The organism is Kitasatospora sp. NPDC048194, assembly GCF_043202455.1.
Classification (GTDB): domain Bacteria; phylum Actinomycetota; class Actinomycetes; order Streptomycetales; family Streptomycetaceae; genus Kitasatospora.
In genome coordinates this window covers 352,340-560,683 of the sequence record NZ_JBIDAK010000001.1, presented here as the reverse complement: position 1 = coordinate 560,683, position 208,344 = coordinate 352,340, and the positions used below count along the sequence as shown (strand labels likewise).

The 208,344-nt window shown below is 73.2% G+C and carries 159 protein-coding genes, 1 tRNA gene, 2 pseudogenes and 1 riboswitch (1 of these 163 running past the window's edge); of the genes and pseudogenes, 48 read left to right on the top strand and 114 right to left on the bottom strand.

The annotated features are described in order from the left end of the window. Positions 1-99: pseudogene (locus ACGF07_RS02525) on the top strand (ATP-binding protein); the annotation flags it as partial. A 64-nt stretch (positions 100-163) separates the two neighbouring features. On the opposite strand, the gene cimA reads toward ACGF07_RS02525, so the two are convergent. The 4 genes from cimA to ACGF07_RS02505 form a co-directional block, all read right to left on the bottom strand. Beyond that, on the bottom strand, positions 164-1,783 hold the full coding sequence (gene cimA, locus ACGF07_RS02520) for a citramalate synthase (RefSeq protein WP_350748698.1): 1,620 nt from the start codon (positions 1,781-1,783) through the stop codon (positions 164-166). A gap of 447 nt (positions 1,784-2,230) precedes the next feature. Next, a complete protein-coding gene (locus tag ACGF07_RS02515; RefSeq protein ID WP_350748695.1) occupies positions 2,231-3,343 on the bottom strand; it encodes a branched-chain amino acid aminotransferase in 1,113 nt (370 codons plus the stop codon). 213 nt (positions 3,344-3,556) lie between these two features. Then, a complete protein-coding gene (locus ACGF07_RS02510) occupies positions 3,557-4,594 on the bottom strand; it encodes a 3-isopropylmalate dehydrogenase (protein WP_350748692.1) in 1,038 nt (345 codons plus the stop codon). Between the two features lie 58 nt (positions 4,595-4,652). Further along, positions 4,653-5,219: a Uma2 family endonuclease gene (locus tag ACGF07_RS02505; protein WP_392894675.1), complete on the bottom strand. Its 567-nt coding sequence runs from the start codon at positions 5,217-5,219 to the stop codon at positions 4,653-4,655. A 182-nt stretch (positions 5,220-5,401) separates the two neighbouring features. On the opposite strand from ACGF07_RS02505, the gene ACGF07_RS02500 reads away from it, so the two are divergent. Beyond that, on the top strand, positions 5,402-7,861 hold the full coding sequence (locus tag ACGF07_RS02500; protein WP_392894673.1) for a YfhO family protein: 2,460 nt from the start codon (positions 5,402-5,404) through the stop codon (positions 7,859-7,861). A gap of 55 nt (positions 7,862-7,916) precedes the next feature. On the opposite strand, the gene ACGF07_RS02495 is transcribed toward ACGF07_RS02500, so the two are convergent. The 18 genes and pseudogenes from ACGF07_RS02495 to ACGF07_RS02410 all read right to left on the bottom strand — a co-directional run bounded on the left by ACGF07_RS02495 (position 7,917) and on the right by ACGF07_RS02410 (position 35,440). Then, positions 7,917-11,273, bottom strand: a complete 3,357-nt coding sequence (locus ACGF07_RS02495) for a S8 family serine peptidase (protein ID WP_392894671.1) — start codon at positions 11,271-11,273, stop codon at positions 7,917-7,919. 232 nt (positions 11,274-11,505) lie between these two features. Next, a complete protein-coding gene (locus ACGF07_RS02490) occupies positions 11,506-11,664 on the bottom strand; it encodes a hypothetical protein (RefSeq protein ID WP_350744932.1) in 159 nt (52 codons plus the stop codon). 332 nt (positions 11,665-11,996) lie between these two features. Next, positions 11,997-13,577, bottom strand: a complete 1,581-nt coding sequence (serA, locus tag ACGF07_RS02485; RefSeq protein WP_350744938.1) for a phosphoglycerate dehydrogenase — start codon at positions 13,575-13,577, stop codon at positions 11,997-11,999. 243 nt (positions 13,578-13,820) lie between these two features. Then, entirely contained in the window at positions 13,821-14,819 is a 999-nt protein-coding gene (gene ilvC, locus ACGF07_RS02480) for a ketol-acid reductoisomerase (protein ID WP_097236149.1), read from the bottom strand. Between the two features lie 102 nt (positions 14,820-14,921). Beyond that, entirely contained in the window at positions 14,922-15,446 is a 525-nt protein-coding gene (ilvN, locus tag ACGF07_RS02475; protein ID WP_350744929.1) for an acetolactate synthase small subunit, read from the bottom strand. Between the two features lie 179 nt (positions 15,447-15,625). Beyond that, positions 15,626-17,479: an acetolactate synthase large subunit gene (locus ACGF07_RS02470; protein WP_350744927.1), complete on the bottom strand. Its 1,854-nt coding sequence runs from the start codon at positions 17,477-17,479 to the stop codon at positions 15,626-15,628. Between the two features lie 331 nt (positions 17,480-17,810). Beyond that, positions 17,811-20,867, bottom strand: coding sequence for a putative bifunctional diguanylate cyclase/phosphodiesterase (locus ACGF07_RS02465; RefSeq protein WP_392894669.1), 3,057 nt, complete (start codon positions 20,865-20,867; stop codon positions 17,811-17,813). A 375-nt stretch (positions 20,868-21,242) separates the two neighbouring features. Next, positions 21,243-24,290, bottom strand: a complete 3,048-nt coding sequence (locus tag ACGF07_RS02460) for a helix-turn-helix transcriptional regulator (RefSeq protein ID WP_392894668.1) — start codon at positions 24,288-24,290, stop codon at positions 21,243-21,245. Positions 24,291-24,424: 134 nt separating this feature from the next. Next, the gene (locus tag ACGF07_RS02455) at positions 24,425-24,583 is read right to left on the bottom strand and encodes a hypothetical protein (RefSeq protein ID WP_392894666.1); all 159 of its coding nucleotides are present in this window, start codon (positions 24,581-24,583) and stop codon (positions 24,425-24,427) included. 283 nt (positions 24,584-24,866) lie between these two features. After that, positions 24,867-26,378, bottom strand: coding sequence for an Asp-tRNA(Asn)/Glu-tRNA(Gln) amidotransferase subunit GatB (gene gatB, locus ACGF07_RS02450; RefSeq protein WP_392894664.1), 1,512 nt, complete (start codon positions 26,376-26,378; stop codon positions 24,867-24,869). An 86-nt stretch (positions 26,379-26,464) separates the two neighbouring features. Continuing rightward, on the bottom strand, positions 26,465-26,725 hold the full coding sequence (locus ACGF07_RS02445) for a hypothetical protein (protein WP_350743202.1): 261 nt from the start codon (positions 26,723-26,725) through the stop codon (positions 26,465-26,467). Beyond that, positions 26,722-28,230, bottom strand: a complete 1,509-nt coding sequence (gatA, locus tag ACGF07_RS02440; protein WP_350743204.1) for an Asp-tRNA(Asn)/Glu-tRNA(Gln) amidotransferase subunit GatA — start codon at positions 28,228-28,230, stop codon at positions 26,722-26,724. Before gatA ends, ACGF07_RS02445 begins: the two co-directional genes overlap by 4 nt. A 5-nt stretch (positions 28,231-28,235) precedes the next feature. Continuing rightward, the gene (gene gatC, locus ACGF07_RS02435) at positions 28,236-28,532 is read right to left on the bottom strand and encodes an Asp-tRNA(Asn)/Glu-tRNA(Gln) amidotransferase subunit GatC (protein ID WP_030057414.1); all 297 of its coding nucleotides are present in this window, start codon (positions 28,530-28,532) and stop codon (positions 28,236-28,238) included. A gap of 113 nt (positions 28,533-28,645) precedes the next feature. Continuing rightward, positions 28,646-30,473, bottom strand: a pseudogene (locus ACGF07_RS02430) (putative bifunctional diguanylate cyclase/phosphodiesterase); the annotation flags it as partial. A gap of 385 nt (positions 30,474-30,858) precedes the next feature. Next, positions 30,859-33,147: an NAD-dependent DNA ligase LigA gene (ligA, locus tag ACGF07_RS02425; protein ID WP_392894661.1), complete on the bottom strand. Its 2,289-nt coding sequence runs from the start codon at positions 33,145-33,147 to the stop codon at positions 30,859-30,861. A 19-nt stretch (positions 33,148-33,166) separates the two neighbouring features. Next, positions 33,167-34,177: a methionine synthase gene (locus tag ACGF07_RS02420; RefSeq protein WP_392894659.1), complete on the bottom strand. Its 1,011-nt coding sequence runs from the start codon at positions 34,175-34,177 to the stop codon at positions 33,167-33,169. Between the two features lie 35 nt (positions 34,178-34,212). Then, positions 34,213-34,902, bottom strand: coding sequence for an SDR family oxidoreductase (locus ACGF07_RS02415; RefSeq protein ID WP_350743213.1), 690 nt, complete (start codon positions 34,900-34,902; stop codon positions 34,213-34,215). Between the two features lie 13 nt (positions 34,903-34,915). Beyond that, positions 34,916-35,440, bottom strand: a complete 525-nt coding sequence (locus ACGF07_RS02410) for a TIGR00730 family Rossman fold protein (RefSeq protein ID WP_350743215.1) — start codon at positions 35,438-35,440, stop codon at positions 34,916-34,918. 66 nt (positions 35,441-35,506) lie between these two features. Here ACGF07_RS02410 and ACGF07_RS02405 point away from each other — a divergent pair, with 66 nt between their 5' ends. Further along, on the top strand, positions 35,507-36,445 hold the full coding sequence (locus ACGF07_RS02405) for a class I SAM-dependent methyltransferase (protein WP_392894657.1): 939 nt from the start codon (positions 35,507-35,509) through the stop codon (positions 36,443-36,445). Next, a complete protein-coding gene (locus ACGF07_RS02400) occupies positions 36,442-36,951 on the top strand; it encodes a hypothetical protein (protein WP_392894656.1) in 510 nt (169 codons plus the stop codon). Before ACGF07_RS02405 ends, ACGF07_RS02400 begins: the two co-directional genes overlap by 4 nt. An 84-nt stretch (positions 36,952-37,035) precedes the next feature. On the opposite strand, the gene ACGF07_RS02395 is transcribed toward ACGF07_RS02400, so the two are convergent. The 3 genes from ACGF07_RS02395 to ACGF07_RS02385 form a co-directional block, all read right to left on the bottom strand. Continuing rightward, a complete protein-coding gene (locus ACGF07_RS02395; protein WP_392894654.1) occupies positions 37,036-37,593 on the bottom strand; it encodes a Uma2 family endonuclease in 558 nt (185 codons plus the stop codon). Positions 37,594-37,872: 279 nt separating this feature from the next. Then, positions 37,873-39,009 carry a tRNA 2-thiouridine(34) synthase MnmA gene (mnmA, locus tag ACGF07_RS02390; RefSeq protein WP_392894652.1) on the bottom strand — a complete coding sequence of 379 codons (1,137 nt, stop codon included), beginning with the start codon at positions 39,007-39,009 and terminating at the stop codon, positions 37,873-37,875. Positions 39,010-39,081: 72 nt separating this feature from the next. Continuing rightward, positions 39,082-40,263, bottom strand: a complete 1,182-nt coding sequence (locus ACGF07_RS02385) for a cysteine desulfurase family protein (RefSeq protein ID WP_392894651.1) — start codon at positions 40,261-40,263, stop codon at positions 39,082-39,084. A gap of 168 nt (positions 40,264-40,431) precedes the next feature. On the opposite strand from ACGF07_RS02385, the gene ACGF07_RS02380 reads away from it, so the two are divergent. Beyond that, positions 40,432-41,208, top strand: coding sequence for an IclR family transcriptional regulator (locus tag ACGF07_RS02380; protein WP_392894649.1), 777 nt, complete (start codon positions 40,432-40,434; stop codon positions 41,206-41,208). Here ACGF07_RS02380 and ACGF07_RS02375 read toward each other — a convergent pair. The 8 genes from ACGF07_RS02375 to ACGF07_RS02340 form a co-directional block, all read right to left on the bottom strand. Further along, on the bottom strand, positions 41,114-41,773 hold the full coding sequence (locus tag ACGF07_RS02375; protein ID WP_350743225.1) for a trimeric intracellular cation channel family protein: 660 nt from the start codon (positions 41,771-41,773) through the stop codon (positions 41,114-41,116). The two genes, ACGF07_RS02380 and ACGF07_RS02375, sit on opposite strands and share 95 nt — an antisense overlap. 239 nt (positions 41,774-42,012) lie before the next feature. Further along, positions 42,013-43,059, bottom strand: coding sequence for a dipeptide ABC transporter ATP-binding protein (locus tag ACGF07_RS02370; protein ID WP_350743227.1), 1,047 nt, complete (start codon positions 43,057-43,059; stop codon positions 42,013-42,015). Between the two features lie 34 nt (positions 43,060-43,093). Next, the gene (locus ACGF07_RS02365; protein WP_350743229.1) at positions 43,094-44,164 is read right to left on the bottom strand and encodes an ABC transporter ATP-binding protein; all 1,071 of its coding nucleotides are present in this window, start codon (positions 44,162-44,164) and stop codon (positions 43,094-43,096) included. Continuing rightward, positions 44,161-45,171, bottom strand: coding sequence for an ABC transporter permease (locus tag ACGF07_RS02360; RefSeq protein WP_350743231.1), 1,011 nt, complete (start codon positions 45,169-45,171; stop codon positions 44,161-44,163). Before ACGF07_RS02360 ends, ACGF07_RS02365 begins: the two co-directional genes overlap by 4 nt. Positions 45,172-45,268: 97 nt before the next feature. Further along, positions 45,269-47,044 carry an ABC transporter substrate-binding protein gene (locus ACGF07_RS02355; protein ID WP_350743233.1) on the bottom strand — a complete coding sequence of 592 codons (1,776 nt, stop codon included), beginning with the start codon at positions 47,042-47,044 and terminating at the stop codon, positions 45,269-45,271. A gap of 54 nt (positions 47,045-47,098) precedes the next feature. Continuing rightward, positions 47,099-48,088 (bottom strand): ABC transporter permease, encoded by a 990-nt coding sequence (locus ACGF07_RS02350; protein ID WP_350743235.1) that lies wholly within the window; start codon positions 48,086-48,088, stop codon positions 47,099-47,101. A gap of 454 nt (positions 48,089-48,542) precedes the next feature. After that, positions 48,543-49,472 (bottom strand): enhanced serine sensitivity protein SseB C-terminal domain-containing protein, encoded by a 930-nt coding sequence (locus tag ACGF07_RS02345; protein ID WP_392894646.1) that lies wholly within the window; start codon positions 49,470-49,472, stop codon positions 48,543-48,545. Between the two features lie 116 nt (positions 49,473-49,588). After that, the gene (locus ACGF07_RS02340; RefSeq protein WP_392894644.1) at positions 49,589-50,383 is read right to left on the bottom strand and encodes an enhanced serine sensitivity protein SseB C-terminal domain-containing protein; all 795 of its coding nucleotides are present in this window, start codon (positions 50,381-50,383) and stop codon (positions 49,589-49,591) included. A gap of 218 nt (positions 50,384-50,601) precedes the next feature. Beyond that, positions 50,602-50,706: riboswitch (glycine riboswitch) on the top strand. 231 nt (positions 50,707-50,937) lie between these two features. Between ACGF07_RS02340 and gcvT the strand changes: the two genes are divergently transcribed. The 4 genes from gcvT (at position 50,938) to ACGF07_RS02320 (ending at position 55,480) form a co-directional block, all read left to right on the top strand. Then, positions 50,938-52,059: a glycine cleavage system aminomethyltransferase GcvT gene (gene gcvT / locus ACGF07_RS02335; RefSeq protein WP_392894643.1), complete on the top strand. Its 1,122-nt coding sequence runs from the start codon at positions 50,938-50,940 to the stop codon at positions 52,057-52,059. 122 nt (positions 52,060-52,181) lie between these two features. Then, a complete protein-coding gene (gene gcvH, locus ACGF07_RS02330) occupies positions 52,182-52,559 on the top strand; it encodes a glycine cleavage system protein GcvH (RefSeq protein WP_350750131.1) in 378 nt (125 codons plus the stop codon). 84 nt (positions 52,560-52,643) lie between these two features. After that, positions 52,644-53,924 (top strand): serine hydroxymethyltransferase, encoded by a 1,281-nt coding sequence (glyA, locus tag ACGF07_RS02325; protein WP_350750133.1) that lies wholly within the window; start codon positions 52,644-52,646, stop codon positions 53,922-53,924. A 188-nt stretch (positions 53,925-54,112) separates the two neighbouring features. Next, the gene (locus ACGF07_RS02320; RefSeq protein WP_392894641.1) at positions 54,113-55,480 is read left to right on the top strand and encodes an L-serine ammonia-lyase; all 1,368 of its coding nucleotides are present in this window, start codon (positions 54,113-54,115) and stop codon (positions 55,478-55,480) included. Here ACGF07_RS02320 and ACGF07_RS02315 read toward each other — a convergent pair. The 14 genes from ACGF07_RS02315 to ACGF07_RS02250 all read right to left on the bottom strand — a co-directional run bounded on the left by ACGF07_RS02315 (position 55,467) and on the right by ACGF07_RS02250 (position 78,229). Beyond that, entirely contained in the window at positions 55,467-56,360 is an 894-nt protein-coding gene (locus ACGF07_RS02315) for a thioesterase II family protein (RefSeq protein WP_392894639.1), read from the bottom strand. The two genes, ACGF07_RS02320 and ACGF07_RS02315, sit on opposite strands and share 14 nt — an antisense overlap. Then, positions 56,357-57,310 (bottom strand): 2-oxoacid:ferredoxin oxidoreductase subunit beta, encoded by a 954-nt coding sequence (locus ACGF07_RS02310; protein WP_392894638.1) that lies wholly within the window; start codon positions 57,308-57,310, stop codon positions 56,357-56,359. Before ACGF07_RS02310 ends, ACGF07_RS02315 begins: the two co-directional genes overlap by 4 nt. Further along, positions 57,300-59,219 (bottom strand): 2-oxoacid:acceptor oxidoreductase subunit alpha, encoded by a 1,920-nt coding sequence (locus ACGF07_RS02305; RefSeq protein WP_392894636.1) that lies wholly within the window; start codon positions 59,217-59,219, stop codon positions 57,300-57,302. Before ACGF07_RS02305 ends, ACGF07_RS02310 begins: the two co-directional genes overlap by 11 nt. A gap of 10 nt (positions 59,220-59,229) precedes the next feature. Next, positions 59,230-59,706 carry a hypothetical protein gene (locus tag ACGF07_RS02300; protein ID WP_392894634.1) on the bottom strand — a complete coding sequence of 159 codons (477 nt, stop codon included), beginning with the start codon at positions 59,704-59,706 and terminating at the stop codon, positions 59,230-59,232. A gap of 162 nt (positions 59,707-59,868) precedes the next feature. Next, a complete protein-coding gene (locus tag ACGF07_RS02295; RefSeq protein WP_392894632.1) occupies positions 59,869-61,152 on the bottom strand; it encodes a homoserine dehydrogenase in 1,284 nt (427 codons plus the stop codon). Positions 61,153-61,341: 189 nt separating this feature from the next. After that, positions 61,342-63,213 carry an amino acid adenylation domain-containing protein gene (locus ACGF07_RS02290; RefSeq protein WP_392894630.1) on the bottom strand — a complete coding sequence of 624 codons (1,872 nt, stop codon included), beginning with the start codon at positions 63,211-63,213 and terminating at the stop codon, positions 61,342-61,344. Further along, positions 63,210-64,196, bottom strand: a complete 987-nt coding sequence (locus ACGF07_RS02285; RefSeq protein ID WP_392894628.1) for a hypothetical protein — start codon at positions 64,194-64,196, stop codon at positions 63,210-63,212. Before ACGF07_RS02285 ends, ACGF07_RS02290 begins: the two co-directional genes overlap by 4 nt. Further along, complete coding sequence (locus ACGF07_RS02280) at positions 64,193-65,203, bottom strand: NAD-dependent epimerase/dehydratase family protein (protein WP_392894626.1); 1,011 nt, start codon at positions 65,201-65,203, stop codon at positions 64,193-64,195. The genes ACGF07_RS02285 and ACGF07_RS02280 overlap by 4 nt, the downstream gene beginning before the upstream one ends. After that, positions 65,200-66,618, bottom strand: coding sequence for a cytochrome P450 (locus ACGF07_RS02275; protein WP_392894624.1), 1,419 nt, complete (start codon positions 66,616-66,618; stop codon positions 65,200-65,202). Before ACGF07_RS02275 ends, ACGF07_RS02280 begins: the two co-directional genes overlap by 4 nt. Before the next feature lie 39 nt (positions 66,619-66,657). Continuing rightward, positions 66,658-68,016, bottom strand: a complete 1,359-nt coding sequence (locus ACGF07_RS02270; RefSeq protein WP_350743677.1) for an MFS transporter — start codon at positions 68,014-68,016, stop codon at positions 66,658-66,660. After that, entirely contained in the window at positions 68,003-71,623 is a 3,621-nt protein-coding gene (locus ACGF07_RS02265) for a type I polyketide synthase (RefSeq protein WP_392894622.1), read from the bottom strand. The genes ACGF07_RS02270 and ACGF07_RS02265 overlap by 14 nt, the downstream gene beginning before the upstream one ends. A gap of 31 nt (positions 71,624-71,654) precedes the next feature. After that, positions 71,655-75,137: an amino acid adenylation domain-containing protein gene (locus ACGF07_RS02260; protein ID WP_392894620.1), complete on the bottom strand. Its 3,483-nt coding sequence runs from the start codon at positions 75,135-75,137 to the stop codon at positions 71,655-71,657. 112 nt (positions 75,138-75,249) lie between these two features. Continuing rightward, a complete protein-coding gene (locus tag ACGF07_RS02255; protein WP_392894618.1) occupies positions 75,250-76,911 on the bottom strand; it encodes a condensation domain-containing protein in 1,662 nt (553 codons plus the stop codon). Between the two features lie 7 nt (positions 76,912-76,918). Continuing rightward, a complete protein-coding gene (locus tag ACGF07_RS02250) occupies positions 76,919-78,229 on the bottom strand; it encodes a cytochrome P450 (RefSeq protein WP_392894616.1) in 1,311 nt (436 codons plus the stop codon). 196 nt (positions 78,230-78,425) lie between these two features. Between ACGF07_RS02250 and ACGF07_RS02245 the strand changes: the two genes are divergently transcribed. From ACGF07_RS02245 to ACGF07_RS02220, 6 genes are all read left to right on the top strand, one after another. After that, positions 78,426-79,496, top strand: coding sequence for an aldo/keto reductase (locus ACGF07_RS02245; RefSeq protein WP_392894614.1), 1,071 nt, complete (start codon positions 78,426-78,428; stop codon positions 79,494-79,496). 82 nt (positions 79,497-79,578) lie between these two features. Further along, on the top strand, positions 79,579-79,746 hold the full coding sequence (locus ACGF07_RS02240) for a hypothetical protein (protein WP_350743671.1): 168 nt from the start codon (positions 79,579-79,581) through the stop codon (positions 79,744-79,746). A gap of 28 nt (positions 79,747-79,774) precedes the next feature. Then, positions 79,775-80,101: a ferredoxin gene (gene fdxA / locus ACGF07_RS02235; RefSeq protein ID WP_350743670.1), complete on the top strand. Its 327-nt coding sequence runs from the start codon at positions 79,775-79,777 to the stop codon at positions 80,099-80,101. A gap of 30 nt (positions 80,102-80,131) precedes the next feature. Next, positions 80,132-80,893 carry a TetR/AcrR family transcriptional regulator gene (locus ACGF07_RS02230; protein ID WP_392894612.1) on the top strand — a complete coding sequence of 254 codons (762 nt, stop codon included), beginning with the start codon at positions 80,132-80,134 and terminating at the stop codon, positions 80,891-80,893. 362 nt (positions 80,894-81,255) lie between these two features. Beyond that, positions 81,256-85,158: a type I polyketide synthase gene (locus ACGF07_RS02225; protein ID WP_392894610.1), complete on the top strand. Its 3,903-nt coding sequence runs from the start codon at positions 81,256-81,258 to the stop codon at positions 85,156-85,158. Between the two features lie 127 nt (positions 85,159-85,285). Beyond that, a complete protein-coding gene (locus ACGF07_RS02220; protein WP_392894608.1) occupies positions 85,286-85,933 on the top strand; it encodes a TetR/AcrR family transcriptional regulator in 648 nt (215 codons plus the stop codon). A 61-nt stretch (positions 85,934-85,994) separates the two neighbouring features. On the opposite strand, the gene ACGF07_RS02215 is transcribed toward ACGF07_RS02220, so the two are convergent. The 3 genes from ACGF07_RS02215 to ACGF07_RS02205 all read right to left on the bottom strand — a co-directional run bounded on the left by ACGF07_RS02215 (position 85,995) and on the right by ACGF07_RS02205 (position 88,854). Further along, positions 85,995-87,194, bottom strand: coding sequence for an epoxide hydrolase family protein (locus ACGF07_RS02215; protein WP_392894606.1), 1,200 nt, complete (start codon positions 87,192-87,194; stop codon positions 85,995-85,997). A gap of 29 nt (positions 87,195-87,223) precedes the next feature. Beyond that, positions 87,224-88,189 (bottom strand): DMT family transporter, encoded by a 966-nt coding sequence (locus ACGF07_RS02210; protein WP_392894604.1) that lies wholly within the window; start codon positions 88,187-88,189, stop codon positions 87,224-87,226. A 230-nt stretch (positions 88,190-88,419) separates the two neighbouring features. Continuing rightward, entirely contained in the window at positions 88,420-88,854 is a 435-nt protein-coding gene (locus ACGF07_RS02205; protein ID WP_392894602.1) for an ATP-binding protein, read from the bottom strand. 163 nt (positions 88,855-89,017) lie between these two features. Here ACGF07_RS02205 and ACGF07_RS02200 point away from each other — a divergent pair, with 163 nt between their 5' ends. From ACGF07_RS02200 to ACGF07_RS02190, 3 genes are all read left to right on the top strand, one after another. Further along, positions 89,018-89,830, top strand: coding sequence for a helix-turn-helix domain-containing protein (locus ACGF07_RS02200; RefSeq protein ID WP_392894600.1), 813 nt, complete (start codon positions 89,018-89,020; stop codon positions 89,828-89,830). Then, on the top strand, positions 89,827-90,075 hold the full coding sequence (locus tag ACGF07_RS02195) for a DUF397 domain-containing protein (protein WP_392894598.1): 249 nt from the start codon (positions 89,827-89,829) through the stop codon (positions 90,073-90,075). Before ACGF07_RS02200 ends, ACGF07_RS02195 begins: the two co-directional genes overlap by 4 nt. A 210-nt stretch (positions 90,076-90,285) precedes the next feature. Continuing rightward, positions 90,286-91,140, top strand: coding sequence for a hypothetical protein (locus ACGF07_RS02190; protein ID WP_392894596.1), 855 nt, complete (start codon positions 90,286-90,288; stop codon positions 91,138-91,140). A gap of 306 nt (positions 91,141-91,446) precedes the next feature. On the opposite strand, the gene ACGF07_RS02185 is transcribed toward ACGF07_RS02190, so the two are convergent. From ACGF07_RS02185 to ACGF07_RS02170, 4 genes are all read right to left on the bottom strand, one after another. Next, a complete protein-coding gene (locus ACGF07_RS02185) occupies positions 91,447-91,992 on the bottom strand; it encodes an ATP-binding protein (RefSeq protein ID WP_350744553.1) in 546 nt (181 codons plus the stop codon). A gap of 150 nt (positions 91,993-92,142) precedes the next feature. Continuing rightward, complete coding sequence (locus ACGF07_RS02180; RefSeq protein WP_350744551.1) at positions 92,143-93,363, bottom strand: Ig-like domain-containing protein; 1,221 nt, start codon at positions 93,361-93,363, stop codon at positions 92,143-92,145. Between the two features lie 247 nt (positions 93,364-93,610). Further along, entirely contained in the window at positions 93,611-94,864 is a 1,254-nt protein-coding gene (locus ACGF07_RS02175; protein WP_392894594.1) for an Ig-like domain-containing protein, read from the bottom strand. A gap of 201 nt (positions 94,865-95,065) precedes the next feature. Next, a complete protein-coding gene (locus tag ACGF07_RS02170) occupies positions 95,066-96,301 on the bottom strand; it encodes an Ig-like domain-containing protein (RefSeq protein WP_392894592.1) in 1,236 nt (411 codons plus the stop codon). Positions 96,302-96,495: 194 nt separating this feature from the next. Here ACGF07_RS02170 and glgX point away from each other — a divergent pair, with 194 nt between their 5' ends. Continuing rightward, the gene (gene glgX, locus ACGF07_RS02165) at positions 96,496-98,724 is read left to right on the top strand and encodes a glycogen debranching protein GlgX (RefSeq protein WP_392894590.1); all 2,229 of its coding nucleotides are present in this window, start codon (positions 96,496-96,498) and stop codon (positions 98,722-98,724) included. On the opposite strand, the gene ACGF07_RS02160 is transcribed toward glgX, so the two are convergent. Continuing rightward, on the bottom strand, positions 98,709-100,133 hold the full coding sequence (locus tag ACGF07_RS02160; RefSeq protein ID WP_350744544.1) for a family 2B encapsulin nanocompartment shell protein: 1,425 nt from the start codon (positions 100,131-100,133) through the stop codon (positions 98,709-98,711). The genes glgX and ACGF07_RS02160 overlap by 16 nt on opposite strands. 232 nt (positions 100,134-100,365) lie before the next feature. Between ACGF07_RS02160 and ACGF07_RS02155 the strand changes: the two genes are divergently transcribed. Beyond that, positions 100,366-102,186, top strand: coding sequence for an ABC transporter ATP-binding protein (locus ACGF07_RS02155; RefSeq protein ID WP_392894588.1), 1,821 nt, complete (start codon positions 100,366-100,368; stop codon positions 102,184-102,186). Next, entirely contained in the window at positions 102,183-104,075 is a 1,893-nt protein-coding gene (locus tag ACGF07_RS02150; protein ID WP_392894584.1) for an ABC transporter ATP-binding protein, read from the top strand. The genes ACGF07_RS02155 and ACGF07_RS02150 overlap by 4 nt, the downstream gene beginning before the upstream one ends. A 158-nt stretch (positions 104,076-104,233) precedes the next feature. Here the strand turns inward: ACGF07_RS02150 and ACGF07_RS02145 are convergent, their stop codons facing one another. Continuing rightward, positions 104,234-105,130 (bottom strand): hypothetical protein, encoded by an 897-nt coding sequence (locus ACGF07_RS02145; protein ID WP_392894582.1) that lies wholly within the window; start codon positions 105,128-105,130, stop codon positions 104,234-104,236. Between the two features lie 102 nt (positions 105,131-105,232). Continuing rightward, on the bottom strand, positions 105,233-107,959 hold the full coding sequence (glgP, locus tag ACGF07_RS02140; RefSeq protein ID WP_392894580.1) for an alpha-glucan family phosphorylase: 2,727 nt from the start codon (positions 107,957-107,959) through the stop codon (positions 105,233-105,235). A gap of 1,213 nt (positions 107,960-109,172) precedes the next feature. Between glgP and ACGF07_RS02135 the strand changes: the two genes are divergently transcribed. The 7 genes from ACGF07_RS02135 to pyk all read left to right on the top strand — a co-directional run bounded on the left by ACGF07_RS02135 (position 109,173) and on the right by pyk (position 122,148). Further along, entirely contained in the window at positions 109,173-111,143 is a 1,971-nt protein-coding gene (locus tag ACGF07_RS02135; protein ID WP_392894696.1) for an alpha-1,4-glucan--maltose-1-phosphate maltosyltransferase, read from the top strand. Continuing rightward, positions 111,140-112,864 (top strand): maltose alpha-D-glucosyltransferase, encoded by a 1,725-nt coding sequence (gene treS / locus ACGF07_RS02130; protein WP_350742589.1) that lies wholly within the window; start codon positions 111,140-111,142, stop codon positions 112,862-112,864. Before ACGF07_RS02135 ends, treS begins: the two co-directional genes overlap by 4 nt. Before the next feature lie 254 nt (positions 112,865-113,118). Further along, the gene (locus tag ACGF07_RS02125) at positions 113,119-114,609 is read left to right on the top strand and encodes a phosphotransferase (RefSeq protein WP_350742587.1); all 1,491 of its coding nucleotides are present in this window, start codon (positions 113,119-113,121) and stop codon (positions 114,607-114,609) included. A gap of 55 nt (positions 114,610-114,664) precedes the next feature. Continuing rightward, positions 114,665-117,019, top strand: coding sequence for a 1,4-alpha-glucan branching protein GlgB (gene glgB, locus ACGF07_RS02120; RefSeq protein ID WP_392894578.1), 2,355 nt, complete (start codon positions 114,665-114,667; stop codon positions 117,017-117,019). Positions 117,020-117,214: 195 nt separating this feature from the next. Further along, entirely contained in the window at positions 117,215-119,359 is a 2,145-nt protein-coding gene (gene pta, locus ACGF07_RS02115; protein WP_392894577.1) for a phosphate acetyltransferase, read from the top strand. Positions 119,360-119,402: 43 nt separating this feature from the next. After that, a complete protein-coding gene (locus ACGF07_RS02110) occupies positions 119,403-120,626 on the top strand; it encodes an acetate kinase (RefSeq protein ID WP_392894575.1) in 1,224 nt (407 codons plus the stop codon). Between the two features lie 94 nt (positions 120,627-120,720). Next, positions 120,721-122,148 carry a pyruvate kinase gene (gene pyk / locus ACGF07_RS02105; protein WP_392894573.1) on the top strand — a complete coding sequence of 476 codons (1,428 nt, stop codon included), beginning with the start codon at positions 120,721-120,723 and terminating at the stop codon, positions 122,146-122,148. Positions 122,149-122,229: 81 nt separating this feature from the next. On the opposite strand, the gene ACGF07_RS02100 is transcribed toward pyk, so the two are convergent. The 4 genes from ACGF07_RS02100 to ACGF07_RS02085 form a co-directional block, all read right to left on the bottom strand. Beyond that, positions 122,230-123,714 (bottom strand): hypothetical protein, encoded by a 1,485-nt coding sequence (locus ACGF07_RS02100; RefSeq protein ID WP_392894571.1) that lies wholly within the window; start codon positions 123,712-123,714, stop codon positions 122,230-122,232. Further along, positions 123,711-124,403 (bottom strand): DUF6114 domain-containing protein, encoded by a 693-nt coding sequence (locus ACGF07_RS02095; RefSeq protein ID WP_392894569.1) that lies wholly within the window; start codon positions 124,401-124,403, stop codon positions 123,711-123,713. Before ACGF07_RS02095 ends, ACGF07_RS02100 begins: the two co-directional genes overlap by 4 nt. Positions 124,404-124,538: 135 nt before the next feature. Beyond that, positions 124,539-125,210 (bottom strand): DUF6230 family protein, encoded by a 672-nt coding sequence (locus ACGF07_RS02090; RefSeq protein WP_350742575.1) that lies wholly within the window; start codon positions 125,208-125,210, stop codon positions 124,539-124,541. Between the two features lie 756 nt (positions 125,211-125,966). Continuing rightward, positions 125,967-126,962: a tetratricopeptide repeat protein gene (locus tag ACGF07_RS02085; protein WP_350742573.1), complete on the bottom strand. Its 996-nt coding sequence runs from the start codon at positions 126,960-126,962 to the stop codon at positions 125,967-125,969. A 364-nt stretch (positions 126,963-127,326) separates the two neighbouring features. Here ACGF07_RS02085 and ACGF07_RS02080 point away from each other — a divergent pair, with 364 nt between their 5' ends. Further along, on the top strand, positions 127,327-127,983 hold the full coding sequence (locus ACGF07_RS02080; RefSeq protein ID WP_392894566.1) for a TetR/AcrR family transcriptional regulator: 657 nt from the start codon (positions 127,327-127,329) through the stop codon (positions 127,981-127,983). Positions 127,984-128,058: 75 nt separating this feature from the next. Here ACGF07_RS02080 and ACGF07_RS02075 read toward each other — a convergent pair whose 3' ends face one another. The 3 genes from ACGF07_RS02075 to ACGF07_RS02065 form a co-directional block, all read right to left on the bottom strand. Then, positions 128,059-129,744: a methylmalonyl-CoA mutase family protein gene (locus tag ACGF07_RS02075; RefSeq protein WP_350742570.1), complete on the bottom strand. Its 1,686-nt coding sequence runs from the start codon at positions 129,742-129,744 to the stop codon at positions 128,059-128,061. A 226-nt stretch (positions 129,745-129,970) separates the two neighbouring features. After that, the gene (locus ACGF07_RS02070) at positions 129,971-130,312 is read right to left on the bottom strand and encodes a DUF3817 domain-containing protein (RefSeq protein WP_350742568.1); all 342 of its coding nucleotides are present in this window, start codon (positions 130,310-130,312) and stop codon (positions 129,971-129,973) included. A gap of 76 nt (positions 130,313-130,388) precedes the next feature. Then, positions 130,389-130,925: a MarR family transcriptional regulator gene (locus ACGF07_RS02065; RefSeq protein WP_350742566.1), complete on the bottom strand. Its 537-nt coding sequence runs from the start codon at positions 130,923-130,925 to the stop codon at positions 130,389-130,391. A 497-nt stretch (positions 130,926-131,422) separates the two neighbouring features. Here ACGF07_RS02065 and ACGF07_RS02060 point away from each other — a divergent pair, with 497 nt between their 5' ends. Then, a complete protein-coding gene (locus tag ACGF07_RS02060; protein WP_392894563.1) occupies positions 131,423-133,051 on the top strand; it encodes a M4 family metallopeptidase in 1,629 nt (542 codons plus the stop codon). A gap of 487 nt (positions 133,052-133,538) precedes the next feature. Beyond that, positions 133,539-135,167: a M4 family metallopeptidase gene (locus ACGF07_RS02055; RefSeq protein ID WP_392894561.1), complete on the top strand. Its 1,629-nt coding sequence runs from the start codon at positions 133,539-133,541 to the stop codon at positions 135,165-135,167. 113 nt (positions 135,168-135,280) lie between these two features. Here ACGF07_RS02055 and ACGF07_RS02050 read toward each other — a convergent pair whose 3' ends face one another. Further along, positions 135,281-135,598 carry a DUF3817 domain-containing protein gene (locus tag ACGF07_RS02050; protein ID WP_392894559.1) on the bottom strand — a complete coding sequence of 106 codons (318 nt, stop codon included), beginning with the start codon at positions 135,596-135,598 and terminating at the stop codon, positions 135,281-135,283. A 290-nt stretch (positions 135,599-135,888) separates the two neighbouring features. Between ACGF07_RS02050 and ACGF07_RS02045 the strand changes: the two genes are divergently transcribed. From ACGF07_RS02045 to ACGF07_RS02025, 5 genes are all read left to right on the top strand, one after another. Next, positions 135,889-136,758, top strand: coding sequence for a DUF2127 domain-containing protein (locus ACGF07_RS02045; RefSeq protein WP_392894557.1), 870 nt, complete (start codon positions 135,889-135,891; stop codon positions 136,756-136,758). A gap of 92 nt (positions 136,759-136,850) precedes the next feature. Then, positions 136,851-137,489, top strand: coding sequence for an AIM24 family protein (locus tag ACGF07_RS02040; protein ID WP_392894555.1), 639 nt, complete (start codon positions 136,851-136,853; stop codon positions 137,487-137,489). Next, the gene (locus ACGF07_RS02035; protein ID WP_350749855.1) at positions 137,489-138,139 is read left to right on the top strand and encodes an AIM24 family protein; all 651 of its coding nucleotides are present in this window, start codon (positions 137,489-137,491) and stop codon (positions 138,137-138,139) included. Before ACGF07_RS02040 ends, ACGF07_RS02035 begins: the two co-directional genes overlap by 1 nt. Positions 138,140-138,351: 212 nt before the next feature. Beyond that, the gene (locus tag ACGF07_RS02030; RefSeq protein ID WP_350749860.1) at positions 138,352-139,152 is read left to right on the top strand and encodes an AIM24 family protein; all 801 of its coding nucleotides are present in this window, start codon (positions 138,352-138,354) and stop codon (positions 139,150-139,152) included. Between the two features lie 40 nt (positions 139,153-139,192). After that, positions 139,193-139,708, top strand: a complete 516-nt coding sequence (locus ACGF07_RS02025; RefSeq protein ID WP_350749852.1) for a MarR family transcriptional regulator — start codon at positions 139,193-139,195, stop codon at positions 139,706-139,708. 125 nt (positions 139,709-139,833) lie between these two features. Here ACGF07_RS02025 and meaB read toward each other — a convergent pair whose 3' ends face one another. Further along, positions 139,834-140,790: a methylmalonyl Co-A mutase-associated GTPase MeaB gene (meaB, locus tag ACGF07_RS02020; RefSeq protein WP_350749850.1), complete on the bottom strand. Its 957-nt coding sequence runs from the start codon at positions 140,788-140,790 to the stop codon at positions 139,834-139,836. 118 nt (positions 140,791-140,908) lie between these two features. After that, positions 140,909-142,102 carry an acetyl-CoA C-acetyltransferase gene (locus ACGF07_RS02015; RefSeq protein WP_392894552.1) on the bottom strand — a complete coding sequence of 398 codons (1,194 nt, stop codon included), beginning with the start codon at positions 142,100-142,102 and terminating at the stop codon, positions 140,909-140,911. 246 nt (positions 142,103-142,348) lie between these two features. Here ACGF07_RS02015 and mce point away from each other — a divergent pair, with 246 nt between their 5' ends. The 3 genes from mce (at position 142,349) to ACGF07_RS02000 (ending at position 149,006) form a co-directional block, all read left to right on the top strand. Beyond that, positions 142,349-142,792 (top strand): methylmalonyl-CoA epimerase, encoded by a 444-nt coding sequence (mce, locus tag ACGF07_RS02010; RefSeq protein WP_392894550.1) that lies wholly within the window; start codon positions 142,349-142,351, stop codon positions 142,790-142,792. A 508-nt stretch (positions 142,793-143,300) separates the two neighbouring features. Next, entirely contained in the window at positions 143,301-147,959 is a 4,659-nt protein-coding gene (locus tag ACGF07_RS02005; RefSeq protein WP_392894548.1) for a hypothetical protein, read from the top strand. A gap of 117 nt (positions 147,960-148,076) precedes the next feature. Continuing rightward, positions 148,077-149,006: a cellulose-binding protein gene (locus ACGF07_RS02000; RefSeq protein WP_313765567.1), complete on the top strand. Its 930-nt coding sequence runs from the start codon at positions 148,077-148,079 to the stop codon at positions 149,004-149,006. A 115-nt stretch (positions 149,007-149,121) separates the two neighbouring features. On the opposite strand, the gene ACGF07_RS01995 is transcribed toward ACGF07_RS02000, so the two are convergent. Further along, entirely contained in the window at positions 149,122-149,433 is a 312-nt protein-coding gene (locus tag ACGF07_RS01995) for a hypothetical protein (RefSeq protein ID WP_350744290.1), read from the bottom strand. Further along, the gene (locus tag ACGF07_RS01990) at positions 149,430-150,227 is read right to left on the bottom strand and encodes an alpha/beta fold hydrolase (RefSeq protein ID WP_392894546.1); all 798 of its coding nucleotides are present in this window, start codon (positions 150,225-150,227) and stop codon (positions 149,430-149,432) included. Before ACGF07_RS01990 ends, ACGF07_RS01995 begins: the two co-directional genes overlap by 4 nt. A gap of 170 nt (positions 150,228-150,397) precedes the next feature. On the opposite strand from ACGF07_RS01990, the gene ACGF07_RS01985 reads away from it, so the two are divergent. Continuing rightward, positions 150,398-151,432 carry an ABC transporter ATP-binding protein gene (locus ACGF07_RS01985; RefSeq protein WP_350744292.1) on the top strand — a complete coding sequence of 345 codons (1,035 nt, stop codon included), beginning with the start codon at positions 150,398-150,400 and terminating at the stop codon, positions 151,430-151,432. Position 151,433: 1 nt separating this feature from the next. Continuing rightward, positions 151,434-152,201 (top strand): ABC transporter permease subunit, encoded by a 768-nt coding sequence (locus ACGF07_RS01980; protein WP_350744293.1) that lies wholly within the window; start codon positions 151,434-151,436, stop codon positions 152,199-152,201. Between the two features lie 15 nt (positions 152,202-152,216). Here ACGF07_RS01980 and ACGF07_RS01975 read toward each other — a convergent pair whose 3' ends face one another. Next, positions 152,217-152,534, bottom strand: coding sequence for an ATP/GTP-binding protein (locus ACGF07_RS01975; RefSeq protein WP_392894543.1), 318 nt, complete (start codon positions 152,532-152,534; stop codon positions 152,217-152,219). A 391-nt stretch (positions 152,535-152,925) separates the two neighbouring features. On the opposite strand from ACGF07_RS01975, the gene ACGF07_RS01970 reads away from it, so the two are divergent. After that, positions 152,926-154,074, top strand: a complete 1,149-nt coding sequence (locus tag ACGF07_RS01970) for an LLM class flavin-dependent oxidoreductase (RefSeq protein ID WP_350744301.1) — start codon at positions 152,926-152,928, stop codon at positions 154,072-154,074. Positions 154,075-154,142: 68 nt separating this feature from the next. Here the strand turns inward: ACGF07_RS01970 and ACGF07_RS01965 are convergent, their stop codons facing one another. Next, entirely contained in the window at positions 154,143-154,535 is a 393-nt protein-coding gene (locus ACGF07_RS01965) for an SCO5389 family protein (RefSeq protein ID WP_045694845.1), read from the bottom strand. A 481-nt stretch (positions 154,536-155,016) separates the two neighbouring features. On the opposite strand from ACGF07_RS01965, the gene nucS reads away from it, so the two are divergent. Beyond that, positions 155,017-155,676 carry an endonuclease NucS gene (gene nucS / locus ACGF07_RS01960; RefSeq protein WP_030235828.1) on the top strand — a complete coding sequence of 220 codons (660 nt, stop codon included), beginning with the start codon at positions 155,017-155,019 and terminating at the stop codon, positions 155,674-155,676. A gap of 3 nt (positions 155,677-155,679) precedes the next feature. Here the strand turns inward: nucS and ACGF07_RS01955 are convergent, their stop codons facing one another. From ACGF07_RS01955 to ACGF07_RS01935, 5 genes are all read right to left on the bottom strand, one after another. Continuing rightward, positions 155,680-157,968 (bottom strand): ATP-binding protein, encoded by a 2,289-nt coding sequence (locus ACGF07_RS01955; protein WP_392894541.1) that lies wholly within the window; start codon positions 157,966-157,968, stop codon positions 155,680-155,682. 167 nt (positions 157,969-158,135) lie between these two features. Then, on the bottom strand, positions 158,136-158,453 hold the full coding sequence (locus ACGF07_RS01950; RefSeq protein ID WP_350744295.1) for an STAS domain-containing protein: 318 nt from the start codon (positions 158,451-158,453) through the stop codon (positions 158,136-158,138). Positions 158,454-158,830: 377 nt separating this feature from the next. Then, on the bottom strand, positions 158,831-159,700 hold the full coding sequence (locus tag ACGF07_RS01945; protein WP_350744296.1) for a 3-hydroxyacyl-CoA dehydrogenase family protein: 870 nt from the start codon (positions 159,698-159,700) through the stop codon (positions 158,831-158,833). A gap of 285 nt (positions 159,701-159,985) precedes the next feature. Then, a complete protein-coding gene (locus tag ACGF07_RS01940) occupies positions 159,986-160,636 on the bottom strand; it encodes a response regulator transcription factor (RefSeq protein WP_350744297.1) in 651 nt (216 codons plus the stop codon). Then, the gene (locus ACGF07_RS01935) at positions 160,633-161,835 is read right to left on the bottom strand and encodes a sensor histidine kinase (RefSeq protein WP_392894538.1); all 1,203 of its coding nucleotides are present in this window, start codon (positions 161,833-161,835) and stop codon (positions 160,633-160,635) included. Before ACGF07_RS01935 ends, ACGF07_RS01940 begins: the two co-directional genes overlap by 4 nt. 157 nt (positions 161,836-161,992) lie before the next feature. Here ACGF07_RS01935 and ACGF07_RS01930 point away from each other — a divergent pair, with 157 nt between their 5' ends. Next, entirely contained in the window at positions 161,993-162,595 is a 603-nt protein-coding gene (locus tag ACGF07_RS01930) for a hypothetical protein (RefSeq protein ID WP_350744299.1), read from the top strand. 65 nt (positions 162,596-162,660) lie between these two features. Here the strand turns inward: ACGF07_RS01930 and ACGF07_RS01925 are convergent, their stop codons facing one another. From ACGF07_RS01925 to ACGF07_RS01800, 26 genes are all read right to left on the bottom strand, one after another. Beyond that, complete coding sequence (locus ACGF07_RS01925; RefSeq protein ID WP_350737760.1) at positions 162,661-163,233, bottom strand: cob(I)yrinic acid a,c-diamide adenosyltransferase; 573 nt, start codon at positions 163,231-163,233, stop codon at positions 162,661-162,663. A 304-nt stretch (positions 163,234-163,537) separates the two neighbouring features. After that, complete coding sequence (locus ACGF07_RS01920) at positions 163,538-164,038, bottom strand: DUF2550 domain-containing protein (RefSeq protein ID WP_359899950.1); 501 nt, start codon at positions 164,036-164,038, stop codon at positions 163,538-163,540. 148 nt (positions 164,039-164,186) lie between these two features. Further along, positions 164,187-164,570, bottom strand: a complete 384-nt coding sequence (locus ACGF07_RS01915) for a F0F1 ATP synthase subunit epsilon (RefSeq protein WP_030282045.1) — start codon at positions 164,568-164,570, stop codon at positions 164,187-164,189. A 184-nt stretch (positions 164,571-164,754) separates the two neighbouring features. Next, positions 164,755-166,200, bottom strand: coding sequence for a F0F1 ATP synthase subunit beta (gene atpD, locus ACGF07_RS01910; RefSeq protein ID WP_350737766.1), 1,446 nt, complete (start codon positions 166,198-166,200; stop codon positions 164,755-164,757). Positions 166,201-166,202: 2 nt separating this feature from the next. After that, positions 166,203-167,117 (bottom strand): F0F1 ATP synthase subunit gamma, encoded by a 915-nt coding sequence (locus ACGF07_RS01905; RefSeq protein WP_350737769.1) that lies wholly within the window; start codon positions 167,115-167,117, stop codon positions 166,203-166,205. A 32-nt stretch (positions 167,118-167,149) separates the two neighbouring features. After that, positions 167,150-168,724, bottom strand: a complete 1,575-nt coding sequence (atpA, locus tag ACGF07_RS01900) for a F0F1 ATP synthase subunit alpha (protein ID WP_350737772.1) — start codon at positions 168,722-168,724, stop codon at positions 167,150-167,152. Between the two features lie 157 nt (positions 168,725-168,881). After that, positions 168,882-169,697: a F0F1 ATP synthase subunit delta gene (locus ACGF07_RS01895; protein WP_350737775.1), complete on the bottom strand. Its 816-nt coding sequence runs from the start codon at positions 169,695-169,697 to the stop codon at positions 168,882-168,884. Continuing rightward, positions 169,694-170,254 carry a F0F1 ATP synthase subunit B gene (locus tag ACGF07_RS01890; RefSeq protein WP_350737778.1) on the bottom strand — a complete coding sequence of 187 codons (561 nt, stop codon included), beginning with the start codon at positions 170,252-170,254 and terminating at the stop codon, positions 169,694-169,696. Before ACGF07_RS01890 ends, ACGF07_RS01895 begins: the two co-directional genes overlap by 4 nt. A 38-nt stretch (positions 170,255-170,292) precedes the next feature. Continuing rightward, positions 170,293-170,526, bottom strand: a complete 234-nt coding sequence (atpE, locus tag ACGF07_RS01885) for an ATP synthase F0 subunit C (RefSeq protein WP_350511999.1) — start codon at positions 170,524-170,526, stop codon at positions 170,293-170,295. An 86-nt stretch (positions 170,527-170,612) separates the two neighbouring features. Beyond that, positions 170,613-171,428, bottom strand: coding sequence for a F0F1 ATP synthase subunit A (gene atpB / locus ACGF07_RS01880; RefSeq protein ID WP_350737781.1), 816 nt, complete (start codon positions 171,426-171,428; stop codon positions 170,613-170,615). A 285-nt stretch (positions 171,429-171,713) separates the two neighbouring features. Beyond that, positions 171,714-172,157 (bottom strand): hypothetical protein, encoded by a 444-nt coding sequence (locus ACGF07_RS01875; protein WP_350737784.1) that lies wholly within the window; start codon positions 172,155-172,157, stop codon positions 171,714-171,716. Positions 172,158-172,454: 297 nt separating this feature from the next. Beyond that, entirely contained in the window at positions 172,455-173,738 is a 1,284-nt protein-coding gene (locus ACGF07_RS01870) for an MraY family glycosyltransferase (protein ID WP_392894532.1), read from the bottom strand. 217 nt (positions 173,739-173,955) lie between these two features. Continuing rightward, positions 173,956-175,236 carry a serine hydroxymethyltransferase gene (gene glyA / locus ACGF07_RS01865; RefSeq protein WP_392894530.1) on the bottom strand — a complete coding sequence of 427 codons (1,281 nt, stop codon included), beginning with the start codon at positions 175,234-175,236 and terminating at the stop codon, positions 173,956-173,958. A gap of 171 nt (positions 175,237-175,407) precedes the next feature. Next, complete coding sequence (locus ACGF07_RS01860) at positions 175,408-176,049, bottom strand: protein-tyrosine-phosphatase (RefSeq protein ID WP_350737872.1); 642 nt, start codon at positions 176,047-176,049, stop codon at positions 175,408-175,410. A gap of 32 nt (positions 176,050-176,081) precedes the next feature. Then, positions 176,082-176,729 carry an L-threonylcarbamoyladenylate synthase gene (locus tag ACGF07_RS01855; RefSeq protein ID WP_350737793.1) on the bottom strand — a complete coding sequence of 216 codons (648 nt, stop codon included), beginning with the start codon at positions 176,727-176,729 and terminating at the stop codon, positions 176,082-176,084. A gap of 130 nt (positions 176,730-176,859) precedes the next feature. Further along, positions 176,860-177,726 (bottom strand): peptide chain release factor N(5)-glutamine methyltransferase, encoded by an 867-nt coding sequence (prmC, locus tag ACGF07_RS01850; protein WP_350737796.1) that lies wholly within the window; start codon positions 177,724-177,726, stop codon positions 176,860-176,862. Between the two features lie 58 nt (positions 177,727-177,784). Beyond that, the gene (gene prfA / locus ACGF07_RS01845; protein WP_350737799.1) at positions 177,785-178,861 is read right to left on the bottom strand and encodes a peptide chain release factor 1; all 1,077 of its coding nucleotides are present in this window, start codon (positions 178,859-178,861) and stop codon (positions 177,785-177,787) included. 146 nt (positions 178,862-179,007) lie between these two features. Beyond that, positions 179,008-179,229 (bottom strand): 50S ribosomal protein L31, encoded by a 222-nt coding sequence (rpmE, locus tag ACGF07_RS01840; RefSeq protein WP_030235761.1) that lies wholly within the window; start codon positions 179,227-179,229, stop codon positions 179,008-179,010. A gap of 204 nt (positions 179,230-179,433) precedes the next feature. Next, entirely contained in the window at positions 179,434-180,570 is a 1,137-nt protein-coding gene (locus ACGF07_RS01835; protein ID WP_392894527.1) for an LCP family protein, read from the bottom strand. A gap of 140 nt (positions 180,571-180,710) precedes the next feature. Next, positions 180,711-182,792, bottom strand: a complete 2,082-nt coding sequence (gene rho / locus ACGF07_RS01830; RefSeq protein ID WP_350737805.1) for a transcription termination factor Rho — start codon at positions 182,790-182,792, stop codon at positions 180,711-180,713. A 586-nt stretch (positions 182,793-183,378) separates the two neighbouring features. Then, a complete protein-coding gene (gene thrB / locus ACGF07_RS01825; RefSeq protein WP_392894525.1) occupies positions 183,379-184,317 on the bottom strand; it encodes a homoserine kinase in 939 nt (312 codons plus the stop codon). Between the two features lie 346 nt (positions 184,318-184,663). After that, positions 184,664-185,761 carry a threonine synthase gene (thrC, locus tag ACGF07_RS01820; RefSeq protein ID WP_392894523.1) on the bottom strand — a complete coding sequence of 366 codons (1,098 nt, stop codon included), beginning with the start codon at positions 185,759-185,761 and terminating at the stop codon, positions 184,664-184,666. Between the two features lie 9 nt (positions 185,762-185,770). Next, complete coding sequence (locus tag ACGF07_RS01815) at positions 185,771-187,063, bottom strand: homoserine dehydrogenase (protein ID WP_392894521.1); 1,293 nt, start codon at positions 187,061-187,063, stop codon at positions 185,771-185,773. Positions 187,064-187,201: 138 nt separating this feature from the next. Beyond that, the gene (gene lysA / locus ACGF07_RS01810) at positions 187,202-188,593 is read right to left on the bottom strand and encodes a diaminopimelate decarboxylase (RefSeq protein ID WP_392894519.1); all 1,392 of its coding nucleotides are present in this window, start codon (positions 188,591-188,593) and stop codon (positions 187,202-187,204) included. Between the two features lie 98 nt (positions 188,594-188,691). Next, a complete protein-coding gene (gene argS, locus ACGF07_RS01805; RefSeq protein ID WP_350737821.1) occupies positions 188,692-190,353 on the bottom strand; it encodes an arginine--tRNA ligase in 1,662 nt (553 codons plus the stop codon). A 106-nt stretch (positions 190,354-190,459) separates the two neighbouring features. Next, entirely contained in the window at positions 190,460-190,879 is a 420-nt protein-coding gene (locus tag ACGF07_RS01800; RefSeq protein WP_392894694.1) for a PleD family two-component system response regulator, read from the bottom strand. 170 nt (positions 190,880-191,049) lie between these two features. Between ACGF07_RS01800 and ACGF07_RS01795 the strand changes: the two genes are divergently transcribed. Continuing rightward, positions 191,050-191,121: transfer RNA gene (locus tag ACGF07_RS01795), tRNA-Arg, on the top strand. A gap of 205 nt (positions 191,122-191,326) precedes the next feature. Here ACGF07_RS01795 and ACGF07_RS01790 read toward each other — a convergent pair. From ACGF07_RS01790 to ACGF07_RS01775, 4 genes are all read right to left on the bottom strand, one after another. Further along, positions 191,327-192,331 (bottom strand): trypsin-like serine peptidase, encoded by a 1,005-nt coding sequence (locus ACGF07_RS01790; protein WP_392894517.1) that lies wholly within the window; start codon positions 192,329-192,331, stop codon positions 191,327-191,329. 103 nt (positions 192,332-192,434) lie between these two features. Beyond that, positions 192,435-193,352, bottom strand: a complete 918-nt coding sequence (locus ACGF07_RS01785) for a carbohydrate kinase family protein (protein ID WP_350737827.1) — start codon at positions 193,350-193,352, stop codon at positions 192,435-192,437. 121 nt (positions 193,353-193,473) lie between these two features. Then, positions 193,474-195,111 carry an MFS transporter gene (locus ACGF07_RS01780; protein WP_392894515.1) on the bottom strand — a complete coding sequence of 546 codons (1,638 nt, stop codon included), beginning with the start codon at positions 195,109-195,111 and terminating at the stop codon, positions 193,474-193,476. A 185-nt stretch (positions 195,112-195,296) separates the two neighbouring features. Next, a complete protein-coding gene (locus ACGF07_RS01775) occupies positions 195,297-197,051 on the bottom strand; it encodes a DUF885 domain-containing protein (protein WP_392894513.1) in 1,755 nt (584 codons plus the stop codon). Positions 197,052-197,214: 163 nt separating this feature from the next. Between ACGF07_RS01775 and ACGF07_RS01770 the strand changes: the two genes are divergently transcribed. Further along, a complete protein-coding gene (locus ACGF07_RS01770; RefSeq protein WP_350737836.1) occupies positions 197,215-197,976 on the top strand; it encodes a TetR/AcrR family transcriptional regulator in 762 nt (253 codons plus the stop codon). 40 nt (positions 197,977-198,016) lie between these two features. Here ACGF07_RS01770 and ACGF07_RS01765 read toward each other — a convergent pair whose 3' ends face one another. The 8 genes from ACGF07_RS01765 to ACGF07_RS01730 all read right to left on the bottom strand — a co-directional run bounded on the left by ACGF07_RS01765 (position 198,017) and on the right by ACGF07_RS01730 (position 206,113). Continuing rightward, entirely contained in the window at positions 198,017-198,868 is an 852-nt protein-coding gene (locus ACGF07_RS01765; protein ID WP_350737839.1) for a fumarylacetoacetate hydrolase family protein, read from the bottom strand. A gap of 185 nt (positions 198,869-199,053) precedes the next feature. Further along, positions 199,054-200,289, bottom strand: coding sequence for a protein kinase (locus tag ACGF07_RS01760; protein ID WP_392894512.1), 1,236 nt, complete (start codon positions 200,287-200,289; stop codon positions 199,054-199,056). A 196-nt stretch (positions 200,290-200,485) separates the two neighbouring features. Further along, on the bottom strand, positions 200,486-201,475 hold the full coding sequence (locus tag ACGF07_RS01755) for an ABC transporter substrate-binding protein (RefSeq protein ID WP_392894511.1): 990 nt from the start codon (positions 201,473-201,475) through the stop codon (positions 200,486-200,488). Between the two features lie 86 nt (positions 201,476-201,561). Then, positions 201,562-202,314 (bottom strand): amino acid ABC transporter ATP-binding protein, encoded by a 753-nt coding sequence (locus ACGF07_RS01750; RefSeq protein ID WP_350737878.1) that lies wholly within the window; start codon positions 202,312-202,314, stop codon positions 201,562-201,564. Positions 202,315-202,385: 71 nt separating this feature from the next. After that, complete coding sequence (locus tag ACGF07_RS01745; RefSeq protein ID WP_392894509.1) at positions 202,386-203,465, bottom strand: amino acid ABC transporter permease; 1,080 nt, start codon at positions 203,463-203,465, stop codon at positions 202,386-202,388. Between the two features lie 47 nt (positions 203,466-203,512). Continuing rightward, positions 203,513-204,454, bottom strand: a complete 942-nt coding sequence (locus tag ACGF07_RS01740; protein WP_392894507.1) for an ABC transporter substrate-binding protein — start codon at positions 204,452-204,454, stop codon at positions 203,513-203,515. Between the two features lie 10 nt (positions 204,455-204,464). Then, entirely contained in the window at positions 204,465-204,962 is a 498-nt protein-coding gene (locus ACGF07_RS01735) for a GNAT family N-acetyltransferase (protein WP_350737854.1), read from the bottom strand. Then, the gene (locus ACGF07_RS01730) at positions 204,959-206,113 is read right to left on the bottom strand and encodes an LLM class flavin-dependent oxidoreductase (protein ID WP_392894505.1); all 1,155 of its coding nucleotides are present in this window, start codon (positions 206,111-206,113) and stop codon (positions 204,959-204,961) included. The genes ACGF07_RS01735 and ACGF07_RS01730 overlap by 4 nt, the downstream gene beginning before the upstream one ends. 633 nt (positions 206,114-206,746) lie before the next feature. Here ACGF07_RS01730 and ACGF07_RS01725 point away from each other — a divergent pair. Both ACGF07_RS01725 and ACGF07_RS01720 read left to right on the top strand, forming a co-directional pair. Beyond that, positions 206,747-207,718: an amino acid ABC transporter permease gene (locus ACGF07_RS01725; RefSeq protein ID WP_392894503.1), complete on the top strand. Its 972-nt coding sequence runs from the start codon at positions 206,747-206,749 to the stop codon at positions 207,716-207,718. Then, positions 207,715-208,344 carry the start of an FAD/NAD(P)-binding protein gene (locus ACGF07_RS01720; protein ID WP_392894502.1) on the top strand. 1,299 nt of this gene lie beyond the right edge of the window, so only the first 630 of its 1,929 coding nucleotides appear in the window; its start codon is at positions 207,715-207,717; its stop codon lies off the right edge, out of view. Before ACGF07_RS01725 ends, ACGF07_RS01720 begins: the two co-directional genes overlap by 4 nt.

The window sequence follows — 208,344 nt, the reverse complement described above, 5'->3', positions numbered from 1 at the left end:
ACCACCCCCATCATCACCCTCGACGCCCGCCGCCGCGACAGCGCCAAGAGCGCCCTCATCACCCTCGTCGAACACGCCCTCCTCGCCCGACTCCGGTGAGCGGGCCGCCCGTGGCCCAGGGGACTCGGCGAAGTCCCCTGGGGCCCCGGCGAGGTCGGGACGGCTACTCGGTCGGCTCCAGCCCGGCGCGGATCAGGCCGTAGGTGTACGCGTCCTCGAGCGCCAGCCAGGAGGCGGCGATCACGTTGTCGGCCACGCCGACGGTCGACCAGGTGGCGGTGCCGTCGGTGGACTCGATCAGCACCCGGGTCTTGGAGCCGGTGCCGTGCTGGCCCTCCAGGATGCGGACCTTGTAGTCCACCAACTCGAAGGTGGACAGCGGCGGGTAGATGCCCTCCAGGGCCGCCCGCAGCGCCTGGTCGAGCGCGTTGACCGGGCCGTTGCCCTCGCCGACGGCGATCCGGCGCTCGCCCTTGGCCCACAGCTTGACCGTCGCCTCGTTGCCGGAGACCCCCTGCGGGCCCTGCTCGCTGATGGTCCGCCAGGACTCCAGGGTGTAGAAGCGGTCCCGGTTGCCGCGCACCTCGTCCCGCAGCAGCAGCTCGAAGGACGCGTCGGCGGACTCGTAGGTGTAGCCGAGGTTCTCCTGCTCCTTCACCCTGGCCACCACCCGGCCGGCCAGGTCGCGGTCGGTGGAGAGGTCGTAGCCGAGCTCCTTGCCCTTGAGCTCGACGGAGGCCCGGCCCGCCATGTCGGAGACCAGCATCCGCATGGTGTTGCCGACCTGCTCCGGGTCGATGTGCTGGTACAGGTCCGGGTCGACCTTGATCGCGGAGGCGTGCAGGCCCGCCTTGTGGGCGAAGGCCGAGAAGCCGACGTACGGCTGGTGGGTGGACGGGGCCAGGTTCACCAGTTCGGCGATCGCGTGGGAGATCCGGGTCATCTCGGCCAGCCGCCCCGCCGGCAGCACCCGCCGGTCGTACTTCAGCTCCAGCGCGCCGACCACCGGGAACAGGTTGGCGTTGCCGACCCGCTCGCCGTAGCCGTTGGCGGTGCACTGGACGTGGGTCGCGCCCGCGTCCACCGCGGCCAGGGTATTGGCCACCGCGCAGCCGGTGTCGTCCTGGGCGTGGATGCCGATCCGGGCGCCGGGCTTGTACGTGGCGCAGTCCGCGAGCACCTCGGCGACGGTCTCCCGGACGCCGGCCGGCAGCATCCCGCCGTTGGTGTCGCACAGCACCACCACGTCCGCCCCGGCCAGGTGGGCGGCGCGGACCACCGCGAGGGCGTACGCGCGGTTGGCCCGGTAGCCGTCGAAGAAGTGCTCGCAGTCGATGAACACCCGCCGGCCCTGGGCGCGCAGGAACTCGACGCTGTCCCGGATCATCTCCAGGTTCTCGTCCAGGGTGGTGCGCAGGGCCAGTTCGACGTGCCGGTCGTGGGCCTTGGCGACCAGGGTCACCACGGGCGCGCCGGAGGCGACCAGCGCGGCGAGCTGCGGGTCGTCGGCCGCCTTGCCGCCGGCCCGCCGGGTGGCGCCGAAGGCGACCAGCTCGGCGTTGCGCAGTTCCAGCTCGGCGGCGGCGCGCGCGAAGAACTCGGTGTCCCGCGGGTTGGCGCCGGGCCAGCCGCCCTCGATGAAGCCGACCCCGAACTCGTCCAGGTGCCGGGCGATGGCCAGCTTGTCCGCCACCGTGAGGTTGATGCCCTCCCGCTGCGCGCCGTCGCGCAGGGTGGTGTCGAACACGTGGAAACTGTCGTCGGTACGGCTGACCTCGGTCATGACCTCTGGTTCTCCGTTTCGGGGAGGTTCGTACTGCTCTGCCGGATTTCTCGTCCCGGCTCCACTGTCCAGGATCCCGCGCGCGGTCCCGGTGTCCCCGGCCCCTCGTGAGGGCCGTCGGCCGGTCCGGTGGCAGTGCTCGTCGGGGGCTGGGCCCGAAAAGCAAAAGACCCCTCGCGGGTGCGAGAGGTCTGCGCGCGGGTCTGGACGCTCGTGGTCGCTCCGCATCGGGTCCTGCGGAAGCGGTCACTGCGGACCGGCGCGCCTGCTGCCGATAATCAGCGAAAGCGAGGACACGCTCGCAGTCTGACACAGCCTCCAGGATCCGGCCCGGCCGTCTCGCGATGCGGAACGGCCGCCGGGCGGGGGCGGCCCGGGCGCCGGGAGAACGCTCCGGGGTCGCGGCTCCGGGCGCCCCGGTGCGGTGGGGCGCCCGGGCGGGTGCGGTCAGACGATCTTGTGCAGCCAGCCGTGGGTGTCGGGTGCCTGGCCGCCCTGGATGGCGAGCAGGGCCCGGCGCAGCTCCATGGTGATCGGGCCGGGCTCGCCGGTGCCGACGGTCCAGTCGGCGGCGGCGGACTTGACCGAGCCGACCGGGGTGATCACGGCGGCGGTGCCGCAGGCGAAGACCTCGGTGAGGGTGCCGTCGGCGTTGGCCTGCTGCCACTCGTCGGTGGAGATCTTCCGCTCCTCGACGGCGTAGCCGAGGTCGGAGGCCAGGCGCAGCAGGGAGTCGCGGGTGATGCCGGGCAGCAGGGCGCCGGACAGCTCCGGGGTGACGATCCTGGCGTCCTTGCCCTCGCCGAAGACGAAGTACAGGTTCATGCCGCCCATCTCCTCGATCCACCGGTGCTCGGCGGCGTCGAGCCAGACCACCTGGTCGCAGCCCTTCTCGGCGGCCTGGGCCTGGGCGACCAGCGAGGCCGCGTAGTTGCCCGCGCACTTGGCGGCGCCGGTGCCGCCGGGCGCGGCCCGGACGTACTCCTTGGACAGCCAGACCGAGACCGGCTTGATGCCGCCCTGGAAGTAGGCGCCGGCCGGGGAGGCGATGATCATGAAGAGGTAGGAGTCGGCCGGGCGGACGCCCAGGCCGACCTCGGTGGCGAACATGAACGGACGCAGGTACAGGCTCTGCTCCGGCTCGTTCGGGACCCAGTCCCGGTCCTGCTGGACGAGCAGTTCGACGGCCTCGACGAAGGTCTCCACCGGCAGCTCCGGCATCGCCAGGCGGCGGGCCGAGGCCTGGAAGCGCAGGGCGTTGGCCTCGGGGCGGAAGGTCGCGATGGAGCCGTCGGCCTGGCGGTAGGCCTTCAGGCCCTCGAAGATCGCCTGGCCGTAGTGCAGCGTCATGTTGGCCGGATCCATCTCCACCGGCGCGTAAGGAACCAGCTGGGCGTCGTGCCAACCGCGGCCCTCGGTCCAGCTGATGGTCACCATGTGGTCGGTGAAGACGCGGCCGAAGCCGGGGTTGGTCAGCCGGGCCTCGCGCTCCGCTGCGGGCAGCGGGTGGGCGGAGGGCTTGAGGTCGAACGTGATGGGCGCCTGGGTGGGCGTGCTCATGGCTGTTTCCTTCACCGTGGGGTTGGATCGGGGCCGCCCCGCCGAAGGAACGTTCCCGCGGTCGGACGCGGGAACGAACGCGCGACGGCACGGCCCACTGTCGATATTCGCATCCAGAGGGCCGTGCCGAACAGCCATCCGCTCCCCGGGGAGCTGCAAGCTGCGGTTGTGCGGTCCGGCCCGTGCGGCCGGGACCTTGTGGCGATCCGGCCGTCAGCCGGATACTCGGGCGGCGAGCGCGTCGCCGACCTGGGAGGTGGAACGGGTGCCGGAGCGCTCGGCGAGGTCCGCCGCGACGGCGGCCTCGACCTTCGCGGCCTCGGCGGCGTAGCCGAGGTGCTCCAGCAGCATGGCGACCGACAGCACGGTGGCGGTCGGGTCGGCCTTGCCCTGGCCGGCGATGTCCGGCGCCGAGCCGTGGACCGGCTCGAACATGGCCGGGTACTCGCCGCTCGGGTTGATGTTGCCGCTCGCGGCGAGGCCGATGCCGCCGGTCACGGCGGCGGCCAGGTCGGTCAGGATGTCGCCGAACAGGTTGTCGGTGACGATGACGTCGAACCGCTGCGGCTGGGTGACCAGGTGGATGGTGGCCGCGTCGACGTGCAGGTACTCGGTGGTGACCTCCGGGAACTCCCGGCCGACCTCGGCGAAGATCCGCGACCACAGGTGCCCGGCGTGCACCAGCACGTTGTTCTTGTGGACCAGGGTGAGCTTGCGGCGCGGCCGCGCCTGGGCCCGGCGGTAGGCGTCGCGCACCACGCGCTCGATGCCGTAGGCGGTGTTCACGCTGACCTCGGTGGCCACCTCGTGGGGCGTGCCGGTGCGCAGCGAGCCGCCGTTGCCGACGTACGGGCCCTCGGTGCCCTCGCGGACCACCACGAAGTCGATCTCGGGCTCGCCGGCCAGCGCGGACCGCACGCCGGGGAACAGCCGGCCCGGCCGCAGGTTGATGTGGTGGTCGAAGGCGAACCGCAGCTTGAGCAGCAGCCCGCGCTCCAGCACCCCGGACGGCACGCTCGGGTCGCCGATGGCGCCCAGCAGGATCGCGTCGAAGGCCTTCAGCTCGGCCAGCACGCTGTCCGGCAGCGTCTCGCCGGTCCGGTGGTAGCGCCGGGCGCCGAGGTCGTACTCGGTGGTCTCCAGCTTCACGTCGGAGGCGAGCACGGCCTCCAGGACCTTGAGGCCTTCGGCCACCACTTCCTGGCCGATGCCGTCACCCGGGACAACTGCGAGACGAATGGTGCGAGACATGGTCGGACCCTACTCCGCCGTCCCAGTCCCTGACACCTCGCGTCCAGCATCCGGACGATCAGACCAAATCGATCTCGATCGGGAACGGCTGGTCGACCTTCAGTTGCTTGTGGTAGATGCCCGTCAGGCCATAGGCCCGCGTGGCCGGATCCAGCTCGTACACGTAGACGACCGGGCGCCCCTCGCCGTCACTCTCCACCCGCCAGAAGTGCCGGATGCCGGCCGCCGCGTACTTTCGGGGCTTGGTGTCGCGATCCCGTTCCTGCGACTCCTGTGAGACCACCTCCACGGCCAGGAGCACGTCCTCCGCTTCGCACATCGTCTGCCTCGGCCCCGTGTCGCCGCGCTCGTCGACCACGATGAGGTCGGGCTCGGGCCGGTCGCGCCGGTTCAGCTTGACCGTCATCTCCCGCCACACCTCCCATCCCGCCGGGACAGCGCCCTCCAGGGCCCGTTCCAACCTGCGCAGCGTCCGCATGTGGAACTTCGTCTGTGCGCTCATGAAGATCAGGCTCCCGTCGAGCAACTCCGTGTGCGGCGGGAGATCCGGCAGCCGGTCCAGGTCCTCGGCGACGTAGCCGTCGACCGGAGGGCGGATCCAGTCGGGGTACGGCTCGATGCTCATGGTTCCTCCCATAAGGGCATCCTGGCGGCCCTCCCAGGCTACTCGGCAAGGCCTCCTCGGACGCCACTCCTCCGAGGGAGCGCGGGTGATCAGAAGTGCGCCGGGGGCGCGCCTAAGGTGGCGTGATCCGGGGTTCCTGGCAGAAACGGGGCGCGTGCGTGAGGACGGAGCGGCGGCGAGAGGTGTCGGTCTGCGCGGGCGCGGCCGCTCTGGCGGTGGGCGGGTACGGGCTGGCGGCCGCGCTGAGCGGGCGGTGGCCGGCCGGGGCCGGCGAGGTCGCGGTGCCCTACCACGCGCACCTGTGGGACCTGCTGCACGGGCGGACCACCGGGGACCTGCTGTTCAACTGGAACAGCGGCTACGGCGTCCCCTTCCTGGCGGACTTCTTCGCCTACCTGATGAATCCGTTCTCCTGGCTCACCGTGCTGCTCCCGCGCGACCAGGGGCGGCTCGCCGTCCTGCTGGTCGCCCTGGCCACCATCGGCCTCGCCACCGCGCTCATGGCGCACCTGCTGGGCCGCCTCCACCCCGGCCCCCGGCGGCTGCGGGCGCTCGCCGCCGTCGGGTACGGGCTCTGCGCCTGGGTGCTGGACGTCGGCGGGGCCGCGCCGATGTGGCTCTGGGGCCTGGTCTCGCTGCCGCTGCTCGGCCTGGTCGGGGACTGGTGCCTGCACGAGCGGCGCTGGGTGGCCGGCTCGCTGTGCGTGGCGCTCGCCTGGGCGGGCAACCTGTACACCGCCGCGCTGGCCACCCTGGCGGCCGGACTCCTGTTCGCCGTCCGGCTGTTCGCCACCCCCCGGCCGTTCCGGCACCGGGCCCGGGCCACCGGCCGGGCCGTCACCGCGACCACCGTCGGGGTGCTGCTCGCCTCCCCCGTGCTGTTCGTCGCCGTCCGTGCGGCCCGCGGCGCCCAGCCCGAGTCGCCGGTGCTGCCGCTCGGCCCGGCCGGCCTCGGCGGGCACCTCGCCCGGCTGCTGCCCACCGTCCAGGGCGGCCGGCCGCTGCCGGACGTGGCGATCGGCGTGCTCGGGCTGCTGCTGGTGTGCGGGCTGCCGTTCAACCGGCGGGTGCGGGTGCGCGAGCGGGCGGTCTGGTGCACGGCGCTGGTCCTGGTGGTGCTCGGGTTCCTGTGGACCCCGACCGTGGTGGTCTGGCACGGCCTGGCGATCCCGGCCGGCGGGCCGTACCGCGTCGCCTTCGCGCTCAGCGGGCTGCTGGTCCTGGCCGGCTGGGTGTCACTGGCCCACCGGCCGGACCTCCTCACTCTGCTGGGCGGCGCCGCCGTGGTCGCGGTGGTCGCCGGGCTGGCGGCGGGCCGGCAGTCGGTCCCCGCCTCCACCTGGGTGGTGCTGGGCGTCGGCGCCGTCGTCCTGCCGGCCGCGCTCGCGGTGCTGGACCGCCGGCACACCGACCGCCGGGCGACCACCGCGGCCACCTGGGTGCTCGGCGCCGCGGTCCTCGGCAACGCCGTCTGGTCCGGGTACGCGGCCTTCGCCTCGGCCCCCGCCGACACCGTCTCCCCGGCCGCCGTCCGGGCCGGGTACGCGGCCGTCCGGGCGGGCACCGACTGGCCGGCCGGCCGCAGCGACCCCGGCCCGCACGCCTTCACCGCCAACGATCCGCTGCTCCTGGACGGCCAGGGCGGCGGCTACGCGAGCGGCTCGCTGCCCACCGTCGCTGCCCTGCTGCTGCACGACCTCGGTGCGGGCTGGACGGCCGGCGGCCGGCAGGTCGCCGGCGTCACCGACCCGGTCGGGCGGGCGCTGTTCGCGGTCCGCGCCCACCTGGACGACGGGCCGCCCCCGGACGGCTTCACCCCGGCCCGGGCGGCCGCGCCGCCGCTGGTCACCGTGCTGCCGCCGGGCGCCCGGACGGACACCTCCTCGGTCTGGTCCCGGCAGGAGTCGCTGCTCGGCAGCCAGGTCTACGACACCCCGCTGCCCGTCCCGGCCGGCGGCTCGGCGCCGACCCTGCACGGCACCAGCGGCTGGTCGGTGCCGGGCGGCGGCGAGGGCACGATGTTCTCCGCCACCTGCACGCCGGGCGGGACGGCCTACTTCCACGGGGTCTGGTACCGGGGCACGGTCAGCGGACTGGGCACCAGCTACCGCAGCGACGGCGAACAGCCCACCACGGCGGTGGCGGTCCACCGGCTGGGAACCGTACCGGCGGACGGCGTGGTCCGGGTGACCCTGCGCTCGGACGCCGTCAGCCAGGTCCCCGCCCGCCCGATCGGCTGCCTGCGGGCCGGTGCCCTGGAAGCCGCCGTGACCCGCCTCACCGCCACCGGCGCCACCCGGGTCGAGGCCGGCGGGCACTCCCTCGGCGCGACGCTCCCGGCGGGCTCCGCCGGCACCGCGCTGGTCTCCGTCCCCGCCACCGAGGGCTGGTCCTGCTCCGTGGACGGCGGCGCCGCCGCCCCCGGCTCCGTCCTCGGCATGCTCGCCGTCCCGCTGGGCGCCGGCGCCTCCCACCTGGCCTGCGCCTTCCGCCCGCCGGGCCTCACCGACGGCCTCACCGTCAGCTCCGCCACGGCCGCCGTGCCGGTCCTGGTCGCCGTCTTCGCCCGGCTCTCCCGCCGCCCCACCCGCGCCCCGCGCCGCGACCGCCGACGGGCCGCCCGCGGGGCGGACGGGACGTGACGGGGGCGGCCCGCCGGCGCTCGGCGGGCCGCCCCCGGGTTCGCCGGGCCGGGGGTCAGGGCAGGGTGAGCACCTGGCCCCTGCGGTCCGCCGGGTTGAGGTGGTGCAGCAGCAGGAGCCGGGAGGTGTCGCCCGGCGCCCGCTGCACGGTGAGGACGGTGCCCGGGCCGGCCGGCGCGAGGACGGCGGCGGGGCCGTCGAGACCGGTCCGGGCGGCGAGGGCCGGGTGCAGGACGTCCAGCGGTACGGTCGGGCGGGTGCCGCGCAGGCCGATGGCGGAGTAGGCGTCGGCCGGGTCGGGCCGGTCGGGGGTCGCCAGGCCGGTCCAGACCCCGTAGCGGACGGTGCTGCGGCCGGGCCTGACGCCCGGCAGCGCGCTCAGCCGGACGGGCAGCACCAGCACGTCGCTGTCCAGCAGTTCGGTGTCGGTGTCGCCCCAGTGGGCGTTGAGCGGCTGGACGTCGAGCTCGGCGCCGGTGCGGGCGTCCAGGGCCCGGGAGACCAGCACGTCGCTGCCGCGCAGCCGGTCGGCCACCAGGAGGACGTCGGTGGCGCCGTCCCCGTCGGTGTCCAGCGACACCCGGGTGCCGTACAGCCCGACCGGCGTCGCGGCCGGCGCCCACAGCCGCACGCCCACGTACAGCTGGTCGGCGTCGGCGGTCGCGCCCACCGCCCGCAGGTTGGCGGCCCGGTCGCCGGGGTGCTCGACGCAGACGTCCTGCGGCTGGTCGGCCGACTGCGCCTCGCTCTCGGGCCGGACGCCGGAGCCGGCACCGACGGCCGTGCCGCCGCCCGGCGGGCAGTCGGGCCAGCGGGCGGCCTCGCCGCCGAGCGCGAGGGCGGTGACCAGCCCGGGCCGCTCGCCGGGCGCCGCGCTGCCGCCGAGGGCGACCAGCGTGCCGCCCCGGGCGGTGCGGGCGGTGGCCGTCGCCGTGAGGTCGCCGGCGGGCCGCGGGGCGGCGAACACCGGGACCCGCAGCTGCGGCAGGGCGGCGTCGCCGACCGGGCTGAACAGCACCTGCCCGGAGAGCTCGCCCCGGTAGCTGCGCGCCTTGCCGCCCTGCCGGGTGTCGATGGTCGGGTCCGGCACGCGCCCCAGCGCGCCCGGGACGGACAGCGTCACCGTCACCCGCGCGGTGCCGCCCGCCGGGACGTCCACCTGGGCGGGCGTCACCAGGTAGGAGGCCCCGGGCAGTCGGGTCGCCGGCGCGTAGCCGGTGCGGTAGCTCAGCGTGGACGCCGAGTGGTTGCGCAGCTCGATCTGCCGCCCGAGCGCCGTCGGGCCGCCGACGGCGACCGGGCCGAAGGAGACCCCGACGCTGCCCGGCTCGGCGCCCTCCCCCGCCGCGTAGGCGACCACCGGGGTGCGGACCGCCGCGTCGCCCCGGGCCCGGCCGGCGCCGGTGCGCTCGGGTCCGTAGACCGGCCCGGTGTGGTCGTCGCCGAGCCAGGTGTCGGTGCTGGTGTTCATCAGCGCGGCCTTGACCTGCTCGACCGGCCAGTCCGGGTGGGCGGCGCGCACGAGTGCCGCCAGCCCGGCCACGTGCGGGGCGGCCATCGAGGTGCCGTTCTCCCGCTGGCCGCCGCTGCCGCTGCCGACCAGCGCGGACCAGATGGTCTCGCCGGGGGCCGCGAGGTCGGGCTTGACCACGCCCGGCACGCCGATGCCCCGGGAGCTGAAGTCGGTGAGGGTGTCGGCCCGGGAGGGTTGGTTCTGGGCGACGGAGCCGTGCAGCGGGTTGCCGGGCGCCGCGAGCCGGACCCGGACGTCCCCGGCGGCGGCGGCCTTCAGCAGCCGCTCGCCGTCGGCGCGGGCGAGCAGCACGACCGGGATCCGGTCGTTGCCGGAGATCTCGGCCAGATGGTCGCTGTCGGCGGCGTACAGCGCGCCGACCGCCCCGGCGTCGGCGGCGTGGTCGGCGCGCGGGCCGGAGTTGCAGGCCCGGTCGGCGTCGGCGGTGTGCCAGGTCAGCAGGGCGATCCTGCCCTTCAGCCGCTGCCGGTCCGCCTCGCTGAAGGCCGTGCAGCCGTCCGCCTGGTCGGCGGGCACGGCGAGCGCGCCGCTCACGTCGGCAGTGGACCAGCCCCGGTAGCGCTCGCTCCAGTGGCCGGGGACGACCCCGGCGAGCGCGGCGGGGGCCAGCACGGTGATGCCGTCGACGTCGGCGTGCCCGTGCACGGAGGCGGCGACGGTGACGGCCCGGGCGGCGGTGCCGGGGCTGCCGCCGACGCCGTACACGTCGCCCTCGTTGCCGGCCGCCGCGACCACCACGGTGCCGAGCGCGGCGAGCTGGTCGACGGCCAGCGCGTCGGTGTCGTCGGGGCTGCCGAAGCGGCTGCCGAGCGACAGGTTGACCACGTCGAGCCGGTCCCCGAGGTCGCCGTCGCCGTTCGGGTCGGCGGCCAGGTCGAGCGCCTGGGCGAGCCGGTCGGTGGCGCCGTCGCAGCCGAACACCCGGATCGCGTACAGCTGCGCGCCGGGGGCGGCGCCGGGGCCGACCTTGAAGGCGGCCGGGTCGAGTCCGGCCCGGTAGGGGCCGGTGTACGGACGGCCGTCGGCGGTGACGCCGTACCCGGCCGCCGTCCCGGCGACGTGGGTGCCGTGCCCGTTGCGCACGCAGTCGATCGGGTTGTCGCTGGGGTGCGGGACGGGCTGGTACTGCGGGGAGGACGGGTCGGGGTTGTAGTCGTCGCCGACCAGGTCCTTGCCGCCGACCACCTTGGCGCTCGGGAACAGGGCGGCCGGCGCGGGCTTGCCGCGTTCGACCGACCGGAAGGCCTGCTCGGTGCCGGGGCCGCCGAAGTCGGCGTGGGTGTAGTCGATGCCGCTGTCGATGATCCCGATCCGGACGCCCCGGCCGGTGTTCCCGGTGAGGGCGGCGTCGCCCTCCCACACCTTCGGGGCACCGGTCAGCGGGACGGAGTAGGCGTTGTCGCGCTGCTTGTTGACGATCGGGTGGACGGCCCGGACGCCGGGCAGCGCCCGCAGCGCGGGCAGCCGCTCGGCGGGCGCGCTGACGGCGAGGCCGGTGAGCAGGGTGCGGGTGCGGTAGAGCTCGCGGGCGGCGGGCGCGGTTCGGTGGACGGCGTCGGCGAGCCGGTCGAGGGCGTCCCCGGCCCGGCGCCGCTGGGCGGCTCCGGCGCCGGCGGCCTCCGCGCGGACGGCCTCCGGCGTGCGCTGGGCCCGCCGGGCGGTGTCGGCGGCGCGCTGCCAGGCGGGGCCGGCCGCCTCGGTGGTGAGTTCCAGCAGGACGGAGGCGGTGCGGCCCCGGCCCGGCGGCCCCGCGGTGGACGGGGCGCCGGCCGCCGGGGCGGCGGCGAACGCGGCACTGCTGGGCACGAACGCCGCCGCCAGCAGGACCAGGGTGAGGCCGATCGGGGCGATCGGTCGGCGAACGGGTGGCAGACGCACTGGGCCCTCTCCCCCGGCCGGGGGGACTGATCCGCGCAGCGTGTCGCTGACGCCCGCCCGCGCGGACGTCGATCACCCTTCCGGGGGCCCCAAATTAGGATGATCGCGCCGGCGGGGGCGAGCAACTTCCCCCGGACGGGCTCCAGTTGCACCCGTCGGAGTGACCCGCCGTCAGCCCGACCGGCCTAGTAGGCCGATGAACGCCACCGGTCGGCAGGTCAGTGGCGGCCGGTCAGTGGTGGCCGGTCACGCCGCCGTTGTCCCGGCGGTCGAGGGCGCGCTGCAGGGCGGCGGCGGCGAAGGGGTTGCGCTCGGCGGCCCGGCGGCGGCGCACGGCGCGGACGGGGGCGGCGGGGGCGGGAGTGGTGCGGCGGTCAGCGGTGGGGGACATACCGGGCTCCTTGGAAGCGGCGCTGCGCGGGGCGAGCGCGAAGGGAGGCTCGACGGGTGCCGCGCGGCACGCCCCGGGCGGGGCGGCGGCGGGCGGCGGTGGGAGCGCGGGGCAGGGGTCGCCTGCCCGGAGGGCGCACGTGCACACGGGCCGCGGACCCTGGCTACAGGTGCGGCACACCGTATGGCTCTTCCACCGTAAGGCCCCGCCCCGGCCGTGTCTGCACGAATACTCGGATTTCCTAGTATCTGAGACGGCGACCGCCGGGGAGCACGCAACAGGGCCCGGACCGCCGTCGGAACGGCGGTCCGGGCCCTGCTGGGCCGTGGGCGTCAGCCCAGGTCGACCGAGCGCGCGAAGCGCGCGCCGATCTCGGCGGCGATGGCCGCCAGCACGTCGTGCGGGATCTCGCTGTCCACCGTGAGGGAGGCGAGCGCGCTGCCGCCGTCCCGGGCGACCTGCATGCCCGCGATGTTGACGCCCGCGTCGCCCAGGTGGCGGCCGAGCACGCCGACCACGCCGGGGCGGTCCTCGTACTTGAAGAAGGCCATGTGGTCGGTGAGCGCCACGTCCACGTCGAAGGCGTCCACGCCGACGATCTTCTGGATCTGCTTCGGACCGGACAGCGTGCCGGAGATCGCGATCTCCTCGCCGTTCGCGAGGGTGCCGCGCACGGTGATCACGTTGCGGTGCTCGGGGCTCTCGCTGGAGGTGGTCAGCCGCACCTCGACGCCGCGCTCCTGGGCGAACAGCGGGGCGTTGACGTAGGACACCGTCTCCGCCACCACGTCCTCGAACACGCCCTTCAGCGCCGACAGTTCGAGCACCTTCACGTCGTGCTGGGTGATCTCGCCGCGGACCTCGACGTCCAGCCGGACGGCCACCTCGCCGGCCAGCGCGGTGAAGATCCGGCCGAGCCTCTCGGCCAGCGGCAGACCCGGCCGCACGTCCTCGGCGATCACGCCGCCCTGGACGTTGACGGCGTCCGGCACCAGCTCACCGGCCAGCGCGAGCCGCACCGACCGGGCGACGGCGATGCCGGCCTTCTCCTGCGCCTCGTCGGTGGAGGCGCCCAGGTGCGGGGTGGCCACCACGTTGTCGAAGGCGAACAGCGGCGAGTCGGTGCACGGCTCCTTGGCGTACACGTCCAGGCCCGCGCCGGCCACCCGGCCCTCGCGCAGGGCGCTGGCGAGCGCCTCCTCGTCCACGATGCCGCCGCGGGCGGCGTTGACGATCCGCACGGTCGGCTTGACCTTGTGCAGCGCCTCGTCGCCGATCAGGCCGATGGTCTCCGGGGTCTTGGGGAGGTGGACGGTGATGAAGTCCGAGACCTCCAGCAGCTCCTCCAGCGAGACCAGCTTGACGCCCATCTGCGCGGCGCGGGCGGCCTGGATGTAGGGGTCGTACGCGACGATCTTCATCCCGAACGCGGACATCCGCTGCGCGACCAGGACGCCGATCCGGCCGAGGCCGACCACGCCGAGGGTCTTCTCGCTCAGCTCCACGCCGGTGTACTTGTTGCGCTTCCACTCGCCGCCCTTGAGCGCCGCGTTGGCCGGGGCGATGTTGCGGGCGACGGAGATCAGCAGGCCGCAGGCCAGCTCCGCGGCGGTGACGATGTTGGAGGTCGGCGCGTTGACGACCATCACGCCGGCCTTGGTGGCGGCGGAGACGTCGACGTTGTCCAGGCCGACGCCGGCCCGGGCCACCACCTTCAGCTTGCGGGCGGCGGCCAGCGCCTCGGCGTCGACCTTGGTGGCGGAGCGGATCAGGATCGCGTCCACGTCGGCGATCGCGGTGAGCAGCTCGGTGCGGTCGGCGCCGTTGCAGTGGCGGATCTCGAAGTCCGGGCCGAGGGCGTCGACGGTGGCGGGCGAAAGCTCTTCGGCGATCAGGACGACGCCGGATTTCACAGTGGTCGCAGTGCTCACGACAGTGTTGTCCTTAACTGTCCGGTTCCCCGGCGCACGTAGGTGGCGTGGAGGGCGGGGAAGGTGGCATGCCGCGTAGGTAGACGCACGACGCTGTGAGCCTGACGCGCACTCGGAGTGTATCGACGGGCCCGGTACCAGGCTGCTCCCGTCCGGCGAAATCACCCGGACGGGAGCAGCCTACTTGTACAAGGAAGTTGCGGAACGGACCGGCCCGGAAAGGGGTCAGGCCTTCTCGTTGACCCAGCTCATCAGCGAGCGCAGCTTCTTGCCGGTGGTCTCCAGCAGGTGGTCCTCGTCGGCCTTCTTGTACTCGTTGTACTTCGGCAGGCCCGCCTTGTACTCGGCGATCCAGGTGTTGGCGAAGGTGCCGTCCTGGATCTCGGCGAGGACCTTCTTCATCTCGGCCTTGGTGGCGTCGGTGATGATGCGCGGGCCGGTGACGTAGTCGCCCCACTCGGCGGTCTCGGAGACCGACCAGCGCATCTTCTCCAGGCCGCCCTCGTACATCAGGTCGACGATCAGCTTCAGCTCGTGCAGGCACTCGAAGTAGGCGATCTCCGGCTGGTAGCCGGCCTCGACCAGGGTCTCGAACCCGGCCTTCACCAGGGCGGCGGTGCCACCGCAGAGGACGGCCTGCTCGCCGAACAGGTCGGTCTCGGTCTCCTCGGTGAAGGTGGTCTTGATGACGCCGGCCTTGGTGGCGCCCAGGCCCTTGGCGTACGACAGCGCCAGGGCGAAGGCGTTGCCCGAGGCGTCCTGCTCGACCGCGACGATCGCGGGGACGCCGCGGCCCTCCTCGTACTGGCGGCGGACCAGGTGGCCCGGGCCCTTCGGGGCGACCATGCAGACGTCGACGTCCGCCGGGGGCTTGATGAAGCCGAAGCGGATGTTCAGGCCGTGGCCGAAGAACAGGGCGTCGCCGGCCTTCAGGTGCGGGGCGATGTCGGCCTCGTAGACGTCGGCCTGGATCGGGTCCGGCACCAGGATCATGATGACGTCGGCCTCGGCCGCCGCCTCGGCGGGGGTGACCACGCGCAGCCCGGCCTCCTCGGCCTTGGCGCGGGACTTGGACTCCGGCTTCAGGCCGACCCGGACGTCGGCGCCGGAGTCGCGCAGGGACAGCGCGTGGGCGTGGCCCTGGCTGCCGTAGCCGATGACCGCGACCTTGCGGCCCTGGATGATGGACAGGTCGGCGTCGTCTTCGTAGAACAGCTCGGCCACGGGGGCACATCTCCTTGCGTGTTGTCGCCTGGTGCGCGGGTCCTACGGTAGGCGCACCGGGCGGGGTGTGGGGTCTTTGCTCGGGGTTTGGGACGGCGCCGTTTACGCGCTGCGGTCGAGGGCGCGCAGTGACCGGTCCGTGATGGAGCGGGCGCCGCGGCCGATGGCGACCAGGCCGGACTGGACCAACTCCTTGATGCCGTACGGCTCCAGCATCCGGAGCATGGCCTCCAGCTTGTCCGAGCTGCCGGTGGCCTCGATCGTCACCGCTTCGGGTGACACGTCGACGGTCTTGGCCCGGAACAGCTGGACGATCTCGACGATCTGCGACCGCGTCTCGTTGTCGGCGCGGACCTTCACCAGGACCAGTTCCCGCTGGATCGCAGCGGACTGGTCGAGTTCGACGATCTTTATCACGTTCACGAGCTTGTTGAGCTGCTTGGTGACCTGTTCCAGCGGGAGGTCCTCGACGTTGACCACGATCGTCATCCGGGACACGTCCGGGTGCTCGGTCGGGCCGACGGCGAGGGAGTCGATGTTGAAGCCCCGACGGGAGAACAGCGAGGCGATGCGGGCGAGCACGCCGGGCTTGTTCTCGACCAGGACGGAGAGGGTGTGCTTGGACATGTGGTTCCTCAGTCGCACAGAGGGTGTCCGGCGTAGCCGGTCCCAAGAAGGGTGGCGGTGGGCGACGGGCGGGTGTCCGGCGTAGCCGGTCCCAAGAAGGGTGGCGGTGGGCGACGGGCGGGTGTCCGGCGTAGCCGGTCCCAAGAAGGGTGGCGGTGGGCGACGGGCGGGCGGCCGGATCAGTCGAGGTCGTCGCCGAAGTCGGGCCGGACGCCCTTGGCGAACTGGATCTCGTCGTTGCTGGTCCCGGCCGCGACCATCGGCCAGACCATGGCGTCCTGGTGGACGATGAAGTCGATGACGACCGGACGGTCGTTGATCTCCATCGCCTGCTTGATGACCGCGTCCAGGTCCTCGGGGCGCTCGCAGCGCAGGCCGACGCAGCCCATCGCCTCGGACAGCAGGACGAAGTCGGGGATCCGGGTGCCCTGGGCCGGCGGCTCGATGCCGTCGTGGTCCGGGCCGGAGTGCAGCACGGTGTTGGAGTAGCGCTGGTTGTAGAACAGCGTCTGCCACTGCCGGACCATGCCCAGCGAACCGTTGTTGATGACCGCGACCTTGATCGGCAGGCCGTTCAGGGCGCAGGTCACGAGTTCCTGGTTGGTCATCTGGAAGCAGCCGTCGCCGTCGATCGCCCAGACCGGCGTGTCCGGGCGGCCGGCCTTGGCGCCCATCGCCGCCGGGACGGCGTAGCCCATGGTGCCGGCGCCGCCGGAGTTGAGCCAGGTGCCGGGCTTCTCGAAACGGATGTACTGCGAGCTCCACATCTGGTGCTGGCCGACGCCCGCGGCGTAGATCGCGTCGGAGCCGACGAGTTGGCCGATCCGCTCGATGACCTGCTGCGGGGAGAGCTCGCCGCCGGGGGCCGGCTCGTAGCCCAGCGGGTAGGTGCGCTTCCACTCGTCGAGCTTCTCCCACCAGTCCGCGTAGTCGCCCTTGTGGCCGGCGTCGAACTCGGCCTGGACGGCGACGATCAGGTCGGCCAGCACCTCGCGGGCGTCGCCGACGATCGGCACGTCCGCCGGGCGGTTCTTGCCGATCTCGGCCGGGTCGATGTCCGCGTGGACGACCTTGGCGTACGGCGCGAAGCTGTCCAGCTTGCCGGTGACCCGGTCGTCGAAGCGGGCGCCCAGGGTGAACAGCAGGTCCGACTTCTGCAGCGCGGTGACGGCCGGGACGGAACCGTGCATGCCGGGCATGCCCAGGTGCTGCGGGTGGCTGTCCGGGAAGGCGCCGAGGGCCATCAGGGTGGTGACGACCGGGGCGCCGGTCAGCTCGGCGAGGATCCGCAGCTCGGCGGTGGCCTGCGCCTTGATCACGCCGCCGCCGACGTAGAGCACCGGGCGCTTCGCGCCGACCAGCAGCTTCGCGGCCTCCCGGATCTGCTTGGCGTGCGGCTTGGTGACCGGGCGGTAGCCCGGCAGCGCGGCCTCGACCGGCCAGCGGAAGGTGGTGGTGGCCTGCAGGGCGTCCTTGGCGATGTCGACCAGGACGGGGCCGGGGCGGCCGGTCGCGGCGATGTGGAAGGCCTCGGCGATCACCCGGGGGATCTCGGCCGGGTCGGTGACCAGGTAGTTGTGCTTGGTGATCGGCATCGTGATGCCGCAGATGTCCGCCTCCTGGAAGGCGTCCGTGCCGATCGCCTTGGAGGACACCTGGCCGGTGATCGCGACCAGCGGGACGGAGTCCATGTAGGCGTCGGCGATCGGGGTGACCAGGTTGGTCGCACCCGGCCCGGAGGTGGCCATGCAGACCCCGACGCGGCCGGTGGCCTGGGCGTAGCCGGTGGCGGCGTGGCCGGCGCCCTGCTCGTGCCGGACCAGGATGTGGCGCACCTTGGTGGAGTCCATCAGCGGGTCGTACGCGGGCAGGATGGCCCCGCCCGGGATGCCGAAGACGGTGTCCGCTCCCACGGCCTCAAGCGAGCGGATGAGCGACTGGGCTCCGGTCATGGTCTCGGCGACGTGCTGGGGCGCGGGAGCGTGGGCGGCCGGGTTGTCCCCGCGGCGGGGGGATGCGGCGTGCTCAGTCATCTGCCTGTCTCTTCTCGGGTTTTGCCGGTCCGGTGCTGCGGGCCCCGGTGCTGCGAGGGTGGGGTCCCGGTCCGGGCCGATCGCCGGCTCTGCCTCAATCGTCCCGCGCGAATCCGACTAATCGGACGTCGTGGGGCGGTCGGGCCAGGGGTCTTGCGGGAGGGGAACAGCGTCAGTGCAACAAAAAACCCCTCGTGCCCAAGGGCATGCGAGGGGTGGCGCGTCGGTCTGTCACGAGCAGGGCGTGCGAGCCCACTCAGCCGACGCGCCCGCCAAGTACGAGAATTCGGGTGCGCATGGCAACGACCATCCTCCTGCCCGGGGTGGCATGTCAAGCAGGTGGGATGACCGTCTCGCCATGCGGACCGAGCCCTGGACCGGCCACGGCCCGGCGTTCCGGCAGGTCACACGCCCCGCGGTGCGGCTGGGGGGCTCCTTGGTGATCTACGCCACGGCCTGCCGGGGCGTCCGGACGGCCACCCGTCCGGGGGTCCGCGGCCGCGTGGCCGCGACGGCCGGGGAGCGGGCCCTGCGGCTTGGGCAGCGGGTAGCCGCGCCGGGCCAGCGCCCGGCGCAGCCGGGTCTCGTCCAGCGACGGCGCGAAGGCCGATCCCTGCGCCTGGCGGCAGCCCAGCTCCTGGAGCGCGTGGAGCTGGCGGGGCAGGTCCACCCCCTCCGCGGCGGTGGTCATCCCGAGGTCCCGGCCGAGCCGCAGTGCGTGCCCGGCCAGGGTTCTGCTGAGCGCGGACTCGCCGAGGCCCTGCACCAGCGAGCGGTCCAGCTTGAGCCCGTCGAAGGGCAGCCTGGCGAGCGCGCCCAGCGAGCCGCTCCCGGCGCCGTAGCCGGCCAGCCAGGTGGACACCCCGAGCCGCCGCAGCGCGGCCAGCCGGCGGCCCAGTTCGTCGGCGAGCCCGTCCGGGCCCATCCGGGCCACCTCGATCACCAGCTCGCCGGCCGGCAGACCGCTGTCGCGCAGCGCCGCGGCCACCGTCTCGTACAGGCCGGGCGAGCACAGCCGCTCGACGGACAGCCGCACCGCCACCGGGACGGGCGCGGTGCCGCCGCGGTCCCGGCCGGACAGGGCCCGCCGGTCGGCGGCCGCCGCCACCGCCTCGTGCACCAGCCAGCGGGAGAACCGGGTGGCCGCGTCGCCGTGCTCGGCCGAGCGCAGGAACTCGGCCGGGGTCAGCAGCAGGCCGCCCGCCGACCGCCAGCGGGCCTGCGCCTCCACGGAGACCACCGTGCCGCTGCCGAGGTCCACCACCGGCTGGTGCAGCAGGGTGAAGCCACCCTCCCGGACGGCGATCCGCAGCCGCTCCTCCAGTTCGGTGCGGCGCTCGAGGTCGGCCCGCATGGCGGGGCTGTAGAGCACCACCCGGCCCTTGCCCTCGGACTTGGCCCGGTACATCGCGAGGTCGGCGTTGCGCATCAGCTCGTCGGCGGCGGCCCTGGGGTCGGCGGCCGGACCCCGCTCGGGGGTGCCGAAGGCGATCCCGATGCTCGCGGCGACGCCGAGTTCGGCGCCGCTGATCCAGTAGGGCGCGGAGAGCGCGACCCGCAGCCGTTCCGCCAGCTCCTGGACCTGGAGCCGGCCGAGCGGTCCGCACACCAGCGCGGCGAACTCGTCGCCGCCGAACCGGGCGACGGTGTCCCCGCTGCGCACCGCGCCCTGCAGCCGGCGGGCGGCCTGCACCAGCAGTTCGTCGCCGACCTGGTGGCCGGCGGAGTCGTTGACCGCCTTGAAGCCGTCCAGGTCGAGGAAGAGCACGGCGATCCCGGCGCCCGTCTCGCCCTGCTGGCCGCGCGCGCCGAGGGCGCCGCGCAGCCGCTGGGTGAACAGCGCCCGGTTGGGCAGGTCGGTGAGCGGGTCGTGGAAGGCGTTGTGCTGGAGCTGGGCCTGGAGCATGACGCGTTCGGTGACGTCCCGGCTGTTGAGCAGCAGGCCGTCCCGGTGCCGGCTGACCGTCGACTCGACGTGCAGCCACTCGCCGGCGCCGGAGCTGATCCGGCACTCCACCCGGGCCGAGGGCTCGGCGGTGCCCGGGGTGCGGTGGGCGGTGAGCCGCACCCGCGCGAGGTAGCGGCGGACCTCGGAGAGCACCCGGTCGACGTCCTCCGGGTGGACGAGGTCCAGCAGGTTGCCGCCGACCAGTTCCTCCGGGTCCCGCCCGTAGACGCCGAGCGCGGCCGGGGAGACGTACGAGAGCACGCCGTTGGCCCCGGCGATCATGATGACGTCGCTGGAGCCCTGCACCAGGGAGCGGAAGTGCGCCTCCTTGTGGGCGAGTTCCTGCGCCAGCGACAGGTTGTCCAGCAGCATCACGCCCTGCCGGAGGATCAGCGCCAGCCCGACGGTGCAGGCGGCCGCGGCCACCACCCGGTCCAGCTGGCGCCCGCCGAGCGCGTTGTAGAGGATCCCTGCGGTGCACACCGCGGCCGCCGCGTACGGGGTGATCGCGCTGAAGGTGGTGGCCACCCGGCGGCGCGGCAGGCCGCCGGCCGAGGGGTGCTCGCGCAGCGGCCGCCGCCAGCGCTGCGACCACGGCGCCCAGGCGAGCAGCAGGCTGCCGGAGAACCAGCCGGCGTCCAGCAGTTCGCCGGAGTGGTAGGTGCTGCGCAGCTGCGGGGAGGTGAACAGGGCGTCGCACAGCACGGTGACGGCGAGGGCCAGCATCGCGGTGTGCACGGCCGCCCGGTTGCCGTCCCGGCCGCCGAAGCGCAGGCCGACGACGAGGCTGACCAGCAGGATGTCCAGCACCGGGTAGGCCAGGCTGAGGGCGATGCGCAGCGGGGAGCCGGCCTCGCCGGCCGCGATCCGGCCGAGCGCCAGGCTCCAGCTGAGGGTGAACAGCGAGCCGGCGATCAGCCAGCCGTCGAGCAGCAGGCAGAGCCAGCCGGCCGCCGAGCGCGGGCGCTGGGCGAGCACCAGGACGCCGGTGATGGCGAGCGGGGCGAACAGCAGGAAGACGTACGCGGCGAGCGAGTCGGGCGGCAGCGCGGTGCGTTCGACCAGCTCGTACCATCCCCAGGTGCCGTTGCCGAAGGCGACGGTGAGCGAGGAGAGGCCGAACAGCAGCCAGGCGGGGCGGGCGTGGCCGCCGACCGTGCAGCCGTACACCAGGCAGGACAGCGCGGCCGCCAGGGCCGCCGCGGCCAGGCCGAAGTCGCCCATGAAGATGGAGAGCTGGCGCGAGCCCCAGCCCGCGGCGGCACCCAGCGCGTAGGCCAGGCAGAGCCCGCCCAGGGCGAGGCCGGGCAGCGTGCGGCTCTCCAGGAGCCGGTGCAGCGGGCCGCGCGCGGCGGGTTCCGGTGGTTCGGGGGCGGACGTGTCGGCGGGCGGTACGTCCGGCCGTCCGGCCCCGGGCAGCACCGTGTCGGTGGAGCTCACTCGGCCTCTCCCCCTCCGGCCCGGGGCCCGGTGCCCCGACCACGGGCCACCGGCCGCGCACATCTCGGCCGTACGCGGTGACCTGGCGCGCCGTCAGGACGGCGGCCCAGGGGGTGAGCGGCCTTCCGGGCGCCGCACCGCACCGATGCTCCCGGTCGGGACCCTACACCAATTCCGTCACTCAACGACACGCGCATTCAACTTAGAGTAATGGCGCGGGGGTGGGTGGGTGCACCGGATTCCGACGGATCGGCTCGGTTGGCGGCGGCGCGCGGGCAGGGGCTCACGCGGCGCGCACGGGAGCACGCGACGGCGCTCGGCCCCCCTGCCCGGCCCGGTCGCCGCCGCTCCGGGCACCTGCGGCGACCTGCGGTTTCAGCGGCCGACCGGGGCCAGATCGTCCGGGAACAGCCGCAGCCGGTGGGCCAGCGCGCCCGCCTCGCCGCGACCGCCCACCCCGAGCTTGCCGAGGATGTTGGACACGTGCACGCTTGCGGTCTTCGGAGAGATGTACAGCTCCTCGGCGATCTGCCGGTTGGTCCAGCCGCGCGCGAGCAATCGGAGCACGTCCCGCTCACGGGGGGTGAGGCCGAAGGACTCCCCCGGAGCCCCGGTCGGCGCGGGTGCGGCGGCCGGCTGTCCCGCGGGGGCCAGGTTCAGCCCGGCCCGCTCGGCCAGGGCGCCGATCCGCGCCCCCAGCACCCGGTCGCTCCGACCGGCCGCCAGTTCGGCCGCCTCGCGCAGCAGTTCGGCCGCCGCCTCGCGCCGCCCGGCGTGCACCTCGGCCTCACCGGCCCGCAGCAGGGCGAGTGCCAGCGGGTACGGCAGCCCGGCCTCCCGCAGCACGGTGACCGCCTCCGCCCACTGCCCGGGCGTGTCCGAGCCCCGGGCGCGGGACAGTTCGGCGTCCAGCAGCCGGGCCCAGCCGTGGTGCAGCGGCACCCGGGGGCGCAGTTCGGCGGCCGCCGCGGCGATCGCGGCCAGCGCCCCGGCCCGCCCCTCCTCGGCCTCCGGCAGGCCGCGGCTGTCCGCCTCCGCCCCGGCGGCTTCCACCAGCAGCGGGTAGACGTCGGCATCGTGGCCGACCCGCCCGTCCCCGGCCAGCGCGGCGAGCAGTTCGGCCCGGGCCTCCAGCGGCCGCCCGCCGTACGCGGCGATCCGCAGCGCCAGCCGGCCGATCGGCACGCTGTGCTGCGCCTGGCCGACCCGGTTGGCCGCCCGGGCCTGCGCCAGCATGGCCGCGGCGGCGGGCAGGTCCCCCTCCAGCAGGGCGAGTTCGCCGCGCAGCCGGTCCAGGAACTCGGCGTGGGTGCCGCTCAGACTGGTCAGCTCGCAGGCGGAGAGCACCTCGGCGGCCTCCTGCGTCCGCCCGAGGTCGAGCAGCGCCTCGACCAGGTTGCCGGTGAGCATCGTGCCGATGTTGCGCAGCAGACCGTTGCCGTCCGCGAAGTCCAGGCCCTCCCGGGCCAGCCGGACGGCCTCCTCGGCCCGGCCCAGCTCGCGCTGCACGCTGGCCAGGTTGTTGAGGCCGCGCAGCAGGAGGTCCGGTACGCCCAGTCCGCGGGCCGCCTCGACCGCCGCGACCAGTTCGGCGAGCCCGCCCTCGGCATCGCCCTGCACGCCGTGGCGCAGGCCGCCGAGGGTCATCCGGGCGTGCACCTCGACCGCGTGCGCGCCGACCTGCCGGGCGATCCCGATCGCCCGCTCGGCCAACGCGATGTGTTCCGGGCCCGCCGTCTTGAGCAGCGCCGTCGCGGCGGCCATCGCGAACACCTCGGCCTGCACGGCGGACGGCGGCAGGTGCTCGACCAGCCGGTGCGCGCGGGCGATCTCCTCGTCGTCCCCGGAGCGGCGCAGGCTTCCCAGCATCCGGGCCCGGTTGATCCGGAACCAGGCCGCGCGCGCCGGGTGCTCGGACTCGTCGACCAGCCGGATCCCGCGCTTGGCCAGGCTCAGGCCGCGCTCGCGGTCCCCGCAGCGCCGGGCCGCGACCACCGCCTCGGCCAGCACGTCGACCAGCTGGATGCGGTCGCAGTCCCCGTCGGCGGGGGCCTGGTCGCAGGCGCCGGGCGGGTAGGTCTCGGCCCAGTCGTACGGGCGCAGGGTGTGCGCCAGCACCTCCTCGGAGACCATGTCCCACAGCTCCAGGGCGCGTTCCAGCATGCCGAGCTGCTCGGCGAAGGCGTTGCGGCGGCGGGCCGCGCGGGCGGCCTCCAGGGCGGTCGGCAGGGCCCGGGCGGGATCGTGCGCCTGGTACCAGTAGTTGGCCAGCCGGGCGGGCAGCGCGTCGCCGGGGACGAGGTGCGGCCGCGCCTCCACGGCGAGCGCGAACTTGCGGTTGATCCGGTGCCGTTCACCGGGCAGCAGGTCGTCCGAGACCGCCTCGCGGACCAGCGCGTGGCGGAACCGGTAGCCGTCGCCCTCGCTGTCCGGGCGCAGGATGTTGGCCCCCACGGCCGCCCGCAGCGCCTCGATCAGCTCCTCCTCGTCGTCCTCCAGCACGGCGGCCAGCAGCGCGTGCTCGACGTGGGAGCCGCCCTCGGCGGCGATCCGCACCACCCGCTGGGCCTCCTCGCAGAGTCCCTCGACCCGGACCAGCAGGATGTCCCGCAGCGAGTCGGTCAGCCCGGCGCCGCAGCCGTCCTGGAAGGCGGTGGCCAGCTCCTCGACGAAGAACGGGTTGCCCTCCGAGCGCCGGTGGATGCGGTCCACCAGCTGGCGGTCGGGGTCGGCGGTGCCGAGGATGCCGGCCAACTGGGCGGCGACCTCCCGGCGGCCGAACCGCTCCAGCTCCAACCGCTGGACGGTGCGCAGCCGTTCGAGCTCGGCGAGGAAGGGCCGCAGCGGGTGGCGGCGGTGCAGGTCGTCGGTGCGGTAGGTGGCGACCAGCAGCACCCGGGAGCGGTGCAGGGTGCGCACCAGGAAGGCCAGCAGCTCGCGGGTGGAGCGGTCGGACCAGTGCAGGTCCTCGACGGCGAGGACGAGGGTGCGCTCCGCGCCGAGCCGTTCGAACAGTCTCGCAGTGTGCTCGAACAGCCGGGCCCGGCCGTACTCGTCGTTGGGTTCGCCGTCCGTCTCGCCGAACTCGGAGAGCAGCCGGGCGAGGTGCCCCTCGCTGCCGGCCGCGGCTGCCTCCAGTTCGGCGCCGAGCGAGCGGTGCAGCCGGCGCAGCGCGGCGGCCAGCGGCGCGTAGGGCAGGCCCTCGGCGCCGACCTCCAGACAGCTGCCGAGCGTGGTGACCGCTCCGGTGCCGCAGGCCCGGTGCAGGAACTCCTCCAGCAGCCGGGTCTTGCCGACGCCCGCCTCGCCGCCGATGAGGACGGCCTGGGGGCTGCCGGTGCCCGCCCGCCGCAGCGCGTCGGTCAGTTCGGTGATCTCGCTGCCGCGGCCGACGAAGACGGGACTGACCGATATCTGCTGCATGGAGGCGAGCATGCCATAGCCGGTGGCGGCGGGAGGAGGGGTTATCTCCCGCCGCGAACGCCCGGAGGGGGAGGCGCTCCCCTGCAGCGCCTCCCCCTCCGGAACTCCCTGGGCACCGCCGCGGTGCCGGTCCGTCAGCACTCGGGCTGACGCACGGGGCGCCGCTGGAAGCGGGCGGCGACCGGACGGCGGCGCCAACGGCTCGCCAGCTTGGCCTCGCGCACCAGGCGCTCGTGCTCGGCGCGGGCCTCGAGCTCGTGGGCCTGCTGCTGGATGATCTCGTACTCGATCACTTCGGTTCCCCCTGTGTGGTCACTGCGTTTCGCTGTCGGGTAAGAGCTTCCTCTCCCAGACGGGGGTGCCGCATCGGGAGCGTGCCGGATCTTCGGGGGCCCGGATGCCTTAGATCAGGCCCGGAGAAAGGTTTGAGGCCCGGCCTCACCCCTATACGGAGGTGAGACCGGGCCTTAGACCTTACTTAGGGGCCTTAGATGCCTTAGTTTCCTTAGGAACGCAGGGCGCACGGCCTAGGCGGAGCCTCAGCCGGAGCCCCGCCGCTCCGGGCGGGCCGGGGGACTACTGCCCTTCCACGCCGAGCCGCTCCAGGATCAGGTCCTTCACGCGGGCGGCGTCCGCCTGCCCGCGGGTGGCCTTCATGACCGCGCCGACCAGCGCGCCCACCGCCTGGACCTTGCCGTCGCGGATCTTGGCCGCGATCGCCTCGTTCTCGGCGATGGCCTGGTCGACGGCCGCGGCGAGCGCGGAGTCGTCCGAGACCACGGCCAGGCCGCGCTTCTCCACGACCTCGTCCGGCTCGCCCTCGCCGGCCAGCACGCCCTCGATGACCTGGCGGGCCAGCTTGTCGTTCAGCTTGCCCTCGCCGACCAGCGCGGCGACCCGGGCGACCTGCGCCGGGGTGATCGGCTGCTCGGTCAGCTCGGTGCCGGTCTCGTTGGCGCGGCGGGCCAACTCGCCCATCCACCACTTGCGGGCCTGGTCGGCCGGGGCACCGGCCGCGATGGTCTCCTGGATCGGCTCCACCGCACCGGCGTTGAGCACCGCCTGCATGTCCTTGTCGGACAGGCCCCACTCGGCCTGCAGCCGGGCCCGGCGCACCCGGGGCAGCTCCGGCAGGGCGGCGCGCAGCTCCTCGACCCACTCGCGGGCGGGGGCCACCGGCACCAGGTCCGGCTCGGGGAAGTAGCGGTAGTCCTCGGCGTTGTCCTTGATCCGGCCCGAGGTGGTGGTGCCGTCGTCCTCGTGGAAGTGGCGGGTCTCCTGGACGATGCTGCCGCCGTCGGAGAGCACCGTCGCGTGCCGCCGGATCTCGTACCGGGCGGCCCGCTCGACGCTGCGCAGCGAGTTGACGTTCTTGGTCTCCGAGCGGGTGCCGAAGGTCTCGGTGCCGTTCGGGCGCAGCGACAGGTTGACGTCGCAGCGCATCTGGCCCTTGTCCATCCGGGCCTCGGAGACGCCCAGCGAGCGGATGACCTCGCGCAGCTCGGCGACGTACGCCTTGGCAACCTCGGGGGCGCGCTCACCGGCGCCGGTGATCGGCTTGGTGACGATCTCGATCAGCGGGATGCCGGCCCGGTTGTAGTCGAGCAGCGAGTGGGTGGCGCCGTGGATGCGGCCGGTCGCGCCACCGACGTGGCTGGACTTGCCGGTGTCCTCCTCCATGTGGGCGCGCTCGATCTCCACGCGGAAGGTCGAGCCGTCCTCCAGCTGCACGTCGAGGTAGCCGTTGAAGGCGATCGGCTCGTCGTACTGCGAGGTCTGGAAGTTCTTGGGCATGTCCGGGTAGAAGTAGTTCTTCCGCGCGAACCGGCACCACTCGGCGATCTCGCAGTTCAGCGCCAGGCCGATCTTGACCGCCGACTCCACGCCCACCGCGTTGACCACCGGCAGGGAGCCCGGCAGGCCCAGGCAGGTCGGGCAGGTCTGGCTGTTCGGCTCGGCGCCCAGCTCGGTCGAGCAACCGCAGAACATCTTGGTCTTGGTACCGAGCTCGACGTGGACCTCAAGGCCCATCACCGGGTCGTACGACGCGAGAGCGTCCTCGTAGGAGACCAGGTTCATGACGCTCACAGCGTCCCTTCTCAATTCTGAAGACTCGGGAGGTACGGGCCCGGCCGCCGCGTCGCGCGGGGCCGGGCCGGGGCACTCGGCTCGGCTCAGCCCAGCAGCACGTCGTCGGAGCCCAGCCGGCGCAGCTCCCGCACCAGCAGGGCGGTGCCGGTGATCAGCGCGGCGGCGCCGACCAGGGCGTTGACCAGCTTGAGGGTGTCGTTCTCCTCGCGGGCCTTCCGGGCGTCCTTGACGATGGAGACCGCGCCGAAGGCGCTCGTGCCGATGGACAGCCAGAGGCCGGGCTTGCTGTGCTTCCAGCCCTTCAGCGAAGCGGACTGGGCCTTGGCCTTCTCGATCTTGCTCACAGTGCCGGTACCTCCTCCAGCAGGGTGTGCCCCCACTTGTCGTTGAGTGCGGCCTCGACGGCGCCGCCCACGCGGTACAGGCGGTCGTCCGCCATCGCGGGTGCGATGATCTGCAGGCCGACCGGGAGATTGTCCTCCGGCGCCAGGCCGACCGGCAGCGACATGGCCGCGTTGCCCGCCAGGTTCGACGGAATCGTGCACAGGTCGGCCAGGTACATCGCCATCGGGTCGTCGGCGCGCTCGCCGATCGGGAAGGCGGTGGTCGGCGTGGTCGGCGAGACCAGCACGTCCACCCCGGCGAAGGCGGCGTCGAAGTCGCGCGAGATCAGCGTGCGGACCTTCTGGGCCGAGCCGTAGTAGGCGTCGTAGTAGCCCGAGGACAGGGCGTAGGTGCCCAGGATGATGCGGCGCTTGACCTCGTCGCCGAAGCCGGCCTCGCGGGTCAGCGCGGTGACCTCCTCGGCCGAACGGGTGCCGTCGTCGCCGACCCGCAGGCCGTAGCGCATGGCGTCGAAGCGGGCCAGGTTGGAGGAGCACTCCGACGGCGCGATCAGGTAGTACGCCGGCAGCGCCAGGGTGAAGGACGGGCAGGAGACCTCGACGACCTCGGCGCCCAGCTCGCGCAGCAGCTCCACCGACTCGTCGAAGCGCTGCATCACGCCGGCCTGGTAGCCCTCGCCGGCGAACTCCTTGACCACGCCGATCCGCATGCCGCGCACGTCGCGCAGCTTGGCGGCCTCGACGACGGCCGGGACGGGCGCGTCGATCGAGGTGGAGTCCAGCGGGTCGTGCCCGGCGATGGCCTCGTGCAGCAGGGCCGCGTCCAGCACGGTGCGGGCGCACGGGCCGCCCTGGTCCAGGCTGCTGGAGAAGGCGACCAGGCCGTAGCGGGACACCGAGCCGTAGGTCGGCTTGACGCCGACGGTGCCGGTGACGGCGCCCGGCTGGCGGATCGAGCCGCCGGTGTCGGTGCCGATCGCCAGCGGGGCCTCGAAGGCGGCCAGCGCGGCGGCCGAACCGCCGCCGGAGCCGCCGGGGATGCGGGTGAGGTCCCACGGGTTGCCGGTCGGGCCGTAGGCGGAGTTCTCGGTGGAGGAGCCCATCGCGAACTCGTCCATGTTGGTCTTGCCGAGGATGACGACGCCGGCGTCCTTGAGACGCGTGGTCAGCGTGGCGTCGTACGGCGGGATCCAGCCCTCGAGCATCTTCGACCCGCACGTGGTCGGGATGCCCTTGGTGGTGAAGACGTCCTTCAGCGCGAGCGGGACACCGGCCAGCGGGCCCAGCTCCGCGCCCTTGGCGCGCTTCTCGTCGACGGCCCGGGCGGCGTTCAGCGCGCCCTCGGTGTCGACGTGCAGGAAGGCGTTGACCTTCTTGTCGACGGCCTCGATGCGGTCCAGGTGCGCCTGGGCGACCTCGACGGCGGACACCTCGCCCCCGGCGATGGCGGCGGCGGTCTCGGCGGCGGTCCACTTGATGATCGAAGTGGGGCTCTGCTCGGTCATCTCGGTCAGTCCTCCCCGAGGATCTGCGGCACACGGAAACGCTGCTCCTCGGCGGCGGGGGCGCCCGACAGCGCCTGCTCCGGCGTGAGCGACGGCCGGACCTCGTCCGCGCGCATGACGTTGGTCAGCGGCAGCGGGTGGGAGGTCGGCGGGACGTCCTGTCCGGCGACCTCGGAAACGCGGGCGACCGCGCCGATGATCACGTCGAGCTGCTCGGCGAAGTGGTCCAGCTCTTCGGGCTTCAGCTCAAGACGCGACAGCCGGGCGAGGTGGGCGACCTCCTCGCGCGTGATGCCAGGCATGCAGCGATCCTCAGGGTGAGTTCTGGTGAGGCCCGGCGATGCCTGCGGCGGTGCCGGGCCCGGGCAGGAGCAGCCGGTTCGGCGCTCCGTCCTCATGGTCTTTGGACCCCATCCTATGGGGCCCGGCCCGGCCACCGGCCAACGAGTGATCCCGGGCCCCGGTCACCCCGGGCACCGCGGCCTCCCGGGGGGCCGCTACTGGGGCCTGGTGCGGGCCCAGTCCGGGCCGCCGGGCGCGTTGACCTCCAGCTGCGCGGCCTGCAGCGGCTGGCTGCACGGCACGGCCCGCAGGCTCGGCGGGAGCGCGGGCGGGAGCGTCGGCGGCAGCACCGGGGGCAGCGTGGCGGGCTGGGCGGCGGGCTGGGCCAGCGGCTGGGCGACCGGCTTGATGACCGACGGGAGCTGCGGCGGGGCGCCGAGGCGCTCCACCGGCGGGGCCGAGGTGGTGCGGTGCACCCGCAGCCAGGCGGTGGCCTGCTCGGCCGGCAGCGCCGCCGACACCAGCCAGCCCTGGACGGCGTCCACGCCCATGCGGTGCAGCCGCTCCCAGGTCTCGTCGTCCTCGACGCCCTCGGCGACCACGGTCAGGCCCAGCGAGTGGGCGAGCTCCACCGAGCAGCGGACCACCGCCGCGTCGTGGTCGTCGGCGACCATCCGGGAGACGAAGGAGCGGTCGATCTTCAGCTCGCCGACCGGCAGGCTGCGCAGCCGCACCAGCGAGGAGTGGCCGGTGCCGAAGTCGTCCAGGGACATGCCGACGCCGTAGCCGCGCAGCTCGGCCAGGGTGTCGGCGGCGCGCCGGGAGTCGTCGAGCAGCAGCCGCTCGGTGATCTCCAGCTGGAGCGCGTGGGCCGGCACCTGGTGGCGGACGAGGTGCCCGGCGACGCGCTGGGCGAAGCCGGGGTTGAGCACGTCGCGCGGCGAGACGTTGACCGCGACCTGCACCTGCAGCCCCTGGTCGCGCCAGTAGGCGAGCTGGCCGACGGCGGCCTCCAGCACGTAGTCGGTGAGCCGGGGCATCAGGCCGCTGGACTCGGCGAGCCCGACGAACTCGTCCGGTGAGACCCTCCCCTGCCCGGGGCGCTCCCAGCGCAGCAGCGCCTCCAGGCCGACCACCCGGCCGTCGAAGGCCACCTTCGGCTGGTAGTGCAGCTGCACCTCGCCGGTCTCCAGGGCCCGGCGCAGGTCCCCGAGCAGGCCGATCCGGTACGGGGTGTCGGCGTCCTGGGTCTCGTCGTACTGGGCGACGCCGCTGCACTCCCGCTGGGCGTGGCCCATCGCCACGTCGGCGCGGCGCAGCAGCGACTCGGCGTCCTGGGCGTCCTGGGGGTAGACGCAGACGCCGGCGCTCGCCTCCAGCACGAGCAGCAGGCCGTCCAGGCGGATCGGCGCGGCGAGTTCGGCGATCAGCGCCTTGGCGACGCGCTCCAGGCTGTCCGGGCAGTTGATGCCGGGCAGCAGGACGGCGAACTCGTCGCCGCCCATCCGGGCCACCAGCGGGCGGCCGCGCCGGTAGTGCCGGGGCAGGCCGACGAAGACGTCGTCGATGGACTCCCGGGTGGCGCCGGCGGTGCCGCCGGAGCGCAGCGCGCGGTGGAGCCGGCGGGCGATGTGAACCAGCAGCCGGTCGCCGGCCGTATGTCCCAGTGTGTCGTTGAGCGACCGGAACCGATCGAGATCGAGCAGGATGAGACCGACGCTGTAGCCGTCCTCCCGTTCGACGATCGCCTCCTGCGCGGCCAGCAGCAGGGCCTGACGGTTGGGCAGGTCCGTCAGGGGGTCCGTCAGCTGGTCGCGGGCGCGGTCCCGGGCGATCCGCCAGGCGGCCACCAGCACCGCCAGCGGCACCGCGAACAGCGGCAGCAGCTCGGGTTCGTACCGGTAGACCAGGACGGCCAGCGGGATGAGCGGCGCCGCACCGGCCAGCAGCACGCCGAGCAGCAGGACCGCACCCGCCACCCCCTGCGGCGGGCGTGTGGGCGCGCCACCGGTCGTACGATCCATAAGCCCTGTCCTCCGTCGGGCCCGCCCCGTCAGGCCGCCTTACGGTGAGGCACCGTGCCGGTACCGACAGCTGTCGGGCATGGAGCGACCCCGAGGAGCCCCGGCTCAGCCGGTGCCCCCACCCCTGCTGACACTCTGTTGCGCTCCAGGGTATGCCGGGGTCCACCCGGTGGGCAGACTTTCGGACAACCGGAAACGCGTTACCGCTCCCGGGAGCCGCACAGTGACACAATGCCCGCTTTCACTGAACGGCACCCGATGACGCAGCATCAGGACGATAACAACACGGTCCGGGAGACCGGTTGCTCGGGGCGGCCCCGCATCAGCCCTCGGCGGGCGCCTCCTGGGGCTCGGCGGCCCGCTCGGGCTCCGGAAGACCCAGGTGGGCCCGGGCGGCCGACGGTCCGTCGGAGAGCAGCACGGCGAAGCCGGCGTCGTCCAGGATCGGCAGCCCCAGCTGAACGGCCTTGTCGTACTTGGACCCTGGGTTGTCACCGGCGACCACGAAGTCGGTCTTCTTCGAAACCGAACCGGTCACCTTCGCTCCGCGCGAGGTCAGCGCCTCCTTGGCGCCGTCCCGGGTGTGCCCGGCCAGCGTGCCGGTCACCACGACGGTGAGGCCCTCCAGCGGGCGCTCCGCCCCCTCCTCGTCCGCGAACTCCTCGGTGAAGCGGACACCGGCGGCCCGCCACTTCTCCAGGATCTCCCGGTGCCAGTCGACCTGGTACCACTCCGCGATCGAGCGGGCGATGGTCGGGCCGACGCCCTCGGCGGCGGCCAGCTCCTCCTCGGTGGCCGAGAAGATCCGGTCCAGGTCGCGGAACTCCCGGGCCAGCACCTGGGCGGCCACCGGGCCGACGTGCCGGATGGACAGCCCGTTGAGGTAGCGCCACAGCGGGCGCTCCTTGGCGTTGGCGAGGTTCTCCAGCAGGACTCCGGTGTTCTTCTTCGCCGCCCCCGTGGTGGTGGCGAAGAAGAACACCTCCTTCTCCTCGCCGGTGACGTCGTCCAGCTTCGGCATGCCGGTCTTCTGGTCGCGCACCAGCACCTTGATCGGCAGCAGCTGCTCCTCCGTCAGCCCGAAGATGTCGCCCTCGTTGCGCACCGGCGGCTCCACCGGCGGCAGCGGCTGGGTCAGCGCGGTGGCCGCGACGTACCCGAGGCCCTCGATGTCCAGGCAGGACCGGCCGCCGAGGAAGGCGATCCGCTCCCGGATCTGGGCCGGGCAGTGCTGCGCGTTCGGGCAGCGCAGGTCGATGTCCCCCTCGGCCATCGGGCGCAGCTCGCTGCCGCACTCCGGGCAGTGCGAGGGCATCACGAACGCCTGCTCGCTGCCGTCCCGCAGGTCCTCCACCGGGCCGAGGATCTCCGGGATCACGTCACCGGCCTTGCGCAGCACCACGGTGTCGCCGAGCAGCACCCCCTTGGCCTTGACGACCTCCTGGTTGTGCAGCGTCGCGTACTGCACCATCGAGCCGGCCACCTTCACCGGCTCGGCCAGCACCGCGTACGGCGTGGCCCGGCCGGTGCGGCCGATGCCGACCTTGATCTCGGCCAGCTTGCCGGTGACCTCCTCCGGCGGGTACTTCCAGGCGATCGCCCAGCGCGGCGACTTGGAGGTGGTGCCCAGCCGGCCCTGCAGGGCGATCTCGTCCACCTTGACCACGACACCGTCGATCTCGTGCTCGACGGAGTGCCGCTGCTCGCCGAAGTGCTTGATGAAGGCCCGCACCTCGTCGAGCGTCCCGACCACCTTGTTGTGCCGGGCCGTCGGCAGGCCCCAGTCGTGCAGCAGCCGGTACGCGTGGGACTGGCAGTCGATGTCGAAGCCCACCCGGGCCCCGATGCCGTGCACCACCATGTGCAGCGGACGGGAGGCGGTGACGTGCGGGTCCTTCTGGCGCAGCGAACCGGCGGCGGCGTTGCGCGGGTTCATGAACAGCCGGATCATCGCCCGGGGCCGCTTGCCCTCCGCGGCCCGCTGCTCGTTCTCCTGGCGGCGGCGCTCGTTCTCCGCCACGAACGAGGCGTTGAGCGCTTCGAAGGCCTCCGTCGGGAAGTAGACCTCGCCGCGGATCTCGACCAGCTCGGGGATGTTGTCGCCCTTGAGCCGGTGCGGGATCTCCTTGATGGTGCGGATGTTGGCGGTGATGTCCTCGCCGACCCGGCCGTCGCCGCGCGTCGCCGCCTGGACCAACTGGCCGTTCTCGTAGGTGAGGTTGACGGCCAGGCCGTCCACCTTGAGCTCGCACAGGTAGTGGTAGTCGATGCCGTGCAGCTCGGTGGCGACCCGCTCGGCCCAGGCGGCGAGTTCGTCGTCGTCCATCGCGTTGTCGAGGCTGAGCAGCCGCTCCCGGTGCTCCACCTCGGCGAACAGCCCGGTGGCGGCGCCGCCGACCTTCTGGCTGGGCGAGTCGGGGGTGACCAGGGCCGGGTGCTCGGCCTCGAGCGCCTCCAGCTCGCGCATCAGGGCGTCGAACTCCGCGTCGCTGATGACCGGCGCGTCCTGCTCGTAGTACCGGGCCCGGTGGTCGGTGATCTCCTGCGCCAGCTCGGCGTGCCGCCTGCGCACCTCCGCCGGGATGTCCTCCCAGCCCTCGACAGCCGTCACCGCAAGCCCTCCTACGCTCTCATTCCGGGTCGTCCACCAGGCTCCGTGCCGCCTTCGCCGCCAGCGACAGCGCCTTGCGCGCGTACGCCGGGGAGGCCCCGGCGAGCCCGCAGGTCGGCGTCACCAGCACGCGGCGGCCCAGCAGCTCCGGGGCGAACCCGAGCCTGCGCCACAAGATCCTGACACCCTGGACACTACCGGCCGGGTCCGACACCTCCTGGTCAGTGGCGGGGACGACACCGGCGAGGATCACCGTGCCGCCCTCGACCGCCTCGCCGAGGTCGTCGTCCTGGCGCTCGGTGAGCAGCGAGAGGTCCAGCGAGATGCCGGCGGCTCCGGCCCGGCGCAGCAGCGGGACGGGCACGTCCGGGGCGCAGCTGTGCACCACCACGGGCGCGTCCAGGCCGCGGATCAGCTCCCGCAGCACCTCCTCGGCGACCTGCCGGTCCACGGCGCGCAGCCGCTGGAAGCCGCTCGCGGTCCGCACCCGGCCCGCGAGGACGGCGGGCAGCGAGGGCTCGTCCAGCTGCAGGACGACCTCCGCGCCGGGGACGCGCTTGCGGACCTCGGCCAGGTGGCGGCGCATGCCCTCGGTGAGCGAGTCGGCGATGTCCCGGCAGGCGCCGTGGTCGGAGAGCGCCTTCTCCCCGTGCTTGAGCTCGACGGCCGCCGCCAGCGTCCACGGCCCGACGGCCTGCACCTTGAGCGCGCCCCGGTAGCCCTGGGTGAACTCCTCCAGGGCGTCCAGGTCCTCGCCGAGCCAGGAGCGGGCGCGCCGGGTGTCCCGGCCGGGGCGGTCGGTGAACCGCCAGCCGGACGGCTCGGTCTGGGCGAACAGCTCGACCAGCAGCCCGGCGCTGCGGCCGATCATGTCGGCGCCGGGGCCGCGCGCGGGGAGTTCGGGCAGGAACGGCAGCAGCTCCAGCGCCCCGGTGGAGGTCCTGGCGGCCTCCCGGGCGTCGGTGCCGGGCAGCGAGCCGACGCCGGTGGCGGCGCCGCGCAGGTCGGGGAAGGGGTGTCCGGTACTCACCCGTCCGAGCCTAGTGCGCGGCGCGCGCCGGTCGGTCAGTGCCCGGGGCGGACGGTGAGGTCGGTGATCTCGGCGTCCCGGGAGGCGTCCAGGGCGGCGAGGACCGCCCTGGCGACGGACTCCGGCTCGATCCACCGGGCGGCGTCGTACTCCCTGCCCTCCTGCTGGTGCACCTTGACCTGCATCGCGGTGGCGGTGCGGCCCGGGTACACCGAGGTGACCCGCACGCCGTTCGCGTGCTCCTCCTGGCGCAGCGCGTCGGCCAGCGCCTTGAGGCCGTGCTTGCTGGCCGCGTACGCCGACCACTCGGCGTGGGCGGTGAGGCCGGCGCCGGAGTTCACGAAGACGACGTGCCCCTTGGCGAGCCTGAGCGAGGGCAGCAGCAGCCGGGTCAGTTCGGCGGGCGCGGTGAGGTTGACGGCGAGCGTCTCCTGCCACGCCTTGACCGAGAGGTCGCCGACCGTGCCCAGCTCGACGACGCCCGCGACGTGCAGCAGCGAGTCCAGCCGGACGGGCGGTTGCTGGTGCCCGAGGGCCCAGGAGAGCCTGCCGGGGTCGCCGAGGTCGCCGACCAGGGTGCGGGCACCGGGGAACCGCTCCCGCAGCTCCGCGGCGCGGCGGGCGTCGCGGGCCAGCAGCCAGAGCTCGTCCCCGCGTTCGGCGAGCAGCCCGGCCAGGACGGCGCCGATGCCCGAGCCGGCGCCGGTGATCAGATGTGCAGCCATGGCCCCGATCCTCTCAGGCCTTGAGCTGCTCGAACACCTCGGCGGGCGTGTCGGCGAAGGTGACCAGTTCGGTGAGCGGCCGCGGCAGGAACCCCTCGGCGTCCATCCGCTCCAGCTGGGTCCGCAGGCCGGTGTAGAAGCCCTCGGTGTCGAGGACGACCACCGGCTTCTCGAACATCCCGTGCTTCTTGAGCTCCAGCACCTCGGTGACCTCGTCCAGGGTGCCGAGGCCGCCCACCAGCACGACGATCGCGTCCGCGCGGGCTGCCAGCTCGGCCTTCCGCTCGGCCAGGTCGAGGGCCATGAAGAGCTCGTCGGCGCCGACGTAGCCCTTGTGCTTCAGCATCTCGACCATGATGCCGACCAGCTTGCCGCCCGCCGCCCTCACCTCGTCGGCGAGCAGGCCCATCAGCCCGGCGTTCGAGCCGCCCCAGACCAGGGTGTGGCCGCCCTCGCCCAGCAGCCGGGCGAACTCGGCGGCCGGGGCGGAGTAGCGGTCGTCGAGCGAGTACGCGGAACAGAAGACGCAGATGTTCATAGTGCCGACCGGTCTATCACGTCCGCCCGCCACCGCTCCCCGGTGCCACCCCCTAAGGTGCTCGGCGTGCGACCTCTCGAGATATCCGACCTGATCACCGCCGTGGACCCGGCCGACGGCCGCCGGCTCCCGGTCCGGCGCGCGGAGGTCCTGCGGCGGCTGCGCGAGAACGGCGACGAACGCGCCGCCCGGATCGTCGCCGGGCTGCCCGCCGACCGGGACGGCGTGCTCGACCCCGACGCCGTGGACCGCCTGCTCGTCAGCGTGCACACCGAACTCCAGCGGCTCAGCGAGGAGCTGAGCATCGGCACCCGGCTGGTCCACCTGCTCGGCCCGCTGTTCACCGCGATCCGCGCGGCCGGTGGGCGGTCCGGCCCGTACCGCCTGGTCGACGTCGGCTGCGGCCTCGGCTACCTCGTCCGCCGGCTGGCCGCCACCGGCGCCCTCGGCCCCGACGTCGAACTCGTCGGCGTCGACCTCAACGCCGCACTGGTCGGCGAGGCGGACCGCCTCGCCCGCGCCGAGCGACTCGACTGCCGCTTCGTCCACGGGAACGCCTTCGACCTGCCGGAGGCCGCGACCGTCTACGTGTCCACCGGCGTCCTGCACCACTTCGGCGCCGACGCGCTGGCCGGGTTCTTCGAGGCCCAGGCCGCCTCCCCGGCCCTCGCGTTCTGCCACCTCGACCTCGCCGCGACCGGCCTCGCGCCCGTCGGCGCGTGGGTCTTCCACCGCGCCCGGATGCGCCACCCGCTGGGCCGCCACGACGGCGTCGCCTCCGCCCGGCGGGCGCACCCCGACGAGGTGCTGCTGCGGGCCGCGTCGGTGCCCGGGATGCGGGCGCTGGTGTACGAGCCGCGCGGGCTGTCCAACCCCTTCTGCACCACGCTGCGGCCGGTCCTCGGGGTACGGCCGTGGCTGGAGGCCTCGCTGCGGGAGGCGCTGGGGCGGCGGGCCTCGCGCCGGCTCGTCGGACCGGAACACCTGGGCGAGGCCGCCCGATGACGCCCGCTGCGCCGCTGCTGCTGCTGGGCCTGGTCGACGCGGCGTTCAGCGGCTTCCGCGCCTACGCCGGACGCGACGCCCGCATCCGCAAGCGCCGGCGCAACCTCCGCTCCGCCGGGCGCGGACTGGCCGTGGGGGCCGTCCTGCTGCTCGCGCCGGCGCTGGCGGCCGTCCTCCTGCTGCTGACGGCCGCCGACCGGGCGCGGGCGTACGCCGCCCTGACCGCCGGCGGCTGGGGCTACCTGCTCCCGCTCGCCGTCTACGCGGCCGTCGTCCTGCTCTCCCTCGCCGCCTACCTCACCCTGCCGTTCCGCGCCGCCACCCTCGCGATGGTCGTCGGCCTCGGCCCGCTCACCCTGCTGCGCCCGCTCGCCGTCGCCGCCGCCTGCGCCGGCGCCCTCCGCAACGGCGGCGTGCCGTCGCTCGTGGTGGGCGCCGTCGCGGGCGCGGCGGTCCTCGGCGTCGAACCCCTGGTGCACCGCCGCTGGTACCGCACGGTGCAGTAAAGGCCCGCTCGCACGGCGGCCCGCTACCGCGCACGCCGGGAGACTCCCGACCGGCGGCTCCCGGCTCCCGTCGTCCACCCGCCGTCAGTCCGGGTACGGCACCAGCTTCGACAGGTCCAGGCCGAAGCCGAAGGGCGCCGGAATGGTGATCGTGTCACCGAACTTCCGGTCGCTGCGGGTGTGATACCGGTCCCGGTCCGGCTCGGAGAAGAGCGCCACCGTCTGCTGACGCGGATCCACGATGAGGTACAGCGGGATCCGCATCACGGCGTAGTCGCGCAGCTTGTCCATCCAGTCGTTGCCCGGATTGGACGGCGAGACGACCTCCACGGCGATCAGGGCTTCCTCGGCGGGGGCCTTGTTGCCGGGCTGGGAGAGAGCTTCCAACGGGAGGTACGTCAGATCCGGCTCGCGCCCCTTGGTGACGTCCGGGCTGACGATCTCGCTCCGCTCGCTGGGAAGGTAGCCGTCCGGAGCGTGCTGCTCGAACTGCCGGCGCACCTGGGCCACGTTGAGCTGGTGGATGTTGGACGGCGACGCCTGCATGATCAGCGTGTCTCCGGACCACTCGATCCGGACTCCGTCCGGGGCGATCCGCTCCAGCTCCTCGATGAAGTCGCGGTGCTGCTCGTAGAAGGTCATGCATCCCTCCGGATGGCGTCCAGGGCTGTCGTCGGCCGTGAGGCGGGGTCGACCCCACACGGTTCCACCACTATGACCGACCTCACCCGCGCCCCTGGGCCGCGTCATCCGGCCGAGCAGACGTCGACCGTCGTGCGGTGTCGGATGCTCGGTGCCGTGGCGTCCCGGAGCGCGTCCGACAGACGCACGGCGCGGACCTCTGCCGTGCGGTCGGGGACTTCGGCCGGTTGAGCCGTGCGCGAACCTCGCGGAGGCCGCCGGGCCCGGTTCCGCGTTCGCTCAGGCGTTGACGGCCGGGCGCTCCGTCGTGGCGATCGTGGCGGAGCCGACGACCCGGGTGCCGTCGTAGAGCACCACCGCCTGGCCGGGAGCGATGCCCCGGACCGGGGTGTCCAGCCGGACCCGCAGTTCGCCGTCCACGACGGACGCGGAGACGGGCACCTCCTCGCCGTGGGCGCGCAGCTGGGCGGTGTAGCGGCCCTCGGCGAGGGGCTCGGTGCCGCACCAGCGGGGGCGGATGGCGGTGAGCGCGGTGACGTCGAGGCCCTCGACGGGGCCGACCGTCACCGTGTTGTTCACCGGGGAGATGTCGAGCACGTAGCGCGGCTTGCCGTCGGCCGCCGGGCGGCCGATCCGCAGGCCCTTGCGCTGGCCGATGGTGAAGCCGTACGCGCCGTCGTGCTCGCCGAGCTTCGTGCCGTCCACGTCGAGGATGTCGCCGGTCGCGGTGCCGAGGTGCTTCGCGAGGAAGCCCTGGGTGTCGCCGTCGGCGATGAAGCAGATGTCGTGGCTGTCCGGCTTCTTGGCGACGGCGAGGCCCCGGCGCTCGGCCTCCGCGCGGATCTCCTCCTTGGTGGTGTCACCGAGCGGGAAGAGCGAGTGGGCCAGCTGGTCGGCGTCGAGCACGCCGAGGACGTACGACTGGTCCTTGGCGGCGTCCACGGCCCGGTGCAGCTCCCGCTCCCCGGACGGCAGGTCGACGATCCGGGCGTAGTGGCCGGTGCAGACGGCGTCGAAGCCGAGGGCGACCGCCTTGTCGAGCAGCGCGGCGAACTTGATCTTCTCGTTGCAGCGCAGGCACGGGTTGGGCGTGCGCCCGGCCGCGTACTCGGCGACGAAGTCGTCGATCACGTCCTCGCGGAACCGCTCGGCGAGGTCCCAGACGTAGAAGGGGATGCCGATCACGTCGGCGGCGCGCCAGGCGTCCCGGGAGTCCTCGATGGTGCAGCAGCCGCGCGCGCCGGTGCGGAAGGACTGGGGGTTCGCGGACAGCGCCAGGTGGACGCCGGTCACCTCGTGGCCCGCTTCCACGGCGCGGGCGGCGGCGACGGCGGAGTCGACTCCGCCGGACATCGCCGCGAGCACGCGCAGGCGGCCGGTGGAGGGAGTGGTCGGGGCACCCGGGAAGTCAGTCATGGTGACTACAAGCGTACGGGGCCGCCGGACATGCCCTCCCGCCGGACGGGCTCCACGGCCGCACCCCCGCCGCTACCGCCGTACGGTCGCCAGCCCCGCGTTGCGGGCCCGCTGCACCGCCGGCCCGATCGCCGCCGCCAGCGCCGCGACGTCCTCCCGCACCGAGGTGTGCCCGAGCGAGAACCGCAGCGAGGCGCGGGCCAGCAGCGGGTCCACGCCCATCGCGAGCAGCACGTGGCTGGGCTGGGGCACGCCGGCCGAGCAGGCCGAGCCGGTGGAGCACTCGATGCCCTGGGCGTCCAGCAGCATCAGCAGGGCGTCGCCCTCGCAGCCGGGGAAGGAGAAGTGGGCGTTGGCGGGCAGCCTGCCCGCCGGCGACGGGTCGCCGTTGAGCACCGCGTCCGGGACGGCCGCCAGGACGGAGGCCACCAGCTCGTCGCGCAGCCCGCCGAGCACCGCCGCGTGCTCCTCCCGCCGGTCCACGGCGAGCGCCGCGGCGGCCGCGAAGCCGGCGGCGGCGGGGGCGTCCAGGGTGCCGGAGCGCACGTCGCGCTCCTGGCCGCCGCCGTGCAGCAGCGGGACGGGCGCGGCGCCGCGGGAGAGCAGCAGCGCGCCGATGCCGAACGGTCCGCCGATCTTGTGCCCGGTGACGGTGAGCGCGGTGAGCCCCGACTCCGCGAAGGAGACCGGGACCTGACCGAGCGCCTGCACCGCGTCGGCGTGCATCGGGATGCCGTACTCGGCGGCCACGGCGGCGAGTTCGGGCACCGGCTGGACGGTGCCGACCTCGTTGTTGGCCCACATCACGGTGACCAGGGCCACGGACGCCGGATCGCGCTCGATCGCCGCGCGGAGCTCCGCGGGGTGCACCCGGCCGTGCCCGTCCACCGGGAGGTACTCGACCGACGCGCCCTCGTGCTCCGAGAGCCAGTGCACCGCGTCCAGCACCGCGTGGTGCTCGACCGGGCTGCACAGCACCCGAATGCAGGCCGGGTCGGCGTCCCGGCGGGCCCAGTACAGGCCCTTGACCGCCAGGTTGTCGGACTCGGTGCCACCGCCGGTGAGCACGATCTCGCTCGGACGGGCGCCCAGCGACTCGGCCAGCGACTCGCGGGCCTCCTCGACCACCCGGCGGGCCCGGCGGCCGGCCGCGTGCAGGGACGAGGCGTTGCCGACCACCCCCAGGTGCGCCGTCATCGCGGCGATCGCCTCGGGCAGCATCGGCGTGGTCGCCGCATGGTCCAGGTATGGCATAACCATCCGATTGTAGAGGGCGATCCGGTCGGGGCCCCGGCTCGGTGCACCGATCCGGCCACCGGGCTCGCCCCGGCCGGACGGCGGAGTCCGGTACTGGTTTGTACCACTGCGCCACCCAGCGGTTAGCCTGACGGCCACTTCTCGAGCGAGTTTCCAGGGGGCGTCATGTCGCAGTCGGTCGACCGCGCGCTGACCCTGCTCGGCTCTCTCGGCGAGGGACCGCTCTCGCTGGAGCAGGCCGCGGGCAGCCTCGGAGTGCACAAGTCCACCGCGCTGCGGCTGCTGCGCACGCTGGAGGAGCACGGCTTCGTCCGGCGCCAGCCGGACCTGCGCTACCGGCTCGGCGGCCGGGTGCTCTCACTGGCCGACCGGGCACTGGAGGACTTCGACGTCCGGCAGGTGGCCGCGCCCTACCTGGCCGCGCTCAACGCGCGCTGCGGCTACACCGTCCAACTGGCCGTGCTGCACGACGGCGAGGTGCTCTACCTGGACGAGGTGGCCGGGCCGAGGGCGGCCCGGCCGTCCCGGATCGGGCGCCGGGCGCCGGTGACCGGGACGGCGGTCGGCCGGGTGCTGCTCGCCGGGCTGCCCGAGGACGGCGCCCGCGAGGAGGAACTGCCGCCCGAGCTCGCGGCGGTGCGCCTGCGCGGCTGGGCGGCGGAGTCCGCCGAGCACCGGGAGCCGGTGACCTGCGTGGCCGCGCCGGTCGCGGGCACCGGCGGGCGGACGGTCGCGGCCTGCGCGCTGAGCGCCCCGGCCAGTCAGGTGCGGCCGGCCGAGCTGGCCCGGATGGTGCCGGAGCTGCTCTGCACGGCCGAGGCGATCTCGCTCGCGTGCGGCGGCTCGCCTACTCCTCGCTGGTGCGAGAACCGTTGCGGTGCCAGGCCCGCGGGGCGCGCCAGCCGTACTTCAGGGCGAGCATCCGCAGCCCGAAGGCGGTGAGCGCGGCGGCGGTGCCGGTGGCCCCGGTGAGCCGGTCGGCGCCGATCAGCACGGCCACCAGGGCGGCGCCGACCAGGGCCGGGACGGCGTAGATCTCCCGGTCCCAGCGCAGCAGGGAGGGGATCTCCCCGGCCAGCACGTCGCGGATCACCCCGCCGCCGGCCGCGGTCACCATGCCGAGTGCGACGGCCGCGGCCGCGCCCAGCCCGTAGTCGTGCGCCTTGGCGGTGCCGGTGACGCAGAACAGGCCGAGGCCGAGGGCGTCCAGGGTCTGCACCGCGCGGTTGATCCGCTCGACCTGGGGGTGCAGGAAGAACACCACCAGGCCGGCCGCGAGCGGCGTCACGAAGTAGCCGAAGTTGCTGAACGCGGCCACCGGGGTCGCCCCGATCACCAGGTCGCGGATCACCCCGCCGCCGAGCGCCGTGGCCTCCGCCAGTACGCAGATCCCGAAGATGTCCATGTTCTTGCGGACGGCGAGCAGGCCGCCGGAGAGGGCGAAGACGAAGATGCCGGCGAGGTCGAGGGACTGCTGCACGTCGGAGGGGAAGATCTGCGAGGTCACCACACAACTATGACCTGTGCGGAACCCTCCCCTCCGCCTGCGTCGGGCGGAGCCGGCCGTTCCCCTCGCTCCGCCCGGGGCTGCGATGGTCGTCGCTCCGGGCTGAGCTGGTCGTTCCCCTCGCTCCGCTCCGGGCTGAGCTAGTCGTTCCCCTCGCTCCGCCCGGGACTGCGCTAGTCGTTCCCCTCGCTCCGCCCGGGACTGCGCTAGTCGTTCCCCTCGCTCCGCCCGGGGCTGCGCTAGTCGTTCCCTTCGCTTCGCTCAGGGAAGTGACACGCCACCTGGTGCCCCGTCTTCAGCGCCGCCAGCGGCGGCTCCTGGGCGGCGCACACGTCCTGGGCCTTCCAGCAGCGCGTCCGGAAGCGGCAGCCGCTGGGCGGGTTGATCGGCGAGGGCACGTCGCCCTTGAGCAGGATCCGCTCGCGGCCGGCCCGCTGGCGCCGGCGCGGGTCCGGTACCGGGACGGCCGACATCAGGGCGTTGGTGTACGGGTGCATCGGGCTGCGGTAGAGCGAGTCCCGGTCGGCGATCTCCACGATCTTGCCGAGGTACATCACCGCCACCCGGTCGGAGACGTGCCGGACCACCGAGAGGTCGTGCGCGATGATCAGGTAGGTCAGGCCCAGCTCCTGCTGGAGGTCGTCCAGCAGGTTGACCACCTGGGCCTGGATCGACACGTCCAGCGCGGAGACCGGCTCGTCCGCGACGATCATCTTGGGCCTCAGGGCGAGGGCCCGGGCGATGCCGATGCGCTGGCGCTGGCCGCCGGAGAACTCGTGCGGGTAGCGGTTGTAGTGCTCGGGGCTGAGCCCGCACAGCTCCAGCAGGTCCTGGACGGCCTTCTTGACCCCGCCTTCGGGCTCCACGCCCTGGAGCCGGAAGGGCGTGCTGACGATGGTGCCGACGGTGTGCCGGGGGTTCAGCGAGGAGTACGGGTCCTGGAAGATCATCTGGATGTCGCGGCGCAGCGGCCGCATCGCACCGACGCCCAGGTGGGTGATGTCGGTGCCCTCGAACTCGATCTTCCCGCCGGTGGGCTCGTCGAGCCGGGTGACCAGCCGGCCCATGGTGGACTTGCCGCAGCCGGACTCGCCGACGACGCCCAGCGTCTCGCCGGCGTTGACCGTGAAGTCGATGCCGTCGACGGCCCGCACCGCGCCGGTCTGGCGCCGCAGCAGTCCACCGCGGATCGGGAAGTGCCGGGTCAGGCCGGTCACCTTCAGCAGCGGCTCGCGCTCGGGGGCAGGCGCAGGCGCGGGGATCGCGGCCGCCTGAGTGTCCGTCATCGGTTCTCTCCAGAAAGGTGGTACGAGGCCGGGCTCACAGCCGGGGCGCGATCTCTTCGGCGAAGATGCGGTGCCGCTCGTCGGCCGGCAGGTGGCAGGCCGCGAAGTGGCCGGGCGCGGCCTCGGCCAGCACCGGGACCTCGTCGGTGGAGCGTCCGCCGGTCAGCTGGGCGTACGGGCAGCGCGGGTGGAAGGCGCAGCCGGACGGCACGTTGATCAGGCTCGGCGGGGTGCCCCGGACCGGGACGAGCCGCTCCTGCAGCTCCCGGTCCAGGCGCGGCATCGATCCCAGCAGACCCCAGGTGTAGGGGTGTTCGGGCGCGTCGAAGAGGGTCTCGGCCGGGCCGCGCTCGACGCACTTGCCGCCGTACATCACCAGGATGTCGTCGGCCAGCTCGGCGACCACTCCGAGGTCGTGGGTGATGATGATGACGGCGGACCCGAACTCGTCCTGGAGGTCGCGGATGAGGTCCAGGATCTGCGCCTGGACGGTGACGTCCAGGGCGGTGGTGGGCTCGTCGGCGATCAGCAGCGAGGGGTCGTTGACCAGGGCCATGGCGATCATCGCGCGCTGGCGCATGCCGCCGGAGAACTGGTGCGGGTAGTCGTCCACCCGGCGGTCGGGCTGCGGGATGCCGACCCGGTCGAGCATCTCGATCGCGCGGGTCCGGGCCTGCTTCTTGGAGGCCTGGGGGTGGTGCACCCGGTACGCCTCGACGATCTGCTGCCCGACCGTGTAGTAGGGGTGCATCGCGGTCAGCGGGTCCTGGAAGATCATCGCCATCTCGCGGCCGCGCAGTTGGCGCACCCGGTCCGGTCCGGCGGCGATCAGCTCCTCGCCGCCCAGCCGGATCTCGCCGGTGATCCGGGCCCGCTTGGAGCGGTGCAGGCCCATGATGCCCAGCGAGGTGACGGACTTGCCGGAGCCGGACTCGCCGACGATGCCCAGGGTGCGCCCCTTGTGCACGTCGAAGCTGACGCCGTCCACCGAGCGGACCAGGCCGTCGTCGGTGTCGAAGTGGATCCTCAGGTCGCGGACGGAGAGGAACGGCTCGCCCGACGGGGGCGACGCGGCGTCCGCCGGGGTCTTCTGGAGCTCGGTCACGAGAGCCTCACGCGGGGGTCGACGAGGGCGTACAGGAGGTCGACCACGAGGTTGCAGACGACGATGAAGAAGGCGGCCAGCAGGGTGACGCCGAGGACCTTGGGCAGGTCGTTGTCGGAGATCGCCTGGACGGCGAACTGGCCGACGCCCTTGAGCGAGAAGACCTGCTCGGTGATCAGCGCACCGCCGAGCAGCAGCCCGAGGTCCATGCCGAAGATGGTGACGATGGGGGTGAGCGCGGAGCGCAGCCCGTGCTTGACGACGACCTTCCGCTCGACCAGGCCCTTGGCCCGGGCGGTGCGGATGTAGTCCTCGCTCATCGTCTCCAGCATCCCGGCGCGGGTGAGCCGGGCGTAGAGCGCGGAGTAGAGGAAGGCCAGCGAGATCCACGGCAGGATCAGGTTGCGGGCCCACATCAGCGGGTCGGAGGTGAAGTCGACGTACTCGAGGTTGTCCAGGATCGGCCACTCGTAGCTGAAGACCGTCAGCAGCAGGGCGCCGGTGAAGAAGACCGGCAGCGAGACGCCGGCCAGCGCGACGCCCATGGAGAGCCGGTCGAAGATCGAGCGCGGCTTGAGCGCGGAGATCACGCCGGTGGTGACGCCGGAGACCAGCCAGAGCACCGCCGCGCCGATGGCGAGCGAGATGGTGACCGGGATCCGGCTGGTCATCTCCGGCCAGACCTCCAGGTGGTTCTTGAAGGAGTAGCCGAAGCAGGGCACGTGGCAGGTGGCCGGTTCCGGCCCGAACTTGTACTCGGCGCCGCTGACCAGGCCCTTGAGGAAGTTCCAGTACTGGGTGTACAGCGGCTGGTCGAAGCCGAGGTTCTGTTTGACCGCCGCGATCGCCTCGGGCGACGGGTTCTTCCCGATGTACTGCGCGGCCAGCTGGTCGGTGGTCTCGCCGGCGAAGCGCGGGAGCAGGAAGAAGATCGCGAAGGTGACCGCGCTGACGACCAGCAGCAGCACCGCGGCCGCGAGGATCCTGCGGATGATGTAGGCAAACACAGTTGGGCGGCTCCGGCGGCCGCCGCCGTCCGGGGTCTGCCGGACGGCGGCGGGCGCCGCTGCCTTCACCTGCCTTCAGGGATGCGGAGCCAGGCTCTTACTTGGTGGTGCCGATGTTCAGGTAGTCGTACTCCCCCGACCAGGCCGGGTTGGACCCGAGGTTGGTGGCGCTGTCCGGGCGGTACAGGAAGACCTTGAAGTCGGTGAGCGGGACGTAGACCGCGGACTCCATGACCTTCTTGTCGATGTCGCCGTAGATCTTCTCGCGGGCGGCCCGGTCCGGGTTGACCGCGGCGTCGTCGAGCAGCTTGTTGACGGCCGGGTCGTTCAGCTGGGCCAGGTTGCTGTTGCCGGACGCCTTGATCGCCCGGCCGTCGACGATCTGCTGCAGGAAGCCGTAGCCGGTCGGCCAGTCGGCGCCCCACTGCATCATCATCAGACCGATGTTGTGGTCCTGGGTGAACTGCGGCGCACCGGCCGAGTCGGTCAGGTACTTGCCCTGCGGGTACTGCTGGATCTCGACGTTGATGCCGATGTTCTTCAGCTGGGCCTGGATCTGGGTGGCCGCGGCGACCTCGGTGGCGCGCTCGGTGCGGGCGGACAGGACGGTGGTGAAGCCGCCGTCCTTGCCGCAGGCCTTCAGCGCGTCCTTGGCCTTGGCCTGGTCGCCCTTGTTGTCCTTGGTCTCGTACAGGTTGAAGTCCTGGTGGCCCGGGATGTCCGGCGGAAGGACGGTGTTGGCCACCTGGCCGCGGATCGGGCCGCCGAGCGCGGTCTGCACGGCGACCTTGTCGATCGCGTACTGGACGGCCTTGCGGCAGTCGACGTTGTCGAACGGCGCGACCTTGGTGTTGATCGCCATGTAGACCAGGCGGCCGCCGTAGGCGTTGTCGGTCTTGGCCTTGAGCTTCGGGTCGCGCAGGATCTGCGCCTGGGTCTGCGGGTCGACGCCGCCGCCGACCAGGTCGACCTGGGCGTTGCCGGCCAGCAGGTCCTTGTCGATGGTGGCCTGGTCGATGTTCATCTTGAGCACGATCTTGTCCGCGAGCTGCTTGCGGATCGGGTCGGTGCTCTTGTCCCAGTTGGTGTTCGGCACCAGGACGGCCTGCTTGCCGTCCTCGTAGGACTCGAACTTGTAGGCGCCCGAGGCCACGACGTGCTTCACGTAGTCGGCACCGGTGTCCTTGGCCTGCGGGACCGGCACCGTCTGCGGGGCGCTGACCAGGTAGTCGAAGTCGGCGAAGGGGTGCTGGAGGTGGAAGACGATCGTGGTGTCGTCCGGCGTCTCGATCGACTTCAGGTCGCCGGTCTTGTCCTTGTACGGGCCCTGGTACGGCGTCGGGTTGTCGACCAGCAGGTCGTGGAAGTAGGTCGGGCCGTTCGAGTTCACCTCGGGCGCGAAGTTCGAGCGCTCCACGGCGTACTTGACGTCCTTGGAGGTGATCGGGGTGCCGTCGTCGTACTTCAGGCCCGCGCGCAGCTTGTAGGTCCAGGTCAGGCCGTCCGCGCTGGGCTGGCCCAGCGACTCGGCGAGGTCCGGGACGAGCTTGTTGCCGTCCGCGCCGGCCGCCGGGTTGAAGGTGGTCAGCGGACGCCCGTACAGGCGCGAGAAGTTGTAGATGTACGCGTAGTAGGTGTTGCCCGGGTCGAGGGAGTCCGGGGTGCCCTTCATCTCGTAGGTGACCGTCCCGCCCTTCTTGTCCGAGGCGTTGACGATCTGCTTGGTGGCCGCGTCGGCGCCGCCGCTCGAGTCGTTGGAGCTTGCCGAGGAGGACTTGGCGTCGCCGCTCTTGGAGCTGGACGAGCAGCCGGTGACGACCAGGACCACGGCGGCGGCCGCGGCGGTCAGCGCGACGGTACGGGACCTACGCATGGGTGAGATCAACCCCTTGAGGATGTGGAGGAGGAAAGGCGCCCTGACGCTGGGTCAGTTGCTCTTGGGATCGAGGGCGTCACGCAGCCCGTCGCCGAGCAGGTTGAACGCGAGCACGGTGATGAAGATCGCCAGGCCGGGGACCACCATGTACTGGGGGTCCACCTGGTAGTAGTTCTTCGCGTCGGCGAGCATGCCGCCCCAGGAGGACTGCGGGGGCTGGATGCCGACGCCGAGGAAGCTCAGGCCGGCCTCGAAGAGGATGTTGGTCGGGATCAGCAGGGTCGAGTAGACCAGGATCGGGCCGACCAGGTTCGGCAGCAGCTCCTTGAACAGGATGAACGGGCCGCGGGCGCCGAGGCTGCGGGCGGCGTGGACGAACTCCCGCTCGCGCAGCGAAAGGGTCTGTCCGCGCACGATCCGGCCCATGTAGGGCCAGTTGAAGAAGCCGATCACGAAGATCAGCACCATGATGTGCAGCGGGAGGCCGTGCAGGCCGAACGCGCCGCCCTGGAGCGAGGCGGAGATCGCGATGGCGAAGAGCAGCAGCGGGAACGCCAGGAAGACGTCCATCAACCGGCTGATCAGGGTGTCCACCCAGCCGCCGTAGTAACCGGCCATCACGCCGAGCACGGTGCCGAGGGTGTTGGACAGCACGGTCGCGCCGAAGGCGACCAGCAGGGAGACCCACGAGCCGTCGACCACGCGGGCGAGCAGGTCGCGGCCCTGCAGGGGGTCGATGCCGAGCAGGTGGTCCCCGCTCATCCCGCCCCAGTCCCCGAGCGGCAGGCCGCCGAGGTCGGCGTCCAGCAGGTCCGTGTTCGGCTGGTCGGGGTCGAGCCCGAACAGGGCCTCGATCGGCCCGGACAGCACGGCGAGCAGGATCAGCAGGATCACCACGATGCCGCCGGCGACGGCGGCCTTGTCCCGCTTGAAGCGGGTCCAGGCGATCCGACCGAGGGAACGGCCCTCGATCGTCTTGGCCGGGCTCGCGGTGGCTGGCGCCTCCGGTTCGTTCCCGGCGGTGGTCACGGATGCGGTCATGGTCAGTTGGTCCCCTCGCCGACGGTGGCCGGCCCACGGGTGCCGGGCGCCGGCTTCGGCGGTGCGGCTGCGGACGTGCGGAGGTGCTTAGGAGGAGCGGTGCGCGCGGCAGTGCGTCGTGCACAGGCACTGCCACCACGCGGGATGGGCGTCGCGTGGTCGAGCTGTCGGCGTGCGCGCTCACCTTTGTGGGGTTTCCAGTACGCGCGATGCGTTGCGCAGAACTCTCTGTCATGCGAACTGGCTTGCGCCAGCCCTGACAAGCGACAGATGCCCAACTGTGATCTGCGTGCATGCACCTCCCCGGTCTTCGGCATATCCCTCTTCACACGGCTGTAACAGCCATGTCAAGATGGGCGGACTTCGGGAACGGGAAATTCGTCCGGAAAGCACCGAAGCCGACCTGATGGCGAATCAGGTCGGCTTGGTGAATATGCGTTTGGTCCCGGGTTTGTCAGCGGCCCGGGTATCCGGGCCACGACCGCGGCCCCTGCGGCTGCCCCCAGCCCGGCGCGTTCGGCTGCGGGCCGTAGGACCACCCCGGCGCCGGCTGCCCCGGCAGCGACTGCGCCGGGTACGGCACCGGCGGGTACGGGCCGGTCGGCGGGCGCCCCGCCTCCCGGTCGAAGAACGGCCGGGCGTTGGCGCGCATCCACAGCGCCACCGGGTCGTACTCGTCGGCCATCGCCACGGTGGACACCGCGAGCCCCTCGGGCGCCACCGCGATCGCCCGCTGCATCAGCGCCCGCACCGCCTCCACGGCCGGCGGCGAACTCTCGTAGAGGTCCAGGCCGATCGCCAGGTACGGCTCCCCCACCGCGGGCTGCACCCAGGCCCGGCGCAGCGCCCGCACCGCGCGCACCTCGCCGGCCTGCCGCTCCAGCAGCGCGAAGAACTGCTGGGCGTTCACCTGCGGCTCGCTCAGCTTCAGGGGGCCGGCCGGCAGCCGGTCCAGACCCGCGGCGATCCGCCGCAGGTCCGCCCACGGCACGCCGACCCCGCCGCCGGGGGCGTGCGGATTGAGCCACAGGCCCCAGCGGGTGCGGTACAGCGAGGCGGCGATCTCCCGCCCGGAGATGACCTCGTGGGCCCGGGCCCAGCCGGAGGCCGTCAGCTGCTCGGGCGAGGTCACGGCCGGGGCGTAGCCGTGGCCGCTGATCTCCATGTTCCCGTACTGCGCGTCCGGGCTGCCCGGCGTGCCGTGCCAGAGCAGCATCCAGACCTGGCCGTCGGCGAGCGCGTGCAGCAGCCGCTCGTACGCGTCGTAACGCTCCGGCGCGACGTCGCGCAGGGCGCGCTCCAACGCGCCCGGATCCGCCGGGCGCCCGGCCGGCGCCTGGCCCCAGGGGCCCGGCCCACCGCCCGTTCCCGCTCCCGCACTCATGCGCCCACCTCGCCGCGCCTCTTTCCTCAACCCAGCCGGCCCGTCAGCCGCCTGCACGCACCCTATGGCGCGGCACCGGCCACCGCCACGGCGACGTGCTCACGAACGATCCCCGCTCACATCCGCGTATAGAAAGGCAGTACCCGGGTGAGCAGCCACTCGACCACCGGGTCGTCGGCGAGGTCGAGCAGCACGAGGTGGACGCCGCCCGGCAGCGGCGCGGTTCCCAGCGCCCGGCCGAGCGCCTCGTTCACCGCGCCCGGGTCGGCCGGGGCGGCCGGATCCAACTGGACGCCCACGAACATCACGGTCGGCTCGCCCTCGATGCTGGCCAGCGCCCGGCGCGCGGTCAGCACCCCCGGCAGCGCCGACAGTTCGGCCCGGCAGGCGGCCAGGAAGTGCTCCGGGTCCTCGCCCGGCACCGGCTCGCGCAGCGCCACCCGGCCGCCGGTCGGCGCCTCCGGCTGGTCCCAGCGGTCCTCCCGCGGCCCGCGGCGCAGCTCCGCCACGCCCTGCGGCGGCACCGGGATGCCCACCGCGGCCTCGGGATTGACCGCGATGCCCACGCCCAGCGGCAGTCCGCGGGCGAACTCCCAGGCCGGCGCGATCGCGAAGGCCATCCCCGGCGCCTGCTGCAGGAACACCTCCTGCGAGGAGAACACCGGCACGTACGGGTCCCCGGCCAGTTCGACGGTCGGCAGGTCCAGCGACTGCCCGGCCGGATCGCCGCCGGCCGGCAGCGGGATCCACACCTGGCTGCGGGCCAGCACCTCGATCACCCGCGGCGTCGCGCCGGGGTCGCCCAGCGCGGCCGTCAGCACCTGCTCCAGCTCGTTGGCCGGCCAGGCGCCGCCCGGCGGCGCCGCCTCCGGGCCGCCCCACCCCTGCTGCTGCTCCACCGGGTACTCCATGCGCCGCCGATCCGCCCTCGTGCCGGTCGGCCGCCCACTGCTGCGCCGACGCGCAGAAGTCTAGGGGCCCGGTGGGACGCCGGTCGGGCGCCGGTCGGGCACGGGTTCGACTTCGGGCGGTGTGACCGGGCCCCCCTCCCCCCGCGCCCGTGGACGTGCCATGATGTGCGCGTCCGACGGCATGCGCCGCGGGCCCCCACAACTCCACACCGGCCGCTCGAACCCGCGCGGGAGAGTCCGGAGTGCCGCCCAGGCGGTACGGCCGGCGCCGAAGGAGCAAGTCCTCCCCGGAATCTCTCAGGCCCCCTTACCGCACGGGTTAGGCACATCTGGAAAGCGGCGCCCGGCCCTGTCGCGCGCCCACCCACGGTGCAAGCCGCCATGCTGTCCTGGATGCTGGAAACAGCTGCGGGCAGGTGGGCGGTGAAGCTCTCAGGTTCGACGACAGATGGGGAGACCCACGCCGCCGCATGCCCGCGCGCAGGGTCGGTCCCCGAGCGGGTCCCGTCCCGGCGCGTGCACCCCTGAGTGCCCCGACCGAGGAGTTCCTGGCCATGTCGTCCCTCCGCCTGACCGCGCTCGACGCGCTGCACCGCGCCCTCGGCGCGACCATGACCGACTTCGCCGGCTGGGACATGCCGCTGCGCTACGGCAGCGAGCGCGAGGAGCACCTCGCCGTCCGCACCAAGGCCGGTCTGTTCGACCTCTCGCACATGGGCGAGATCACCGTCACCGGCCCGCAGGCCGGCGAGATGCTGGACCACGCGCTGGTCGGCTTCGTCTCCGCGCTGGGCGTGCTGCGCGCCCGCTACACCATGATCTGCGCCGAGGACGGCGGCATCCTGGACGACCTGATCGTCTACCGGCTGCGCGAGGACGCCTTCCTGGTCGTCGCCAACGCCTCCAACGCCCAGCTGGTCCTGGACGAGCTGATCGCCCGCGCCAAGGGCTTCGACGCCGTCGTCACCGACGACCGCGACACCTACGCCCTGATCGCCGTCCAGGGCCCGGAGTCCACCGCGATCCTGGCCGGAACCACGGACGCCGACCTGCCCGGCCTGAAGTACTACGCGATCCTCCCGGCCCGGGTCGCCGACCGCGACGTGCTGCTGGCCCGCACCGGTTACACCGGCGAGGACGGCTTCGAGATCTTCTGCCACCCGGGCGACGCCGAGGACGTCTGGCAGGCGCTGACCGCCGCCGGCGAGGGCCGCGGCCTGGTGCCGTGCGGGCTGTCCTGCCGCGACACCCTGCGCCTGGAGGCGGGCATGCCGCTGTACGGGCACGAGCTGTCCACCGACCTCACCCCCTTCGACGCGGGCCTGGGCCGGGTCGTCCGCTTCGACAAGACGACCAACGACGGCGCCTTCGTCGGCCGCAAGGCGCTGGAGCAGGCGGCCGCCGCGGCCGAGGCCAACCCGCCGAAGGTGCTGGTCGGCCTGGTCTCCGAGGGCAAGCGGGTGCCCCGCGCCGAGTACACCGTGGTCTCCACCGAGGGAGCTCCGATCGGCCGGATCACCTCGGGCGCGCCCTCCCCGACCCTGGGCAAGCCGATCGCGATGGCCTACGTCGACGCCGCCCACGCCGCCCCCGGCACCACCGTCGCGGTGGACGTGCGCGGCAAGCACGAGCCGGTCCAGGTCGTGGCGCTGCCGTTCTACAAGCGCGCCCGCTGAGCCCGCCCCGGCCGGGCCCGCGGGCCCGGCCGGCCCCTTCCTTCCCCCATACCCGCACGTCGGAGCCGTCCGCCTGGCGGCCCGCTTCGTCGTACCCGCTTCCCATCCTGGAGAATGACGCCATGAGCAACCCCCAGCACCTGCAGTACACCAAGGAGCACGAGTGGCTGACGGCCGCGGACGCCGACGGTGTCTCCACGGTCGGCATCACCAAGCACGCCGCCGACGCGCTCGGTGACATCGTCTACGTGCAGCTGCCCGAGGTCGGCGACACCGTGGCCGCCGGCGAGACCTGCGGCGAGCTGGAGTCGACCAAGTCGGTCAGCGACCTGTACTCCCCGGTGACCGGCGAGGTCACCGAGGTCAACCAGGACGTCCTGGACGACAACAGCCTGGTGAACAGCGCCCCCTTCGAGGGCGGCTGGCTGTTCAAGGTGCGCGTCGAGTCCACCGACGAGCTGCTCAGCGCCGACGAGTACGACGCGCTCACCCACAGCTGACCCGCTCGTGACCGGGCGGGCCGCACCACGGCGGCCCGCCCGACCCCGCCGTCCCTCCGCTCTCCTCCCCGGGAAGACCACACCATGACGGTTCTCAACCAGTCCCTGCACGCCCTCGACCCGGAGATCGCCGCCGCGGTCGACGCCGAGCTGCACCGCCAGCAGACCACCCTGGAGATGATCGCCTCCGAGAACTTCGCCCCGGTGGCGGTCATGGAGGCCCAGGGCTCGGTGCTCACCAACAAGTACGCCGAGGGCTACCCCGGCCGCCGCTACTACGGCGGCTGCGAGCACGTCGACGTGGTCGAGCAGATCGCGATCGACCGGGTCAAGGCCCTGTTCGGCGCCGAGCACGCCAACGTCCAGCCGCACTCGGGCGCGCAGGCCAACGCCGCGGCGATGTTCGCGCTGATCCAGCCGGGCGACACCATCCTGGGCCTGAACCTGGCCCACGGCGGTCACCTGACCCACGGCATGAAGATCAACTTCTCCGGCAAGCTCTACAACGTGGTCGCGTACCACGTCGACGAGAAGACCGGCCAGGTCGACATGGCCGAGGTCGAGCGCCTGGCCAAGGAGCACCAGCCGAAGCTGATCATCGCCGGTTGGTCCGCCTACCCGCGCCAGCTGGACTTCGCCGAGTTCCGCCGGGTCGCCGACGAGGTCGGCGCCCTGCTCATGGTGGACATGGCGCACTTCGCCGGCCTGGTGGCCGCCGGGCTGCACCCGAACCCGGTGCCGCACGCGGACGTCGTCACCACCACCACCCACAAGACCCTGGGCGGCCCGCGCGGCGGCGTCATCCTGTCCAGGGCCGAGCACGCCAAGAAGATCAACTCCGCGGTCTTCCCCGGCCAGCAGGGCGGTCCGCTGGAGCACGTCATCGCGGGCAAGGCCGTCGCCTTCAAGGTCGCCGCCTCGGAGGAGTTCAAGGAGCGGCAGCAGCGCACCCTGGAGGGCGCCCGGATCCTCGCCGAGCGCCTGCTGCGCGAGGACGTCGCCGAGGCCGGCGCCACCGTGCTGTCCGGCGGCACCGACGTCCACCTGGTCCTGGTCGACCTGCGCAACAGCAGCCTCGACGGCCAGCAGGCCGAGGACCGCCTGCACGAGGTCGGCATCACGGTCAACCGCAACGCCGTCCCGAACGACCCGCGCCCGCCGATGGTCACCTCGGGCCTGCGCATCGGCACCCCGGCCCTGGCCACCCGCGGCTTCCGGGCCGAGGACTTCCGCGAGGTCGCCGATGTCATCGCCGAGGCGCTCAAGCCCGCCTTCGACGAGACCGTCGCCGCCGCCCTGAAGGCCCGCGTCACCGCCCTGGCCGAGAAGTACCCGCTCTACCCCAACCTGGCCAACCAGGAGTGATCCGGCCCCGTCCGGTTCACCGGGCATAGGGCCCGCCCCGGGTGACCGGCCTCACTCCGCCGGTGCACCTGGGACTCCGGGGCACCGCGCACACTGGACAGTGCGCGCGGTGCCCCGTCCCGTGTCGGCCCCGCCCAGCCCCCTCCAGCCCGCTAAGTCCTTCCACGAGACAGACAAGGACGTCCCCCGTGGCCATCAGCGTCTTCGACCTCTTCTCCATCGGCATCGGCCCGTCGAGCTCCCACACCGTCGGCCCGATGCGCGCGGCCCGGATGTTCGCCCGCCGGCTGCGCTCCGAAGGCCTGCTGCCCCGGGCCACCGCCGTGCGCGCCGAGCTGTACGGCTCGCTGGGCGCCACCGGCCACGGCCACGGCACCCCCAAGGCCGTCCTGCTGGGCCTGGAGGGCAACTCGCCCCGGACCGTCGACGTCGACCAGGCCGACAAGGACGTCGAGCGGATCGCCGCCGAGAAGCGGCTCGACCTGCTCGGCGAGCACACCATCGACTTCGACCCCGACGACCAGCTGGTCCTGCACCGGCGCCGCTCGCTGCCGTACCACGCCAACGGGATGACCCTGTGGGCGTTCGCGGCGGACGGCTCCGCCCTGCTGGAGAAGACCTACTACTCGGTCGGCGGCGGCTTCGTCGTGGACGAGGACGCGATCGGCGCGGACCGGGTCAAGCCCGACGACACCGTGCTGCGCTACCCCTTCCGCACCGGCGAGGAGCTGCTGCGGCTCACCCGGGAGACCGGGCTGTCGATCTCCGGCCTGATGCTGGAGAACGAGAAGGCCTGGCGCAGCGAGGAGGAGATCCGGACCGGGCTGCTGGAGATCTGGTCCGTGATGCAGGAGTGCGTGCGGGCCGGCATGACCCGCGAGGGCATCCTGCCGGGCGGCCTCAAGGTCCGCCGCCGGGCCGCCGCCGCGGCCCGGACGCTGCGCGCCGAGGGGATCGGCCCGGCCAACGCGATGGAGTGGGTGACTCTCTACGCGATGGCGGTCAACGAGGAGAACGCCTCCGGCCGCCGGGTCGTCACCGCGCCCACCAACGGCGCGGCGGGCATCATCCCGGCCGTCCTGCACTACTACCTGAACTTCATCCCGGGCGCCGACGAGGACGGCATCGTCCGCTTCCTGCTCGCGGCGGGCGCCATCGGCATGCTCTTCAAGGAGAACGCCTCCATCTCCGGCGCCGAGGTCGGCTGCCAGGGCGAGGTCGGCTCCGCCTGCTCGATGGCCGCGGGCGGCCTCGCCGAGGTCCTCGGCGGCACCCCCGAGCAGGTCGAGAACGCCGCCGAGATCGGCATCGAGCACAACCTCGGCCTCACCTGCGACCCGGTCGGCGGCCTGGTCCAGATCCCGTGCATCGAGCGCAACGGCATGGCCTCGGTCAAGGCCGTCACCGCCGCCCGGATGGCGCTGCGCGGCGACGGCCGGCACCACGTCTCGCTGGACAAGGCGATCAAGACGATGAAGGAGACCGGGGCCGACATGAAGATCAAGTACAAGGAGACCTCGCGCGGCGGCCTCGCCGTCAACGTCATCGAGTGCTGATCACGGCGGCCCCGGGCACCCGGCCCCGCGCCGCGTGCGGGGATCCGGTGTGCGGGGGCGCCGGACGGACGGGCGCCGTACGGACGGGCGCCGTGCCGGCCGGTACCGGACGGACCGCGGCCGCGCGGACCAGCGCGGCGCGGACCAGCGCGGCGACGGCCTCCGCGTGCTCCTCCAGGAAGAAGTGGCCGCCCTCGAACACCCGCAGGTCGACGCCCCGGGCGGACCAGGCCTCCCAGGCGGAGGCCTGGTCCCGCGACACCCTCGGGTCGCGGTCCCCCACCAGGACGCTCACCGGGCAGTGGACCCGGGAGCCCGCGACCGGGCGGTAGGTCTCCACCGCCCGGTAGTCGCCGCGGATCACCTCGAGGGTGTGCCGCAGCAGGTCCTCGTCCTCGGCGATCCGCCGGTCGACGGCGCCGAACGCCGCCAGCTCCGCCAGCAGCTCGGCGTCCCCGAGCTCGTGCACCGTGTGCGGGAGCCCGAGGCCGATGCCCGGGGCCGTCCGGCTGGACACGATCAGCGCGGCCGGCCCGGCACCCCGCCGCTCCAGGCGCCGGGCCGTCTCGAAGGCGATGCTGGCGCCCATGCTGTGGCCGAACAGGACGAGCGGCTCGTCCAGGTACGGCTCCAGGGACTCCACCACGTGCTCGGCCAGCTCGTGGACGTCGGTGACCGCCGGCTCGTGGAAGCGGTCCTGGCGGCCCGGGTACTGCACGACCAGCACCTGGTGCTCCGGGGCCAGCGCGTTCGACAGGAAGCGGAACGCCGACGCCGAGCCCCCGGCGTGCGGCAGGGCGACCAGCCGGGCGCCGCCGGGCCGCGCGCTGTGGAAGCTGCGGATCCAGCGGCCGCCGGCCACGGCCGGGGCGGACGTCACCGGGCCACCGTCCAGGAGTCCTCCCCGCCGAGCAGGGCCGTCAGGTCGCCCTCGCCCTGGCGCCGGACGGCCTCGTCCAGCTGCTCGTTGAGCTGCCGGTCGTACACCGGGCGCTCGACGTCGCGCAGGACGCCGATCGGGGTGGGCTCGGAGAGCCGGGAGAGCGCGAAGGCGCGGGTCGGATCCGGGTCGGCGACGTCGTGGACGATCTCCTCGCCGTCCGGGGTGAGCCGGTACGGCCGGCCGTGTTCGAGGCGGAGCAGCGCGGTGTCGCGGGTGGCGGGGTCCTTGAGGACGTCGAAGGCGCCGTCGTTGAAGATGTTGCAGTTCTGGTAGATCTCCACCAGCGCCGTGCCCTGGTGCTCCGCCGCCGCCCGCAGCACCGACTGGAGGTGCTGGCGGTCGGAGTCGATGGTGCGGGCCACGAAGGTGGCCTCCGCGCCCAGGGCCAGCGACAGCGGGCGGAAGGGCTCGTCCAGCGAGCCCATCGGCGTGGACTTGGTGATCTTCCCGGTCTCGCTGGTGGGCGAGTACTGGCCCTTGGTCAGGCCGTAGATGCGGTTGTTGAAGAGCAGGATCTTCAGGTTGACGTTCCGCCGCAGGGCGTGGATCAGGTGGTTGCCGCCGATCGACAGCGCGTCGCCGTCACCGGTGACCACCCAGACCGACAGGTCCGGTCGGGCCGCGGCGAGCCCGGTGGCGATCGCCGGGGCACGGCCGTGGATCGAGTGCATCCCGTAGGTGTTCATGTAGTACGGGAAGCGGGAGGAGCAGCCGATGCCGGAGACGAAGACGATGTCCTCCCGCTGGACGCCCAGCTCCGGGAGGAAGCCCTGGACCGCGGCGAGGATGGCGTAGTCCCCGCAGCCGGGGCACCAGCGCACCTCCTGGTCGGTCTTGAAGTCCCGGGCGGTCGGCTTGGTGTCGATCAGCTTCAGTTCAGCGGCCATCGGTGGACTCCGTTCCGGACGGCGCGGGAAGGTCGGACAGCTCGGCCTCGAGGGCGGCGGCCAGTTGGTCGGCCTTGAAGGGCATGCCGGAGACCTGGGTGAACGAGCGGACGTCCACCAGGTACTTCGCCCGCAGCAGCAGCGCGAGCTGGCCGAGGTTCATCTCCGGCACGACGACCTTCTCGTAACTGCTCAGCACCGCACCGAGGTTGGCCGGGAAGGGGTTGAGGTGGCGCAGGTGCGCCTGGGCCACCTTGCCGCCGCCGGCCCGTACCTGGCGCACGCCCGCGGCGATCGGGCCGTAGGTCGAACCCCAGCCGAGGACCAGGATCCGGGCGTCGCCGGTCGGGTCGTCCACGGCGACGTCCGGGACGCTGATGCCGTCGATCTTGGCCTGCCGGGTACGGACCATGAGGTCGTGGTTGGCCGGGTCGTAGGAGATGTTGCCGGTGCCGTCCTGCTTCTCGATGCCGCCGATCCGGTGCTCCAGACCGGGGGTGCCCGGGACGGCCCAGGGCCGGGCGAGGGTCTCGGGGTCGCGCAGGTACGGCCAGAAGCTGCCGTCCTCGCGGTTCGGCTCGGTGGCGAACTCCACGCGCAGATCGGGCAGTTCGTCCGGCTCGGGGACGCGCCAGGGTTCGGAGCCGTTGGCCAGGTAGCCGTCGGAGAGCAGGAAGACCGGGGTCCGGTAGGTCAGCGCGATGCGGGCCGCCTCCAGCGCCGCCTCGAAGCACTCCCCCGGCGTGGCGGGGGCGACGATCGGCACCGGGGCCTCGCCGTTGCGGCCGAACATGGCCTGCAGCAGGTCGGCCTGCTCGGTCTTGGTCGGCAGTCCGGTGGACGGGCCGCCGCGCTGGATGTCCACGATCAGCAACGGCAGTTCGACGGAGACGGCCAGCCCGATGGTCTCCGACTTCAGCGCGACGCCGGGCCCCGAGGTGGTGGTCACGCCGAGCGCCCCGCCGAAGGCGGCGCCGAGGGCCGCGCCGATGCCGGCGATCTCGTCCTCCGCCTGGAAGGTGCGCACGCCGAAGTTCTTGTGCTTGGACAGCTCGTGCAGGATGTCCGAGGCCGGGGTGATCGGGTACGAGCCCAGGAACAGCGGGAGTTCGCAGCGGCGGGCGGCGGCGACCAGCCCCAGGGAGAGGGCGAGGTTGCCGGAGATGTTGCGGTAGCGGCCCGGCCGGAACGCCTTCGCCGCCGGGGCGACCTGGTAGGAGACCGCGAAGGACTCGGTGGTCTCGCCGTAGTTCCAGCCCGCCCGGAACGCGGCGATGTTGGCCTCGGCGATCTCCGGCTTCCTGGCGAACTTGCCGCGCAGGAACCGCTCGGTGCCCTCGGTCGGGCGGTGGTACATCCAGGACAGCAGGCCGAGGGCGAACATGTTCTTCGCCCGCTCGGCGTCCTTGCGGGCCAGCCCGCTGTCCTTGAGCGCCTCCACCGTCAGGGTGGTCAGCGCCACGGGGTGCACCCGGTGGCCGGTGAGCGTCCCGTCGTCCAACGGGTCCGCCGTCCAGCCGACCTTCGCCAGCGCGCGCTTGGTGAACTCGTCGGTGTTGACGATGATCTCCGCGCCGCGCGGCAGGTCCGGCAGGTTCGCCTTGAGGGCCGCCGGGTTCATCGCCACCAGCACGTCCGGGGCGTCGCCCGGGGTGAGGATGTCGTGGTCGGCGAAGTGCAGTTGGAAGGACGAGACGCCGGGCAGCGTTCCGGCGGGGGCCCGGATCTCGGCCGGGAAGTTCGGCAGCGTGGAGAGGTCGTTGCCGAAGCCCGCCGTCTCCGAGGTGAACCGGTCCCCGGTGAGCTGCATGCCGTCACCGGAGTCGCCCGCGAAACGGATGACCACCCGGTCCAGGGACCTGACGGGCTTGGCGGCCGGTGCGGGCCGCGCGGGACTCTCGACGATCATGGCGGGTCCTTCAGACGAAGACGAGTTGGTTGGCGGCGTCCCAGGACGACAGCGGGACGTAGCAGTAGCGCGCGCTGGCGGTGGAGATGAGCGGGACGCTCTCCTGCTCGGCGAGCAGCACCGAGTGGCAGGCCGCCAGGACCTCGGAGCCGACGACCCGGCGGTCCACGCAGTCGGCGTACAGGCCGCCGGCGGTGAGCGCGAAGTCCGCGGTCGGCTGGTGGATCCGGAGGCCGGGCCGGTCGAGGAAGTCGCGCAGCGCGTCGACCCCGTCGTCCGGGTGCTCGAGCCGGCACTCGGTGTCCCAGCAGGAGCGCATGCTGGAGCTCACCGAGAACGCGGCCATCGGGACGGTCAGTTGCAGCTCACCGCTGCGCACCTGCTTGCGGAGCTCCACCGCTGCCGGCGAGTGGCCGGCAGCGAGCTGGTACAGGGCTCCGGAATCGACTACGGCGTGCCGGGTCTCGGTCGCCGGCGTTCGGTCCATCGCTACCACCTGTTCTCCAAGTGATTCGTGATCGGTGGGGAGGAGCGCCCCGGGCCCTGGGGCCCGTCTTCAAGCCCCCGCGGGCGGGGGTACGCGACGTGCCCCAGGGACCGTCTTCATGCCCCCGGCGTCGGCCCGCAGGCGGGGGCTTGAAGACGGTCCCTAGCGGCCCTCGACGCGCATCGTGCTGTTGACGGCCCGGACCTGGCGCAGGGCCGCGACGGCCTCGACGGCCGTGGTCAGGGCGGCGTCGGCGGCCCGGTGCGTCACCACGACGAGGGAGGTGCCGGCCGGTCCGCGGTGCTGCCGGAGGGTGTCGACGGACACCCCGTGCTCGGCGAGGACCGCCGCCACCGCGGCGAGCACGCCGGGCTCGTCCTGGACGTCCAGATCGACGTGGCGGCCGGTGACCACCTCGGCCATCGGCCGTACGGTGAGCGCCCGGTAGACCGTGTCGCCCGGCCCGGCCGTCCCTGCGAGCCGGTTGCGGCAGGCCGTGACCAGGTCGCCGAGGACGGAGCTGGCGGTGGGCGCGCCGCCCGCGCCCGGCCCGTGGAACATCAGCCGGCCCGCGGCCTCCGCCTCCACGAGCACGGCGTTGTCGGCGCCGCGGACGGAGGCCAGCGGGTGGTCGAGCGGGATCATCGCCGGGTGGACCCGGACGGTGGCGGACTCGCCGTCGTCGCCCCGCTCGCAGATGGCGAGCAGCTTCACCACGCTGCCCGCCGCCCGGGCGCTGGCCATGTCCGCGGCGCTCACCCCGGTGATGCCCTGGACGAACACCTGGTCGGCGGTGACCCGGGTGTTGAAGGCCAGTCCGGCCAGGATCGCGGCCTTCGCCGCGGCGTCGTGGCCCTCCACGTCGGCCGTCGGATCGGCCTCCGCGTAGCCGAGCGCGGTGGCCTCCTTGAGGGCGACCTCGTACTCGTCCCCGGTGGAGTCCATCTTGTCCAGGATGAAGTTGGTGGTGCCGTTGACGATGCCGAGCACCCGGTTCACCCGGTCCCCCGCGAGGGACTCCCGCAGCGGCCGGAGCAGCGGGATCGCCCCGCCCACCGCGGCCTCGTAGAAGAGGTCGACCCCGGCCTCCCGGGCGGCCAGGTGCAGGGCGGCGCCCCGGGCCGCGATCAGCGCCTTGTTGGCGCTGACCACCGAGGCGCCGTGGGCGATCGCGCTGCGGATCAGCTCGTCCGTGGGCTCGATGCCGCCGATCGCCTCGATCACCACGTCGAGGTCGCCCCGGGCCACCAGGGCCGCGGCGTCGGTGCCGACCAGTTCTTCGGGCACCCCCGGCCGGAGCCGGTCGGCCCGCCGGACGGCGATGCCCACCAGTTCCACCGGTGCCCCGATCCGGGCCGTCAGGTCGTCCTGGTGGAGCGTGAGGTACCGCGCCACCTCGGTGCCCACGACGCCGCATCCGAGGAGAGCTACTTTCAGTGTGCGCATCTTTCCGACCCCGTTCTGCTGTGGAAGCTGTTGTTGTCGCAGCCGATTTCGTCGCAGCCGTGTTGATCGCAGCCGTCTTCGTCGCAGCCGCCGGCGCGCTCGTTGCCAGTGCCGTGGTTCTCGGTCGGTGGGGCCGGTCCCCGGGCCGGGCGGAGCGGATCGCGCCCGCCCGGCCCCGGTCCCGCCCGGTCAGGCGAGCTGTGCTGCCAGCGCCTCGACCGTCGGCGTCCGGAAGGCCTGGTTGAGGCGCAGCCGGACACCGGTGGACTTGCGGATCTCGCCGAGCACCTGGGCGGCCAGCAGGGAGTTGCCGCCGAGCGCGAAGAAGTCGTCGGCGACGCCGATGCCGTCCTCGGGGAGGTCGAGGAAGCGGGCGAACAGCTCGACGAGCAGCTGCTCGGCCTCCCCGCGCGGCGCGCGGCCGGTGCGGACGGCGGCCCTCCCGGGCCGCGGCAGGGCGGTCCGGTCCAGCTTCTCGTTGGGCGTCAGCGGCAGCCGGTCGAGCCCGACGAAGGCCGTCGGCACCATGTAGTCCGGCAGTTCGCGGGCCAGCCGCTCGCGCAGCCGCCGGACGTCGGGTACCACCCCGGCGGCCGGCACCAGGTAGGCCACCAGCCGCTGGTCGCCCGGTACGTCCTCGCGCACGATCACCGCGGCCTGGGCCACCTCGGGTTCGCGCAGGACCGCCGACTCGATCTCGTCCAGTTCGACCCGGAAGCCGCGGATCTTCACCTGGTGGTCGATCCGGCCGAAGAACTCCATCATCCCGTCGGCCCGCCAGCGGGCGAGGTCGCCCGTGCGGTACATCCGCTCGCCGGGGACGAAGGGGTCCTCGACGAAGCGTTCGGCGGTCAGGTCGGGGCGGCCGAGGTAGCCTTCGGCCAACTGGACGCCGGCCAGGTACAGCTCGCCGAGCACCCCGGGCGGCACCTGGCGGCGCTGCTCGTCCAGCACGTACAGCCGGGTGTTCCAGACCGGACGGCCGATCAGCACCGGTCCGGGCTCGGGGTTGCGGGGGCAGAACATCGAGGTGACGTCGACGGCCGCCTCGGTGGGCCCGTAGACGTTGAGCAGCCGGGCCTCCAGGACGGAGGCGAACCAGGCCTGGAGTTCGGCCGGCAGGGCTTCCCCGCCGCAGACCACGTGGCGCAGGCTGGTGCAGCCGGCCGCCTCCGGTTCCTGGAGGAAGACCTTCAGCCCGGAGGGGACGAAGTGGCAGACGGTGATGGACTCGGCGGTGATCGTCTCGACCAGGTAGGCCGGGTCGCGGTGCCCGTCCGGGTCGGCGACGACGATCTCGGCCCCGGCGATGAGCGGCCAGAACACCTCCCGCACCGTGACGTCGAAGCCGGCCGGGGTCTTCTGCAGCAGCCGGTCGCCGGCGCCGAGCGGGATCTCCGACTGCATGTGGTGCAGCCGGTTGGTGATCGCCTTGTGCGCGACCACGACTCCCTTGGGGCGCCCGGTCGAGCCGGAGGTGTAGAGCACGTACGCCGGGTTGTCCGGGGTCAGCGGCAGGGGGCGGTCGGCGTCGGTCGGGTCGGTCGGGTCGGCCTGCGCCAGCTCGCGCAGCGTCGACTCCTCGTCCAGCACCAGCAGGCGGGCCTCGCTGTGGACGGAGTCCGCGAGCGCGGTGGTGGTCAGGACCTGGGCCGGCCGGGCGTCGGCCAGCACCTGGGTGATCCGGTCGACGGGGTAGCCGGTGTCGACGGGCAGGTAGGCCGCGCCGGTCTTGACGACGGCCAGGGCGCCGACGATGTAGTCCACGGACCGGGGCAGCACCATGGCGACGATGTCGCCGCGGCGGGCGCCGCCCCGGATCAGCAGCCGGGCGAGCCGGTTGGCCCGCTCGTTCAGCTCGGCGTAGCTGAGCCGGGTGCCGCGGTGGCGTACGGCGGGGCGGTCGGGGTGGGCGGCCGCGCTCGCCTGGACGAGTTCGGGCAGGGTCGCGGTGGGAACGTGGTGCCCGGTGGCGTTCCAGCCGTCGATCAGGCTCAGGTCGGCGGCGGAGAGCAGTTCGGTGCCGTCCGCCACGGCTACGGGGTCGAGGATGTCGGTCATGCGCGTTCTCCTGCGGGGGACGGCGGTGTGGCGGCCGCGGTCGTCGGGTCGTCGGCGGCGGGCGCGGGGCGGCCGGGGTCGTCGGAGCCGGGCGTGGCGGGGCCGGGCGCGGCCAGCAGCCGGGCCACCGCCCGGGCCACGCCGTCGTCCTCCAGCAGGGCCGCGGTGGTGGTCTCGAAGCCCAGTTCCTCGCGGGCGTGCGGGGCGCCGGGGCTGGAGCCGGCCGAGGTCAGCGCGGTGGCGGTGGCCCAGCCCGGTTCGGGGCTCAGGTCCCGGGCCGCCGTCAGGTAGCGGACGTAGGACCGGAAGAGGTCGAGCAGGTCCTCGCTCTCCTCCTCGTCCAGCCCGAGCCGTTCGAAGGCCTCGCCGGCCGCGGCCTCGTAGACCGCCGTGATGCCCGCCGCGGCGGCGGCGAAGTCGGCGCCGGCGGCCGCGTGGGCGGCCTCGGCCCGGGCCCGGTGCTCGGCGCGCTCGGCCGTGGAGAGGATCGTCATGGTGTCGAGCGTCTTCAGGAAGTCGCGCAGCACGCTGCCGTCGTCGACCGGTTCCGGGTCGAACAGCAGCACCCGGGGGCGGAAGCCCTGCTGTTCGGCGAGGCGGTCGGCCAGCTCGCCGGCGAAGACCCCGCCGACGCAGTAGCCGAGCACCGCCTCGACCGGTCCGTCGGTGGCCGGCGGCCGCTGCCACGCCCGCAGGTAGTCCTCGGCGCGGGCGGTGGCGCCGGGGCCGGTCTCCGGCTGGACGGCGTGCCACAGGGACAGGCCGGCCAGGGCCGGGTGGGCGGCCAGCTGGTCGAAGGAGGCCTCCGGGCGCCCGGTGGCGTCGTAGTCGACCGCGAGGACGGTCCGGCCGCCCTCGCCCCCGCCGATCCGGCGCCAGGCGGGCGCGGTGGTCCGAGCCGTCCCGGCGGTGTCAGCCGACCCGGCCGACCCGGCCGTCCCGGCGGTCCCGGCGGGCGGGGCAGGAGCGAGCTGCGCGGTCACGACCGTACCTCCAGGGCCCTCAGCAGTTCGGCCTCCTCCGCCGCCGTCAGCCCGGCCTTGCGGTCCCGGTCGAGCCCGAGGCGGAGTTCGTCGGCGAGCACGTCGCGCAGGGTCTCCTCGGCGGGCCTGGGGCGCAGGCCGGCGGCGAGCGCCTTGCTGTTGTCGTGGGCGCAGAACCCGGCGTCCTCGTCGGGCATCCAGAGCGGCATCGACCTGGGGCCGCGCCAGTACTCGACCTTCTCCGCCTCCAGGACGGGCAGCGGGACGGGAACCAGCTCGGTGTCCGGTGCACCGACGGCGGCCACCGTCCGGTCGAAGAACGCGCCGAGCCGGTGGGCGGTGCCGACGCCGTTGAAGACGCCGCCCAGGCGCTGCTCGCCGGCGTCGACGATCCAGGCCGCCAGGTCGCGGACGTCCAGCCACTGGGTGGTCTGGTCGGCGGCGTCGGGTACGGCCACCCGTCCGCCGCGGGAGATCCGCGCGGGCCAGTAGCCGAAGCGGTCGGAGACGTCCCCGGGGCCGACGATCAGCCCGGAGCGGACGATGAACGCCCGCTCGCCCATCCGTTCCAGGACGGCCTGCTCGCTGGCGGCCTTGATCGCCCCGTACAGGTACGGGTGCTGGATGCGCTCCTCCGGCGGGGCCTCCTCGGCGATCGGCTCGTGCAGCCGGGCCCTCTCGTCCTGACCGGCGGTCACCGCGTCGGCGTAGACGTTGATCGAGGAGACGAAGGTCCAGTGGCCGGCGTCGGCGCCGACCGCCCGCAGGGCGTCCAGCACCCAGCGGTGCGACATGGTCGCCACGTCCACCACCGCGTCGAACCGCTCGCCGGCCAGTGCCCGGACGCCGTCCGGCTCCTCGCGGTCGACCTTCACCAGGCGTGCCCCGTCGGGTACCCGGCCGGAGGTGCCGCGCGCGGCGCAGACCACCTCGTGGCCGCGGCGCAGCGCCTCGGCGGCGACGGCGTGGGACAGGAAGACCGTCCCGCCCAGGACCAGGAGCCTCATGCCGTCATCCCCGTGATCGGGCAGACGCCGGCCGGGGCTCCGAAGGCGCCCTCGGCGGCCTCTGCGCCCTCGGCGGCCTGGGCGGCCTGGGCGGCGGCCTCGGCGGCGGCGACGGCCACGGCGGCCGCCTCCGGTACGGCGGTGCGGGGCAGGCGGCGGCGGTAGCGGATCGGCAGCGAGGCCAGGCCGCGGCTCACCGAGTTGTCGTACACCCAGTCCAGTTCCTCGGCCGGTACGGCGAGTTCGATGCCCTCCAGGCGGCGCAGCAGGGTCGGGAAGACCAGGTGCCCCTCCAGCCGGGAGAGCGGTGCGCCGGGGCAGAAGTGCGGGCCGTGGCCGAAGGTGAGGTGGCGGTTGTTCTTGCGGGTGATGTCCAGCCGGTCCGGGTCCTCGAAGACCTTCGGGTCGCGGTTGGCGGCGGCGATCAGCAGGTGGACGAAGGCCTCCTTGCCGATCTCCACGCCGCCGATCTCCATGTCCTGGGCGGCGACCCGGAGCGTGCCGCGGTAGCTGGGCGCCTCGTAGCGCAGGAACTCCTCCACCGCGGAGACGACCAACTCGGGGTGCTCGCGCAGCAGTTCCAGCTGGTCCGGGTGGGTGAGCAGGGCCGACAGGCCGTTGCCGATCAGGTTGGTGGTGGTCCGCTGGCCGGCGATGATGACCAGCGACATCGTCGAGGCGATCTCGTCGGTGGTGAACACGTCCTCGTCGGCCGCGCGCAGCAGCTGGCTGACCAGGTCCTCGCCGAGGTCGGCGCGGCGGGACTCCAGCAGGTCCAGGAGGTACTGCTCGTACCTGGCGCTGACGTCCTTGAGCCGGCGGTTCTCCTCCTCGGTGTGGTACGGGGCCCCGCCGAGGATCGGCGCCCAGCTGTAGAGCATCGCCCGGTCCTCCAGCGGTACGCGGAGGTACTCGAAGATGACCATCACCGGGAGCACCCGGGCGAACTCCATCAGGTCGACCTCGCCCGACTCCGGGAAGGCGTCGATCAGGTCGTCCGCGATCTCCTGGATGCGCGGGCGCAGGGTCTCCATCCGGCGCGGCACGAAGGACTTGCTGACCAGCTTGCGCAGCCGGGAGTGGTCCGGGGCGTCCGCGATCAGCAGGTTCCTGGACTGCACCGGGCTGGCGTCGAGCAGCTGGTCGCGGAACCACTTGGGGGCGTTGTCGAGCGACTTCGAGATGCGGTTGTCGCCGAAGGCCTTCAGCGCCAGGTCGTAGTCGGCGACGATGTACGCCTCGGCGCCCGGAGGGTGGTTGATGCCGCGGACGGGGCACTGCTCGCGCAGCTGGGCGTAGGCGGCGTTGCGGTCGGCCAGCGGGTCGGTGAAGAACTCCGGGGGGAGGATCTCGGACGGCCCGCCGGCTACGGTCGCGCCGTCCTGGTCGAGGGCCTGGTCGATGGTGTCAGTCATGGTCCGACTCCTGCGTGTCGATGGGGCGGTGGGGAGGCCTCAGGAGGTGATCTCGTCGAGGGGGCGCAGCGTGCGGACCCCGCGGGTGAGGGTGGGCAGCGTGCCCAGCGCGGCGGTGGCGGCCACCGCGACGAAGACCCAGAACGAGCCCCCGGCGTCGAAGATGGTGCCGACGGCCAGGACGCCGATCGGCGAGGCGACCATCGAGGTGAAGACGATCGCCCCGAGCACGCGGCCCTGGATGTCGTCGGGCACCATCTTGGCCGCGTAGGTGAGGAACAGGGCGCTGATGATCGGGCCCCGGACGAAGACGCACGCGACGATCACGCCGAGCGGGACGACGCCGGGCACCACGGCCAGCAGCATCGCGGCGATCGGGCCGATCCCGTACCCGACGATGAAGACCAGCGGCGGCGGCGTGCGCTTGATGACCCCTCCGGCCACCAGCGAGCCCAGCAGGCCGCCGGCGCCGGCCAGGGCGAGCGTGATGCCGGTGAACCCGTCGGAGGCGCCGCGCTCCTTGGCCGTGGCGATCACCGCCAGGAAGATCCCGGTGGTGTTGAACGCCATGTTGGACAGCGTGATGCTGATCATCAGCGGCCGCAGCACCGGGTGGCGGAACAGGAACCGGAAGCCCTCCATCGTGCCGCGGCCGGCCGTGCTGGTGGCGGGCTTCGCCGCGGCGGGCACCTTGACCAGCATCAGCAGCAGGTTGGACACCAGGAAGGCCACCGCCGCGCCCGCGAAGGGCAACGCCCGGGCCACGCCGAACAGCCAACCGCCCACCGGGGGGCCCGCGGTGATCGCGCCGAACCAGCGGATCTGGTTCTGCGCGGTCGCCTCGGTCAGCTGGGAGGGGCGGACCAGTTGCTTGATCAGCGCCATCTGGGTCGGCATCGAGATGCCGAAGCAGGCGGCGGAGACCAGGGCCACGGCGAAGGTGACGGCGATCGGGACGGAGCCCACCGCGATCATCCAGCAGAACGCTCCGAGCAGGACGGCCCGGACGGTGTTGCACAGCACCAGCAGCCGGCGCCGGTCGATGCGGTCCGCCAGCGTGCCGCCGACGATCGACAGCAGGCCGGTGGCCAGCAGTTGGGCCGAGCCGACCGCCCCGGCGTAGGCCGCCGAGCCGGTGGTGGCCAGGATCAGCAGCGGGTAGGCGATGTCCGCGGCCTGTTCGGCGACCGCCGCCAGGGTCTCGCTCACCCAGAAGGCCTGCCAGCCGCGGTTGCGCAGCAGCGACCCGCGGTGCGCCTCCGGGTCGGCGCCCACCGCCTCCGGGTCGGCGGCCGCCGCCTCCGGGGCGGGAGCGGCGGCCTCGAGCGGCTCCGCGCCCTGGGGCTGCTCCGCGACCCGGACCGGCCCGGTGGCCGGCGGCGCGTCATCGATCGCCATGGTGTTCCTCCTCCGTCGGCGACGGCTCGACCGCCGCGGCTGCCTGCACGAGCGCCTCGGACAGCTGCCCGGCGAGTCGGCCGACCAGCGGCGGCCGCAGCATCGACCAGTGGTCACCGGCGACCGCCCGCACCCGGACGCCCGCGGTGTACATGGCGCGGATCCGGCGTTCCAGCCGCTCCGCCCCGGCCCGGTCGGTGTCGACCTTGAACACCAGGACGGGGCAGGCCGCCGGCCGCGGCCGGTAGCGGGACAGCAGCCGGAACTTGTCCAGCAGCAGCCGGCGCAGCGCCGGGTTGCGCCGGACGGCCCGGCCGGAGGCGCCGAGGCCCAGGAAGGCCCCGCCGACCAGCCGGGCGTGGCCCAGCAGGAAGTCGGGCGTCGCCCCGAAGGCCTGGCCCGGCCGGCCCGGCAGGTAGGAGTCCAGGCAGACCAGCAGGTCCACGGCGGCCCCGCGGGCCCGCAGCCGGGTCGACATCTCGTGCGCCACGACCGAGCCGAAGGACCAGCCGCCCAGGGTGTACGGGCCCTCGGGCTGTACCGCGAGCAGTGCCTGGACGTGGTGGGCGGCGATCTCCTCGATCGTCCCCCGGCCGCTCTCGCCGTCCATCGGCTCCAGCACCACGACCGGCCGGTCGGTCTCCAGCGCCTGCGCCAACTCCTGGTAGCTCCAGGCGGATCCGGCCGCGTCCGCGACCAGTACGACGGGCCGGCCGGTGCCCTCGCGCAGGGTGACGGCGCCGACCAGCGGGGCCGGTCCGGTCAGTGCCCGCTGCTCCTCGGCGAGCGCGAGCAGCCGGCCGAAGGTCGCCTCCCGCATGAACTCCGCGGCCGGGACGGACACCCCGGCCTGCTCGCGCAGCCGGCTGAGCAGCGACAGCACGGTCAGCGACTCGCCGCCCAGGGCGAAGAAGCCGTCCTCGTCGCGTACCGACGCCACGCCGAGGGTGCGGCACCAGAGCCGTTCCAGCAGTGGACGCAGGGCGTCCGGGTCGTCCGGCTCGGGGGCTCCGGCCGGCTCCGCGGCCGGTTCCGGCTCCAGCTCGGGGTCCTCCTCGGCGAACGGGTAGCCCGGCAGCGAGACCGGCGCGGGGCGGCGGCCGTCGGCCGACACGGGCGGTTCGAGGACGTCGAGGCCGCGCTCCCAGAGCACGCCGAGCGCCCGCAGCAGCCCGAGTTCGCCGTCCTCGGCCCGCCCGAGCACCGGGACGGCCGCCCGGGTGCCGTCCCAGTCGGGGCTCCAGCGCAGGGCGCCGAGCATGGTGGCGCCGGGGCCGAGTTCGAGGAAGGTGTCGCAGTCGGAGTCGAGCAGGGTCGCCATGCCGGCGTCCAGCAGGACGGGCCGGCGCACCTGGAGGGCCCAGTACTCGGGGGTGGTCACGGCCGCCGGGTCGGCGAAGCCGCCGGAGACGTTGGAGACCAGCCGTACGCCGGGCAGTTCGGCCGGGATGCCGGCCACCAGCTCGGTCAGCCGGTCGGCGACGGGCATCAGGATGTCGCAGTGGGCGGCCCGGTCGACGTTGAGCACCCGCAGGTCCAGCCCGTGCAGGGCGTCCCCGTCGAGCAGGCGCGTCATCTCGGCGGCGGGCCCGGACAGCACCACCCCGCCGCGGGCCACCATGGACACGGCGATCCGCCCGTCCAGCGGGACCCGCTCGGCCACCTCCTCCAGGGAGGCGTTGACCGCGAGCATGCGGCCCGGCTCGGTGGCGCGCAGCGCGACGGCCCGCTCGTGCACCAGCCGCAGCGCGTCCTCCGGCGCCCAGACGCCGGCCACGGCGGCGGCCGCGTACTCGCCGGCGCTGTTGCCGAACATGGCCGCGGGCTTGACGCCCCATTCCTTGAGCTGGTGGCCCAGCGCGTAGCCGAGCGTGAACAGCCCGACCTGGTGGTGGACGAACTCGTCGAACCATGCGGCCGGCGCGTCCTCGCCGGCCACCAGCGGCGCGAGGTCGAGGCCGAGTCCGGCGGCCGCGGCGCGCAGCTCGTCGAAGGCCCGGGCGAAGTCCGGGAGCAGCCGGTAGGCCGCGGTCCCGGCGGCGTGCCGCAGCACCCCGTGGCCGGGGAAGAGGAAGGCGACCTTGCCGAGGCCGTCGCCGCGCACCGGCTCGGCGGCGGTGAGCAGTGCCTGGGCGGCTGCGGCGCGGTCCGCGACCGCGACGCTCTGCCGCAGCGGGTGGACCCGCCGGTCGGCGAGCGTCCGGGCGACGGCCGGCAGCTCCAGTTCCTCGTCGGCCTCCAGCCGCTCCGCCAGGCGGGTGCGCATCCGGCGCAGCGCCTCGGGCGTGGTGGCGGACAGCGTGAGCACCCGCGGCCCGTGGTCGGCGGCGGCCCGCTCGTGCTGCCGCGGCGCGGCCTCCAGCACGACGTGCGCGTTGGTGCCGCCCACGCCGAAGGCGCTGACGCCGGCCGTGCGCCGCTCCGGCTCCCACCGCTGGGTCCGGGTGCTGACCTGGAACGGGGAGGAGTCCAGGTCGAGCAGCGGGTTGGCGGTGCGGAAGTTCAGGGTCGGGACGAGCTCGCCGTGTTCCAGCATCAGGACGGTCTTGATGAAGCCGGCCACGCCGGCCGCGACGCTGGTGTGCCCGATGTTGCTCTTGACCGAGCCGAGCCAGCAGGTCGGTTCCCCGGCGGGCAGTCGGAACGCCTCGGTGAGCGCGGCCACCTCGACCGGGTCGCCCAGCCTGGTCGCCGTGCCGTGGCACTCGACGTAGCCGATCCGGTCGGCGTCCACCCCGGCCACCCGGTGGGCGTGGCGGATCACCTCGGCCTGGCCGGGGATCGAGGGGGCGGTGAAGCCGAGCTTCTCGGCGCCGTCGTTGTTGATCGCCGAGCCCCGGACGACGGCCGCGATCCGGTCGCCGTCGCGCAGGGCGTCCGCCAGGCGCTTGAGCACCACCACGCCGACGCCCTCGCTGGGGACGGTCCCGCCGGCCTCGGCGTCGAAGGGGCGGCAGTGGCCGTCGGGCGAGAGCACCCCGCCGGGCTCGTGCAGGAAGCCCCACTCGCCCTTCGGCGAGACGGCGACGCCGCCGGCCAGGGCCGCGTCGCACTCGCCGCCGAGGAGGCTCTGCACGGCCATGTGGATGGCGGTCAGCGAGGTGGAGCAGGCCGTCTGGACGGTGACGGCCGGGCCGCGCAGGCCCAGCTTGTACGCGACCCGGGTGGCGACGAAGTCCTTCTCCAGGCTGATCACCCGGGCCAGCGGGCTCAGGTCGTCGTCGGGCTGGGCGGTGCGGTCGGAGCCGGCGTAGACGCCGATCCGGCCGGGGAAGCGGGTCGGGTCCATCCCGGCGTCGTCGACGGCGGTCGCGGCGCACTCCAGGAAGACCCGCTGCTGCGGGTCGATGACGGCGGCCTCGGCCCGGGGGTAGCGGAAGTAGCGCCAGTCGAAGTTCCGGGAGCCCGCCAGGACGCCCTTGGACCCGACGAACTCGGGCCGGCGGACGTACTCCGGGTCCGCCCCGGCCGCGAGCAGCTCGTCCACGTCGAAGTGGGTGATCCCCTCGACCCCGGCGCGCAGGTTGGCCCAGAACTCCCGGACGTTCGACGCGCCGGGGTACCGGCACGCCATTCCGATCACGGCGACGGCTCGGTCGGCTACCACGCGCGCCACCTCCTCTCGACGGTCCGGCCGGTCACTTCTTCGCCGCCTCGGCGGCGAGTCCGTGCACTCCGGTCGGGGTGGGGTTGAGCAGGAACTCGCGGAGCTTGAGCGTGACCCCGAGCTCCTCCTTGATCAGGCGGATCAGCTGGACGGCAGCCAGCGAGGTGCCGCCGATCCGGAAGAAGTCGGTGTCGGCCTCGACGGCGGGGACCTCCCGGTTCCGGTTGCCGGCCCGCTCGATCGCCCGGGCGAACAGGGCTGCGACGCGCTCCGTCGGGTCGGCGCCGGTGGAGTCCGCTCCGGCGGCCGGCTGCGGTCGGCCGGTCCGGGCCGGGGTGGCGGCCGCGATGATGGCCTTGCGGTCCACCTTGCCGTTCGCGGTGACCGGCATCCGGTCCAGCAGCGCCCACAGCACCGGGACCATGTAGCCGGGCAGCCGCCCGACGAGCAGTTCGCGCAGTTCGGCGGCGCCGACGGCGCTGCCCGGGGCGGGGACGACGGCGGCGACGATCCGCTTGCCGGCGCTGTCGTCGTCGGTCACGACCACGACGGCGTCCTGGACGTCCGGATGGGTGGCCAGCACGTCGCTGATCGCGCTGAGTTCGATCCGGTACCCGCGGATCTTGACCTGGTGGTCGGCGCGGCCGAGGAAGGAGATCCGGCCGCGGGTGTCGAGCCGTACGACGTCGCCGGTGCGGTAGAGCCGCTCGCCGACCTCGGTGGAGAAGTGGCCGAAGCGGCGGGCGGTCTCCGCCTCGTTGTGGACGTAGCCGTCGGCCAGTCCGTCGCCTGCGGCGTAGAGCTCGCCGACCGCACCCGGGGGCACGCGTCGGCCGCGCTCGTCGAGGATGTACACCCGGGTGCCGGGGATCGGGCGGCCGATCGGCAGCGGGCCGTCGACGTCCTCGGGGCGGCGCACCGTGTGGGTGGTGGTGAAGGTGGTGTTCTCGGTCGGTCCGTAGCCGTTGGTGATCACCAGGCCGGGGTGGCGGGCCAGCATCCGGGCCGCGTGGTCGTGCGGCACCACGTCGCCGCCGGTGAGCAGTTGGCGCAGCCCGCCGAGGCCGTCCGGCGCGAACTCGGCGACCAGGCGGAAGAGTCCGGCGGTCAGCCAGGCGACGGTGACCTCGCGCTCGACCAGGAAGGCGCCGAGTTCGGAGGGCGAGGGCAGCCCGGCCGGGTGGATCTCCAGGGTCGCGCCGGTCAGCAGGGCGCCCCACAGCTCGAGGGTGGAGGCGTCGAAGGCCAGCGGCGACAGCCGCAGCATCCGCTCGCCCGGGCCGAGGCGGACGTAGTCGACGTCCAGGACGAGCCGCAGCACCCCGCGGTGGGGGACGCTGACGCCCTTGGGCTCACCGGTGGAGCCGGAGGTGAAGGCGATGTAGGCGCGGCGCTCGGGGTCCGCGGCCGGGTGTACGGCGTCCGACCCGGCGTCCGACCCGGCGTCCGACCCGGCGTCCGGCCCGGCGTCCGGTCCGGCGTCCGGTCCGGCCTCGAGCGGCCAGGACGGCTCCCAGGCCTCGACGACCGGGATCCCGGCGAGGGCCTCGTGCTCGCGGGCCCGGGCCGGTACCAGCGCGGCGGCCGGGGCGGCCTTGGCGGTGATCTGCCGGGTGTGCGCGGCCGGCAGGTCGAGGTCCACGCCGACGTAGGCGGCACCGGCCGAGACCGCGCCGAGTACGGCGACCGCCTCGGCGACGGAGCGTTCCAGGCCGACCAGGACGGTGTCGCCCGGGACGACGCCGGCCTCGCGCAGCAGCCGGGCCTGCTCGGCGACGGCCGCGGCGAGCTGGGTGTAGGTCAGCTCGGTGTCGCCCTCGCGGACGGCGACCGCGTCGGGGTGGCGCCGCACGGCGGTGCGGAACGCCTCGTCCAGGGAGGTGGCGGGGACTTCCTGCCCGGTCGGGTTGAGCCGGTCGAGCAGCGCACGGCGCTCGGGCGCCAGGCAGCGCACCTCCTCCAGGGCGGCCTCGGTGACGGCCAGTTCGGCGACGGCGGTGCGGAAGTCGGCGACGAAGGCCTCGGCCTCGGCGCGGTGCCACACGGCGGTGGCGTACTCGACGTGGCCGGCGAACGACGGGTCGGCGTGGCCCACCAGCAGGGTGAGGTCGAACTGGGAGCCGCCGCCGTGGCCCTCCTCCACCCGTACGGTCAGGGCGTCGGTGCTCAGCCGCTCCGGTACCAGCTGGTCGTGCATGCCGAAGCAGGCCTGGACCAGCGGGTGGCAGCCGAGGGTGCGCTCGGTGCCGAGGTGGGCGACCAGCTCGTCGAAGGGCAGCTGGCCGGCGTCCATGCCGAGGGCCACCGAGTGGTGGACGGCGCGCAGGTAGTCGGCGGTGTCCGCGTCGTCGTCGACGTCGATCCGCACCGGTACCAGGTTGCCGGCCACGCCGACCAGCCGGGCGAGCTCGCTGGTCTCGCGGCCGAGCAGCGGGACGCCGACGAGCAGGCGGCGGGTGCCGGTCCAGCGGCTGAGCGTCAGGCCGAACGCGCCCAGCAGGAAGGCGAACGGGGTCACCCCCAGCTGCCGGGCCCGCCCGGTCACGGCGGCGGTCAGTTCGGCGCCGAGGTCCAGCGGCAGCCGTTCGCCGGCCGCGTCCTGGACGGCCGGGCGCTGCCGGTCCGCGGGGAGCTCCAGCACGCTCGGCACGCCGGCCAGGTGTTCGGTCCAGAAGTTCGCCTGCCGCTCCCACTCGCCGGCGGAGCGCAGCTCCTCCTGGTGCCGGACGAGGGCGGCCGGCGGTACCGCCGGCTCGCGGTCGACCGCCGCACCGCCCTCCAACTCGCGGTAGTGGTCGAACAGTTCGCGCAGCAGCAGACCGACGGCGGTGCCGTCCAGCAGCATGTGGTGGGCGATCAGGGTGACGGCCCGGCCGCCGTCGGCGTTGCCGAAGAAGAGCAGGCGCAGCGCGGGGGCCGCGGCCAGGTCGAAGGGCTCGGCCCCGCGCTCGGCGGACACCCGCCGGACGTAGGCCTCGAACTCGGCCGCGGGGCCGTCGTGCTCGACGGTGGTCAGCTGCGGGGCGGCGTCGTCCAGGACGTGCCGGACGGCCTCGCCGTCGCGCTCCCGGAAGACGGTGCGCAGGCCCTCGTGGCGGCGGGCGGTGCGGTCGAAGGCCTCCTGGAGCAGCCCCTGGTCGAGCTTGCCCTGCTCGACGAAGCAGGTGAAGACCAGGTTGTACGGGGATCCGCCGGTGATGCTCTCGACCAGCCACATCCCGCGCTGGGTGTAGGACAGGGCGTCCGTCGCGCCGCCCCGGCCGTCCCCGCGCGCCGGGTCCGCCGGGGAGGCGGGCGCCGCGGACTCCGGCGCCTCGGCCAGGACGTCGGCCAGCGGTCGGCCGCCGAGCAGCTCCCGCATCGCCAGCCGCAGCCCCAGCTCCTCCTGAGCCGTCGCCGCGAGCCGCATCGCGCGCAGTGAGTCCCCGCCGAGCTCGACGAAGCTCAGCGTCCCGAAGTCCGCACCGGCCGGCTGGAGGCCGAGCACGGTGCACGCCATTTCATGAAGCGTCATCAGTTGCTCTCCAATGAGGAAGGTCGGACGCGGCTCGCGTACCGGTCGGGGGCGCGCCCGGCGGGTGCCCGCGCGGGGCGGGCCGTGGGGCCGCCGGGCGCGCCCCCCGATGTCAGCGGGAGGCGGCAGCGGCGCGGGCGGCGCCCAGCAGGCGGTCCCGGCTGCCGGCGGCGCCGGCGCCGGCCGGTGAGCCGGCGGTGGCCAGCAGCTCGGCGTGGCCGCGTACGGTGCCGGCGCGGAACAGGTCCATGGTCTTCAGGGCGCGGCCGGTGGCCTGGGTGAGGCGCTCGACGAGCATCACCAGCAGCAGCGAGTCGCCGCCGGCCTCGAAGAAGCTCACGTCCTCGCCCACGGAGTCGATCTTCAGGATCTCCAGCCAGAGCGACCGTACGAGTTCCAGCCGGGCGGCCGGGTCGTCCAGGTCCGGGGTGGGGTTCACGGCTACGGTCACGGGTTCCTCCGGTGAGTGGGCGATGACGGCGGCGTTGTGCCGCATGGCGTCGAGGAGTCGGCTGATGTCGGCGGCGTGGAACAGCGCCCGGGTGTAGTCCACGGACAGTTGCAGCCGCCGGCCCCGCGGGGTCTCGTCCACGCGGACGAACAGGGCGAGGTCGTACTTCATGGGGAGGCGGTCGAGCGGCTGGAGCCGGCCCACCGCCCCGTCGCCGAGGTCGAGGTCGCGCGGCGACTCGTTGAGGTTGACGAGCACCGGCGACAGCGGCGGCCAGATGACCGCCCGCTCGGGCTTGAGCTCGGCGGTCACGGCGTCCAGCGGGACGTCGGCGTCGACGAACGCCTCCAGTGCGCCGAGCCGGGCGCCGGCCAGCAGGTCGCCCCAGGTGGCGTCGTCCCCGTCGAGGGTGACCCGGAGCATGGTGGTGTTCATGAACATCCCGACGACGTCGGCGATCGCCGGGTCGTCCCGGCCGGGCCAGCCGAAGGCGATGACGAAGTCGCGCTGGGCACCGATCCGGGCCAGGGTGCCGGTGAGCAGGGCGACCCCGAGCACGAACGGGGTGCAGCCGGCCTCGGCGGCGGTGTCCAGCAGGGCGCCGGTCAGCTCCTCGTCGAGGTCGATCGCCAGGGTCCCGCCGTCGAGGTCGGGTTCGGCGTCGGCCGGGACGGGCCGGCGGAACGGGAAGTCGACCTCCAGCGGGGCACCGGCCAGGCGCTCGACCACGTCCGGCAGCCGCTCGGCCAGTTCCTCGGGTCCGGGCCCGAGGGTGACCTCGCCGGGGTGCGGCGGCAGCGGCAGGCCGGGGTCGACGCCCTCGGCGTCGGCGCGGTAGATCCGCTCGATCTCCCGCAGGATCAGCGAGTGGGACCACCCGTCGCAGACGATGTGGTGCACCGTCAGCACCAGCCGGACGTCCTCGGGGTCGACGACGATGAGCTCGGCCCGGACCGGGGCCTCGGACGACAGGTCGAACGGGGCGTAGCAGAGGACGTCGACGAGCTCGGGCAGCTCGGCCGCCGTCCAGCCCTCCCCGGCGGCGTCGATCACGCCGGCCCGGGCGGGCTCCAGGTCGGTGCGGAACTCGACCCGCTTGTGCTCCGGGTCGAGCCGGAAGCGGGAGCGCAGCGCCGGGTGCCGGTCCAGGACCTGCTGGACGGCCCGGGCGAGGCGCCCGACGTCGACGGGGCCGGTGAAGCGGACGACGGTCGGGATCAGGGTGGTGCGGCGCAGCTGCTCCACCCGGTCCAGCACCCACAGGCCCTTCTGCGCCGGGTTGGCCGGGTACCAGCGGTCGTCCGCGGTCTCGGTCGTGCTCATCGCGGGCTCACTTCCGCCGCTGGGCCGTGATCGGCACGTACTTGTAACCGGAGGCGAAGTTGGACACGAGCCGCTCGGGCGTCCCGGCCAGCCGGAAGTCCCGGTAGCCGGCCAGCAGTTCCTCGAAGAGGATCGAGACGGTGACCCGGGCGACGCTGTGGCCGACGCAGTAGTGCGGGCCGATGCCGAAGGCCAGGTGCTTGTTCGGCTTGCGGCGGATGTCGAAGGTGTGCGGGTCGGCGAACACCTCCTCGTCGCGGTTGGCGGCGCCGAGCCAGACCACCACGGCCTCGCCCGCCTTGATCTCGGTGTCCCGTACGACGGTGTCGCGGGTCGCGTAGCGCAGCACGTGGTTGACGGGCGACGCCCAGCGCAGCGCCTCCTCGTAGGCGGTGGCGTGGACCTCCGGGTGGTCCGCCCAGTCGGCGAGCACGTCGCTCTCGGCGAATTCGGCCATCACGAAGGTCGGCGCGTGCGGGGTGGTGACGTTGGCGCCGAGCAGCAGGCTGTAGCAGTTGGAGACGACCTCGGCCGCCGACATCTGCCGGCCCTCGAAGGTGGTGGAGATCAGGGTGCTCAGCAGGTCGTCGCCGAGGTGCTCGCGACGGTGCCGGGTGAGGTCCTGGAAGTAGCCGAAGAGCTCGCGGTGCGCCTCTGCCAGCGTCGCCTCCTTGCCGTCCGGCCCCTGGAAGTCGGGGTCGTCGGCGGCGATGCAGATGGTGGTGAGGCGGGTGAGCCACGGCCAGTCCTGCTCCGGCAGGTCCATCATGGTGCCGGTCACCGACATCGGCAGTCCGAGCATGGCCGCGCCGAAGTCGAAGACGCCGCCGTCGCCGAGCGGTCGGAGCAGCTCGCGCACGATCGGGGTGATCATGCTGCGCTGCCTGCCGACGGCCTTGCTGGCGAGGGCCTTCTTCAGACGCGCCTGGCGCGGGGTGTGCCGGGGCGGGTCGGTGACGGCGAGCTGCTGCCCGCCGGCCGGGTCGTCCGTGCCGAGGATGTCCAGCAGGGTGCCCCGCTCGGAGGTGAAGGTGGCGGCATCCCGCAGGACCAGGTCGGAGTCGGCGTACTTGACCACCGACCAGAAGCCTCGCTCCGCGTCGACCTGGTGCCATCCGAGCGTCTTCTCGGCGCGCATGCGCTGCCAGATCCGCCAGGCGTCCCCGTCGCTGTAGAGCCTCGGGTCGACCAGGTCCGCTGCCGCGCCGCCGGTGACCGGGCACCGGGATACGGGCGCATCGTGGGTAATGATGGCCGGATTCCTTTCCGGGAGATCAAATATGAACTCATGTCCATCTCGCGGCTCGAAGTCAAACATGGACTCAAGTCCATGTCAATGGAATGCTGGGCGGACCGCAGGCGGCCCCGGCCCGCACCGCCGTACTGTCTGACGTGCTGTCAGCCCTGTTGCGAGGAAAGAGCGGTCGTGTACCGTCGGGCTCCCCACCCCCCTGCCACCGCGTCGGCCCACACGCCCGGCGCGGTCCCGCCATGACCGAAAGAGGAGCCGGATCATGCACTACCGCACGCTGGGCGGCAGCGGCATCGAGGTCAGCGCGTACTGCCTCGGCACGATGAACTTCGGGTTCGTCGGCAACCCCGACCACCAGGACTGCGCCCGGATCGTCCACACCGCACTGGACCACGGGATCAACTTCGTCGACACCGCGGACATGTACTCGGCCGGCGAGTCCGAGACCATCGTCGGCGAGGCCCTGCACGGCCGGCGCGACGAGGTCGTGCTGGCCACCAAGTTCCACTTCCAGATGGGCGAGGGCCGGGGCCGCAGCGGCAACTCGCGCCGCTGGATCGTGCAGGCCGTCGAGGAGAGCCTGCGGCGGCTGCGGACCGACTGGATCGACCTCTACCAGGTCCACCGCCCGGACCCGTCGACCGACCTGGAGGAGACCCTCGCCGCCCTGAGCGACCTGGTCCGGGCCGGGAAGATCCGCGCCTACGGCCTGTCCACCTACCCGGCCGAGGACCTCGTGGAGGCGCACCACATCGCCGAGCGCCGCGGCCTGCTGCGCCCGCGCACCGAACAGCCGCCGTACTCGCTGCTGGCCCGCGGGGCCGAAGCGGCCGTGCTGCCGACCTGCCGGCGGCTCGGCATGGGCGTGCTGACCTGGAGTCCGCTCGCCTTCGGCTTCCTCTCCGGCAGCTACCGCCAGGGCCGTCCGGTGGACCTCACCCGGGGTCGCCCCGCCGTAGTCCCGAGCCGCTTCGATCCGGACCTGCCCGGCAACGTCCGGAAGCTGGAGGCCGTCGAGCGGTTCACCGAGCTCGCGGTCGAACTGGGCTGCACCCTGCCCGAGCTGAGCACCGCCTTCGTGACGGCGCACCCCGGCGTGACCTCCGCGATCATCGGCCCGCGCACGCTGGAGCAGTTGGAGGCGACGCTCAAGGGCGCCTCGCTGCTGCTCGACGACGCGGCCATGGACCGGATCGACGAGATCGTTCCGCCGGGCGTCAACCTGTACGACCCGAACGCGTCCTGGCCGCCGCCGGCCATCGCCGACCCCGCGCTGCGCCGCCGCCCGCTGGCCTCGCGCAGCGCCGCACCGTCCGCCGTCGCGACCCATTGACATGGACTTGAGTCCATGTTTGTCTGATGGAGAACTAATGGACTCAAGTTCAAGTTCTATGAGCTGTCAGCTGGAGGCTGCCATGTCCCAACCCCACCAGCCGCAGGAGCGACCCGAGGCCTCGCGCGGCGAACTGGCGCGACTGGAGAGCTACGAGCACAGGACGGTTCCGGCCGGCGCGCCCTCCGGCGGGCACGCGCCCGACGGACTCGGCGGCAGTGGCGACGCCCCGTACCTGCGCGGGCTCTGACCGACACCCTTCACGAGGAGAACAGCACGTGGCCTATGTGATCGCGCAGCCCTGCGTGGACGTCAAGGACAAGGCGTGCATCGAGGAATGCCCCGTCGACTGCATCTACGAGGGCGCCCGCTCGATGTACATCCACCCCGACGAGTGCGTGGACTGCGGAGCATGCGAGCCGGTCTGCCCGGTCGAGGCGATCTTCTACGACGACGACCTGCCCGACGAGTGGGAGGACTACCGGAAGTCGAACACCGGCTTCTTCGACGAACTCGGCTCGCCCGGCGGGTCGGCCAAACTCGGCGCCCTGGAGCACGACCACGCCTTCATCGGCGGGCTGCCGCCGCAGAACCAGGCCCACTGACCGAGCGACGGCCCGGAGCGGAGACGGACCATGGATGCGCACAGCGACGTGCCACCCCCCGCCGCGACGCGACGAGACCGCAACCGGCAGCGGGTCAAGGAGCGGGTGTACGCCTCGGCGATGACCCTGATCAGCCAGAAGGGCTACGCGGGCGCCTCGGTGGAGGAGATCGCGGAGCACGCCGACGTGGCGCGCGGCACCTTCTTCAACCACTTCCCGCGCAAGGAGGCCCTGATCAGCGCCTGGGCCGAGGCGCGACGGGAGCGGCTGATGGAACGGCTCGAACAGGCCGGAGCGGAGCAGCGGCCGGACGGCGGCGGGCCGCCGGACCGTCCCCGCCCGGCCGAGGGCCTGCGGCAGTGCCTGACCGTCCTGGGCGCCCTCAACGAGGAGGAGCCCGAACTCAGCCGGGCGATGCTCACGGCCTGGGTGCGCTCCGGACGGCCGCTGGAGGAGGAGCCCTACCTGGGGGCGGTCCTCGCCCGGCTGGTCGAGAGCGGACGCGCCCGGGGGGAGATCGTCACCGGGCTCAGCTCGGAGCAGGTCGGCGAGGCACTGCGCGACCTCTACCTGGGCGCGCTCTACCGGTGGACCCGGCGGGCGACCCGGGGGGAGGACCCGGGCCGGCTCACCGGCGAGCTGGCCGCGGTGCTGGAGCTGGTCCTGCACGGGCTGGCCGCCCGGGAGCCGTTCCACGACGAGGAGCGGTGCCCGGACCGATCCGACCGCCCGGAGCCGCAGCACCGCCCGGACCGACCCGACCCGCAGCACCGACCCGACCGCCCGGACTGACCGGACCGAGCGGACCGCCCGGACCGCCCGGACCGCCCGCAGCGGACGCCCGCCTGCGGCAGCCCACCCCGGAGGCCGCCCGGGACGACGGAACACCGTCGTCCCGGGCGGCCTTTCCGGCGTTCCGGCACCCTTCGCAACCGTTCGGGCAAGCGGCCCGATCACCCCGACAAGGGATCAAAATCCCGCTGATCGGGGCACTTTGACCGCAGCCTCGCCCCGTCGGTGATTGGACTCCAAGTCCATCGACGGAACCCTAGGAACAAACTTGTGTCCCGGTGTAAGTTTGAATCCCGCTAGCCCCAAGATCCGCGCACCGTCACGCACGCCACAGGTCTCCGCCTACCGAGATTGGGCCATCCATGGAGCAAGCACACCGGAACCCCCGCCCCGAGGTCGCCGTCGTCGGCATGGGCTGCCGGTTTCCAGGCGCCGAGGGGCCGGGACGGTTCTGGGAGAACCTGATGGCCCACCGGGACTCGGTCACCGCGGTGCCCGCGGAGCGGTTCGACATCGCGGCCGACTACGACCCCACCCCCGGCGTCCCCGGCCGGACGGCCTCCCGGCACGGCGGCTTCGTGGCGGACCCGTTCTCCTTCGACTACGGGTTCTTCGGCATCTCCCCCGCCGAGGCCCGGGCCATCGACCCCCAGCAGCGCCTGCTGCTGCACGCCACCTGGGAGGCCTTCGAGGACGCCGGCATCCGCCCGTCCACCCTGGCCGGCACCCACGCCGGGGTGTTCATCGGCCAGGCGACCGCCGAGTACTCCGAAGCCACCCGCTCCGAGGCCGGCCCGAACGTCCGCGACGTGGCCGGCAGCCGACTGCGCGCCGTCACCGCCGGGCGGCTCTCCTTCGCCTTCGACCTCTTCGGCCCCAGCGTGGTGCTCGACACCGCCTGCTCCTCCTCCCTGGTCGCGGTGCACCAGGCCAGGCAGAGCCTGCTGGCCGGGGAGTGCGACCTCGCCCTCGCCGGCGGGGTCAACTTCGTCCTCTCCTCCCACGACGCCATCGCCTACTCCCAGGGCAGCATGCTCTCGCCCGGCGGCCGCTGCCGCTTCGGCGACGCCGGCGCCGACGGCTTCGTCCGCAGCGACGGCGTCGGCGTCATCGTGCTCAAGCGGCTCGCGGACGCCGAGCGCGACGGCGACCGCGTCCTGGCCACCCTGCTCGGCAGCGCGGTCACCAACGACGGCCGGGGCAGCGGGCTCCTGCTGCAACCCGCGATCAGCGGCCAGGTCGACATGCTGCGCACCGCCTGCCGCTCGGCGGGCATCGCCCCGCAGGACCTCGACTACGTGGAGGCCCACGGCACCGGCACCTCGGTCGGGGACGCGGTCGAGCTCCAGGCGCTCGCCGCCGCGACCGAGCGCCCGCGGCGGCGGCCGCTGCTGACCGGCTCGGTGAAGACCAACATCGGCCACGCCGAGTCCGCGGCCGGCATAGCCGGGCTGATCAAGGCCGTCCTGATCGCCCGGCACGGCGTCATCCCGGCCTCCCTGCACTGCGCCGAACCGAACCCGGTGATCGAGCGCAACGACCTCGGGGTGGCCGTCGTCACCCGCAACACCCCGCTGCCCAGGACCGGCGACCGGGCGCTGCTCGGCGTCAGCTCCTTCGGCATCTCGGGCACCAACGCCCACGTCGTGGTCGGCGAGTACGTCCCGGACCCGGCCGGGCCCGCCGCGCCGGCCGCCGCGCCGCCCCACCGCGGCACCGCCGAACAGCTGCTGGTGCTCAGCGCCCGCTCGGCCCGCTCGTTGAACCATCTGGCCGAGGCCTACGCGAGCCACCTGACGGACGGCCCCGGCCGCGACGTCCCGCTGCCCGAGCTCTGCGCGGCCGCCGCGCTGCGCCGGGACGCCCACCCCTACCGGCTCTGGGTCCGCGGCGACAGCCACCGGGTGGTCGCCGAGCGGCTGCGGGCTCTGGCCGCGGGCGAGTCCGTCCCCGAGGGCGGCACCGCCGAGGCGGGCTTCGGCGGCCCCCGCCGGCTGGCCTTCGTCTTCCCCGGCCAGGGCGCCCAGTGGTCCGGGATGGGCCGCCGGCTGCTGGAGACCTCCCCGGCCTTCCGGGAGAAGCTGCTGGAGTGCGACGCCGCGATCGGCCTGGAGCTCGGCTGGTCGGTGGTCGACCTGCTCCGGCAGGCCGACGAGTTCCCCACCGACATGGACAAGGTCCAGCCCGCCCTGTGGGCCGTCGGTGTCGCCCTGGACGCGGCCCTGCGGGAGGCCGGCCTGACCCCGGACGTGTGCGTGGGCCACAGCATGGGCGAGGTCGCCGCGGCGCAGAGCGCCGGGGCGCTCGGCCTGAGCGACGCCGCCGCCGTCATCTGCCGCCGCAGTCGGCTGATGCGCCGGCTCGCCGGGCGCGGCGCCATGCTCGCGGTGGAGCTCTCCGCCGAGGGCGCCGGGGAACTCCTCGCCTCCGAGCCGGAGTTCGCCGCGGTGTGCGTCGCGGCGGAGAACTCCCCGTCGTCCACCGTGCTGGCCGGGCCGCCGAGCGCGCTGGCCGGGATCGCCCGGCACCTGGAGGGCGCCGGGGTGCTCTGCCGTCCGGTCAAGGTCGAGGTAGCCTCCCACTCGCCCGACATGGACCTGATCGGCGCCGAGCTGCTCGCCGCCCTGGACGGTCTGGCGCCGCGCCGGGCCCGGACCGCCCTGATGTCCAGCGTGACCGCCGCCCCCAGCGCCGGCGAGGAGCTCGGACCGCGCTACTGGCTGGACAACCTGCGCCGCCCGGTCCGCTTCGCCGAGGCCGTCCGGCGGCTGGCCGGGACCGACACCGTCTTCCTCGAGGTCAGCCCGCACCCGGTGCTGACGGCGGCGGTCGAGGAGACGGTCACCGCGGGCGGCGCCGAGGCCGCCGCCGTGCCCACCCTGCGCCGCGGCGGCGACGAGCCGGTGCTGCTGCTGGAGGCGGTGGGCCGGGCGTTCGCCCGGGGCGCCGCCGTCGACTGGTCGCGCTGGTACGGCTTCGAACCCCCGGCGGTGCCGCTGCCCACCTACTGCTGGGACGCCTCCCCGTTGCGCCGGGCCGCCGCGGCCGCGCCGCTGGTGCGCGAGTCCCGGCTGGACGCCTGGGGCCTGCCCGCCGCCGGCGCCGGGGTCGCGGTGAGCGGCGTCGAGCCGGTCTTCCCGTCCGTGTACCTGGAGGCCGCGTTCGCCGCCGCGCGCGAGGCCGCTCCCGGGCAGGACTTCGCCCTGACCGGGGTGCGGCTGGGCGACGCCGCCCTCACCCTCGCCGACGTCCCCGCCGCCACGCTGCGCGTCACGGTGGACGCGCCGGGCCCGGACGGCTCCCGGGACGTCCGGGTCGAGGCCCGCCGCAGCGCCGGCGCCGAGCCGGAGCCCTGCGCCCGCGGACGCCTGGAGCCCGCCTCCGCCCCGTTCGCGCCCGCCCGGCGCGAGCTGCTGGAGACCAGCCTGGCCCGGCACCGGGAGTACCTGTCCGCCGACGCCCTGTACGCGGAGGCCGCCCGGCGCGGGATCGAGGCCGGCTCGGGCGTACGGACGGTCGAGCACGCCTGGCGGCGCGGCGGCCGCGTCGTCGCCCGGGTGCGCCGCGGCGGCGCCTCGACGGCCGTCGGCTGGGAGGCGGGGCTGCTGGCGATGCCGGCCTGCTACCCGGCCGGCTCCGGCTACCTGCCGGTGCGCTTCGGCACCGTCCGGCGCCATGCCGAACTCACCGACGACTACTGGAGCCTGTGCCGCGTCACCCCGGTCGCGGGCGGCCGCCGGGCCCGGGGCGACGTCCTCCTGCTCGCCGCCGACGGGTCGGTGCTCGCCGAGTTCCTCGACATCGAGCTGATCGCCCCGGCCGGGCCGGGGGCGGGTGTCCGCGGTCGGCTGGCCGGGGCCCTCGCCCGGCGGTGCCCCGCCCTGCCGCCGGCCGCCCGGCCGCTCTCCCTCCTCCGGCCGCTCGCCGCGGCCCCGGTGCCGCTGCCGGGACCGGGGCCGCTGTCCGCGTCGGTGCCGGTGCCGGTGCCGACGGGCGCCGCCCCGGCCCCGGCGGCCGTGGGCGCCGAGCCCGCCCCGGCGGCCGCGCGCGCCGCGACGGACGCACTGCTGCAGCGCGTCTCCCGGCTGCTCGACCTGCCCGAGGCGGCGATCGACCGCCGCCGCTCGCTGCGGGACCTGGGCCTGGACTCGCTGATGGCCGCCCAGTTGCGGGCGCAGGTCCGTTCCGACTGCGGGTTGGACCTCACGGCGGGGCGCCTGCTCGGCTCGGAGAGCCTCAACGGCCTGCTGGCGACGATCGGGTGAAGGTTCCGGCAGCCATCGAGGTCTTTTATGGAGGACAACTTCGACTGTGAAACATAGTTAAACTGTGGTGCACCAAGTCGGGGAGGAGTGGGCCCTCCCCGGCAGCCACCATGGATCGGAGACCCCGTTGAATTCCACGGGAGCTGCACCCGCGCCGGCGGAGCCGCTGGGGCGCCGCGAGCGCAACAAGCTGCGGGTCAGGGAGAGGCTGTACACCGCCGCCCTCACCCTGTTCACCGAACAGGGCTACGACGAGACCTCGATCGACGAGATCGCCGAACGGGCCGATGTCGCACGGGGCACCTTCTTCAACTACTTCCAGCGCAAGGAGGACCTGCTCGGCACGTGGGGCGAGAAGCGCCGCGACACGCTGCGCTCCTCCCTCGACGCGGACACCCTGGGCTCCGGCGCCGTCCGCCTCCGGCTGCAGCGCTGCATGCGCGCCCTCGGCCGGATGAACGACGAGGACCAGAAGGAGACCGGGGCCATGCTGATGGCCTGGGTCCGGGCGGGCCGGCCCCTCCTGGAGGAGCCCTACCTCGCCGAGCTGTTCTCGGACCTGGTCGCCGACGGCGTTCGGCGGGGCGAGTTCCGCGAGGGGATCCGCCCCGACCAGGTCGGCAACGCGCTGCGCGACCTCTACCTCGGCGCGCTGTACCGCTGGTGCATGCATCCCGGCCGCAAGGGGGCGCTCACCAAGGAGCTGCTCGCCGTCCTGGACCTGCTGCTGTACGGCGCCCTGGCGGAGCCCGAGCCCGCCACCGCCCGGGCCTGACCCCCGGCGCCGCCTCCCTGCGGGGGCTGGAGGCGGCGCCCTCCGACGGTCCGGGCGGGGCCTAGCCGGCCGCCGTCCGCAGTCCGCCGAAGAAGGCCCTGATGTCGGCGGCCAGCAGGTCCGGCTGCTCCATCGCCGCGAAGTGGCCGCCCCGGTCCAGCTCCGTCCAGCGCACGATGGTGTTCGTCCGCTCCGCGATGTGCCGCAGGACCAGGAAGTTCTCCGCCGGGAACAGGGCCACGGCGGTGGGGGCGGTCGACGGCTCGGCGGGCCGGCCCCAGTAGTCGGCGTGGGCGCGCTCGTAGTAGAGCCGGGCCGAGGAGCCCGCCGTCCCGGTGAGCCAGTAGAGCATCACGTTGGTGAGCAGGTCGTCCCGGCTGACGGCGTCCTCGGGACGCTCCGCCGAGTCCGTCCACTCCTTGAACTTCTCCGCGATCCAGGCCAGTTGGCCGACCGGCGAGTCGGTGAGGGCGTAGGCGAGGGTCTGCGGCCGGGTGGTCTGGATGTCCGCGTAGCCCTTGCGCTCCCGGTTCCACTCGCGCATCCGCTCCCAGGAGGCCAGCATCCGCGCCCGCTCCGGCGCGGGCAGCGCGGCCAGTTCCTCCTCGGTGGGCTCGGTCTCCGCCGCGGCTCCCGGGACCAGGTTGAGGTGCACCCCGATCACCCGCTCGGGGTGCACCCGTCCGAGCTCCCGCGAGATCGCCGAGCCCCAGTCGCCGCCCTGCACCCCGTACGCGTCGTAGCCCAGCCGCCGCATCAGCTCGGCGAAGGCCGCCGCGACCCGCCGGTACTCCCAGCCGGTCTCCCGGGTGGGCCCGGAGAAGCCGAACCCGGGCAGGCTCGGGATCACCAGGTGGAAGGCGGGCGCCCCCTCCGCGCCGTGCGCCCGGGGGTCGGTGAGCGGCCCGATGAGCTCGGTGAACTCCACGATGGACCCGGGCCAGCCGTGCGACAGCAGCAGCGGCACGGCGTCCGGCTCCGCCGAACGGACGTGCAGGAAGTGGATGGTGGCGCCGTCGATCGTCGTGGTGAACTGCGGCCACCGGTTGAGCCGCTCCTCGGCGGCCCGCCAGTCGTACTCGTGCCGCCAGTACCGCGCCAGTTCCGTCAGGTAGTCGCGCGGGACCCCGTACGCCCAGCCGACGCCCGGCAGTTCGTCCGGCCAGCGGGTTCGGTCGAGGCGTTGGCGCAGGTCCTCCAGGTCGCTCTCCGGGACGGCGATGCGGAACGGGTGGATGCCTTCATCGGGCGGCGTCGTCATATCGGCTGATCGTAGTCGCCCGAACACGGTCAAGATCGGCTGCGGGCCGGATCCGGCCGCCGACGGCCCGGCAGGGCGAGGAACGCCAGGCCCCCGGCCAGCACCGCCAGGCCGCACCAGGAGAGCACGGGCAGCCGCTCCCCCAGGGCGGCGACGCCGAGCACGGCCGCCACGGCCGGCTCGGCGAGGGTCAGGGTGGTGGCGGTCCGGGCCGGGGTGCGGCGCAGGCCGTGGCCGAACAGGCGGTAGGCGAGGAAGGTGGTGATCACCGCGAGGTGCAGCACGACGCCCGCGCCGCGCACCGAGAGCAGCCAGCTGGTCGGGCCGGTCGCCGACACCGGCAGCACCAGCAGCGCGGCCGCGCCGAACATCGCACCCATCACCCCGCCGGACGGGTGCCCGGCCGAGATCAGCCGACCGCCGATCAGCGAGTACACCGCGTACGAGAGCCCGGAGAGCGCCGCCAGCAGGACGCCGACCAGGTCCATCGAGGCGCCGCCGCCCGTGAGTTCGGGGCCCAGGACCAGCATCGCGCAGCCCGCCACGGCCAGCGCCGTGGCGCCGGCCCAGCGTGCACCTGGCCTCCCCTGCCGGGCGAGCCACCCGAGCAGCCCGGTGAACACCGGCGCGCTCCCCAGCGCGATCACCGTGGCCACCGCAACGCCGGTGCGGGCCGCCGCCGGGTAGAAGCTGAGCGGGTACCCGGTCACCGCGACGGCCCCCAGCACCAGGAGCCGCCGTTCGCGCGGAGTGCACCGCCGGGGCAGCCGCCGGGCGGTGCGGTCGGTGAGGAACAGCAGCAGCCCGCCGAGCACCAGGGCGGCGGAGCCGATCCCGGTCGCCGGGGCGGCGGCGGGCGCCAGCGAGGCGGCCGTCCCGGTGGTGCCCCACAGCAGCGCGGAGGCCAGGATCGGCACCGGCCCGTCGAGCAGCCGGGCCCGGCGGGGGGCGGGGGTCGGACGAACGCGCGCAGGCGCGGACAAACGATTCGGCACAGTCGTGAACTTCCGTCGTCGAAGACCGTCAAGGGGAGAGGTTCCGAGAACGGGCGCACGCCACAGGGCCCCTGGGCGGGGCTGGGGGATCAAGCCACCGGAGAGAGCGCGCCCGGTCAGGCGCCGAGCGGTGGCAGTGCGACGTGCCAGTACGAGTTCACGAGCCCGATGGTACCCGGCCTGCGCGGGAAGTCGACGGGCCCGACTTCCCGCGCAGGAGGTGGGAGCGGTCAGTCGTGCGGGTTGGCCGGGGTGGGGAGGGCGAGTTCGCACCAGGTGGTCTTGCCGATGTAGCCCTCGCCGCGCGGCCGGGCGCCCCAGGAGGTGGCGAGCGCCGCGACCAGTGCGAGGCCCCGGCCGGACTCGTCCTCCGGGGCGGCCTGGCGAAGGGTCGGCAGCTCGGGGTCCGCGTCGGAGACCTCGATGCGGAGCAGCGAGGAGCTGGGGAGGAGGACCCGGACACCGATCATCCGGTCACGCGGGGAGCGGGCGTGGCGGCAGGCGTTGGTGACGAGCTCGCTGAGGAGGATCAGCGCGGTCTCGGCGGAGTCGACGGGTACGTCCCACTCGAAGGCCAGCCGGAGGAACCGGAGGCGGGCACGGCCGGCGCTGCGGGGCAGGCGGGGGAACATCCACTCGACGGCATCGAGGGGCTGAGTGAGCATCGGAGTCCTTGAGGAGGTGTACGGACGGCTTCACTCGGGAGGGGCGAGTTCGGCCATTTCACCCTTCAAGGGTCGGCAGGCGGGCATAGCCTCGGGAGTAACGCCGCTGGTACAGCAAGAGCTTGAACCGCCCTGTGACCAGGGCAGGGAGGGGTGCGGGGCCGTGAGCACGCCGAAGCAGAACCCGATGGCGTGGAAGTACTGCGGCGATCAGCTCAAGCGATGGCGCGCCCACGCGGGCGTGAGTCGGGAGCAGTTGAGCCAGGCGGCCTGCTACGACATCGAGAGCGTGCGGTCGATGGAGGCGGGACGGCGGAAGCCGTCGCTCAAGCTGCTTCAGGTGGCGGACGAGTTGTGCGACGCGAAGGGGATGCTGCTCGCCGCGACCGATTTCCTGGCGCCGGAGAAGTTCGCTTCTTACTCGAAGGGCTACGCGGAAGCCGAGGTGGAGGCCATCGCGATCCAGTGGTACGAAGCCCTGCTCATTCCTGGGCTGCTCCAGACCGAGGAGTACGCCAGAGAGCAGATCAGCCACTCGTACCCGCCGCTGGACGACGAGACCGTCGCGGCCCGGGTGGCCAGTCGAATGGAGCGGCAGGAGAAGCTTCGCCGCTCACCCACCGTGCTCTTCGGCTTCGTCATCTACGAGGCGGCGTTCCGGGCGCGCGTCGGCGACGAGGGCATCATGAAGCGGCAGCTCGAACACATCCTTGAGGTCGGCGAGCTGCGCAACGTCACGATCCAGGTGCTACCGGTCGACCGGGTGGCCCATGTGGCCCTGGAAGGCCCGATGGTGATCCTGGAGACTCCCGACCATGAGCAACTCGGCTATGTGGAGGGCCAGTACGCGGGAATCCTGTCTGCCGACATCGAGAAGGTGAGCATCCTCGTGCATCGCCATGGCATGATCCGCTCGCAGGCCCTCAGCATTGAGGAATCGAAGGCACTCATCAGAGAGATGACGGAGCAGCTATGAAGTGGTTCAAGTCCAGCTACAGCGACTCCCAGGGCGGAGCCTGCATCGAAGTGGCCCTTTCCTGGGCCAAGTCCAGTTACAGCGACGATCAAGGCGGCGCTTGCGTCGAGGTCGCCGCCTGCCCCGCCGCCGTCCACGTCCGGGACTCCAAGGACAAGGCCGGCCCCAGCCTCACCTTCTCCCCCGAGGCCTGGTCCGCCTTCGTCTCCTTCGCCTCCGAAGCTCAAGTCGCGCGAGTCGAGTGACCCCTTAGTGGAACGGTGGGGTAACCACCTTCCAACCGCCCCTGCACCCAGTCGATATGACTTATCGTCACGACTTTTCCACAGGCAGTGGCGCCGTGTAGCGTGCGCAGCAACGAAACAACCCCCGCCGGTGTTACCAGCACCGAACGGGGGTCTGACCGGCACGATCGAAACGGACTCGATCCTGTGGCTACCCACGACTCTACCGCCATGGCCGCCCCCGGGTACGGCAAGCAGTCCGCTCCGGAGCAACTTCCCCGCTCCGCCGCCGACTTCTCCCACCTCCCGGCGCGCGAGGCCTACCTCGCCTCGCTCATCGACCACCTCCCCGACGGCGCCGCGATGGACGTCAAGACCCTCGCCGTCCTCCAGCCCCACTACGGCCAGATGGCCTGCCGCACGGCCCTCAACAACCTCTCCACCGCAGGTCATCTGCGTCGCGTCCGCGAGCGCATCAGCTCCAAGGACTGCCGCTGGGTGTTCCGCACCTACTTCTCCCGCACGCCCCGCTCCGACGCGTGGTGGACCCGGTTCGTCACCACTGGCGACGCGGGCGAGGCGTCAACACCCGGAGCACCCGATCCCCCCAAGGGGCGAACGCTCAACCGCACGTCGCCCACCTCGGCGGCCTACGCCGCCCTGGCCGGCCTCGGCCTCGCCGATGCCCGGCTCGCTCTCTCCGCCGCCGACTGCACGGCCCTCGAACCGCTCGCCGCCGAGTGGCTGGCGCGGGGTGCCACCCCGGCCCTCTTCACCGCCGCCCTCACCGCGGGCCTCCCGCCGGAGGGCGTCCACAGCCCGGTGGCCTTCACCCGCCGTCGCCTGCTCGACAGGATGCCCCCGGAACGGCCCCGCCCGGAGCCCCCGGCCACCCGCGTCATCGAGTGCACCGACTGCCGCACGCCCTGCCGCCCGCACGCCCTGCTGGGCGGGCTCTGCCGTCGCTGCCGGGGCGGCGGCGCCTGCGGGGCCCCGCCGCCCGACTCCCGCGCGTTGACCGCCGCCGCCGTCCACCGGCACGCCGCCCGCGTCCGGCAGGCGCTGGCGGCGTTGCGGGGATCATGAATATTCACAGGTTATGGCGTTAACCTATGCAAATTCCAAAGGTGAACTAGGTTACAAACCTTGCAATCCAAGCCAGCCGGTTTGCCCGCATGCTGAGATCGTGCGATAGTCGAGACATCGACTTCGGCGGGCCCGACCTGGCACTGCCGACGCCCATCGCGCGGCACGCACCCCCTTGGCCGGCGCGATGACTTGCAGGGGCCCCCATCCGCCGGACCACGGCGAATCCCGGGGGCCCTGCGCGTATCCGGGTCCGTGCGCGCCTCCGCGACCCCTGCGCGCCGTCCGGGGCCGGACGGCGCGGCCTCAGTTCCGCTCGCGCACCCGCAGCTCGAACCAGACGCCCTTGCCGCGCGGCAGCAGGTCCGCGCCCCACCGGTCGGCCAGGTCGTCGACGATCTTCAGCCCTCGGCCGCCCTCGTTCACCGGCTGGGCCTCGGCCAGGATCATGCACGGCAGGGCGCGCGAGGAGTCGCGGACCTCGATCCTCAGCCAACCGGGCTTGCGGCTGACGTGGAGGCCGATGGTGCGCCCGGCGGCGTGCCGCACCGCGTTGGACACCAGCTCGCTGGTCAGCAACTCCCCGGCCTCCAGGTGCTGGTGCAGCTCCCAGGACTCCAGCACGTCCAGCACCAGCCGGCGGGCCACCGGGCCCGACTCCGGCCGGGACGGCAACCGCACCTCGTTCGGCGCGGACTGATCGCACAGCCTGCCGGAATACATCTCCTGCAGCTCCTCGGAGCTCAGCCGCTCCAACGCCGAGAGCGCTCCCTGGACGTCGATCCAGGACGCCTCGGCGACCGCGCCGGCCCCGGGAACCGATGACTGATCTGTTTCGCCCCAACCCGCCATGCGGACCATCATTGCGGAACGCAAGCAGCCGCGTACGGACAATGAGCAAACGATCTCGTCCGAGTCGGCATATGCCTGCGGCAGGAAAGCGACGACCCGGGCTTGCGCGCGTCAAGCCCGGGTTGACATCCGAGGGTCGCTACCTGGCGGTCACCACTGGCTCCACGACAGGTTCCAGCCACTCAGCCCGTTCGCCGGGTCGAGCGTCTCCTTCTTGGTGGAGTTCTTCACCACGACCACGTCGCCGACCAGCGAGCCGTCGTAGAACCTGCCCATCGAGGTGCCGTCCCCACCGCCCTTGACGTCCTTCAGGCCCACGCAGCCGTGGCTGACGTTGTCCTCGCCGAAGGCGTCGCTCCAGTAGTTGCCGTGCACGTACGTCCCGCTGGTGGTGAGCCGCATCGAGTGCGGCACCTGCAGGTCGTAGGGCGCGCCGGTCATGCCGGGCAGGGTGCTGGACTGCATCCGCACCGTGCCCTCCTTGGCCATGACCACCATCGTGCCGTTCCAGGTGGGGTGCTCGGGCGAGCCGGAGGTGATGTCGATCTCGCTCGACTGGCCGTCCCGGACCACCGTCATCCGGTGGGCGGCGGCGTCAACCGTCGAAATCTGGGATCGCCCGATCGTGAAGGGCTCGTCCCGGTCGGTGCCGTACACCCCGGGGGCGATCTCGACGTTCTTCAGCCGGTAGTGCACCGTCACCTTGGTGCCCGGCTTCCAGTACTGCTCCGGGCGGAAGTCCAGTCGGCGGTCGTCGAACCAGTGGCCCTTCACCGCCGTGCCGTTGTCGGTCTCGAAGGTGATCCCCTTCGCGACGGCGTCCCTGTTCTTGACGTCCTTGCTGAAGTCCACCGAGACGATCATGCCGACGCCGTAGGTGGCGTTGTCGTCCACGTTGTCGGCGGCCTTGGCCAGCGCCGTCGGGGTCAGCGTGGTGAAGCTGCTGTCCGCCGTGGTGACCGCGCCGCTCGCGTCCGCCGCCATCGCGCTGACCTGGTAGGCGGTGCCCACCGACAGGCCGGCGGACGGGGTCCAGCTGCTGCCGTCCGCGGCGATGGTTCCGGGGACCTCCTTGCCGCTCCGGTCGCTGACCTTCACGGTGGTGAGCCTGCCGCCGCTCGCCCCGATCCTCAGCGCACCCGGCGCCACGTCCACCGCGCCGTCCGCCGGCTCGATGCTCACCTTCGCCGCCGACGCCTTCGGGGCCGAAGTCGTGGGCGCGGCGGCGGGCTTGGAGGCGGCCGCGCCGGCTCCCAGGTCGGCCTTCGCGGCGCTTCCGCCACCGCCACCGCCGCCACCGCCACAGGCCGCGGTCAGCACCATCGCCCCGCCCACCAGTCCGGTGGCCACCACCCTGCGTATCGACCTCAACGTCGACTCCCTCCCTCAGAACTCCCCGTGGACCCGACGCACGCGACGCACCCGGCGGACCGGCCGGCCCGGCCGACCTTCCGACACACCCAGCGCACCGGCGCACCGGCGGACCGGCGGGCCCGACCCGTACACGCACCCGGCCACCGGAAAGGTTGCGCCGTTCGAGGGGCTGTCCGCCCCGGAAACCGGGCGGCCGGAACCCCAACGAGTGAGGATCGGGCCGCCCGGCGTCAAACCTCCCGGCCTACCAGTTGGCCCAGGACACGTTCCAGCCGCCCAGCCCGTTGGAGGGCGAGACGGTCTTCTCCTTGGTGTTCACGATCTTCACCACGTCGCCGACCATCGAGTCGTTGAAGAACTTGCCCGCGACCGAGGCGTCGCTGCCGCCCTTCACGTCCTGCATCGACACGCAGCCGTGGCTCGCGTTGGTCTTGCCGAACGGGTTGGCCCAGTAGTTGCCGTGGACGAAGGTGCCGGAGGTGGTCAGCCGCATGGCGTGCGGCACGTCCTGGATGTCGTACTCGCCGCCGAGACCGACGGTCTGCGAGTTCATCCGGGTGACCTTCTCCTTCTCCATGATCACCATCGTTCCGCCCCAGGACGGCGTGGCGTCCGCGCCCAGGGTGACGGGCACGGTGGTGCTCTTGCCGTCCCGCTCGATGGTCATCTGGTGCGTCTTCGCGTCCGCGGTGGAGATCATCGACCGGCCGACGGTGAACGGCTCGTCCTTGTCGACGTCGCCGTACACGCCCGGCGCGACCTCGACGCTCTTCAGCCGGTACTTGATGGTCACCTTGGTGCCCGGCACCCAGTACTGCTCGGGGCGGAAGTCCACCCGGCGGTCGCCGAACCAGTGGCCCTTGACCGCCGTGCCGTTGCTGGTCTCGAAGGTGATGCCCTTGAGGACGGCGTCCTTGTTCTTGACGTCCTTCGAGAAGTTCACCGAGACGATCATGCCGACGCCGTAGGTGGCGCCGTCGCTGATGTTGTCGTTGGTGGCGACGGTCTTGCCCGGTGTCAGCGTGGTGAAGGTGGTGGTCGACGCGGACACCAGCCCGGCGTCGTCCTTGGCCTGCGCGTTCACCTTGTAGGCCATGCCGACGGCGAGCGCCCCCGAGGGCTTCCAGCCGGATCCGTCCGGGGCGATCGCGCCCTCGACCGGCTTGCCGTTCTTGTCGGTCACCTCGACCGTGGTGAGCTTGCCGTTCGAGACGGAGACCTTCAGGGCGTTCGGTGCGACGTCCTGGGCGCCGTCCTTCGGCTCCACCGCGAGCACGGCCGCCGAGGCCTTCGGCGAGGCCGCGCCGCCCCCGGGGGCGGCCGTCCCGTTCGCGTCCGCCGGCGCCGTCGCGGCGGCATCGGCCGAGCCGCCGCCCTTGTCGTCGTTGCACGCGGCGGTGAGCAGCAGCACCCCGCCCATGGCCAACGCCATCGCACCCCTGCGCCCGTAGCGGTAGCCGGTGCGTATCGCGGCGTCGGCCGCCTTACCCGTCTTCACGGAATCTCCCCTCCCGGTATTCACTCTCTTGACGCGCTGAGTGCCCCCAGGAGTTGCACCGGGCGCCGATCTTTCGCGCCGGGGCCCGGCGCGCCGGAGCAGGATAGCTGGGCCGTCTGAGGGAAACCTCGGGGGAGGTGGGTGGAGTCGTGGTGAACCGCCGGTGAAGGCGCCGGGCCGCTCCCGGCCCCGCCCGCGGGGCTACCGCAGGGCGCTCCCGGCCACCCACTGGTCCCAGGGCACGTTCCAGTCGCCCAGCCCGTTGGACGGCGGCACGAAGTCCCCGGCCGAGGCCCGCACCTCCAGCACGTCCCCCGGGATGGTGTGCTCGAACAGCCAGCCCGCCGGGGAGTCCTTGCTCGCACCGCCCTTGACGTCGGCCAGGCCGATGCAGCCGTGGCTGGTGTTGGCGGTGCCGAACACCCCCGGGTCCGCCCAGTAGTTGCCGTGCACGAAGGTGCCGGAGGCGGTCAGCCGCATCGCGTGCGGCACGTCCTTGATGTCGTACTCGTCGCCCATCCCGACCGTCTGCGAGTTCATCCGGGTCACCCGGTACTTCTCCGACACCACCAGCACCCCCCGGTAGGTGGGGTGCTCGGGGCTGCCGCCGGACACCTTGAGCACCTTGAGCACCTTGCCTCCGGGGCCGGCCCGGACCGACAGGGTGTGCGCGTCCAGGTCGACGGTGGAGACCTGGGCCCGGCCGACCGTGAAGTGCAGGTCCCGGTTCTGGGTCCCGAACCCGCCCGGCGCGCCCTGCACGTCCTTGAGCCGCAGCGCCACCGTGACCTTGGTGCCGGCCGCCCAGTACCGCTGCGGCCGGACGTCCAGCCGCTGGTCGCCGAACCAGTGCGCGGCCACCGGCACCGGCGGGTCGGCGCTCACCCGCACGGCCCGCTCCACCGCGGCCCGGTCGGTGATCGGACGGCTGAAGCGCAGCGAGACCGGCATCCCGACGCCGACGGTGGAGCCGTCCTCGGGGGTGAAGAACGCGACGAAGGTGTGCGCCCGGGCCACCGTCGAGAAGGCCGAGTGCTGGGCGGCCCGCTGGCCCTGGTCGTCCTCGGCGACCGCGTCCAGCGTGAAGGCGGTGCCCAGCGGCAGCGGGCCGTCCGGGGTCCAGGCCGCCCCGTCCGGGCTGATCGTGCCGGGCAGCTCGGTGCCCCTGGCGTCGGCCAGCCGGACGGACACCAGCCGGCCCTGGGCGGCGGTCACCCGCACCGGCCCCTCCGGCGGCACGTCCTGCGCGCCGTCCGCGGGCAGCGCGGTCAGCACCGCCCGGGACGGCGGCGGGGGCGGGGCGGGCGACGCCCCCGGCACGGCCGCGTCCCCGTCCGGGCCACCCGGCGGGCCGCCGCCGGCGCACCCCGCGAGCACCGCGAGGCACCAGCCCGCCACCACCGCGCGCCGCGCCCACATCCCGACCCGGCGCAGCATCCCGGGGCCTCCCACCGCTCGGTCCCACGCCTTGGGCGTCCGACGCCGGGAACAACGACCCCGAGCGCCCCCCGGACACGGACCCCCACCCGCCATCCGCCGGTAAGCCCCCGTTCAGCGGCTTCCTCCCCGCCCAATCCGGGAAGGACACAGTGAACGGGGTCCGGGACACCCCGTTCAGGGAGGGTACGGCCATGGCGTCAGGGCAGGAGCTGGAAGCCGGGGTACGGCCGGGCGGCGGCCCGCACCCCGCCGAGCCACCGTGGCCCGGCAGCTGGCAGCCGCTGGGCGCCCGCTTCCGGACCGACCAGGTCGGCGGCGAGGGCACCAACTTCGCGCTCTGGGCGGCCGGCGCCGAGGCCGTCGACCTGTGCCTGTTCGACGAGGACGGCCGGGAGAGCCGGCACCGCCTGACCGAGCAGGACTTCCAGATCTGGCACGGCTTCCTGCCCGGTGTGCGGCCCGGCGCCCGCTACGGCTTCCGGGTGCACGGCCGCTGGGACCCGTGGACGGGCGCGCGCTGGAACCCGGCGAAGCTGCTGCTCGACCCGTACGCCCGGGCCGTCGACGGCTGCTACACCTCCCACGACGCCGTCTGCTCCGCCGTCCGCAACTGGCCGGAGACCGACGTCGCCGACACCGTCCGGGACAACCGCGACTCCGCCCCCTACGTCCCCAGATCCGTGGTCGTCCACGACGACGACGACTGGTACGACGACCACCGCCCGAAGACCCCGTGGGCCGAGACGGTGCTCTACGAACTCCACGTCCGCGGCTTCACGATGCGCCACCCCGACGTCCCGCCCCACCTGCGCGGCACCTACGCCGGCCTGGCCCACCCCGCCGCCGTCGACCACCTCACCCGGCTCGGCGTCACCGCCGTCGAACTGCTGCCGGTGCACCAGTACGCCAGCGAGGACCACCTCCAGGCCCGCGGCCTGGTCAACTACTGGGGCTACAACACGATCGGCTACTTCGCCCCGCACGCCGGCTACTCCGCCTCCGGCTCGCGCGGCGGCCAGGTCGGCGAGTTCAAGCGGATGGTCCGCGCCCTGCACGCCGCCGGCATCGAGGTGATCCTCGACGTGGTGTTCAACCACACCGCCGAGGGCGCCGAACTCGGCCCGACGCTCTCCCTGCGCGGCATCGACAACGCCGCCTACTACCGCCTCGCCCCGCACCGCCCGCGCGGCTACGCCGACTTCACCGGCTGCGGCAACACCCTGGACACCCGCCGCCCCCAGGTGATCCGCCTGATCACCGACTCGCTGCGCTACTGGGTCACCGAGATGGGCGTGGACGGCTTCCGCTTCGACCTCGCCGCCGCCCTCGCCCGGGGCACCGACGGCGTCGACATGGAGCACCCCTTCCTCGCCGCCGTCTCCCAGGACCCGCTGCTCAGCCGGGTGAAGCTGATCGCCGAGCCCTGGGACGTCGGCCCGGGCGGCTACCAGGTCGGCGGCTTCCCCCCGCTGTGGGCCGAGTGGAACGACAAGTACCGCGACACCGTCCGGGACTTCTGGCGCGGCGCCCGCCCGGACGTGCGCGAGCTCGGCTACCGCCTCTCCGGCTCCTCCGACCTCTACCAGCGCGGCGGCCGGCGCCCGTACGCCTCCGTCAACTTCATCACCGCGCACGACGGTTTCACCCTGCGGGACGTCGTCTCCTACGACCGCAAGCACAACGAGGCCAACGGCGAGGCCAACCGGGACGGCACTGACGACAACCGCTCCTGGAACCACGGCACCGAGGGGGAGACCGACGACCCCGAGGTCAACGCGCTGCGGCTGCGCCAGCTGCGCAACCTGATGGCCACCCTGCTGCTCTCCACCGGCGTGCCGATGATCACCGCCGGGGACGAGTTCGGCCGCACCCAGGGCGGCAACAACAACGCCTACTGCCAGGACGGTGAGACCAGTTGGCTCGACTGGTCACTGCTGGAGCAGCCCGGCTGGCGCGGGCTGTGCGAGCTGACGGCCCGGCTGGTCCGCTTGCGCCGGGCCCACCCGGTGCTGCGCCAGCGGGCGTTCTTCTCCGGCCGGGCGCCCGCCCCCGGCGGCCAGCCGGACCTCGCCTGGTTCACCCCGCTGGGCAAGGAGATGACCGAGGCGGACTGGTTCGCCCCCACCGCCTGTCTCGGCATGCTGCTCTCCGGCAGCGCGATGTCCGAACGGGACCAGACCGGGCTGCCGTCGTGGGACGACAGCTTCCTGCTGCTGCTCAACGCGGGCCGTGAACCGGTGGTGTTCACCCTGCCCGGCGAGCCCTGGGCGGCGCCGGAGGCCGCGTACGAGACGGTGGTGGACACCGCCGCCGCGGGCACGGGGGACCCGCACCCGCGGGGCGCGGTGGTGCTGGGCGGGCGCTCCCTGCAACTGCTGCGCGCGCCCGCCCGGGCGCCCCTGGATCAGCCGAGGGCATGACCGAGCTCGACGTTCTCCAGGACGCCGATCGCGTCCGGCACCAGCACCGCCGCCGAGTAGTAGGCGCTGACCAGGTAGGACGCGACCGCCTTCTCGTCGATCCCCATGAAGCGCACGTTCAGGCCGGGTTCGACCTCGTCCGGGATGCCGACCTGGGTGAGGCCGACCACGCCCTGGTTGTCCTCGCCGACCCGCATCGCGATGAAGGAGGTGGTCTGGTCCTCCGTCACCGGGATCTTGTTGCACGGGAGGATCGGCACCCCGCGCCAGACCGGCCGCCGACTGCCGAGGACGTCCACCGTGCCGGGGTACACACCGCGCCGGTTGCACTCCCGCTCGAAGGCCGCGATCGCCCGCGGGTGGGCGAACAGGTAGTCGGTGTCCCGGCGCATGCTGAGCAGCTCGTCCAGGTCGTCCGGCGCGGGCGCGCCGGAGTGGGTCTGGATCCGCTGGTCGAAGTCGGTGTTGGCGAGCAGGCCGAACTCCGGATTGTTGATGAGCTCGTGCTCCTGCCGCTCCCGCAGCGCCTGAACGGTCAGCCGCAGCTGCTCCTCGGTCTGGTTCATCGGCTTGTTGTAGAGGTCCGCGACCCGGGTGTGCACCTTGAGGACGGTCTGCGCCACGCTCAGCTCGTACTCGCGCGGCGCCGGCTCGTAGTCCACGAAGGCGGTGGGCAGCTCGTACTCGCCCTCGTGCCCGGCCGAGAGGTCGATCTCCGCCTCGCCGTGCGCGTTCTGCGCCTGGGCGGCGTCGGCGGCGAAGCCCAGCAGCTGCTCGCGCAGCGCCTCCGAGCGGCCGATCACCTCCTGCAGCACCGGCCAGGACAGCGCCATCGCGACCCCGGGGGTGGCCGCCTTCACGGTGTACGGCCAGCTGCCGCCGCCCTCGGTGATCACCTCGTCGCCGAGGTGGTCCCCGTCCGCGAGCGAGCCCAGGACGGCCTGCTCGCCGTACTTGCCGGTGCCGATCCGGTCGACCTTGCCGTGCGCGATCAGGAACACCTCCTCGATCGGCGCGCCCTCCTCCACCAGGACCTCACCGGCGGCGAAGTCCCGCTGGGTGAAACGGCGGGCCAGCTCGGCCAGCACCTCCTGGTCGTCGAAGCCGCGCAGCGCCGGCACCTCGGCCAGCGAGGGCGCGACCACGGCCACCGCGGCGCCGGTCTTGGTGAAGCTCACCCGGCCGCGCCCGGTGGCGTAGCTCAGGCGGCGGTTCACCCGGTAGGTGCCCGCGCTGACCTGCACCCACGGCAGCAGCCTGAGCAGCCAGCGGGAGGTGATCTCCTGCATCTGGGGCTTCGACTTGGTCGTCGTCGCCAGGTTCCGTGCGGCGGCCGTGCTGAGGCTCAGCTGGGTCCGCACCTGCAGCACCGCGCCCCCGGCAGCACCGGGCTCGATGTCGACCGACATGACGTATCTCCCATCGCTTCACAACGGTTACTAACCGTCAGGAGATGTAATCGGACAGCGACAAGGCGCGCGCAAGAGGCGCTCGACGCATTCGTCCCTGCACGAACGGACGCGCGCGCCCCATCCGTCACTCCCGCCCCACCCGTCCGGGTGGCCGGTTCTCACCGGGCGGCGCCGACAGGGGCGAAAAACCGGATGAGAAATGACGGGTCCTCCGCCTACCCTCACCGCGATGGCCGAGAACAGACAAGACGACGCCCCCGCGGCCGGGAGCCACCGCTCCACGGTCCGCTCCCTGTTGCGCCTGTGGCCCTACGCCCGGGCCGTCCGCGGCCGGCTCGCCGTCTCGGTGTCGGCCGCCTCGCTCGCCATGCTCAGCACCCTCGCCGTCCCGGTGGTGCTCGGCCGGATCGTCGACGGACCGCTCGCCGAGCACGACCTCGCCGGCCTCTGGGCGCCGGTCGGCCTGCTGCTGCTCCTCGGCATGGTCGAGGCCGCCCTCTTCTACACCCGCCGGGTGGTCCTCTCCAGGCCACTGGGCCGGCTGGAGGCGGCCATGCGCCGGGACCTCTACGCCAAGCTCCAGCGGCTGCCGGTCTCCTTCCACGACCGGTGGGGCTCCGGGCAACTGCTCTCCCGGGCCACCACCGACCTGGGCGCCATCCGGCTCTTCCTGGCCTTCCCCCTGGTGTTCCTGGTCGTCAACTCGGTGACGTTCCTGGCCGGCACCGCGGTGATGTTCACTCAGGACTGGCGGCTCGCCCTGATCGTCCTGCTGCCCTCCGTACCGCTGTTCGTGCTCACCCGGCGCTTCGAGTCCGGCTACTCGGGCGCCGCCCGGCTGGCCCAGGACCAGAACGGCGACCTCGCCACCGTGGTCGAGGAGTCCATCCTCGGCATCCGCATCCTCAAGGCCTTCGGCCGCCACCGCTCGATGGCCGAGCACTTCCGCGAGCAGTCCCACCGGCTGCGCCGCACCGAACTGCGCAAGGCCCACCTGCTCGCCAACCTGTGGGCGGTCATCGTCGGGCTGCCGGAGATCGCCCTCGGCTGCGCCCTGGCCCTCGGCGCCTACCTCGTCGCCCACGACCAGCTGAGCGCCGGCACCCTGGTCGCCTTCCTCTCCACCGCGCTCGCGCTGCGCTGGCCGGTCGAGTCGCTGGGCTGGCTGCTCGCCTACGCCAACGAGGCCGCCACCGCCACCGACCGCTTCTTCGAGGTCCTGGACGAACCCGAGGCCGAGGACGCGGGCACCGCCACCGACCTCGGCGCCCCCGACGGCATCCGCTTCACCGGCGTCCGCTTCCGCTACCCCGACGCCCCGGACGACAGCCCCGACCTGCTGGCCGGGATCGACCTCCACGTCCGCAGCGGCGAGACGATGGCCCTGGTCGGCGCCACCGGCAGCGGCAAGACCACCCTCACCGCGCTGCTGCCGCGGCTGTACGAGGCCACCGCGGGGAGCATCACCCTGGACGGCCGGGACATCCGCGAGCTGCCCCGGGAGAGGCTGCGCGAGCTGGTCGCGGTCGCCTTCGAGGAGCCCACCCTGTTCTCCGCCACCGTCCGGGAGAACGTCCTGATGGGCGCCCCCGGCGCGGACGACCGGCAGTTGCGCTCCGCCCTCGCCACCGCCCAGGCCGGCTTCGTCGACAAACTCCCGGCCGGAGCCGGGACGGAGGTCGGCGAGCAGGGTCTGAGCCTCTCCGGCGGCCAGCGCCAGCGCCTCGCCCTGGCCCGCGCGGTGGTCGGCGACCCGGCCTTCCTGGTGCTGGACGACCCGCTCTCCGCCCTCGACGTGCACACCGAGGCCCTGGTGGAGCGCGCACTGCGCGAGGTGCTCGGATCCACCACCGCCCTGGTCGTCGCCCACCGGCCGTCCACCGTGCTGCTCGCCGACCGGGTCGCGGTGCTCGCGAACGGCCGGATCGAGGCCGTCGGGACCCACCGGGAACTGCTGCGCGACTGCCCGCACTACCGCGAACTGATGTCCGGCGGCGCCGCCGCGCGCCCTGACGGCCCCGTCGCCCCGGAGAGGGAACGCGTCCGATGAGCACCACCGCCCAGACCCCCCAGACCTCCCAGATCCCCGAGACCGCCGGGACCGACGAGACCGCCCGAGCCGGCCGGAGCGAGCCGGCCGAGGAGGAGCTGCCGCCGCCCGCGGCCGACGAGGAGGACATCCCCGTCCCGCCCGGCGCACCCCGGGCGCTGCTGCGCTCGCTGCTCGGCCCGCACCGGGCCCGGATCACCGTCGCGATGCTGGTGATCCTGCTCCAGCAGGCGGCGCTGCAGTCCGGCCCGCTGCTGGTCGCCGTGGCGATGGACCGCGCCGTCCCGGCGCTGCGCGCGCACGACTCCGGCCCGCTGGTCGCGGTGGTCGCCGGGTACCTGTTCTGCGCCCTGCTCAGCCCGCTGCTGCAGTGGGCGTTCATCAAGATCAGCGCCCGGGTCAACCAGGACGTCCTGCTGGACCTGCGCGGCCGGATCTTCCGGCACGCCCAGCGGCTCAGCCTCGACTTCCACGAGCGCTACACCTCGGGCCGGATCATCTCCCGCGCCACCAGCGACCTCGACGCGCTGCGCGAGCTGCTCTCCGAGGGCCTCCAGGAGCTGCTGACCGTCTTCCTGTCGGTCTGCTACATCTCCGTGCTGCTGCTGGTGCTGGACTGGCGGCTGGGCCTGGCCTCGCTGCTCTCCGTCCTGCCGCTGGCCCTGATCGCCCACTCCTTCCGCACCCGCTCGCGCCGGGTCTACCGCCGCTCCCGGACCGCCGCCGCCTCGATGATCGTGCGCTTCACCGAGACGCTGAACGGCATCCGGCCGGTGCAGGCCTTCCGTCGCGAGCGGAGCAACGACGCCGCCTTCGCGGTGGTCAACTCCCAGTCGTCGACGGCCAACGCGGAGGGCTTCCTGGAGCTCGCCCGCTACGTCGGCCTCTCCCGCGCCACCGCCAACCTCTGGACCACCGGCATCCTGCTGCTCGGCGCCTACCTGGTGGTGGACGACGCGCTGGAGCTCGGCGTGCTCACCGCCTTCGTGCTCTACCTGCGCCGGCTCTTCGACCCGATCGACCAGCTGGCGATGTTCCTGAACAGCTACCAGGCCGCCGCCGCGGCGCTGGAGAAGATCGCCGGGCTGCTGGCCCACGAGCCGACGGTCGCCGAGCCGACCGAGCCGAAGCAGCTGCCGCCGTCCTCCGGCAAGGGCCGCGAGGTCGCCTTCGAGCGGACCCGCTTCGCCTACCGCACCGGCAAGGAGGTGCTGCCGCCCTTCGACCTGCTGATCCCGGCCGGGCAGACCGTCGCGGTGGTCGGCGCCACCGGTGCGGGCAAGTCGACGGTCGCCAAGCTGCTGGCCCGCTTCTACGACCCGACCGACGGGCGGATCCGGCTCGACGGGGTGGACCTGCGCGACCTCGCCACTCCCGAGCTGCGCCGCGGCGTGGTGATGGTGACCCAGGAGTCCTTCCTGTTCTCCGGCACCGTCGCCGACAACATCGCGATCGGCCGCCCCGGTGCCACCCGCGCGGAGGTCGAGCAGGCCGCCCGGGACATCGGCGCGTACGAGTTCGTCACCGCGCTCCCGGACGGCTTCGACACCGACGTGCGCAAGCGCGGCGGCCGGATCTCGGCCGGCCAGCGCCAGCTGGTCGCCTTCGCCCGCGCCCTGCTCGCCGACCCGGCCGTGCTGATCCTGGACGAGGCCACCAGCTCGCTGGACGTGCCCGGCGAGCAGGCCGTCCAGCGGGCGATGCGCACCGTGCTGGCCGGCCGGACGGCGGTGATCATCGCGCACCGGCTGTCCACGGTGGAGGTCGCCGACCGCGTCCTGGTGATGGACCAGGGCCGGATCGTCGAGGACGGCTCCCCGCAGGAGCTGATCGCCGGTTCCGGACGCTTCGCCACCCTGCACCGCGCCTGGCGGGACAGCCTGGTCTAGGTACCGGCCGGTCTCGAACGCCCGGCTCCGAGCGCCCGTCCGCGGGCCACAGCCGTGCCCGGCCGGGTGCGCCGTCACGCACCCGGCCGGGCCGCTCGGACTCCGCCGGCCGGTCGGTCCGCGCTGGATCGGTCGCCGGCGGGTCGGCCCGCCGGCGGTCAGTCCACCGTCACCGCGAAGTCGGTGTGCCAGTTCGGCGAGGGGCAGTCCTCCTGCCCGGACACGTCCAGCGTGCCGCCCGGCAGCACCTGCCCGGCGACCGCCGACGGGTCGATCACCACGGCCGGGTCGATGAAGAGCGCGTCGTGGTAGCGCGGCCCCTCCGGGAAGTGGCAGGTCAGCGTGCGCGGGCCGGTGGCCGTGCAGTCGTACGGCACCGTCCCGGTCAGCGTGGTGTGCTCGGGCACGGTGATCCGCACGTCGATCGGGTGCCGCGAGTACGACGGGCCGGCGTTGTACACCCACAGCGGCAGGTCGACGGTCGCCCCGGGCTTGCCGGTGAGGTCGCCCGGCTGCGGAACGGGGTGCCCGGCCTCCCAGGCGGAGGAGGCGCCGACCATGAAGTGCGCCTCGGTGTCCGCGGTGGTGAGGCTGTACGGGGTGGTGTGGCCGGACCGGTCCGGGTCACCCGGGTAGAACACCTGCACGTCGCCGTTGACGGTGACGAAGGAGAAGGTGCTCGGCGAGACCTCCAGCGACAGCCGCTCGACGGAGGTCGACCCGGGCGCCAGCCCCGCCGGGACCTGGTACGAGCTGCCGGTGCCGAAGTAGGTCAGGGTGACCGGCGGGTCGGCCGAGCGGACCACCCCCGGCGACGGGAAGTGGACGACCACCAGGGTGTCGTCGGTCGTCGTCGCCGGCCCCCGGTTGGTGACCTTCACCTCCAGGATCCCGTCCTCGCCCGGGACCACCGGGTCCTGCGGCGGGCAGAGTTCGACGGACAGCTGCGCGGTCGCCGGCGGCGCCGCGAGCGGGGCGGTGGCGGCCTGGGCCGGCCACGCCGTGAGGAGCACGGAGATCGCGGCCAGGGCGGCCGTCCGCAGAGTTCGCATCATGACCATCACGGTCGCCCGGGCCACTACCCGCGGCAAGCGGGCGGCTGCCGTCCGTAGGATCCCGGGCGGCAGCCGCCCGCAGGCGTCCCGCGCGTGCACCCGTCAGCGCAGCAGCCCCGCGTCCATCCCCGTCGACTCGGCGGGGAGGGCGACCAGCCCCATCTCGGCCGGGGAGGCCAGCCGGGGGTGCGCGGGCAGCACCCGGACGGTGTAGCCGAACGGGCCGGTGCGGCAGAGCTCCAGCGAGCCCTCGTACCGGGTGCGGCCGTCCAGGTCGGGACCGCCGACCGGCTTGAGGGCGAGCACCGAGACCTCCGAGATGCCGTCGGTCTCGTCGACCCGGCCGGAGACCACCTGCACCTCGACGTCGCCCGGCTCCAGCGCCCCCAGCGCGACCTGCACCCGCAGCGACAGCGAGCTGCCCAGCTCCTGGGCCTCGGCCGGGCAGTCGGCCTCGACGTGCTCGACCCGCACGGCCGACCAGCCCTCCCGGACCTTGGCCTTCCACACCGCCAGCTCCCGGGCGGCGGTGACCCGCCCGGCCGCCTCCGGGCGCTCGGCCGCGGTGCCCGCGCTGCCCTCGGCCCGGGGTGGCAGCTCCGCCGCCAGCTCCCGCTGGGCCAGCGCCGCCGGGGTGTACAGCCGTTCGACGTACTCGCGCACCATCCGCCCGGCCAGCACCTTGGGGCCGAGGGTGACCAGGGTGTGCCGGACCATGGCGATCCAGCGGTGCGGCAGGCCGTCCGCGCCCCGGTCGTAGAACCGGCCGGCGACCTGTTCCTCGATCAGGTCGTACAGCGCGGCGGCCTCGATGTCGTCACGCCGCTCGGCCTCGCTGCTGTCCGGGTCGAGCACCCCGCCGCCCTCGTCGGCGGTGGGGATCGCCCAGCCGTTCTGGCCGTCGAACCACTCGTCCCACCAGCCGTCCAGGACGGACAGGTTGAGGCAGCCGTTGAGCGCGGCCTTCATCCCGGAGGTGCCGCAGGCCTCCAGCGGGCGCAGCGGGTTGTTCAGCCAGACATCGCAGCCCGGGTAGAGGTGCTGGGCCATCGCCATGTCGTAGTCCGGCAGGAAGACGATCCGGTGCCGCACCGCCGGGTCGTCGGCGAAGGCGACCATCTGCTGGATCAGCCGCTTGCCGCCGTCGTCGGCCGGGTGGGCCTTGCCGGCGACCACGATCTGCACCGGCCGGGTGGGGTGCAGCAGCAGGGCGCGCAGCCGGTCCGGGTCGCGCAGCATCAGGGTGAGCCGCTTGTACGAGGGCACCCGCCGGGCGAAGCCGATGGTGAGCACGTCGGGGTCGAGCACCGAGGAGACCCAGCCGAGCTCGGCCTCGCCGGCCCCGCGCTGGCGCCAGGAGGTGCGCAGTCGGCGGCGGGCCTCGTCCACCAGCTGGGCCCGCAGGCTGCGCCGCAGGTCCCAGATCTCGGCGTTGCCGATCCGCTCCAGGCCGGTCCAGCGCTTGGTCTCGCCGGTGGTCATCGCCTCCTCGGCGCGGTCGGCGCCGATCTCGGCGGCGCCGAGGCGGATCACGGCCGGGTCGATCCAGGTGGCGGCGTGGACGCCGTTGGTGACGGAGGTGATCGGCACCTCGGCGGGGTCGAAGCCGGGCCAGAGGCCGTTGAACATCGAGCGGCTGACCTCGCCGTGGAGGGTGGACACCCCGTTGGCGCGCTGGGCCAGCCGCAGGCCCATCGCGGCCATGTTGAACAGCTTCGGGTCCCCGCCGCGCCAGGTCTCCGCCCCCAGTCCGAGCACCGACTCGACCGGGACGCCGGGCAGCGCCGCGTCACCGCCGAAGTGCCGGGCGACCAGGTCGCGGTCGAAGCGGTCGATGCCGGCCGGGACGGGCGTGTGGGTGGTGAACAGGGTGCCGGCCCGGACGGACTCCAGGGCGGCGGCGAAGTCCAGCCCGGCCGCCGGGTCGGCGACCAGCTCGCGGATCCGCTCGACGCCCAGGAAGCCGGCGTGGCCCTCGTTGGTGTGGAAGACCTCGGGGGCGGGGTGGCCGGTGCGCCGGCAGTAGGCGCGCACGGCCCGGACGCCGCCGATGCCGAGCAGCATCTCCTGGAGCAGCCGGTGCTCGCTGCCGCCGCCGTAGAGCCGGTCGGTGACGTCCCGTTCGGCCGGCGAGTTGGCCTCGATGTCGGAGTCGAGCAGCAGCAGCGGGACCCGCCCGACCTGGGCCTTCCAGATGTGGGCAGCGAGGGTGCGGCCGCCGGGCAGGGCGAGGTCGACCCGGCAGGGGCTGCCGTCGGCCTCGCGGAGCAGGCTCACCGCGAGCTCGTCCGGATCCAGCAGGGGGTAGCGCTCCTGCTGCCAGCCGTCCCGGCTCAGGGACTGGCGGAAGTAGCCGTGCCGGTAGAACAGCCCGACGCCGATGATCGGCACGCCGAGGTCGCTGGCCGCCTTGAGGTGGTCGCCGGCCAGGATGCCGAGGCCGCCGGAGTACTGGGGCAGCGTGGCGGCGATGCCGTACTCGGGCGAGAAGTAGGCGATCGCGGCGGGCGGCGGGGTGGCGCCGGTCTCCAACTGGGTCTGGTACCAGCGCGGGCCGGTGAGGTAGTCGCGCAGGTCGTCGGCGAGGTCGCCGAGTCTGCGCAGGAACCGCCGGTCGACGGCGAGTGCGGCGAGTCTGGCGGCCGGGACCTCCCCGAGCAGCCGCACCGGGTCCTCGCCGGTCGCGGCCCAGACCTCCGGGTCCACGGACCGGAAGAGGTCCCTGGTCTCGGGGTGCCAGGACCAGCGCAGGTTGAGGGCCAGCTCGTGCAACGGCTGGAGTTGTTCGGGCAGGACGGTGCGGACGGTGAATCTGCGGATTGCCTTCACAGGCGTGAAGCGTAGCCTTCGCGATCGCCTTGACAGTGGGTCAAGTGGACTATTGGGCATCCGTTCGGCCTATTGATGAGATCGCATTCGGCGCATTGGTCTGCGCGGGGGGCGCGCGAGGCGCACATTCCGGGGCGCCGCGCTACCAATGCGTGAACTCTGCGGAACAGATCCATTTCCGGTCGCTCATCCACCCGCGAAGGGGGTCGAAACTCCTGTCGTACCGCTGCGAAAACCGCGCCGCCGGTGCGAGGATGACCCAAGGTCGTTGATGCTGCGGAGGCGTCTCACGCCGCCGTGAAGCAGCACGTCCGAATCCTTTTCGCGTTGCTCGTTCCCTCCTCCTTTAGCCCGTTCGGCGCTCACCGCGCTCCGCCGCGTGTCCTCGCCACCGGTCGGCTCGTTCACGGGTCGTCCGGGCCGCCAGGGGCGTGCCCCCTGGAGGCGTGCGCCGGGACGCGCGCGGGCTCCGGGGCGTCCCGCCACCGGCGCGGCGGGCGCCGGGCAGGTTGCCGGGGACAGCGGCGCGGGCAGGCTTCGGGTCGCACGTCCTCCCCCACCCAGCAGTCCTCCCGGCACTCCCCCCGGCCCGCCCCCCGGCCCCGCGGGAGCTGCCGCTGATCTCGGGCAGGAGTTTGGCATGCACGGCGACACGCGGGACCAGTCCACACCGGTGGCCGAAAGCCTCGACGCAGCGGTCGCGGAATCCGCCGGACGGATGGATTCTGACACTCGTACAGACCCGGCGATGCCGTCGCCCCGGGGGTCCGGGGCGGTTCGTGACGAATCCTCCGAAGCCCGGCCCTCCACCGCACGGCCCGCCACCGCTCAGCCCTCCGCCACCACCCGGCACCCCGGGGTCGAGGAGGGCGGGACCGCGGCACCGCGCAGGCGCACCACCACGCGCCGCACGGCCACCGCCACGACGGCCACCACCCACCAGGCCGCCGACCCCGGTGGCGCCGACCCGGCCGCCGACCCCGCGACGGCCCCCGTCCGCGGGAGCGGCGCCAAGCGCGCGGCGAGCAGGACCAGGAGCACCGTCAGGAGCACGGCCGCGCGCACCGCCGAGCCGGTGGCCGACCCCGCCGCGAAGCCCGCCGCCGGACCCGCCGTCAAACGCGCTGCGAAAGCCCCGGCCAAACCCGCCGCCAAACCCGCCGCCAAACCCGCCGCCAAGCCCTCCGCCCGCAAGACGACAGAGAGCGACACCGTGATCGGCCGCATCCCCGTCCTGGACGTCAGCCCCATCGTCGACGCCGGTCGCCGCCCGGCGAAGGCCGTCGTCGGCGAGACCTTCCTGGTCACCGCGACCGTCTTCCGCGAGGGCCACGACGCCGTCAACGCCAACGTGGTGCTGCGCGACCCGCGCGGCCGCAGCGGCCCGTGGACGCCGATGCGCGAACTCGCCGAGGGCACCGACCGCTGGGGCGCGTACGTCACCCCGACCGCGCCCGGCCGCTGGTCGTACCTGGTGGAGGCGTGGAGCGACCCGGTCGCCACCTGGCGCAAGGCCGCCTCGATCAAGCTGCCGGCCGGGATCGACACCGCGCTGGTCCTGGAGGAGGGCGCCCGGCTGTTCGAGCAGGCCGCCGCCGGAGTGCCGAAGAAGGAGGGCCGGGCGCACGTGCTGGCCGCCGCCGACGCGCTGCGCGACCCGGGGCTGCCCCCGCTGTCGCGGCTGGCCGCGGCGCTCGCCCCCGAGGTGCTGGAGCTGCTGGCCCGCTACCCGCTGCGCGAGCTGCTCAGCGCCTCCCGCCCGCTGCCGCTCCAGGTGGACCGCGAGCGCGCGCTGTTCGGCTCCTGGTACGAGTTCTTCCCCCGTTCGGAGGGCGCGGTGGTGGACCCGAACGGGGTCGAGCCGCCGCGTTCCGGCACCCTGCGCACCGCCGCCGAGCGGCTGCCGGCGATCGCCGCGATGGACTTCGACGTGGTGTACCTGCCGCCGGTGCACCCGATCGGGCGAGCGTTCCGCAAGGGACCGGACAACTCCCTGACGGCCGGTCCGCACGACGTGGGCTCACCCTGGGCGATCGGCTCCCCCGAGGGCGGCCACGACGCGATCCACCCCGACCTCGGGACCATCGAGGACTTCGACCACTTCGTCGCCGAGGCCCGGGCCCTGCACCTGGAGGTGGCGCTGGACTTCGCCCTCCAGTGCTCCCCGGACCACCCGTGGGTGAACAAGCACCCGGAATGGTTCAGCCACCGCGCGGACGGCACCATCGCGTACGCCGAGAACCCGCCGAAGAAGTACCAGGACATCTATCCGATCAACTTCGATCAGGACATGGATGGAATCGTCAAGGAAACCGTCAGGATCCTTCGATTCTGGATGTCCCACGGCGTCAGGATCTTCCGGGTCGACAACCCCCACACCAAGCCGGTGGTCTTCTGGGAGAAGGTGCTCGGCGACATCGCCCGCACCGACCCGGACGTCGTGTTCCTGGCGGAGGCCTTCACCCGCCCGGCGATGATGCACACCCTCGCGAAGATCGGCTTCCACCAGTCGTACACGTACTTCACCTGGCGCAACACCAAGAACGAACTCACCGAGTACCTCACCGAACTCACCGGTGACGCGGCCGCCTTCATGCGGCCCAACTTCTTCGCCAACACCCCGGACATCCTGCACGCCTTCCTCCAGCACGGCGGCCGCGCCGCCTTCGCGATCCGAGCCGTGCTCGCCGCCACCCTCTCCCCCAGCTACGGCGTCTACGCCGGCTACGAGCTGTGCGAGAACGAACCGGCCCACCAGGGCTCGGAGGAGTACCTGCACTCGGAGAAGTACGAGCTGCGCCCGCGCGACTGGAACCGCGCCGACACCCTGGCCCCGCTGCTCACCGTGCTGAACCGGCTCCGCCGGCGCCACCCCGCGCTGCAGCAGCTGCGCAACCTGCGCTTCCACCCCACCGACAACGACCAGGTGATCGCCTACTCCAAGACCGCGACCACCCCCGAGGGCCTGACCGACCAGGTGATCACGGTGGTCAACCTCGACCCGCACCACGTCCAGGAGGCCACCGTCACGATCGTCCTGCCCGGGCAGGACGCCGACGGCCCGTACACGGTGCACGACGAGCTCACCGGCGCCGTCTACACGTGGGGCCGGCACAACTACGTCCGGCTCGATCCCTCAGCCGAGCCGGCTCACCTCCTCACGGTTCGGAGGAACCCAGCGTGACAGTGAACGAGCCCGTCCCCGACACCTTCCCCGAGACCTCGAAGAAGAACCTGGACCCGGAGTGGTTCAAGCGTGCGGTCTTCTACGAGGTGCTGGTGCGGTCCTTCCAGGACAGCAACGGCGACGGGGTCGGGGACCTCAAGGGGCTCACGGCCAAGCTCGACTACCTCCAGTGGCTCGGCATCGACTGCCTCTGGCTCCCGCCGTTCTTCGCCTCGCCGCTGCGCGACGGCGGGTACGACGTGGCCGACTACAAGTCGGTCCTGCCGGAGTTCGGTGACATCGCCGACTTCATGGAGTTCGTCGACGCCGCGCACGCGCGCGGCATGCGCGTGATCATCGACTTCGTCATGAACCACACCAGCGACCAGCACCCGTGGTTCCAGGCCTCCCGCACGGACCCGGACGGGCCGTACGGCGACTTCTACATGTGGGCCGACGACGACAAGCAGTACCCGGACGCCCGGATCATCTTCGTCGACACCGAGACCTCCAACTGGACCTACGACCCGGTCCGCAAGCAGTACTACTGGCACCGGTTCTTCTCCCACCAGCCGGACCTCAACTACGACAACCCCCGGGTCCAGGACGAGATGATCGCCGGACTGCGGTTCTGGCTCGACCTCGGCATCGACGGCTTCCGGCTGGACGCGGTGCCCTACCTGTTCGCCCGCGAGGGCACCAACTGCGAGAACCTCCCGGAGACCCACGAGTTCCTCAAGCGGGTCCGCAAGGAGATCGACGCCGACTACCCGGACACCGTGCTGCTCGCCGAGGCCAACCAGTGGCCGGAGGACGTCGTCGACTACTTCGGCGACTTCACCGCGGGCGGCGACGAGTGCCACATGGCGTTCCACTTCCCGGTGATGCCGCGGATCTTCATGGCCGTGCGCCGGGAGTCCCGCTACCCGGTGTCCGAGATCCTCGCCAAGACCCCGCAGATCCCGGGCGGCTGCCAGTGGGGCATCTTCCTGCGCAACCACGACGAGCTGACCCTGGAGATGGTCACCGACGAGGAGCGCGACTACATGTACGCGGAGTACGCCAAGGACCCCCGGATGCGCGCCAACGTGGGCATCCGCCGCCGGCTCGCCCCGCTGCTGGAGAACGACCGCAACCAGATCGAGCTGTTCACCGCCCTGCTGCTCTCCCTGCCCGGCTCGCCGGTCCTGTACTACGGGGACGAGATCGGCATGGGCGACAACATCTGGCTGGGCGACCGGGACGGCGTGCGCACGCCGATGCAGTGGACCCCGGACCGCAATGCGGGTTTCTCCTCCGCCGACCCGGGCAGGCTCAGTCTGCCGCCCATCATGGACCCGGTGTACGGCTACCAGGTGACCAACGTCGAAGCGCAGCAGAGCAGTTCGAGTTCGCTGCTGCACTGGACGCGTCGCATGATCGAGATCCGCAAGCTCAATCCGGCGTTCGGCCTCGGCACCTACACCGAACTGCCGTCCAGCAACCCCGCCGTACTGGCCTTCGTGCGCGAGTACGAGGGGGACCTGGTCATGTGCGTGAACAACTTCTCGCGGTTCGCGCAGCCGACCGAGCTGGACCTGCGGCAGTACGGCGGACGGTACCCGGTCGAGCTGATCGGTGGGGTGCGCTTCCCGTCGATCGGCGAGTGGCCCTACCTGCTCACGCTGGCCGGGCACGGCTTCTACTGGTTCCAGCTCCGGCAGCCCCCGCGCCTGAGCGGCACCAGGCGGTCGAAGTAACGATCCGCCGCGCCGAGCCGCCCACCGGTCCGCACGGCACCACCAGACCCTCCGGGGGCGCGAGGTGCACCCCCGCGCCCCCGGAGCTCTCTGCACCACCGCGTACGGAGAACAGCCCAACGGCCACCCACACGAAGGCGTGACACCCGAGCCGTGCTCGCGTGCCGCGACCGCCGCGCCGCCGCAATCCGGAAGACTGACGGACCCGGCCACGACCCGTCGGGCAGTCCGCGTGCTTCCGGGGAAAGGGAGTCATGTCCGAAACCTCCCGTTCTCAAGCCCATGTGCAGCCCGACGCCCCGGCCGGTCCCGCCGCGCCCGCGGGCGTGCGCGGCACCGGGCCCCGGAGAACCGCCCTGGGGGTCAGCGAACTCGTCCAGGCGGCCCTGCCGCTGATCTCCGAGTGGCTCCCCACCCAGCGCTGGTACGCCGGGAAGGGACGGCCCATCACGGGACTGACCCCGGTGGTCGGCACCCCGCTGCAGGTCGGTGATCCGGCCCTGCTGCACCTGCTGCTCCGGGTCGAACACGCCACCACGGCCGGCGCCCCGCACGGCGACATCTACCAGCTGCTGCTCGGCATCCGCTCCCAGGGCCCCGCGGGGATCGAGCCCAGCGCGGTGCTCGGCCGGCTCAGCCAGGGCCCGTACGACGGCGCCGCCCTCTACGACGCGGTGCACGACCCGGAACTGACCGGCCGCCTGCTGGAACACCTCGCCACCGGCGACCGCTTCGGCTCGCTCTCCTTCCGGCGCACCCCGGGCTCCGGACTGCCCGCCAACCTCCCCGGCCGCGCCTCCACCGCCGAGCAGTCCAACAGCTCGGTCATCTACGGCACCTCGTACATCCTCAAGCTGTTCCGGCGCATCCACCCCGGCACCAACCCCGACCTGGAGCTCTCGCTCGCCCTCTCCCGGGCCGGCTCCACCCGGATCCCCCGGGTCGCCGCCTGGTTCGAGAGCCGGATGGAGCGGGCCGAGCCCGCCACCCTGGGACTGTTGCAGCGCTACCTGCCGGACGCGGAGGACGGCTGGGAGCTCGCCCTCGACCAGGTCGGCCGGCTCAAGGGCGACCGCTCCCCCGGCAACTTCGCCATCGAGGCGCACCGGCTCGGCAGGGCCACCGCCGAGGTCCACCGGGTGCTGGCCCGCTCGATGCCGGTCGCCCGGCTGGACCGCACCCAGACCGGCCGGCTCGCCACGGCGATGGCCGACCGGCTGGACAGCGCCGTCGCCGCCGTCCCCGGACTGCTGCGCTTCCGCTCCGCGCTGCGCAACGCCTTCCAGCAGCTCGCCGACGCCCACCCGGACGGCCTGCCGGTCCAGCGCATCCACGGCGACCTCCACCTCGGCCAGGCCATGCGCACCCCGCACGGCTGGGTGCTGCTGGACTTCGAGGGCGAGCCGGCCAAGTCCGTCAACGAGCGCCGCGAGCCGCAGCCCGCCCTGCGGGACGTCGCCGCGATGCTGCGCTCCTTCGACTACGCGGCCGCCCACCTGCTGGCCGGCGGCCCGGTCGACCCGGAGCTGGCCCACCTCGCCGCCGCCTGGGCCCAGCGCAACCGCACCGCCTTCTGCGCCGGCTACACCGCCGGGGGCGGCGCCGACCCGGCGGCCTCCCCGGAGCTGATGCGGGCGCTGGAGATCGACAAGGCGGTGTACGAGGTGGTCTACGAGGCCCGGCACCGGCCCAGCTGGCTGCCGATCCCGCTGGCCGCGATCAACCGGCTCGCCCTGTCCGTCTGATCCCCGCGCCCCCGCCCCGCCACGAGTTCGCCCACCCCCGCAGGAGGACCACACCGTGACGCCGCTCGACCCGACCGGCCGCCCCAGCCGCCCCGTTCCGGCCGCCTCGCCGGCCGACCCGCCCCGAGCCGAAGGGCGCGCCGGTGCCGGAAGCCCGGAGGCGAACGGGCGCGTCCCGGCGGCCCCCGCCCCGGCGGACGCCGCCACCGGCTCGCTGCGCCTGCCCGAAGCGCCGCTGCCGCCGGCCGAGGTGGACCGGCTGGTGAGCGGTCAGCACCACGACCCCCACGCGCTGCTCGGTGCCCACCCGGTGCACGGCGGCACGGCGATCCGGGTGCTGCGCCCGTTCGCCGAGCGGGTGGTGGTGGAGACCCCGGAGGGCCCCGCCGAACTCACCCACCAGCAGGGCGGGTTGTTCACCGGCCTGCTGGCGGGCGGCGAACTGCCCGACTACACCCTGCTGGTGACCTACCCGGGCGGCGAGCCGCTGCGCCAGCACGACGGCTACCGCACCCCGCCCACCCTCGGCGAGCTCGACCTGCACCTGATCTCCGAGGGCCGGCACGAGCAGCTCTGGCGGGCGCTCGGCTCGCACGTGCGCACCGTCGGCGGCGTCCCCGGCACCGCCTTCGCGGTCTGGGCGCCGAACGCCGTCGGGGTCCGGCTGATCGGCGACTTCAACCACTGGGACGGCACCGGGCACCCGATGCGCTCGCTCGGCTCCTCCGGGATCTGGGAGCTGTTCGTGCCCGGCCTCGCCGAGGGCACCACCTACAAGTACGAGATCCACACCCGGCAGGGCTGGGTGCTCGACAAGGCCGACCCGCTGGCCCGGGCCGCCCAGTGCCCGCCCGGCACCGCCTCGGTGGTGACCTCCTCGGCCTACGAGTGGCAGGACGGCGAGTGGATGGCCCGCCGGGCCCGCACCGCCCACCACCGCGCGCCGATGTCGGTGTACGAGCTGCACCTGGGCTCCTGGCGGCCCGAGCTCACCACCTACCGGGAGATCGCCGAGGAGCTGCCCCGCTACCTCACCGAGCTGAACTTCACCCACGTGGAGTTCATGCCGGTGATGGAGCACCCCTTCGGCGGCTCCTGGGGCTACCAGGTCTCCGGCTACTACGCGCCCACCGCCCGGCTCGGCGGCCCCGACGACTTCCGGTACCTGGTGGACGCCCTGCACCGGCACGGCATCGGCGTGATCGTCGACTGGGTGCCCGCGCACTTCCCGAAGGACGACTTCGCCCTCGCCCGCTTCGACGGCGAGCCGCTGTACGAGCCGGCCGACCCGCTGCGCGCCGAGCACCCCGACTGGGGCACGCTGGAGTTCGACTACGGGCGCAAGGAGGTGCGCAACTTCCTGGTCGCCAACGCCGTCTACTGGTGCGAGGAGTTCCACGTCGACGGCCTGCGGGTGGACGCCGTCGCCTCGATGCTCTACCTCGACTACTCCCGCGAGGGCGGCGCCTGGACCCCCAACCAGTTCGGCGGCCGGGAGAACCTGGACGCGGCCGCGTTCCTCCAGGAGATGAACGCCACCGTCTACCGCCGCTGCCCCGGCGTGGTCACCGTCGCCGAGGAGTCCACGGCCTGGGACGGCGTCACCCGGCCCACCGACGCCGGCGGCCTCGGCTTCGGGCTGAAGTGGAACATGGGCTGGATGCACGACTCGCTGGTCTACATGTCCAAGGAGCCGGTGCACCGCAAGTACCACCACAACGAGATCACCTTCTCGATGGTGTACGCCTACTCCGAGAACTACATCCTGCCGATCTCGCACGACGAGGTCGTCCACGGCAAGCAGGCGCTGGTCGCCAAGATGCCCGGCGACTGGTGGCAGCAGCGCGCCAACCACCGGGCCTACCTGGGCTTCATGTGGTCCCACCCGGGCAAGCAACTGCTCTTCATGGGGCAGGAGTTCGCCCAGGGAGCCGAGTGGGACCACGAGCACGGACCGCAGTGGTGGGTGCTCGAGGAGAAGTGGCCCGCCCGCGAGGAGCACCTGGGGGTGCGCCGCCTGGTCCGCGACCTCAACCGGGTCTACCGGGACACCCCCGCCCTCTGGGAGCTCGACACCGTCCCGGACGGCTTCCGCTGGCTCGACGGCGGCGCCGCCGACGACAACCTGCTCTCCTTCGTCCGGTTCGCCGCCGACGGCACCCCGCTGGTCGCCGTCTGCAACTTCTCCCCCGTCGTCCGCCACGGCCGCCGGGTCGGCCTGCCCGCCCTGCCGGGCCGCGAGCAGCTCTGGGAGGAGGTGCTGAACACCGACGCCGAGATCTACGGCGGCAGCGGTGTCGGCAACTCCCACCCGATCAAGGCCGAGTCGGCCGAATGGGACGGCCAGCCCCGCTCCGCCGAGCTCGTCCTCCCCCCGCTCGCCACCCTCTGGCTCCGTCCGGCCCGCTGACCGCCGCCTCCCGGGCGCCTCTGGCTCCGTCCGGCCCGCTGACCGCCGCCTCCCGGGTGCCCCTTCCGCGGGCGCCCGGGAGGTGACCTTCGTCCCTTGCCGCCCCGGCCGGATCCTGCTGGCGGACAGCCGCACCGGGGTCGAAGGTATGGTCGATATGACCACCTTCCGAGACGACGGGACGGAGACACCCACGTGGCGCGCAGCGTGTACGTGACCGGCATCGACCGGGGGGACGGCCGGCAGGCAGTCGAACTCGGGGTCATGGAACTGCTCACCCGCCAGGTGGACCGGGTCGGCGTCTTCCGCCCGCTGGTGCACGCCGCCGGGCCCGGCCTGCCCGGCTCGGACCACGTGGTGGAACTGCTGCGCGGCCGCTACCGGATCGACCTGCCCGGCTCCGAGCTGTACGGGCTCACCTACGAGGAGGCCGCCGCGCTGCAGGCCGCCCGGGGGCAGGACGAGCTGGTCTCCGCCCTGGTCGACCGCTTCCGCTCGCTGGAGCGGCGCTGCCAGGCCGTGCTCGTCCTCGGCACCGACTTCGCCGACACCAACATCCCGGACGAGCTGGCCTTCAACGCCCGCCTGGCCAACGAGTTCGGCGCCGCCGTGCTGCCGGTGGTCGGCGGCCAGGGCAAGGACCCGGAGGCCGTGATCGCCGAGGTGCTGGGCGCCCACCGGGCGTACACCGACCTCGGCTGCGAGACGCTGGCGATGATCGCCAACCGGACGGCCGGCGGCGCCAAGCAGCGGATCCAGCGCACCCTCACCGAGAAGCTGCCGATCCCCGCCTTCGTCATCCCGGAGGAGCCGGCCCTGGCCGCACCGACCGTCGCCCAGCTGGTCGAGGCGACCGGCGCCGAGGTGCTGCTCGGCGACGCCGCGGGCCTGGCCCGGGACGTGCGCGGATTCGTCTTCGGCGGCGCCATGCTGCCCACCTTCCTGGACGCGCTGACCGAGGGCGCCCTGGTGGTCACCCCCGGGGACCGCGCCGACCTGGTGATCGGCTCGCTGGCCGCCCACGCGGCGGGCGCCCCGCCGATCGCCGGCGTGCTGCTGACCCTCGGCCAGCACCCCGGCCCGAACGTCATGGCGCTCGCCGCCCGGCTCGCCCCCGGCACCCCGGTCGCGGTCGTCCCCGAGGGCAGCTGGCCCACCGCCGCCACCCTGACCCACCTGGAGGGCAAGCTCACCGCGGCCAGCCCCCGGAAGGCCGAGATCGCCCTCGGCCTGTTCGAACTGCACGTCGACACCGCGGAGTTGACCAACCGGATCGAGGTCGGCCGGTCCGAGCGGGTCACCCCGATGATGTTCGAGCACGAGCTGCTGGAGCGCGCCCGGGCCGCCCGCCGGCACGTCGTGCTGCCCGAGGGCACCGAGGAGCGGGTGCTGCGCGCGGCCGAGATCCTGCTGCGCCGCAACATCTGCGACCTCACCCTGCTCGGTGAGGTCGACGCGGTGCGCCGCAAGGCCGCGAGCCTGGGCATCGAGCTCCCGCAGGTGGGGCAGGCCGAGGGCGAGCCGGGCGGCGACCGCGCCCAGGTCCGGATCGTCGACCCGACCACCAGCCCGCTGCGCCGCCAGTTCGCCGAGCTGTACGCCCGGCTGCGCGCCCACAAGGGCATGACCGTCGAGCTGGCCCTGGACGTGGTCACCGACGTCTCCTACTTCGGCACCCTGATGGTCCAGGAGGGCATCGCCGACGGCATGGTCTCCGGCGCGGTGCACTCCACCGCGGCGACCATCCGGCCCGCCTTCGAGGTGATCAAGACCTCGCCGGGCGCCGCGATCGTGTCCTCGGTCTTCTTCATGTGCCTGTCCGACAAGGTGCTGGTGTACGGCGACTGCGCGGTCAACCCCGACCCGGACGCCCAGCAGCTGGCCGACATCGCGATCCAGTCCGCCGCCACCGCCGCCCAGTTCGGGGTGGAGCCGCGGGTCGCGATGCTCTCGTACTCCACCGGCACCTCCGGCTCCGGCGCGGACGTCGACAAGGTCCGCAAGGCCACCGAGATCGTCCGCGAGCTGCGTCCGGACATCCTGGTCGAGGGCCCCATCCAGTACGACGCGGCGGTGGACGAGCACGTCGCGGCCACCAAGCTGCCGGGCTCGCCGGTGGCCGGCCGGGCGACGGTGCTGATCTTCCCGGACCTCAACACCGGCAACAACACCTACAAGGCCGTCCAGCGCTCGGCCGGCGCCGTCGCGGTCGGCCCGGTGCTGCAGGGGCTGCGCAAGCCCGTCAACGACCTCTCGCGCGGGGCGCTGGTGGAGGACATCGTCAACACCGTGGCGATCACCGCCATCCAGGCCCAGGACGACAAGGAGCACCAGGCATGAGCGAGCGAACCATCGGCACGTGCGCGTTCCGGGAGGCGGGCGCATGAGCGGGGGGACGCGCGTCCTGGTCCTGAACGCCGGTTCCTCGTCGGTGAAGTACCAGCTGATCGAGATGCTGGACGGCACCCGGCTGGCCTCCGGCCTGGTCGAGCGGATCGGCGAGTCCAGCGGCCGGCTGGCGCACACGCCGGGCACGGGCGAGCGGCGCGAGCTGGTGCAGGTCTTCCCGGACCACTCGGCCGCGCTGAAGGCCGTCGCCGAGGAGCTGGCCGCCGACGGCCTCGGCCTGGACTCCCCCGAGCTGGCCGCGATCGGCCACCGGGTCGTGCACGGCGGCAAGCGGTTCACCGAGCCGACCGTGATCACCGACGAGGTGCTCAGGGAGGTGCGCCGGCTGATCCCGGTCGCGCCGCTGCACAACCCGGCCAACATCACCGGCATCGAGGTGGCCCGCGCGCTGCGCCCCGACCTGCCGCAGGTGGCCGTCTTCGACACCGCCTTCCACGCCTCGATGCCCGAGTACTCGGCCCGGTACGCGATCGACAAGGCCGTCGCGGACGAGCACCGGGTGCGCCGCTACGGCTTCCACGGCACCTCCCACCAGTACGTCTCCCGGGCCACCGCCAGGCTGCTCGGCAAGGACCCGGCCGAGGTCAACGTGATCGTGCTGCACCTGGGCAACGGCGCCTCGGCCTCGGCGGTCAGCGGCGGGCGCTGCGTGGACACCTCGATGGGCCTCACCCCGCTGGAGGGCCTGGTCATGGGCACCCGTTCGGGCGACATCGACGCCGGCGTGGTGTTCCACCTGCACCGGGTGGGCGGGATGTCGATCGACGAGATCGACGACCTGCTGAACCGCCGCAGCGGCCTGCGCGGGCTGTGCGGCGAGAACGACATGCGCGAGATCATGCGCCGCGCCGACGAGGGGGACGCGGACGCGAGGCTCGCCTTCGACAGCTACGTCCACCGGCTGCGCAAGTACATCGGCGGCTACTACGCGGTGCTCGGCCGGGTGGACGCGATCGCGTTCACCGCGGGCGTCGGGGAGAACGCGGCGCCGGTGCGTGCGGCGGCCACCGCGGGGCTGGCGGAGCTGGGCATCGCGGTGGACCCGGAGCTCAACTCGGTGCGCTCCGGCGAGCCCCGGATCATCTCGCCCGCGTACGCCCGGGTGGCGGTCGCGGTGGTGCCCACCGACGAGGAGCTGGAGATCGCCCGGCAGGCCTTCGCCCTGGTGCACAGGGAGGGTGAGCTGTCCGAGGAATGACACGAAATCGTCTCACTCCTCGGAACTCTTCGTCGGCGATTCCTCCCGGTCCGTGCGGAATGCACCTATAACACGAACGGATAGACTGATCCATATGCGCCGAGCGAAAATTGTTTGCACCCTGGGTCCGGCCACGGACTCCTACGAACAGCTGAAGGCCATCGTCGAGGCGGGCATGAACGTCGCCCGACTGAACATGAGCCACGGCAACCACGCGGACCACGAGGAGCGGTACCGCAAGGTCCGCCAGGTCTCGGAGGACACCGGAAAGGCCATCGGCGTCCTGGCCGACCTCCAGGGCCCCAAGATCCGGCTGGCGACCTTCGCCAACGGCCCGGTGACCGTCGACAACGGCGACGAGTTCACCATCACCACCGAGGACGTCCCCGGTGACCAGCACATCTGCGGCACCACCTACAAGGGCCTGCCCGGCGACGTGAAGCCGGGCGACCCGATCCTGATCAACGACGGCGTCATCGCCCTGGAGGTCGTCAGCGTCGACGGCCCGCGGGTGAAGACCGTGGTGGTCGAGGGCGGCGTGCTCTCGAACAACAAGGGCATCAACCTGCCCGGTGCGGCCGTGAACGTGCCCGCCCTGTCCGAGAAGGACAAGGACGACCTGCGCTTCGCGCTGCGCCTGGGCGTCGACATGGTCGCCCTGTCCTTCGTCCGCAACGCGGACGACATCAAGGACGTCCACGAGGTCATGGACGAGGTCGGCATCCGCGTGCCGGTCATCGCCAAGATCGAGAAGCCGCAGGCCGTCGAGGCCATGGAGGAGATCGTCCTCGCCTTCGACGCCATCATGGTCGCCCGCGGCGACCTGGCCGTGGAGTACCCGCTGGAGCGGGTGCCGCTGGTCCAGAAGCAGCTGATCACGCTGGCCCGCCGCAACGCCAAGCCGGTCATCGTCGCCACCCAGATGATGGAGTCGATGATCCACGCCTCGCGCCCGACCCGCGCCGAGGTCTCGGACGTCGCGAACGCCATCCTGGACGGCACCGACGCGGTGATGCTCTCCGCCGAGTCCAGCGTCGGCAAGTACCCGGTCGAGACCGTCCGCACCATGAGCCGGATCTGCGAGAAGGCCGAGGAGGAGCTCATCTCCCAGGGCCTCCAGCCGCTCAACCCGGGGCGCAAGCCGCGCACCCAGGGCGGTTCGGTCGCCCGCGCCGCGTGCGAGCTGGGCGACTTCCTGAACGGCAAGGCGCTGATCGCGTTCACCAAGTCCGGTGACACCGCCCGCCGGCTCTCCCGCTACCGCTCGCCGATCCCGGTGATCGCCTTCACCCCGGACGCGGCCACCCGCAACCAGCTCTCCCTGAGCTGGGGCGTCGAGTCGTACGTGACGGAGCAGGTGGCCACCACGGACGCGATGGTCGCGCAGGTCGACCGCGAGCTGCTGAAGCTGGGCGAGCTGAGCGAGGGCGACACCGTGATCGTCACCGCCGGTGTGCCGGTCGGCATCCCCGGCACCACCAACATGGTGCAGGTGCACCGCCTGGGCAGCCACGGCGAGTGACGCCCCGGTAGGACCGTACGAACGCCGGTGGGGCGGCCCTCCTTCACGGGAGGGCCGCCCCACCGGCGTTCGCGGCGACCGCTACTTGTCGCTGTAGGGCGCGTCGTCGTTGAACAGGTGCATCCCGGGGATGTGCAGGGTGCCGCCGAACTGGCCGGCCTGCTTGGCGGTGACCCCGGTCAGCTCCAGGTCCAGCGGGATCGGGATGGCGCCGATCAGGTCGTACAGCCAGCGCGGCAGGGTGTCCGGGGTGAGGGTGATCTCCCCCAGGTCGATCGGGATCGGCAGGCCGAGCACCTTGGACAGGTGGCCGGACAGCCGCTCCACGTACATGGTGACCGGGCCGTTGCGCATGGTCGAGGTCGAGCCCGGGGCGCCCTGGACGTGGAACGTGACGCCGTTGCCCTCCAGGGTCGACATGTCGAGGTTCTCGATGTCCACGCTGTCGACCACGAACTTCAGCACCCGCTTGGTGCCGGTCCGGGTCTTCACGTCGTAGACGCCGTGGAACACCGCGCCGTGCAGGCCGAGCCGGCTGGTCTGCAGCGTCCAGTTCTGCTCCGGCACGACGTGCTCGGGGGCGGCCGCTCCGGCGGTCAGACTCCGGGCGTCCACCTGGCAGTTGGGATCGGCGGTGGGCGAGGCGGACGGCGTGCCGGAGGCGCTCGTGCCGGGCGTGGGCGTCGTCGTGGCGCCGGCCGAGGGGGTCGCCGACGCGGACGCCTTCGGGCTCGCCCCGGCGGTCGGCGCGGCGGCGGCCGCGGAGGGCTGTCCGACCGACGGCTTCCCGCCGGCAGCCGGCGCGGCCTGCTGGGCACCGGCCGCCGGAGCCTGCTGGGCGGGCTGCACCGGGGTGCCGGCCCGTGGCGCCGGGGCAGCCGGGGTCGGGGTGGGGGTGGGCGAGGCCTGGGGGGTGCCCGGCGCGGGGGCCGGGGTCGGGGTGGCACTCGGTGTCGGACTGGCCGAAGCGCCCGGGTTGAGCAGGTGGTTGATGCCGCCGACGATGTCGTCGATCAGCCCGGCCTGGCTCGCGGTGGCCGCGCCGTTCCCGGTGCCCTGGTAGACGGCGCTCACCGCACCCGACCCACCGGTGTCGGTGGAGCGGACGACCGGCGGCTTCACCGGCGAGGTGGGCGTGGTCGCGGCGGGCGGCTTCACCGGTGAAGTGGTGGGCGCGGCCGTCGGTGTCGGGGCCGTCGTCGGGCTCGCCGTGGTCGAGGGGACGGCGGTCGGGCCCGCGCTCGGGGCGGCCGTCGGCGCGCCGGTGGGGGCGCCGGACGGGCCGGGCGGCGGCTCGGGCAGCTCGCTCTTGGGAACCGGCGTCTCGATCGGCGCGACGTCCGGCACGGTGGCCGGTGCAGTGGGGCAGGGCTTGCCCGCGGCCGACTCGGCGACCGCCGCGTTGGGCGTGTAGGCGGCGGCCATCAGCAGCGCGGTCGGCACCGCGGCCATCGCCAGCGCGCGGCCTCTCAGCCGGACCCGGACCGGCGTTCTCGGCGCCGCGTGCCGGCCGGAGCGCTGCGCGGGGGCGGCCGGGCCCGCTGCTTGCTCGGCCGGCCCGGTCATCGCGCCTCCTCCTGCTCCCCGGCACCGCCCTGCGGAGGCACGGTGGGCCCGGCGGCGGGCTTGCCCGCCGCGGGCTCGTGCGGCCCGCCCTGGGCGGGCAGCTTGGCGGTGGGCGCCGCGGCGGCCGCGTCGGTGCTCCCGGGAGCCGGCTCGGCGGTGGTCCCCGCGGTCGGCTCGGCGGCGGGGGCGGCGGTCTCGGCGGCGACGCTCTGCGCCACCGAGGGGTCCGCCGCCTTCTCGGCCCGGCGCGCGCGCCGGCGGCCGGTCGGCTCGGCCGACGGCTCCGGCAGCGGCGCCCAGGAGACCATCAGCCCGCCGCCGATCAGGCCGGGCAGCAGGGCCATGCCGAAGCCGGCCAGGTTGGAGACCGGGATGGAGACCAGGGTCAGCAGGATGGTCGCGATGCCGCCGAACACCCGCACGGCGGGCTGGAACCAGGCGGTCACACCGAGGATGATCATCAGCACCCCGATGATCAGCGACCCGGCGCCCGCGGTGGTGGACATCGCGATGGTCAGCCCGCCGAACGACAGGTGGGCGTAGGGGAAGTAGAGGATCGGGACGCCGGCGATCATGGCCAGCAGCCCGCCCCAGAAGGGCCTGGTGCGGCGGAATTCACGGAAGTGCCGCCACAGCCAGCCGACGGGGTTCTGCTGGCGGGGCCGCGTCTCGACCGTTGCGCTGGACATGGTGCAACTCCTCGACGTCGCTACGAGGTTGGAACAAAAGGGGGGTGGCCGGGGAGCAGCGGTGATCCGCCGCCCCCCGGCCGCAGTCCTGACCCGTCACACCGGCCCGCCCGGAGGCGGGCCGTCAGGCGGGGCTCAGAAGCACTCGTTGCCCGGGCCGTCGCCGCTCTTCAGCGCGAGGTTCAGGCCGTTCAGCTTGAAGGTGCCGGCCGAGGTGGCGCGGGCCGTCTGCTGAACGCCGCTCAGGTCGGCCTTCTGGGCGGCCTGGGCGAAACCGGTCGCACCGCTCGGCAGGCCGGCGCCGCCGCCCGCCTTGGTGACGCCGGGGTGCGGCGCCCAGCCCTGGGTGGCCGTGCCGGAGAGGGTGGAGGCGTCCTGACCGATGTTGATGTTGGTGAAGGTCGCGTCCGCCTTCAGCTGCTCCAGGTCGATCAGGAGGTTGTCGGCCTGGACCGGCTTGTCCTTCTCGGTGCCGGCGTGCAGCTGCAGGGTGATCTTGCCCAGGCCGAACGCGGACAGGTCGGTCACCACCGACTGGCACAGGTTGGTGATGTCGGCGTGGTCGAAGGCCGAGACCGCGACCGGGTGGGGCTTGCCGTTCGCCTCGAGGTCGACCGAGCCGAACTGGGCGAAGTTGGTGCCGTGCAGCTGGTCGGTGCTGACCTTGAACTGCTGGCCGGAAATGCTGAACGAGGCGGCGAGCGCGCTGTTGGCGATCGAGACGCCGACCATCGCGGTGGCCGCGACGCTCGGAACCATCACCAGGGCGAAGCGCTTCCAGCGGGTCTTGCCGTAGGCCTTGGACATGCGAGTCCTCCTTCTAGGACGTACATCTCCGGCTCCCGGCGGCGCGTCCCGCGCCGGTGGGGGCCTGGGATGGGAGAGAGCTACGTCCTCGGTAGCGGAGAGCGCCGTGGGCGTCGTCGGACGCGGGAGCGGCCGGCGCAACGCGGCACTCCCGTCCCGATACCGGCCGTCCTTGCGGGACGACGGGTCGGACCGACGACATCGGCGATCACCCCCGAGCGACAACCAGCGACCGCGCAGGGCCGCGCGGCCGGTCGAGGACAGGAACCGCCGTGGGACCGCGGATACCCCCCTGCCCTCCCTACCGCCGACCGGAGCCGGCGGATCACCCGGTGGGGATCCCGCGCTCCGTACCGGCCGACCGGCTGTCGGAGGTGTGGAGTCTGGGACCGGGCGTGGCCGATCGTGCTTGAATCCCGGGCGAAGCACAAGGGGTGACTTACTGACGGGTAATCCAACAGCCGGTGGCATCGATCATGAAATTGGCCGGAATTACACCGTGCGTGACGACTTGAAGAAAACGTGACGGCGAAACTCGCCGGAAACACGGACGAAACACCCGTGGGTGGTCACGGGACGTGACCACCCACGGGTGAAATCAAGATTTGGTAAACCTCTGTCCGGCTGACCGGATTGTCGCCATATCACCAGCGACACCGCAGGTCATCCGCCGTGCCAGGCACTCGGTGCCAGGCCCGGGCCGGGCGAGGAGCCGGGCCGGGGCCCGGCGCCGACCGGACGCGATCGGCGCCCGGCTCAGAACAGCACGCGCGCCAGGGCCGTCCGGGCCGCCACGACCCGGGGGTCCTCGGCGCCGATCACCTCGAACAGCTCCAGCAGGCGAAGCCGGGCGGTGTCCCGGTCCTCGCCGAAGGTCCGGCCGACGGTGTCCACCAGCCGCCCGAAGGCGTCCTCGACGTGACCGCCCACCAGGTCCATGTCCGCGGCCCGGAGCTGCGCCTGGACGTCCTTCGGGTCGGCCGCGGCCGCCGCCCGGACCGCCTGGAGGTCCAGGCCCTCGACCCGCTGCAGCAGCTGGGCCTGGGCCAGGCCCAGCTTGGCCTCGGTGTTGCCGGGCTCGTCGGCCAGCACGTTCCGGTACGCCTGGATGGCGCCGCCCAGGTCCCCGGCGTCCAGCGCGTCGTGCGCGGCGGCCAGCGCCGGGTCCTCCGGCCGCTGCGGGGCCGCGGGCTGCTCCCCGGCCGGCGCGGCCGCGCCGCCCGAGATGCCGAAGCGCTGCTCGGCGACCAGGATCAGCTGGTCCAGCACCTTGCGGACGTTGGCGGCGCTCTCCGCACCCTGGAACAGCGGCACCAGCTGTCCGGCCACCACGGCCATCACGGCCGGGATGCCCTGGATGCCGAACTGCTGGGCGATCAGCTGGTTGGCGTCCACGTCGATCTTGGCGAGCACGAAGCGGCCGGCGTACTCCTCGGCCAGGCTCTCCAGGATCGGGCTGAGCTGCTTGCAGGGGCCGCACCACTCGGCCCAGAAGTCGATGACGACCGGCACCTCGGTGGAGCGCTGGACGACCTCGGTCTCGAAGGTGTCCTCGGTGACGTCGATGACGAGCCGGTAGTCGGCGGGTTGGGCGGGGGCGACTCCGGCCGCTTCGGCGGCGGCCGCCTGACGGGCCCGCTCGGCCCGGGCCTGCTCGGCCTTCTGGGCGGCCTCGCCGGCCGCCTTCACTGCGGCGAGGTCGACCGCGCCGCGCAGGGCGGCGCTGTTGAGACGCGAATTCCGTGGCTGCATGGCACCATCCTCCCCCGTCCGCGCTGCTCGCGGGCACCAACCTCCGGAAAGTCGCCCCGCGCGGGCCGCGCGGCGGCGGGTTCCCGGGCCGTGCGCCCTTCCCCCGGTAGCCTGAACCGTTCGGCGCGGATCCCCACCCGCGCCGCGCCGCCCCCGTCCCACGGACGCGGCGCCTGGTTGTCACTGCTTTCGCTACAGGTCGTAGCGTAACTGGAGCCGGTGCCCCGGCCGCAAGCCCGAGCGGCGGTTCGGGGACGTGAGCTGCCCCACTTTCCCGGCTCCGACGGCTGCCCGAACCGGCGAACAGTCGCTACCGTTACCAACCCCACCCAAGTTACTCAGCAGTAAAGCGCAAGGAGACCCGGTGCCGGCCGCCCAGCCCCCCGCGAGCCCGGACAGCACAGTCCGGGAGAGCGCCCACGCGTTCCGGGCCAAGGGACGCCCGCGCAGCGCCGCCGCCGACCTCGCGATCCTCGACGCCACCCGCGAAGCGCTCGCCGAACTCGGGTGGGGCGGACTGACGATGGGCCACGTGGCCGTCCGCGCCAAGGTCGCCAAGACCACCCTCTACCGCCGCTGGCCGTCCAAGAACGAACTCGTGGTGGACGCCGTCGCCAGCCTCTTCGACGAACTGGTGATGCCCGACCTCGGCAACCTGCGGGACGACATCGAGGCCGTGGTCACCCAGTTCGCCGACCTGCTGGCCCGCCCGGAGACCCAGGCCGCGCTGCTCGCCCTGTTCGCCGAGGGCATCCGGGACCCGCAACTGCACCGCCGGATCCGCGAGGCGATCGTGGACCCGCAGAAGCACCTCGTCCGGCAGGGCCGGGCCGCCGCCCAGGCGCGCGGCGAACTCGAGCCGGACACCGACGCCGAGGCGGCGGCGCAGGAGGTCGACATCATCTTCGACACCATCGCGGGCACCGTCGAGCACCGGGTCCTGGTCAGCGGCGAACCGATCACCCCGGAGTGGACCCGGCGCTTCACCGACCTGCTGCTCGGGCCGCTCACCACCGGCTGAGGGCACGCCGGAGCCGCCGCACGGGAGTCCCGTACGGCGGCTCCGGGTGGTCCGCCGCCCTCGGCGGCCGGGCGGTCAGAACGCCGCGTTCTCCCGGTACGTCCCCCACTCCTGCCGCAGCGCGTTGCAGATCTCGCCGAGCGTCGCCTCGGCCCGCACCGCGTCCAGCATCGGCGGGATCATCGACTCGCCCGAGCGGGCCGCCGCCAGCATGGCGTCCAGCCCGGCGCGCACCGCCGCGTCGTCCCGGGCCGCCTTGCGCTCGCCCAGCACCCGCACCTGCTCGCGCTCCACCTCGTGGCTGACCCGCAGGATCTCCAGGTCCGGGGTGACGCTGCGCGGGTGGCAGTTCACGCCGACCACGCGCTTCTCGCCCTTCTCCACCGCCTGCTGGTACTGGAACGCCGCCTCCGCGATCTCGCCGGTGAACCAGCCCTCCTCGATCCCGCGCAGAATGCCGGAGGTGATCGGGCCGATCGCGTGGTCCTCTCGGCCCTTGTCCAGGATCCGCTGGAAGATCGCCTCGGCCTGCTGCTCGATCCGGTCGGTCAGCGCCTCGACGTACCAGGAGCCGCCCAGCGGGTCCGCCACGTTGGTGATGCCGGTCTCCTCCATCAGCACCTGCTGGGTGCGCAGGGCGATCTCGGCCGCCTGCTCGGAGGGCAGCGCCAGGGTCTCGTCCAGCGCGTTGGTGTGCAGCGAGTTGGTGCCGCCGAGGACGGCGGAGAGCGCCTCGACGGCGGTGCGCACCACGTTGTTGTACGGCTGCTGCGCGGTGAGCGAGACGCCCGCGGTCTGGGTGTGGAAGCGCAGCCACTGCGCCTTGTCCGTCCTGGCGCCGAAGCGGTCGCGCATCCAGCGGGCCCAGATCCGGCGGGCCGCGCGGAACTTGGCGATCTCCTCGAAGAAGTCCAGGTGCGCGTCGAAGAAGAAGGACAGGCCGGGCGCGAAGACGTCCACGTCCAGGCCGCGGGAGAGGCCCAGCTCCACGTAGGCGAAGCCGTCCGCCAGGGTGTAGGCCAGCTCCTGCGCGGCCGTCGCCCCGGCCTCGCGGATGTGGTAGCCGGAGACGGACAGCGGCTTGTACGCGGGGATGCCCTTGGCGCAGTGCTCCATCAGGTCGCCGATCAGGCGCAGGTGCGGCTCGGGGGCGAAGAGCCACTCCTTCTGGGCGATGTACTCCTTGAAGATGTCCGTCTGGAGGGTCCCGTTGAGCACCGCCGGGTCCACGCCCTGGCGCTCGGCGGCCACCAGGTACATGCAGAAGATCGGGACGGCCGGGCCGCTGATCGTCATGGAGGTGGTGACCTCGCCGAGCGGGATGCCGTCGAACAGCACCTCCATGTCGGCGGCCGAGTCGATGGCCACGCCGCAGTGGCCGACCTCGCCCAGCGAGCGCGGGTCGTCCGAGTCGTAGCCCATCAGGGTGGGCATGTCGAAGGCGACCGAGAGGCCGCCGCCGCCGGCGTCCAGGATCATCCGGTAGCGCTCGTTGGTCTGCCGGGCGTTGCCGAAGCCGGCGAACTGGCGGATGGTCCAGGTGCGGCCCCGGTAGCCGGTGGGGTGCAGCCCGCGGGTGAACGGGTACTCGCCCGGCCAGCCGATCCGCTCGAAGCCCTCGACGGCCTGCCCGGGGGCGGGCCCGTACACCGGCTCGACCTCGTCACCGGAGAGGGTGGTGAAGTCCGCGTCCCGCTTGCGGGCCTTGTCGTACCGCTGCTGCCAGCGCTGCCGTCCGCGCTCGATCTCCTCGGCGTCCATGGGCCGAACTCCGCTCCGTACGGCCGCCACGGCACCGGGCGGCACAGCTGTTAGGACGTCCTAACAATTTACTCGGACGTCCTACTACTTGTCGACGGATGTCCGCCGGGCGGGGCCGGGAAACGGCGGAGCGCCCCTCCCCCGGCACGGGGAAGGGGCGCTCTCGACACGGGACGCCCGGCGCGGGACGCCCGGCGCGGGACGCCCGGCTGACCCGCGGGTCGGCTCAGACGCCGGCCGGCTGGCGGGCGGCGTCGCCCGCCGGGAGCACGCCGGCGGCCTCGCGGGCCACCTTGCGCTCGAAGACGAAGGAGAGGAACGGGATGCAGCCGGCCGCCAGGGTCAGCACCAGTCGGCCGAGCGGCCACTTCAGCTTCTGCCCGAGCAGGAAGGTCACCACGAAGTACCCGATGTACAGGTAGCCGTGCAGCATCGCGACGTAGGTGGTCACGTCCTTGGCCGCGTCGAAGCCGTACTTCGCCACCATGAAGCCGCAGAACACCAGCAGGGCCGTACCGGTCGCAATGGCCAGGCCGCGGTACCAGCCCAGCAGGGGGGTCGCCTTCATACTCTTCCTCGCCTCGCTCGGCAGTTTCGGCCGGTACGCCCGGATCCGCGCACCGCTCCCACGAGGGTAGCCGCCCTCACGGCCGCTCCCGCGCAGCCCCCTCGTCCGGCTCGGAGAAGTCCCCGGCCGCGACCCGCAGCGGCCTGAGCAGTTCGAAGACCTGCCGGCACTGCTCGGGCCCGTACTCCTCCAGCCCGAACTCCATCGCCATGAGCTCCCGGGTGGCCTCCTCGACCACCTCCCGGCCGCGCGGGGTGATCGAGGCGAGCACCCCGCGGCCGTCCAGCGGGTTGGGGCGGCGGGCGACCAGGCCGGCCCGCTCCAGGCGGTCGACGGTGTTGGTGACGCTGGTGGGGTGGACCATGAGCCGCTCGCCGATCTTGGACAGCGACAGCTCGCCGGTGCGGCTGAAGGTCAGCAGGACCAGCGCCTCGTACCGGGCGAAGGTCAGCCCGTACGGCTTCAGCACCGCGTCGACCCTGGAGAGCAGGATCTGGTGGGCGCGCATGATCGAGGTGATCGCCGCCATCGAGGGCACGGTGCCCCAGCGGCGGGCCCACAGCTCGTCGGCGCGGGCGATCGGGTCGAAGTCGAGTGCGAGGGGCTTGGCCACGTCCTTACCGTACCGGCGGACGGGACGTGTGCTACCAGCTGTCCTGATGGTGGACAAGTGGGGCGCGTGGCGGGATCCCGCCAATCGGACGGCCAGGTCCATACCTGGACATTGCGTCGGCGTGAACGCAGAACAACGTCCTTCGGACGGGCCCGACTTGGCGGTCGACGGGGCCAACGCCGCGGTATCAGGCCTCGGTTCGAACCGGAACCCGCTGAAAGGCGGGGCGAAAGATCCGCTTTGTCCCTCCGTTCACAATCCGTCGCCCTGGCGGGACTTGGCCAATCCATGAACAAGACCTGTCATTTGATTTGCTCGATTGTCATGCTTTCCGCCAACCCCGTTCGACCGCCACCACCCCCACCCGACCGGTGGCAGCCGCACGACCGTTCGGGGTCCTCGCACGTCAGCGTCCGTCCCGCCCCTCAGGAGCCGACCCCGGCCCCCGGCACGAGACGCGACCGCGCCCACACGCGGTTTCCCGGAAGGACTCGTCCGTGAAGCGTAAGCTCGCCGCAGTCGCCGTACTCTCCGCCACCGCCCTGCTCACCGGCGTCGTCCAGGTGAGCGCCGCGCAGGCGGAGCAGGCTCCGCAGGCCCGCACCGCGCAGCAGCGCGCCGACCTGATCGCCCTGGCCAACGGCCAGGCCGGCAAGGTGGCGCACGCCCTCGCCCTGGGCGGCCAGGAGCAACTGGTGGCCAAGGACGCCGTGGTGGACGCCGACGGCACCCGCCACCTGCGTTACGAGCGCACCTTCGCGGGGCTCCCGGTGCTGGGCGGCGACCTGGTGGTGCACCAGAAGGCCGACGGCTCCACCACCGCCGTGGACAAGGCGGTCGGCGCGCGCCTCGCCCTGCCGAGCCTCACCCCGCGGATACCGGCGGACCAGGCCGCCGCCCAGGCGAGCGGCGCCGTCCGGTCCACCATCGGCATCACCGTCGACGAGGACGAGTCGCCGCTGACCGAGGTGCACCAGAGCGGCCAGGCCGAGCTGGTCGTCTGGGCCACCGACGGCAACCCGCGGCTCGCCTACCGCACCACGGTCGAGGGCCTGCGCGCCGACGGCACCCCGAGCAGCCAGCTGCTCGTCACCGACGCCGCCACCGGCCAGGTGCTCTCCACCCACGAGCAGGTGCAGACCGCCTCCGGCACCGGCAAGGGCGTCTTCGTCGGCACCGTCCCGCTGACCACCACCCAGACCTCCGGCGGCTACTCGCTGAAGGACGCCTCCCGCGGCGGCCAGTCCACCAGCGACCTCAAGGGCCGCACCTCCGGCTCCGGCACGCTGTTCACCGACACGGACAACGCCTGGGGCGACGGCACCGTGTCCAACGCCCAGTCGGCGGCCGTGGACGCCCAGTTCGGCGCGGCGGCGACCTGGGACTTCTACAAGAACACCTTCGGCCGCAGCGGCATCAAGAACAACGGCGTCGGCGCCAGCAGCCGGGTCCACTACGGCAAGAACTACGTCAACGCGTTCTGGAGCGACAGCTGCTTCTGCATGACGTACGGCGACGGCGCCAGCAACACCCACCCGCTGACCGCCCTGGACGTGGCCGGCCACGAGATGACCCACGGCGTCACCTCCGCCACCGCGGGCCTCAACTACTCGGGCGAGTCCGGCGGCCTCAACGAGGCCACCTCGGACATCTTCGGCACCATGGTCGAGTGGTACGCCAACCTGGCCTCCGACAAGCCGGACTACCTGATCGGCGAGCAGATCAACATCAACGGTGACGGCAAGCCGCTGCGCTACATGGACCAGCCCTCCAAGGACGGCCACTCGGCCGACTACTGGTCCTCCTCGGTCGGCAGCCTGGACGTCCACTACTCCTCGGGCGTGGCCAACCACTTCTTCTACCTGCTCGCCGAGGGCAGCGGCGCCAAGACCATCAACGGCGTCAGCTACAACAGCCCGACCTCCAACGGCTCCACCCTCGCGGGCATCGGCCGGGACAAGGCCGCGCAGATCTGGTACAAGGCGCTGACCGTCTACATGACCTCGACCACCGACTACGCGGGTGCCCGCGCGGCGACCCTGAAGGCCGCGTCGGACCTGTATGGCGCCTCCAGCGCCGAGTACGGTGCCGTCGCCGCCACCTGGAGCGCCGTCAACGTCAACTGACGCACCGCACCGGGCGACAGGACGCCCGGGGCCCCGCCCGACGGCGGCCCCGGGCGTCCTTTCCGTACCCGGGCCGCCGGCCCGGGAGGCTACTTCCCGAACCCCTGGCGCCGTCGAGGCCCGGCGCCGTCGAGCCCTGGCGCCGTCGAGGTGCCGCCCGCTGTCAAGGCCGGGCGGCTGGCGGAGTCCCGCCAGGGGGACGAACCGCGGATTCCGGGCACGGGAGGGCAACCGAACCATCCGTACCGGCGCTGGCGACTCCTGGCCAATCCCGGTGGGCGCCCTGGTCTTTCCGGACACGGATTGTCATGCTTCTGACCAAGCTCCCGTCCGACGACCGCCGCCCCCACCCGACCGGCGGTCCGTCAGAAGCCGCACGGGAGCCGCACGTCCGCGCCCCACCGCCCCAACGGCGCCAACCCCGGCGCCCCGGTAGGCGGCGCACCCGCAGGCATCCGCGGGTCTCGTGGAAGGGAACCCCCCGCACGTGAAGCGAAAGCTGACCCTCCCGGCCGTACTCTCCGCCACCGCCCTGCTCGCCGGCGTCGTCCAGATCGCCGCCCTCCCCGCCGCCCAGGCGGCCGCCCCCGCGCCCGACCGGCCGTCGGCCGCGCCGCTCGCGCTGGCCGCCGCGCAGAGCGCCCCGCTCGCGCGGCAGCTGGCCCTCGGCGGCCAGGAGCAACTGGTCGCCCGGGACGCCGTGGTGGACGCCGACGGCACCCGGCACCTGCGCTACGACCGCACCTTCGCCGGTCTGCCGGTGCTCGGCGGCGACCTGGTCGTCCACCAGCGCCCGGACGGCTCGGTGGGCTCGGTGGACCGCGCCTTCGCCGGCCGGCTGTCGCTGCCCGCCACCACCCCCGCGCTGGCCGCCGGCCAGGCCGCCCAGCGGGCCACCGACGCCGTCCGGGCGACGGTCGGACAGGCCGCCGACGCGGACGAGCCGGCCCTCAGCCGGGTGGACGGCGCCGACGCGCCCGAGCTGGTGGTCTGGGCCGCCGACGGCAGCCCGCGGCTGGCCCACCGCACGGTGGTGCGCGGCGAGCGGGCCGACGGCACCCCGAGCCGCCAGGAGGTGGTCACCGACGCCGCCACCGGCCAGGTGCTGTCCAGCCAGGAACAGGTGCAGACCGCCACCGGCACCGGCAAGGGCGTCAACGTCGGCACCGTCACCCTGACCACGACCCAGAGCGGCTCGACCTACACGCTCAAGGACGCCTCCCGCGGCGGCCAGTCCACCACCGACCTCAAGGGCGGCAGCTCGGGCAGCGGCACCCTGTTCGCCAACACCACGAACTCCTGGGGCAACGGCTCGCCCTCCAACCGCGAGTCCGCCGCCGTGGACGCCCAGTTCGGCGCGGCCGTCACCTGGGACTTCTACAAGAGCACCTTCGGCCGCAACGGCATCAAGAACAACGGCGTCGGCGCCGCCAGCCGGGTCCACTACGGCTCCAACTACGTCAACGCGTTCTGGGACGACTCCTGCTTCTGCATGACCTACGGCGACGGGTCCGGCAACACCCACCCGCTCACCGCCGTCGACGTCTCCGGCCACGAGATGAGCCACGGCGTCACCGCGGCCACCGCCCGCCTGAACTACTCGGGCGAGTCCGGCGGCCTCAACGAGGCCACCTCGGACATCTTCGGCACCATGGTCGAGTGGTACGCCAACCTGCCCGCGGACCCGCCGGACTACCTGATCGGCGAGAAGCTCAACATCAACGGCAACGGCACGCCGCTGCGGTACATGGACAAGCCCTCCAAGGACGGCCAGTCGGCCGACTACTGGTCCTCGGGCGTCGGCAACAAGGACGTCCACTACTCCTCGGGCGTGGCCAACCACTTCTTCTACCTGCTCGCCGAGGGCAGCGGCGCCAAGGTGATCAACGGCGTCAGCTACAACAGCCCGACCTCCAACGGCGCGAAGGTGACCGGGATCGGCCGGAACAAGGCGGCCGCGATCTGGTACCGCGCGCTGACCGTCTACATGACCTCGACGACCAACTACAAGGCCGCCCGCACCGCGACGCTCAAGGCTGCCTCCGACCTCTACGGCGCGAGCAGCACCGAGTACCAGACGGTGGCCGCGGCCTGGAGCGGGGTGAACGTCAACTAGACGCACCCCGGACGCACCCCCGCCGGGCCGCTTCCGGCGGGAGACGGCGACGGGCTGCCGCGGCCCTTCGGGAGAGGAGGCCGTGGCAGCCCGTCGCCGTCCACGCGTGCGGGTCAGGCGGTGGCGGCGGCGGTCTCCAGCTCCCCGCGCTCCTCGCGGCCGAGCATCCGCTCGGCGAAGAAGCCGCCCAGCGGCAGCACCGAGAGCACGAACAGCAGGACACCGCGCTTGGCGTCCCACTTCTGCGCCTGCCAGGCCTGGATCCAGAAGACCACGTACAGGATGAACAGGATGCCGTGGACCATGCCCATCACCGGCACGGCGTCGAAGGACGTGGTCCGCTTCAGCACCGAGCAGATGAGCAGCAGGACGAAGGAGATCCCCTCGGGGGCGGAGACCAGGCGCAGGCGGTGGACGGCGCTGCTGTTCACGATGGATACCTCAATACGGGGGTCGGAGGCGCGGCGTGCTTGTGAAGCGACTCACAAGCCTTCCGGCCCATTATCACCGAGCACACGTCCGGGCCCCGGGGCGGGGCGGCCACCGTGCCCGATCTCACAGCGGCGCCCCCGCCCGGGTCACCAGACGCACCGGCGGTGTCACAGCTGTGTGCCGGACCGCGCCGGGCGCGGCGCTCCGCCGCCCGCACCCCCTATCCTCGTGCCCGCGCGCCCACCGCCCGGGTCGCGCCCGACGCATCGCACACGGGGGTGGCCACACCATGTTCAAGCGGGACTGGGACCGCAGGACCTGCGCCAAGCGCGGGCACGTCACCTACGCGCCGACCGAACCCGAGCTGGCCGCCCGGCTGCACACCGCCACCGCCGTCGGCGACGCCTGGCGCTGCCTGCGCTGCGGCGACTTCGCGCTCGGCGCCCCGCACGGTTCCGGCCCGGCGGCGGACGCCCCGCTGGTGCCGCGCGGCAAGGCCCTGCGGGACCTCTTCATCCTGCGCTTCCTGGCCGTCGAGCGGGTGCTGCGCGGCATCGTCATCATCCTGATCGCCTGGGGCGTGTGGAAGTTCTCCAACAGCCAGGAGGCCGTGCAGCGGGTCTTCGACGAGGACCTGACGGTGTTCAGGCCGGTCGCCGACCACTTCCACTGGGACCTCGACCACGCCCCGATCGTCGAGACGATCCGCAAGACCTTCGGGTACCAGAAGAAGACCCTGCTGGTCGTCGCCGGCGCACTGGTGGCGTACGCGCTGATCGAGATCGTCGAGGCGGTCGGCCTCTGGCTGGGCAAGCGCTGGGCCGAGTACCTGACCGTGGTCGCCACCGCGGCCTTCCTGCCGCTGGAGGGCTACGAGCTGCACGAGCACGTCAGCCCGATCAAGGTCTGCACCCTGCTGCTGAACATCGCGGCGGTGCTGTGGATCATGCTCTCCAAGCGGCTGTTCGGCCTGCGCGGCGGCGCGGCGGCCTTCGAGGCCGAGCGTCACTCGGCCTCGCTGCTGGAGGTGGAGGAGGCGGCCGGCGCGCTGCCGCCCGCCGGTCACGGCCCCGACCGGGGCCCGGGGCACCGCCCCGCCCAGGACGCGGGACACGGCCCCGACCGCGGCCCCGGCCAGGGGGCGCACGCCCGCTCCTGAGCGGCGCGTCCACCCGCCGGTTTGTCCCGGACCCGTACCAGTTCGCCCCCGCCCCCTCGCCCGGTCGCGCCCGGAAAAGCTAGATTGCGCCCGTGGCACAGTTCAGACTCCAGGGATCACGGGTGCTCGCCGTCGAGCTGGCCGGCGACGCCGTCAAGGCCCGGCACGGCTCGATGGTCGCCTACACCGGCCAGATGACCTTCAAGAAGCTGACCGGCGGTGGGGACGGACTGCGCGGCATGGTCGCCCGCAGGCTCACCGGCGAGCGGATGACCGTCATGGAGGTGAAGGGCCAGGGCACCTGCTACTTCGCCGACAAGGCGACCGAGATCAACCTGGTCCGCCTCGACGGCGAGACGCTCTACGTCGAGGCGGACAACCTGCTCTGCACCGAGGCCGGCCTGCACACCGGCACCAGCTTCACCGGGCTGAACGGCGTCTCCTCCGGCAACGGCCTGTTCACCACCAAGGTCGAGGGGCACGGCTGGGCCGCCGTCACCTCCAACGGGCCCGCGGTCATCCTGCGGGTCGGCAAGGACATGCCGCTGCGGGTCGACCCGGGCGCGTACATCGCGCACACCGGCAGCCTGCAGCGCAGCCTCAAGTCCGGCGCGGGCTGGACCACGGTGATCGGCGAGGGCGGCGGCGAGGCCGTCCAGGTCGAGTTCACCGGCGAGGGCCTGGTGTACGTCCAGCCCTCGGAGCGGGTCACCGTCGGGGGTGACGTCTGATGGGCTTCACCCGGATCAACGGCAAGCTGATCGAGGCCCAGGTGGTGCCGGGCCGGCAGCTGTTCAGCCAGCGCGGCGCGATGATCGCGTACACCGGAGAGGTCCGGTTCACTCCCGACATCACCGGTGGCCAGGGCGGGGTGATGTCCATGATCGGCCGCCGGGTCGCCAACGAGGACACCCCGCTGATGACCGTCGAGGGCCAGGGCCGGGTGATGTTCGGCCACGGCGGCCACCACGTGCACGTGATCGACCTGGCCGGGGACACCCTCTTCGTCGAGGCCGACCGGCTGCTCGCCTTCGAGGGCACGCTGCGGCAGTCCACCGTGTTCCTCGGCTCGCAGGGCGGGGTGATGGGCATGGTCCGCGGCCAGGTCAGCGGGCAGGGGCTGTTCACCACCCGGCTGGAGGGCCACGGCTCGGTCGCGGTGATGGCCCACGGCGGCGTCTTCGAGCTGCCGATCACCCCCGGCGGGTCGGTGCACGTCGACCCGCAGGCGTACGTCGCGCACCGCGGTGACGTGCGCAACAAGCTGTCCACGGCGATCGGCTGGCGCGAGATGATCGGCCGCGGCTCGGGCGAGGCGTTCCAGCTGGAGCTGTCCGGGCAGGGCGCGGTGTACGTCCAGGCGAGCGAGGAGAAGCTCTGATGTCCTACCCGCCGCAGCCGCCGTACGGGCAGTCCCCGCACGACCAGCAGACCCAGCCGGGCTTCGCCGTGCCGCCGGTGCCACCGGCCTACGGGCCGCCGCAGGGCTACCCGCCGCCGCCCCCGCCCGGGTACCCGCAGCAGCCGCCCCAGCCGGTCCAGGTGCCCCAACAGGCGTACGCCCAGGAGCAGTTCGGCGGCGCCCAGGCCCCGCTGCCGACCACCCACGGCGGTGCGGGCCCGGTGGTGCACGACGCGCACACGCTGCCGGCCGGCGACAACGTCAACCCGTACGCCTTCTCGGTCGACCTGAACGGCTCGTACTTCCTCCAGAAGGGCAAGATGGTCGCCTACTACGGCGACATCACCTTCCGCGGCGTCGGCGCCGGGATGATCGACCGGGCGCTCGGGCAGCACTTCAACTCCCCGCTGCACGCGTCGGACTGGGTGGTCGCCCAGGGCCGCGGCAAGCTGCTGCTGGCCGACCGCGCCTTCGACCTCAACTCCTACGACCTGGACGAGGGCAACCTGACCGTCCGCTCCGGCAACCTGCTCGCCTTCGACCCGACGCTGCGGCTGAAGCAGTCGATCATCCCGGGCTTCCTGACCCTGATCGGCACCGGCCGCTTCGTCGCCGCCTCCAACGGGCCGGTGCACTTCGTCGAGCCGCCGATCCGGGTGGACCCGCAGGCCCTCGTCGGCTGGGCGGACTGCCCCGCGCCGTGCCACCACTACGACCACGACTACCTGCACGGGGTGGTCGGCGGGCTGCGGCGGCTGACCGGCATCGGCGGGGCCTCCGGCGAGGAGCACCAGTTCGAGTTCATCGGCGCCGGGCAGGTGCTGATCCAGTCCAGCGAGAAGCTGCTGGCCGAGCGGTCGGTGGGCGTGGTGGGCGCCGAAGCGGGCGTCCCGGGCAGCGGGGTGCCCGCCGGGCCCGGCCACGGCGGCGGCCACTCCCCCGCGCCGGGTCTCGGTAACCTGGGTGACCTCGGTCGGCGATTCGGCCTCTGAAGTTGTACAACATTGAACTAAATCGGCTATGCTGGATCCCATGGATACGCACACGACCGACACTGCGGACACCCCTCCGTCGCAGCCGGACGGGGACACTCCCTGGCTGACCGCCAGGGAGCAGCGGATGTGGCGCGCCCATCTGGAGGTCGCCAAGCTGCTGGACTACCAGCTCAGCCGTGAGCTCCAGCCGCACAACCTGGCCATCAACGACTACGAGATCCTGGTCGTCCTCTCCGAGGCCCCCGACCACCGGATGCGGATGACCGACCTGGCGACCGCCACCCTGCAGTCCAAGAGCCGGCTCTCCCACCAGATCACCCGCATGGAGAACGCCGGCCTGGTGCTGCGCCAGGAGTGCCCCGGCGACCGCCGCGGCCTCTTCGCCCACCTGACCGAGCAGGGCTGGGAGACCATGCAGCGTGTCGCCCCGGACCACGTCCGAAGCGTCCGGGCGCACTTCATCGACCGCTTCACCCCGGAACAGCTGGACGCCATGTACGAGGCCCTGGCCCCGGTGGCCGACCACCTCCGGGGCCTGCGCGGCCGCTCGTAGGCCCGCCGGCCCCGCGCGGGACGTCGACCGCACCGGCGTCCCGCGCGCCGCAGCCGGACGGCGCCCCCACCGCCCCCACCGCCCCCGCCGGGCGCGGGGTGACGGCGCGCCAGGGCGCCGCGGGCTCAGTTCCGGGTGAGGCCCGCGACGAGTTCGTCGGCGGCGCCGTACGGGTCGAGCTCGCCGGCGACGACCCGTTCGGCGAGGCCGGCGAGCTGGCGGTCGCCGGAGAGGTCGCCGATGCGGGCGCGCAGCTCGGCCAGGGCGATCGCCTCGATCTCCTGGGCGGCCCTGCGGCGGCGGCGGGCCGCCAGCTCGCCGTGCTCCTCCAGCCAGGCACGGTGCTTCTCGAGTGCCTCGACCACTTCGTCCACACCCTCGCCGCGGGCCGCGACGGTCTTGACGATCGGCGGCCGCCAGTCCCCCGGCTCGCGGGCCTCGCCGAGGCCCAGCATGTGGTTGAGCTCCCGGGCGGTGGCGTCCGCGCCGTCCCGGTCGGCCTTGTTGACCACGAACACGTCGCCGATCTCCAGGATGCCGGCCTTGGCGGCCTGGATGCCGTCGCCCATCCCGGGGGCGAGCAGCACCACGGCGGTGTCGGCCTGGGCGGCGATCTCGACCTCGGACTGCCCCACGCCCACGGTCTCGACGAGGATCACCTCGCAGCCGGCCGCGTCCAGCACCCGCAGCGCCTGCGGCGCCGCCCAGGACAGCCCGCCGAGGTGGCCGCGGGTGGCCATGGAGCGGATGAACACCTCGGGGTCGGTCGCGTGGTCCTGCATCCGGACCCGGTCGCCCAGCAGCGCCCCGCCGGAGAACGGCGAGGACGGGTCGACGGCGAGCACCCCGACCCGCTTGCCGAGCCGCCGGTAGGCGGAGACCAGCGCCGAGGTGGAGGTGGACTTGCCGACCCCGGGCGAGCCGGTCAGCCCCACCGTGTAGGCCTGCCCGGTGTACGGCGCGAGCGCGGCCATCGCCTCCCGCAGCTGCGGGGAGGCGTTCTCCACCAGGGTGATCAGCCGGGCGACCGCCCGCGGCCGGCCCTCCCGGGCCTGCTCGACCAGCGTGGCGACATCGATCATCAGGGTCTCCTTGCGCAGATGCCGGCGGTAGTCGGCAGGTGCCGGCGGTGGTCGGCAGATGCCGAAGGGGCTGCGGACCGCTTGTGGCGGTCCGCAGCCCCGAGGACGGAGCGGTAGGTCAGGCCTTCGGGACCCGCACGATCAGCGCGTCGCCCTGGCCGCCGCCGCCGCACAGCGCGGCCGCGCCGACGCCGCCGCCGCGGCGCTGCAGCTCCAGGGCGAGGGTCAGCACCACACGGGCGCCGGACATGCCGATCGGGTGGCCGAGCGCGATGGCGCCGCCGTTGACGTTGACGATGTCGGAGGAGACGCCCAGGTCCTTCATCGACTGGTGGGCGACGGCCGCGAACGCCTCGTTGATCTCGATCAGGTCGAGGTCGGAGACCTCCAGGCCCTCCTTGGCCAGCGCGTGCTTGATCGCGTTGGACGGCTGCGACTGCAGCGAGTTGTCCGGGCCGGCCACGTTGCCGTGGGCGCCGATCTCGGCGATCCAGGTCAGACCCAGCTCCTCCGCCTTGGCCTTGCTCATCACGACCACGGCGGCGGCGCCGTCGGAGATCTGCGAGGAGGTGCCGGCGGTGATGGTGCCGTCCTTGGTGAACGCCGGGCGCAGCTTGGCCAGGCCCTCCACGGTGGTGTCGGCGCGGATGCCCTCGTCCTGGCTGAACAGCACCGGCTCGCCCTTGCGCTGCGGGATCGCGACCGGGACGATCTCGGCGTCGAAGACGCCGTCGGCCTGCGCCTTGGCGGCGCGCTGGTGCGAGGCGGCGGCGATCTCGTCCTGCACCTCGCGGGCGATGCCCAGGCGGGTGTTGTGCCGCTCGGTGGACTCGCCCATCGGGATGTTCTCGTAGGCGTCGGTCAGGCCGTCGTGGGCCATCGCGTCGAGCATCTCGATCGCGCCGTACTTGTAGCCCTCGCGGGACTTCGGCAGCAGGTGGGGCGCGTTGGTCATCGACTCCTGGCCGCCGGCCACCACGATGTCGAACTCGCCGGCGCGGATCAGCTGGTCGGCCAGCGCGATGGCGTCCAGGCCGGAGAGGCAGACCTTGTTGATGGTCAGCGCGGGGACGTTCATCGGGATGCCGGCCTTGACGGCGGCCTGGCGGGCCGGGATCTGGCCGGCACCGGCCTGCAGCACCTGGCCCATGATCACGTACTGGACCTGCTCACCCGTGATCCCGGCCCGCTCCAGCGCGCCCTTGATCGCGAAGGCGCCGAGCTCGGCACCGGAGAAGCCCTTGAGGGAGCCGAGCAGTCGACCCATCGGGGTCCGCGCACCGGCAACGATCACAGAGGTGGTGTTGGTCATGGGACGAGCCCCTTCGCACGTCGTGGCCAGGTGAGGATGCGCTCAATGTACTGACCCGTTTTCCGCCCGTCACCGGAGCGACGGTGTGATCGAGCGCACTGGCACCCTCCAGTCAACACCGTGTCAACACGATCCGGGTGAACCCGGCCGCGTGTGAGCAGACTCGCACGTCCGCCGCTGGCGCCGGCTCGGCGCCATGCGCTGCACTGGGTGCCACCTTCATCCCTACCCGCTCCGGAGGTCGCCGTGCTGACCCGTATCGACCACATCGGCATCGCCTGCCGAGACCTCGACAAGACGGTCGAGTTCTACCGCGCCACCTACGGCTTCGAGGTGTTCCACAGCGAGGTCAACGAGGAGCAGGGCGTGCGCGAGGCCATGCTCCGGATCAACCGGACGGACGACGGCGGCGCCTCGTACCTCCAGCTGCTGGAGCCCACCCGGCCGGACTCCACGGTGGCCAAGTGGCTGGAGAAGAACGGCGAGGGCGTGCACCACATCGCCTTCGGCACCGCCGACGTGGACGGCGACGCCGAGGCGATCCGGGGCAAGGGCGTCCGGGTCCTCTACGACCAGCCGCGGATCGGCTCGATGGGCTCGCGGATCACCTTCCTGCACCCCAAGGACTGCGGCGGGGTGCTCACCGAGCTGGTCACCTCGGCCGAGCCGGGCGCGCACGGCGAGCACTGAGCGCCGGGTACCGGGAGCACCGGGTCGGGCCCGGTGGAGCCGCTCGAACGGGCGGCCCCACCGGGCCCGACCCTAGCGACCCGTCAGTAACCTCGCCCGGTAGCCGGAAAACCCCCACGCGGCCATTCCCCCGCCCCGCGCTCCCACTACAATGCCCAGGTGCGCGAAGACTCCGGGGGACGGAGGCGACGGGCACGGCCGATGACAGGCCCGTCCGCCCTCCGGTGGTCGGCCCGTCGCAGGGGAGTCCAGTACGCGGGCACGGCTGAACAGTCGCAAGACGGATCTGTCACCATTCTCCACAGGCAAGAGTTCGCCCAGGAGTCCACCCGGACGGGGGAACGCGGCACCCCGCGCTCCCGCCCCCACGGACTCCGACGACCGCGGCGGACGATCCCGGCTTGGCGGGGAGTCGTCCAGTGGCCACGGATGCAAGGACCAGTCGGACCGGGACAGCCCTGGACCGGTCGGGTCGAGGACGCGACCAGGAGATGGATGGGACCGCGGAGTGCGGGGCAACGACCGCTACGAGGCTGACGATCACCTCTCCCAGTTCGAGGCCGAGATGGGTCGGACTCGGAAGGAGCGGGACAAGGCAGTCGAGCATGCCGAGGACCTCGCCTACCAGGTGGAGGTGCTCCGGGCCAAGCTGCACGAGTCCCGTCGCATGCTCGCCCAGCCGCGCGCCTTCGACGCCGTCTCCGGCCAGGCCGAGCAGATGCTCCGCACCGCCGAGATGCAGGCCCAGCAGCTGCGTGCCGACGCCGAGCGCCAGCTGCGCGACTCCCAGGCCGCGACCCAGCGGATCATGGCCGAGGCCGCCGAACGCACCGCCCGCCTGGAGGCCGAGCTCACCGCCCGCCGCCACCAGCTGGAGGAGGAGCTCGCCGAGCTGCGCCGCGCCGCCGAGCAGCACGTCAACGGCTGGGCCGAGCAGACCCGGGCCGGCACCGAGCAGGAGGCCCAGCGCCTGCTCCAGGAGGCCCGCGCCGAGGCCGAGCGGATGGTCGCCGCCGCCCGCGCGGAGGCCGCCGCCCTCTCCGACCAGGCCCGCGCCCAGACCGCCGCCGACGTGGACGCCGCCCGCGGCGAGGCCCGGGCCGCCGCCGAGGCCGCCCTGCAGAGGGCCCAGAGCGACGCCGAGCGCCTGCTGCGGGCCGCCTCCGAGCAGGCCCAGCAGGCCGGCGCCCAGGCCGCCGCCGACGTCGACGCGGCCCGCGGCCAGGCCCAGCAGGAGCTGGCCGCCGCACACGCCGCCGCCGAGCAGCAGCTCGCCGTCGCCCACGCCGAGATCAGCCGGCTCAAGGAGCAGGCCGCCGCCGAACAGGCCAGCGCCGCCCAGCAGCTCACCGCCGCGAAGGCCGAGATAGAGCGGCTGCGCGCCGAGGCGATCGCCGAGGCCGAGCGCACCCGCCGGGAGGCCGCCGAGCTGCGCGCCCAGGCCGAGCAGGCCGCCGAACAGCTCCAGGCCGACGCCGAGGCCGCCGCCGAGCGCAAGGTCGCCGACGGCGAGGCCGCGAGCGAGCAGCGCTCGCAGACCGCCCGGGCCGAGGTGGCCCGGATGGTCGCCCAGGCCACCAGCGAGGCCGCCGCGATCCGCGCCGAGGCCGAGGCGATCCGCGCCGAGGCCGCCACCAAGCAGGCCGAGGCGGACGCCGCCAGGGCCGCCGCCGCCGAGGAGAGCGAGCGGCTGCGGGCCACCGCCGAGTCGGTCGCCGCCGAACTCAAGGCCGAGGCCGAGGCCGCCATCGCCGAACTGCGCGCCCGGGCCGAGCGGGACCTGGCCGAACTGCGCGCGCAGGCCGAGGCCGACGCCCGGCGGCTGCGCAGCGAAGCCGAGGAGGAGGGCCGGGCGGCCGGCGCCAAGGACGCCACCGTCCACCTCGCCACGGCCGCCAAGACCGCCGAGGAGGTGCTCGGCAAGGCCAACCAGGACGCCGAGGCCGCCCGCACCGAGGCCGCCGCCGAGGCCGAGCGGATCCGCGCCGAGGCCCGGGCCGAGGCGCAGCGGCTGCGCGAGCAGGCCCAGGCCGCCGTCGAACAGGCCCAGAACGCCGCCCTGGACGACGCCGCCGCGATCCGCGAGCGGATCGAGCAGATGCAGGACGAGGCGGCCCGGCTGCGCGCCGAGGCCGAGGAGCTGCGCGCCGAGGCCGCGGCCGAGGCCGACCGGGTGCGCAGTGAGGCCCGCCGCCAGGCCGTGCTGCAGATCGAGGAGTCGGCGAAGAACGCCGAGGAGCTGCTCACCAAGGCCAAGGCCGACGCGGACGAGCTGCGCGCCGGTGCCGCCGGGGAGATCGAGCGGCTTCGCGAGCAGGCCCAGGAGCAGGCCGCCGAGACCCAGGGGCGGGCCGAGCAGACCCTGGCCCGGGCCCGCGCCGAGGCCGCGAAGATCACCGCCGCCGCCGAGCAGCAGGGCCAGGACGCCCTGGCCGCGGCCAAGGCGGCGGCCGCCGAGAACCGGGCCGCCGCCGAGCGCGAGACCGCCGAACTGCGGCGTGAAGCCGCCGAGTTCGACCAGCGGGTGCGCACCGAGGCGGGTGCCGCCGCCGAGGCGCTGACCGCCGACGCCCAGGCCGAGGCGAACGCCGTGCGCGACGCCGCGGTCGCCGACGCCGAGCGGGTGCGCACCGAGGCCGACACCGAGGCCGCCCGCACCCGGGCCGAGGCCGAGGCCGCCGCGAAGGCGCTGCGCGAGGAGAGCCTGCGCGAGCACGAGGCGGCCGCCGCCGGACTGCAGCGCGAACGCGAGGAGACCGCCGAGCAGCTGGCCGCCGCCCGCGCCGCCCGGGAGCAGGCCGAGCAGGCCGCCGCCGAGCTGGCCGAGCGCACCGCCGAGGAGGCCAACGAGGTCCGCGCCGCCGCCGCCGAGTACGCCGCCCGGCAGCGCGAGAGCGCCGACCGCGAGGCCGCCGAGCTGCGCGCCCTCGCCCAGCGGCAGACCACCGAGCAGCGCGAGAGCGCCGAGGCCTACGCCGACCGGGTCCGTACCGAGGCCGAGCAGGCCGCCGCCGAGCTCGCCGAGCGCACCGCCGCCGAGACCACCGCGCAGCGCGAGGCCGCCGACCGGTACGCCGCCGAGCTGCGCACCGAGGTCGAGCAGTACGCGACCGACCGCCGCACCGAAGCCGACGAGCTGCTGGAGCAGGCCCGTACCACCGCCGAGCAGCGCCTCGCCGAGGCCGCCGAGGACGCCGAGGCCACCCGGGAGAAGGCGGCCGCCGAGCTGGCGCTGGCCAACGAGCAGGCCGAGACGGTCCGGGCCGAGGCCGGCCGGGAGCTGTCCGAGGCCCGTGCCACCGCCGAGAGCGTCCGTGCCGAGGCGGCCGCCGTCCTGGAGCAGGCCAGGGCCGACGGCGAGGAGCTGCTCGCCGCCGCCCGCGCCGAGGGCGCCGAGCTGGTCGCCGCCGCCGACGAGGAGGCCGCCGGGATCCGCCAGTCGGTGGCCGGCCTGCACGAGGCCGCCGCCGAGCAGATCACCGCGCTGAAGGCCGCCGCCGAGCAGGAGGCCGCCGGGATCCGCGAGCGCGCCGAGCAGGACGCCGCCGAGACCCGCGCCCTCGCCGAGCGCGAGACCTCCGAGCAGCGCGCGGCCGCCGAGGAGTACGCCACCGAGCACCGCGCCGAGGCGGACGCCTACGCGGCCGAGGTGCGCGACCTGGCCGACCGGGAGACCGCCGAACAGCGCGACCTGGCCGAGCAGTACAGCACCGAGCAGCGCGAGGCCGCCGACCGGTACAGCGCCGACCTGCGCGCCCGTACCGAGGCCGAGGCCGCCGCCCTGCGCGAGCAGACCGAGCTGGAGCTCGCCGCCGAGCGCGAGGCCGCCGAGGCCGAGCTGGCCCGCCGGCGCGCCGAGGCCCAGGCCTACGACGAGCAGCTGCGCGCCGACGCCGAGGCCGAGCTGCGCGCCGCCCGGGAGGCCGCCGAGCAGCTGCGTGCCGACGCCGAGGCCCAGGCCGCCCGGACGGTCGCCGAGGCCGAGGAGCTGGCCGCCGGCCTGCGCGCCGAGGCCGAGGAGTACGCCCTCGCCACCCGCTCGCTGGCCGACGAGTACGACAGCGCCACCCACGCCCGCGCGGACGCCTACGACGCGCAGACCCGGGAGGCCGCCGAGCAGTTCGACAAGGCCACCCGCGAGCAGGCCAAGTCCGTCCTGGAGAAGGCCTTCGCGGACGCCGAGGCGCTCGGCGAGGACGCCCAGACCACCGCGCTGGCCACCACCGCCGCCGCCGAGGAGCAGGCGGACGCGATGGTCGCCGCCGCCCGCAAGGAGGCCGACCGCCTGGTCGCGGCCGGCGAGGCGGCCGGGCAGGCGGCGGTCGAGAAGGGCCGCGCCGACGCGGACGCGCTGCTCGCCGAGGCCCGCCGGGACGCGACCGCCATCCGCGAGCGCGCGGAGGAGCTACGCGAGCGCACCGACGCCGAGGTCGAGGCGCTGCACGAGCGCGCCCGCAAGGAGAACGCGGCGGCCATGAAGTCGGCCGGCGAGCGGGTGGACGCCCTGGTGACGGCCGCTCAGGAACAGCTGACGGAGGCGGAGGAGCAGGCCGTGGCCACCGTCGCCGAGGCCGAGGAGCGCGCCGCCGCCCTGATCGCGGCCGCCGAGGAGCGCGCGGGCGAGCTGACCTCGGAGGCCTCCGCGGAGGCCAGCAAGGTCCGGCTCTCCGCCGTCCGCAAGGCCGAGGGCCTGCTCAAGGAGGCGGAGACCAAGCTCGCCAACTCCACCGACCGCGCCGAGGCGCTGATCGAGAAGGCCGAGGCCAAGCTGCAGTCGGCCGAGGCCGAGGCGGAGGAGCGGCTGGAGGTCGCCGCCACCGAGGCGGAGAAGCGGCTGCGGGACGCCGAACGCACCGCCGACGAGCAGATCGAGCTGGCCAAGGCCGAGGCCGAGCGCCTGGTCGCCGAGGCGAAGGCCGAGGCCAAGCGGGTCACCGACGAGGGCCGGCGCGAGCTGGACGAACTGGTGCGCCGTCGCAAGGACATCAACACCGAGATCTCCAGGGTCCAGGACGTGCTGTCCGCGCTGGAGGCCTTCGAGGCGCCGGCACCGGTCGCCCAGACCAACGGGGGAAGCAGCAAGAAGGACGGGGGTGCCAAGGCCGGTGCCGGAGTTGGCTCCCCCCGGTCGGGTGGCAATCGCTCCAAGAACGCACCACCCGATTGAGCGGACATTGGCGGTCATTGTCCGTGAGACAACGGCATTTCGCCGTCGACACTCCGGTACCGTGTCAGGATTCCCTCAACCACCTCAGCGGTTTGACGACAGGAAGCCCAGAGTCCCATGAGCGACAGTCACTCCCCTCACGGCTTCGACCTGGTGCGCCGTGGGTACGAGCGCGCCCAGGTCGACGAGCGGATCACCAAGCTGGTGGCCGATCGTGACAGCGCACTGACCCGGATCAGCGCGCTGGAGAAGCGCATCGAGGAGCTCCACCTGGAGACCCAGACCGCCCAGGCCGCGGTCGCCGAGCAGGAGCCCTCCTACGCCGGTCTCGGAGCCCGGGTCGAGAAGATCCTGCGGCTCGCCGAGGAGGAGGCCAAGGATCTGCGCGACGAGGCGCACCGCGCCTCCGAGCAGCACCGCGAGCTCGCCGAGGCCGCCGCCCAGCAGGTCCGCACCGAGGCCGAGAACTACGCCAAGGACCGCAAGGCCAAGGCGGAGGACGAGGGCCTGCGGATCGTCGACAAGGCGAAGAGCGACGCCGCCCAGCTGCGCGCCGAGGCCAACAAGGACGCCCAGAACAAGCGCGAGGAGGCGGACGCCCTCTTCGAGGAGACCCGCACCAAGGCCGCCCAGGCCGCGCTGGAGTTCGAGACCAACCTGGCCAAGCGCCGCGAGCAGTCGGAGCGCGACCTGGCCGCCCGTCAGGCCAAGGCCGAGAAGCGCCTCGCCGAGATCGAGCACCGGGCCGAGCAGCTGCGCCTGGAGGCGGAGAAGCTGCGCACCGACGCCGAGCGCCGTGCCCGCCAGACCGTCGAGACGGCCCAGCGCCAGTCCGAGGACATCGTGGCGGACGCCAACGCCAAGGCCGACCGCATCCGCAGCGAATCCGAGCGCGAGCTCGCGGCGCTGACCAACCGCCGCGACAGCATCAACGCCCAGCTGACCAACGTCCGCGAGATGCTGGCGACGCTGACCGGCGCGGCCGTGGCCGCCGCCTCGCTGCCGAACGACGACACCATGGGCGTGCCCGCCCAGCAGTCGCGCTGACGCCCGGCAGTCGCGCTGCCGCCCGGCGGCGAGGCCGGGCCGGCACGGTCCGGCGCGGCCCTTGTGACAGGCCCTCACCCTCCCGGGTGAGGGCCTGTCGGCTTTCCGCGCGTCACTACCTCGGGTAGGCCCCGTCGGGCCGCTGGTGCCCGCTGCTGAGCTGGTTGCCCTCGTCGTCCGAGACGGTGCCGAACCAGGAGGTGCACCAGACCGACACCGAGTCGGGCCAGTACTGGACCTCGAACGGGTGCCCGGGCCCGTAGTCGCCGTACGAGGTGACGATGAAGGTCTCCCCCGGGCGGAGCCAGTAGTCCTCCCCGAGCGGTTCCAGGGTCAGTTCGACCAGTCCCTCGCCGCGGTTGGTCACCGGCATCCGGCCGGTCACCTCCAGGGCGGAGAAGTCCCAGCCCGCCGCGTCCCGACTCATCCGGCGGCCACCCGGGCGAGCAGCCGGCGGACGGCCGCGTCGAACGCCCCGGGTGCCTCCAGGGCCGTCAGGTGGCCCACCCCGGGGACGACGGTCAGCTCGGCGTCCGGGCGGGCCCGGAGCATCACGTCGGCTTCCTCCGCGGGCACCAGGGCGTCCTGGGCGCCCGTGACGACCGAGACCGGCACCCGCAGCCCCGCCAGGACGTCCAGCGAGTCGGGGCGGGCCGCCATGGCCCGCTGGGCCCAGGCGACGGAGGCGGGCGGCGCGGCGGCGACCATCTCCCGCACCCGCTCGAGCAGGTGCCCGGAGTCCGGCCCGAGCTGCCCGGCCGCGACGTCCTCGTCCAGCAGCAGTCGGACGCTGTTCCGGGCGGTGACGGCGGCGGCGATCCGCTCGCGGTTCGCCCGGGCCGCATCGGTGTCGGCGGTGGCGCGGGTGTTGGCGAGCAGCAGTCCGGCCAGCCGGTGCGGGTGGCGGCGGGCGAAGGCCAGCGCCACGTAGCCGCCCATGGAGAGTCCGCCGACCACCGCGCGCTCGATCCCGGCCGCGTCCAGCAGCAGGGCGAGGTCGTCGGCGACCAGGTCCAGCGAGGGTTCGTCGGGCCCGAGTTCGGTGCCGCCGAAGCCCCGCTGGTCGGGGGCGAGCACCCGGACCTCGTCGCCGCTCAGGCCGGGCAGCGCGTCCAGTTGGGTGGACCACATCGAGGCGTTCAACGGAAAGGCGTGCAACAGCACCAGGGGTGTTCCGGTTCCGCTCTCACGGACCGACACTACGGAGGGGAGACCACTCACGCGCCCACCTCACTACGCCCGGCGTGGGCGCCGGCCCACGCGTACCCCTCGATGACTGGCCCGCTTCGCTCGCTCATGGGCCCCACCGTATTCCGGTGCGCCCGGCGGGCCCACTCAGCGGGCCGCGTTATCCGCTTTGTCCTAGCCTGACAAGGAGTAAGGGAGCGCGAATGATCGAGTTGCACGACCTGACAAAGCGTTACGGCAAGACGCTCGCGGTGGACCGGCTCAGCTTCCAGGTCCCCCGGGGGGTGGTCACCGGGTTCCTCGGCCCCAACGGCGCCGGCAAGTCCACCACCATGCGCATGATCCTCGACCTCGACCGTCCGACCTCGGGCCGGGTCACCATCGACGGCAAGCGCTACGGACAGCTCAGCGAGCCGCTCAAGTACATCGGGGCGCTGCTGGAGGCCAAGGCCGTGCACCCCGGCCGCACCGCCCGCGACCACCTGCTCTGGCTCGCCCAGAGCAACCGGATCCCGGAGCGCCGGGTGGACGAGGTGCTGGCCCTGGTCGGCCTCACCCCCGTCGCCCGCAAGCGGGCCCGCGGCTTCTCGCTCGGCATGGGCCAGCGCCTGGGCATCGCCTCCGCCCTGCTCGGCGACCCGGAGATCGTCATGTTCGACGAGCCGGTCAACGGTCTGGACCCGGAGGGCATCCTCTGGATCCGCAACCTCATGAAGCGCCTGGCCGCCGAGGGCCGCACCGTCTTCGTCTCCTCCCACCTGATGAGCGAGATGGCCGTCACCGCCGACCACCTGGTGGTGATCGGCCGGGGCCGGCTGCTCGCCGACCTCCCGATGCCGGAGTTCATCCGGCGCAACTCCCGCTCCGCCGTCCGGCTGCGCAGCCCGCAGCCCGAGCGCCTGCTCGACGTGCTGGCCGCGGCCGGCCTGCGGCACGAGCCGGGCCCGGAGGGCTCCTACGAGGTGGTCGACGGCGACCTCGCCGCGCTCGGCGAGCTGGCCGCGGCGCACGGCGTGGTGCTGCACGAACTCAGCCCGCAGCAGGCCTCGTTGGAGGAGGCGTTCATGCAGATGACGGCGGACTCGGTGGAGTACCACGCGGGCGAGGGGCCGGGCCGGGACGCGGCCGGCGCGCCCGGCACGTGGGGTGCCGGGTGGAAGGCGGCCGGCGCCCGGTCGGCCGACGCCCGGTCCACCGACGCCCGGGCGGCCGCCTCGGCACGGCAGGAGGAGAACTGAGATGGCGTACTTCCCGGCGATCGTGCGCTCCGAGTGGACGAAGATCCGCAGCGTCCGCTCCACCGTCTGGACGCTCGCGCTGACCTTCGTCGTCACCGTGGGTATCGGCGCACTGCTGTCCCTGCTCACCAACAACAACTTCACCGAGTTCCGGCGTCACGACCAGGCCCCGTTCGACGCCACCGGCACGGCCTTCTCCGGCATCATGCTCGGCGAGCTGGCCATCATCGTCTTCGGCGTGCTGGCGATCGGCAACGAGTACAGCACCGGGATGGTCCGGGTCACCCTGGCCGCCGTCCCCCAGCGCGGCACCCTGCTCACCGGCAAGGCGCTGGTGCTGGGCGCGCTGGCCCTGGTGGTCTCGCTGGTGACGGCCTTCGTGACCTTCTTCGTCGGCCAGTCGCTGCTCGGCAGCCACTCGACCACGCTGGGCGAGCCGAACGTGCTGCGCGCGGTGTTCGGCGCGGCGCTGTACCTGACGATGCTCTGCCTGTTCTCGGCCGGGGTCACGGCCATGCTGCACAACCAGACGCTCGCCCTCGGCGTGCTGGTGCCGTTCTTCTTCCTGCTCTCGCCGATCCTCTCGGCGGTGCCGAAGGTCAAGACCCTGGCGCACTACTTCCCCGACTACGCGGGCTCGCGGATGCTGCTGGTGTACGAGCAGAACGGCCAGCCGTACGGGCCGTGGGCGGGCTTCGCGATCTGCCTGGCCTGGACCGCGGCCGCCCTGGTCGGCGGCGCGCTGGTGCTCAAGAACCGCGACGCCTAGGGCCCGGGAGGGCGGTCAGTACCGCGGAGCGCCGCGGCCCCGCAGGATGTTGGAGGCCCGGCGCTCCCGCGCTCCCCAGCACGCGCGGTGCCAGTGCCGCCGGTCGTCCACCCCGGCGCCGTGCATCGGCCAGGCCACCACGTGGCCCACCCCGGGCGGGATCTCCTGGTCGCAGCCCGGGCAGCGGTAGGACCGCCCCGAGGTGCCCGCGACGGTCTGGACCACCCAGTCGTCGCCCCGGTAGTTCTCGGTTCGGCGCAGCGATCCGCCGAGCGGTTCGGCCGGCTCGGCGCTCTCGCGCTGGGCGCTCTTGATCCGGTTGCGGCGGGGCACGGCGGACTGCCTCTCTTCCGGGGGCTCGGAGTCGTTCCAGCCTACGGCCGCCCGGCCCCTGGAACGGCCTCTATCACGGGTCGGGCCGGTGGTCCGGTGTTTTTGCCGAGATCCACCCGATCATCGAGCAGATTCGGGGTTCAGCGTGCCATTGGCACATGACATCGGATACCCACGAAGGGAACAGGCGGGGCTCGCAGACCCTGCGTGCACCCGAGGAGGCCCAAGGATGACCAAGACCACCCCCCGCGCCGAGACCCGTCGGCCCGTCGGCGTCCGGCCGCCCGCCCCCGGTCCGGCGCTGGCCTCCGCGCCGCCGCTGACCGCCGTCCCGGGCGAACCGCTCACCGCCGGACAGCGCACCGGCGCGCTGCCGCCGGACACCGCACCGGTGCGGGTCGGCGCGTTCCTGCTGTCCGCGCAGTTCCCCGGCCAGACCCACGGCGAGGCGCTGGAGCGGACCGTCCGGGCCACCGTCGAGGCCGAACGCGCGGGCCTGGACAGCGTCTGGCTGGCCGAGCACCACTTCGTCCCGTACGGGGTCTGCCCCGACGCGGCGACGCTGGCCGGGCTGCTGCTCGGCCGCACCCGCCGCATCGGCGTCGGCACCGCCGTCAGCGTGCTCTCCACCCGCCACCCGGTGGTGCTCGGCGAGCAGGCCGCGCTGCTGCACCTGACCTCCGGCGGACGCTTCACCCTGGGGGTCGGCCGCGGCGGGCCGTGGATCGACCTGGACGTCTTCGGCAGCGGCGTGGACGCCTACGAGACCGGCTTCCCGGAGCGCCTCGACCTGCTGATGCGCTGGCTGCGCGGCTCCCGGGTGGGCGCCGACGGCCCGCAGTTCTCCTTCCCGGAGGTGCCGGTGGTGCCGCAGGCCACCGAGTCGCTGCGCCGCCCCGGCCTGGGCAGCTGGCTCGGCCTGGACGAGCCCTCCGGCCCGGTGCGCTTCCCGCGCCAGCGCCAGGACCCCGACGGTCTCGCGGAGGAACTCACCAGCGCCGGACGGCCGGTGGCCGGCCCGCCGGTGGTCGTCGCCTGCACCTCGCCGAACGGCGTGAAGCTGGCCGCCGAACGCGGCCTGCCGATGCTCCTCGGCATGCACTCGGGCGACGACGACAAGCTGCGCATGCTGGAGCTCTACCGCGCCGCCTGGCTGGCCGCCGGACGCGGCGAGGAGCAGCTGCGCCGGATCAACCGCCAGCACGTTGCCGCCGGGGTGGCGCAGGTGGACGACCGCACCTCGCAGGCCCGGGCCGTCCTGCTGAACTCGATGCCCGGCTGGTTCGAGTACGGGCTGGGCGCGCACCGCACCGTGGACGGCCGCGAGCGGAAGATGCGCGACCCGCACCAGTACACCGAACTCCTCTGCGACCTGCACGCGGTGGGCACGCCGAGGCAGTGCGCCGACCGGCTGCTGGCCACCGCCGAGCGCACCGGCATCCGCCGGTTCGCCCTGCTCGCGGAGGGCAGCGGGGACCGCGAGGCGACCGTGCACAACATCGCCCGGCTCGGCTCCGAGGTGCTGCCGCAGCTGAGTTGAGAGCGCCGGGCGTGACCGCCGCCCGTCCCCCCGCACCGGGGGGACGGCAACGGCCGACACCGCCGGGATCAGCAGTCCCGCAGTTCCTCGGACTGGTTGAGCAACTGCTCCCGGACGGACGTGAAGCGGTCGTAGCGCGCCTCGTTGGCCTCGGACGGCAGGAACACCGCCACCCGGTGACAGTTCTGGAACGCCAGCCGCACCCCGAAGTGGCGCTGCAGGGCGCCCCGGATGGCATCGCTGGCCAGGGCGCGCAGCAGCTGGCCGCGGGCCTGCTCACTGGGCGGCGGCACCTGGTTGTCGGCGAAGTCGGTGCCGTCGACCTTCGCCTGGGCGACCAACGAGCTGATCAGGTCCCAGGCGTACGGCAGCGAGACGCGGACGCAGTCGACGAATTCCCGCTCGTCGACCTCGCCCCGCTCAGCCTTCTCCAGCAGGGCCGGTGAGACGTCGAGCGACATGGATTCTCCTCTCGCGGTCCACCCGCGCGGCGCCCGGGTGGTCGTGCGTAGTCCAAGCTCACAAGTGAGGGTGGGCGAAATCGCAGGGATGTCCGGAACACGGTGGTACGGGGGTTTCCGGCACCTTTGCGAAAGGCGGGGGCACACGGGACGTGACGTCCCGGACACCGACCGCGTCAGAACAGCGTGGCAGTCAACGGCGGGGCGGGCTGGTCATTCCTGGGGATTACTCCGGAAACACGCCTTGGTGCACCAGATTGGCCAGATCCCGTCGGATCGTTCATCTGAACTCTCCATCCCCGTTGACAGCGAACCCGCAGTCGTGCCGTCACACACCGTAGCGGCCGGATGGCGCGGGCGCCAGAGCGCGACGAGGCGGCGGTGGGATCGCCGAACCTCCATGTTCGCGGGGTTCGCGCTTTCTTCACCCGGTCGTCGCGGAATCGCATCAACTGGCCCCGGTGGGCTAGCGTGGTCGACCGTGCGTCTCGTAATTGCCCGCTGCTCAGTCGACTATGCCGGTCGGCTCTCCGCCCATCTGCCCTCCGCCACCAGGCTCATCCTGGTCAAGGCCGACGGCAGCGTCAGCATCCACGCCGACGACCGCGCCTACAAGCCGCTCAACTGGATGTCCCCGCCGTGCGCCCTCAAGGAGGCCGACGGGGTCTGGACGGTGGAGAACAAGGCCGGCGAGAAGCTCATCATCACCCTGGAGGAGGTGCTGCACGACTCGTCCCACGAGCTCGGGGTGGACCCGGGCCTGATCAAGGACGGCGTGGAGGCGCACCTCCAGGAGCTGCTCGCGGACCGGATGGAGGTGCTCGGCACCGGCTGGTCGCTGATCCGCCGCGAGTACCCGACCGCGATCGGCCCGGTCGACATCCTCTGCCGTGACGCCGACGGCGCCACGGTGGCCGTCGAGATCAAGCGCCGCGGCGAGATCGACGGCGTCGAGCAGCTCACCCGCTACCTCGAACTCCTCAACCGGGACCCGCTGTTGGCCCCGGTCAAGGGCGTCTTCGCCGCACAGGAGATCAAGCCCCAGGCACGCGTCCTGGCCACCGACCGGGGCATCGGCTGCGTGGTCCTCGACTACGACGAGCTGCGCGGCATCGACGACGACAAGCTCAAGCTGTTCTGATCCTCAACTCGGGGACGAGGTCGCGGATCCCGTCCCGGTCGGCGTCGTCGGCGTGGCCGGCGGCGCCGTCGTCGGTGTCGGGCTCGGGGTGGTCGACGGCGTCACCGTGTGGCTCGGCGTCGGCTGGGAGGGCTTCGGGCCCGGCTGGGTGGGCTGCGACTGCCCCGGCGGCTGGGAGGGCTGCGGCTGTCCCGGTGCGGGCGGCTGCGGCTGCTGCGGGGCGTCCGAGGTGGTGGCTCCGGGCGAGGCGCTGGCCCTCCTGGTCGGCGAGGCGCTCGCCGGGTGCGAGGCGCTGCCGCTGACCGTGGGCTCCGCACCGGTGCCCGTCCCCGCCGGGCCGCTCGGATCGCCCCCGCCCGTCCCGGGCGCCGCCGGGCCGCTGTCGGCGGACGGCACCGGCATCGGCGCGTTCCCGGTGTCGCCCGCGTCGTCCAGCCGGCCGTGCGGATCGTTCCCCCGGTGCTCCTCGGGCCCGGTGATGCTCATCGCCACCGCCGTGCCGAGCATGCCGAAGGTGAGCACGGCGGCGGAGGCCACCACCACCCGGCGCCGCTTGCGGGCCCGGGCCTTCAGCCCGGCCGGCACCCGGGCGGCGATCTTGCGGATCACCGGGCCGCGGCCCGGCGCCGCCGCGGCCGCGGCGGCGGGCAGCTGCCGGCCCTCGGCGCGCAGCAGGTCGAGCATCCGGCGCGCGGCGGCGACCCCGCGCTGCTCCCCGGCGGTGACCCGCAGGGTGAGCGCGGTCTCCAGCTCGGCGATCGCCCGGGACGGCTGCTGGACGCAGAGCGCGTGGACGCCCGCCTCGTGGTGGAACCACGCCTGGTCGACCGTCGCGCCGGTGCGCCGGGCGGCCTCCAGACCGAGCTGGAGCACCCGCTCCCAGGCGCCCCAGCGCAGCGACAGCGCCAGTGCGGGCGCCGCCGCCCGGGCCAGTCGGACCACCGCCTCGTGCCGCCCGGCGGCCCGGTCGGCCAGCAGGACCCCGACGATGACCTCGGCCTCGGCGGCGATCTGCTCCAGCGTCACCGAACTGTGCCCGACCCACCAGGCGAAGTGCTGGGCGGCGCCGTCCACGCAGCCGCGGGCCGGCCAGTGCGGCAGGAGCAGTTCCAGCGCCCCGGCCGTCAGCCGGTGGTGCCCGCCGATGGACACCGCCAGCCCGGCGTCGGCGAGTTCGGCCAGCGCGCTCTCGCCCTGGCCGACGTCGATCAGCGCGGGCAGGTGCGGTGCGGTCGGGCACTCGCCGCCGAGCGCGACGGCGAGCCGCAGCACGGCCTGCGCGGGCTCGCTCAGCCCCTCGGCGAGCCGGACGGCGGGCGAGGCGGTCTCGGCGACCGAGGGCAGCGGGACGGTGCGGCGCAGCGCGTCCTCGCGCACCGCCGGATCGGGGTCGCGGGCGGGCTCGTCGAGCGCGCCGAAGACGTCCAGCCGGTCCTCCTCGGCGGCGACCAGCGCGTCCACCGCGACGTCGCGCTGGCGCAGCAGCGCGGCGGCCTGGACGAAGCGCAGCGGCAGTCCCTCGGACTCGAACCAGAGGTCGACCGCCCACGCCTTCTCGGCGACGTCCAGGGGCCGTCCGGCCAGGCGGGCGGTGAGGGTGAGGCAGGCGGAGCGGGAGAGCCCGGCGACGGGGTGGTCCTGCAGCCGGGAGCCGGCGGGCAGCGCCGGGCCGCCGGGGGCGACCGAGATCAGGAAGGCGCAGCGGGGGGCGGCGGCGAGCAGTTCCTCCAGCTCGGCGCCGGTCGGCTCGGCCTCGTCGATCACGACGACGGCGCTGATCCCGGCGAGGTGGGCGGCCAGCTGACCGGGGTCGGGGCGGTAGCCGGGGGCGTGGTGGGTGGCCGCGAAGAGGTCCTGGAGCAGGTCGGCGGCGGTGCGGCGGTGGCCGCAGAGCTGGACGACGCCGCCGGGGGCGAGGTCGGCCGCGGCCTCGGCGACGGCCGACAGCAGGGTGCTGCGGCCCGAACCGGCCTGGCCGACCAGGCGTATCGACCGGCCCTCCGCGAGCAGGCCGAGCAGTTCGGCGATGTCGGCCTCGCGGTCGAGCAGCGGCAGGTCGGTGGGCCCGGCGCCGAGGGCGAGCGGGCCGACGGCGCGGCCGACGCCGCCGACCGGGCCGCGGGCGGGTTCGCTGCGTTCGAGCCGGCGCGGGCGGGGGCGCCACTCCTCCGGGCAGGGTCGGGCCTCGGAGCCGTCCGGGGCTCCGACACCGACCAGCAGGCCGCCGGAGACCAGTTCCCCACCGCGGGTGCGGACGGCCTCCTGCCGGAACTCCCCGGTTGGCTGTGCCACGTTCTGCTCCGCATCGTGCTCGGCCGCCGGCCCCGCGCCGGGCGGCACACGTCTCGGTCGCGGCCGCGGGCGGGCCCTGGGCGGCCGTCTTCTGACGGGCAGACTCTCGCACATCCGGGCCCGCGCGTGTAGCGCGGTCCGGTCGGAGGAGGCCGGAGACCGTGCGCTCAGAGCACGTGGGCCTCGGCGATGCCGCCGTCGACGGCCAGGATGCGGTGCAGTTTGGTGGCCACCAGCAGCCGCTGGAGCTGCGCGGGGACGGAGCGCAGGACGAGCCGGCGGCCGATCCGGCCGGCCCGCCGGTGGGTGCCCATGATCACGCCGAGGCCGGTGGCGTCCCAGAACTCCAGTCGGGCGAGGTCCAGCACGAGGTCGCCGAGTCCCCCGTCCACGGCCTGGTGCAGCAGGGCCCGCGCGTCGGCGGCGGTGCGCACGTCGAGGCGGCCTTCGATGGCCAGCGCCGTGTGGTCGCCGGTGATGCGCATGCTCTCCTCCTTCGCCTGGGTGGCCTGGTCGGGGTGGTCCGCCCCGGCCGCGCGGACTCGGGAGCGGGGGTCCGGATCGGGCTGGGACCGCCGGGCGGGACGCCTGTGGCGGCTCGGCCCGCACCCGGCCCCGGTCGGAATGCCGGGTTCCCTCATCTGACGGTGGAGCAGCGCCGCAGGTTGCTGGTTCCCGCCCCGGTCTGAAGCAACTTCACTCGTCCGAGGGAATATACGCAGGAACTCTCCACACCTACGCTCGATTACCGCCCAAATCACCCGTCTGCGGCACCCGGCGTGAGGAAACTCACCCGTCCCGGCGCGGTGGGCCGCACGATGCTCCGATCGCACGGCCCACCAGGGCGTTCAGCGCCGTCGGCTCACTTGCCCTCGTACGGGTAGAAGCCGCGGCCGCTCTTGCGGCCGAGGTCGCCGGCGGTGACCATCCGGGCCATGATCTCCGGGGCGGCGAACTTCTCGTCCTGGGTCTCGGTGTAGATGTTGCGGGCGGCGTGCAGCAGGATGTCCACCCCGGTCAGGTCGGCGGTCTGCAGCGGGCCCATCGCGTGGCCGAAGCCCAGGCGGCAGGCGGTGTCGATGTCCTCGGCGGTGGCCACGCCCGACTCGTACAGCTTGGCGGCCTCCACGACCAGCGCGGTGATCAGGCGGGTGGTGACGAAGCCGGCCACGTCGCGGTTGACCACCACGACCTCCTTGCCGACGCCCTCGGCGTAGGCGCGGGCGGCGGCCAGGGTCTCGTCGCTGGTCTTGTAGCCGCGGACCAGCTCGACCAGCTTCATCATCGGGACGGGCGAGAAGAAGTGCACGCCCACGACGGACTCCGGGCGCTGGGTGGCGGCGGCGATCCGGGTGATCGGGATGGCGGAGGTGTTGGAGGCCAGCACGGCGCCGTCCTTGGCGAGCTTGTCCAGCTCGCGGAAGACGCCCTCCTTGACGTCCAGCTGCTCGAACACGGCCTCGACCACGATGTCGGCCTCGGCGACGGCGCCCAGGTCCGTGGTGGTGGTGATCCGGCCCAGCGCGGCCTCGGCGTCCTCGGCGCTCATCCTGCCCTTGGCGACGAACTTCTCGTACGAGGCGCGGATGCCCGCGAGGCCGCGCTGCAGCGCCTCCTCGGTGACGTCCCGCAGCACCACCGGGTGACCGGCCTGCGCGGACACCTGGGCGATGCCGGCGCCCATCAGGCCGGCACCGATCACGGCGATCTGCTTGCTGGACGCATTGCTCATGGCTTGGTCTCCCGATGCCGTCGCCGCCCCGAGGGCGGGCCCTGAAGGCGGCTCAGGGCAGGGGTTGCCGCCGGAGAGCCGCATCGCTCAATTCCGGGACTCTAGTGCCAGGATCCGCCGGGCAGTAGCAATCGGGAGTGTGATCTGCAACCGACCTGGTCAGTCGCCCACGTCGCTGGTCAGACGGTCCCACGGCCTGACGGTCCTATGGTCCTAAGGTCCTACGGGTCCTACGGTTCTGCCGTTCTACGGTCCCCCGGCCTGGCGGGCCCTGCGGTCCCGCGGTCAGATGCTCAGCCCGAGGTCCTGGGCCAGGATCGCCGCCTGCACCCGGCTGCGCAGCCGCAGCTTCGCCAGGATCCGGCTCACATGGGTCTTGGTGGTCGCCTCCGCCATCTCCAGCCGGCGCGCGATCTCCCCGTTGGACAGCCCCGCCCCGATGCAGGCCAGCACCTCCCGCTCACGGGCGGTCAGACCGGCCACCGCCGCCTTCGCCTCCGGCCCGACCTGCCGCTCCGGGCGGGCGAAGGCGCCGATCAGCCGCCTGGTCACCGAGGGCGCCAGCATGCCGTCCCCGCGCGCCACCGTGCGGATGCCCTCGACCAGGGTGTCCGCCTCCAGGTCCTTCAGCAGGAACCCGGCCGCACCGGCCCGCAGCGCGCCGTAGACGTACTCGTCCAGGTCGAAGGTGGTGAGCACGAGCACCTGGGCGGCCCCGGCGGCGACCACCTGGCGGGTCGCCGAGACGCCGTCCAGCCGGGGCATCTGCACGTCCATCAGGACCACGTCCGGCCGCAGCTCCAGCGCCAGCCGGACGGCCTCCTCCCCGTCGGCGGCCTGTCCGACCACCTCCAGGCCGGGCTCGGCCCGCAGGATCATCACCAGCGCGGTCCGCACCGCCGCCTGGTCCTCGGCCACCAGCACCCGGATCGTCATGCCCGTCCCCCGCTCTCCCGGTCGTGCGGAAGCACCGCGCGCACGCTCCACCTGCCGTCCTTCGGCCCGGCCTCGAAGCTGCCGCCGAGCAGCCCGGCCCGCTCCCCCATGCCCACCAGTCCGGCCCGGGCACCGGGCAGTTCGCGCCCCGGTTCGTCCCGGTACGGGCTGTCGACCGCGATCCGCAGCTGCTCCGGCCCGAACTCCAGCCGCAGGGTGACCAGTCCGGGCCCGGCGTGCTTGAGCGCGTTGGTCAGCGACTCCTGCACGATCCGGTACGCGGCCAGGCCGACCGGCACCGGCACCTCGCCGCGCTCGCCGTCCTCGGTCAGCTCGAAGTCCAGCCCGACTCCCTGCCCCGCCGCCCGGGCCTTCACCAGCAGGGCGTCCACCGCCGCGAGGTCGGGCGCCGCGTAGGACTCGTCCGCCTCCCCGCCGCCGCTGTCGCGGAGCAGTCCGATCATGCGACGCATTTCGGCCAATCCCTGGACGCTGTTCTCCCGGATCACCGCCAGCACCTCGACCAGCGGATCGTCCTCGGCCAACCGCCGTCGCCGGGCGACCGACTGGGCGCCGGTGGCGTGGATCGCGATCGCCGACAGGTGGTTGGCCACCACGTCGTGCAACTCCCTTGCCATCCTGGCCCGTTCGGCGCCCACCGCCTCACGCCGGTCCATCTCCGAGAGCAACGCGGTCTGTTCGGCCCGCAGCCGCTCGGTCTCCGCCTCCTGCCGGTGCTTGCGCACCACGTCCCCGGTCCACACCGGCGCCAGGAACACCAGCGAGCTGACCACCACGATCAGCAGCCCGGCCCCGGTGCCGGATTTCCACCAGATCAGGCTGGAGAGCACCAGCACCGTCGAGCCGCCGGTCAGGTGCAGCACCCGCGACATCCGGGCAGTGCCGTAGACCACCGCCGCGTACAGCAGATCGGTGTACATGATCATCGTCGCCAGCAGACTGCCGGCGCACAGGCTCCCGGCGAACGTCAGCCCGCCGAGCGCCACCGTGAGCACCGGCCGGGTGCGCCGCACCAGCTCCAGCCCGGCCATCACCACCAGCGGCAGCACCACGGCCCACAGCGGCAGCCGGTCGGCGCCTTCGTACACCTTGAAGACGATCAGGACCGCGCCGCCGAGCAGCCCGGCCAGGGCGATCAGCCGGTCCACGCGGCGCGGGGGGATGGGCGGTACGAGCACGCCCCCATCTCACCATCCCCGGGCCCCTCCTCCGCTCCCGTCCACGGAGGAGGCGGCTACATCGAAAGGTGCAGGCCCCTCCGGCACCGGGCGACGACGACACCGCCGCACCCGCGCGGGAGGCTGGTCGCACCGCCGAGACGTCCGGGAGCAGAACGTGATCGTCACCCTCATCGCCGCGGCCGAGATCTCCTGGTGGATCGTGCTCGGCCTCGCGCTCTCCGCCCGCTACCTGCTGCGCTGGCGCCGCACCAGCACCGCGCTGCTGATCGGCCTGCCGCTGGTCGACCTCGCCCTGTACGTCCTCACCGTGCTGAACCTGCGCGGCGGCGCCGAGGCCGGCTGGATGCACGCCCTCGCCGCGAGCTACGCCGGCTTCTCGGTCGGCTACGGCCCCTCGCTGGTCGCCTGGGCCGACCGGCACTTCCTGCACCGCTTCGCCGGCGGCCCGAAGCCGCTGCCCTCGCCCAAGTACGGCCCGGAACGCACGGCGTACGAGTGGCGGATCGCGGGCCGCACCGTCGTCTCGTCCGCGATCACCCTGGCCCTGATCACCCTGCTCGTCCCGCTCTCGGCCGGCTCGGCCCACTTCGGCACCTTCGCCCAGTGGTACTGGCGGCTGGGCATCGCGGCCGTCGTCAACGTGATCGTGGCCGGCTGCTTCTCGATCTGGCCCAAGGAGCCGCCGGCCGGCGTACGGGTCGAGAACGGCCGGGTGGTGGAGCCGGCCCCGGCCGAGCACGCCGGCCCGCGGTCGTAGCCGCGCCCCGGTCCGGCCGCTCGTGCCGTGCCGGGCTGGACCGGACCGGACCGGCCGGACGGGCCCTAGCGGTTCTCCCCCGGCACCCACAGCACGTCGCCGCGCTCCTTGTTGGCCACCCGGGCCAGGATGAACAGCAGGTCGGACAGCCGGTTGAGGTACTTCGCGGTCAGCGGGTTGACGGTGTCCCCGTACTCCGCGATCGCCGCCCAGGTGGAGCGCTCGGCGCGCCGCACCACCGTGCACGCCAGGTGCAGGTGGGCCGCTCCGGGCGTGCCGCCGGGCAGGATGAAGCTGCGCAGCTTCTCGACCTGCGCCAGGTAGTGGTCGCAGTCCGCCTCCAGGCGGTCGATGTAGGACTGCAGCACCCGCAGCGGCGGGTACTGCGGGTCCTCGACCACCGGGGTGGACAGGTCCGCGCCGACGTCGAACAGGTCGTTCTGGACCCGGGTGAGCACGGCCACCACGTCCTCGGCCAGCGAGCCGGCGGCCACCGCCACCCCGATCGCCGCGTTCGCCTCGTTGGCGTCGGCGTACGCCATCAGCCGCGGGTCGGTCTTGGTGGTCCGGCTCATGTCGCCGAGCGCGGTCGTGCCGTCGTCCCCGGTGCGGGTGTAGATGCGCGTCAGATTGACCATGCGGCCAGCCTAGCCGCCGGTGTTAGGCGCCGTTAACCCCGCCGACGGCCCCGCCGTCCCCGGGGCGGCCCGGCCCCTCGTCGCCCGGCTCCCGGCGGGCCTCCCGCCCCGGAGTCCCGCCGCTACGCGACGTTGACCTCCCCCAGCCTCCGGCCGGGGGGACCCCCACCCCAGCCTCCGGCCGGGGGGACCCCCACCCCAGCCTCCGGCCGGGGGGACCCCCACCCCGAGGGTCTCGTCGCTACGCGACGTTGACCTCCCCCAGCCTCCGGCCGGGGGGACCCCCACCCCGAGGGTCTCGTCGCTACGCGACGTTGACCCTCTGCCCGGGCGGGGCCGCCTCCAGCCAGGCCAGGAAGCCGGTGAGGGCGTCCTCGCTCATCGCCAGCTCCAGCGGGGACCCGTTGTGCAGGCAGCGCAGCACCACCGAGCCGGAGAGCAGCGCCAGCTCCTCCTGGCCCTCCGGGTAGCGCCGGCCCAGCACCTCGATCTCCCGGCGGGGCAGCACCTTGCGCGGGCGCGGGGCGTAGGAGAACACCCGGAACCACTCGATCGAGTCGCCGCTGTACCGGCCGATACCAAAAACCCACCCCTTGCCGTCGGTCGGGGGGACCGGGGCGGAGGTGGGTTTGCCGTTCTCGTCGAGGTCGGGCTGCGTGGAGGCGTCGGCGGGCATTTTGAGCCGGTAACTGCAGTCGAACGTGCCGCCGACCCGCTGGATCAGGCGGCGGCGGACGGCGAAGGCCATCAGGCCGATCACTCCCAGCGCCACGACCGCCGCACACACCACAAGCGCGAGGACCATGCTCACCTACCTCCTCGCTACCCGCGTTCCCCGTTGCGGTCGTATGAAGCGACCGCGCTGACCTACCAACTACGACGACAGTCCCGGGGTCACGCTCGCGCGTCCCCGGGACCGTCGGTCGACCCCGCTAAGCCGGGGTCCGGCGCACTCAGGCGTGGGCCTTGAGGCCGCGCGCCGCGAACAGACGGACCTCGGCGCGACGCTCGGCGTGCGCGTCCAGGTCCGACTTGGCCTGCTCCAGTGCGCGCTCGGCACGCGCGACGTCGATCTCGTCCGCCAGCTCGGCGATCTCCGCGAGCAGAGACAGCTTGTTGTCGGCGAAGGAGATGAAGCCGCCGTGCACCGCGGCGATGACGGTCCCGCCGTCCACCGTGCGGATGGTGACCGGACCGGTCTCCAGCACGCTCAGCACCGGGGTGTGGCCCGGCATGATGCCGGTGTCACCGGAGGCCGTACGGGCGACGACGATGGTGGCCGCACCGGACCACACCTTGCGGTCGGCTGCGACCAGCTCGACGTGCAGCTCAGCCAACGTGGGCTCCTAGGCTCATGCAACCCCCGATTACTCGGGAGTTTCGGTAAGAATAACGGCCCCGCGCCCCCGGCATGAAACCGGCGGCACGGATTTGACCGGAATCACAGCCGATGCGACGTGAGGGGTGGTCCCCAGGCTCGGGGGCCACCCCTCACGGTCACTCAGCTGCTACCGGCCGCGCTTACTTCTTGGCCAGCTCGGCGGCGTTCTTCTCGAGGTCCTCGATGCCACCGCACATGAAGAAGGCCTGCTCCGGGACGGAGTCGTACTTGCCGTCCGCGATCGCGTTGAAGGCCTCGATGGTCTCCGACAGCGGCACGGTCGAACCCTCGACACCGGTGAACTGCTTCGCCACGTAGGTGTTCTGCGAGAGGAAGCGCTCGATGCGACGGGCACGGTGGACCGTGATCTTGTCCTCTTCGGACAGCTCGTCCATACCGAGGATGGCGATGATGTCCTGGAGGTCCTTGTACTTCTGCAGGATCCCCTTGACGCGGACGGCCGTGTCGTAGTGGTTCTGCGCGATGTACCGCGGGTCGAGGATGCGGGACGTGGAGTCCAGCGGGTCGACGGCCGGGTAGATGCCCTTCTCCGAGATCGGGCGCGACAGAACGGTGGTCGCGTCCAGGTGGGCGAAGGTGGTGGCCGGGGCCGGGTCGGTCAGGTCGTCCGCGGGGACGTAGATCGCCTGCATCGAGGTGATCGAGTGACCGCGGGTCGAGGTGATGCGCTCCTGGAGGAGGCCCATCTCGTCGGCCAGGTTCGGCTGGTAACCCACCGCGGAGGGCATGCGGCCGAGCAGGGTCGACACCTCGGAACCGGCCTGGGTGAACCGGAAGATGTTGTCGATGAAGAGCAGCACGTCCTGCTTCTGCACATCGCGGAAGTACTCCGCCATGGTCAGGGCGGACAGGGCGACGCGCAGACGGGTGCCCGGCGGCTCGTCCATCTGGCCGAAGACCAGCGCGGTCTTGTCCAGAACGCCCGAGTCGACCATCTCGTCGATCAGGTCGTTGCCCTCACGGGTGCGCTCGCCGACGCCGGCGAACACCGACACACCACCGAAGTTCTCGGCGACGCGGTAGATCATCTCCTGGATCAGAACGGTCTTGCCGACACCGGCGCCACCGAACAGACCGATCTTGCCACCCTGCACGTACGGGGTGAGGAGGTCGATGACCTTGATGCCGGTCTCGAACATCTCGGTCTTCGACTCGAGCTCCGAGAAGTTCGGGGCCTTGCGGTGGATCGGCCAGCGGACCGACACCTGGGACTCGAACTCGGACTTGTCGACGTTCAGCACCTCACCGAGGGCGTTGAACACCTTGCCCTTGGTGATGTCGCCGACCGGCACCGAGATGGCGGCACCGGTGTCGACGACCTGCGAACCGCGGACCAGGCCGTCGGTCGGCTGCATCGAGATGCCGCGGACCAGGCCGTCGCCGAGGTGCTGGGCGACCTCGAGGGTCAGGGTCTTCTTGCCCGTGCCGTCGGGGTTGTCCACCTCGACGTGCAGGGCGTTGAACATCTCCGGGATGGCGTCGACGGGGAACTCCACGTCGACGACCGGGCCGATGACCCGCGCGACGCGGCCCGTCGCCGTGGTCGGCTCAACAGTGGTGGTCATAGTCATTCGCTCCCGCGGCTGGCGTCAGCGAGCGCGTTGGCGCCACCGACGATCTCGCTGATTTCCTGGGTGATCTCGGCCTGGCGGGCCGAGTTGGCAAGCCGCGTGAGCGACTTGATGAGCTCGCCGGCATTGTCCGTCGCGCTCTTCATCGCGCGGCGGCGGGCGGCGTGCTCGGAGGCAGCCGACTGCAGCAGCGCGTTGTAGATCCGGCTCTCGACGTACCGCGGCAGCAGCGCGTCCAGGACGCCCTCCGCCGACGGCTCGAAGTCGTACAGCGGGAAGATCTCCGACTTGGCCGACGTCTGGTCGCTGAGCTGGACCTCGTCCAGCTTCAGCGGCAGCAGCCGGGCCGCCACCGCGTCCTGCGTCAGCATCGACACGAACTCGGTCGAGACCACGTGGAGCTCGTCCACGCCGCCGGTCTCGGCCGTGAAGGCCTCGATCAGCTCGGCCGCGACCATCTTGGCGTCGCCGTAGGTCGGCTTGTCCGAGAAGCCCGTCCACGAGTTGCCGACCGCCAGGTTGCGGAAGGTGAAGTACGACAGACCCTTCCGACCGACGATGTAGGTCACCACGTCCTTGCCCTCGCCGCGCAGGCGCTCGATGAGCGTCAGCGCGGCCTTGATGGCGTTGGACGAGTAGCCGCCGGCCAGGCCGCGGTCCGCCGTGATCAGCAGGACGGCCGCACGCGTGGCGTCGGGGTTCTCGGTGGTGAGCGGGTGCTTGGCGTTGGACCGGGTGGCCACCGCCGTCACCGCCCGGGTGAGCTCGTCGGCGTACGGAGCGGAGGCCGCCACCGCGCGCTGCGCCTTGCCGATGCGCGCCGCGGAGATCATCTCCATCGCCTTGGTGATCTTCTTCGTCGCGGTGACAGAGCGGATCCGGCGCTTGTAGACCCGAAGCTGTGCTCCCATGGGTCGTTACGTCCTTTCCCTCGCTACCGGACTCAGGCCTGCTCGGAGAGCAGCTTGCCGTCGGCGGTCTGGTAACCCTGCTTGAACGCCTCGATCGCGCTGGTCAGCGCGTCGACGGTGCCGTCGGCCAGCAGACCGGTCTCGACGATGCCGGCCAGCAGGTCCTTGTGCTGCAGGCGGACGTAGTCGAGGAACTCGCGCTCGAAGCGGCGGATCTCGGCGACCGGGACGTCGTCCAGCTTGCCGGTGGTGCCGGCCCAGATGGAGACGACCTGCTCCTCGACCGGGAACGGCTGGTACTGGCCCTGCTTCAGCAGCTCGACCATGCGCGCACCGCGCTCCAGCTGGGCCTTGGAGGCCGCGTCCAGGTCGGAGCCGAAGCCGGCGAAGGCCTCCAGCTCACGGTACTGGGCGAGGTCCAAGCGCAGACGGCCGGCGACCGAGCGCATGGCCTTGATCTGGGCGGAGCCACCGACGCGGGAGACCGAGATGCCGACGTTCACGGCCGGGCGGATGCCGGCGTTGAACAGGTCGGACTCCAGGAAGCACTGGCCGTCGGTGATGGAGATGACGTTGGTCGGGATGTACGCCGAGACGTCGTTGGCCTTGGTCTCGATGATCGGCAGACCGGTCATCGAGCCGCCGCCCAGCTCGTCGTTCAGCTTGGCGCAGCGCTCCAGCAGGCGGGAGTGCAGGTAGAAGACGTCACCCGGGTAGGCCTCGCGGCCCGGCGGGCGGCGCAGCAGCAGGGAGACGGAGCGGTAGGCCTCGGCCTGCTTCGACAGGTCGTCGAAGATGATCAGGACGTGCTTGCCGGCGTACATCCAGTGCTGGCCGATGGCCGAACCGGTGTACGGGGCGAGGTACTTGAAGCCGGCCGGGTCGGAAGCCGGAGCCGCCACGATGGTGGTGTACTCCAGCGCGCCGGCCTCCTCCAGGGCGCCGCGGACGGACGCGATGGTGGAGCCCTTCTGGCCGACGGCGACGTAGATGCAGCGGACCTGCTTCTCCGGGTCGCCCGAGCGCCAGTTGTCGCGCTGGTTGATGATCGTGTCGACGGCCACCGCGGTCTTGCCGGTCTGGCGGTCACCGATGATCAGCTGGCGCTGGCCGCGGCCGATCGGGGTCATCGCGTCGATCGCCTTGATGCCGGTCTGCAGCGGCTGCTTGACCGACTTGCGGGCCATGACGCCGGGGGCCTGCAGCTCGAGGGCGCGGCGGCCCTCGGTGGCGATCTCGCCCAGGCCGTCGATCGGGTTGCCCAGCGGGTCCACGACACGGCCCAGGTAGCCGTCGCCGACCGGGACGGAGAGGACCTCGCCGGTGCGGCGCACGGTCTGGCCCTCTTCGATGCCGCCGAACTCACCGAGGATGACGACACCGATCTCGCGGGTGTCGAGGTTCAGCGCGAGGCCGAGCGTGCCGTCCTCGAACTTCAGCAGCTCGTTGGCCATGACCGAGGGCAGGCCCTCGACCTTGGCAATACCGTCCATGGCCTCGGTGACCGTACCGACCTCTTCAACAGAGGCGGCGTCCGGCTGGTACGACTGGACAAAGTCGGCCAGCGCGTCCCGGATCTCCTCCGGACGGATCGTAAGCTCCGCCATCAGGCTTCCCTGCTCTCCTAGTTTGCGATCCTCGGCCCGCCATTGAGGGCCGCAAGTACTCGACTCTCGGCCGGGTCGTATGAACCGGCCGTACGATTTGCCGGCTCCTTGGGGAGCCGGTTTCCCGACCGAGGGTCGGATGTGCTGCTTCGGGTGCTCAGCCCTCGAGCGACTGGCGAGCGCCTTCGAGGCGGCTCGACACGGTGCCGTCGATGATCTCGTCGCCGATCTGCACCCGGACACCGCCGACGACCTCGGGGTCGATGTCGATGTTCAGGTGGACCTGGCGGCCGTACATCCGGCCCAGAGCACCGGACAGGCGCTCCTTCTGGGCGTCGGACAGCGGCACCGCGGTGGTGACCAGGGCCACCACGCGGTCGCGGCGCGCCGCGGCGAGCTTCGAGTAGGACTCGAGGCCCTGCTCCAGGCTACGGCCACGCGGCTTGTTGACGAGGGCGGTGACCAGCCGGACGGTGCCGGCGTTGGCGCGACCGCCGAGCAGCTTCTTGATCAGTTCGGCCTTGGCGACGGCGCCGGCCTTCGGCTCGGTCAGCGCGGCACGCAGCTCGTGCGAGCCGCCCACCACCCGGCCGAAGCGGAAGAGCTCGTCCTCGACGTCGTCCAGGACGCCGGCCTTGTCCGCGGCGATGACCTCGGCGTACGCGGCGAGCTCCTCGATCGCGTCCACCAGGTCGCGCGCACCCGACCAGCGGGAGCGGACCAGGCCGGAGACCAGGTCCACGGTCTCGCCGGAGACCTGGCCGGTCAGCAGCGAGGTGACCAGCTGGGCCTTGTCCTGGCCCGACCGGGACGGGTCGGTCAGGACGCGGCGCAGCGACACCTCACGGTCCAGCACGGCCGTGACGGCGGTGAGCTCCTCGGCGAGCTTGACCGCGTCCACCGAGGTGGAGTCGGTCAGGCTCTCCAGGTTCTGCCGACCGGCGGCAAGAGCCTCGCGGCTGGCGCCGATCACTTGGCCGCACCCTGAGCAACGGCGGCCTTGGCCTCCAGCTCGTCCAGGAAGCGGTCGATCACGCCGCTCTGCCGGGCGTTGTCCTCAAGGGACTCGCCCACGATGCGGGAAGCCAGCTGGGTGGCCAGCGAACCCACGTCCTGACGCAGGGCGGCAGTCGCCTGCTTCTTGTCGGCCTCGATCTGGGCGTGACCGGCGGCGACGATGGCCTCGCGCTGGCGCTGGCCCTCCTCGCGCATCTCGGCGAGCTGGGCGGCACCCTGCTCACGAGCCTGCTCGACGATGCGGGCAGCCTCGTGGCGCGCCTCGGCGAGCTCGGCGCGGTACTGCTCAAGCAGGGCCTGGGCCTCCGCCTGAGCGGCCTCGGCGCGCTCCATGCCGCCCTCGATCGCGTCCCGGCGCTCCGACAGCACCTTCTCGATGCTGGGGAGGAGCTTCTTGCCGAGCAGACCGAAGACGATGAAGAAGCAGAGCAGGCCGATGATGACCTCGGGCCACGCGGGAAGCAGGGGGTTCATCTTCTCCCCCTCCTCCGCGAGCTGAGCCGCGAAACTCATATCTGGACCTTCCTCGAAAGGGTCTAACGGCGGGGTGATTACTTGCCGGCGCCGAAGACGAACGGCATGACGATGCCGATGAGGGCGAGCGCCTCGGTCAGCGCGAAGCCGATGAACATGTTGGAGCGGATCAGACCGGCAGCCTCGGGCTGACGGGCCATGGCCTGGACACCGTTACCGAAGATGAGACCAACACCGATGCCCGGGCCGATCGCGGCGAGACCGTAACCGATCGAGGCGACGGAACCGTAGACCTCAGCGAGCTGCTGCATTTCAGCTTGTCCTTTGCGGGGTGGTGAACCGGTGGTGGTTGGCCACCGGGCGTTCTGGGGGGAGGGCAGCCGAGGGGCTGCGGGGCTCAGTGCGCCTCTTCCAGGGCACCGGCGATGTAGCTGCTGGCCAGCATCACGAAGATGTAGGCCTGCAGGAACTGGACCAGCAGCTCGAAGGCGGTCAGGCCGACGGCGACCACGAACGAGGCCGAGCCGTACAGCGCACCCAGGGTCGGGCTGAGCAGGTACCAGGAGGCGATGGAGAACATCACGATCAGCAGGTGGCCGGCGAACATGTTCGCGAAGGCTCGGACCGCGAGCGTGAAGGGGCGCACGAAGATGTTCGAGAAGAACTCGATCGGCACCAGGATGAACATGACCCAGCCGGGGATGCCCGAGGGCCAGCAGAGGTTCTTCAGACCGCCGACGAAGCCGTGCTTCTTGAAGGTCAGCGTCATGTAGGTGATCCACACGACGGCCGCGAGGCCGGCCGGGAACGCGATCGAGGCCGTCACCGGGAACTGCGCGAACGGGATGATCGACATGATGTTCATCAACCAGACGAAGAAGAACATCGAGACCAGCATCGGGACGTACTTCTCGCCCTTCTTGCCGATCGTCTCCATCACGATGGAGCGCTTCACGAAGTCGTAGCCGATCTCGCCGACCAGCTGCAGCTTGCCCGGCACCAGGCGCGGCTTGGCGAAGGCGGCCCAGAAGAACACCACGACGAGCAGCGCGACGATGATCGACAGCAGCATCGGCTTGTTGAACTCGACGCTGCCGATCGTGAAGATCGGCTTGAACTGGAACTCGTTCAGGCCCGGGGCCGGGAAGCCGCAGCCAGCGTCCCCGAAGTGGCAACTGCCTGAGGCGAGCGAGGACGTGAGTTCAGCACTCACCGCGGACTCCTTCGTCGTGGCGCATGGTTACGGCAACCTCGGTGTGTCGGCGTGGCCTGCGACCACGGAGCGGCACTGGAACTTGATGGGTTTCTCGCCGACCCCGCTCGACGGCGCGCTGCGCGACTGCGGGATCATCGAAGACTGCGCGGATCCGGGGGGCGATCCGTCCACTGTCCGGACAGACCAGGCCTCTTCCCGTACTCCGTTGTTGCGACGGACGATAGCAGCCCGTCAGTGCGGCATAAACACCGCCCCCCTCGTTGGGGGGACAGTCGGGGCTCGTCACTGTTGACGACCCGAGTCGGAGGGCTTGTCGCCCTTGTTTTCCGAGGCGTTGGGGTCGACGTAGAAGGTCTTGGCCTTGAGCGCACCGCGCACCTGGAAGCCCGTCCAGACCAGGACGCAGCCGATCAGCGTGAACGCGAAGGCCTTGCGGTTGAACAGTTCGGTGTCCTTGAAGACCAGCAGGACGACGGCGACCAGCAGGATCTGCGTCATGTAGACCATGAGCGCGGCGGCCATCATGAGGTGCGGGTTCGACCTGGTCAGCCGGTCGAGCGCGATCTGGCCGAAGCTGAAGAAGGCCATCACGAGGAGCGCGCCGATCAGGGCGCCGAGCAGGCCCTTCCCACCGGCGACGGCGAAGGAGATCGCCATGGCGATGATCCCGGCGACCGCAGTGGGGATCGCGGCGCCTCGGAGGATCCGGGCGTCGGTGGACGGCATGTCGGCAGCTCCGGCGGCATGTCGATGTGGCGGGGGACGGGCACAGACGGTGGCGGGTGACACCGGACCGAGCGGGCCGCCGCCGGGCCGCCCGCGGAAGCGGCGGGCCCGTCGAGGGAGACCGACGAGGGACGGAAGCCCTCCACCTGTCAGGTCTTTCGGCGTGTTCTCGGTACTCGTGAACGGTATCACAAACTATTTGATGAGAGCTTTACCATGAATGTGTGGTACCTGTCACACCGATGGCGCAACGAATCCGCCGTACGGGTGAGCCCATTTGACGCAACATCAACTCCCCTACGACCGGCGGCCGGTGGCCTTTCCGTGGTCCGCGGGCTCGGTGGCGGAACGCCGGCTGGCTTCACCCAGGAGTTGCTTGTCCTTCGCCGACAGTTCAGCCATCGGAGCCGAGGGCTGCCGCCGGTACCGCGGCGGGACGAAGGACTGCACCGCCCGCGGGGCGCGCGGCCGGAACCGCGGGGTGAGCAGCACCACCAGGCCGACCAGGCAGAGCCCGGCGAGGGTCAGCACCACGGTGCGGCCGGTGTTGGTCACCGAGAACGCCACCGTGCCGAAGGCGATCAGCGCGGCCCAGAAGTACATGATCAGGACGGCGCGGCTGTGCGAGTGCCCGACCTGGAGCAGCCGGTGGTGCAGGTGGCGCTTGTCGGCGGCGAACGGGGACTGGCCCGCCCAGGTCCGGCGGACCACCGCCAGCAGCAGGTCGGCCAGCGGCAGCGCGATGACGGTGAGCGGCAGCAGCAGCGGGATGTAGATCGGCACCAGGGCGTGCACGGTGGCGGTCTGCGAACCGGTCTCGTTGTTGATCAGGTCCGGGTCGACCCGGCCGGTGATCGAGATCGCCGCGACGGCCAGCATCAGGCCCAGCATCATCGAGCCCGAGTCGCCCATGAAGATCCGCGCGGGGTGCATGTTGTGCGCCAGGAAGCCCAGGCACATGCCGATCAGCAGCACGCTGAACAGCACGGCGGGGGCCGCGTCGGTGATCGCGTAGCCGTACCAGAGCCGGTAGCTGTACAGGAAGAACGCCATCGCGGCGATGCACACCATGCCGCCCGCCAGGCCGTCCAGACCGTCGATGAAGTTCACCGCGTTGACCATGACGACGACCAGGGTGACCGAGATGACCATGCCCTGGGTCGGGCTCACCGCGACCGAGCCCACGCCGGGCACCGGGAGGGTGATCACCGTGACGCCCTGCCACACCATCACGCCGGCGGCGATCATCTGGCCGCCGAGCTTCACCAGCGCGTCGACGCCCCACTTGTCGTCGAGGACGCCCAGCAGCCACATGATCCCGGCGCCGGACAGCAGCGCGCGGATGTCGCTGCCCTGGGAGAACACCTTGCTCAGGTTGTCCAGCTGCGAGGCGACCAGGATGCCCGCGCACAGCCCGCCGAACATGGCGATGCCGCCCAGGCGCGGGGTGGGCTCGCGGTGCACGTCGCGGGCGCGGACCGGCGGCATCGCGCCGGCGGCGATGGCGAACTTCCGCACCGGGCCGGTCAGCAGGTAGGTGACGGCGGCGGTGCAGAACAGCACCAGCAGATACTCACGCACCACCGGCCTCCTGCATCACTGTCGAACGGGGAGGTACCGAAGGTACTCCCCTGCCTTCCCGGGATTCGAGGTGCGTCGCCACGGCACACACCTTATTGAGTCGGACGCCCGGAGCGCGCATCGCGGTTCGCCCTCACGGGTAGGAGATCGAGATGCCCGCGCACGACGGCGGGCGCCGACGGACACCGGCGCCCGGTCACCGCCGCCGCGGAACGCGTCAACGGTCCACAGCGAAGGCCGCCGCCAGCTCCCGCACCCGCTGGGCGACCGGCCCGGCCGCCTCCCCGGCGAGCAGCCGGGCGATCAGCCCGGCGATCTCGGACAGCTCCGCCTCGCCCATCCCCTGGCTGGTCACGGTGCCCGTGCCCAGCCTGATCCCGGAGGCCTCGGCGACCGGCGCCGGGTCGTACGGCAGCACGCACTTGCCGAACAGCAGCCCGGCCGCCGCGCAGCGCCGCTCGGCCGCCGCGCCGCTGACCCCGAGCGGGCTCACGTCGGCGGTCACCAGGTGGGTGTCGGTGCCACCCGTCAGGGGGCGCATTCCGGCCTCTGCGAGCCCCGCGGCCAGTGCCCGCGCCCCTGCCACCGTCTGCCGCGCGTAGGCCCGGTAGGCGGGCGTCGCGGCCTCCGCCAGGGCGACCGCCTTGCCGGCCACCTCGTTCATCGCCGCGCCGCCCTGGCTGAACGGGAACACCGCCCGGTCGACCCGCTCGGCCAGCTCCGCGGTGCACAGCAGCAGGCCTCCGCGCGGGCCGCGCAGCAGCTTGTGGGTGGCGGCCACCGTGACGTCGGCGTACGGCACCGGGGAGGGCGCCTCCCCGGCCGCCACGAGGCCGGTGGTCTGGGCGACGGTGGCGATCAGGTAGGCGTCCACCTCGTCGGCGATCTCCCGGAAGGCGGCCCAGTCCGGGTGCCGCGGGTAGGAGATCGAACCCGCCACGATGGCCTTCGGGCGGTGCGCCCGCGCCAGGTCGCGGACCTGGTCGAGGTCGATCAGGCCGTCGGCCTCGCGCACGCCGTAACCGGTGCAGGCGAACCAGCGGCCGGAGAAGTTGGCCCGCGAACCGCAGCTGAGGTGGCCGCCGTGCTCCAGCGACATCGCCAGCACCCCGTCACCGGGCCGCAGCAGCGCCGCGTACGCCGCCAGCATCGCCGAAGTCGCCGACCGGGGTTGGACGTTGGCGTGCGGAGCGGCGAACAGCTCGCGGGCCCGGTCGATCGCCAGCAGCTCCGCGGCGTCGGCCGGCGCGCAGCCGGTGTGGTGCCGCCGGCCCGGATAGCCCTCGGCGTACTTGTCGATCAGCGGCCCGGTCAGCGCCTCCAGCACGGCGGGGCTGGTCAGGTTCTCCCCCGCCAGCAACTGGATCGTCTCGGCCCGCCGCTCGGCCTCGGCGGCCATCAGGTCGGCGATCTGCGGGTCCGCCCGGTGCAGCGCTCCGGACGCCCACGGGCGCCCCCTCGTCGCGCTCGAGCCGGTCGCGGCATCGGTGACGGTCATGGCAGGCTCCCGGGCGCTGCGGATGAGGGCGCCCCCGGCCGGAGACTGGGGGACGTCTACCCAGCGTAGGACCGGACCGCACCCGCGGCCCGCCGGAATCCGCCGTTCAGCCCCCCGATCGGCCCCGGTCCGGGCCCGGTTCCGGTGCGGCGGGGTCGGCCGGGCGAGGGGTCAGCGCCGCGCCGGGGTGCCGGTCAGCGCGGTGACCACCGGGTCGATCGCGTCGAATATCTCCTCGCCGCAGTTGCGGAACATGCCGATCGGCGCCCCGTACGGGTCCTCCAGCTCGTCCGACTCCGGAGTCGCGGCCAGCAGCCAGCCGCGCAGCGCGGCGGCCGCCCGGACCAGCGCGCGGGCCCGCTCGGTGACGTCGGCGCCGCGGCGGGGGTCGGGCAGGGTGCCCGGGTCGATCGTCCGCACCAGCCGGGTGAACTCCTTCAGCGTGAAGGTGCGCAGGCCCGCCTCGTGGCCCATCGAGATCACCTGGGCGCGGTGGTCCAGCGTCGCGGTCAGCACCAGGTCGGCCTCGACGACGTGCTCGTCGAGCAGCTCGCGGCCGACGAAGCCACCGCTGTCGGCGCCGTACTCGTCGAGCACCGTCGCCGCGTGGTCCTCCATCGGCGCGCCGACGTGGCCCCAGGTGCCCGCGCTCTCCACCAGGATCCGACCGGCCACCCGGGGGCTCAGACGGGTGTCCAGCTCACGCCGGGTGAGCCGCTCGGCGATCGGCGAGCGGCAGATGTTCCCGGTGCAGACGAACAGGATCCGGAAGTGGTCCAACGGCCTGGGGCCCACGCTCAGGTACGGCGCTATGCCGGGCCGCGCGTGGAGCGAGGCGGTGGGCGTCAACTTCCGGCCTCCAGGTCGGGGACGACCTCCCTCAGCTGCTCGATGCTGACCGCGCCGGCCCGCAGCAGCACCGGCACCTTGCCGGTGACGTCGACGATGGACGAGGCGGTGGCGTGGTCGGCCTGCCCGCCGTCCAGGTACACCGAGATGGCGTCGCCGAGCTGGGCCTGCGCCTCGTCGCAGGTGGCCGGGGACGGCCCGCCGGTCTTGTTGGCGCTGGAGACGGCCAGCGGGCCGGTGGTGTTCAGCAGCTCGATGGCGACCGGGTGCAGCGGCATCCGGACGGCGACGGTGCCGCGGGTCTCGCCGAGGTCCCAGCGCAGCGAGGGCTGGTGCCGGGCGACCAGGGTGAGGCCGCCGGGCCAGAAGGCGTCGACCAGCTCCCAGGCCTGCTCGGAGAAGTCCGTGACCAGCCCGTGCAGGGTGGTCGGCGAGCCGACCAGGACGGGCGAGGGCATGTTCCGGCCGCGGCCCTTGGCGGCCAGCAGCTCGCCGACGGCCTCCGGGGAGAAGGCGTCCGCGCCGACCCCGTACAGGGTGTCGGTGGGCAGGACGACGAGTTCGCCGCGGCGGATGGCCGAGGCGGCCTCGCGCAGGCCGGTGGCGCGGTCCCCGGCGTCGGCACAGTCGTAGCGGCGGCTCATCGGTGCGGTCCCCTTCCGGAAAGGCTCATGAGGTTCACGGCGGAATTGACAGCGCGGCCCTGCGGGCGGTCGTACTGGGCCTGATGCTTCACGACCCCGCCCTCCGGGCGGTCGTACTGGGCCTGATGCTTCACGACCCCGCCCTCCGGGCGGTCGTGAAGCGGGGCCGGTTGTTCAGGTCGCGGTGGTCGGCCGTGTCGGTCCAGCCGCGTTCCTCGTTGAAGATCCACGGCACCTGGCCGCCCTGCTGGTCGGCGTGCTCGATCACCACCGCGCCGCCCGGGCGCAGCAGCCGCGCGGCCACCCGCTCGATGCCGCGGATGGTGTCCAGGCCGTCCTCGCCCGAGAACAGCGACATCTGCGGGTCGTGGTCGCGGGCCTCCGGCGCGACGTACTCCCACTCGGTGAGCGGGATGTACGGCGGGTTGGAGATGACCAGGTCGAAGCGGCCGTCCCAGGAGCGGTCGTCCTCGAAGGCCTTGGTGGCGTCCCCGGCGTGCAGGGTGACCCGGGCGCGGTCCGGGCTGGCCTCGATGTTGCGCCGGGTGTACGTCAGCGCGCCCTCGTCGAGCTCGAAGGCGTGCACGGTCGAACGCGGCAGTTCCTGGGCCAGGGCGAGCGCGATGGCGCCGGAGCCGGAGCACAGGTCGACCACCAGCGGCTCGGCGACGTCCATGTCGCGCACCGCGTCTATCGCCCACTCGACGACCGTCTCGGTCTCCGGCCGGGGCACGAACACCCCGGGGCCGACCGCGAGTTCGAGGTAGCGGAAGAACGCCCGGCCGGTGATGTGCTGGAGCGGCTCGCGCGCCTCGCGGCGGGAGACCGCTGCCCAGTAGCGGGCGTCGAAGTCGGCGTCCTTCACCGTGTGCAGCTGGCTGCGCTTGACGTTGTGGACGTAGGCGGCGAGTTCCTCCGCGTCGAAGCGCGGCGACGGCACGCCGGCCGCGGCCAACCGCTGGGTGGCCTGGGCCACCTCGGCGAGCAGCAGGTTCATCCGTACGACCTCTTGTTTCTGCGCTCCGGCTTCGGCGTCGGGCTGGGGCGCGCCGGTCTCAGTTCTCTTGGGCCGCGGCGAGCTTGGCTGCCGCGTCCTTGTCGACGCAGGACTGGATCACCGCGTTCAGGTCGCCGTCCAGGACCTGGTCCAGGTTGTACGCCTTGAAGCCCGTGCGGTGGTCCGAGATGCGGTTCTCGGGGTAGTTGTACGTCCGGATCCGCTCGGAGCGGTCCACCGTGCGGACCTGGCTGCGGCGCGCGTCCGAGGCCTCCCGCTCGGCCTCCTCCTGGGCGGCGGCCAGCAGCCGCGACCGCAGGATGCGCATCGCCTGCTCCTTGTTCTGCAGCTGGCTCTTCTCGTTCTGGCAGGACGCCACGATACCGGTCGGCAGGTGGGTGATCCGGACCGCCGAGTCGGTGGTGTTGACCGACTGGCCGCCGGGGCCGGAGGACCGGTAGACGTCGATGCGCAGGTCGTTGGCGTGGATCTCGACCTCGACCTCCTCCGCCTCGGGGGTGACCAGCACGCCCGCCGCGGAGGTGTGGATGCGGCCCTGGGACTCGGTGGCGGGGACGCGCTGCACGCGGTGCACGCCGCCCTCGTACTTCAGCCGGGCCCAGACGCCCTGGCCGGGCTCAGCGCTGCCCTTGGTCTTCACGGCCACCGAGACGTCCTTGTAGCCGCCGAGGTCGGACTCGTTGAAGTCGATGATCTCGGTCTTCCAGCCGATCCGCTCGGCGTAGCGCAGGTACATCCGGAGCAGGTCGCCGGCGAACAGCGCGGACTCCTCGCCGCCCTCGCCCGCCTTGATCTCCAGGATGACGTCCTTGTCGTCACTCGGGTCGCGCGGCACCAGCAGCAGGCGCAGTTCCTCGGTGAGCTCGTCGCGGCGCGCCTCGGAGTCCTTCACCTCGGCGATGAACTCCGGGTCCTCGGCGGCGAGTTCGCGGGCGGCCTCGATGTCCTCGCCGGCCTGCCGCCACTGCCGGTAGACCCGGGTGATCGGGGTCAGCTCGGCGTACCGCTTGGCCAGCTTGCGGGCGTTCGCCTGGTCCGCGTGGACGGACGGGTCGGCCAGCCTCTTTTCGAGGTCGGCGTGCTCGACGAGGAGCTCTTCGACTGCCTCGAACATGGGGTGGCCTTCTTCCCGGGGGGCTGCGGAACGACTGGGGGGTGGACGCGGGGCGGTTTCGACCGCGTGGGAGGACGCGAACGGCGCCGGCCCCCAACGCCCCCGGAACGAGTACGGGGGCGCCGGGAACCGGCGCCGAGGGAGCGCTAGGCCTTCGCGCTGTGCTGCTTGCCGAAGCGGGCCTCGAAGCGGGCCACGCGGCCACCGGTGTCGAGGATCTTCTGCTTGCCGGTGTAGAACGGGTGGCACTGCGAGCAGACCTCGGCGCGGATCTCGCCGCTGGTCTCGGTCGAGCGGGTGGTGAACTCGGCGCCGCAGGTGCAGGTCACGCGGGTGACCACGTACTCCGGGTGGACGTTGGACTTCAAGGGGTTCTCCTAGGTTTCGGGAGGGCACCGGGTCGGCGGCGGAGTGCCGCTCGTGAACCGGGACCGACGTACCAGTCTGCCAGGACCGGCCGCACCTTCCAAAACCGGGGTCCCCCGCGGGATATTCCGACCGTCGTTCCGGGCCGCCGCCGGGTGCCGCGGGGGGCCGCGGACACCGCGCGCCGGCCGTCGCGGGGTGGCCGGTCAGCGCCGCGCGGTGGCCGTCGCGGCGGGCTTCGGGGAGGTCCTGGCGGAGGCCTTCGGCGCGGCCGCGCCCGCGGTGGCCGGGTCCGTCTGCGCGGGGTTCTGCGGCTGGGCCGAGACGACCGCCTGGGGCACCGGCTGGTCGGCCCTGAGGGCCGCCCAGAGCGGCTGGGCCTGCGACTGCTGCGGGACCACCCGGTTCGGGTCGCCGGGGGCCGCCTCCACCGGCAGGGTGACCATGGTCAGCTGGTCGGGCCCGATCCCCTTGAGCTCCTGCACGAGCCCCACCAGGGCGTTCACCGAGCCCAGCGCGGAGTCGGTGGTGACGCTCCTGGTCATGGTGTCGCCGATCGACCACAGCTTGACCGGGTCGGAGAGCAGCCCGACCCCGCCGGCCTGCCGGAGCAGCGACTTGACCATCTGCTTCTGGAGCTCGATCCGGCCGAGGTCGCTGCCGTCGCCGACGCCGTGCCGGGTGCGCACGAAGGCCAGCGCCTGCTGTCCGTCGAGGTGATGCTCGCCGGGCGGGAGGTCCAGCCCGCTGTCCTTGTCGTGGATGGCCACCGTGGTGGTCACGGTGGCCCCGCCTATCGCGTCCACGACCCTCGCGAAGCCGGCGAAGTCCACCTGGAGGTAGTGGTCCATCCGCAGCCCGGTGAGCTGTTCGGTGGTCTTGACCGCGCAGGCCGCGCCGCCGGTCTCGAAGGCGCTGTTGTACATCGCCCGCTTGACCGCCGGGACGGACCTGCCGCTGCTGTCCGTGCACTGCGGGCGGTCGACCAGGGTGTCGCGCGGGATCGAGACGACAGAGGCCCGGGTGTGGTCCTGGCTGACGTGCACCACCATCGCGGTGTCGGAGCGGGCGCTGTCGCCGGCGCTCCCGCCGGCCAGGTCGCCGTTCGCGCCGCTCCGGGAGTCGGAGCCCAGCACGAGGATGTTGAAGGAGCCGTCGGTGGCCGCCGGGGGCCGGGCGTCGCCGAGGCGGGAGTCGATGTCGACGCTCTTGATGTTGCCGTTGAGCTTCAGGTACGCGTAGGCGCCTGCGCCGCCGCCGGCGACGACCAGCGCGGCGAGCGCGCAGGCGGACCACCGCAGGACCTTGCGGCGGCGACTCGGGACCCTCTTGTGCTCGGCCATACGGTCCAGAGTAAAACGGACAAGATGATCGAATAGCCTCAAGATGTCCCAACTCTGGAACAAAGCCGCCGCGAACGCACGGAACCCCGGACCGCTCGCGCGATCCGGGGTTCCGTGCTGGGGCAGCCGTCCGACTACGGTCAGTCGCCGGAGCCCGGGGTGGTCTTGGCGATCTGCATCAGGAACTCGGCGTTGCTCTTGGTCTGCTTCATCTTGTCCAGGAGCAGTTCGATCGCCTGCTGCGAGTCGAGCGCGTGCAGCACCCGGCGCAGCTTCCAGACGATGGCCAACTCCTCGCTGCCGAGCAGGATCTCCTCCTTGCGGGTGCTGGAGGCGTCCACGTCGACGGCCGGGAAGATGCGCTTGTCCGAGAGCTTCCGGTCGAGCTTGAGCTCCATGTTGCCGGTGCCCTTGAACTCCTCGAAGATCACCTCGTCCATGCGCGAGCCGGTCTCGACCAGCGCGGTGGCCAGGATGGTCAGCGAGCCGCCGTTCTCGATGTTGCGCGCGGCGCCGAAGAACTTCTTCGGCGGGTACAGCGCCGTCGAGTCGACACCACCGGACAGGATGCGGCCGGAGGCCGGCGCCGCCAGGTTGTAGGCACGGCCCAGGCGGGTGATGGAGTCCAGCAGGATGACCACGTCGTGGCCCAGCTCGACCAGGCGCTTGGCGCGCTCGATGGCCAGCTCCGCGACGGTGGTGTGGTCCTCGGCCGGGCGGTCGAAGGTCGAGGAGATGACCTCGCCCTTCACCGACCGCTGCATGTCGGTGACCTCCTCCGGACGCTCGTCGACCAGGACGACCATCAGGTGGCACTCGGGGTTGTTGTGGGTGATCGCGTTGGCGACCGCCTGCAGCACCATCGTCTTGCCGGTCTTCGGCGGCGCGACGATCAGACCGCGCTGGCCCTTGCCGATCGGCGACACCAGGTCGATGATCCGGGTGGTCAGCACGCCCGGGTCGGTCTCCAGGCGCAGCCGCTCCTGCGGGTAGAGCGGGGTGAGCTTGTTGAACTCGGGGCGGCCGCGGCCGGTCTCCGGGTCCATGCCGTTCACGGAGTCCAGCCGCACCATGGCGTTGAACTTCTCGCGGCGCTCGCCCTCGCGCGGCTGGCGCACCGCACCGGTGATGGCGTCGCCCTTGCGCAGGCCGTTCTTGCGGACCTGGGCGAGCGAGACGTAGACGTCGTTCTGGCCCGGCAGGTAGCCGGAGGTGCGCACGAACGCGTAGTTGTCGAGGATGTCGAGGATGCCCGCGACCGGGATCAGGACGTCGTCCTCGCCGATCTGCGGCTCGGCGGCGCCCGTCTCGAAGCCGTCGCGGCCGCGGCGGCCCCGGCGGTCCCGGTAGCGGCCGCGACGGCCGCGACGGCCCTCGCCGAACTCGTCGTCCTCGTAGCCGCCCTGCTGGGCCTGGGGCTGCTGGGCCTGCTGGCCGCCGCCCTGGCGGCCCTGCTGGCCGTCGGTCTGGCCCTGCTGCTGACCCTGCTGGCCCTGGCGGTCGGCACGGTCGCGCCGACCGCGGCGGTCGCGACGCGACTCGCGCGACTCGCCGTCCTGCCCGGCCTGGGCCTCGCCGGCGTCCTGGCGGTCGCCGCGCTCGCCGCCGTCGCGGCGGTCACGGCGCTCACGACGGTCGCGACGGCTCTCGCGACCCTCCTCGCGGCCCTCGAAGGCGCGGGTCTCGGCCGCGCGCTCGGCCTGCTTGGGCTCGGCCACCGCGACGGTGGCGGCCTCCGCGCCGGCCTCGCCGGCCGGGGCGGTGGGGGCGCCGGCGGCCGAGGTGGCACGGCGGCGGGTGCGCTCGCTACGGGCGGGCGCGGTGGTCTCGGGGGCGGCCTGGACCGGGATCTCGATCTGGGCCTGCGGCTCGGCGGCCGGGGCCTGCGCGGCGGCGGCCTTGGTGCGGCGGGCCGGCTTCTCGGCCGGGGCCTCGGCGTCCGCCTTGGCGGCGGTGCGCTTGGCGGCCGGGGCGCCACCGGCGGCGAGCAGCGGGTCCCCGCCGCTCTTCTCCTTGATGGTCTCGATCAGCTGGCTCTTGCGCATGCGGCCGGTACCGGTGATGCCCAGGTCCGCCGCGAGCTTCTGCAGCTCGGCGAGGACCATGCCGTCCAGGCCCGCGGCGGCACTGCGGCGGCGGCGTGCCGGGGCAGCGGGTGCGGCGGCCGCGTCCGACGCATCGGCGTCCGGGCGCGCGCCCATCAGATCGGTGGTGTCGCTCACTAAGGGTCCTTCCCTGGAGCGGACGTCGGCCTGTCTGGCTCGGCGACCGGTTGTGCTGTCCTGACCGACGCTCGACTGCGTCGGTCCGAGGCGGTGGTCCCTCGAATGGCGGGAGCCCGTCGAGGGAGAGCTGCGAGGTGCGGTGCATGAAGCACGGTGGTGCTGAGGTGGCGCGTGGGCCGGTCGTGTGTCGACCTCCCCTGAGGGCTTTGCCCCCACGCTGCCTGCGAATCCCGGGCCCCCGTCGCGTGACGGTGGCCCGCGCTCCGCCCGTCCTGGCCTCAGGTGGAGGCCGCGGGTGGGAGTCAGGTGCCGTCACGGCTTCGGGATGCGGCCGCATGTCGCGCAGGCAGGCTGCGTACGCGCTGCGGTGGGCTCCCGGAGAATCGTCGCCCCGGACATCGCCACGACTCCACGGCCGTGGAGTGCTGGGATCGGGACGCGGCGCACCGAGCCCCGGAGGGCACCTGGTGCAGCAATGAGGTTAACACTACCGACCCCCTCAGACATTCCCCGACCTCGGGCTTGCCAATCGTGTCCGGACGGCCCGGCTCGGCACCGGGCCCGAATAGGGCGCTTCGCCTGGTCAGACGTCCAGCGGGAGCACGGCGGCCCCGGTCCGGTCGACGTCGAGCCGGTGCGCGGCGAACGCCGGATCCCCGCCGTGGCCGTGGTGGCCGGCGAAGGACAGCACCTTGTCGACGCCCGCCTCGTCGGTGAGCGCCAGCACGGTCGGGCCGGCCCCGGAGATGACGGCGGGCACGCCCTCCGCGCGCAGGGCGCCGACCAGCGCGGCGCTGTCCGGCATGGCGGAGGCGCGGTAGTCCTGGTGGAGCCGGTCCTCGGTGGCCGCGAGCAGCAGCTCGGGCCGCCGGGTCAGCGCCTCCACCAGCAGGGCGGAGCGGCCGGCGTTGACGGCGGCGTCGGCCAGCGGGACGGTCTTCGGCAGCAGGCCGCGGGCGGTCTCGGTGAGCACCTCGCCGGCCGGGACGAACACCACCGGCACGACCCGCTCGGAGGGCTCCAGGGCGACCGCCTTGGCGGACTCCTCGTCGGTCCAGGCGATGGTGAAGTTGCCGCGCAGGCAGGCCGCGACGTTGTCCGGATGGCCCTCGAGCTCGGAGGCGAGGGCGAGCAGTGCGTCGTCGTCCAGTGCGGAGGGGCCGCCGATGGTGACCGCGCGGGCGGCCACGATGCCGGCGCAGATGGCGGCCGAGGAGGAGCCCAGGCCGCGGCCGTGCGGTATCCGGTTGGCGCAGACCACTTCGAGGCCGCGCGGCTGGCCGCCGAGCCGGTCGAAGGCGGCCCGCATCGAGCGGACCAGCAGGTGGCGCTCGTCCCGGGGCAGCGTCCCGGCCCCCTCGCCGGCGATGTCGACGGTCAGGCCCGAGTCGGCGACCCGGACGACCACGTCGTCGTACAGGCCCAGCGCGAGTCCGAAGGCGTCGAAGCCCGGACCGAGGTTGGCGCTGGTCGCGGGAACCCGGACCCGGACGGCGGCGGCACGGAACGCAGGACCGGCCATGCGGTGGACTCTCCTGGGGAAATCGGGCGGCGCGGTGCGCGTCGTCGGTGCAGGGGTGGGGGGAAAGGGCCGCGGGCCCACGGGGCGGGCGGCCACAGTCGTCGGCTCGGCCCGTACCAGGACGGGCCCGGGGCATGTGCCACACGGCCGAAGCCAGAGTATCGAAGAGAGGTTCCCCAGTGGTACACCCCGTGGGCCTTCGATCTGGTGTGTTGCCGGTTCTGGCCGGAATGCGTTCCGGAATCGGATCGGAATGCGAAGCGAGATTGACACAAAAGAGTCAGTGGAGAGCGTTGACGGGCCGCCCCTCGAAAGAGTCGGCCCGTCGGGGCGTCAGACCACGTCGTCAGTCGAGCAGTCCGAGCCGCTGGGCCGCGGCCTCCGGGTCGACCGGGACGATCTGCGGCTGCGGCGCGCCGGCCACCGCCCAGTCCGGGTCCTTGAGGCCGTTGCCGGTCACGGTGCAGACGATCCGCTGGCCCGGGTCGACCAGGCCGGCTTCCGCCTTGGCCAGCAGGCCGGCCACCGAGGCGGCCGACGCGGGCTCCACGAAGACGCCCTCCTGCGCGGCCAACAGCCGGTAGGCGGCCAGGATCTGACGGTCCGTCACCTTGTCGATGAGGCCGCCGGACTCGTCCCGGGCGGCGAGCGCGTAGTCCCAGGAGGCCGGGTTGCCGATCCGGATCGCGGTGGCGATGGTCTGCGGCTTGAGGACGGGCGCTCCGTCCACGATCGGGGCCGAGCCGGACGCCTGGAAACCCCACATCCGCGGGGTGCGGGAGGACATCCCGTCCGTGGCGTACTCGCGGTAGCCCTTCCAGTACGCGGTGATGTTGCCCGCGTTGCCGACCGGCAGGACGTGGATGTCCGGGGCGTCGCCGAGCATGTCGACGATTTCGAAGGCCGCCGTCTTCTGACCCTCGATCCGCACCGGGTTCACCGAGTTGACCAGGGCCACCGGGTACTTCTCGGACAGTTCGCGCGCGAGCGTCAGGCAGTCGTCGAAGTTGCCGTCGACCTGCAGGATCTTGGCGCCGTGCACCAGCGCCTGGCCCATCTTGCCGAGGGCGATCTTGCCCTGCGGGACGAGCACGGCGGAGACCATCCCGGCCCGCACCGCGTACGCGGCGGCGGAGGCCGAGGTGTTGCCGGTGGACGCGCAGATGACGGCCTGGGCCCCCTCCTCCTTGGCCTTGGAGATGGCCATCGTCATCCCGCGGTCCTTGAAGGAGCCGGTCGGGTTGGCGCCCTCGACCTTGAGGTAGACCTCGCAGCCGGTGCGCTCGGAGAGCACCTGGGCGGGGACCAGGGGCGTACCGCCCTCCAGCAGGGTGACCACCGGGGTGGCCGCGGTGACCGGCAGGCGGTCCCGGTACTCCTCGATCAGGCCGCGCCACTGGTGGGTGTGCGCGCCTCGGACGACGTTCTCGGCAACGGCGTTCATGGCTGTTCCTTATTCCCCTTCGACCCGCATGATGCTGGCCACGTCCCGCACGCTGTCCAGCGCGCGGAGCTTGTCGACCGTCGCCGACAGCGCGGCGTCGGTGGCACGGTGGGTGACCACGACGAGCGAGGCGTCGCCGTCGCGGCCCTGCTGGCGCACGGTGTCGATGGACACGCCGTGCTCGGCGAACACGGACGCGACCTGGGCGAGCACACCCGCGCGGTCGTCCACGTCCAGGCTGACGTGGTAGCGGGTGACCACCTCGTCCATCGGCTTGGCCGGCAGCCGGGTGTACAGGGAGTCACCGGGCCCGGTGGCGCCGGCCAGCTTGTTGCGGCAGACCGCGACCAGGTCCCCGAGCACCGCGGAGGCGGTCGGCGAGCCGCCCGCGCCCGGGCCGTAGAACATCAGCCGGCCCGCGGCCTCGGCCTCGACGAACACCGCGTTGTACGCCTCGCGGACCGAGGCCAGCGGGTGCGACAGCGGGATCATCGCGGGGTGGACGCGCGCGGTGACGGACTCGCCGTCCCTCGCCCGCTCGCAGATCGCGAGCAGCTTGACCACGCAGCCCATCGCCTTGGCGGAGGCGATGTCGGCGGCGGTCACCTCGGTGATGCCCTCCCGGTAGACGTCCGCCGCGGTCACCTTGGTGTGGAAGGCGATGCCGGCCAGGATCGCGGCCTTGGCGGCGGCGTCGAAGCCCTCCACGTCGGCCGTCGGGTCGGCCTCGGCGTAGCCGAGCGCGGTGGCCTCCTCCAGCGCTTCCGAGTAGCCGGCGCCGGTGGTGTCCATCTTGTCGAGGATGAAGTTGGTGGTGCCGTTGACGATGCCCAGCACCCGGTCGACCTTGTCCCCGGCGAGGGACTCGCGCAGCGGGCGCAGCAGCGGGATCGCCCCCGCCACGGCGGCCTCGTAGTAGAGGTCCACCCCCGCCCGGGCGGCCGCGGCGTGCAGTTCGGTGCCGTCCTTGGCGAGCAGCGCCTTGTTGGCGCTGACCACCGAGGCGCCCTGCTCGAAGGCGGACAGGATCAGCGACTTGGAGGGCTCGATGCCGCCCACCACCTCGACCACCACGTCGATGTCGCCCCTGCCCACCAGGGCCTCGGCGTCGGTGGTGATCAGGTGCTCGGGCACACCGGGCCGGACCCGGCCGGCCCGGCGGACCGCGATCCCGGCGAGTTCGACCGGGGCACCGATGCGAGCGGCGAGGTCGTCGGCCGTCGTCGTCATGATGCGCGCCACCTCGGAGCCCACCACACCACAACCCAGCAACGCCACCTTCAGCGGGCGCGTACGCATCATCCGACTCCGCTCTGCATTCATCGTGCTTCTGTGTTTCCGGCGGCTTTTTCCGGGCCGCCGGAAACCTCGGTCCGTACCAGTCTCGGGGACTTTCCGCACGGATCTACGGTCGTTCCATGATCTGAGACGAGAATTTCGTCATCCGATATCCAGGCGCAGGAGATCCTCCTCCGTCTCGCGCCGGACGATCACCCGGGCCGCACCGTCCCTGACGGCGACCACGGGGGGCTTCAGGGCGTGGTTGTAGTTGCTCGCCATCGAGCGGCAGTAGGCCCCGGTCGCGGGCACCGCGATCAGGTCGCCCGGGGCGAGGTCGGCCGGCAGGAAGGCGTCCCGCACGACGATGTCACCGGACTCGCAGTGCTTGCCGACCACCCGGACCAGCATCGGCTCGGCCTCGCTGGTGCGGGAGGCCAGGGCCACCGAGTACTCCGCGTCGTACAGCGCGGTGCGGATGTTGTCGGACATCCCGCCGTCCACGCTGACGTAGGTGCGCAGGCCCTCCAGCGGCTTGACCGTGCCGACCTCGTACAGGGTGAACGCCGTCGGGCCGACGATCGCCCGGCCCGGCTCCACGCTCAGCCGCGGCGCGGCGAGGTTCGCGGCGGCGCACTCGCGGCGCACGATGTCGGCCAGCGCGGCCGCGATCTCGGCCGGCTCGCGCGGGTCGTCCTCGCTGGTGTAGGCGATGCCGAGGCCGCCGCCCAGGTCGATCTCGGGCAGCTCGACGCCGTGCTCGTCGCGGATCTGCGCCAGCAGTCCGACCACCCGGCGGGCCGCCACCTCGAAGCCGGCCGTGTCGAAGATCTGCGAGCCGATGTGCGAGTGGATGCCCCGCAGCTCCAGGCCGGCGTGGCCGAGCACCCGGCGCACCGCCTCGGCGGCCGCTCCGCCGGTCAGCGAGAGGCCGAACTTCTGGTCCTCGTGCGCCGTGGCGATGAACTCGTGGGTGTGCGCCTCGACGCCGACGGTGACCCGGATCAGCACCGGCTGGCGCACGCCCTGGCGGGCGGCGATCGCGGCCAGCCGTTCGATCTCCTCGTGGGAGTCGACCACGATGTGCCCGACGCCGCTCTTCACCGCGTGTTCGAGCTCGTCCGCCGACTTGTTGTTGCCGTGCAGCGCGATCCGCTCCGCCGGCATCCCGGCGGCCAGTGCGACGGCCAGCTCGCCGGCGCTGCACACGTCGAGGTTGAGGCCCTCCTCGTGCAGCCAGCGCACGATCGCCTTGGAGAGGAAGGCCTTGCCGGCGTAGTAGACGTCCGCCTCGGTGCCGAAGGCGTCCCGCCAGGCGCGGGCGCGGGAGCGGAAGTCCTCCTCGTCCATCACGTAGGCGGGGGTGCCGAACTCGGCCGCCAGCTGCTTGACGTCGATCCCGCCGACGGTGACCACGCCCTCGGCGTCGCGGTCGACGGTGCACGACCACACCTTGGGGTCGAGGGCGTTCAGGTCGGCCGGCGGGGCCTGGTAGTGGCCGTCGGGCAGGACGTCGCCGTGCCGGGGGCCTGCGGGGTGTGCGGAACGACTCATGTGTACGGCGTCCTTCGAGACCTGTGAGACCTATGGCGAGGGGCGGCGACGGTCCCCGTTGACCGTCAGCCGCCCCCGCCGTCGCTTGGGGGTGGTGCCTACATCCGCTCGGGTGCCGTGACGCCCAGGAGCGTCAGGCCGTTGGCCATGACCGTGCGCGTGGCCTCGACCAGCCACAGCCGGGCACGGTGCGTGTCGTTGAGCTCCTCGTCGCCCTTGGGCAGGAACATGCAGTTCTCGTACAGGCGGTGGTACTTGCCCGCGAGGTCCTCCAGGTAGCGCGCGACCCGGTGCGGCTCGCGCAGCTCGCCGGCCGTGGCCAGGACGCGCGGGAACTCGCCGAGGGCGCCGAGGATGTCGTTCTCCCACTCGGTGGCGAGCAGCTCGGGTTTGAACTGCTCGGCGGTGCCCTTGTCCACGCCCAGCTCGGCGGCCTTGCGCGCCACGCCGCACATCCGGGTGTGGGCGTACTGGACGTAGTAGACCGGGTTCTCGTTGGTCTGGCTGGTCAGGACGTTGATGTCGAGCGTGATCGTCGAGTCCGTGGAGGAGCGCGCCAGGGTGTAGCGGGCGGCGTCCACGCCGATCCACTCGACCACGTCGTCGATCGTGATGATGTTGCCCGCCCGCTTGGACATGCGGACCTCTTCGCCGTCGCGGAGCATCTTCACGAACTGGCCGATCCGCACCTCGATGTTGCGGTCCATGTCGTCGCCGGCGCAGGCGGCGATGGCCTTGAGGCGGTTGACGTAGCCGTGGTGGTCGGCGCCCAGCATGTAGAGCGCGACCTCGGCGCCGCGGTCCCGCTTGGAGAGGTAGTACGCGGCGTCGGCGGCGAAGTAGGTCTTGTCGCCGTCGGCCTTGACCAGGACGCGGTCCTTGTCGTCGCCGAAGTCGGTGGTGCGCAGGAAGACGGCGCCGTCCTGCTCGAAGACGTGGCCCTGCTCGCGCAGCCGGTCGATGGCCTGCTCGACGGCGCCGGAGTCGTGCAGCGTCTTCTCCGAGAACCACACGTCGAAGTGGGTGCCGAACTCGTCCATGGAGCGCTTGATCTCGGCGACCATGAGCTTGAGGCCCTCGGTGCGGAAGACCTGCAGCTGCTCGTCCTCGGGCAGGTCGAGCACGCCCGGGATGGCGTCGGTGAGCGCCTTGGCGATGTCGACGACGTACTCGCCGACGTACCCGCCCTCGGGCACCTCGCGGCCGTTCGCGGCGGCCTGCAGCGAGGCGGCGAACTTGCCAATCTGCACGCCCGCGTCGTTGAGGTAGTACTCGGTGGTGACGTCGGCGCCGGAGGCCCGCAGGACGCGCGCCAGCGAGTCGCCGACGGCGGCCCAGCGGACGCCGCCGATGTGGATCGGGCCGGTCGGGTTGGCGGAGACGAACTCCAGGTTGATCTTCAGGCCCTTGAGGGCCTCGTTGCGGCCGTAGGCCTCGCCCGCCTCGACGACGGTGCGCGCCAGCGCGCCCGCGGTGGCGGTGTCCAGGGTGATGTTCAGGAAGCCCGGACCGGCGATGTCGACCTCGGCCACGCCGGTGATCCCTCGCAGGCGCCCGGCCAGGACCTCGGCAACGGCTCGCGGCGGCTTGCCGGCCGCCTTGGCGAGCTGGAGGGCCACGTTCGTCGCGTAGTCGCCGTGGTCCCGGTTCTTGGGCCGTTCGACCGTCACGTGCTCGGGCACGGCGACGGCCAGCTCGCCCGCCTCGACGGCGGAGCTCACTGCGGCCTGGATTGCCTGGGAAAGGTCTGCGGGGGTCACGACGCCAAGCGTAGGCGAGACGGGGTGCCCGCCCGCACCCGGTTTACCCGTTGAGACGCCGCGATCCCCGGGTCGCGGGGCCGTCGCACCGCTCCGGCAGGGGAGGTCAGCCGAGATCCGTGCGTTCTGTTCGCCCAGAGCGAAAGCCGCCGGGCGGTCCGGTGAGCCGCATCAGGCGCCGGACCAGGGCCACCAGGTCCGCCGGGTCGAAGGGCTTGCCGAGGTAGCCGTCCACTCCGACGGTCTCCCCCAGGTCCAGGTCCGCCGGGGTGCAGGCGCTCACGATCGCGATCGGCAGCCGGCAGGTGTCCGGGGTGGCCCGCAGCCGGGCCGCGGTCCGCAGGCCGTCCAGCCGCGGCATCACCACGTCCAGGGTCACCACGTCGGGCTTCACCCGGCGGATCACCTCCAGGCACTCGGCGCCGTCGGCGGCGGTCACCACCTCGAAGCCCTCGAGCTCCAGGTTGACCCTGATCAGCTGGCGGATCACCTCGCTGTCGTCCACCACGAGGACCCGCCCGGACACTCCCGACACCTCACCGAGGGTATCGGCGGCCCCACCGCCCCGTCCGGCCTTTGGGCACTTCCGCCCGGGGCCGGCCCCGACGATCTTTCCGGGAAACCGTGCACGGACCACGGCCGAAGCCTGGTAGTGTTCATTCCGTCGGAACGCGGAAGCGGCCGACAGGCCGACAGGCCCCCGTAGCTCAGGGGATAGAGCACCGCCCTCCGGAGGCGGGTGCGTAGGTTCGAATCCTACCGGGGGCACTTCGCAGCAAGTGCAACAGAGGCCCAGACCAGTGGAGTTGTTCCACGGATCTGGGCCTTCGTCATGTCCGGGCCCTGGTGGCCCCGGAGGTGCCCTGGAGCCTTCCGAAGTCGTCCCGTGCCGTCCGGAGTCGTCCTGCGTCGTCCCGTGCCGTCCGAGGCGGCGGGCCAAAGCGTTCCGGTCCTGTCCTGTCCGGCCCGCAGGTCAGGACGCGGCGGACTCGGCCTGGGCGTACAGGTCGGCGATGGTGTGGTCGAAGTAGGCGCTGTACGAGACGTCGTCGGTGTCGCCGCCCTGCTGGTAGCCGCCGATCGCGCCGACCACGTCGCCGGTGGCGGTGTCGATCCACGGGCCGCCGCTGGTGCCGGACGGGTAGGACGGGCACTGGATGACGCGCTGGTAGGCGCTCTGCTGGTCCGTGGTGTTGGTGCAGAGGCTGGGCGTCTCCGAGTCGGCCGGGTAGCCGTAGAGGCGGACGGTCGCGTCGAAGGGCTCGCCGGTGCCCAGGCGGTTGCCGCCGACCACGTCCTCGACCGCGCGGCCGTTGTTGGGGGCGGTCTCCAGGATCGCGAAGTCCTCGTCCACGTCGCCCTTCTGGGACCAGCCGCTGGCGGTGTGGACGGCGGTCACCCGCCAGGTGCCGTACGGGGCGGAGCCGTCGCGGTAGCCGGGGGCGAAGGTGACGCCGTCGGTGCTGCTGACGCAGTGCGCGGCGGTCAGCAGCAGGTTGCCGGTGGCGCTGTGCAGCACGCTGGCGGTGCAGAAGTGGTTGCCCGCCTCCACCGGACCGCTGAACAGCGCGCCCACGGTGGCGGCCTCCTTGTCGTCGGCCGGGGCGGGGGCGGTGGTGCCGAGGGCGGCGCCGTGGGCGGCGGGGCTGCCGGAGGCGTCGGGGGTGGCCGGTGCGGTGGCGGCGGGGGTGCCGGCGGGGCTGGGCACGGCGGTGGGGGTCGCACTGCCGCTCGGGGTCGCGGCCGAGGCCGGGCCGGGTGCGGCGGGCTGGGCGGTGGTCGCGCCGGGCGAGGCGGTGGCGGCCGGCCCGGCGACCCTGACGCTGCGGGCCGCCTTGCCGGCGGCGGTCGCGTCGGACAGGTCCAGCCCGTGCGTCCCGGCGACCACCGCGGCCACCACGACGGCCGACAGCGCGGCGAACAGCGACGGCGCGAGCAGACGGCGGCGGCGCGGCCTCGCGCGGCGGTGCTGACCCATGTCTGACTCTCCTGCCCTGGGGGTGGCGGCGTTCGGTCGACGACTATGGCGCCTCAGCCTGGAAGGGGCGTTACCGCAGGCTTGAAGGTCGATGAGAAACCGGTCACCGGCCCAACAGGTTATCGAGTTCGGCGGCCGTGACGAAGTCGGTGTGGGTGCCGGCGGTGGTGCAGGCGAAGGCGCCGGCGACGGCGCCGGCCCGGGCGCAGTCCACCGCCGGGTGGCCGCGGAACCAGGCGTAGAGGAAGCCGGTGACGAAGGCGTCGCCGGCGCCGTTGGTGTCCACCACGGGGCGGCCCGGGTCGACGGCCGGGAGGTGGCGCAGCACGCCGTCCTCGCGGGTCAGCAGGTGGCAGCCGTCGGCGCCGTCGGTGGCGGTGACCACGGCGGCCCGGCCCTCGGCGAGGATCGCGCGCATCACCTGCTCGTGGCGGCCCCGGCAGCCGGCCACCGAGAGGAACACCAGGTCGGAGCCGAGGGCGTAGTCGCGGTGGTGCGGCTCGGCGCCGTCCCAGTCGTGCAGGTCGGTGGAGGTGGTGCGGCCGAGCCGGTGGAGGTCGCCGTACATGTCGCGGTTGACGCCGGTGATCGAGAGGTGGACGTGCCGGCTGCGCCGCGCGTACGGGAGGTAGAACTCGCGCGGCAAGCGCAGGTCGGCGGGGTGGCGGCCGTCGAAGAAGGAGAACCGGCGGCCGGCCGCGTCGACCAGGTTGACCCCGCGCGGGGTGCCGTACGGGCTCACCAGGTGGGCGAAGTGCAGGCCGTGGCGCCGGTAGTGGGCACGGACCAGGTCGCCCTGGGGGTCGTCGCCGAGGTAGTCCAGGAAGGCGGTGCGCAGCCCGAGGTGGTGGGCGCCGAGGGCGACGCCGTTGCCGGTGTGGCCGACGTAGTCGCGCACCGGCTCCACGTACCGCGAGTCGCCGGGCGGGATCTCCAACCGGTCGACCCGGACGATGGTGTCCACGCCGGTGCCGCCCACGACGAGCAGGTCGAACTCGGCCGCTTCGGTTTCCGGCTGCACGCGGCGCCTCCTTGATCGCTGGATGGTGGCCAGGAGTCAAGCAGGCGCCGGAGGTTGACTGCAAGACCTTGCTGCAAATTCCAGACAGGGCCGCTCGGCGGCTTCCTCCCGGGCCGGCCCCTCAGTCGGCCGGCGGCCGCTCCGCGCCCGCCTCCGCCCGGGACTCGGCGGGGGGCCTGACGTTGGCCCTCACGTCGGCCGCCGCGGCGGCCCGCGGACTCGGCCGTCCGTCCACGGCCCGCACCGGCACCGCGGTCTCGGCCCCGGCAGCGGTCTCGGCCCCAGCAGCGCCCGGGACAGCGGTCGCCTCACCGGGCTCCGGGCGGTGGTCGATCATCAGGAAGGCGACCAGCGCGGCCGCCAGCAGCACGCCCATCGCGACCCAGGTGGCGGCCACGTAGCCGTGCACCGCACCGCGGGCCTGCACCAGTGGATCGCTCGCGGCCCGGGTGGCCAGCCAGGTCGCGGTGGCGCTGGCGGCGATGGTGTTCAGCAGCGCCGTCCCGAACGAACCGCCCACCTGCTGGGCCGAGTTGATGGTGGCCGAGGCCGCGCCGGCCTCGTTGGGGGCGACCCCGAGGGTGGCCAGGCTCATCGACGGCATGAACACCAGGCCCATCCCGAAGCCGATCAGCAGCACGGAGGGCAGCACCATGGCGGCCCACGGGCTGTCCACCTTCATCTGGGTCAGCCAGGCCATGCCGCCCGCGGCCAGCAGCAGCCCCGGGGTGATCAGGTTGCGGGACGGCACCCTGGTCATCAGCCGGGCCGCGATGCCGGTCGAACTCAGCACGATGGCGCCCGTCATGGGCAGGAAGGAGATGCCCGAGACCACCGGCGAGAAGTGCTTGATGGCCTGCATGTAGTAGGTCAGGAACAGGAACAGGCCGAACATGCCGACCATGGCCAGGCCCACCGAGAGCGCGGCGCCACCGCGGTTGCGCTCGGCCACGATGTGGATCGGCAGCAGCGGGTGCGCGGAGCGCTTCTCGACCAGGACGAACACCGCGAGCAGCGCCACGCCCAGGACCAGCGAGCCGATCACCAGAGCGTCGCTCCAGCCCCTGGTCACGGCCTCGGAGGTGCCGAAGACGATCGCGAGCAGGCCGCCGCAGCCGAGCACCGCGCCCGGCAGGTCGAGCCTGATCCGGCGCCCCTTGGCGATGTGGTCGCGCTTGAGCACGGAGAAGGCCGCGAAGGCGGTGACGACGGCGATCGGGGTGTTGACGAACAGGCACCAGCGCCAGTTGAGGTACTCGGTCAGCAGGCCGCCGGCGATGAAACCGATCGCGGCGCCGCCGCCGGCGATCGCGCCGAAGATGCCGAAGGCCGTACTGCGTTCCTTCGGATTGGAGAAGGTGGTGGAGAGCAGCCCCAGCGCGGAGGGGGCGAGCAGGGCGCCGAACGCGCCCTGGAGGGCGCGGGCGCCGAAGAGCATGGCCGGGCTGACCGCCGCACCACCGAGGGCGGAGGCGAGGGCGAAGCCCAGCAGGCCGATGGTGAAGACGCGCTTGCGGCCGAAGAGGTCGCCCAGCCGCCCGCCGAGCAGCAGCAGGCCGCCGAAGGCGAGGGTGTAGGCGGTGATCACCCACTGCCGGTCCGCGTCGGTGATGCCCAGGTCCCGCTGGGCGGACGGCAGCGCGATGTTCACGATGGTGATGTCGAGGACGATCATGAGCTGGGCGATGGCGATGACCGCCAAGGCCCACCAGCGGCGACTGTCCGCCTCCTCATGACCGGTGGCAAGGTGCGAGGACACTGGTCGAGCCTTCCGGAGTGGGTACGGAGAGGTCACGCAGTCGCCTTCCAGCCAAGCGCCGGTGTGGACGAATGGCAAGCAAAAACCTGGTCAAACGGTCCCAAATGGGACGAAATGACCAGGGGCCCCGGGACTCGCGACCGAGTCCCGGGGCCCCGCGCCGTCCGCTCCCGGACGCACCCCGGCTACAGCGCCGACAGCTCCGCGAGCAGGTCGTCCAGGCCCAGCGAGCCCTGCGAGAGCGCCGCCATGTGCCAGGCCTTGAGGTCGAACTCCTCGCCCCGCGCCTCGTGCGCCGCCTTCGCCGCCGCCCGTCCGCGCAGCCAGGCGCGCTCGCCGAGCTTGTAGCCGATCGCCTGACCGGGCAGCCCCAGGTAGCGGACCAGCTCGCTGTCCAGGAACTCCGGAGCCAGACCGCAGTACAGCCCGAAGAACTCCCGGGCGTGCTCCGGGCTCACCGGCTCGCCCGGCCGGTACGGCGAGTCGGCCGGGAATTCCAGGCCCAGGTGCATGCCGATGTCGATGATGACCCGCAGCGCCCGCATCATCTGGGCGTTGAGGTAGCCCAGGCGGTGGCCCGGGTCGGTGAGGTAGCCCAGCTCGTCCATCAGGCGCTCGGCGTACAGCGCCCAGCCCTCCATGTTGGCGCTGACCCCGCCGAGGCTCACCTGGTAGGTGGAGAGCCGGTCGGCGACGTAGTTCCACTGCGCCAGCTGCAGGTGGTGGCCCGGGACGCCCTCGTGGTACCAGGTGGACACCAGGTCCCAGACCGGGAAGCGCTCCTTGCCGAGCAGCGGCAGCCAGGTCCGCCCCGGCCGGCTGAAGTCCAGCGAGGGAGCCGTGTAGTACGGCGCGGCGGCGCTGCCGGCCGGGGCGATCCGCGACTCGACCCGGGTGACCGGCTCCGCCAGGTCGAAGTGGGTGCCCTGGAGGTCCCGGACCGCCTGGTCCATCAGGCCCTGGAGGAACTCCCGGGCCGGCTCGGCGCCCTCGATGGCCGGGCCGTCCTCCTCCAGCCACTTCATCGCCGTCATCGGGTCGGCGCCCGGGCGCACCTTCTCCGCCTCGGCCGTCATCTGCGCGTACAGGTCGTGGAACTCGCCCCAGGCCCAGGCGTAGGCCTCGTCCAGGTCCAGGTCGGCGCCGGTCCAGTAGCGCACCCAGCGGCCGTAGCGCTCCCGGCCGACCGGATCCGGGGTGCCGGCGGCGGCCGGGGCGTACACGTCGCGCATCCAGTCGCGCAGCGCGGCCAGCGCCCGTGCGGCGGCCACCGCGTGGTCGGACAGCTCGGCGCGCACGGGCTCCGGGGCGTCCTGGACGAACTGCCCGAACCAGCCCGCCCCGCGCCCCTCGCCGCCCTCGTCCGAGGGACCGGCCGACGCGCCCTCGGCCGGCGCCTCGCCCAGCCACTCGCCGAACTGCCCGATCACCGTCTCCACCTGGCGCGGGCCGGACAGCAGCCCCCGCTCGATGCCCTCGGCCAGCGTCTGCCGGTACTGCTCCAGCGCCAGCGGGAGGGGGGCCAGCCGGCGGCCGATCACCCGCCACTCGTCCTCGGTGCCGGCGGGCATGAGGGTGAAGGCCTCCCGCGTGTTGTGCACCGGGGAGGCCAGGTTGCGCACCGCGCGGTAGTTCTCCCCCGCGTCGTGGACGGCGAGTTCGGCGGTCAGCCGCTCGCGGAGCAGCCGGGCGCAGCGCCGCTCCGACTCGTCCTCGGCGGCGCCGGCCCGCTCGACCTCGTCCAGCCGGGCCAGGGTGCGGCGGGCGAGGTCGGCGATCGCCTCGGCGCCGGCCGGGGAGAGGTCGGGCAGCCGGTCGTCCTCGGGGTGGAGGCCGAGGTACACCGCGGTCAGCGGGTCGAGGTCGGCCAGCGCGCGGACGTACGCGTCCGCGATGCCGCGCGGGGTCCCGCCGTCGGAATTGATCAGTTCTTCAACCATTCGCACATCATCGCGTTGCCGGGCCCGATTGCAAGCCCCTGCCGCGGACCGGTTGACCTGCACCGGCCGGTATCTGACGGGCGGTGGGCACCGCGAACGGCCGTTCGGAGAGATCCGTGCCCGACAGGTCCCGATCGGTCCGACGCCCATTACGCTGACCGCCATGGAAGCCAGCCCCACCACGGCAACCGGCCCGGCCCCCACCCGGACCGCACCCGACCCCCGGCCGCGCCGCACCGGCTACCGACGGCTGCCCGTCGAACAGCGGCGCGAGCAGCTCATCGCGGTCGCCCTGGAGCTGTTCGCCGCCCGGCCGCCCGAGGAGGTCAGCCTGGACGACGTGGCCGAGGCCGCCGAGGCCTCCCGGCCACTGGTCTACCGCTACTTCGCCGGCGGCAAGCAGCAGCTGTACGAGGCCGCGCTGCGCACCGCGGCGGACGAGCTGACCAGCCGGTTCACCGTCCCGCCGGACGGCACGCCCTCCGAGCAGCTGGCGGCCGTGCTGGACGGGTACTTCGAGTTCGTGGCCGAGCACGAGGCCGGTTACTCGGCGCTGCTGCGCGGCGGCTCGGTGGTGGAGACGGCCCGCACCACGGCGATCGTGGACGACGTGCGGCGGATCGCGCTCAAGCGGACCGTGCGGCACCTCGGTGTGCGGGAGGCCGGGCCGCGGCTGACCCTGCTGGTGCGCTCGTGGATCGCGATGGTCGAGGGCGCGTCGCTGAGCTGGCTGGACGAGGGGCGCGCGCTGCCGGTGGCGGACCTGCGGGACTGGCTGGTGGACCAGTTCACGGCGATGGCGGCGGCGACGGCGCTGCACGATCCGCAGACCGCGCGGGTCCTGGCCTCGCTGCTGGCGCTGGACGGCCCGCGGACGGACCGGGCCGAGCGGCTGCGCGCGGTGCTGGGCGGGCCGCAGGAGTAGACGGTCCCGACCCCCGTGCCAAGGGTCGGGCGCGCGGAGGCTACGCCTTGCCGAGCACCTGGCGCTGGCGGCCGAGCCCGTCGATCTCGATCTCGACGACGTCGCCCGGGGCGAGGAACGGCGTGCCCGGGCGGCCCAGGGTGACTCCGGCCGGGGTGCCGGTGACGATCACGTCGCCGGGCTCCAGCACCATGAACTGGCTGGCGTACCGGACGAGTTCGAGCACCGGGAAGATCATCTCGGCGGTGTTGCCGTGCTGCCGCTGCTCGCCGTTGACCCAGAGCCGCAGCTCCAGCGCCTGCGGGTCGGCGACCTCGTCGGCGGTGACCAGCCAGGGCCCGAGCGGGGTGAAGGTCTCCGCCGACTTGCCCTTGTCCCACTGGCCGCCGCGCTCGAACTGGAAGGCCCGCTCGGTGACGTCGTTGGCGATGGTGTAGCCGGCGATCACCGCGGCGGCCTCGGCGTGCGAGTCCAGGTAGCGGGCGGTGCGGCCGATCACGATCGCCAGCTCGGCCTCGTAGTCGGTCTTCTCGCCGCCGCGCGGCACCAGCACCTCGTCGTACGGGCCGACGACGGTGGAGCTCGGCTTGAGGAAGATCACCGGCTCGTCCGGGATCGCCGCCCCGGCCTCGGCCGCGTGGTCGCGGTAGTTGAGCCCGATGCCGACCACCTTGCCGGGCCGGGCCACCGGCGCGCCCACCCGCAGGCCGTACAGGTCCACCACCGGGAGCACCCCCGCGGCCACCTCCCCGGCCAGTGCGGCGGTGTCCAGCCCGGCCAGGAAGGCCCCGTCGAGGTCACGGGCCCGCCCGGAGAGGTCGTACGCGGTGCCGTCCTCGCCCAGTACGACCGGACGCTCGGCGCCCGGGGGTCCGACGCGGAGGAGCTTCATCGATCCGTCACCAGCCTTTCGTCGCAGCTCACCGGGGCGGCGCGGACACCGCTCCCGAGTCTGGCAACGAGGTATATCAACGGCCCGGGGCGGCGGACCAGACCGTCTCGATGGGCGAGTTCCCATCAAAACCCACAGGTCTGCGGGGGCCCGAATCGGCGGCCCGTACGGTTGACACGCCCGGATCAGCCGCCCTGTGCGCCGCCGCCGAGCAGCACCCCCAGGCTCAGCTCCTCGCCCGCGTCCTCTCCTTCGCCGCCGAACCCGCCCGGGCCGAGCCGGTCCACCTCCCGCTGCCAGTGCGCGAGGTCGCGCCGGAGGTCGGCCCGGGCCTCCGGGGAGGCTCCGGGCTCCGTCGTCAGCGCGTCCAGCAGGGCGACGGCGGCGCCCCGGTCGCCGCCCCGGGCCAGCCAGAGGGCCAGGTCGTGGCAGGTGCGCAGGGTGCGCGGGTCGGTCGGGCCGCAGATCCGGGCGAAGTCGGGGACGAGCTCGCGCAGGATCCCCACGGCCTCCGCCGCACCGCCCTCGGCGCCGCGCTGCCAGGCCTGGTCGGCCCGGCGGCGCAGCTGCTCCGGGCTCGGGTCGTCCGGCCCCAGCATCCCGGGCCGGATCCGGCGCAGCCGCTCCAGCACCTCGGCGGCGTCGGCCGGCCGGTCGGCGGGCCGCTTGGCGAGCAGTTGGGCGACCAGGTCGGCCAGGGCCGGGTCGTGGCTGCGGATCCCGGGCGGGGTCGCCTCCAGGTGCTTGACCATGTACCCGTACGGCGAGTCGGCGTGGAACGGTCGCCGGCCCGTGCAGACCTCGTACAGCATCACGCCGAACGCGTAGAGGTCGGTCCGGCCGTCCACCGTGCCGCCGGACCAGCACTCGGGTGCCAGGTACGGGACGGTGCCCACCACGCTGCCGGTGGAGGTGAGCCCGGTGGACTGGGTGAGCAGCCGGGCGATGCCGAAGTCCAGCACCTTCGCGCGGTCCGCGCCCTCCGCGATCATGACGTTCTCGGGCTTGATGTCCCGGTGGACGACCCCGCTGCGATGCGCCGCGTCGAGCGCCTCGCAGACCTGCGCCATCCAGGCCAGCGCCCGCCCGTGGTCCGGCCGGCCGCCCTTGAGGATCGCGGACAGCGGACGGCCGCGGACCAGCTCCATCACCAGGTAGTGGATCTCCCCCGTACCGTCCGCGATCCGGCCGTAGTCGTGCACCGTGACGATGTGCGGGTTGGACAGACCGCCGGCCAGCCTGGCCTCCCGGACGAACCGCCCGACGGCCTCGGCGTCGGCGGCGTGCTCGGGCAGCAGCAGCTTGACCGCGACCTCCCGTTCCAGCCAGTCGTCGGTCGCCCGCCACACCTCGCCGAAGCCGCCCTTGCCCAGCCACTCGTCCAGCCGGAACCGGCCGTCGAGCACCTCGCCCTTCCGCATGTCCTCCCCCAACTCGACCGCGCCCGCACGTCGTTCGCCGTCGGATGGGCCACCCTAGCGGCGGCCGGGGACGAACGGGTGAACGACGCGGGGCCGGAGCCGCGGGTCGAGGGCGGGCGCGGGCTCGACTCCGAGCTCGGCTGAGGGCGCGGCCGCGGGCTCGGCGGCGAACCCGCGGCCGCGGCTCCGGGTCCGGCTACGGCTTGGGCTTGGGCAGGCCGGGCGGGTTGATCTCGGAGGTCTGCACCGCCTCGCCGTCCAGGCCCCAGCGCTTGAGCACCTGCCCGTACGTGCCGTTCCTGATCACCTCGTTGATCGCCTCGTTGAGCGCCCGGACCAGGCCGTTGTTCTTGTGGGTGGTCGCCGCGATCTTGCCGAGGACGTCCGCGCCGCCGCCCGAGTAGGTGCCGACCACCTCGGTCTGGCCGGTCTGCACGGCGTGGAAGGCCAGGCTCGGGTTGGGCCCGGTGTAGACGTCGATCCGGCCGGAGGAAAGGGCGAGGTAGTACTCGGTACCGGAGAAGTACTTGATGTCGATCGGCTTGAGGCCGTTGCGGACGTTCTCCTCGCTCCAGGAGAGCAGCAGCTTCTCCTGGTTGGTGCCGGTCGCCACCCCGACGGACCGGCCGGCCAGGTCCTTGGCGCCGGTGACCTTGAGGCCGCTGCCCTTCTTGGCCTCGAAGCCGAGGATGTCCAGCCGGTAGGTGGCGAAGTCGTACTTCTCCTTGCGCTCCTCGGTGACGGTGATGTTGGACAGGCCGACGTCGTACTTGCCGCTGTCCAGGCCGACGAAGATGTTCTCCCAGGAGACGGGGTTGAGCTCGACCTTGAGGCCGAGCACGTTGCCGATCAGCGAGGCGATGTCCGGCTCGACGCCGATGACGGTCTTGTCGTCGTCGGCGTAGAAGTCCAGCGGCGGGGTGGTGCCGATGGAGTCGACGACCTTCAGCGTGCCCCGCTTCCTGATCTCCTCCGGCACCAGCGCGGCGATCGCGTCGACCTTGCCGGTGGTCACCCGCTTCTGGTCGGCCGACAGGTTGACCACGGTGCCGTTCGGCGCGGTGCTGCCCTTGGCCGGGGCGAGGTCCGCCGCGGCGCCCGTGGCACCGCTGCCGCAGCCGGCCAGGGCGACGGCGGCGGCGAGCGCGGCGGCGGCGGTCACGAGGGCGCGACGGGGTAGGGACATGGCGGAACTCCTGATCGGTGAAGGGGACGTGCGGGTGTTCTGGGCCCCGTCTTCGCACCCCGCGGACGGGGGTCCGAGGACGGGCCTCAGAGGACCTTGGCCAGGAAGGCCCGGGTGCGCTCGTGCTGCGGCCGGTCCAGGACCTCGGCGGGCGGGCCCTGCTCGACCACCACGCCGCCGTCCATGAAGACGACGGTGTCGGCGACCTCGCGGGCGAAGCCGATCTCGTGGGTCACCACGACCATCGTGGTGCCGCTGCGGGCGAGGTCCTTGATGACGTCCAGCACCTCGCCGACCAGCTCCGGGTCGAGCGCCGAGGTCGGCTCGTCGAACAGCAGCACCTTCGGCTCCAGGGCGAGCGCCCGGGCGATGGCGACCCGCTGCTGCTGCCCGCCGGACAGCTGCCGGGGGTAGGCGGCGGACTTGTCGGCCAGCCCCACCCGTTCCAGCAGGGCCAGGGCCCTCGCCCTGGCCTCGGCCCGGGGGCGGCCCAGCGCGGCGATCGGCGCCTCGACCAGGTTCTCCAGCACGGTCAGGTGCGGGAACAGGTTGAAGTTCTGGAAGACGAAGCCGATGCCGGTGCGCTGGCGCAGCACCTCGCGCTCCTTGAGCTCGTACAGCCGGTCGCCGGAGCGCCGGTAGCCGATCAGCTCGCCGTCGATCGCGACGTAGCCGCGGTCGAGCTTCTCCAGGTGGTTGATCGCCCGCAGCAGGGTGGACTTGCCGGAGCCGGACGGGCCGAGCACCACGGTGACCGAGCCCGCCGGGACGTCCAGGTCGACGCCGCGCAGGACCTCCAGGGCGCCGAAGCTCTTGTGCAGGCCGCGGACCTGCACCATCGGCGCGGGCCCGGTCGCGGTCCCGGGATCCGTGGCGGTGGCGGTCTCGGTGCCGGTGCTGGTCAGGGCGGTCACGGGTTCCCTCCGGTGGTGCGGGCGGGCAGGCTGCGCAGGAAGGCCCGCAGGCGTTCCAGCGGGGTGGGCGGCGGGGTGCGCCGGGCTCCCCGGGAGAAGTGGCGCTCGACGTAGTACTGGCCGATCGACAGCACGGTGGTCAGCAGCACGTACCAGACCGTGGCGACCATCAGCAGCGGCACCACCCGGCCGGTCCGGCCGTAGATCACCTGGACCTGGTAGAACAGCTCGCCGATCGCCATCACGTACACCACCGAGGTGCCCTTGAGGAGCGAGACCACCTCGTTGGCGGCGGCCGGCAGGATGCCCCGCATCGCCTGGGGCAGCACGATCCGCAGGCCCTGCCGCCAGCGCGGGATGCCGAGCGCGGCGGCGGCCTCGCGCTGGCCGGCGTCCACCGCGACGATGCCGCCGCGGATGATCTCGGCGGCGAACGCGGCCTGGTGCAGCCCGAGCCCGAGCACCGCGGCGCCCAGCGCGCCGAGCACGCCGACCGTCTCGAACTCGCCGAAGGTCGGGCCGAACGGGATGCCGAAGCCGAACCGCTTGTAGAGGTAGGAGAGGTTGAACCAGAACACCAGCTGGACGATCAGCGGGATCGAACGGAACACCCAGACGTAGGCCCAGGCGATGGTCCGCAGGATCGCGCTGCGGGACAGTCGCATCGCGGCCACCACCGCGCCCAGCGCGAAGCCCAGCACGGTGCCGTAGGCGGTGAGTTCGAGCGTGCGGCCGATCGCCTGCAGGACGGTGTCGGCGGTGAAGAAGAGCCGGAAGGTGGCCCAGTCCCAGCCGGGGTTGACGACCAGGCCGTGGGCGAACTGGGCCAGCAGGACGAGTGCGGCGATCCCGACCGCCCAGCGCCACGGGTGCCGGGCGGGGACGGTCCGCAGGCCGTCCAGCTCCGCGGGATCGAGGCCGGGGGCCGGCCCGGGCGGGGGCGGTGGCGATCCGGCGCTGCCGGTGCCGAGCCGGCTTTCGGAGCTGACGGTGCTGACGGTACTGACGGTGCTGACGGTGCTGACGGTGTGGAGACTGCCGGCGGCGCCGGCGGTGCTGGGCGATCTGACGGTCATCGGGACTCCTTCGACGGGCCCTGCGCGGCTTCCGACGGGGCCGGGCCTCAGGGGTGTTCGGGCGGGCTGATCTGCGACTGCGGGATGGCCGAGTCGGTGATCCCCCACTTCCTGAGGATCCGCTGGTACGTCCCGTCCTTGATCAGCTGGTTGACCGCCGCCTGGAAGGCCGGGGTGAGCTCGGAGCCCTTCTTGAAGGCGAAGCCGACGTCCAACCGGTGGAACTCGTTGAGGAAGCGCACCCCGGCGGCGTCCTGCGCGGCCTGGTGGCGCAGGCCGTTGATGGTGGACATCTCGACGTCCACCCGGCCCTGCTGGAGGGCGGTCAGCAGCGCGCCGCTCTCGCTGAACGCCTTGACCTCGTACGGCTTCTTCCCGGCGTCGGTGCAGACGCCCTTCTTGCTGTTGAGCGTGGTCTCGAAGGTCGTGCCGGCGCCGGTGCCGACGGTCAGCCCGCAGAGCTGGGCCAGGTCGGTGATCGGCTGGACGGCGGTGTTGTCCTTCTTCACCGCGAAGCCCTGGCCGTCGTCGACGTAGGTGACGAAGTCGATGGTCTTCAGCCGCGCGGTGGTGACCCCGAAGTTGCCGGTGCCGACGTCGAACTTGCCGCTGTCCAGGGCGGGCAGGATGGTCTCGAAGGCGGCCTCCTCGCGCCGCACGGTCAGACCGAGCAGCTTGGCCACCGCGTCGGTGAAGTCCACGTCCACCCCGACGGGCTTGCGGCCGGCCTGGTCGGCGTAGAAGGCGCTGGGCGGGGTGCCGAAGGACGAGCCGAACGTCAGCACCCCGGCCGCCCGCACCTTCTCGGGCAGCAGCGCCGCCGCGGTCTCGGACCTGGCCAGGCCGGAGACGACGTCCTCGGCGGCGGCGGATCCGCCCGCCCCCGCCGCGCCCGCGATCTTCGGGTCCGAGCCGCACGCGGCCAGCGCCAGGACGGGCAGCAGCGCGGCGGCCGCGAGCAGGCGGCGGGAGGCGGTGGTGGTTCTCACGAGGGGCCTTTCAACGGGTCGGGACCAGGGCCGGCAGGGACTTCTCGAAGGGCAGCGGACCGATGGTCAGGGGGTCGGCGGTGACGTCGAACAGCGGGCGGTAGCCGGCGGCCAGGTAGAGGCCCCTGGCCTCGGGCTGGCGCGGGCCGGTGGTGAGGTAGATCCGGCGGTACCCGGCCGCGGCGGCCGTCCGCTCCAGCTCGGCCAGCACCCGGCGGGCCAGGCCCCGGCGGCGGTGCGCGGAGTGGGTCCACATCCGCTTCACCTCGGCGGTGTGCTCGTCGTACCGCTTGTACGCGCCGCCGGCCACCGGCTCACCGTCCTCCAGCAGGAGCAGCAGCACACCGTGCGGCTCGGCGAAGGCCTCACCGGGGTAGCGGCTCATCTCCTCGTGGGCACCGGGGCCGTAGCGGCTGACGTACTCGTGGGTGAGCTCGCGCAGCAGCGGCTCGACCAGCGGGTCGTCCAGGCCGGTCCTGCGGAACTCGCTGCGCGTGGCGTCGCTCACGCCTGCACCGCGATCAGCTGGTTGCGCTCGTGCACCGCCCGCGCCGCCGCCTCGGCCTTGGCGGCGTCCCGCTTGGCGACCTCCTCGCGGACGATCGGGATGACGTGGCGGCCGAAGTCGATCGCGTCGCCCAGCAGGTCGTAGCCGCGGGCGGAGAGGATGTCCACGCCCAGGTCGTAGTAGTCCAGCAGCGCCTGGGCGACCGTCTCCGGGGTGCCGACCAGTGCGTTGGAGTTGCCCGCCCCGCCGGTGGCCGCGGCGGTCGGCGTCCACAGCGCGCGGTCGTAGCGCTCGCCCGCCTCGGCGATCTCGATCAGCCGCTGGGAGCCGGTGTTCTCGGGTGCGGCGGTGACCGGGCGGCGGCGCGGGGCGAGCTCCCCGCTCTCCCGGCGGGCCCTGATCGCGGCCACCGTGCGGTGCGCCTTCTCCCAGGCCAGTTCCTCGGTCGGCGCGATGATCGGCCGGAACGCCACCTGGATCCGCGGCACGTCGGTCCGTCCGGCGGCCCGCGCCGCCTCCTTCACCCGCTCGATCTGCTCGGCGGTGCGGGCCAGCGGCTCGCCCCAGAGGCAGTAGATGTCCGCCTCGGCGCCGCCGGCCGCGTAGGCCGCGTCCGAGGAGCCGCCGAAGGAGACCGCCGGGCGCGGCTGCTGGACGGGGAAGACGTCGGACACGAAGTCGTTGAAGCGGTAGTGCGGGCCCTCGTGGTCGAAGGGCTCCCGGCTGGTCCAGGCCTTCTTCACGATCCCGATGTACTCGCGGGTGCGCTCGTAGCGCTGGTCCTTGGTGAGGAAGTCGCCCTCGCGCTGCTGCTCGTGGTCGGTGCCGCCGGTGATGAAGTGGACGGTCAGCCGGCCCTCGCTGATCTGGTCCAGGGTCGCGAAGGTCTTGGCGGCGAAGGTCGGGTAGGAGACGTTCGGCCGGTGCGCGAGCAGGATCTGCAGCCGGTCGAGGTGCGAGGCCAGGAAGGCCGCGGCGGCGGCCGGCTCCGGGGAGCCGGAGCCGTACGCGAAGAGCACCCGGTCCCAGCCGTGGTCCTCGTGCGCCCTGGCCAGTCGCAGGGTGTAGTCGCGGTCGAAGGCCGCGGTGGTGCGCGGGTGCGTCTCCGAACCGTCGGCGGTGGCGGCGATGCCGAGGAATTCGACGGGCATGGCGGAACCTTTCGGGTCTGGCGGGGCGGTCCGGTCGACCGCGGGCGGGCGGACCGGAGGCGGCCGCGGCGGGGCGGCCGTCGGGCACGTGACGGGGAAGCCGGAGGCGTACGGGAGGGGTGACTGCCGGAGCGCGGTGCGAGGTCGTCGGCGGGCAGCGGGGACCTGACGGGTCGTCGGTCGTCGACGACGGTCCCGGGCCGGAGCGGGGTGGGCCGAGGGAGGCTCCCCGCCGGGAGGTTCAGGCCGGACGGGCGGCCCGCTGCCCGGTCAGCCGCGACACGCCGCGGACCACACCCGACCGAAGTCGATGTGGTCGCGGGTGACCAGGGGCTGCTCGGCGTACATGTCCCCAAGTTGAGCAGTCGGCCGAGGAGTACGTCAACCACCCATCATTGCCGCACTGTTGCGATCTCCTGACACTTCTCCGAAGCGCTCCGGCCGACCTTGGCCGCGCCCCCCGGCCGCGCCCCGGCGGCCCTTGACAGCCGTCGATCGCGAATGCGTACGATCGGCGCGGAGTGCAGTGCGATCGCCGGCCGCGTTGAGGGACGCGGGCCGGCCCCCGAGACCCGCGTACGTGACCACCGCCGTGCCCCTCTCCCGCCCGCACTCCGCCCAGGAGCCGCCGCCATGGCCACCCCGCAGGACGTCCTGCCCGCCCCCGCCCCCGACCGGGCCCGCGCCACGAGCCCCGCCCCGCCGCCGGACCCCGGGCCCGACGCCCGGATCGTCGCCCGCCGCAAGCCCGGCCAGTGGACCGCCGCCGCGATCGCCCTGCTGCTGGCCGCGATGGCGGTCAACTCGGTGATCCGCAACCGGGCCTTCCAGTGGGGCGTGGTCGCCGACTGGTTCACCGCGCGGTCCGTGCTGAGCGGCCTGACCCTCACCCTGTGGCTGACCGCCGTCACCCTGGCGCTCGGGTTCGTCCTCGGCACCGTCCTCGCCGTCATGCGGCTGTCCGCCAATCCGGTGCTGCGCACCCTCGCCTGGGGCTACATCTGGATCTTCCGGTCCACCCCGCCGCTGGTGCAGCTGCTGTTCTTCTTCAACATCGGCGCGCTCTACCCGACGCTCGGCCTGGGCATCCCGTTCGGCCCCGAGTTCGTCACCGTGAAGACCGTCAACCTGATCGGCCCGACGCTGACGGCCGTCATCGGCCTCACCCTGCTGGAGACGGCCTACGCCGCCGAGGTGGTCCGCGGCGGCATCCTCTCCGTCGACCGCGGCCAGCTCGAGGCGGCGGCCGCCCTCGGGCTGGGCCGCGGGCGGGTACTGCGCCGGATCGTGGTGCCGCAGGCGATGCGCGCGATCGTGCCGTCCGCCGGGAACATGCTGATCGGCGCGCTCAAGGGCACCAGCATCGTCAGCGTGCTGGCCGTCTCCGACCTGCTCTACTCGGTGCAACTGGTCTACCTGCAGTCCTACCAGGTCATCCCGATGCTGGTGGTCGCCACCCTCTGGTACCTGGTGGTCACCACCGTGCTGTCCGTCGGGCAGTACTACGTCGAACGGCACTTCGCCAGGGGCGCCAGCCGGGACGGCCTGCCGCCCACGCCGCTGCAGCGCGCCCGCGCGGCCTTCGCCAAGGTGGTGCGGGCATGACGGCCCTGGTCATCGTCGGTGCCGGCCCCCGCGGCACCGGGCTGCTGGAGCGGATCGCCGCCAACGCCGCCGAACTCCTGCCCGCCGAAAGGCCGTTGGACATCCACCTGGTCGACCCGTACCCGCCCGGAGCGGGCCGGATCTGGCGCCGCGAGCAGTCCCCGCTGCTGCGGATGAACTCGATGGCCGAGGACGTCACCATGTTCACCGACCAGAGCTCCACCATCGAGGGCCCGGTCCGCCCAGGCCCCTCGCTCGCCGAATGGGCCCCGCGGCGGCGCGAGTTCGCGCCCTACCGGGAGGTCGCCGACCCGGACGTACGGGCCGAGCTGGACGCCCTGTCCCCCACCGACTTCCCCACCCGGCGTGCCCAGAGCGCCTACCTGGACTGGGTGTTCCGCCGCGCCGTCGCCGACCTTCCGCCGCACGTCACCGTCACCGTCCACCGGGACACCGTCCACCGCCTCGACGGCCCGGCCGACGGCCCGCAGACCGTCCACCTCACCGACCGGACGCTCACCGCCGACCACGTCGCCCTCACCCTCGGCCACCTCGACTCCGCTCCGCACCCGCGCCACGACGCCGACGCCGAGTTCGCCGCCCGGCACCGCCGCTTCCACCTCCCG

Excerpts from the sequence above, each read along its gene's own strand:
- ACGF07_RS01945 (WP_350744296.1), bottom strand. The coding sequence starts at position 159,700 with ATGAGCAATGCGTCCAGCAAGCAGATCGCCGTGATCGGTGCCGGCCTG.
- ACGF07_RS02310 (WP_392894638.1), bottom strand. The coding sequence starts at position 57,310 with ATGGCCGCTGAACTGAAGCTGATCGACACCAAGCCGACCGCCCGGGAC.
- ACGF07_RS02190 (WP_392894596.1), top strand. The coding sequence starts at position 90,286 with ATGGCCGCCCCCGGGTACGGCAAGCAGTCCGCTCCGGAGCAACTTCCC.
- ACGF07_RS02075 (WP_350742570.1), bottom strand. The coding sequence starts at position 129,744 with ATGGACGCCGAGGAGATCGAGCGCGGACGGCAGCGCTGGCAGCAGCGG.
- ACGF07_RS02090 (WP_350742575.1), bottom strand. The coding sequence starts at position 125,210 with ATGTCCAAGGCCTACGGCAAGACCCGCTGGAAGCGCTTCGCCCTGGTG.
- ACGF07_RS02045 (WP_392894557.1), top strand. The coding sequence starts at position 135,889 with ATGTTCAAGCGGGACTGGGACCGCAGGACCTGCGCCAAGCGCGGGCAC.
- ACGF07_RS01925 (WP_350737760.1), bottom strand. The coding sequence starts at position 163,233 with ATGGTCAATCTGACGCGCATCTACACCCGCACCGGGGACGACGGCACG.
- ACGF07_RS02380 (WP_392894649.1), top strand. The coding sequence starts at position 40,432 with ATGTCGCAGTCGGTCGACCGCGCGCTGACCCTGCTCGGCTCTCTCGGC.
- ACGF07_RS02295 (WP_392894632.1), bottom strand. The coding sequence starts at position 61,152 with ATGCGCACACTGAAAGTAGCTCTCCTCGGATGCGGCGTCGTGGGCACC.
- ACGF07_RS02260 (WP_392894620.1), bottom strand. The coding sequence starts at position 75,137 with ATGACGCTTCATGAAATGGCGTGCACCGTGCTCGGCCTCCAGCCGGCC.
- glyA (WP_392894530.1), bottom strand. The coding sequence starts at position 175,236 with ATGACCGTCACCGATGCCGCGACCGGCTCGAGCGCGACGAGGGGGCGC.
- ACGF07_RS02150 (WP_392894584.1), top strand. The coding sequence starts at position 102,183 with ATGAGCACCACCGCCCAGACCCCCCAGACCTCCCAGATCCCCGAGACC.
- ACGF07_RS02215 (WP_392894606.1), bottom strand. The coding sequence starts at position 87,194 with ATGACGACGCCGCCCGATGAAGGCATCCACCCGTTCCGCATCGCCGTC.
- ACGF07_RS02385 (WP_392894651.1), bottom strand. The coding sequence starts at position 40,263 with ATGCCATACCTGGACCATGCGGCGACCACGCCGATGCTGCCCGAGGCG.
- glyA (WP_350750133.1), top strand. The coding sequence starts at position 52,644 with ATGACGGTTCTCAACCAGTCCCTGCACGCCCTCGACCCGGAGATCGCC.
- ACGF07_RS01855 (WP_350737793.1), bottom strand. The coding sequence starts at position 176,729 with ATGAGCCGCCGCTACGACTGTGCCGACGCCGGGGACCGCGCCACCGGC.
- ACGF07_RS01775 (WP_392894513.1), bottom strand. The coding sequence starts at position 197,051 with ATGGTTGAAGAACTGATCAATTCCGACGGCGGGACCCCGCGCGGCATC.
- thrC (WP_392894523.1), bottom strand. The coding sequence starts at position 185,761 with ATGAACGCCGTTGCCGAGAACGTCGTCCGAGGCGCGCACACCCACCAG.
- ACGF07_RS02345 (WP_392894646.1), bottom strand. The coding sequence starts at position 49,472 with ATGAGTGCGGGAGCGGGAACGGGCGGTGGGCCGGGCCCCTGGGGCCAG.
- prfA (WP_350737799.1), bottom strand. The coding sequence starts at position 178,861 with ATGTTCGAGGCAGTCGAAGAGCTCCTCGTCGAGCACGCCGACCTCGAA.
- ACGF07_RS02240 (WP_350743671.1), top strand. The coding sequence starts at position 79,579 with ATGTCCCAACCCCACCAGCCGCAGGAGCGACCCGAGGCCTCGCGCGGC.
- thrB (WP_392894525.1), bottom strand. The coding sequence starts at position 184,317 with ATGGCCGGTCCTGCGTTCCGTGCCGCCGCCGTCCGGGTCCGGGTTCCC.
- ACGF07_RS02370 (WP_350743227.1), bottom strand. The coding sequence starts at position 43,059 with ATGACGGACACTCAGGCGGCCGCGATCCCCGCGCCTGCGCCTGCCCCC.
- ACGF07_RS02505 (WP_392894675.1), bottom strand. The coding sequence starts at position 5,219 with ATGAGCATCGAGCCGTACCCCGACTGGATCCGCCCTCCGGTCGACGGC.
- ACGF07_RS01730 (WP_392894505.1), bottom strand. The coding sequence starts at position 206,113 with ATGCCCGTCGAATTCCTCGGCATCGCCGCCACCGCCGACGGTTCGGAG.
- ACGF07_RS01755 (WP_392894511.1), bottom strand. The coding sequence starts at position 201,475 with ATGTCCCTACCCCGTCGCGCCCTCGTGACCGCCGCCGCCGCGCTCGCC.
- ACGF07_RS01950 (WP_350744295.1), bottom strand. The coding sequence starts at position 158,453 with ATGCGCATCACCGGCGACCACACGGCGCTGGCCATCGAAGGCCGCCTC.
- ACGF07_RS02250 (WP_392894616.1), bottom strand. The coding sequence starts at position 78,229 with ATGTTTGACTTCGAGCCGCGAGATGGACATGAGTTCATATTTGATCTC.
- ACGF07_RS02410 (WP_350743215.1), bottom strand. The coding sequence starts at position 35,440 with ATGAACATCTGCGTCTTCTGTTCCGCGTACTCGCTCGACGACCGCTAC.
- pyk (WP_392894573.1), top strand. The coding sequence starts at position 120,721 with ATGCGCCGAGCGAAAATTGTTTGCACCCTGGGTCCGGCCACGGACTCC.
- ACGF07_RS01920 (WP_359899950.1), bottom strand. The coding sequence starts at position 164,038 with ATGGTCCTCGCGCTTGTGGTGTGTGCGGCGGTCGTGGCGCTGGGAGTG.
- ACGF07_RS01760 (WP_392894512.1), bottom strand. The coding sequence starts at position 200,289 with ATGCGGAAGGGCGAGGTGCTCGACGGCCGGTTCCGGCTGGACGAGTGG.
- ACGF07_RS02255 (WP_392894618.1), bottom strand. The coding sequence starts at position 76,911 with ATGAGCACGACCGAGACCGCGGACGACCGCTGGTACCCGGCCAACCCG.
- ACGF07_RS02100 (WP_392894571.1), bottom strand. The coding sequence starts at position 123,714 with ATGACCGGGCCGGCCGAGCAAGCAGCGGGCCCGGCCGCCCCCGCGCAG.
- ACGF07_RS01765 (WP_350737839.1), bottom strand. The coding sequence starts at position 198,868 with ATGAAGCTCCTCCGCGTCGGACCCCCGGGCGCCGAGCGTCCGGTCGTA.
- ACGF07_RS02035 (WP_350749855.1), top strand. The coding sequence starts at position 137,489 with ATGGGCTTCACCCGGATCAACGGCAAGCTGATCGAGGCCCAGGTGGTG.
- ACGF07_RS02185 (WP_350744553.1), bottom strand. The coding sequence starts at position 91,992 with ATGGCGGGTTGGGGCGAAACAGATCAGTCATCGGTTCCCGGGGCCGGC.
- ACGF07_RS02015 (WP_392894552.1), bottom strand. The coding sequence starts at position 142,102 with ATGACCAACACCACCTCTGTGATCGTTGCCGGTGCGCGGACCCCGATG.
- ACGF07_RS02000 (WP_313765567.1), top strand. The coding sequence starts at position 148,077 with ATGAGCGACAGTCACTCCCCTCACGGCTTCGACCTGGTGCGCCGTGGG.
- ACGF07_RS02400 (WP_392894656.1), top strand. The coding sequence starts at position 36,442 with ATGACGCCCGCTGCGCCGCTGCTGCTGCTGGGCCTGGTCGACGCGGCG.
- ACGF07_RS01965 (WP_045694845.1), bottom strand. The coding sequence starts at position 154,535 with ATGTCGCTCGACGTCTCACCGGCCCTGCTGGAGAAGGCTGAGCGGGGC.
- ACGF07_RS01875 (WP_350737784.1), bottom strand. The coding sequence starts at position 172,157 with ATGCCGTCCACCGACGCCCGGATCCTCCGAGGCGCCGCGATCCCCACT.
- ACGF07_RS02305 (WP_392894636.1), bottom strand. The coding sequence starts at position 59,219 with ATGATCGTCGAGAGTCCCGCGCGGCCCGCACCGGCCGCCAAGCCCGTC.
- gcvT (WP_392894643.1), top strand. The coding sequence starts at position 50,938 with ATGTCGTCCCTCCGCCTGACCGCGCTCGACGCGCTGCACCGCGCCCTC.
- gcvH (WP_350750131.1), top strand. The coding sequence starts at position 52,182 with ATGAGCAACCCCCAGCACCTGCAGTACACCAAGGAGCACGAGTGGCTG.
- ACGF07_RS02355 (WP_350743233.1), bottom strand. The coding sequence starts at position 47,044 with ATGCGTAGGTCCCGTACCGTCGCGCTGACCGCCGCGGCCGCCGCCGTG.
- ACGF07_RS01725 (WP_392894503.1), top strand. The coding sequence starts at position 206,747 with ATGGCCACCCCGCAGGACGTCCTGCCCGCCCCCGCCCCCGACCGGGCC.
- ACGF07_RS02350 (WP_350743235.1), bottom strand. The coding sequence starts at position 48,088 with ATGACCGCATCCGTGACCACCGCCGGGAACGAACCGGAGGCGCCAGCC.
- ACGF07_RS02070 (WP_350742568.1), bottom strand. The coding sequence starts at position 130,312 with ATGAAGGCGACCCCCCTGCTGGGCTGGTACCGCGGCCTGGCCATTGCG.
- ACGF07_RS02290 (WP_392894630.1), bottom strand. The coding sequence starts at position 63,213 with ATGACCGACATCCTCGACCCCGTAGCCGTGGCGGACGGCACCGAACTG.
- ACGF07_RS02275 (WP_392894624.1), bottom strand. The coding sequence starts at position 66,618 with ATGACTGACACCATCGACCAGGCCCTCGACCAGGACGGCGCGACCGTA.
- ACGF07_RS02085 (WP_350742573.1), bottom strand. The coding sequence starts at position 126,962 with ATGCAGCCACGGAATTCGCGTCTCAACAGCGCCGCCCTGCGCGGCGCG.
- ACGF07_RS02300 (WP_392894634.1), bottom strand. The coding sequence starts at position 59,706 with ATGGACCGAACGCCGGCGACCGAGACCCGGCACGCCGTAGTCGATTCC.
- atpA (WP_350737772.1), bottom strand. The coding sequence starts at position 168,724 with ATGGCGGAGCTTACGATCCGTCCGGAGGAGATCCGGGACGCGCTGGCC.
- ACGF07_RS01905 (WP_350737769.1), bottom strand. The coding sequence starts at position 167,117 with ATGGGAGCACAGCTTCGGGTCTACAAGCGCCGGATCCGCTCTGTCACC.
- ACGF07_RS02125 (WP_350742587.1), top strand. The coding sequence starts at position 113,119 with ATGTCCGAAACCTCCCGTTCTCAAGCCCATGTGCAGCCCGACGCCCCG.
- ACGF07_RS02415 (WP_350743213.1), bottom strand. The coding sequence starts at position 34,902 with ATGGCTGCACATCTGATCACCGGCGCCGGCTCGGGCATCGGCGCCGTC.
- atpD (WP_350737766.1), bottom strand. The coding sequence starts at position 166,200 with ATGACCACCACTGTTGAGCCGACCACGGCGACGGGCCGCGTCGCGCGG.
- gatA (WP_350743204.1), bottom strand. The coding sequence starts at position 28,230 with ATGACCGAGCAGAGCCCCACTTCGATCATCAAGTGGACCGCCGCCGAG.
- ACGF07_RS02205 (WP_392894602.1), bottom strand. The coding sequence starts at position 88,854 with ATGCTCACTCAGCCCCTCGATGCCGTCGAGTGGATGTTCCCCCGCCTG.
- ACGF07_RS02490 (WP_350744932.1), bottom strand. The coding sequence starts at position 11,664 with ATGTCCCCCACCGCTGACCGCCGCACCACTCCCGCCCCCGCCGCCCCC.
- ACGF07_RS01815 (WP_392894521.1), bottom strand. The coding sequence starts at position 187,063 with ATGATGCGTACGCGCCCGCTGAAGGTGGCGTTGCTGGGTTGTGGTGTG.
- ACGF07_RS02230 (WP_392894612.1), top strand. The coding sequence starts at position 80,132 with ATGGATGCGCACAGCGACGTGCCACCCCCCGCCGCGACGCGACGAGAC.
- glgX (WP_392894590.1), top strand. The coding sequence starts at position 96,496 with ATGGCGTCAGGGCAGGAGCTGGAAGCCGGGGTACGGCCGGGCGGCGGC.
- ACGF07_RS02145 (WP_392894582.1), bottom strand. The coding sequence starts at position 105,130 with ATGATGCGAACTCTGCGGACGGCCGCCCTGGCCGCGATCTCCGTGCTC.
- ACGF07_RS02095 (WP_392894569.1), bottom strand. The coding sequence starts at position 124,403 with ATGTCCAGCGCAACGGTCGAGACGCGGCCCCGCCAGCAGAACCCCGTC.
- cimA (WP_350748698.1), bottom strand. The coding sequence starts at position 1,783 with ATGACCGAGGTCAGCCGTACCGACGACAGTTTCCACGTGTTCGACACC.
- ACGF07_RS02245 (WP_392894614.1), top strand. The coding sequence starts at position 78,426 with ATGCACTACCGCACGCTGGGCGGCAGCGGCATCGAGGTCAGCGCGTAC.
- gatC (WP_030057414.1), bottom strand. The coding sequence starts at position 28,532 with ATGCCTGGCATCACGCGCGAGGAGGTCGCCCACCTCGCCCGGCTGTCG.
- ACGF07_RS02155 (WP_392894588.1), top strand. The coding sequence starts at position 100,366 with ATGGCCGAGAACAGACAAGACGACGCCCCCGCGGCCGGGAGCCACCGC.
- mnmA (WP_392894652.1), bottom strand. The coding sequence starts at position 39,009 with ATGACTGACTTCCCGGGTGCCCCGACCACTCCCTCCACCGGCCGCCTG.
- ACGF07_RS02110 (WP_392894575.1), top strand. The coding sequence starts at position 119,403 with ATGAGCGGGGGGACGCGCGTCCTGGTCCTGAACGCCGGTTCCTCGTCG.
- ACGF07_RS02270 (WP_350743677.1), bottom strand. The coding sequence starts at position 68,016 with ATGGCGATCGATGACGCGCCGCCGGCCACCGGGCCGGTCCGGGTCGCG.
- ACGF07_RS01980 (WP_350744293.1), top strand. The coding sequence starts at position 151,434 with ATGGCGTACTTCCCGGCGATCGTGCGCTCCGAGTGGACGAAGATCCGC.
- ACGF07_RS02170 (WP_392894592.1), bottom strand. The coding sequence starts at position 96,301 with ATGCTGCGCCGGGTCGGGATGTGGGCGCGGCGCGCGGTGGTGGCGGGC.
- ACGF07_RS02340 (WP_392894644.1), bottom strand. The coding sequence starts at position 50,383 with ATGGAGTACCCGGTGGAGCAGCAGCAGGGGTGGGGCGGCCCGGAGGCG.
- ACGF07_RS01995 (WP_350744290.1), bottom strand. The coding sequence starts at position 149,433 with ATGAGTCGGGACGCGGCGGGCTGGGACTTCTCCGCCCTGGAGGTGACC.
- meaB (WP_350749850.1), bottom strand. The coding sequence starts at position 140,790 with ATGATCGATGTCGCCACGCTGGTCGAGCAGGCCCGGGAGGGCCGGCCG.
- prmC (WP_350737796.1), bottom strand. The coding sequence starts at position 177,726 with ATGAACCTGCTGCTCGCCGAGGTGGCCCAGGCCACCCAGCGGTTGGCC.
- ACGF07_RS02160 (WP_350744544.1), bottom strand. The coding sequence starts at position 100,133 with ATGTCGGTCGACATCGAGCCCGGTGCTGCCGGGGGCGCGGTGCTGCAG.
- ACGF07_RS02470 (WP_350744927.1), bottom strand. The coding sequence starts at position 17,479 with ATGACTGAGCACGCCGCATCCCCCCGCCGCGGGGACAACCCGGCCGCC.
- ACGF07_RS02195 (WP_392894598.1), top strand. The coding sequence starts at position 89,827 with ATGAAGTGGTTCAAGTCCAGCTACAGCGACTCCCAGGGCGGAGCCTGC.
- ACGF07_RS01985 (WP_350744292.1), top strand. The coding sequence starts at position 150,398 with ATGATCGAGTTGCACGACCTGACAAAGCGTTACGGCAAGACGCTCGCG.
- atpE (WP_350511999.1), bottom strand. The coding sequence starts at position 170,526 with ATGCAGCAGCTCGCTGAGGTCTACGGTTCCGTCGCCTCGATCGGTTAC.
- ACGF07_RS02025 (WP_350749852.1), top strand. The coding sequence starts at position 139,193 with ATGGATACGCACACGACCGACACTGCGGACACCCCTCCGTCGCAGCCG.
- ACGF07_RS02460 (WP_392894668.1), bottom strand. The coding sequence starts at position 24,290 with ATGCAGCAGATATCGGTCAGTCCCGTCTTCGTCGGCCGCGGCAGCGAG.
- ACGF07_RS02395 (WP_392894654.1), bottom strand. The coding sequence starts at position 37,593 with ATGACCTTCTACGAGCAGCACCGCGACTTCATCGAGGAGCTGGAGCGG.
- ACGF07_RS01790 (WP_392894517.1), bottom strand. The coding sequence starts at position 192,331 with ATGGGTCAGCACCGCCGCGCGAGGCCGCGCCGCCGCCGTCTGCTCGCG.
- ACGF07_RS01770 (WP_350737836.1), top strand. The coding sequence starts at position 197,215 with ATGGAAGCCAGCCCCACCACGGCAACCGGCCCGGCCCCCACCCGGACC.
- ACGF07_RS02510 (WP_350748692.1), bottom strand. The coding sequence starts at position 4,594 with ATGTCTCGCACCATTCGTCTCGCAGTTGTCCCGGGTGACGGCATCGGC.
- ACGF07_RS02280 (WP_392894626.1), bottom strand. The coding sequence starts at position 65,203 with ATGAGGCTCCTGGTCCTGGGCGGGACGGTCTTCCTGTCCCACGCCGTC.
- ACGF07_RS01745 (WP_392894509.1), bottom strand. The coding sequence starts at position 203,465 with ATGACCGTCAGATCGCCCAGCACCGCCGGCGCCGCCGGCAGTCTCCAC.
- ACGF07_RS02225 (WP_392894610.1), top strand. The coding sequence starts at position 81,256 with ATGGAGCAAGCACACCGGAACCCCCGCCCCGAGGTCGCCGTCGTCGGC.
- ACGF07_RS01750 (WP_350737878.1), bottom strand. The coding sequence starts at position 202,314 with ATGGTGCAGGTCCGCGGCCTGCACAAGAGCTTCGGCGCCCTGGAGGTC.
- ACGF07_RS01890 (WP_350737778.1), bottom strand. The coding sequence starts at position 170,254 with ATGAGTTTCGCGGCTCAGCTCGCGGAGGAGGGGGAGAAGATGAACCCC.
- ACGF07_RS01835 (WP_392894527.1), bottom strand. The coding sequence starts at position 180,570 with ATGGCCGAGCACAAGAGGGTCCCGAGTCGCCGCCGCAAGGTCCTGCGG.
- ACGF07_RS02515 (WP_350748695.1), bottom strand. The coding sequence starts at position 3,343 with ATGAGCACGCCCACCCAGGCGCCCATCACGTTCGACCTCAAGCCCTCC.
- ilvN (WP_350744929.1), bottom strand. The coding sequence starts at position 15,446 with ATGTCCAAGCACACCCTCTCCGTCCTGGTCGAGAACAAGCCCGGCGTG.
- ACGF07_RS01940 (WP_350744297.1), bottom strand. The coding sequence starts at position 160,636 with ATGACGATCCGGGTGCTGGTGGCCGAGGACCAGGCGGCGGTGCGGACC.
- lysA (WP_392894519.1), bottom strand. The coding sequence starts at position 188,593 with ATGAGTCGTTCCGCACACCCCGCAGGCCCCCGGCACGGCGACGTCCTG.